The sequence below is a fragment of the Ensifer sp. EB106-05-01-XG146 genome, from assembly GCF_058791875.1.
In genome coordinates, this window is sequence record NZ_JBYTDX010000002.1 from 454,722 (window position 1) to 683,240 (window position 228,519).

Annotated in this window: 192 protein-coding genes and 2 pseudogenes (2 of these 194 running past the window's edge); 108 read left to right on the forward strand and 86 right to left on the reverse strand. The window is 60.4% G+C overall.

Annotated features, from left to right (window positions below; translation table 11 throughout):
• On the forward strand, positions 1–278 hold the 3' portion of the coding sequence (locus tag AC3WVQ_RS22220; RefSeq protein WP_457578605.1) for an SGNH/GDSL hydrolase family protein. The gene continues 889 nt to the left of window position 1, outside the view; only the last 278 of its 1,167 coding nucleotides appear in the window; its start codon lies off the left edge, out of view; its stop codon occupies positions 276–278.
• 97 nt (positions 279–375) lie between these two features.
• On the opposite strand, the gene AC3WVQ_RS22225 is transcribed toward AC3WVQ_RS22220, so the two are convergent.
• Positions 376–1,050 (reverse strand): class I SAM-dependent methyltransferase, encoded by a 675-nt coding sequence (locus AC3WVQ_RS22225; RefSeq protein ID WP_090426417.1) that lies wholly within the window; start codon positions 1,048–1,050, stop codon positions 376–378.
• Between the two features lie 302 nt (positions 1,051–1,352).
• Between AC3WVQ_RS22225 and AC3WVQ_RS22230 the strand changes: the two genes are divergently transcribed.
• From AC3WVQ_RS22230 to nadE, 8 genes are all read left to right on the forward strand, one after another.
• Positions 1,353–4,043 (forward strand): ABC transporter transmembrane domain-containing protein, encoded by a 2,691-nt coding sequence (locus AC3WVQ_RS22230; RefSeq protein ID WP_034799202.1) that lies wholly within the window; start codon positions 1,353–1,355, stop codon positions 4,041–4,043.
• A 91-nt stretch (positions 4,044–4,134) separates the two neighbouring features.
• The gene (locus AC3WVQ_RS22235; RefSeq protein WP_034799203.1) at positions 4,135–4,599 is read left to right on the forward strand and encodes a cyclic nucleotide-binding domain-containing protein; all 465 of its coding nucleotides are present in this window, start codon (positions 4,135–4,137) and stop codon (positions 4,597–4,599) included.
• 137 nt (positions 4,600–4,736) lie between these two features.
• Positions 4,737–5,498, forward strand: a complete 762-nt coding sequence (locus AC3WVQ_RS22240; protein WP_034799205.1) for an FkbM family methyltransferase — start codon at positions 4,737–4,739, stop codon at positions 5,496–5,498.
• A gap of 208 nt (positions 5,499–5,706) precedes the next feature.
• Complete coding sequence (locus AC3WVQ_RS22245; protein ID WP_034799207.1) at positions 5,707–5,910, forward strand: hypothetical protein; 204 nt, start codon at positions 5,707–5,709, stop codon at positions 5,908–5,910.
• A gap of 146 nt (positions 5,911–6,056) precedes the next feature.
• On the forward strand, positions 6,057–7,994 hold the full coding sequence (gene asnB, locus AC3WVQ_RS22250; protein WP_412472565.1) for an asparagine synthase (glutamine-hydrolyzing): 1,938 nt from the start codon (positions 6,057–6,059) through the stop codon (positions 7,992–7,994).
• Positions 7,995–8,017: 23 nt separating this feature from the next.
• Positions 8,018–8,284: an acyl carrier protein gene (locus tag AC3WVQ_RS22255; protein ID WP_034799210.1), complete on the forward strand. Its 267-nt coding sequence runs from the start codon at positions 8,018–8,020 to the stop codon at positions 8,282–8,284.
• Positions 8,285–8,304: 20 nt separating this feature from the next.
• A complete protein-coding gene (locus tag AC3WVQ_RS22260; RefSeq protein ID WP_492382980.1) occupies positions 8,305–9,855 on the forward strand; it encodes a class I adenylate-forming enzyme family protein in 1,551 nt (516 codons plus the stop codon).
• Positions 9,852–10,862 carry an NAD(+) synthase gene (gene nadE / locus AC3WVQ_RS22265; protein ID WP_192445306.1) on the forward strand — a complete coding sequence of 337 codons (1,011 nt, stop codon included), beginning with the start codon at positions 9,852–9,854 and terminating at the stop codon, positions 10,860–10,862. Before AC3WVQ_RS22260 ends, nadE begins: the two co-directional genes overlap by 4 nt.
• Before the next feature lie 25 nt (positions 10,863–10,887).
• Here nadE and AC3WVQ_RS22270 read toward each other — a convergent pair whose 3' ends face one another.
• Together AC3WVQ_RS22270 and AC3WVQ_RS22275 are read right to left on the reverse strand one after the other, a co-directional pair.
• On the reverse strand, positions 10,888–12,000 hold the full coding sequence (locus AC3WVQ_RS22270) for a hypothetical protein (RefSeq protein WP_060521763.1): 1,113 nt from the start codon (positions 11,998–12,000) through the stop codon (positions 10,888–10,890).
• Entirely contained in the window at positions 11,997–12,662 is a 666-nt protein-coding gene (locus AC3WVQ_RS22275) for a N5-glutamine methyltransferase family protein (protein WP_082584671.1), read from the reverse strand. The genes AC3WVQ_RS22270 and AC3WVQ_RS22275 overlap by 4 nt, the downstream gene beginning before the upstream one ends.
• 283 nt (positions 12,663–12,945) lie before the next feature.
• Here AC3WVQ_RS22275 and AC3WVQ_RS22280 point away from each other — a divergent pair, with 283 nt between their 5' ends.
• From AC3WVQ_RS22280 to AC3WVQ_RS22330, 11 genes are all read left to right on the forward strand, one after another.
• Positions 12,946–14,265 carry a lipopolysaccharide biosynthesis protein gene (locus tag AC3WVQ_RS22280; RefSeq protein ID WP_034799217.1) on the forward strand — a complete coding sequence of 440 codons (1,320 nt, stop codon included), beginning with the start codon at positions 12,946–12,948 and terminating at the stop codon, positions 14,263–14,265.
• Positions 14,266–14,305: 40 nt separating this feature from the next.
• The gene (locus AC3WVQ_RS22285) at positions 14,306–15,403 is read left to right on the forward strand and encodes a hypothetical protein (RefSeq protein WP_060601528.1); all 1,098 of its coding nucleotides are present in this window, start codon (positions 14,306–14,308) and stop codon (positions 15,401–15,403) included.
• A gap of 127 nt (positions 15,404–15,530) precedes the next feature.
• Positions 15,531–17,171 carry a GumC family protein gene (locus AC3WVQ_RS22290; RefSeq protein WP_192445310.1) on the forward strand — a complete coding sequence of 547 codons (1,641 nt, stop codon included), beginning with the start codon at positions 15,531–15,533 and terminating at the stop codon, positions 17,169–17,171.
• A 13-nt stretch (positions 17,172–17,184) separates the two neighbouring features.
• The gene (locus tag AC3WVQ_RS22295) at positions 17,185–18,516 is read left to right on the forward strand and encodes an O-antigen ligase family protein (protein ID WP_112772088.1); all 1,332 of its coding nucleotides are present in this window, start codon (positions 17,185–17,187) and stop codon (positions 18,514–18,516) included.
• Entirely contained in the window at positions 18,509–19,279 is a 771-nt protein-coding gene (locus AC3WVQ_RS22300) for a polysaccharide deacetylase family protein (protein WP_090426433.1), read from the forward strand. Before AC3WVQ_RS22295 ends, AC3WVQ_RS22300 begins: the two co-directional genes overlap by 8 nt.
• A gap of 8 nt (positions 19,280–19,287) precedes the next feature.
• A complete protein-coding gene (locus tag AC3WVQ_RS22305) occupies positions 19,288–20,532 on the forward strand; it encodes a glycosyltransferase family 4 protein (protein WP_159416079.1) in 1,245 nt (414 codons plus the stop codon).
• A 344-nt stretch (positions 20,533–20,876) separates the two neighbouring features.
• A complete protein-coding gene (locus AC3WVQ_RS22310; protein ID WP_244497290.1) occupies positions 20,877–21,977 on the forward strand; it encodes a glycosyltransferase family 4 protein in 1,101 nt (366 codons plus the stop codon).
• 173 nt (positions 21,978–22,150) lie between these two features.
• Complete coding sequence (locus tag AC3WVQ_RS22315; RefSeq protein WP_034799228.1) at positions 22,151–22,513, forward strand: VanZ family protein; 363 nt, start codon at positions 22,151–22,153, stop codon at positions 22,511–22,513.
• Between the two features lie 77 nt (positions 22,514–22,590).
• Positions 22,591–23,589: a glycosyltransferase gene (locus tag AC3WVQ_RS22320; protein WP_112772091.1), complete on the forward strand. Its 999-nt coding sequence runs from the start codon at positions 22,591–22,593 to the stop codon at positions 23,587–23,589.
• Positions 23,589–25,751, forward strand: coding sequence for a glycoside hydrolase (locus AC3WVQ_RS22325; RefSeq protein WP_192445403.1), 2,163 nt, complete (start codon positions 23,589–23,591; stop codon positions 25,749–25,751). Before AC3WVQ_RS22320 ends, AC3WVQ_RS22325 begins: the two co-directional genes overlap by 1 nt.
• Positions 25,752–25,834: 83 nt before the next feature.
• The gene (locus AC3WVQ_RS22330) at positions 25,835–26,254 is read left to right on the forward strand and encodes a CBS domain-containing protein (protein ID WP_034799235.1); all 420 of its coding nucleotides are present in this window, start codon (positions 25,835–25,837) and stop codon (positions 26,252–26,254) included.
• 63 nt (positions 26,255–26,317) lie between these two features.
• On the opposite strand, the gene AC3WVQ_RS22335 is transcribed toward AC3WVQ_RS22330, so the two are convergent.
• From AC3WVQ_RS22335 to AC3WVQ_RS22360, 6 genes are all read right to left on the reverse strand, one after another.
• Positions 26,318–27,025 carry an OmpW/AlkL family protein gene (locus tag AC3WVQ_RS22335; protein WP_192445314.1) on the reverse strand — a complete coding sequence of 236 codons (708 nt, stop codon included), beginning with the start codon at positions 27,023–27,025 and terminating at the stop codon, positions 26,318–26,320.
• A gap of 192 nt (positions 27,026–27,217) precedes the next feature.
• A complete protein-coding gene (locus tag AC3WVQ_RS22340) occupies positions 27,218–27,964 on the reverse strand; it encodes an ABC transporter ATP-binding protein (protein WP_112983443.1) in 747 nt (248 codons plus the stop codon).
• Positions 27,958–28,767: an ATP-binding cassette domain-containing protein gene (locus tag AC3WVQ_RS22345; protein ID WP_192445316.1), complete on the reverse strand. Its 810-nt coding sequence runs from the start codon at positions 28,765–28,767 to the stop codon at positions 27,958–27,960. Before AC3WVQ_RS22345 ends, AC3WVQ_RS22340 begins: the two co-directional genes overlap by 7 nt.
• Entirely contained in the window at positions 28,764–29,615 is an 852-nt protein-coding gene (locus tag AC3WVQ_RS22350; RefSeq protein ID WP_060521747.1) for an ABC transporter permease, read from the reverse strand. The genes AC3WVQ_RS22345 and AC3WVQ_RS22350 overlap by 4 nt, the downstream gene beginning before the upstream one ends.
• A complete protein-coding gene (locus AC3WVQ_RS22355) occupies positions 29,612–30,577 on the reverse strand; it encodes an ABC transporter permease (protein ID WP_457578662.1) in 966 nt (321 codons plus the stop codon). Before AC3WVQ_RS22355 ends, AC3WVQ_RS22350 begins: the two co-directional genes overlap by 4 nt.
• A 219-nt stretch (positions 30,578–30,796) precedes the next feature.
• Positions 30,797–32,341 carry an ABC transporter substrate-binding protein gene (locus AC3WVQ_RS22360; protein WP_090295978.1) on the reverse strand — a complete coding sequence of 515 codons (1,545 nt, stop codon included), beginning with the start codon at positions 32,339–32,341 and terminating at the stop codon, positions 30,797–30,799.
• Between the two features lie 434 nt (positions 32,342–32,775).
• On the opposite strand from AC3WVQ_RS22360, the gene AC3WVQ_RS22365 reads away from it, so the two are divergent.
• The 7 genes from AC3WVQ_RS22365 to AC3WVQ_RS22395 all read left to right on the forward strand — a co-directional run bounded on the left by AC3WVQ_RS22365 (position 32,776) and on the right by AC3WVQ_RS22395 (position 40,314).
• Positions 32,776–33,855, forward strand: coding sequence for a LacI family DNA-binding transcriptional regulator (locus AC3WVQ_RS22365; protein WP_192445318.1), 1,080 nt, complete (start codon positions 32,776–32,778; stop codon positions 33,853–33,855).
• The gene (locus AC3WVQ_RS22370) at positions 33,852–34,874 is read left to right on the forward strand and encodes an ABC transporter substrate-binding protein (protein ID WP_192445320.1); all 1,023 of its coding nucleotides are present in this window, start codon (positions 33,852–33,854) and stop codon (positions 34,872–34,874) included. The genes AC3WVQ_RS22365 and AC3WVQ_RS22370 overlap by 4 nt, the downstream gene beginning before the upstream one ends.
• A gap of 104 nt (positions 34,875–34,978) precedes the next feature.
• Positions 34,979–35,806, forward strand: a complete 828-nt coding sequence (locus AC3WVQ_RS22375) for an ABC transporter permease (RefSeq protein ID WP_034799251.1) — start codon at positions 34,979–34,981, stop codon at positions 35,804–35,806.
• Positions 35,803–36,582: an ABC transporter permease gene (locus AC3WVQ_RS22380; RefSeq protein ID WP_058323510.1), complete on the forward strand. Its 780-nt coding sequence runs from the start codon at positions 35,803–35,805 to the stop codon at positions 36,580–36,582. Before AC3WVQ_RS22375 ends, AC3WVQ_RS22380 begins: the two co-directional genes overlap by 4 nt.
• Positions 36,575–37,603 carry an ABC transporter ATP-binding protein gene (locus tag AC3WVQ_RS22385; RefSeq protein WP_060521736.1) on the forward strand — a complete coding sequence of 343 codons (1,029 nt, stop codon included), beginning with the start codon at positions 36,575–36,577 and terminating at the stop codon, positions 37,601–37,603. The genes AC3WVQ_RS22380 and AC3WVQ_RS22385 overlap by 8 nt, the downstream gene beginning before the upstream one ends.
• A gap of 6 nt (positions 37,604–37,609) precedes the next feature.
• On the forward strand, positions 37,610–38,530 hold the full coding sequence (locus AC3WVQ_RS22390) for a nucleoside hydrolase (RefSeq protein ID WP_034799255.1): 921 nt from the start codon (positions 37,610–37,612) through the stop codon (positions 38,528–38,530).
• 26 nt (positions 38,531–38,556) lie between these two features.
• On the forward strand, positions 38,557–40,314 hold the full coding sequence (locus AC3WVQ_RS22395) for an adenine deaminase (RefSeq protein WP_492383297.1): 1,758 nt from the start codon (positions 38,557–38,559) through the stop codon (positions 40,312–40,314).
• A 136-nt stretch (positions 40,315–40,450) separates the two neighbouring features.
• On the opposite strand, the gene AC3WVQ_RS22400 is transcribed toward AC3WVQ_RS22395, so the two are convergent.
• Complete coding sequence (locus tag AC3WVQ_RS22400) at positions 40,451–41,626, reverse strand: M20 aminoacylase family protein (protein ID WP_492382981.1); 1,176 nt, start codon at positions 41,624–41,626, stop codon at positions 40,451–40,453.
• A gap of 156 nt (positions 41,627–41,782) precedes the next feature.
• Between AC3WVQ_RS22400 and AC3WVQ_RS22405 the strand changes: the two genes are divergently transcribed.
• Entirely contained in the window at positions 41,783–42,499 is a 717-nt protein-coding gene (locus tag AC3WVQ_RS22405; protein WP_256385293.1) for a phosphoribosyltransferase, read from the forward strand.
• Between the two features lie 125 nt (positions 42,500–42,624).
• Positions 42,625–43,020 (forward strand): VOC family protein, encoded by a 396-nt coding sequence (locus AC3WVQ_RS22410; RefSeq protein ID WP_060530268.1) that lies wholly within the window; start codon positions 42,625–42,627, stop codon positions 43,018–43,020.
• Positions 43,021–43,132: 112 nt separating this feature from the next.
• Here AC3WVQ_RS22410 and AC3WVQ_RS22415 read toward each other — a convergent pair whose 3' ends face one another.
• The 9 genes from AC3WVQ_RS22415 to AC3WVQ_RS22455 all read right to left on the reverse strand — a co-directional run bounded on the left by AC3WVQ_RS22415 (position 43,133) and on the right by AC3WVQ_RS22455 (position 51,347).
• On the reverse strand, positions 43,133–43,597 hold the full coding sequence (locus AC3WVQ_RS22415; protein WP_034799270.1) for a DUF411 domain-containing protein: 465 nt from the start codon (positions 43,595–43,597) through the stop codon (positions 43,133–43,135).
• An 82-nt stretch (positions 43,598–43,679) separates the two neighbouring features.
• The gene (locus tag AC3WVQ_RS22420) at positions 43,680–43,970 is read right to left on the reverse strand and encodes a copper-binding protein (protein WP_060521726.1); all 291 of its coding nucleotides are present in this window, start codon (positions 43,968–43,970) and stop codon (positions 43,680–43,682) included.
• Positions 43,971–43,997: 27 nt separating this feature from the next.
• On the reverse strand, positions 43,998–44,483 hold the full coding sequence (locus tag AC3WVQ_RS22425; RefSeq protein ID WP_060530269.1) for a cupredoxin domain-containing protein: 486 nt from the start codon (positions 44,481–44,483) through the stop codon (positions 43,998–44,000).
• A 50-nt stretch (positions 44,484–44,533) separates the two neighbouring features.
• On the reverse strand, positions 44,534–45,871 hold the full coding sequence (locus AC3WVQ_RS22430; protein WP_060530270.1) for a multicopper oxidase family protein: 1,338 nt from the start codon (positions 45,869–45,871) through the stop codon (positions 44,534–44,536).
• 68 nt (positions 45,872–45,939) lie between these two features.
• Positions 45,940–47,394, reverse strand: coding sequence for a TolC family protein (locus tag AC3WVQ_RS22435; protein WP_060530271.1), 1,455 nt, complete (start codon positions 47,392–47,394; stop codon positions 45,940–45,942).
• Entirely contained in the window at positions 47,391–47,621 is a 231-nt protein-coding gene (locus AC3WVQ_RS22440) for a hypothetical protein (protein WP_082936547.1), read from the reverse strand. The genes AC3WVQ_RS22435 and AC3WVQ_RS22440 overlap by 4 nt, the downstream gene beginning before the upstream one ends.
• A gap of 198 nt (positions 47,622–47,819) precedes the next feature.
• Entirely contained in the window at positions 47,820–48,209 is a 390-nt protein-coding gene (locus AC3WVQ_RS22445; RefSeq protein ID WP_112974736.1) for a hypothetical protein, read from the reverse strand.
• Positions 48,210–48,302: 93 nt separating this feature from the next.
• A complete protein-coding gene (cueR, locus tag AC3WVQ_RS22450) occupies positions 48,303–48,773 on the reverse strand; it encodes a Cu(I)-responsive transcriptional regulator (RefSeq protein WP_492382982.1) in 471 nt (156 codons plus the stop codon).
• Between the two features lie 99 nt (positions 48,774–48,872).
• Positions 48,873–51,347, reverse strand: coding sequence for a heavy metal translocating P-type ATPase (locus tag AC3WVQ_RS22455; RefSeq protein ID WP_492383298.1), 2,475 nt, complete (start codon positions 51,345–51,347; stop codon positions 48,873–48,875).
• Positions 51,348–51,387: 40 nt separating this feature from the next.
• Between AC3WVQ_RS22455 and AC3WVQ_RS22460 the strand changes: the two genes are divergently transcribed.
• Positions 51,388–52,011: an antibiotic biosynthesis monooxygenase family protein gene (locus AC3WVQ_RS22460; RefSeq protein WP_200953556.1), complete on the forward strand. Its 624-nt coding sequence runs from the start codon at positions 51,388–51,390 to the stop codon at positions 52,009–52,011.
• 277 nt (positions 52,012–52,288) lie between these two features.
• Positions 52,289–53,227 (forward strand): MYG1 family protein, encoded by a 939-nt coding sequence (locus AC3WVQ_RS22465; protein WP_492382983.1) that lies wholly within the window; start codon positions 52,289–52,291, stop codon positions 53,225–53,227.
• Positions 53,228–53,293: 66 nt separating this feature from the next.
• Here AC3WVQ_RS22465 and AC3WVQ_RS22470 read toward each other — a convergent pair whose 3' ends face one another.
• Entirely contained in the window at positions 53,294–54,289 is a 996-nt protein-coding gene (locus AC3WVQ_RS22470; protein WP_060521713.1) for a GlxA family transcriptional regulator, read from the reverse strand.
• Positions 54,290–54,916: 627 nt separating this feature from the next.
• Here AC3WVQ_RS22470 and AC3WVQ_RS22475 point away from each other — a divergent pair.
• Complete coding sequence (locus tag AC3WVQ_RS22475; RefSeq protein WP_034799295.1) at positions 54,917–55,114, forward strand: hypothetical protein; 198 nt, start codon at positions 54,917–54,919, stop codon at positions 55,112–55,114.
• Positions 55,115–55,297: 183 nt separating this feature from the next.
• On the opposite strand, the gene AC3WVQ_RS22480 is transcribed toward AC3WVQ_RS22475, so the two are convergent.
• On the reverse strand, positions 55,298–56,320 hold the full coding sequence (locus AC3WVQ_RS22480; protein ID WP_034799296.1) for a LacI family DNA-binding transcriptional regulator: 1,023 nt from the start codon (positions 56,318–56,320) through the stop codon (positions 55,298–55,300).
• 255 nt (positions 56,321–56,575) lie between these two features.
• Here AC3WVQ_RS22480 and AC3WVQ_RS22485 point away from each other — a divergent pair, with 255 nt between their 5' ends.
• The 7 genes from AC3WVQ_RS22485 (at position 56,576) to AC3WVQ_RS22515 (ending at position 63,855) form a co-directional block, all read left to right on the forward strand.
• On the forward strand, positions 56,576–57,910 hold the full coding sequence (locus tag AC3WVQ_RS22485; RefSeq protein ID WP_492383299.1) for an ABC transporter substrate-binding protein: 1,335 nt from the start codon (positions 56,576–56,578) through the stop codon (positions 57,908–57,910).
• A 105-nt stretch (positions 57,911–58,015) separates the two neighbouring features.
• Entirely contained in the window at positions 58,016–58,963 is a 948-nt protein-coding gene (locus tag AC3WVQ_RS22490; RefSeq protein WP_043613808.1) for a carbohydrate ABC transporter permease, read from the forward strand.
• A complete protein-coding gene (locus tag AC3WVQ_RS22495; RefSeq protein WP_043613810.1) occupies positions 58,960–59,901 on the forward strand; it encodes a carbohydrate ABC transporter permease in 942 nt (313 codons plus the stop codon). Before AC3WVQ_RS22490 ends, AC3WVQ_RS22495 begins: the two co-directional genes overlap by 4 nt.
• Positions 59,898–60,086: a hypothetical protein gene (locus tag AC3WVQ_RS22500; RefSeq protein WP_034799314.1), complete on the forward strand. Its 189-nt coding sequence runs from the start codon at positions 59,898–59,900 to the stop codon at positions 60,084–60,086. The genes AC3WVQ_RS22495 and AC3WVQ_RS22500 overlap by 4 nt, the downstream gene beginning before the upstream one ends.
• A 3-nt stretch (positions 60,087–60,089) precedes the next feature.
• Positions 60,090–61,187 (forward strand): ABC transporter ATP-binding protein, encoded by a 1,098-nt coding sequence (locus AC3WVQ_RS22505; protein WP_060601486.1) that lies wholly within the window; start codon positions 60,090–60,092, stop codon positions 61,185–61,187.
• On the forward strand, positions 61,180–62,175 hold the full coding sequence (locus tag AC3WVQ_RS22510) for an ABC transporter ATP-binding protein (RefSeq protein ID WP_060644320.1): 996 nt from the start codon (positions 61,180–61,182) through the stop codon (positions 62,173–62,175). Before AC3WVQ_RS22505 ends, AC3WVQ_RS22510 begins: the two co-directional genes overlap by 8 nt.
• 9 nt (positions 62,176–62,184) lie before the next feature.
• On the forward strand, positions 62,185–63,855 hold the full coding sequence (locus AC3WVQ_RS22515) for a dihydroxyacetone kinase subunit DhaK (RefSeq protein WP_492382984.1): 1,671 nt from the start codon (positions 62,185–62,187) through the stop codon (positions 63,853–63,855).
• A gap of 86 nt (positions 63,856–63,941) precedes the next feature.
• On the opposite strand, the gene AC3WVQ_RS22520 is transcribed toward AC3WVQ_RS22515, so the two are convergent.
• The 4 genes from AC3WVQ_RS22520 to istA (AC3WVQ_RS22535) all read right to left on the reverse strand — a co-directional run bounded on the left by AC3WVQ_RS22520 (position 63,942) and on the right by istA (AC3WVQ_RS22535) (position 69,284).
• Complete coding sequence (locus AC3WVQ_RS22520) at positions 63,942–64,139, reverse strand: heavy-metal-associated domain-containing protein (RefSeq protein WP_034799336.1); 198 nt, start codon at positions 64,137–64,139, stop codon at positions 63,942–63,944.
• Between the two features lie 326 nt (positions 64,140–64,465).
• On the reverse strand, positions 64,466–64,819 hold the full coding sequence (locus AC3WVQ_RS22525) for a helix-turn-helix transcriptional regulator (RefSeq protein WP_457578614.1): 354 nt from the start codon (positions 64,817–64,819) through the stop codon (positions 64,466–64,468).
• 2,148 nt (positions 64,820–66,967) lie between these two features.
• The gene (gene istB, locus AC3WVQ_RS22530) at positions 66,968–67,762 is read right to left on the reverse strand and encodes an IS21-like element helper ATPase IstB (protein WP_192445786.1); all 795 of its coding nucleotides are present in this window, start codon (positions 67,760–67,762) and stop codon (positions 66,968–66,970) included.
• Entirely contained in the window at positions 67,752–69,284 is a 1,533-nt protein-coding gene (istA, locus tag AC3WVQ_RS22535; protein ID WP_112977380.1) for an IS21 family transposase, read from the reverse strand. Before istA (AC3WVQ_RS22535) ends, istB (AC3WVQ_RS22530) begins: the two co-directional genes overlap by 11 nt.
• A gap of 711 nt (positions 69,285–69,995) precedes the next feature.
• Here istA (AC3WVQ_RS22535) and AC3WVQ_RS22540 point away from each other — a divergent pair.
• Entirely contained in the window at positions 69,996–70,382 is a 387-nt protein-coding gene (locus tag AC3WVQ_RS22540; RefSeq protein WP_192445360.1) for a SyrB-like regulator, read from the forward strand.
• Positions 70,383–70,615: 233 nt separating this feature from the next.
• Here AC3WVQ_RS22540 and msrA (AC3WVQ_RS22545) read toward each other — a convergent pair whose 3' ends face one another.
• From msrA (AC3WVQ_RS22545) to AC3WVQ_RS22560, 4 genes are all read right to left on the reverse strand, one after another.
• Positions 70,616–71,341: a peptide-methionine (S)-S-oxide reductase MsrA gene (gene msrA, locus AC3WVQ_RS22545; RefSeq protein ID WP_404528635.1), complete on the reverse strand. Its 726-nt coding sequence runs from the start codon at positions 71,339–71,341 to the stop codon at positions 70,616–70,618.
• 10 nt (positions 71,342–71,351) lie between these two features.
• Entirely contained in the window at positions 71,352–73,118 is a 1,767-nt protein-coding gene (locus tag AC3WVQ_RS22550) for a cytochrome c biogenesis protein DipZ (RefSeq protein WP_404528637.1), read from the reverse strand.
• A 176-nt stretch (positions 73,119–73,294) separates the two neighbouring features.
• Positions 73,295–74,611, reverse strand: a complete 1,317-nt coding sequence (locus AC3WVQ_RS22555; protein ID WP_404528638.1) for a sensor histidine kinase — start codon at positions 74,609–74,611, stop codon at positions 73,295–73,297.
• A gap of 531 nt (positions 74,612–75,142) precedes the next feature.
• Positions 75,143–76,018, reverse strand: a complete 876-nt coding sequence (locus AC3WVQ_RS22560) for a LysR family transcriptional regulator (protein ID WP_192445364.1) — start codon at positions 76,016–76,018, stop codon at positions 75,143–75,145.
• Between the two features lie 155 nt (positions 76,019–76,173).
• Here AC3WVQ_RS22560 and choX point away from each other — a divergent pair, with 155 nt between their 5' ends.
• Positions 76,174–77,121 carry a choline ABC transporter substrate-binding protein gene (gene choX, locus AC3WVQ_RS22565; RefSeq protein WP_492382985.1) on the forward strand — a complete coding sequence of 316 codons (948 nt, stop codon included), beginning with the start codon at positions 76,174–76,176 and terminating at the stop codon, positions 77,119–77,121.
• Between the two features lie 636 nt (positions 77,122–77,757).
• Positions 77,758–79,542 (forward strand): methyl-accepting chemotaxis protein, encoded by a 1,785-nt coding sequence (locus AC3WVQ_RS22570; protein WP_492382986.1) that lies wholly within the window; start codon positions 77,758–77,760, stop codon positions 79,540–79,542.
• A 1,035-nt stretch (positions 79,543–80,577) separates the two neighbouring features.
• On the opposite strand, the gene AC3WVQ_RS22575 is transcribed toward AC3WVQ_RS22570, so the two are convergent.
• Positions 80,578–81,495, reverse strand: a complete 918-nt coding sequence (locus tag AC3WVQ_RS22575; RefSeq protein ID WP_404528364.1) for a helix-turn-helix domain-containing protein — start codon at positions 81,493–81,495, stop codon at positions 80,578–80,580.
• Between the two features lie 153 nt (positions 81,496–81,648).
• Between AC3WVQ_RS22575 and AC3WVQ_RS22580 the strand changes: the two genes are divergently transcribed.
• From AC3WVQ_RS22580 to AC3WVQ_RS22605, 6 genes are all read left to right on the forward strand, one after another.
• Positions 81,649–82,881: an ABC transporter substrate-binding protein gene (locus tag AC3WVQ_RS22580; protein ID WP_404528362.1), complete on the forward strand. Its 1,233-nt coding sequence runs from the start codon at positions 81,649–81,651 to the stop codon at positions 82,879–82,881.
• 162 nt (positions 82,882–83,043) lie between these two features.
• Positions 83,044–83,862 (forward strand): carbohydrate ABC transporter permease, encoded by an 819-nt coding sequence (locus AC3WVQ_RS22585; protein ID WP_492382987.1) that lies wholly within the window; start codon positions 83,044–83,046, stop codon positions 83,860–83,862.
• On the forward strand, positions 83,862–84,713 hold the full coding sequence (locus tag AC3WVQ_RS22590; RefSeq protein ID WP_404528357.1) for a carbohydrate ABC transporter permease: 852 nt from the start codon (positions 83,862–83,864) through the stop codon (positions 84,711–84,713). Before AC3WVQ_RS22585 ends, AC3WVQ_RS22590 begins: the two co-directional genes overlap by 1 nt.
• On the forward strand, positions 84,710–86,815 hold the full coding sequence (locus AC3WVQ_RS22595; protein WP_492383300.1) for an alpha-galactosidase: 2,106 nt from the start codon (positions 84,710–84,712) through the stop codon (positions 86,813–86,815). Before AC3WVQ_RS22590 ends, AC3WVQ_RS22595 begins: the two co-directional genes overlap by 4 nt.
• The gene (locus tag AC3WVQ_RS22600; RefSeq protein ID WP_492382988.1) at positions 86,808–87,896 is read left to right on the forward strand and encodes an ABC transporter ATP-binding protein; all 1,089 of its coding nucleotides are present in this window, start codon (positions 86,808–86,810) and stop codon (positions 87,894–87,896) included. Before AC3WVQ_RS22595 ends, AC3WVQ_RS22600 begins: the two co-directional genes overlap by 8 nt.
• A complete protein-coding gene (locus AC3WVQ_RS22605; protein WP_404528353.1) occupies positions 87,896–89,839 on the forward strand; it encodes a beta-galactosidase in 1,944 nt (647 codons plus the stop codon). The genes AC3WVQ_RS22600 and AC3WVQ_RS22605 overlap by 1 nt, the downstream gene beginning before the upstream one ends.
• Before the next feature lie 304 nt (positions 89,840–90,143).
• Here AC3WVQ_RS22605 and AC3WVQ_RS22610 read toward each other — a convergent pair whose 3' ends face one another.
• Entirely contained in the window at positions 90,144–90,671 is a 528-nt protein-coding gene (locus AC3WVQ_RS22610; protein WP_492382989.1) for a winged helix-turn-helix transcriptional regulator, read from the reverse strand.
• 124 nt (positions 90,672–90,795) lie between these two features.
• On the opposite strand from AC3WVQ_RS22610, the gene AC3WVQ_RS22615 reads away from it, so the two are divergent.
• The 5 genes and pseudogenes from AC3WVQ_RS22615 to AC3WVQ_RS22635 all read left to right on the forward strand — a co-directional run.
• Positions 90,796–91,968 (forward strand): MFS transporter, encoded by a 1,173-nt coding sequence (locus tag AC3WVQ_RS22615; RefSeq protein WP_492383301.1) that lies wholly within the window; start codon positions 90,796–90,798, stop codon positions 91,966–91,968.
• Between the two features lie 295 nt (positions 91,969–92,263).
• Positions 92,264–92,467 carry a hypothetical protein gene (locus tag AC3WVQ_RS22620; protein WP_404528352.1) on the forward strand — a complete coding sequence of 68 codons (204 nt, stop codon included), beginning with the start codon at positions 92,264–92,266 and terminating at the stop codon, positions 92,465–92,467.
• A gap of 678 nt (positions 92,468–93,145) precedes the next feature.
• On the forward strand, positions 93,146–93,502 hold the full coding sequence (locus AC3WVQ_RS22625; protein ID WP_404528350.1) for a hypothetical protein: 357 nt from the start codon (positions 93,146–93,148) through the stop codon (positions 93,500–93,502).
• Positions 93,503–93,551: 49 nt separating this feature from the next.
• A complete protein-coding gene (locus AC3WVQ_RS22630) occupies positions 93,552–93,938 on the forward strand; it encodes a nitrilase-related carbon-nitrogen hydrolase (protein WP_492382990.1) in 387 nt (128 codons plus the stop codon).
• Positions 93,939–94,039: 101 nt separating this feature from the next.
• Positions 94,040–94,237: pseudogene (locus AC3WVQ_RS22635) on the forward strand (hypothetical protein); the annotation flags it as partial.
• Between the two features lie 828 nt (positions 94,238–95,065).
• Here the strand turns inward: AC3WVQ_RS22635 and AC3WVQ_RS22640 are convergent.
• Positions 95,066–95,308, reverse strand: coding sequence for a hypothetical protein (locus AC3WVQ_RS22640; RefSeq protein ID WP_404528346.1), 243 nt, complete (start codon positions 95,306–95,308; stop codon positions 95,066–95,068).
• A gap of 816 nt (positions 95,309–96,124) precedes the next feature.
• On the opposite strand from AC3WVQ_RS22640, the gene AC3WVQ_RS22645 reads away from it, so the two are divergent.
• Positions 96,125–96,592, forward strand: coding sequence for an NUDIX hydrolase (locus tag AC3WVQ_RS22645; protein WP_404528368.1), 468 nt, complete (start codon positions 96,125–96,127; stop codon positions 96,590–96,592).
• A 23-nt stretch (positions 96,593–96,615) separates the two neighbouring features.
• On the opposite strand, the gene AC3WVQ_RS22650 is transcribed toward AC3WVQ_RS22645, so the two are convergent.
• Positions 96,616–98,829 carry an adenylate/guanylate cyclase domain-containing protein gene (locus AC3WVQ_RS22650; protein WP_192445378.1) on the reverse strand — a complete coding sequence of 738 codons (2,214 nt, stop codon included), beginning with the start codon at positions 98,827–98,829 and terminating at the stop codon, positions 96,616–96,618.
• 97 nt (positions 98,830–98,926) lie between these two features.
• Positions 98,927–99,502, reverse strand: coding sequence for a TetR/AcrR family transcriptional regulator (locus AC3WVQ_RS22655; RefSeq protein ID WP_192445379.1), 576 nt, complete (start codon positions 99,500–99,502; stop codon positions 98,927–98,929).
• Between the two features lie 211 nt (positions 99,503–99,713).
• Here AC3WVQ_RS22655 and AC3WVQ_RS22660 point away from each other — a divergent pair, with 211 nt between their 5' ends.
• Both AC3WVQ_RS22660 and AC3WVQ_RS22665 read left to right on the forward strand, forming a co-directional pair.
• Complete coding sequence (locus AC3WVQ_RS22660; RefSeq protein WP_457578665.1) at positions 99,714–99,905, forward strand: YjiS-like domain-containing protein; 192 nt, start codon at positions 99,714–99,716, stop codon at positions 99,903–99,905.
• Between the two features lie 477 nt (positions 99,906–100,382).
• The gene (locus AC3WVQ_RS22665) at positions 100,383–100,898 is read left to right on the forward strand and encodes a YkgB family protein (RefSeq protein WP_192445381.1); all 516 of its coding nucleotides are present in this window, start codon (positions 100,383–100,385) and stop codon (positions 100,896–100,898) included.
• Positions 100,899–101,793: 895 nt separating this feature from the next.
• On the opposite strand, the gene AC3WVQ_RS22670 is transcribed toward AC3WVQ_RS22665, so the two are convergent.
• From AC3WVQ_RS22670 to AC3WVQ_RS22700, 7 genes are all read right to left on the reverse strand, one after another.
• On the reverse strand, positions 101,794–102,522 hold the full coding sequence (locus AC3WVQ_RS22670) for a hypothetical protein (protein WP_492382991.1): 729 nt from the start codon (positions 102,520–102,522) through the stop codon (positions 101,794–101,796).
• A gap of 387 nt (positions 102,523–102,909) precedes the next feature.
• Positions 102,910–103,680 (reverse strand): hypothetical protein, encoded by a 771-nt coding sequence (locus AC3WVQ_RS22675; RefSeq protein WP_192445383.1) that lies wholly within the window; start codon positions 103,678–103,680, stop codon positions 102,910–102,912.
• A gap of 196 nt (positions 103,681–103,876) precedes the next feature.
• Complete coding sequence (locus AC3WVQ_RS22680; RefSeq protein ID WP_192445384.1) at positions 103,877–104,098, reverse strand: DUF2798 domain-containing protein; 222 nt, start codon at positions 104,096–104,098, stop codon at positions 103,877–103,879.
• A gap of 133 nt (positions 104,099–104,231) precedes the next feature.
• On the reverse strand, positions 104,232–105,440 hold the full coding sequence (locus tag AC3WVQ_RS22685; RefSeq protein ID WP_404528338.1) for an NAD(P)/FAD-dependent oxidoreductase: 1,209 nt from the start codon (positions 105,438–105,440) through the stop codon (positions 104,232–104,234).
• Between the two features lie 488 nt (positions 105,441–105,928).
• A complete protein-coding gene (gene msrA, locus AC3WVQ_RS22690; protein WP_192445386.1) occupies positions 105,929–106,444 on the reverse strand; it encodes a peptide-methionine (S)-S-oxide reductase MsrA in 516 nt (171 codons plus the stop codon).
• A complete protein-coding gene (msrB, locus tag AC3WVQ_RS22695; RefSeq protein ID WP_192445387.1) occupies positions 106,445–106,885 on the reverse strand; it encodes a peptide-methionine (R)-S-oxide reductase MsrB in 441 nt (146 codons plus the stop codon).
• A gap of 154 nt (positions 106,886–107,039) precedes the next feature.
• The gene (locus tag AC3WVQ_RS22700; RefSeq protein ID WP_192445388.1) at positions 107,040–107,198 is read right to left on the reverse strand and encodes a DUF1127 domain-containing protein; all 159 of its coding nucleotides are present in this window, start codon (positions 107,196–107,198) and stop codon (positions 107,040–107,042) included.
• A gap of 510 nt (positions 107,199–107,708) precedes the next feature.
• On the opposite strand from AC3WVQ_RS22700, the gene AC3WVQ_RS22705 reads away from it, so the two are divergent.
• Positions 107,709–108,173 (forward strand): cupin domain-containing protein, encoded by a 465-nt coding sequence (locus tag AC3WVQ_RS22705; RefSeq protein ID WP_404528335.1) that lies wholly within the window; start codon positions 107,709–107,711, stop codon positions 108,171–108,173.
• A 215-nt stretch (positions 108,174–108,388) separates the two neighbouring features.
• Positions 108,389–109,327 (forward strand): YeeE/YedE thiosulfate transporter family protein, encoded by a 939-nt coding sequence (locus AC3WVQ_RS22710; protein WP_348646816.1) that lies wholly within the window; start codon positions 108,389–108,391, stop codon positions 109,325–109,327.
• A 402-nt stretch (positions 109,328–109,729) separates the two neighbouring features.
• Here AC3WVQ_RS22710 and AC3WVQ_RS22715 read toward each other — a convergent pair whose 3' ends face one another.
• The 3 genes from AC3WVQ_RS22715 to AC3WVQ_RS22725 form a co-directional block, all read right to left on the reverse strand.
• A complete protein-coding gene (locus AC3WVQ_RS22715) occupies positions 109,730–111,022 on the reverse strand; it encodes a GGDEF domain-containing protein (RefSeq protein WP_192445390.1) in 1,293 nt (430 codons plus the stop codon).
• Positions 111,023–111,315: 293 nt separating this feature from the next.
• The gene (locus AC3WVQ_RS22720; protein ID WP_457578623.1) at positions 111,316–111,789 is read right to left on the reverse strand and encodes a substrate-binding domain-containing protein; all 474 of its coding nucleotides are present in this window, start codon (positions 111,787–111,789) and stop codon (positions 111,316–111,318) included.
• The gene (locus tag AC3WVQ_RS22725) at positions 111,719–112,048 is read right to left on the reverse strand and encodes a hypothetical protein (RefSeq protein ID WP_492382992.1); all 330 of its coding nucleotides are present in this window, start codon (positions 112,046–112,048) and stop codon (positions 111,719–111,721) included. The genes AC3WVQ_RS22720 and AC3WVQ_RS22725 overlap by 71 nt, the downstream gene beginning before the upstream one ends.
• Here AC3WVQ_RS22725 and AC3WVQ_RS22730 point away from each other — a divergent pair.
• The 4 genes from AC3WVQ_RS22730 (at position 112,029) to AC3WVQ_RS22745 (ending at position 116,021) form a co-directional block, all read left to right on the forward strand.
• Positions 112,029–112,313: a hypothetical protein gene (locus tag AC3WVQ_RS22730; RefSeq protein ID WP_246810427.1), complete on the forward strand. Its 285-nt coding sequence runs from the start codon at positions 112,029–112,031 to the stop codon at positions 112,311–112,313. The two genes, AC3WVQ_RS22725 and AC3WVQ_RS22730, sit on opposite strands and share 20 nt — an antisense overlap.
• A 713-nt stretch (positions 112,314–113,026) precedes the next feature.
• Positions 113,027–113,452, forward strand: a complete 426-nt coding sequence (locus AC3WVQ_RS22735) for a VOC family protein (RefSeq protein WP_192445393.1) — start codon at positions 113,027–113,029, stop codon at positions 113,450–113,452.
• 917 nt (positions 113,453–114,369) lie between these two features.
• Positions 114,370–115,341: a pyruvate dehydrogenase (acetyl-transferring) E1 component subunit alpha gene (gene pdhA / locus AC3WVQ_RS22740; RefSeq protein WP_192445394.1), complete on the forward strand. Its 972-nt coding sequence runs from the start codon at positions 114,370–114,372 to the stop codon at positions 115,339–115,341.
• A gap of 146 nt (positions 115,342–115,487) precedes the next feature.
• Complete coding sequence (locus tag AC3WVQ_RS22745; protein ID WP_457578625.1) at positions 115,488–116,021, forward strand: ATP-binding protein; 534 nt, start codon at positions 115,488–115,490, stop codon at positions 116,019–116,021.
• 837 nt (positions 116,022–116,858) lie between these two features.
• Here AC3WVQ_RS22745 and AC3WVQ_RS22750 read toward each other — a convergent pair.
• The 3 genes from AC3WVQ_RS22750 to pdxR all read right to left on the reverse strand — a co-directional run bounded on the left by AC3WVQ_RS22750 (position 116,859) and on the right by pdxR (position 122,959).
• A complete protein-coding gene (locus tag AC3WVQ_RS22750) occupies positions 116,859–120,026 on the reverse strand; it encodes an efflux RND transporter permease subunit (RefSeq protein WP_192445396.1) in 3,168 nt (1,055 codons plus the stop codon).
• Positions 120,027–120,036: 10 nt separating this feature from the next.
• Positions 120,037–121,296, reverse strand: a complete 1,260-nt coding sequence (locus AC3WVQ_RS22755) for an efflux RND transporter periplasmic adaptor subunit (protein WP_192445397.1) — start codon at positions 121,294–121,296, stop codon at positions 120,037–120,039.
• Positions 121,297–121,537: 241 nt separating this feature from the next.
• Positions 121,538–122,959, reverse strand: a complete 1,422-nt coding sequence (gene pdxR / locus AC3WVQ_RS22760; protein ID WP_457578627.1) for a MocR-like pyridoxine biosynthesis transcription factor PdxR — start codon at positions 122,957–122,959, stop codon at positions 121,538–121,540.
• Between the two features lie 128 nt (positions 122,960–123,087).
• Between pdxR and AC3WVQ_RS22765 the strand changes: the two genes are divergently transcribed.
• The 3 genes from AC3WVQ_RS22765 to istB (AC3WVQ_RS22775) all read left to right on the forward strand — a co-directional run bounded on the left by AC3WVQ_RS22765 (position 123,088) and on the right by istB (AC3WVQ_RS22775) (position 127,062).
• Positions 123,088–123,525 carry a carboxymuconolactone decarboxylase family protein gene (locus AC3WVQ_RS22765; RefSeq protein ID WP_192445399.1) on the forward strand — a complete coding sequence of 146 codons (438 nt, stop codon included), beginning with the start codon at positions 123,088–123,090 and terminating at the stop codon, positions 123,523–123,525.
• Positions 123,526–124,768: 1,243 nt separating this feature from the next.
• The gene (gene istA, locus AC3WVQ_RS22770; protein ID WP_492382993.1) at positions 124,769–126,304 is read left to right on the forward strand and encodes an IS21 family transposase; all 1,536 of its coding nucleotides are present in this window, start codon (positions 124,769–124,771) and stop codon (positions 126,302–126,304) included.
• A gap of 14 nt (positions 126,305–126,318) precedes the next feature.
• Positions 126,319–127,062 carry an IS21-like element helper ATPase IstB gene (istB, locus tag AC3WVQ_RS22775; protein ID WP_060581982.1) on the forward strand — a complete coding sequence of 248 codons (744 nt, stop codon included), beginning with the start codon at positions 126,319–126,321 and terminating at the stop codon, positions 127,060–127,062.
• A 767-nt stretch (positions 127,063–127,829) separates the two neighbouring features.
• On the opposite strand, the gene AC3WVQ_RS22780 is transcribed toward istB (AC3WVQ_RS22775), so the two are convergent.
• The 5 genes from AC3WVQ_RS22780 to wrbA form a co-directional block, all read right to left on the reverse strand.
• Positions 127,830–128,285 (reverse strand): carboxymuconolactone decarboxylase family protein, encoded by a 456-nt coding sequence (locus AC3WVQ_RS22780; protein ID WP_192445882.1) that lies wholly within the window; start codon positions 128,283–128,285, stop codon positions 127,830–127,832.
• A 4-nt stretch (positions 128,286–128,289) separates the two neighbouring features.
• The gene (locus AC3WVQ_RS22785; RefSeq protein WP_192445881.1) at positions 128,290–128,709 is read right to left on the reverse strand and encodes a cupin domain-containing protein; all 420 of its coding nucleotides are present in this window, start codon (positions 128,707–128,709) and stop codon (positions 128,290–128,292) included.
• 232 nt (positions 128,710–128,941) lie between these two features.
• Positions 128,942–130,435, reverse strand: coding sequence for a monocarboxylate uptake permease MctP (mctP, locus tag AC3WVQ_RS22790; RefSeq protein ID WP_192445880.1), 1,494 nt, complete (start codon positions 130,433–130,435; stop codon positions 128,942–128,944).
• Complete coding sequence (locus AC3WVQ_RS22795) at positions 130,425–130,601, reverse strand: DUF3311 domain-containing protein (RefSeq protein ID WP_192445879.1); 177 nt, start codon at positions 130,599–130,601, stop codon at positions 130,425–130,427. Before AC3WVQ_RS22795 ends, mctP begins: the two co-directional genes overlap by 11 nt.
• Positions 130,602–130,742: 141 nt before the next feature.
• Positions 130,743–131,348 (reverse strand): NAD(P)H:quinone oxidoreductase, encoded by a 606-nt coding sequence (gene wrbA, locus AC3WVQ_RS22800; protein WP_404528202.1) that lies wholly within the window; start codon positions 131,346–131,348, stop codon positions 130,743–130,745.
• 549 nt (positions 131,349–131,897) lie between these two features.
• Between wrbA and AC3WVQ_RS22805 the strand changes: the two genes are divergently transcribed.
• The 4 genes from AC3WVQ_RS22805 to AC3WVQ_RS22820 all read left to right on the forward strand — a co-directional run bounded on the left by AC3WVQ_RS22805 (position 131,898) and on the right by AC3WVQ_RS22820 (position 136,959).
• Positions 131,898–132,179: a hypothetical protein gene (locus AC3WVQ_RS22805; RefSeq protein ID WP_192445877.1), complete on the forward strand. Its 282-nt coding sequence runs from the start codon at positions 131,898–131,900 to the stop codon at positions 132,177–132,179.
• Between the two features lie 7 nt (positions 132,180–132,186).
• Positions 132,187–135,402, forward strand: a complete 3,216-nt coding sequence (locus AC3WVQ_RS22810) for a two-component regulator propeller domain-containing protein (RefSeq protein ID WP_492382994.1) — start codon at positions 132,187–132,189, stop codon at positions 135,400–135,402.
• The gene (locus tag AC3WVQ_RS22815) at positions 135,395–136,018 is read left to right on the forward strand and encodes a response regulator (RefSeq protein WP_210339477.1); all 624 of its coding nucleotides are present in this window, start codon (positions 135,395–135,397) and stop codon (positions 136,016–136,018) included. The genes AC3WVQ_RS22810 and AC3WVQ_RS22815 overlap by 8 nt, the downstream gene beginning before the upstream one ends.
• Positions 136,019–136,593: 575 nt before the next feature.
• Entirely contained in the window at positions 136,594–136,959 is a 366-nt protein-coding gene (locus tag AC3WVQ_RS22820; RefSeq protein ID WP_404528195.1) for a response regulator transcription factor, read from the forward strand.
• Positions 136,960–136,976: 17 nt separating this feature from the next.
• On the opposite strand, the gene AC3WVQ_RS22825 is transcribed toward AC3WVQ_RS22820, so the two are convergent.
• A complete protein-coding gene (locus AC3WVQ_RS22825) occupies positions 136,977–137,606 on the reverse strand; it encodes a response regulator (protein ID WP_192444700.1) in 630 nt (209 codons plus the stop codon).
• A 714-nt stretch (positions 137,607–138,320) separates the two neighbouring features.
• On the reverse strand, positions 138,321–138,578 hold the full coding sequence (locus AC3WVQ_RS22830; RefSeq protein WP_192444702.1) for a hypothetical protein: 258 nt from the start codon (positions 138,576–138,578) through the stop codon (positions 138,321–138,323).
• Between the two features lie 273 nt (positions 138,579–138,851).
• Between AC3WVQ_RS22830 and AC3WVQ_RS22835 the strand changes: the two genes are divergently transcribed.
• A complete protein-coding gene (locus AC3WVQ_RS22835; protein ID WP_192444704.1) occupies positions 138,852–139,640 on the forward strand; it encodes a hypothetical protein in 789 nt (262 codons plus the stop codon).
• Positions 139,641–139,934: 294 nt separating this feature from the next.
• Here AC3WVQ_RS22835 and AC3WVQ_RS22840 read toward each other — a convergent pair whose 3' ends face one another.
• From AC3WVQ_RS22840 to AC3WVQ_RS22855, 4 genes are all read right to left on the reverse strand, one after another.
• Positions 139,935–140,201 (reverse strand): hypothetical protein, encoded by a 267-nt coding sequence (locus AC3WVQ_RS22840; protein WP_192444706.1) that lies wholly within the window; start codon positions 140,199–140,201, stop codon positions 139,935–139,937.
• 527 nt (positions 140,202–140,728) lie between these two features.
• A complete protein-coding gene (locus AC3WVQ_RS22845) occupies positions 140,729–141,463 on the reverse strand; it encodes a response regulator (protein WP_192444708.1) in 735 nt (244 codons plus the stop codon).
• A gap of 185 nt (positions 141,464–141,648) precedes the next feature.
• Positions 141,649–142,965 carry an epoxide hydrolase family protein gene (locus AC3WVQ_RS22850; protein WP_192444710.1) on the reverse strand — a complete coding sequence of 439 codons (1,317 nt, stop codon included), beginning with the start codon at positions 142,963–142,965 and terminating at the stop codon, positions 141,649–141,651.
• Positions 142,966–142,988: 23 nt separating this feature from the next.
• Positions 142,989–143,387 carry a cupin domain-containing protein gene (locus AC3WVQ_RS22855; protein WP_192444712.1) on the reverse strand — a complete coding sequence of 133 codons (399 nt, stop codon included), beginning with the start codon at positions 143,385–143,387 and terminating at the stop codon, positions 142,989–142,991.
• Between the two features lie 558 nt (positions 143,388–143,945).
• On the opposite strand from AC3WVQ_RS22855, the gene AC3WVQ_RS22860 reads away from it, so the two are divergent.
• A complete protein-coding gene (locus AC3WVQ_RS22860) occupies positions 143,946–144,851 on the forward strand; it encodes an alpha/beta fold hydrolase (RefSeq protein WP_492383302.1) in 906 nt (301 codons plus the stop codon).
• A 95-nt stretch (positions 144,852–144,946) separates the two neighbouring features.
• On the opposite strand, the gene AC3WVQ_RS22865 is transcribed toward AC3WVQ_RS22860, so the two are convergent.
• From AC3WVQ_RS22865 to AC3WVQ_RS22885, 5 genes are all read right to left on the reverse strand, one after another.
• Positions 144,947–145,342, reverse strand: coding sequence for a helix-turn-helix domain-containing protein (locus tag AC3WVQ_RS22865; protein ID WP_192444714.1), 396 nt, complete (start codon positions 145,340–145,342; stop codon positions 144,947–144,949).
• A gap of 253 nt (positions 145,343–145,595) precedes the next feature.
• Positions 145,596–146,450, reverse strand: coding sequence for a DNA cytosine methyltransferase (locus tag AC3WVQ_RS22870; protein WP_492382995.1), 855 nt, complete (start codon positions 146,448–146,450; stop codon positions 145,596–145,598).
• A 57-nt stretch (positions 146,451–146,507) separates the two neighbouring features.
• Entirely contained in the window at positions 146,508–146,639 is a 132-nt protein-coding gene (locus tag AC3WVQ_RS22875) for a hypothetical protein (RefSeq protein WP_281436401.1), read from the reverse strand.
• Between the two features lie 465 nt (positions 146,640–147,104).
• Positions 147,105–152,390: a trifunctional serine/threonine-protein kinase/ATP-binding protein/sensor histidine kinase gene (locus tag AC3WVQ_RS22880; protein WP_492382996.1), complete on the reverse strand. Its 5,286-nt coding sequence runs from the start codon at positions 152,388–152,390 to the stop codon at positions 147,105–147,107.
• A gap of 588 nt (positions 152,391–152,978) precedes the next feature.
• The gene (locus AC3WVQ_RS22885) at positions 152,979–153,446 is read right to left on the reverse strand and encodes a MarR family winged helix-turn-helix transcriptional regulator (protein ID WP_348646795.1); all 468 of its coding nucleotides are present in this window, start codon (positions 153,444–153,446) and stop codon (positions 152,979–152,981) included.
• Positions 153,447–153,956: 510 nt separating this feature from the next.
• Between AC3WVQ_RS22885 and AC3WVQ_RS22890 the strand changes: the two genes are divergently transcribed.
• Genes AC3WVQ_RS22890 through AC3WVQ_RS22905 form a run of 4 tightly spaced genes read left to right on the forward strand, consistent with a single transcriptional unit; the run spans position 153,957 to position 157,335 of the window.
• Complete coding sequence (locus AC3WVQ_RS22890; protein WP_192444718.1) at positions 153,957–154,829, forward strand: branched-chain amino acid ABC transporter permease; 873 nt, start codon at positions 153,957–153,959, stop codon at positions 154,827–154,829.
• Complete coding sequence (locus AC3WVQ_RS22895) at positions 154,822–155,886, forward strand: branched-chain amino acid ABC transporter permease (RefSeq protein ID WP_246810385.1); 1,065 nt, start codon at positions 154,822–154,824, stop codon at positions 155,884–155,886. The genes AC3WVQ_RS22890 and AC3WVQ_RS22895 overlap by 8 nt, the downstream gene beginning before the upstream one ends.
• A complete protein-coding gene (locus tag AC3WVQ_RS22900; RefSeq protein ID WP_192444720.1) occupies positions 155,883–156,641 on the forward strand; it encodes an ABC transporter ATP-binding protein in 759 nt (252 codons plus the stop codon). The genes AC3WVQ_RS22895 and AC3WVQ_RS22900 overlap by 4 nt, the downstream gene beginning before the upstream one ends.
• A complete protein-coding gene (locus AC3WVQ_RS22905) occupies positions 156,634–157,335 on the forward strand; it encodes an ABC transporter ATP-binding protein (RefSeq protein ID WP_492382997.1) in 702 nt (233 codons plus the stop codon). Before AC3WVQ_RS22900 ends, AC3WVQ_RS22905 begins: the two co-directional genes overlap by 8 nt.
• 1,550 nt (positions 157,336–158,885) lie before the next feature.
• On the opposite strand, the gene AC3WVQ_RS22910 is transcribed toward AC3WVQ_RS22905, so the two are convergent.
• Positions 158,886–160,088, reverse strand: coding sequence for an NAD(P)/FAD-dependent oxidoreductase (locus tag AC3WVQ_RS22910; protein WP_404526735.1), 1,203 nt, complete (start codon positions 160,086–160,088; stop codon positions 158,886–158,888).
• A gap of 415 nt (positions 160,089–160,503) precedes the next feature.
• Here AC3WVQ_RS22910 and AC3WVQ_RS22915 point away from each other — a divergent pair, with 415 nt between their 5' ends.
• From AC3WVQ_RS22915 to AC3WVQ_RS22940, 6 genes are all read left to right on the forward strand, one after another.
• A complete protein-coding gene (locus AC3WVQ_RS22915; RefSeq protein ID WP_192444726.1) occupies positions 160,504–161,670 on the forward strand; it encodes an ABC transporter substrate-binding protein in 1,167 nt (388 codons plus the stop codon).
• A gap of 559 nt (positions 161,671–162,229) precedes the next feature.
• Positions 162,230–163,495, forward strand: coding sequence for a 3-hydroxybenzoate 6-monooxygenase (locus AC3WVQ_RS22920; RefSeq protein ID WP_404526737.1), 1,266 nt, complete (start codon positions 162,230–162,232; stop codon positions 163,493–163,495).
• A gap of 91 nt (positions 163,496–163,586) precedes the next feature.
• On the forward strand, positions 163,587–164,273 hold the full coding sequence (locus tag AC3WVQ_RS22925; protein ID WP_192444728.1) for a fumarylacetoacetate hydrolase family protein: 687 nt from the start codon (positions 163,587–163,589) through the stop codon (positions 164,271–164,273).
• A gap of 10 nt (positions 164,274–164,283) precedes the next feature.
• The gene (maiA, locus tag AC3WVQ_RS22930; RefSeq protein ID WP_492382998.1) at positions 164,284–164,928 is read left to right on the forward strand and encodes a maleylacetoacetate isomerase; all 645 of its coding nucleotides are present in this window, start codon (positions 164,284–164,286) and stop codon (positions 164,926–164,928) included.
• Positions 164,929–164,949: 21 nt separating this feature from the next.
• Complete coding sequence (locus AC3WVQ_RS22935) at positions 164,950–166,053, forward strand: cupin domain-containing protein (RefSeq protein ID WP_192444732.1); 1,104 nt, start codon at positions 164,950–164,952, stop codon at positions 166,051–166,053.
• Positions 166,050–166,610 (forward strand): maleylpyruvate isomerase N-terminal domain-containing protein, encoded by a 561-nt coding sequence (locus AC3WVQ_RS22940; protein WP_192444734.1) that lies wholly within the window; start codon positions 166,050–166,052, stop codon positions 166,608–166,610. The genes AC3WVQ_RS22935 and AC3WVQ_RS22940 overlap by 4 nt, the downstream gene beginning before the upstream one ends.
• Positions 166,611–166,995: 385 nt before the next feature.
• On the opposite strand, the gene AC3WVQ_RS22945 is transcribed toward AC3WVQ_RS22940, so the two are convergent.
• Positions 166,996–168,204 (reverse strand): NAD(P)/FAD-dependent oxidoreductase, encoded by a 1,209-nt coding sequence (locus AC3WVQ_RS22945; RefSeq protein WP_192444736.1) that lies wholly within the window; start codon positions 168,202–168,204, stop codon positions 166,996–166,998.
• 267 nt (positions 168,205–168,471) lie between these two features.
• Between AC3WVQ_RS22945 and AC3WVQ_RS22950 the strand changes: the two genes are divergently transcribed.
• Entirely contained in the window at positions 168,472–169,011 is a 540-nt protein-coding gene (locus tag AC3WVQ_RS22950) for an RrF2 family transcriptional regulator (RefSeq protein WP_192444880.1), read from the forward strand.
• Between the two features lie 739 nt (positions 169,012–169,750).
• Complete coding sequence (locus AC3WVQ_RS22955) at positions 169,751–172,888, forward strand: PAS domain-containing protein (protein WP_192444738.1); 3,138 nt, start codon at positions 169,751–169,753, stop codon at positions 172,886–172,888.
• A gap of 91 nt (positions 172,889–172,979) precedes the next feature.
• Here the strand turns inward: AC3WVQ_RS22955 and AC3WVQ_RS22960 are convergent, their stop codons facing one another.
• Positions 172,980–173,705, reverse strand: a complete 726-nt coding sequence (locus AC3WVQ_RS22960) for a HAMP domain-containing histidine kinase (protein WP_192444740.1) — start codon at positions 173,703–173,705, stop codon at positions 172,980–172,982.
• A 239-nt stretch (positions 173,706–173,944) separates the two neighbouring features.
• The gene (locus AC3WVQ_RS22965) at positions 173,945–174,238 is read right to left on the reverse strand and encodes a hypothetical protein (protein WP_492382999.1); all 294 of its coding nucleotides are present in this window, start codon (positions 174,236–174,238) and stop codon (positions 173,945–173,947) included.
• An 866-nt stretch (positions 174,239–175,104) separates the two neighbouring features.
• On the opposite strand from AC3WVQ_RS22965, the gene AC3WVQ_RS22970 reads away from it, so the two are divergent.
• On the forward strand, positions 175,105–175,407 hold the full coding sequence (locus AC3WVQ_RS22970) for a hypothetical protein (RefSeq protein ID WP_192444744.1): 303 nt from the start codon (positions 175,105–175,107) through the stop codon (positions 175,405–175,407).
• Between the two features lie 1,198 nt (positions 175,408–176,605).
• Complete coding sequence (locus tag AC3WVQ_RS22975; RefSeq protein ID WP_246810388.1) at positions 176,606–176,872, forward strand: helix-turn-helix transcriptional regulator; 267 nt, start codon at positions 176,606–176,608, stop codon at positions 176,870–176,872.
• 148 nt (positions 176,873–177,020) lie between these two features.
• On the opposite strand, the gene AC3WVQ_RS22980 is transcribed toward AC3WVQ_RS22975, so the two are convergent.
• The 4 genes and pseudogenes from AC3WVQ_RS22980 to AC3WVQ_RS22995 all read right to left on the reverse strand — a co-directional run bounded on the left by AC3WVQ_RS22980 (position 177,021) and on the right by AC3WVQ_RS22995 (position 179,906).
• Positions 177,021–177,218 carry a hypothetical protein gene (locus AC3WVQ_RS22980; protein ID WP_192444748.1) on the reverse strand — a complete coding sequence of 66 codons (198 nt, stop codon included), beginning with the start codon at positions 177,216–177,218 and terminating at the stop codon, positions 177,021–177,023.
• 111 nt (positions 177,219–177,329) lie between these two features.
• On the reverse strand, positions 177,330–178,868 hold the full coding sequence (locus AC3WVQ_RS22985) for an AAA family ATPase (protein WP_492383000.1): 1,539 nt from the start codon (positions 178,866–178,868) through the stop codon (positions 177,330–177,332).
• Between the two features lie 285 nt (positions 178,869–179,153).
• Positions 179,154–179,360 (reverse strand): annotated as a pseudogene (locus AC3WVQ_RS22990) (hypothetical protein); the annotation flags it as partial.
• Between the two features lie 168 nt (positions 179,361–179,528).
• Positions 179,529–179,906 (reverse strand): hypothetical protein, encoded by a 378-nt coding sequence (locus AC3WVQ_RS22995; RefSeq protein WP_492383001.1) that lies wholly within the window; start codon positions 179,904–179,906, stop codon positions 179,529–179,531.
• Positions 179,907–180,897: 991 nt separating this feature from the next.
• Between AC3WVQ_RS22995 and AC3WVQ_RS23000 the strand changes: the two genes are divergently transcribed.
• Positions 180,898–182,190 carry an NCS2 family permease gene (locus AC3WVQ_RS23000; RefSeq protein ID WP_034799339.1) on the forward strand — a complete coding sequence of 431 codons (1,293 nt, stop codon included), beginning with the start codon at positions 180,898–180,900 and terminating at the stop codon, positions 182,188–182,190.
• 155 nt (positions 182,191–182,345) lie between these two features.
• Here the strand turns inward: AC3WVQ_RS23000 and AC3WVQ_RS23005 are convergent, their stop codons facing one another.
• A complete protein-coding gene (locus AC3WVQ_RS23005) occupies positions 182,346–182,666 on the reverse strand; it encodes a 2Fe-2S iron-sulfur cluster-binding protein (protein WP_043613820.1) in 321 nt (106 codons plus the stop codon).
• 42 nt (positions 182,667–182,708) lie between these two features.
• The gene (locus AC3WVQ_RS23010) at positions 182,709–183,962 is read right to left on the reverse strand and encodes a cytochrome P450 (protein WP_492383002.1); all 1,254 of its coding nucleotides are present in this window, start codon (positions 183,960–183,962) and stop codon (positions 182,709–182,711) included.
• 111 nt (positions 183,963–184,073) lie between these two features.
• Here AC3WVQ_RS23010 and AC3WVQ_RS23015 point away from each other — a divergent pair, with 111 nt between their 5' ends.
• Positions 184,074–184,922: a helix-turn-helix transcriptional regulator gene (locus AC3WVQ_RS23015; RefSeq protein ID WP_457578269.1), complete on the forward strand. Its 849-nt coding sequence runs from the start codon at positions 184,074–184,076 to the stop codon at positions 184,920–184,922.
• Positions 184,923–185,006: 84 nt separating this feature from the next.
• Here AC3WVQ_RS23015 and AC3WVQ_RS23020 read toward each other — a convergent pair whose 3' ends face one another.
• The 3 genes from AC3WVQ_RS23020 to puuE all read right to left on the reverse strand — a co-directional run bounded on the left by AC3WVQ_RS23020 (position 185,007) and on the right by puuE (position 188,009).
• Positions 185,007–185,492, reverse strand: coding sequence for an ureidoglycolate lyase (locus AC3WVQ_RS23020; RefSeq protein WP_034799348.1), 486 nt, complete (start codon positions 185,490–185,492; stop codon positions 185,007–185,009).
• Between the two features lie 71 nt (positions 185,493–185,563).
• Positions 185,564–186,583: an allantoicase gene (alc, locus tag AC3WVQ_RS23025; protein WP_034799351.1), complete on the reverse strand. Its 1,020-nt coding sequence runs from the start codon at positions 186,581–186,583 to the stop codon at positions 185,564–185,566.
• A gap of 10 nt (positions 186,584–186,593) precedes the next feature.
• A complete protein-coding gene (gene puuE / locus AC3WVQ_RS23030; RefSeq protein ID WP_060521702.1) occupies positions 186,594–188,009 on the reverse strand; it encodes an allantoinase PuuE in 1,416 nt (471 codons plus the stop codon).
• Positions 188,010–188,181: 172 nt separating this feature from the next.
• Between puuE and uraH the strand changes: the two genes are divergently transcribed.
• The 4 genes from uraH to xdhC are packed head-to-tail and all read left to right on the forward strand — an operon-like array spanning position 188,182 to position 193,274.
• Positions 188,182–188,553 carry a hydroxyisourate hydrolase gene (uraH, locus tag AC3WVQ_RS23035; protein ID WP_402321934.1) on the forward strand — a complete coding sequence of 124 codons (372 nt, stop codon included), beginning with the start codon at positions 188,182–188,184 and terminating at the stop codon, positions 188,551–188,553.
• 3 nt (positions 188,554–188,556) lie between these two features.
• Positions 188,557–190,038, forward strand: coding sequence for a xanthine dehydrogenase small subunit (xdhA, locus tag AC3WVQ_RS23040; protein WP_492383003.1), 1,482 nt, complete (start codon positions 188,557–188,559; stop codon positions 190,036–190,038).
• Between the two features lie 11 nt (positions 190,039–190,049).
• On the forward strand, positions 190,050–192,389 hold the full coding sequence (gene xdhB, locus AC3WVQ_RS23045; protein WP_060586159.1) for a xanthine dehydrogenase molybdopterin binding subunit: 2,340 nt from the start codon (positions 190,050–190,052) through the stop codon (positions 192,387–192,389).
• A gap of 18 nt (positions 192,390–192,407) precedes the next feature.
• A complete protein-coding gene (gene xdhC / locus AC3WVQ_RS23050) occupies positions 192,408–193,274 on the forward strand; it encodes a xanthine dehydrogenase accessory protein XdhC (protein ID WP_060521827.1) in 867 nt (288 codons plus the stop codon).
• Positions 193,275–193,286: 12 nt separating this feature from the next.
• Here the strand turns inward: xdhC and AC3WVQ_RS23055 are convergent, their stop codons facing one another.
• Entirely contained in the window at positions 193,287–194,096 is an 810-nt protein-coding gene (locus AC3WVQ_RS23055) for an NAD(P)H-dependent oxidoreductase (protein ID WP_060586160.1), read from the reverse strand.
• Between the two features lie 94 nt (positions 194,097–194,190).
• On the opposite strand from AC3WVQ_RS23055, the gene AC3WVQ_RS23060 reads away from it, so the two are divergent.
• The gene (locus AC3WVQ_RS23060; RefSeq protein ID WP_060644328.1) at positions 194,191–195,117 is read left to right on the forward strand and encodes a LysR family transcriptional regulator; all 927 of its coding nucleotides are present in this window, start codon (positions 194,191–194,193) and stop codon (positions 195,115–195,117) included.
• Between the two features lie 269 nt (positions 195,118–195,386).
• A complete protein-coding gene (locus AC3WVQ_RS23065) occupies positions 195,387–196,004 on the forward strand; it encodes a hypothetical protein (RefSeq protein ID WP_492383004.1) in 618 nt (205 codons plus the stop codon).
• A gap of 181 nt (positions 196,005–196,185) precedes the next feature.
• Here the strand turns inward: AC3WVQ_RS23065 and AC3WVQ_RS23070 are convergent, their stop codons facing one another.
• Positions 196,186–197,100, reverse strand: coding sequence for a LysR family transcriptional regulator (locus AC3WVQ_RS23070; protein WP_034799367.1), 915 nt, complete (start codon positions 197,098–197,100; stop codon positions 196,186–196,188).
• A gap of 147 nt (positions 197,101–197,247) precedes the next feature.
• Here AC3WVQ_RS23070 and AC3WVQ_RS23075 point away from each other — a divergent pair, with 147 nt between their 5' ends.
• Positions 197,248–198,486: a urate hydroxylase PuuD gene (locus tag AC3WVQ_RS23075; RefSeq protein WP_034799370.1), complete on the forward strand. Its 1,239-nt coding sequence runs from the start codon at positions 197,248–197,250 to the stop codon at positions 198,484–198,486.
• A complete protein-coding gene (guaD, locus tag AC3WVQ_RS23080) occupies positions 198,483–199,835 on the forward strand; it encodes a guanine deaminase (protein ID WP_089043749.1) in 1,353 nt (450 codons plus the stop codon). The genes AC3WVQ_RS23075 and guaD overlap by 4 nt, the downstream gene beginning before the upstream one ends.
• Before the next feature lie 89 nt (positions 199,836–199,924).
• Here the strand turns inward: guaD and AC3WVQ_RS23085 are convergent, their stop codons facing one another.
• Positions 199,925–200,746, reverse strand: a complete 822-nt coding sequence (locus AC3WVQ_RS23085) for an IclR family transcriptional regulator (RefSeq protein WP_060521692.1) — start codon at positions 200,744–200,746, stop codon at positions 199,925–199,927.
• 171 nt (positions 200,747–200,917) lie between these two features.
• Between AC3WVQ_RS23085 and gcl the strand changes: the two genes are divergently transcribed.
• The 4 genes from gcl (at position 200,918) to AC3WVQ_RS23105 (ending at position 205,992) form a co-directional block, all read left to right on the forward strand.
• Positions 200,918–202,702: a glyoxylate carboligase gene (gcl, locus tag AC3WVQ_RS23090; RefSeq protein ID WP_034799378.1), complete on the forward strand. Its 1,785-nt coding sequence runs from the start codon at positions 200,918–200,920 to the stop codon at positions 202,700–202,702.
• Between the two features lie 77 nt (positions 202,703–202,779).
• Positions 202,780–203,595, forward strand: coding sequence for a hydroxypyruvate isomerase (gene hyi / locus AC3WVQ_RS23095; protein ID WP_060530281.1), 816 nt, complete (start codon positions 202,780–202,782; stop codon positions 203,593–203,595).
• A 5-nt stretch (positions 203,596–203,600) separates the two neighbouring features.
• Entirely contained in the window at positions 203,601–204,485 is an 885-nt protein-coding gene (locus tag AC3WVQ_RS23100; protein WP_034799385.1) for a 2-hydroxy-3-oxopropionate reductase, read from the forward strand.
• A gap of 238 nt (positions 204,486–204,723) precedes the next feature.
• Entirely contained in the window at positions 204,724–205,992 is a 1,269-nt protein-coding gene (locus AC3WVQ_RS23105; RefSeq protein ID WP_090295941.1) for a glycerate kinase type-2 family protein, read from the forward strand.
• 42 nt (positions 205,993–206,034) lie between these two features.
• Here AC3WVQ_RS23105 and hpaH read toward each other — a convergent pair whose 3' ends face one another.
• From hpaH to AC3WVQ_RS23120, 3 genes are all read right to left on the reverse strand, one after another.
• Positions 206,035–206,838: a 2-oxo-hept-4-ene-1,7-dioate hydratase gene (gene hpaH / locus AC3WVQ_RS23110; RefSeq protein WP_060644333.1), complete on the reverse strand. Its 804-nt coding sequence runs from the start codon at positions 206,836–206,838 to the stop codon at positions 206,035–206,037.
• 72 nt (positions 206,839–206,910) lie between these two features.
• Positions 206,911–207,525: a LysE family translocator gene (locus AC3WVQ_RS23115; protein WP_492383005.1), complete on the reverse strand. Its 615-nt coding sequence runs from the start codon at positions 207,523–207,525 to the stop codon at positions 206,911–206,913.
• A gap of 208 nt (positions 207,526–207,733) precedes the next feature.
• Positions 207,734–208,393, reverse strand: coding sequence for a response regulator (locus AC3WVQ_RS23120; protein WP_034799397.1), 660 nt, complete (start codon positions 208,391–208,393; stop codon positions 207,734–207,736).
• Positions 208,394–208,461: 68 nt separating this feature from the next.
• On the opposite strand from AC3WVQ_RS23120, the gene AC3WVQ_RS23125 reads away from it, so the two are divergent.
• Positions 208,462–210,258 carry a sensor histidine kinase gene (locus tag AC3WVQ_RS23125; RefSeq protein WP_492383006.1) on the forward strand — a complete coding sequence of 599 codons (1,797 nt, stop codon included), beginning with the start codon at positions 208,462–208,464 and terminating at the stop codon, positions 210,256–210,258.
• Here the strand turns inward: AC3WVQ_RS23125 and pbpC are convergent.
• The 3 genes from pbpC to AC3WVQ_RS23140 all read right to left on the reverse strand — a co-directional run bounded on the left by pbpC (position 210,248) and on the right by AC3WVQ_RS23140 (position 218,672).
• Positions 210,248–212,329: a penicillin-binding protein 1C gene (gene pbpC / locus AC3WVQ_RS23130; protein ID WP_492383007.1), complete on the reverse strand. Its 2,082-nt coding sequence runs from the start codon at positions 212,327–212,329 to the stop codon at positions 210,248–210,250. The genes AC3WVQ_RS23125 and pbpC overlap by 11 nt on opposite strands.
• A gap of 8 nt (positions 212,330–212,337) precedes the next feature.
• A complete protein-coding gene (locus AC3WVQ_RS23135) occupies positions 212,338–217,794 on the reverse strand; it encodes an alpha-2-macroglobulin family protein (RefSeq protein WP_492383008.1) in 5,457 nt (1,818 codons plus the stop codon).
• A 212-nt stretch (positions 217,795–218,006) separates the two neighbouring features.
• On the reverse strand, positions 218,007–218,672 hold the full coding sequence (locus tag AC3WVQ_RS23140) for a GntR family transcriptional regulator (RefSeq protein WP_492383009.1): 666 nt from the start codon (positions 218,670–218,672) through the stop codon (positions 218,007–218,009).
• A gap of 252 nt (positions 218,673–218,924) precedes the next feature.
• Between AC3WVQ_RS23140 and AC3WVQ_RS23145 the strand changes: the two genes are divergently transcribed.
• A complete protein-coding gene (locus tag AC3WVQ_RS23145; protein WP_492383010.1) occupies positions 218,925–219,824 on the forward strand; it encodes a GNAT family N-acetyltransferase in 900 nt (299 codons plus the stop codon).
• Positions 219,825–220,115: 291 nt separating this feature from the next.
• Positions 220,116–221,147, forward strand: coding sequence for a trans-3-hydroxy-L-proline dehydratase (locus tag AC3WVQ_RS23150; protein WP_492383011.1), 1,032 nt, complete (start codon positions 220,116–220,118; stop codon positions 221,145–221,147).
• Positions 221,148–221,218: 71 nt separating this feature from the next.
• Here the strand turns inward: AC3WVQ_RS23150 and AC3WVQ_RS23155 are convergent, their stop codons facing one another.
• Positions 221,219–221,839 (reverse strand): helix-turn-helix domain-containing protein, encoded by a 621-nt coding sequence (locus AC3WVQ_RS23155; RefSeq protein WP_082566307.1) that lies wholly within the window; start codon positions 221,837–221,839, stop codon positions 221,219–221,221.
• Positions 221,840–222,066: 227 nt separating this feature from the next.
• Between AC3WVQ_RS23155 and AC3WVQ_RS23160 the strand changes: the two genes are divergently transcribed.
• From AC3WVQ_RS23160 to AC3WVQ_RS23185, 6 genes are all read left to right on the forward strand, one after another.
• A complete protein-coding gene (locus tag AC3WVQ_RS23160; protein ID WP_060530288.1) occupies positions 222,067–223,644 on the forward strand; it encodes an ABC transporter substrate-binding protein in 1,578 nt (525 codons plus the stop codon).
• A gap of 63 nt (positions 223,645–223,707) precedes the next feature.
• A complete protein-coding gene (locus AC3WVQ_RS23165; protein ID WP_060518297.1) occupies positions 223,708–224,649 on the forward strand; it encodes an ABC transporter permease in 942 nt (313 codons plus the stop codon).
• Positions 224,646–225,515: an ABC transporter permease gene (locus tag AC3WVQ_RS23170; RefSeq protein ID WP_112983430.1), complete on the forward strand. Its 870-nt coding sequence runs from the start codon at positions 224,646–224,648 to the stop codon at positions 225,513–225,515. Before AC3WVQ_RS23165 ends, AC3WVQ_RS23170 begins: the two co-directional genes overlap by 4 nt.
• A 1-nt stretch (position 225,516) precedes the next feature.
• Complete coding sequence (locus AC3WVQ_RS23175; RefSeq protein WP_060518295.1) at positions 225,517–226,530, forward strand: ABC transporter ATP-binding protein; 1,014 nt, start codon at positions 225,517–225,519, stop codon at positions 226,528–226,530.
• Positions 226,531–226,532: 2 nt separating this feature from the next.
• Entirely contained in the window at positions 226,533–227,555 is a 1,023-nt protein-coding gene (locus AC3WVQ_RS23180; protein ID WP_457578635.1) for an ABC transporter ATP-binding protein, read from the forward strand.
• A 10-nt stretch (positions 227,556–227,565) separates the two neighbouring features.
• Positions 227,566–228,519, forward strand: the 5' portion of a protein-coding gene (locus AC3WVQ_RS23185) for an aminopeptidase P family protein (RefSeq protein WP_488904285.1). 849 nt of this gene lie beyond the right edge of the window; only the first 954 of its 1,803 coding nucleotides appear in the window; its start codon is at positions 227,566–227,568; its stop codon lies off the right edge, out of view.

Sequence of the window (228,519 nt, forward strand, 5' to 3'; positions counted from 1 at the left end):
GCCAGCTGGCGGTTGCCGATCCCGCCTTCATCCGCAGTGTCGAGCGTCAGATCGCACTCGAGGACAAAATTCGGGAGGTCGCCGGCCGGCTTGATCTGCCGTATCGTAGTGCGGTGGATGCAACGACTGACGCCTTGCGGGATGCGATCCTGGCCGGGCAGCGCTTTTATCCTGATAACGACGGACATCCGTTTGAGGCAGGCTACAAGGCGTTCGCAGGAACCGCGTCGTCGCTCTGGAACGAGATGAAATCAAGGGTCGCCGAGACGCATGACTGAACGTCGGGGGGCGGCGGTACCCGTGGAGGCCGACGACAGACAACGGTGCCGGAGCGCACGGGTGCTGTCCCGGCAAACAAGTGCGATCTCGATCGGTTCAGACCGTGCCGATCAGCATGAAGCGGGTGTATTTTTTGGTCGGCAGCGCGCCGGCGAACTCCACGGTCGTCAGTGCCGCCTGCTTGGCGAATTCTTCGACCGAGGCCACGCAGTTGATATGCGTCGGCTCGCTGAAATAGTCGTTGGACTGGAGCAGCACCCGCGTACCGGCCGGAATGCGATCGAGCCATGCCTTGAGGTCTGCGATATGCTCGCAGCTCGTATTGATCACCACGTCTGCCGCGAGCGCCGCGTAGTCGATCGCATACATGTCCGCCGTCACGGCATGAAACTTGTCCGGAAAGGCCGCGTTCAGCGTCCGCGCCACCGCTTCGACGTCCGGATCGATGTCGAAGCTGTCGACTGCCGCCACATCGAAGCGCTGGTCTTCCAGCAGCATGGCGCCGAGAATGCCGTACCAGCCGCCGAGGATGGCGATCTTGCCGTAGGAGGGGCCGGCCACCTCAAAGAGCGTATCGCGCGCCCAGACCTTGCAGGCAACCTGCTTGTGGTTGAAGGCATTGGCGATGTGGGCGTCTGGATGTTTGGCGATCACCCGGCCGATCCCTTCGATCAGCGGACTGCGCGTATAGGCGGCGATGCCACGCGCGAGATCGAAGGCATGCTCGTACCAATCGTTGGTTTGGCAGGGGGGATGGCTGGTTTGTTTCATGCGGTCGTTGTAAGCTGCGCATCGAGCGAGTGCAATAACGGCGTGTGCTTTCGGGAGCGTCGACCTCTGCCGGTTGACTTCAAGGCCGCCTGTTGGAAACCGCGTCCATTGCAGATTTCCCTCGCACCTGCATAATCGATCAACCGGATTCGGCGCCGGGCGGAATATGCAGGCGTCGCTTCAGGAGCGTGCCTTAGGGTACCCGTCCGGAGGTGTCGCCGAAGAGTGATGCGTGCTGGGGACATATGGCAACCCGGCCCGCCAGCAGCAGTCGTGTTCAATAAGGTCCTATCGCCAGTAACATGGAACCACGCCTTTCCCGCTATATCTGGACCCACACGCGCAAGGACCAGCTTTGGATCCTGGTTGTCGTCGCGCTGTCGATGATCCCTTACTTCCTGTCGTTCGATCTGCCGAAGCAGATCGTCAACGGGCCGATCCAGGGCGATGGCTTCGACAGTCCGGAGGCCACTCAGGCCTTCCTGCCGATATCCTTCGACCTGCCGTATTTGGGCACGTTCAACGTCTTTGACGGCTTCCAGCTCGGCCGCGAAGGCATGCTGCTCGCCCTCAGCCTGGTGTTCCTGGCGCTGGTGGTGGTCAACGGCCTCTTCAAATTCTACATCAACACGTTCAAGGGCCGGCTCGGCGAGCGGCTCTTGCGCCGCATCCGTTTCGAACTCGTCGACCGGGTCCTGCGTTTTCCGCCCAGCCATTTCAAGCGGGTGAAGCCCGCCGAAATCGCGACGATGATCAAGGACGAGGTCGAGCCGCTCGGTGGTTTCACCGGTGATGCCTTCGTCTCGCCCGCCTTGCTCGGCGGCCAGGCGTTGACGGCGCTCGTGTTCATCCTGCTGCAGAGCTTCTGGCTCGGGCTGATCGCAACGCTGATCGTCGCGGTTCAGGCGGTCATCATTCCGCGCATGCGCAAGCGGCTTCTCGTGCTTGGGCGCGAGCGGCAGTTGACGGCGCGCGAGCTTTCCGGCCGCGTCAGCGAAATCGTCGACGGTATCGGCGCGATCCGTGGCCACGATACGTCGAACTACGAGCGCGCCGACATCGCGGCGCGGCTCGGCCGGATCTTCAAGATCCGCTACGACCTCTACCAGTGGAAATTCCTCGTCAAGTTCATCAACAACTTCCTCGCACAGGTCACGCCCTTCCTGTTTTACGCGATCGGCGGCTATTTCGCCCTGCAGGGTCGCCTCGACATCGGCCAGCTCGTCGCTGTCATCGGCGCCTACAAGGACCTGCCGGGTCCGCTGAAGGAACTGATCGACTGGGACCAGGCCCGTCAGGACGTCCAGGTGAAATATGCGCAGGTGGTCGAGCAGTTCAGCGTCGACACGCTGCTCGATCCCAAGGTCCAGGCGGTGGCAACCACCGCTGCCGTGCCGCTCGCAGGCCCGCTTGCCGCCGTCAATCTGACGGTGATCGACGATGGCGGCTCGACGCTGCTCGACCACGTGTCGCTGCAGGTCCAGCCCGGCGAGAAGGTGGCGCTGATGGGCGGTGGCGAAGTGCTCGCCGAGGCCTTCGGCCGGCTCGTCTGGCCGGCAAGCGGCAAGGTGCTCGTCGGGGGCCAAGACATCTTGGAGCTGCCGGAATCGGTGACCGGCCGACGGATCGCCTACGCCTCGTCCGACGTCTACGTCTTCCAGGGCAGCCTCGGTGACAACATCCTTTACGGGCTGAAGCATGCGCCGCTCACGGACGAGATCTATGAGGGCGAGCGTGCGACGCACCGCAAGTGGGAGGTGACCGAAGCCCGGCTGGCCGGAAACCCGTATCTCGACGTCAACAGCGACTGGATCGACTATGGATCCGCCGGGGCGAACGGACCGGACGATCTGCTCGTGCAGATCCGGCCGGTTCTCGACGCGGTGCTTTTGACCAACGATGTCATGGCGCTGGCCGTGCGCTCGACCATCGATCCCCACGAGCATGCGGAGTTCGCCGCCGGCATCGTCGAGATGCGCAGTGCGCTCCGGCAGCGTCTCGAAAAGGAAAAGCTCAGCGACCTCGTCGTGTTCTTCGAGCCCGGGACCTACAATGTCGAGGCGACGATCGGCGAAAACATGCTCTTCGGCACCATCACCGATCAGGTGATGTGGGCAGATGCGCTGGAGAACCATCCGTTCTTCAAGACGATCCTGCAGCGGGTCGGCCTGCGCGACACCTTTTATGAGATGGGCATCGAGATCGCCGAGAACGTCGTCGAACTGTTCCGCGACCTGCCGCCGGATCACCCGTTCTTCCAGCAGTTGACCTTCATGACCGCCGAGGAAATCCCGGTCTATGAGGCCATCCTCCAGAAGGTACGCACCAAGGGCAAGGGCGAGGTCTCCGAGGACGACCAGATCAAGGTGATCAGGCTGTGCTTCGATTACATCGAGCCGCGGCACCGTTTCGGTCTTTTGACCGACGAGGTCATGGCGAAGATCGTCGCCGCCCGGCGCGAGTTCGACGAAGGCCTGCCGGCCGATCTCGCCGGGATGATCGAGCACTACCGCCCGAACCGATTCATCGCGTCCGGCAGCATTATCGACAACGTGCTCTTTGGACGTATCGGTCACAAACACGCCGACGGCTCGGAGAAAATCCGCGCGATCGTCCGGGATCTCTTCGAGGCGGGCGGGCTCTACAACGAAGTGCTTGCTTTCGGCTTCGACTTCAATGTCGGCGCCGGCGGCAAGCGGCTGACGGCCGCGCAGCGGCAGAAGCTCGACCTTGCGCGCGCGCTGATCCGCAATTGCGATTACTACATCTTCAATCAACCGCTCCTGGCGCTCGACCAGCGCGTCCAGGAACAGGTCGTCCGCAACGTCTTTGCGATGCTCGATCAGGGCGGGCGTGATCCTGCGGTCATCTGGGTTCTCGCCAATCCGGCGTTGGCGGACCTCTTCGATCGCGTCGCCCGGTTCGAAAACGGGCGCCTGCTGCACGACGCCAATGTGGATGAACGACCTGACTACAAGGAAATGGCATCTTGATGTAATATTAATGTCAGGGCACGAGCATATGGTCCCGCCGCGATGCGGGAGGCAAGTTGCCCCCGACGGGAACTCGGAGACACGGATTGTGATGTTGCTCAAAGATGAAGTCGAAATGCTGCGCCGAATAACCCTGTTCTCGGGATTGCCGCCGGCAAAGCTGAAACTTCTGGCCTTCACGTCCGACAGGGTCATGTACAGCGCCGGCGAAGCGCTGTTCTATCAGGGTGACATCGGCGACGCGGCCTATGTCATTCTTTCCGGCAAGGCGGAGGTGCTCATCAATACGGCGGGTGGGCCTTTCAAGATCGCCGAAGTCGAGCAGAATTCGATCGTCGGCGAAATCGCCATTCTCTGCAACACGCCACGCACCGCGACGGTGCGCACCAGCACGCCGCTCGAGGCCCTGCGCATCCGCAAGGACGATTTCCTCAAGCTTCTGGCCGACTTCCCCGAGATGGCGGTGGAAATCATGCGCGTTCTCGCCGACCGCCTCGCGCAAACGACGGCGGAGCTCAGCGAGGCCCGCGGCTCGATGGAGCCGGTGGACGCCTGACGGCGGCACCTCCTTTGTACGGGCGAACCTTCCCGAAAATGCGGGCGGCGATGTGCCGGGGCAGCCATTCGCCTCGGTCATATGAGCCCTTCGCAAAATCCATTCCGCTTCGTCCGGATATGGGTTAGAGAAACGCCATGCGTTCGATCACCTATTTCCACAAGACCGTTCAGTTTCCCGACAAGCCGGAAAAGAAGCGCTTTTTCGCGCGGCTGCAGAACGGCGACTGGGAGCCTTGCACGTTCCAGAACATCGCGCGCCTGGTCGACGCCAAGACGACTTTCATCGACATCGGCGGCTGGATCGGCGTGACGCCCTATTGGGCGGCGCAGATTGCCGACAACGTCATCACGGTCGAGCCCGATCCTGTCTGTTTCGGCATCCTCAAGGAAATGCAGCCGGAGAATTGCGGCGAAGTGCGGGTCATCAATGCCGCGCTATCGGAGGATGACGTTCTCGTGCTGCATTCCGTCGGTGGCGGTTTCGGAAGCTCCGAAACATCGGCCCTGATCGCCGACGACGACGGCGAGGCGATCCGTGCGCGCACCGTGACGATCGCAGCCCTTCAGGACATGGCGCGGACCGAAAGGCTCTGTTTCAAGATCGACATCGAAGGTTACGAGTATCGCGCGCTGGACCAGTTCCGCACGATCGATCGGATGCGGACGGCCGGCGTGCTGCTGGCAGTTCATCCGCAGATCCTGTTTGCGTCGCTGACGGGCTCCAGGCTGTCGCGCGTCCTTCGCACCATGACCGCCACTATCGGATTGATCCGTAGTCTGAAGGGCTTCCGCCTCGACAATCCCTCGGCAATCTGGACGGCGCTACGCAAATCGATCGCGCGCCGGGAGTTTCGCGGTTTCGACCTGCTGTTCGTGGCGCGCGAGGGTAGCCGCTAAGGAGCCTTTGGCGGCTCAAGTCCTTTCATGCATGAGGACAAGGACGGTAATGTCCGGGCATCCGCCGAGAACCGAAACGATCCTCGGTTCGGTTAACCATGCCCCCGCTTAAAGTTAACTCTTCGTTTCAAAATGTTACTTCCGGTGGTATAGGTTCGCTGCTGCTATTTCCTGGTTTTGGTTGTGGCGCGTCGCGGAGGGCGGTTGCATGTCCTGGTTATACGTTGCCGGTGTCGCCTATGGCCTGACGGCGTTTTTTCTCGTGGGGATGACCTACCTTGAAGGATTGCAGGCGCATGCACCTTGGAACATGTACCGCGTGGCCGGGCTTCTGGTCTGCGTTTTCTGGCCGATTCTGTTTCTGTATCTGATGCTCAGGATGGCATCGAAAAGACGAATTCCGGAGCGCTGACGGCAAGGGCCAGCGGCGCTTATCCTCAACGCGGCGCCTGAACGGCGGTATTTACCATACAACTAGAAAATGCCGGAGATTAACCCATGATTCCGTCATGCGGTTTATGGTCCGGCAGTGATCGAACGGTGTGAAAGTATCTCGGCATGTGCGGTTACGGTGGCTATTTCGGGTCGGTCCCGGATGCGGAAATCCTTCTCAAAAGGATGGCCTCTGCGATCGCGCATCGTGGCCCGGACGAAAACGGCGTTCTTGCCGCACCGGAGGCCGGGCTCGCCCATGTACGGCTGTCGATCGTCGGTCTCGGCGACGGCCAGCAGCCGATGTCCGACGAAACCGGCGACCTTTCGATCGCCTTCAACGGCGAGATCTTCAACTACGTCGAATTGCGCGAGGAACTGCGCGCCAAGGGGCGGCGGTTCCGCACCGCGAGCGACACCGAGGTCATCCTGCATCTCTACGCCGTGATGGGTGAGGACTGCCTGTCCGTCCTCAACGGCGATTTCTCCTTCGCGATCTGGGATAGACGCCGTCAGCGCATGGTGTTGGCGCGCGACCGCATGGGCGTGCGCCCGTTGTTTTACACGACCCATGCCGGGACATTCTATTTCGCCTCCGAAATCAAGGCGCTGCTCCAGGTTCCCGGCATTTCCGCCGAACTCGATCCCGTTGCGCTCGACCAGATTTTTACCCTTTGGGCGCCGATCGCGCCGCGGACCGGCTTTCGTGGCATTCACGAGCTCGAGCCGGCTCACCTGATGATCGTCGAGAAGGGCAAGACGTCGATCCGCCCCTATTGGCAACTCGACTATCCGGACCACGACGCGCCGCCGCTGTTTGCCGATGAGCGCAGCGCGGCCGAGGAACTACGCGCCCTTCTTACCGATGCGACCCGGATCCGCATGCGGGCCGACGTGACCGTCGGATCCTATCTCTCGGGCGGGCTCGACAGCTCCATCGTCTCGGCGCTTGCGGCCGGAATGGCGCCGCAGGGTCTGCGCACGTTTTCCGTGACGTTTGATAGCGTCGAACACGACGAGAGCGCCTTCCAGATGGAAATGGCGAAGGCGCTCGGCACGCATCATAGCGCGGTCGCCTGTCGTGCCGGCGACATCGCGAAGGTCTTTCCGCAGGTCGTCCGTTTCGCCGAACGTCCGATTATCCGCACGGCACCCGCCCCGCTTTACCAGCTCTCGGGTCTCGTGCGCGAGCAGGGATTGAAGGTCGTGCTGACGGGCGAGGGCGCCGACGAGGTCTTCGCCGGATACGATATCTTCAAGGAGGCGCGGGTGCGCCGCTTCTGCGGCCGCCAGCCCGGTTCGCGAATCCGGCCGCACCTGTTCCGCAAGCTCTACCCCTATCTGCCGGGCCTGCAGCAGCAATCGGCGGAATATCTCGCCGCTTTCTTCGGCGCCGGCGACGTGCCGCTCAACGACCCGCTGTTCTCGCACCGCCCGCGGTTCAAAAGCACGGCCGCGACCAAGATTTTCTTTTCTCCCGACCTGCGCGCCACGCTGAAGGACTACGACGCGGCCGAAGATCTGGCGAGCCGGCTTCCTGCTGCCTTCGGTCGCTGGCATCCGCTGCACCAGGCGCAGTATCTCGAAAGCCGTTTCCTTCTGCCCGGGTACATTCTCTCCAGCCAGGGCGACCGCATGGCCATGGCGCACGGGATCGAAGGACGCTTCCCGTTCCTGGACCACCGCCTCGTCGAGTTCGCGACGCGTCTGCCGCCGGAAATGAAACTGAAGGGGCTGGTGGAAAAACACATCCTGCGCGAAGCGACGAAGGACCTGCTTCCGCCGACCATCGGTCAGCGCACCAAGCAGCCCTACCGCGCGCCCGACAGCCATTCCTTCACCGGCGCCGGCGAACTGGAATACGTTCGCGATGCCATGAGCGAGACACGCATCGGTGACAGCGGTCTGTTCAATGCCAAGGCCGTGAGCAAGCTCTACGAAAAATGCCAGTCGCAACCGACCACCGGCTTTAGGGACAATGCCGCCTTCGTCGGCATCCTGTCGACGCAGCTCTGGCTGCAGACCTTTACCGGCACCAGCATCCGCGCCGCTGAAGCGGCCTGAAACCCATTGGGAAAGGAAATGAAATGACGGAAACCATCAAGGACAAGGTCAGGGCCTTTGTCATCGAGAACTTCCTGTTTGGCGATACCTCGTACGATCTCGCCGACGGCGCCTCTCTGATCGAGAACGATATCATCGACTCGACCGGCGTTCTCGAACTCGTCGCCTTCATCGAAGACCAGTTCGGCATCGCCATGGCCGACGCCGACATCGTGCCGGCGAACCTCGATTCGCTCGCGCGCATCTCGGCCTTCATCGAGGCAAAGGCCGGAGTGCCGGCCACGGCCTAACCAAGACCCGAGGGCGTTCCATGCGGTTCGAGCAGTTTCTCATCGGCAATGCGGCAAGGCATGCGGCCAAGACGGCGCTGGTCACAGATCGCAAGCGCCTCAGCTACGGCGAGTTCGACGATCTGTCGAGCCGGCTGGCGGCCGCGCTGGCAAAGGCAGGCGTCAAGCGCAACGACCGCGTCCTCGTGTTCATGGACAATTGCTGGGAGGCGGCCGTCTCGATCTTTGCGATCCTGAAGGCCGGCGCGACCTTCAGTCCGATCAACGCATCGACCAAGGCGGACAAGCTCGCCTACATCATCGACGACTGCGAGGCGGCTGCGATCCTGACGCAGGCCAAGTTGATGCCGGTGGTGGCTGACGCCCGGGCGCAGAGCAGCGGCAAGGCGGATATTTTCGTCGCATCGACCGCGGCGCCCAATGGCCAGTCGCCCGCCGGCGCGGTGCCCTTCGAGGGCTGCCTGTCGGCGGAGGCGACGCCGGTGCCGCATGGCGGCATTGACGTCGACCTGGCGATGCTCATCTACACGTCGGGCTCGACCGGCCGCCCGAAGGGCGTGATGATGACCCACCGCAACATCGATGCAGCGTCGGAATCGATCACCACCTATCTGCGCAACGAGCACGACGATATCATCCTCAACGTGCTGCCGCTCGCCTTCGACTATGGGCTCTACCAGTTGCTGATGGCGATCAGGCTAGGGGCGACGCTGGTGCTCGAAAAGTCCTTCGCGTTCCCGCATGCGATCTTCGAGCGTATTCGCGAGGAGGGCGTCACCGGCTTCCCGCTGGTGCCGACGATGGCGGCGATGATCCTGCAGATGCGCGACCTTGAGCCGGGTTTCCTGCCGAGTCTGCGCTACCTCTCCAACACCGCCGCCGCCCTGCCGCCGCCGCATATCGCCCGCCTGCGCGAGCTTTTCCCGGGCGCACGGCTCTATTCGATGTACGGGCTTACGGAGTGCAAGCGCTGCACCTACCTGCCGCCGGAGGAACTGGATCGCCGGCCGGGCTCCGTCGGCATTGCCATCCCCAACACGGAAGCCTTCGTCGTCAACGACGAGGGCAGCCGCGTGCCGCCGGGCGTTCCTGGCGAACTCGTCATCCGCGGGCCGCATGTAATGCAGGGCTACTGGCGCAACGACGTGGCGACCGAGCGCATGCTGCGGCCCGGGCCGAACCCTTGGGAGAAGGTGCTCTATACGGGCGACCTTTTCCAGACGGACGAAGAGGGCTTTCTCTATTTCGTCGGCCGCAAGGACGATATCATCAAGACCCGCGGCGAGAAGGTCGCGCCCAAGGAAGTCGAGACCGTGCTCCATGCCCATCCCGGCATTGCCGAGGCCGTCGTCATCGGCATGCCGGATCCGGTTCTCGGCCACGCGATCGCTGCCCTTGTGGTGCGCACGGATCCTAACTTGACCGACAAGGACATCATCCGCCACTGCACCCGCCACCTCGAAGATTTCATGGTGCCGAAGATCATCGAATTCCGCACCGAACTGCCGAAGACGGATACCGGCAAGGTCAGCCGCCGACTTGCCACCGAGACGATGGAGCCTGCACAATGAACATCAGAACAACCGGGGGCAATGGCCCGTTTTCGGCCGAAGCCCTGACGATCGACTACGCGGCCGAGACCGATCGCATCGTTTCCGCCTTGCGCGGACAGTTGCGCTCCATGAAGAAGCGCGGTCTGGTGCTCGGGCTTTCGGGCGGCATCGACTCCAGCGTTTCCGTGGCGCTTGCGGTGCGCGCGGTCGGCGCCAAGAACGTCTTCTGCCTGTTCATGCCGGAAAACGACTCCGATCCGGAAAGCCTGCGCTTCGGCCGGCTGGTCGCTGAAACCTTCGGCGTCGCGGCGATCGTCGAAGACATCGGGCCGACCCTCAAGGCCATGGGCTGCTACGAGCGCCGCGACGCCTTCATCCGGGAACTGGTTCCGGACTATGGCGACGGGTGGGCCTCGAAGGTCGTCATCGCCAACGCGCTTGAGGGAGAAGGCTACAACATCTCCTCGCTGGTCGTTCAGAGCCCGGAAGGCGTGCAATCGAAACATCGCATGCCGCCCTCGGTCTATCTCGGCGTCGTTGCGGCCACCAACATGAAGCAGCGAACTCGCAAGCAGGTCGAGTACTACCATGCCGACCGGTTGAACTTTGCCGTACTCGGCACGCCCAACCGGCTGGAATACGACCAGGGCTTCTTCGTCAAGAACGGCGACGGCGCCGCCGACGTAAAGCCGATCGCCCATCTCTATAAGTCGCAGGTCTATGCGCTTGCCGCCCATCTCGGCGTTCCCGCGGAAGTTTGCCGTCGCCCGCCGACGACCGACACCTATTCTCTGGAACAGACGCAGGAGGAGTTCTATTTCTCCCTGCCTTACGACCGCATGGACCTCTGCCTTTATGGCCTCAATCACGGGATCGAGATCGAGGCCGTCGCCAAGGCGGCCGGCTTGACCGTGGTCCAGGTCGAAAGGGTCTGGGCGGATATCGCCGCCAAGCGCAAGGCGACGCGCTACCTGCATCTCGGGCCGCAACTGGTGCAGCCCGTGGAGGAAATTGCCGGCTATTGAGGCCTGGCCGCACCGCCGGCCATCGTCAATCGAAGCTGCCGCCGATCAGCCGGCTCCAGTATTCGCCGGAAATGCCGTTGAAGAAGCCCTGTCCGTCGCGGCAGGCTTCGACGATGGTCTGGTCGCGCGAATGCACAACGGTCGAGGCGACGTGCACGAAGGCGATGCGTCGGCCGAGCATGGCTTCCATCAGCGCCGGTTGTGTGCGCCCGCGCAAACCCGCAAGGCCACGTCTCGACGCCTCGTCGACCAGGCAGTCAATGACCGGCCCGGCCTGCCCTGGCCGCGCCAGGATCTGCAGTACCCGACCGATTTCACCGGCTTTGACGTAGTAGGCGAATGCACCGACCACGGCGCCCGTGCGCGCCGTCACCAGCGCGTAGGCGAGTTCGCCCTGCTCGGGCTTCTTTTCGGCATCGGCAAGGACGTGATCGAGCTGGCCGTCACTCCATTCGGGGCGAAGCGGAAACGGCGCGGTGAACTGGTCGACGACGGCCGCAAAGCCGCTGCGGTCCGTCTCGGTCGCGGTGAAGCCGGCCGGTGCCGCCCCCGCCTCGGGCAGGGCGGACCAGCGCTGCTCGCCCTGGCCCATGCGCTTGCGATAGAACCTGTCGAGTGCGCGCGCGAAGGGGGCGGCGAGCCGGGCGGGCTTGATGCGGTTCGAGGCGACGCTCAGGCTGAAGGTCGCCGGACGGATGACGCGCACCCAGTCGAGGCTGTATTGCGGCAGGACCACGCCGCGAAGCCGCGTCCACATCTGCACAGAGACTTCGCTTGCTGTCTCACTGAAGGATAGATCCTGCGGACCGGCGAGGAAGGCCTTCATGAGGCGCGCTCCGGCCAAGGGGTCGCTTTCCCGGTCTTCCGCCATCAGCGATCCGCAGATCGCGGCGCGCAAGTGCCGGCCGTTCAGTGTCATCGGCAGCGCATTGACGCCGACGAAGCCGGTAATCCGACCCTCGTCGTTCACATGCACGAGAGGTCTGATTTCCGGATCGCAGCCTGGCCCGTGGAGATAGAGTTGCCGCATATAGTCGGCAAGTGCTGGCGAAGCGGTCCGCTCGTCACGGAACACCCGCTGGAACATTCCGGCGACCGCTGGAACGTCCGCGTGGTCTAGCGAACGGATTTCGCTCATCGGGCCTGCACTCCGGCGCCGGCCTCTACCGGGCCGGCGATTTTCTGAACGATGGCGACGCGCGGCTTGCCGTCACGGTCGGATGCGAAGGTGACCGGTGCATAGGCTTTCGCCCGTGAGAGAAGTGCAGCCGCCTGCCGCTCCTGGCCCTCGCCGAACTCGAACAACAGCCAGCCTCCTGGTTTCAGGAAGGCAAGCGCGTCCCGGATCAGGCGCTGGTGTATGGAAATGCCGTAGGGGCCTCCGTCGAAGGCCTCGCGCGGCTCGTTGTCGAGCAGATGCGCGCGGTCCCCCTCTAGCCGGCCGGTCGAGATATAGGGTGGATTGCAGACCACCATGTCGATCTTGCCCTGGAGATCGTCGCCTTCGAGCGCCGCAAAAAGATCGCCCTGCCGGACAAAGACGCGCGAGCCGAGGCCGAGCCGATCGACGTTACGTCGGGCAAGCGCCACGGTGCTGTCCGTCAGGTCAGCGCCCCAGACACGCGCCGACGGGATCTCGCTGGCGATACCAACGGCGAGGTTGCCGGAACCGCAGCACATGTCGATGATGGTGACGTCGAGGGGCCCGCCTTCAAGGATCGATACGGCTCTTTTTCCAAGAAGCTCTGTTTCTTCCCGTGGAACCAGGACGTCGGGCGCAAGTTCCAGTTCGACACCCATGAAGCGGTGCAGTGTTGCGGCCTGGTCTTCGGTCGGTCGGTCGGTCTGATTGCTGTCGTTTTGCGCCACGGCCACTCCTCATGTCGCTGGAAAACTCTGTAGACGTGCGGACCGCAGCCTAGTGCAATTGAGTAAACGGAAGCTGAAATACAATTGCCGCGAGCACGTTAACCGCGCAATCATTTCTGCCTGTTACCGTGCGCGTGATCAGAGGCGGGTGCTCGCTGTCATTGAACGCGTCTTGCGCGTAACAATGACGGGTTGAGATCAAGGGCAGATCGGAATGGCTTCGGAAGGTGTGAAGGAACGCGCGCACAAACCGTTCCTCTCGATGATCATATCCTATGCTGCATCCGGCGGCAGCCTTGTCATTGGCTCGGCTGCGCAGCTTCTGACCTTTGCGATCCTCGCGCGCTTTCTCGGCGTGCATGAATTCAGTGTCTTCGTCGCAATCACGGCCGTTGCCAACATCGCGGTTCACCTTTGTGGTCTCGGCGCGATGGAGTGCCTGGTGCGCCGTGTCGCGCGCGACCGGGGCATGTACCCGCAGATGCTCGGCCACAACATCATTCTGACCTCGATCAGTGGCGTGCTGCTGGTGTTGCTCGGCGCAGCGGTGTTGCCGTTCTTCTTCACGCTTTCGCCCGATCCCGCGGCCAATGTCGCGGTGATCACCTTGATGCTCGTGACCAACATCATCTTCGTGCGGGTCATCGTGCTGGCGGAGCAGATCTTTCTTGCGCATTCGAATTTTGCCTCGGCCAACAAGGTGGTCGTCGGTTTCGCCCTGGCGCGCACCATAGCTGCAGCGCTCGCCTGCATCGCCTTCGGGGTCGCGACGGTGGCCTCCTGGGCTGTGTGGCAGTTCGTATGCCATGTAATCGTGGCCCTCGGCTGCTGGCGAGCGGTCAAGGGGTTGGGACGCCCGACCTATGGCATCGTGCGGGAAGAGCTACCGCTCGGGCTCTATTTCAGCATCCCGTTCATCCTGCGCGCGGTCCGGCAGAACGCCGACCTTCTGGTCCTGAGCCTCGTGGCGAGCGCCGAGGTCATGTCCAGCTACAGCGTCGCGCGGCGCATGCTGGAGAGCAGCTATCTGTCGGTTGAGGCCTTGAACCGGCTGATCTATCCGGGTTCGGCAAAGGCAACGGCAGCCGGCCTGCACCACGCCTTCGAGCGCGTGCGCAAGGTTCTGTTCGCGGCCACCTCGATCAGCATTGCCGCGGCTGTTGCTGTTTTCGTGCTGGCGCCGGTGCTGCCCTATCTCTTCGGCAAGGACTACGTCTCCCTCGTTTCCTTCGTTCGCATCCTGTGCTGGGTCGTGGTGCCGCTCGCCATGTGGTCGGTGGCGATGGAGGCCCTTGGTGCGTCCGGCCACCATCCGGCGCGCGCTTTGGTCATGGGCCTTGGCAGCGTGCTTGGTGCGGCACTCACCGCCTGGGCGACCTGGTACGCACCGCCGACAGGCACGTTTATTTCCTTCTACGTGATCGAGACCGCGATGGTGATCGTCTCATGGGCGGTCTTCCTGCGCTTCGTGCGGCGCGATCGGGAACAGGCCGGCGCGGCCTCCCTGTCGACGGGGGTGGTGCATGGAGGTTGAGCTCGGGAAGATCCAGGCCGCACGGTCGTCCGGACGGGAAATGCCCCGGATGGGCAATGTGCGCGCCATGGAACCCCGGGATATCCCAGCCGTCAGCAGCATGTTCACCCGGATCTTTCGCAAGCGGGAGCAAGAGGCGAGCGCGGAGCTTCAGAACTATGTCGAGACCATCTTTTTCGGCAGCCCGCTTTATGCGCCGGAACACGGCAGCATCGTCTACGACGACGGGACCGGCGGCATCGGCAGCGCCATTCTAGCGATTCCCATGGAGTTCACGGTCAACGGCCGCCGAACGGTGGCGAAGCTTCTCTGCGCCTTCATGTCCGAGGGCAAGGCCGGTGCGGTCGGCGCCGCCTGCCTGGCGCGCGCCATGCGTGCGACACGGCAAGACATGTGTTTTTCCGACAACTCGTCTCCGGTCAGCGCCGATCACTGGGTCGCTGGTGGTGGCGTCGTGCTGCCGATCCAGAGCCTCGACTGGCGCCGCTCCTTCCGGCCGTTCAGAGCCTGGGGGCTGACGGTTGGCAGGCAAGTGCGCCTGCTCAGATCCCCGATGCTCTCCGAGCCGCTTGCGCTTGCGGACCGGCTTTTGCGCCGCCGCCGCCCGCGCACCAAGCCCGATCCCGTTGCCGGCTGCACGACGCACGCCATTGATCCCGCTGCCTTCGTCGATCTCGCAGAACCCATGCTGCAGCGATTTTCCGTCAGGCCGGTCTGGTCGCGCAGCGAATTCGACTGGCTGGTGATGGTCGCGCGACTGAACACGCCGCTCGGCGAGCTTCTCTGCCGCGAGGTCCGGGATGAAAGCGGGCGCGTCATCGGCGCTTATCTCTACTTCGGCAAGGCCGGCGAGCGGGCAACGGTGCTCAACGTCGTCTGCGAGGCCGGCCGTGAGTTCGCCGTCACCGCACAGATGTTCCATGCGCTTGACGCCGAGGGTTACGCGCTCGCCGTCGGCAGCTCGCAGCCGTTCCTCATGAATGCGATCTCGCGCCAGAGATGGCTGTCCTTCCACCATCGCGGCTATTTCTGCATGGTGACGCGGCATGCGGATCTGAAAGACGCGGCCCAGCGCAACGATATCTATGTGGGCGGTCTGGCATCGGAGAGCTGGAGCCGGTTGTTGACCGACTTCTGAAGCGATGGGTTAAGCGGCAATCCTGCCGTTTAACGGAATATTCACCGTACAACCTTAATTCTGCGCTAGAAGGCGGCTCGCGGGGTCACGATCTTCGCGTCTTGATGGGCGTGCGTGAGGGATGCTTATGTATAGGCCGGACGAGGCCGGAAAACAGGGGGCCAGCCAACCGGCACGCGAGCAGCGTGCACCGGTCGAAAGAGGCTCGCTGCTCGATCTGCTCTCGTCAGACCTTCACGAAGCGAAGTCTGGCGCTGACGGTTCGGCAACAGACAGGCCCGCCGAAGTCCAGCATCAATCCAGAGATATTCCGAAAGCCTCGCCCCATCCGGCTGACTTGGTACCGCCCGTGTCCAGAGCGGCCGGCGCGCCTCGCGACAGCTATTTTCCCGGGTTGAGTGGCCTCAGCCGGATCGGCGTCGACGATATCATCGGCTGGTTGCGCGACGGGCTCATCTGGATCGTGCTGGCGCTCGTCCTGTGTGTGGGGGCCGCGCTCGCCTATGCGATGACGGCGACGCCCCGCTATACGGTCTACACCGATATCGTCGTCGATCCGTCCAACCTCAATGTCGTCAGCGATGACGTCTTCACCACCAATCCGCAGCGCGATGCGCAGTTGCTGGAAGTGGAAAGCAAGCTGCGTATCCTGACGTCGCGCAATGTGCTGTCGCGGGTGATCACCCAGATGCGCCTCACCGAGGACCCGGAATTCGTGAAGCCCTCGGCCTTCAGTTCGCTGAAGAACCTCTTCTCGACGAAGGCGGAGCAGCAGGCCGGAAACGAGCTTGCTGCCATGCGGGCCTTGTCGGAGCGGGTGGAAGCCCGGCGCGAAGAGCGGTCCTTCGTGGTGGTGATGAAGGTCTGGAGCGAAGAGCCTGCGAAAGCGGTGACGCTGTCGGATGCGATCGTCGCGGCTTTCGAGCAGGAGCTGTTTCAGTCCGCCGCCGAGAGCGCCGGTCGCGTCGCGCAGAGCCTCAACGCCCGGCTCGACGAGTTGCGCCACAACGTCACCGAATCCGAACGCGCGGTCGAGGATTTCCGCCGCAAGAACGGGCTGCAGTCGACCAATGACGGCCAGCTCGTGAGCAATCAGCTTTCGAACGAACTCAACACCCAGGTTCTCGACGCCCAACAGCGCTTCATCCAGGCCGATACCCGCTACCGGCAGATGAACGACGCGATAACACAGGGGCGGACCGCAAGTGCATCCGAGTTTGAATCCGTCAACATGACGAACCTGCGAGAGCAGTACAACGTGCTGCAGCAGCAGATCGCCTCCATGCAGCGCACCTATGGGGAGCGCCATCCCCGCCTCGTCAATGCGCGCTCGGAGCGTGCGAACCTGGAATCGGCCATGGACGACGAGGCGCGCCGCATCCTCGATCGCGCCAAGGCGGACATGGACCGGGAGCAGCAGGCCTTTTCGGCCTTGCGCGCCAAGGCGAGCGACGAGAAGTCGAACGTGTTCTCCGACAACGAAGCCCAGGTGCAGCTGCGAGACCTCGAAAGGGACGCGCGCGCCAAGGCTGCCATCTATGAGACCCACCTGGCACGCGCCCAGCAGATCACCGAACGCCAGCAGATCGACACGACCAATGTTCGCGTGATCTCGCGCGCCTTGCCGCCGAATGCGCGCAGCTGGCCGCCGCGCACCGTGGTTCTGGTGGCCGGCGGCGGTTTCCTGGGGATTATTCTCGGCATATCCCTCGCGCTTGCCCTCGGTCTGTGGAGATACATCCGTCGTCCGCAGCCCCTGGCGCCGTGAGAGGACGGCCATCGTGCCCGATCTCGGCGGCAGCCCGGCCAATTCTGCAGAAACCTTGAGGGTCCGCGTCGGGACCTTCCTGTTCCTGGCCATTTCCATCTACTACTGGATCCCCTTTCATTCCTTCGTCGACCTGACCAAGGAAAGTCTGCTGGAACCGGGCGGCGACAATTCCAGCCGGCTGAACCAGATCGTGGCACTGCTGCTGTTTGCAGGCGCCTCCTGCTACGGTGTGCTGCATCCGATGCGGCGTGGGCTTATGCAGCCGCGGGTGCTGCTTGCGATCCTGCTTTTGTGGGTGCTCTTTGCCTGCCTGGTCTCCGCTCATCCGGCCAACGGCATCAAGGCGATCATCCTGACGACGATGGTTGCGGTCAACGCCAACGTCTATCTGCTGCTGCCGGCCAACGAGCGGCACTTCGCCAAGATGCTGGCGGTCTCGACGCTCGTCATGCTCGCGGTTGCCTATTACGGCGTCCTGTTCAAGCCGCTTCTGTCCATTCACCAAGCCAACGAAGTGCTGGAGCCGATGCATGCAGGGCTGTGGCGCGGCCATTTCCGTCACAAGAACGAAGCGGCGGTCGCCATGGTGCTTGCCTCGTTTCTCGGCCTGTACGTCCTGCGCCGGTGGTCGAAGCTTGTCGGCCTGACCATCGTTAGTCTGGCCTTCTTCTTCCTCATCCATACGGGAGGAAAGACCTCGACGGCGATGTTGCCGGGCATTCTGCTTCTGGCGTGGCTCTTCGAACATGTGCGCTTGCTGCGCATCCCGATCGCGATCGGCGGCGTGGCCCTGTTCAACCTTTTCGCCGTCGGGTCGGCCGTCTTCCGACCGCTCGGCGAATTCGTCTCGTCGCTCGGCATCGACGCGACCTTCACGAACCGGGCCGATGTCTGGCGCTTCGCCTTTTCGGTGATCGCCGAACAGCCGTTTATCGGGCGTGGCTTCAAGGCCTTCTGGCAGACCGAGGAAGTGGTGTTCAGCGGCGGTGGCATCGAGACCTGGGCGGTTCGTGCGGCCCATGCGCACAATTCGTATCTCGAGACGCTTCTCGTCATCGGCATTCCGGGGTTGATCCTCACGCTGCTTTGGTTGGTGGTGCTCCCGCTCTATCATATCTCGCGCATTCCGCCGGCCCGGCAGCACAGCGACCTCACGCGGCTGTTCCTGCGGATCTGGCTCTATTCGATCTACAGCGCCAGCCTTGAGGCCTTCTTCTTCGATGGTCCGAATGTGCTCTGGTTTACCTTGCTTTTCGCGATTTGCGGTTTGCGCCTGCAGTCCTCGGCAGCGCTTGCAACCGAACCACGCCCGCTTGCACAAAGGATGGTGGCGCATGCCTAGTTTTTCACAGGCTCTGTCGAGGGTCGACGGCCTTGTCGACCGCGTCGCCAACCGGCTTATCTGGCGTCTCGCGTCGAAACCCCGTGATGTCATAACCGACGCGCCGCTCGTGTCCTTCACCTTCGACGACGTGCCGGACACAGCACTTCACAATGGCGCCGCTATTCTCGAACGTCACGGCGTGCGCGGCACGTTCTACATCGCCGGGGGGCTTGCGGGGCGCGTCGAAACCGATCGTACCCTGATCTCGCCCGAGGGCTGCGCGGATCTCGCCCACCGGGGTCACGAGGTCGGCTGCCACACCTTTTCCCATAGCAAGATCAGGCGTTTGGGCGGAAGTGGGCTTGCCCGGGATCTCGACCGCAATGCCGCCTATCTCAGGCAAAGCGGCGTCGGCCCGGCCGCGACCAACTTTGCCTTTCCCTACAACGCCGCCTGGCCGCTGGCGCGCCGGGAGTTGGCGCGCCGCTACCGCACCTGCCGCGCGGCCGGCGAGGGCATCAACCGCACGGCCGTCGATCCGCTGATGCTGAAGGCCGTCGAGATCCGGCAGCCGGAGACGGACGCGCAGGCGCTCACGGGCTGGATCGAAGATGTCGTCGATCGGCCTGGCTGGCTCGTGTTTTTCACCCACGACATCGCCGCGCGCCCGACGCCCTATGGCTGCACGCCCGAGACCTTCGAGAACCTGGTTCGCTACGCGGTTGAGAAGGGCTGTGTCGTGTTGCCGGTCGAGCAGGCGCTCGACAGGCTCGGCTGGTAGGAGGACGCATGTCGCGGCAGGGAAACGGCGGCAACAGGCTGCTCGCCATCAACAATTACTTCTATCGCCGTGGCGGCGCGGAGGCGGTCTTTTTCGACCACATGAAGATGTTCTCGGACATCGGCTGGGACGTGGTGCCCTTCGCCATGCAGCACGAGGATAACGAAGCCTCGCCATGGTCCGAGTATTTCGTCTCCGAGATCGAGTATGGTCGGCGTACCAACCTCCTGCGCAAGGTGGTGCAGGCGGCGAGCGTCATCTACTCGCGCGAAGCGCAGAAGAACGTCAGCCGGCTGATCGAGCGCGCGCGGCCCTCCGTCGCCCATGCGCACAACGTCTACCATCATCTTTCGCCCGCGATCTTCTCGACGCTGAAGGCGGCCGGCATTCCGGTCGTCATGACCGCCCACGATCTGAAGCTCGCATGTCCCTCCTACAAGATGCTGCGTGACGGTGCCGTCTGCGAGGACTGTCGCGGCGGGCATATCTACAACGTCTTGCGTCATCGCTGCATCAAGGGGGAGACGACGCTGAGCGCGGTCGTGCTCGCTGAAACCATGGTCCACCGTGCGCTCGGTCTCTACCGCAACAAGGTGGACCGCATCGTCGTGCCGAGCAAATTCTATGTCGAGAAGCTGGTCGAGTGGGGCTGGCCGCGCGAACGGATGGTCCATATCCCGAACTTCGTCGATGTCGACGGCTATTCGGCCGACTGGGTCGAGGGCGACTATTTCGTCTTTGCCGGACGCCTGGCCCCGGAGAAGGGGCTGGCGACGCTGATCCGCGCGGCGGCCACATCGGGCCAACGGCTGGTGATCGCCGGAACCGGCCCCGAGGAAGCGATGCTGCGCCAGTTGGTTGCGCAAACCGGCGCCGACGTGACCTTTGCCGGCTATCTCTCAGGCCAGTCCCTGCATCGTCTGATCGGAGAATCCCGGGCGCTGGTTCTGCCTTCCGAATGGTACGAGAACGCGCCGATCAGCGTGCTTGAAGCCTATGCTTTGGGGCGACCGGTAATCGGCGCCTCGATCGGCGGCATTCCTGAAATGATCCGCGAGGGTGAGACGGGCATGACCGCGATTTCGGGCGACGCCGATGATCTCGCCCGCGTGCTCTCGACGATGGCCGGTCTGCCAGTTGCCGAACGCGCTGCGATGGGTGCTTCGGGTCGACACTGGATCGCCAGTGAGTTCTCCGCGGCCGCCTATCGTGAAAGAACGGTCGACCTCTACTCCAGGCTGGGAGCGGTCTGATCTCGTCCGGCATTAACGTTACGATACAATTTGTAGTAACCTGGGCTCGCCCTATGGTTTTCAGTCATTTATATAAGGGGTGAATGAAATATCTTGGCGATGATTAAGTATATCGCCCTAGTAAACGGAACGGGCAACCTTCGAGGCGACACATGAGCAGAAAGCCTGATGTTTCGCGAAGTCATCGCCAGCAACAGCCGGTGATTGCGCAGGAGATGGTGCAGACCGGACTGTCGGACGGAGCCGGCCGGTTGCCTCGGCATAGCGCGGCGCTCGCAGGCCGGCAGCATGGCCACCCCGTTCAGAGCGGCGCGCTGGCCGCGCGCGGCGAGCGCAAGCGCGTGATGATGCTGGGCTTGCGCGGCATCCCCAACGTTCAGGGCGGCGTCGAGAAACACGTCGAAATGCTGGCGAGCAAGCTGCTCGGATACGGCTGGGACGTCGAGGTGGTCGGACGTCGTCGCTATCTGGAGGATCGTAACGCCTACGCCTGGAACGGCGTCGACGTCGTCCCTCTCTGGGCACCGCGCCGGATGGCGTTGGAAGCCATTGTACATACCTTCCTCGGTGTCTGGCTCGCCGCCTGGCGGCGCCCGGATGTCCTGCACATTCATGCCATCGGCCCCGCGCTGATGACGCCGCTTGCGCGCATGCTTGGGCTCAAGGTCGTGGTGACCCACCATGGCTACGACTATGACCGGCAGAAATGGGGCGGTTTCGCCAGGCGCACGCTGAAGCTCGGAGAGCGCCTCGGCATGCGGTTCTCGAACGGACGCGTGGCGATCTCGAAGGACATCGCCGAGACGATGCATGCCCGGCACCATGTCTCCATGACGCTGGTCCCGAACGGCGTCCAGGTCACTCCGCCGACCGGCGAGGCCGGCATTCTCGCGGAGTTCGGCCTGGAACGGCGGCGCTATATCCTGCTCGCTGCCCGGCTGGTTCCGGAAAAGCGACAGCTTGATCTCATCCGCGCTTTTGCCAAGTGCGACTTGGCCGATATGAAGCTCGTTCTTGCCGGCGGCGCTGAATTCGAAACGCCCTACGTCAAGGAGGTGAGGGCGCTTGCGCGCGACGTGCCGGGCGTCGTGCTCACCGGCTTTCAGACAGGCGACAGGCTGGCGGAACTCTTCGACAATGCCGCCCTTTTCGTTCTGCCGTCCAGCCACGAAGGCATGCCCATTGCGCTGCTTGAGGCGATGGCCTACGGGCTGCCGGTCCTTGCAAGCGATATCGTCGCCAATCAGGAGATGGAACTGGCGCCCGACGAATATTTCCCGTTGGGCGACATCGACGCGTTGGCGTCCGGTATCGTGGAAAAACTCGCAGCCCCGCTCAGCGACGAGGAGGTGCGCGAGCGTGCGGCGCACGCGGAAGCCGCCTATAGCTGGACAAATGTGGCACAAAGGACCGCGGCGGTGTATAGCGCGTTGCTGGCGAAGTAGCCGGACGTTCGCGTCCGCCGTGTCGCCGGCCGGAGCTTGCCCCGTGCGTTCACCACGCACCGCTCACCTCAAAAATGCGGCCGCGCCCCCGCAACGCGATGAACGCGCAGGCGCCGTCGCCGATCGTTCGATGATTGCCGTGCCTCGCACGCCTCCTGGAAGACAAGCCGACAATGACTATCAAACGCGCCGCCAGCCTCTTCGCATGGATCCTCTTTGCCGTGATCGCCTATTCGACGATGTCGCCGCTCGACCTGCGGCCCCGCATCGGGCACCTGGTCCATCTCGAACGGTTCGGTGCCTTCGGCCTGCTGGGCCTGCTGTTCGCGATCGCCTATCCGAGGCGGCTGGGGCTCGTGCTGGTTCTGGTCTTTGCGACGGCCATCGGCTTCGAGCTGCTGCAGATGGTCTCGGCCGATCGCCACGCACGCGTGACGGATGTGATGGTCAAGCTTCTTGGCGGCGCCTGCGGCGTCTTTGGCGGCTGGTTCCTTCATCGCTTTCGCTTGCCGCTGCTGCGACTGCTGGGGCGGTAAACCAAAACGCAAAATATCGCCGATAAGATCGGCGGCAACCGGAGCAGGCCTGCGCTCCGTCGAGACTGGGGGATCGCGTGGCAGTATCCGTCATCATCAAGACGCTGAACGAAGAAAAGCGCATCGCCGCGACCATTGAAAGCGCGCTGAAGGCGCTCGAAACCGTTGGCGGCGAGGTCATCGTCGCCGATAGCGGCTCCAGGGACAGGACGGTGGAGATCGCCTCGCGCTATCCGGTCGTGATCGCACAGATCAGCCCGCCGGCACTTCCGAGCTGCGGCATCGGCCCGCAACTCGGCTTCCAATACTCGCGCCACGCGCATATCTGCCTGCTCGACGGCGACATGTTGCTGGACGACGATTTCCTCGAAGTGGCGGAAGCGTTCCTCGCCGAAGACCCCGAAGTGGCTGGTGTCACCGGCCATGTCCAGGAGATGCTGACCTCAAACCTCGAATTCTCCCGCCGGGTCACACGCAATTCACCAGAAAACCGGATCGGCGCGATCGACCGCATGAATGGGGGCGGCCTCTATCGCCGGGCGGCGATCGAGGCGGTCGGTTACCTGTCGGACCGTAATCTGCACGGCTATGAGGAGTTCGACCTCGGCATCCGGCTCAGAAGTGCCGGCTTTAAGCTGCATCGCCTCGACCGACGCTTCGTCCAGCATTTCGGCCACACTGACAATTCCTATCGCCTGCTCGTGCGCCGCTGGAAGAGCAAGTATCTGTTCGGCATCGGAGAACTGCTGCGCGCCTCGCTCGGCCAGCCCTATTTCCTCCAGCTCGTCAGAGAGCTGCCGGAGCTCAAGCTTTGGGCGCTGGTCTATCTCTGGTGGGCGTCGTCGCTTGCGATCCTGCTGTTCGTGCCCGATAAACTCCTTGCGCTCGGCATCGTTCTTGCGATCCTTGCCGGCGTGGTCGGGCTGATGAGCCTGCGCAAAGGCGGTTTCAGCATGGGGCTTTATACCGTCGTCGCCTGGTTCTTCCATGCAGCGGCGCTGCCGGTCGGCTTCTTCCGGGCGCGCCGAAAGCCTGACGCGCCGATCGAAAGCAAGCTGCTCGGGGCCCCGGCATGATGCGGCGGCCATTGCTGGTAGCCGCGGCAGCGCTTGCTGCTGTCTGCTCGCCGGCGCAGGCATCGGACCAGTGGCTTGCCGTGCGGGAAATTTCCCTCGAGTTCGAGGCTGGCAGCCCTCTCGATTTTTCGTCTTTCCTGCCGAACGGCACGATCGATGCGGATCACCGCCTGGTCGCCGGTGCCGGCGGGCGGCTTGCCTTCGCGAAGTCGCCGGACAAGCCGGAGCGCATGCTCTGCGCATCGCTTGCCTGGAGCCCAGCCTCCGGCGGGTTTCCAGATCACGAAACGGCTGACCGCTACGCCCGACAGCTGGCGATGCGCGGCTACAATCTCGCCCGGCTGCATTTCGTTGATGGCAGCCTGATGTTCGGCCGGGACCGCGACTTCGATTTCGACCCCGAGACGCTCGACCGTGTCCACTACCTGCTGGCGGCGCTGAAGAAGAACGGCATCTACTGGATGATGGACGGCCTCTCGTCGCTGCGCGGCGTTTATGGCGGTTTTGACGATCGCTGGGACGATGGCGGTAACCTCAAGCTCGAGCTGTTTGTCGACGAGCGGGCGTTCGACCACTGGAAGCGCATGCAGGAGATGATCCTCGGGCGCGTGAACCCCTACACGGGCGTGGCGCCAATCCGCGACGATGCGCTGGCGGTCGTCATTCTCGCCAACGAGAACGGCATGGAGTTCGACACCGTCGTGCACGATCGGCCGGGCAAGCCGCCCTATGATCCGCAGCTTGCCAAGCCGTTCAACGTGTGGCTCGCCAAACGCTACGGATCGACCGAGGCGCTTGCCAAGGCGTGGCCTGACCTCCGCCCGGACGAGACGATCGAGGCGAGATCCGTGGCGCTGCCGGCGGACCGCTACGTCCCTGCTCCGCGGCTGCGCGACCTGCAGGCCTTCTTCACCGAGACGGAAGAGGCCACGACCGCGCGCATGAGCGAGGTGCTCCGCAGGCTCGGCTACCGCGGCTTGATCAGCAACTACAACAACTGGCCGACGGTGCAGGCGTCGCTCAGCCGCCGCGGCCTCGAAGCCGTGACCATGAATACATATCACGACTGGGTCAGCGGCTACGCCCCGGGAAGCAAGACGACGCAGGTCAGCTCGATCGCCGACGGTGTTAATTATATCCGCATGATCGCGGCAACGCGCTGGCTCGATCGGCCGTTCCTCGTCAGCGAATACGATCATCTGTTCTGGAACCGCTACCGCTACGAGGCCGGGCTGGCGATGCCGGCCTATGCGGCGCTGCAAGGCTGGGACGCGCTTTGCCGACATGGCCATGGCCCGATCGTTCTTTCCTACGGCGAGCCGTTCCCGCACAAGAAGGCGATGCTGCCTTATGCCATCGCGCTCGATCCCGTCGCGCGCGCCGGCGAGACGCTGTCGGCGCTTCTCTACCGCCGCGGCGACGTGGCGACCTCAGCCGTCACCGTCCCGTTTGCGGTACGTGGCGAGGAGGATCTTTCCGACGACATGCAGGCCCGCGAACCGGAACGCCTGACGGACCTGGCGTTGGTCGGGCGGATCGGTCTTGAACTGAACCGGCTCGGCGATGTGCCGGCGGTGAAGCAACCGCGCCAGCAAGACAGCGAAGGGATACTCGGCAGCCTGCGCCAAAGCGGCGCGCTTTCTGATGAAAACGGTACCAGCATCGATACCGGCATTTACCAGAGCAGCACCGGCGAGATCCTGTTGAACCGCTTTGCCGGACAATTGCGCGTCGTCACCGACAAAACGGAGGCAGCCGCCTTCTCGACGCTGCGAGAGCCGATCGATCTCGGCCTGCTCAGGGTCGAGCGGGCCGATGGCAATGGGCTCGTTGCGCTCTCGGCGCTCGATGCGGATGGAGGGCTCGCAAGGGGCCGGCACCTACTGCTGATCTTTGCGACCGATGCACAAAACACCGGCATGGCGTTTCGCGACACCGAGGAGAAGGTGATCGAGGACTTTGGGCGGCTGCCGGTTCGGCTGCGTGAAGGCTATGTCGATCTGACGTTGGCGCGAACCGCAAAGAACTGGAGCGTTTCGCCCGTGGGCCTCGACGGCAAGGTGCATGCGCCGGTAGCGCAAGGCACGGGCGACGTCGCCTTCCGGCTCTCCAACAATGGGCCCTTCGGCCCAACCACCTATTTCCTCCTCGAATTGCGGTAAGGAGTGGCGCGGCACATCGCTGGATCAATGAATGGCCACGATGTCAGTCTATGCTCCGCCCCTTTCACGTACAGGAGGTTGAGATGAGAATATCGGAAGCCATGCATCCCGGCGCTCGCTGGATCTCTCCCGAAACCGATCTGAAGACAATCGCGCGTATCATGCGCGACGAGGACATCGGTGCGCTGCCGGTCGGCGAAAACGACCGCCTGATCGGCATGGTCACGGACCGCGACATTGCCTTGCGCGCCTTTGCCAACGGGCGGGACCCGGCGTCGATGACGGCGCGGGACGTGATGACGAGGGATATCGTCTATTGCCGCACGGACGAGACGATCGAACATGCCGTTCATCTGATGGAGGCCAAGCAGGTGCGGCGTCTGCCGGTGATCGACCAGGACAAGCGCATGGTCGGTATGCTGTCGCTGGGGGACGTCTCCCATGCGGGCAGCCAGCAATTGTCGGGCGAACTCGCCAGAGCCGTCACGGCCCACCACGTCTAAGGTCGGGCTCTACAGGGTGCGGCGCCTTTAAGAGGGCGCCGCAAGCCGTTTCGTTTGGGGCCATCAGAACCGGTAGCTGATACCGGTGCCGATCAGCCACGGATCGAGCTTGACCTTGCCGCTGACAGCACCGGCGCCGGGCAGGGTGGCGTTGACCTCCGGTTCCAGGAACAGCTTCTTCACGTCGAAGTTCAGGCCCCAGTGGTCGTCGAGCTTGATGTCGACGCCCGCCTGCAGCGCCACGCCAAAGGTGTTCTTCAGGTTGAAGCTGGAGAAATCGCCGCGGGGCCTCTCGTTGTAGAACATCGTGTAGTTCACGCCTGCGCCGACATAGGGCTTGATCTCGTCGGTGACGTTGAAGTGGTACTGTAGCGTGAGCGTCGGTGGCAGCAGCCAGGCCTTGCCGATCTCGCCGAGGCCGGCGATCGAGCCGCTGCCGCGTGCCGTGTGTGGCGTCGTGCCGAGGATCAGTTCGGCGGCGATGTTGTCGGTGAAGAAATAGGTGATGTCGAGTTCCGGCACCACGGAATTGCTGACGCCGACCTTTTCGCCGTCGAGCGCGCTGCCGTTGAGATAGAGCGTGCCCTTGTCGTCAGGCAGGACAGCCAGTGCGCGGCCGCGGATCATCCACGGGCCTGGCTCGCTTGCGAGAGGCATTTCTGGTGCCGCGACCGCGCCCGGCTCGGAGAGATCTGCCGCCGTCGCGAGCGCGAGCGGCGCCGCAAGCGCGGCGAAAAGGACGGCAGATGGCAGAATGGCGCGAGTAGGCATGATTTTCCGGACCCCCAGAAGAAGTTGAACATCGCCGGTCAGGGCGTTGGCGGCAGGGATTCTGCGGCCGACGGCACTATGCTCAACAGGGCGTCTCAGCGGTTGTCTTGGATCAATGCGCGCGCGAATCACCAAGCCCTTGGGGATAAAGGTGGATTCGGCTGAAGATGCGATATCCGCGCCAATCCCCTGTCAGGCGGGCATGCGCGGAATGCTGGCAAGAAGACGCTGTGTGTATGGGTGCTTCGGGGCGGCCAAAATGTCGCGGGTCTTGCCGCTCTCGACCACCTTGCCGCGCTCCAGAATGACCATCTCCTCGCAGAGGGCCGCGACGACGCCGAGATCGTGCGAGACGAAAACCAGCGTCAGCTTCTCGGCGAGTGTCTTGAACAGCTCGACGATGCGGATGCGGGTGGAAAGGTCGAGCGCGCTGACCGCCTCGTCGGCGAGTACGATCTGCGGTCGCGCGACGATGGCGCGGGCAATGGCAATGCGCTGGCGCTGGCCGCCGGAAAACTCGTGCGGGTAGCGGTGGAGTGCATCGGCAGGAAGCCCGACCGCTTCGAGCGCCGCGGTGACCGCCTGCGTCCGGTCACCCGGGATCCGCAGCGACCGCAGCGGCTCGCCGATAATGTCGATCACTCGCTGGCGCGGGTCGAGAGAGGAATAGGGGTCCTGGAAAACCGGCTGCACGGCACGGCGATAGCGCTGCATGAAGGCGCTGCTGCCGGTGTCGAGGATCTCCTCGCCGAAGCGAATGCTACCGCTCGTCGGGCGAATGAGCCCGAGCATCAGTCGCAGCAGCGTCGTCTTGCCCGATCCGGATTCGCCGACGAGACCGACGCTCACTCCCGGTCGCACCGATATCGAGACGTTGTCGAGGGTGGTCTGCTGGCGGGAATAGCCGAAGCTGACGTTTTGAAGATCGAGCATCATGATCCGGTTGCTCCCAGCGCTTCGTCGAAGAGACGGGCGGCCTCGACCAGCGTCTTGGTATAGTCGTGCTGCGGCTTGCCGAAGACCGAGCCGACCAGTCCCTCCTCGACAGCGATACCGTTCTTCAGCACGAGGACGCGCTCCACCACCTGGGCAACCACGGGCAGGTCGTGGCTGATGAACAGAAGCGCCATGCCGGTCTCGCGCACCAGCTGGTCCAGCAGCTTCAGGATCTCCGCCTGGGTCGTGACGTCGAGCGCGGTCGTCGGCTCGTCGGCAATCAGGAGCTTCGGGCGGCAGGCGAGCGCCATGGCGATGGCGACGCGCTGGCGCTGGCCGCCGGACACTTCGTGCGGGTAGGAATTGATGATGCGGTCGGGCTGCGGCAACGCCACCTTGTCGATGAGGTCGCGGACTTCGCGTTGGACCGCCTCCTTCGTTGCCTTGCCGCCGTCCCGTTCCAGACGCCGGCGAACGGGCTCGGCGATCTGTCGGCCAATCTTCATCAGCGGATCGAGCGCGGTCAGCGGCTCCTGGAAGACGACCGCTGCGGCCACGCCGCGCAGCCGGTTCATCACCCGATCTGTGGCGCCGACCACCTGTTGCCCGTCGAGCGTGATCGAGCCGGCGACAGTGATCGACGGCGGCAGCAGGCCGGTCGCTGCCATTGCCGTCATCGATTTGCCGGAACCGGACTCACCGATCAGGCCGATGCGTTCGCCGGGCCGGATTGAGAGGGAAAGGTCAGAGACCAGCGGCTTGTCGCCGGCGCGGATGTCGAGACCCTTGATGTCGAGAAGCGTCATCGCGATCTCCCCCGTGTCGGATCGGCGATATCGCGCAGGCCGTCGGCTAGGAGGTTCATGCCGATGACGAGTGCGACGAGGGCGATGCCCGGCGCGATCGCGCCGATCGGCGCCGTATAGACGGTCCCTTGCGCTTCCTGCAGTAGCCGTCCCCAGGAGGCGTTCGGGGGCGGCGCACCGAGCCCGAGATAGGAGAGCGACGCCTCGGCGATAACGGCCAGGCCGAACTGCAGGGCGAAGTTGACCGAGAGTGTCGGCCAGATGTTGGGAAGCACATGGCGGAAGACGACTCCGGCCCAGGAGGTTCCCGATGTGCGCGAGGCGACGATGTAATCCTGCCGCAGCACCCGCTTGGCAAGGATGCGGGTCAGCCGCGCGACGATCGCCGAGATGGCAAGCCCGAGTGCCAGGATCGCCGACCAGAGACTGGCGCTGTCGCTTGCCGCCACCACCAGCATGGCAAGCAGCAGGGTCGGAAAGGCGATCAGGATATCGAGCGTCGCGGCCATCACGTCGTCGGCAAGGCGCGTGGCGAAGGCTGCGAGAACGCCGAGGCTGACGCCGATCGCAGCCCCGATCACAACCGCACCCGTGCCGACCAGCAGCGCTGTGCGGGCGCCGATCATCAGCTGGGTAAGCAGGTCGCGGCCCAAGCGGTCAGTGCCGAGCCAGTGCAAAAGCGACGGCGCTTCCAGTCGTCCGCCTGAGGCGTTCAATGGATCATAGGGCGTCCAGAAGAGCGTCAGTACCGCAACGGCGACGTTGAGGCCGACGAGCGCAAGGCCGACGGTAAGCGCCAGCGAGCGCCGGCGCTTCGGCGCAGAAACGGATGTACCGATCGAGGTCATGCGTTGCCTCCGACGGCCCGTTCGCGCAGGCGTGGATCGATCAGCCGTTGGGTGAGGTCGGCGGCAAAGCCGATCAGCAGCACCAGCAGGGTGGAGATGAACAGCACGCCCTGAACGTTCGGATAGTCGCGCTGCTCGATCGCAAGCAGCAGCATCGAGCCAAGGCCCGGCAGCGCGAAGACGCGCTCGACGACGACCGCGCCGAGCAAGGTCGTCGCAAGCTCGATGCCGAGGATGGAAACGATCGGCACGGCGCCATTGCGGATGCCGTGGCGAATGAGCGCTTCGGGGAAGCTGGCGCCGAGGGCGCGCGCCGTTCGCAAGTAATCGCTACCGAGAACGTCCTGCGTCGCCGAGCGCACATAGCGCAGCAGTGACGCGCCCATGACGAGGCCGATCGTCATGACGGGCAGGGCGAGCGCATAGAGCACCTGCCCCTCATTCTGCCAGCCGCGGCGGGGAAAGCCGCCCGAAGGGAACAGCCGGAAGGTGACGGCGAACAGCGTGACCAGCAGAATGCCGACCCAGAAGACGGGGATGGCGATGCCGAGCTGCGAAACTGTCGAGATCAGTCCGCCATACCAGCGATCGGCCTTGACGGCTGAGAGGATGCCGAGCGGAACGGCGAACAGGATAGCGAGCACAAAACCCATCAGCGCCAACGGCACGGTGACCGTCAACCGCGCGGCGATCTCCTCGATCACCGGCTTGCCGCTGACGAAGGACGTGCCGAGATCGAAGCGGGCGAGGCTGCCGGCAAAGCGCAGAAACTGCTGCCAGAGCGGCAGGTTCGAGCCGACCTGTTCACGGGCCTTCTCGATCTGCACGGCATCGGCGCCGACCGAGAGAAGCGCATTGGCGGGGTCGCCCGGCAAAAGGCGCAACAGCACGAACAGCACCACCGCTGCGATCAGCAGCGACAGAAGCAGAATGGCAAAGCGGCGGACGAGATAGGTGAGAATGGCTGCATTCCTTTCTTCTCACGGGATCCGTGATCAGAGAGCTGGCTTTTGCACCAAAAAGAAGAGGGAGGCTAGAGCGTCTCTCGTCTTTGGGAGTGCCTGTGGAAGGCCTGAGAGGTGCCCGGACGAATCGGCGCGAAACGCAATCAGCCCCCGGAACGGATCCAGGGGCTGTCGTTTACGCATCCGGCGCGGATGCGCGCCGGATGGCGATGCCGCTTACTGCTCGCTCTTCTTGATGCCGAAGGCGAAGAACTGCGAGTTCAGGCCGTTCACGGGATAACCGGTGACGGCCGAGCTCGAGACGACGATCTGCGGGTAGAGGTAGAGCCAGTTGCTGGCGGCATCCTCGGCGATGATCGTGTTGGCTTCCTTGAGCTTGGCGGTCTGCTCGTCGGTGTTGGCCGCTGCCTCCGACGCTTTGATCAGGTCGACGACTTTGGGATTGTTGTAGCCCCAGTAGAAGTCCGGATTGCCGTAGAAGACGATGTCGCGGTGATTGACGTGCTCCTGCAAAGTCGCCTGGAAGTCATGCGCCTTGTAGACCTTCGTGTACCACTCGTTGGCGGTGATCACGTTGATCTCGACCTTGATGTTGACCTTGGCGAGTTCGCTCTGGATGAACTGGGCGACGATCGGATGAGGGTCGTAGTTCGGCGTGTCGAGCTTGAAGGTGAAGCCATCGGCAAAGCCCGCTTCCTTCAGCAGCGCCTTGGCGCTCTCGACGTCATAGGCATCGACGGCGGTGAGGTCCACGTACCAGGGGTCCGTCGGCGGAACGAAGGAGCCGATCAGCGTGCCGTATTCGCCCCAGATCGACGTCAGCAGCTTCTTGTCGTCGATGGCGCGGGCGATCGCTTTGCGGACCTTGACGTTGTCGAAGGGGGCGACGCGGTCGTTGAAGGCGAGCAGTTCCTTGGTCGTCGACTGGCCGGCGGTGACGGTGAAGTCAGGATTGTCCTTGAACTGGGCGATCGAGTCCGGGCTCTGGACGCTGGTGATGATGTCGACGGCGCCGGTCAGGAGCGCATTGTTGAGCGCGGTCGCGTCGGTGAAGTACTGGAAGACGACTTCGCCATTGGTCGGCGCGGTCCCCCAGTATTTGTCGTTGCGGATCAGGGCCAGCGACGAGCCGCGGCGCCATTCGTCGAGGCGGTAGGGGCCCGTGCCATCTTCGCTGGCGTTCAGGTCCTTGGCCGCATCGTTGACGATCCAGACATAGCTCAGATTGTAGGGCAGCGAGATCGAGCGGGCAGACAGCTTGACCACCACCGTCTGGTCATCGGGCGCCTCGATGGCGCTGATGGTTGCAAGGCTCTTCTTGCGCGAGCTCTTGGATTGCTCTGCCGTCACGCGTTCGATGCTGTACTTGACGTCTGTCGCCGTCAGCGGATCGCCGGAGTGGAAGGTGACGCCGGGGCGAAGCTTGAAAGTGTAGGTGAGGCCATCGTCGCTGACGCTCTGCTCGGCCACGAGACCCGGCTGAACGTCGCCGGCATCGGTCAGCGTGAACAGCGCTTCATAGACATTGCCGTTGAAGGCTTCGTTGATGCCCTGGCCGGCGCCGGCGGTGTTGTCGAGGTTCTGCGGCTCATAGAGCGAGCCGATGGTGATCGAGGCATTGGGATCGAATTTCGCGTCCTCGGCAAGAACGGCCGTGCTCGACGAAAGAGCCAGCGCCAGCGTGGTGGCTGCCAAGGTTGCGCCGCGCGCCCGGCGGGTTTGCCCCGCGGTCTTGCCAAAGCCGATGATAGTGCCAGTCATGTCCCAAACTCCTGCTTATGCCTGTTGTGCGGATCGCACCGCCGCCCGAATTCTAGCCATCGGACGATTGCCGTGCATCATACTTATTCCCTAGTAATTTAGTGGGAAAATTGATTTCTTTTGTCAGGCGAAGTTGAAATTTGTACCCGCGATTGCGGCGGTTGGGCAGATGCGTGTTTCGCTTTTCATCGCTCGGTGTCGGCGGAGATATATCAGGCAGACTTTGGACGGCCCGTTGGCGCTTGAGGAATTGACGTGAACTCCTTCCGCTGATTGTGAACGCCAGGCGCCAAGCGGAAATCGATTGTCGTTCGCAAATCTTTTCCCTCGAAAATTGCAAAATGCAACGAGTCGACAAAAGGATTCGACAGTCGGGAGATTCTGATATATCGGCTGATTAATCGTTTAATCACGCGATGGCGGAAACCACTGATTTGGCGCGTTCCGGACCAAAACTGACGAGGATTGCCAGAACGCTGGGCGTCTCCGCGGCGACGGTTTCAAACGCGCTCTCGGGCAAGGGGCGCGTCTCCGCCGAGATGGTGGAAAAGATCCGCGCGACCGCTGCCGAGCTCGGCTATGTGCCGAGCCAGGCGGGCAGGGCGCTGCGCACCGGCCGCACGGGTGTTCTCGGCCTCGTGCTTCCCGATATCGCCAATCCGCTCTTCCCGCAGATCGCCCAGGCAATCGAGCTTGCGGCTTCGTCCTCGGGCTATGGCGTGCTGATCGCCGACTCGCGCGGCGACGTCTCGACCCAGACCAAGGCGATCGAGCGCCTGATCGATCGCGACGTTGATGGCCTGGTGATCGTGCCCAGGCGCGGCACGCGCATTGCCGATGTCGGCTGTCCGGTCGCTGTCATCGATACGCCCTCGACGCCGGGCAACACGGTCGCCGCCGACCATTGGGGTGGCGGCCGGCAGATTGGCGAACACCTCAAGGCTCTCGGCCACCGCCGCGTGCTGATCATCGGCAACAATCCCGCCTCGAACGTGCAGAACGACCGCGCCGGCGGTATTCGCTCGGTCTTCGGCGAGGGCACCCATACCGATACGCTCTGGATCGAGCCGTTGGAAAAGGCGGCCGGCAAGGGCTGTCCGCTCGGCCTCGCCGATAAGGTGGCGGAAGGCTACACGGCCTTTGCTTGCATCTCCGATCTCCATGCGCTGCGCGCGCTCACCGAGCTGCAGCGCGCCGGCATCAACGTGCCGGAAAAGGCGAGTGTCACCGGGTTCGACGACCTGATCTGGTCGCCGGTCATCACGCCCGCGCTGACGACCGCGCGCATGGACATGACCAAGATCGCGGCGATCGCCGTCGCAGCGCTCGTGAAGGCGATCAGCGAGCGCGACCCGTCCGATCCCGCGATCGGCGCACCGGTTACGGCGGCGACCTGCAAGGTGCCGATGCATCTGGTCGTCCGGCAATCGGCCGCGGCACCGCCCGCGTCTCAACCCGTTCTTACCACTGCCACCGCAGCTACATCCGTCACCGAAGGAGGACACCAGCCATGAAGAAGTTCTTGCTTGCCTCGAGCGCGCTCTTGCTCGTTACCGCCCCTGTCGCATCCGCTCAGGAAAAGACGCTCACCATTTCCGTCTACGGCTTTGCCCAGGACGCATTCAAGGAACTGGTCTACACCCCGTTCGAACAGAAGTGCGGCTGCAAGCTCGTCGTCGAAACCGGCAACAGCGTCGAGCGCCTCGCCAAGATGGAAGCCAACAAGGCGAGCCCGGTCGTCGACATGGCCGTCGTCTCGATGGCCGACGCGCTTTCGGCCACCCGCGCCGATCTCATCGAAAAGATCGACACCTCGAAGCTCCAGAACTTCAACAAGCTCTACGACCTCGCCAAGGACCCGAACGGCGACGGCATGAGCGTCGGCTACACCTTCTATGCCACCTCGATCGTCTATCGCTCGGACAAGATGGAAGTGAACTCCTGGGCCGATCTCCTGAGCGACAAGAACGCCAGCCACGTCGCCTTCCCGAACGTCACCACCAACCAGGGCCCGCCGGCGCTCTACATGGTCGGCGAAGCCATCGGCAAGAACACGCCTGACCTCAAGGAAGCGATTGCCGCCGTCGGCGCCAAGAAGGACGATATCGTCACCTTCTACGTCAAGTCCTCCCAGCTCGTTCAGCTGATGCAGCAGGAAGAAATCTGGGCCGCTCCGATCGGTCGCTTCTCCTGGGAAGGTTTCACCAAGCTCGGCCTGCCGATCAAGTGGGCAACGCCCAAGGAAGGCCAGACCGGCGGCATGAACGTCATGGTGCTGACCAAGGGCAGCAAGAACCAGGACCTGGCGCTTCAGTTCATGGACTTCTGGCTCTCGACCGAAATCCAGACCGCGCTTGCCGAAAAGCTGGTCGACAGCCCGGCCAACAAGGAGGTGAAGGTTTCGCCCGAGATCGCCGAAAACCTCACCTACGGCGAAGAGACCGTGAAGAACCTGAAGCTGATCCCGTCGGCCGTTGCCCTCGACAACCGCGAAGCGTGGCTGTCGGAGTGGAACGCCCAGGTCGGCCAGTAAGACCAAGCCATTGCGACCTCCACCGGCGGATCGTGATCGCCGGTGGAGACCTGATGCGACGGGCGCGATGAGACGCGCCCAGGAATGCCTTGAAAGGAAGAAGGATGTTCCAGAACCGCGCCGAAGCCCTGGCGCTCGCTCTGCCCGCAGCGGTCTTTGCGGCGATCGTCTTTCTGGCGCCAGTGGTGATCCTGCTGGCGGAAGGCTTTCGCAGCGCCGACAGCTGGTCGCTGTCGGCCTATACGACCTTCTTTTCCGATCCGCTGAACCGCACCGTCTTCCTACGCACCTTCCGGCTCGGCCTGATGGTTACCGTCGTTTCGGCGGTCATCGGCTATGCCGCCGCCTTTGCGATCGTCAATCTGACGCCGCGCAGCAAGGGACAGATGATCGGCCTTGTCGTGCTGCCGCTGATGATCTCGTCGGTTGCCCGCACCTATGCCTGGATCGTCATTCTCGGCCGCACCGGCATCGTCAACCAGGCGCTCCAGTTTGTCGGCCTCTCGGATGAGCCGATCCGCTTCCTCTTTACCGAGACCGCCGTGTTCATCGGTCTCTTGCAGCTTTTCCTGCCGCTGATGATCCTGTCGCTGATCAGCGCGCTTGAAAACATGCCGAAGGATGCGATCCCGGCTGCCCGCGTACTCGGCGCCAACTGGTTCCAGGTGTTTTTCAAGGTGATCCTGCCGCTCACCAAGGAGGGCCTTGTTATTGGTGGTACCCTGGTCTTCACCGGCTCGCTCACCGCCTACATCACGCCGGCGATCCTCGGCGGCTCCAAGGTGCTGATGCTCGAAACGCTGCTCTATCAGCGCGTCACCGTCGCCAACGATTTCGTCGCGGCCAGCGTCATCGCCTTCATCCTGATCGTCATGAGCTTTGCCGCCAATCTTCTTTTGAAACGGCTTGCCACCGCGAGGAACAAGCGATGACACCCCGCGTCTTTTCACCCCTCGTCCTCTTCCTGGTGATCGGCTTCCTGATCGGGCCGTTCTTCATCATCGTCGCCGCGTCGCTCTCCGGCGGCGAGACGCTGGCCTTCCCGCCGCAGGGCTTCTCGCTCAAGTGGGTCGCCAAGGTGTTCACGGTCGAGAGCTTCCAGGAAAGTTTCGCGATCTCGATGCTGCTGGCGATCGGCGGAACGGCGGCCGCTCTCGTGCTCGGCGTTCCCGCCTCCTACGCCCTGTCGCGCTACAAGCTGCCGTTTGGCGAAACCATCCGCACGATCGTGTCGCTGCCAATCATCGTGCCCGGTATCATCGTCGGCCTGGCGCTCTTGCGTTACATCGTTGTGCCCTTTGGCCTCAACATCACGCTGACGCTGTTTCTCGCCCACACCGCGCTGGTTCTGCCCTATGCGGTACGGGTCGTCTCGGCGAGCCTCAACAACCTGCGCTCCGATATCGAGGAGGCGGCTGTGCTGCTCGGCTCCTCGCGCGCCGGCGCCTTCTTCCGCGTGGTGATGCCGAACATCCGCAGCGGCATCCTCGCCGCCTTCATCCTCGGCTTCGTCACGAGCTTCAACCAGGTGCCGGTATCGCTCTTCCTCTCCGGCCCGGGCGTGCGCACGCTGCCGATCGACATGCTCTCCTACATGGAGATCACTTACGATCCGTCGGTCGCCGCCCTCTCCGCGCTGCTCGCCTTCATGTCCATCGGCATCGTCTTTCTTGCCGAACGCTTCCTGGGATTCTCTCGCTATGTCTGACGCCCCCTTCCTCAGCCTTGAAAAACTGACGCTCGCCTATGGCGATACCGTTGCGGTGAAGGACCTCGACCTTTCGATCCGCAAGGGCGAACTGGTGGCCTTCCTTGGGCCCTCCGGTTGCGGCAAGACGACGACGATGCGCTCGATCGCCGGCCTGCTGTCGCCCGCGTCCGGCGCGATCAAGCTCGATGGTGCCGACATCACCCGCGTGTCCGCCAACAAGCGCTCGGTCGGCCTGGTCTTTCAGTCCTATGCGCTGTTTCCGCACCTGACTGTGTTCGAAAACGTCGCCTTCGGCCTGCGGCTGAAGAAGCTGCCGGCCAACGAGATCGAGAGCAAGGTGACCGCCGGTCTCAAGTCGGTCGGGCTTTCGAAGTTTTCCGCCCGCAAGCCGGGCGAACTCTCCGGTGGCCAGCAGCAGCGTGTCGCGCTGGCGCGTTCCATGGTCATGGAGCCGAAGGTGCTGCTGCTCGACGAGCCGCTGTCGAACCTCGACGCTCGTCTGCGCCTCGAAATGCGCACGGAACTGCAGCGGGTCCAGAAGGAAACCGGCGTCACGATGATCTTCGTCACCCACGACCAGGGCGAGGCCCTGTCGCTGGCGGACCGCATCGTCGTCATGCTGAACGGCGCGATCGAGCAGATCGGCACGCCCGAGGATATCTACAACCGCCCGATCTCGCGCTTCGTCGCCGACTTCGTCGGTTTCGAAAACATCTTTGCCGTCGAGGGCGGCAAGCTGAAGGCCGAGAACGGCCCGATCGATCTTTCCGGATCCCTGCCGCCTGACACGGCAGGGCTTGCGTGGCGTCCGCGCATGGTGACCCTTGGTTCAGGTCCTTTCCAAGGCACCGTGCGCGGAGCCTCTTTCTCCGGCAGCACGCGCGAGTACCTGCTCGATACGCCGCTCGGCGCCATCAAGGCGGAAGAGGATGCAGCACTTGCAGCCCGTGAAACCGGTTCTGCCATTGCCTTCGACCTGCCGGTCGAGAAGGCCGCACGCCTCAAGAAGTTCGGGTAAGGTCCGATGGGTGTCTGGATCGATACGGACATGGGGTTCGACGACATTGCCGCAGTGCTTGTCGTCCTTCATGCCGGTGAAGAGATCGACGGCGTTTCGCTGGTTTTCGGTAACACGCCGCTTGACCAGGTGAAGCGCAACGCTGCCGGCGCCGCGCGCGCTTTCGGCTGGGCTTTCCCCATCCATGAGGGGCGCGCCCTGCCGGTGCTCGGCAAGCTCGAAACTGCCGAACGCATCCTTGGCGAAGCCGGCATGCCGACAGCGGGATTGACGCTGCCGGAGGCCGACGCCTTGCCGGTAAGCGACGCCTTTGCGGCACTTTGCGCCTGGCTGGAGCAGGAGGGGCCGAAGCGGATTCTGGCGCTCGGGCCGCTCACCAATCTCGCTGCCCTTTGCCTTGCCCGTCCGGACTTGGCGAGCCGGATCACCGACCTCACCTGGATGGGGGGCGGCGTCACCAGCGGCAACCATACGGCATCTGCCGAATTCAACGCCTTCGCCGATCCGGAAGCGCTGGCGATCGTGATCGCGCATGGCCTGCCGCTGCGCATGGTCGATCTCGATCTCTGCCGCAAGGTCTTTGCCTACCCCGATGACGTGGCGCCGATCCGCTCGGCGGGTGGCGTCCATGCCGCCCTCATCGCCGATCTGCTTGCCGGCTTCATTTCGATCGGCACCAGTCGCGGCCGGCCGGGCATGGCGATCTACGACCCTTGCGCTGCCGTTGCCTTCGTCAATCCGGGCGCAATCTCGTTTCGCAAGGCGCGCATCGATGTCGAACTCGGAGGGACGCTGGCCCGCGGGCGCACCGTCGTCGAAACGCGCGAAAGCCACGCGATCTTCAATGCCGAATATGCCGTCGATGCCCATGTCGAGACGACCAGGGCTCAGATCCTGGGCGCTTTGATGAAGGAAGCGCAGAAGTGAGTTCCATAGAGCAGCCTCAGGACTTGATGGATGCGGCGCTCCGCAGCCGGGCAGTGGCGGCAGCGCGTGGTGCTGAACCGTTCGACGTTCTGATTTCGGGCGGTACGCTCGTCGACGTGGTGACGGGCGAGCTTCGCCCGGCCGATATCGGCCTTGTTGGATCGTTGATCGCAAGTGTCCACGAACCGGGCACGCGCTCCGATGCGGCAACCATGATCGATGCGACGGGCGCTTACGTTTCGCCCGGTCTGATCGACACCCATATGCACGTCGAAAGCTCGATGGTGACGCCGGCGACCTATGCCAATGCGGTGCTGCCGCGTGGCGTGACGACCGTCGTCTGGGATCCGCATGAGTTTGGTAATGTCAACGGTGTGGCCGGCGTGCGCTGGGCCGCAAATGCCAGTCGCGATCTGCCGCTGCGCACGGTGCTGCTGGCACCGTCGAGCGTGCCGTCAGCACCCGGCCTGGAGCTGGCCGGTGCCGATTTCGACGCTGATGTGATCGCCGGCATTTTGAGCTGGCCGGAAATCGGCGGCATCGCCGAAATGATGAACATGCGCGGCGTCATCGACGGTGAGGCGCGCATCACCGGGATCGTTCAGGCGGGGCTTGCCGCCGGCAAGCCAGTCAATGGCCATGCGCGCAGCCTTGCGGGGTCTGATCTCCAGGCCTTCGTGACCGCCGGCGTCAGCTCCGACCATGAGCTCGTTTCCGGCGACGATCTGCTGGCAAAACTCAGGGCAGGGCTTTCGATCGAACTGCGCGGCTCGCACGATCACCTGCTGCCGGAATTCGTCAAAACGATCAAGGCTCTGGGCCATCTTCCTCAGACGGTAACGCTCTGCACCGACGACGTTTTCCCGGACGATCTTGCCCATTCCGGCGGCCTCGACGACGTCGTTCGCCGGCTGGTGCGCTATGGCCTGCCCGCCGAATGGGCGCTTCGGGCGGCAACGCTGAACGGCGCGGTCCGCCTGGGCCGGCATGATCTTGGACTTGTGGCGCCAGGGCGTCGGGCGGACATCGTGATCTTCGAAGATCTCGCTGATTTCTGTGCGAGCACGGTCATCGTCGACGGCAAGACGATTGCAGACGCCGGACGGATGATCGAGCCGCTGAGCGGCATCGCCGCCGAGACCCTGCACGGAACGATGAAGATCGCGCCGCTGTCGGAGAACGATTTCCGCATTCCAGCAGATGGCACGAAGGTCCGCGTCGCGACCATCGACCGGCCGCGTTTTACCCAATGGGGCGATGCCGTTGCCGCGGTCGAGGGCGGCTTCGTCGTTCCGCCCGAGGGGACGACTCTGATCGCCGTGGCGCATCGTCACGGGCGCGCCGACAGCCGACCGGCTGTTGGACTGTTGTCGAGTTGGGGCGCCTGGCGCGGCGCCTTTGCAACCACGGTATCGCATGACAGCCACAACCTCACGGTTTTCGGCGGCAATGCGCAGGATATGGCGGTCGCCGCCAACGCGGTGATTGCTGCCGGTGGCGGCATGGCCGCTGTGTCCGGCGGCAAGGTCGATGCACTCCTGCCTCTGCCACTCGCGGGGCTGGTTTCGGAGGAGCCGCTGGAAGAGGTGGCGGATAGCTTTGCAGCACTCCGCGAAGCAGTCGGCCGCATCGTCGATTGGCAGCCGCCTTACCTGGTCTTCAAGGCCTGCTTCGGCGCGACGCTCGCCTGCAATGCCGGACCGCACCAGACCGATCGCGGCATCGCCGACGTGACGACGGGCAAGGTCATGGAAAGCCCGATCCTGGAGATCCTTGAAACCTGACATTCAACGGCCGCCCAGGCAGGGCGGCCGTTGAAGTCCGACGTCATTTTCGTATGACAGCTTGCCTCGCCCTTCAAGCGCAGGTTCTAAATCGTTGAGATCGCACGCTCCCGCCTGCTTTTTCGCGATGCCAGCGTTACTCGGCGCGTGCCAGTTCCTGCTCCACGAGGGTCGACCAGAAGGTGGCGCCCGGACCGATCGCGTCGTCGTTGAAATCATAGGCAGTGTTGTGGTGCAGCGCGCCGTCGACGGCGGGGCCGTTGCCGAGCCAGACGTAACAGCCGGGCGCCTCCAGCCCGAAGAAGGCGAAATCGTCGCCGGCAGTCGACGGCGGAAATGCTGTTCGGGTCTTCTTGCCGAACACCGCCTGTGCGGCGCTCAACGCCCGGGCAGTGGCATCGGCGTCGTTGACGACGGGCGGAATGCGGCGTTCGAATTCGTAGTCAACGGAAATCCCATACATCTCGGCGGTACCACGCGCGAGCCGGCCGATCTCGGTTTCGAGCTGATCGCGCACTTCGGGCGTATAGGCGCGGGCCGTGCCGCCGATTTCCACCATATCGGGGATGACGTTGAGCGCCTTCGGGTCGCCGGCGCGCACGGAACAGGCGCTGACGACGGCTGGCTGTAAGGGATCGACGACGCGGCCGACGATCGACTGCAGCGAGGCAAGGAAGGTGCCGGCGGCCGTCACCGGATCGCGGCCGAGATGCGGCTTGGCGCCATGGGTGCCGACGCCGCGAAAGGTGAGCCGCCAGCTATCCGAAGAGGCAAGCTGCGGACCGGCGACGACGGCCATTTCGTCCGGGTCAAGGCCCGGCATGTTGTGCAGGCCATAGACGGCGTCGCAGGGGAAAAGTTCAAAGAGGCCGTCTTCGACCATGCGTTTCGCACCGCCACGCCCTTCCTCGGCCGGCTGGAAGATGAAGTGCACCGTGCCGGAGAAATTACGGGTCTTCGACAGATGGCGGGCGGCGCCGAGCAACATGGTGGTGTGACCATCATGACCGCAGGCATGCATCTTTCCGGCCTCGCGGGATTTGTAGGGACGGTCGGCGATCTCCGGCATGGCGAGCGCGTCCATATCGGCGCGAAGGCCGATCGAGCGTGTGCCGTTGCTGACCTGCAGCGTGCCGACGACGCCGGTTTTTCCCAAGCCTCGGTGGACCTTTAGACCCGCTTCCTCAAGCCACTTGGCAACGAGATCGCTGGTGCGTACCTCCTCGAAGCCGAGTTCCGGATGGGCATGCAGGTCGCGACGGAAGTCGGTGAGGAAGGTGAGGTCGTCGGCTATTCCGTCTGGCAGGCGCATCGTCAGGCATTCCCATGTTTCATTGCGCGAAGGGCTTGTGAATTCCGCGTGCTTTGCTTGAGCCGCAGCGCCCTTTCGGTTTGATCGAAGTCGCAAACGGTATAGACGAAAACGGCCGGAACCAGAACACCAAGCCGGCCTTTTTGATCGCCTTTCATTTCGGGCGAAAGCGCGCAGACGAGGACCGGACCGATGCAGCCCCACGACTTCTGGCAGGAAATCTACCCGCCGAAAAGCTTCGATATTCAGGCAGGTTATCGCGATTTCTTCCCGGCGTCCCTCGGCGATGGCAGGCAGATTCTCCTGCCGATCCGTCAACTCGCCGACGGCAAACATGCGCTGGCCTCGCTGATCGTTAACCAGGCGAGCTTTGCTGTTGAGGACGCACTGGCAACGGAACTTGCGGCGAAGCTCGCACCCTATGAGCCCGAAGTCGTCGCCGGTCTGCCGACGCTCGGCCTCACGCTTGCGTCTGCCGTTGCCCGCAAGCTCGGCCACAGCCGCTACGTGCCACTCGGGACGTCCAAGAAGTTCTGGTATGTCGACGATCTCTCCGTGCCGCTCTCCTCGATCACCACGCCCGACCAGAAGAAGCGTCTCTACGTCGATCCGCGCATGTTGCCGTTGCTTGAGGGTAAGCGCGTGGCTCTGATCGATGACGTCATTTCCAGCGGTACGTCGATCCTTGCCGGGCTGACGCTGATGGAAGCCTGCGGCATCGAGCCGGTCGCGATCGGCGCGGCCATGCTGCAGACCGAGCGCTGGCGCCAGCCGCTTGCGGACCTCGCGCCCCACTGGCCCGAGCGCGTGGTCGGCGTTTTCCAGACACCGATGCTTACCCGCAACGGGGACGGCAGCTGGCGAAGGGCGTGATCTCGCGGCGGCTGTAAGCCTGTGGCCGGCGCGGATTTGTACCCTTCCGCGAATGAACTCCTTTGCCTCTTGAGACATGCGCGTTAGCCTCGTCTCGTCGTATCGGCCGCGTCTGCGAGGAATTCATGCGCTTCATCAATCCGATCCCTTTTGTCAGCGACATCGAGCGATCGCGAACCTTCTACGAGACGACACTCGGTCTGACGATCCGCGAGGACTTCGGCAATTTCGTGCTTTTCGTGGGCGGCTTTGCCATCCATGAAGGACGCTCGCTCGAACGGACCATCTGGCGGCAGGAGCTGTCTTCCGCCGAAGCCTATGGCCGACGAAACGTGCTTCTCTACTTTGAAGATGACGATGTCGACGCGGCCTTCGCGCGCATTGCACCGCATGTGGACCTGATCCATCCGGTCGAGCGCCAGGAATGGGGCCAGCGCGTCTTTCGCTTTCATGATCCGGACGGACATGCCGTCGAGATCGGAGAACCGCAGGATCTGGGAGCCGCGAGCACGACAGTCTAGCGTCCATCCAACGGCCAGGCTTCATCGGCGTTCGGGCACCGCCGCGATCGCAGAGATGCCCGAACTGTTCATGGAAGGCAGCCTCGGAGACTGCCGATCGGTGGGGAACTGCTTAGTTCGCCGGCCGGACCTGATAATAAACCGTCGACTTCGCGCCGCCCGCCTTGGCGATCGTGTAGACATCGTACGAGGCCTGCGGATCGTTGCCCATGCCGAGCGAGCCTGAAGGCATGCCGGGAACCGCGATGCCGGCGACATCCGGCTTTTCGGCCAGCAGCTTCTTGACCGCTTCGAGCGGTACATGGCCCTCGATGACATAGCCGTCGATGACGGCGGTATGGCAGCCTTCCATGTCGGCAGGAACCGCAAAGCGCGTCTTGATCACCGACATGTCGGCTTCATCGCGCACCTCGACCTTGTAGCCGGCCGCTTCCATTGCGTCGGCCCATTGTTCGCAGCAGCCGCATTGCGGATCCTTGTAGACGGCCATGGTGCCGGTTGCCGCGACGGCGCCCGTCGCAAAGAGGGTGATGCCCGCGATCGTGCCCGCCACGAAATGCCTGCGTAATACGTTCATCGAACATTCCTTTCCATTCTTGCCTGATCTCAGGATTGTGGCGCCCGGGCCGCGCAAAGTCGACCCGGGCAGTTTGTCGCTGCTACTTGATCTCGGTCACGGTCAGCTTGCCGTTGACACGGTCGGCGACGAATTCGATCGACGCGCCTTCCTTGAGCTTGGCAAGCACCGCGTCATCGGCGCGGAACACCATGGTCATGGCCGGCATGTCGAGGTTCTTCAGATCCTCATGGTCGATCGTCACCTTCTTGGCCTTGGTGTCGATCTTCTTGACCACGCCCTTGGTGAACTCCGCGGCCTGGGCGGGTAGGGAGAAGGTGGCGGTGGAAACAGCCAATGCGAGCGCTGCGAGGAGTTTGCCTACGGTTTTCATGGTTTCATCCTTTCCTGTTTTCTCGGGTTACTTCTTCACGACGTCGAGCGGGCCATGCATGCCGGCGTCGTAATGGCCTGGCACCAGGCAGGCGAATTCGAAGGTGCCGTCGTTGGTGAAGGTCCAGTAGATGTCGCCGGACTTGCCCGGCTCGAGCCGGATGGCGTTCGGGTCGTCGTGCTCCATGTCGGGGAATTTCTCCATGGTGATCTTGTGTTCCTGGATCGTCGCCTTGTCGTCGAGCACGAATTCGTGGGCGAGTTCGCCGGCGTTCTTGATGGCGAAATGGACCGTCTGGCCCTGGCGAACCTTGATGGTTGCCGGGGTAAAGATCATCTTGCCGTCGTCGGTTTCCTTCATGGTGACGCGGATCGTCTGCGTCGACTTCTTGCTGTCGCCGGGCTCGCCGATCGACACCTTGTCGTGGCCGCCGGCGTGGCTGCCGCTGGCGAGCGCCTGGGAGGAAAGGGCGGAGGCGATAACGAGCGCCAGAGCGAGTGCTGATTTCTTCATCGTAATGTTCCTGATGGATTTGAAAGAGGTCATTGCAGTCGGCCGCCCTCTCACGGTTTGGGCGTGAGCACGGTCTTGGCATCCTTGGCCCGCGTCGGTTCCGGCAATGCGCCGGTCCATTCCCAGGCCTGTGTTCCCGGCGGGTTTTCGTACCAACCGGGATCGCTGTAATCGCCGGCGGAGATACCTTCGCGCACCTTCACCACCGAGAACATGCCGCCCATCTCCAACGCGCCGTGCGGACCCCAGCCGGTCATCATCGGGATCGTGTTGTCGGGGAGCGGCATTTCCATTTCGCCCATGTCGGCCATACCGGCCGTACCCATGGGCATGTAGTCGGGCTTCACCTTGCGGATCTTTTCCGCGACCGATTTCTTGTCGGCGCCGATGAAGGTCGGGATATCGTGGCCCATCGCGTTCATCGTGTGGTGCGACTTGTGGCAATGGATCGCCCAGTCGCCCTCGTACTTGGCGTCGAATTCGTAGGCGCGCATGGCGCCGACGGGAATGTCGATCGACACTTCCGGCCAGCGTGCCTCCGGCCGCACCCAGCCGCCATCGGTGCAGGTCACCTCGAAGTCGTAGCCGTGCATGTGGATCGGATGGTTGGTCATGGTGAGGTTGCCGACCCTGACCCGCACGCGGTCGTTCTTGGACACGACCAGCGGGTCGATGTCCGGGAAGATCCGGCTGTTCCAGCACCACATGTTGAAGTCGGTCATTTCCATGATGCGCGGCACGTAGGTGCCGGGATCGATGTCATAGGCATTGAGCAGGAACACGAAATCCCGATCGACACGCATGAAGTTTGGATCCTTCGGGTGCACCACGAAGAAGCCCATCATGCCCATGGCCATCTGTACCATTTCGTCGGCATGGGGGTGGTACATGAAGGTGCCGGATTTCACGAGGTCGAACTCGTAGACGTAGGTCTTGCCGGCCGGAATATGCGGCTGCGACAGGCCGCCGACGCCATCCATGCCCGAAGGCAGGATCATGCCGTGCCAGTGAATGGTGGTGTGTTCCGGCAGCTTGTTGGTGACGAAGATCCGCACGCGGTCGCCTTCGACCGCCTCGATTGTCGGGCCTGGCGACTGGCCGTTATAGCCCCAGAGATAGGCGGTCATGCCGTCGGCCATCTCGCGTTCGACCGGCTCGGCGACAAGGTGGAATTCCTTGATGCCGTTGTTCACACGGTGCGGCAATGTCCAGCCGTTGAGGGTGACGACCGGGTTGTAGTCCGGTCCGCTCGTCGGCACGAGCGGCTTCTGGGTCGCGGCATTGTCCATGCTTGCCGCTTCGGGCAGGCCGGAGTTTGAGGTTTGGGCCCAGGCGGCGGTCGAAACGAGAGCAGCACCGGCGCCGAGGAAGTTTCTTCTGTTGAACATATCTGATCCTTTTTTGATTTAGGGCGGGATGCGTACGGAAAACCGCACACACTTTTCCTGCTCCCGCCCTAGTGTCCGGCGCCGGCTTCCGCTGCCGCGGGCGCTGCCGCGCCTCCAGCCGAGCCGCCCGATCCGCCGCCGTGGATTGCGGTCATCAGATCGGCATCGGCCAGCCAGAAATCGCGCTTCGCGTTGACGGAGAGCACGGTCGAATTGACCTTGGCCCTGACGTCGGCAAGCAGCTCGAAGGTGCTGGTGATCATGCCGTTGTAGCTGAGCGTCGCTTCTTCCTCGATCTTGGTGCGCAGCGGCACGACGTTGTTGCGGTAGTGCCGGGCGATGTCGTAGCGCGAGCGATAGGCCTCGTAGGCTGAGCGTGCTTCCGAGCGGATGTTGACCGCCTTTTCCGCCAGCAGGTTCGCCGAGCGCATATGGGCAAGCTCGGCCTTGCGCATGCGCGCATTGCCGCTGTCGAAGATCGGGATCACGAATTCGAGCTCGAACTGGCCGGTCGTCTCGACCTTGGTGCCATGATCCTCCTTCTCCCGTTCCGCCTCCGCACCGGCGACGAGTTCCAGGTCGGTCACGTAGCGGGTCGCCTCGGTGAGGCTGTAGGACTTGGCCACGGCTTCGAGATCGAGGCGGGCGATCTGCAGGTCGACGCGGCGCTTCAGCGCTTCGGCCTCGATGCTGTCCTTGCGGGCCAGGTTCTTCGGCAGGTTCGGCAGGCGGTTCGGCACCTGGTAGTCGACATCGCTACCCCAGAGACCCATCAGTCGCGTCAGATTTTCCTTGGCAAGACGGGCTGCAAGCCGGGCTTCGGCTGCCTGGCCGGCGAGTTCAGCGTTGAAGACGTGCTCTCGCGCCTGGTTGCCCTTGCCCATGGCGCCGGTCTCACCGAGTTTTGCGGCGAGTTCCGAGGAGGCGTCCGCAGCCGCCTGGGCCTGGTTCAGTTGTGCGACGGTTTCCCATGCGGCAACCGCTTCGATCCAGGCGCGGCGGGTTTCGGCGGCCAGCTGCAGCGTGCTGAGCGCGGCGTTGAGCTGCGCCTGGCGGAAACGCGCGTCGGCGACCGCGATGGTCTTGTCGCGGGTCAGGAGCGCCAGGATGTTGGTGGTGACCAGCCCCTCGATCGCCTTGTAGGCCTGCAGTTCCGGTGTGCCGATCCCGGTCGTGCCGATCGAGACAGTCGGGTTGAGGAACAACGTCGCCTGCCAGGCATCCGCCGACGCGTCGCCGAGATCGGCATAGGCGGCCTGCAGGCCCTTGTTGTTGAGGAGTGCGACCTGAACGGCGGTGTCGGCGTCGATTGTCTTTCGCTTCAGGAGCGCCTTGACCTCGGCATTGACCTTGTCTGCCTGTTCGCGGTTCTGGATCCAGACGCTTTTCTTGGTCGCGGCCGTCGAGACCTTGGCATCCACGGTGGTGAAGCCCGCGTCCTTGGCCGAGTATTCGGTCACGCAGCCGGCGAGCACGAGGGGCAGACCGATGGCGGCCGCGAGGTTGAGCTTGCGAAGCCTCATGACGCGTCTCCCTTGGCGGTCGACTGTGCGTCGTTGAGCGGTCCCCAGGCCTTGGGGCCGGTCGGTTCGCGGTGAGTGTAGCCCGAAATAGGGCTGCGATACTGCGTGCTTCGAATACCGCTCGTGCTATTGGCGGGATCGCCAAGGCTTGAGACCTCGGCAGGCAATGTGGCAGCGCATCCGCCCAGGATGATGGGCAGGAGCGCCATGGAAAACAAACGTTTCATGGTCAAACCTGAAATGTGAATGGCAGAGGCCGGCGATCGACCGGACGAAACCGGGCGGGCCTTGTCGCGGACGGCGCTAGAGGTGGTCGAGCGTCACATCGGACACGCGGAAACCACGGCAACGCTTCGCACCACTGCAGATCCTTCCGTCGGCCAAGACCAACGGAGACCCGCAGCAGCGGTCACGGATTAACGAAATCAGGCTCTTGGGGGACGATGAAGGCCGTCGAGCTCACCGGGGGTGAGCTGCGGGTGCGGGCCGAAATTGCGGATGGAGCGCGGGAAAGCCGGATGGCTTCCGTCGACATCGCCGAGCACCGCCACGGCGGCGCAGAAGGTCTTGCAACAATCCTTCTTGTCCGACTTGCCGCTTTCTTTTGCCGGCTTCACCTTGCCCTTGTCGAGGCTCGGGCAATGCTCGGTCGCAGCTTGCATCGGATTGGCGGCTGCCTCGATCTGCATCGAGCCGTGCGCGGCCGCATGCATCATGCCGGAGGCGGTGGAAAAAGGCAGCACGGCCAGCGACAAAGCGATCGCCAGCTTCAGCACTATCAGCAAACGCAGATATGTGGTTCGCACGTTCTCCATGATCGATCCGTAGAAACGCCTTTGATTCCTGTCAATGATGCTTGCGCCTGGCGCCGTCACGAATGCGTGAGGCTCCAGGATGCGCACTCGTCGTCACCCGTGCCGCCGGTTGCGGACCGGATCGATGCCGGCCGTACCGAAGCGGGCGGGCTCGGTTACCTTCGTCGGCGCGCTCGTGGCGTCTGCGAGATCTTCGAGAATGGGACAGTCCGGGCGGCCGTCGCCATGGCAATGGGCGGCGAGATGTTTCAGCGTCCGGCTCATCGCCTTCAGTTCCTCGGCCTTGCGCTCCAGGATCTCGACATGTTCGAGCGCGATCTTCTTCACCTCGCCGCTGGCGCGCTCGCGGTCGCGCCAGAGCGCCAAGAGGTCCGCCATCTGCTCGACAGTGAAACCGAGATCGCGCGAGCGGCGGATGAAGCGCAGCGTATGGACGTCGTTGTCGCCATAGTTGCGATAGCCGGCTTCGCTGCGGTCGGCCTGCGGGATGAGGCCGATCGTCTCGTAATAGCGGATCATTTTCGTCGAGACGCCGGAGGCGCGGGAAGCTTCGCCGATATTCATGATGTCATCCTTTTTACCGTCGTGCGGCCATTCCCTTGAGAATATAAGGGCTCTCCCCGGCTTCCGCCATGCTGGCAATAGCCGGGGAGACGATCGAACCTAGGCCGCCTGTGCTGCGGCAACCGGGCGAAAGGCCCGAAGCCGCAGGGCGTTGCCCAGCACGAAGACGCTCGACAGCGCCATGGCACCGGCCGCAAAGATCGGCGACAGCAAGAGGCCGTAGACCGGGTAGAGCGCGCCGGCGGCAACCGGGATCAGTACCGCGTTATAGGCAAAGGCCCAGAACAGGTTCTCCTTGATGTTGCGGATCGTCGCTGTGGACAGCGCGATCGCATTCGGCACACCCAGGAGATCGCCGGACATCAGCACCACGTCGGCGCTCTCGATGGCGACGTCCGTACCGGTGCCGATCGCCAGGCCGACATCGGCTTCGGCGAGCGCCGGCGCATCGTTGATCCCGTCGCCGACGAAGGCGACCGCGCGTCCGCCTTGCTTCAGCTTCTTCAGAGCCGCGACCTTACCATCTGGAAGCACTTCGGCGATCACCTCGTCGATGCCGAGCTTGGCCGCGATCGCCTCTGCGGTGCGACGGTTGTCGCCGGTGATCATCGCAACCTTCAGGCCGAGATCGTGCAGCATGCGGATCGCCTGCGGCGTCGTTTCCTTGATCGGGTCGGCAACGGCGATGATCGCCGCCAACTTGCCGTCGATCGCGGCATAGAGCGGGCTCTTGCCTTCCGAGCCAAGGCGGGCCGCCTGGTCGGCGAAGGCCGACACGTCGAGCTTCAGCTGCGTCATCAGGCGGTCGGCGCCGACATGGACCGTGCGGCCCGAGACCTCGGCGCTGGCGCCGAACCCGGGGATTGCTTCGAACCTGGCCGGTTCGGCGATCGCCAGTCCCTTTGCTTTGGCTGCGTCGACGATTGCTTCGGCGATCGGGTGCTCGGAGCGGGTCTCCACGGCGGCGACCAGCGTCAGCACGGTATCACGATCGAAGCCTTCGGCGGTTTCGAGGTCGGTCAGTTCCGGGCGGCCCTTGGTCAGCGTACCGGTCTTGTCGACGGCGATGACGGCGGCGTTCCGCAGCGTCTGCAGCGCCTCGCCCTTGCGGAAGAGCACACCCATTTCGGCGGCGCGGCCGGTGCCGACCATGATCGAGGTCGGGGTGGCAAGGCCCATGGCGCAAGGGCAGGCGATGATCAGCACGGCGACGCCGTTGACGAGCGCGAAGGTGAGCGCCGGATCCGGACCGAAGACCAGCCAGACGCCGAAGGTCAAAAGCGCAATCGCGATGACGGCTGGCACGAACCAGGCGGTGACGCGGTCGACCAGCGACTGGATCGGCAGCTTGGCGCCCTGGGCCTGCTCGACCATCTTGATGATCTGCGCCAGCACCGTATCGGCGCCGACCTTGGTGGCCCGGAAGGTGAAGGAGCCGGTTTTGTTGATCGTGCCGCCGACGACTTCGCTGCCGGCCACCTTTTCGACCGGAACCGGCTCGCCGGTGATCATCGATTCGTCGACATAGGAGGTTCCGTCGAGGACGCTGCCGTCGACCGGAACCCGGTCGCCCGGGCGCACGACGACGGTGTCGCCAGTCTGCACGTCGGACAGCGGCACCTCGACCGTCTCGCCGTTGCGGATGACGCGGGCGGTCTTTGCCTGCAGGCCCATCAGATGCTTGATCGCCTCGGAGGTCCGGCCCTTGGCGCGCGCCTCGAGGAACCGGCCGAGCAGGATCAAGGTGACGATGACGGCTGCAGCTTCATAGTAGACGTTGGCGGTACCGTCGGGCAGAAGGTCCGGCGCGAATGTGGCAACGACCGAGTAGATCCAGGCGGCGGACGTGCCGATCGCGACCAGCGAGTTCATGTCCGGCGCCAGGCGGAAGAGGGCGGGGACACCCTTCTGGTAGAAACGCAGGCCCGGGCCGAAGAGCACCAGCGTCGTCAGCGCGAACTGCAGATACCAGCTTTCCTGCATGCCGATATTGTTCATGACGAATTCGTGCACGCCCGGGATGAAGTGCGAGCCCATTTCGAGCACGAAGATCGGCAGCGTCAAGACAGCGGCAATCAGCAGCGCGCGCGCAAGCTTTCGCGTCTCCTGTTCGCGCTTCTCGCCTTCGCGGTCGACGCTTTCGTCGCCGGTCATGCGCTTGGCGGCATAACCGGCAACGCGAACCGCCTCTTCGAGTGCGGCGGCGGTGGCGATGCCCCTGGTTATGCGCACCGAAGCGCGCTCGGTCGCCAGATTGACGTTGGCTTCGGTGACGCCCGGAACGGTCTTCAGCGCCTTTTCGATGCGCGCGACACAGGACGCGCAGGTCATGCCTTCGATGGTGAGCTCGATCGTGTCTTCGGCCGCACCATATCCGGCATTCTCGATCGCCTTGACGATATCGGCGGACTTGGTGCTGGCATCGAAGCGGACGTCGGCGCGTTCCGTTGCGAGGTTGACCGAGGCCTCGGTCACACCAGGCACGGCGCGAATAGCTTTTTCGACGCGCGCCACGCAGGATGCGCAGGTCATGCCCTCGACGGGAATGCTGGCGCTCACTGCGGCGGCGGACATCGCTTCCAGGTCGTTTGTTCTAATGGGGGTCACAGATCCCATGATCGTGCTCCTTTCTCTGTCTTTTGTCACAACATGGGGCTTCCAACGATGGGAAGGTCAAGGGCACAAAAGAGATTTCTGCACGCCATCTTCAGAGCGGCTGGGAGAGGTCTGCCACCGCAGCGATAATTGCCCGCGATGCACGATGGACGCCGCCTTGACGCAAGCTTGGCCGCGAAGCTCGGCAGGTTTGTCAAAGCGCAGTTCGAATTGCTCCCGGTTTGCCGGCGATCGCAAGGCTGCGACCGTGCTTCGCGTGCCTCTTGCGAGTGAACTGCATCGGATCCATCCTGTAGAAGTTGCGTCCCATAGGGAGGTTAGGATGACGGCTTATAATTGTGTCCGTTTCCGCGTGAGACCCGGTCAAGAGGAACGGTTTGAGCAGCTTTTTCGCAGCGCTGGTCGCGACTTTGAAGGCTTGAGAAAGATGGCGCTCAGCAAGTCAGCGGATGGATCGTATTTCTCAATTGCCGAATGGGAAAGCCTTGAAGCGATCGCTGCGGCACGGCCCATGATGAAGGCGAACCTCGACACGTTCCGCGATACGCTCCTGGAACTCAGCCAGGATCTCGGGGTCACGGACCCGATTTCCGGCGAGGCGATCTTCGAAATGGCGCGTTAGGGCAATGTTGCTGCGCAAGGTGTGACGGCAACAGCTCCGTCGGTTGGTTGACGGGGAGGTCGGCCTTGGCTGCTAAGGTCGCGGACCTGATGACAGTGATGTCGTCGGCTTGCGAACGCGTGGGGCAGCATCAGGACTGGCACGACATCTAGCGCCGGATTTTGGATAGCTTGAGGGCAGAACACTGCGACGAAGGCGCGATGACGGGTTGAGGTCACCGCGGGCAATGGCTATGTCGTGCCGCACACACGCGTCACGAACCATAAGGCCATTCGGAATGATCCCAGACTTTCTCGTTACACATTCCGGTGGTTTCCACGCCGACGAGCTGCTTTCCAGCGTCATCCTTACGCGGCTTTTCCCTGAGGCTCGCCTCGTTCGCAGCCGGGCGCCGGAATGGCTGAAGCCGGGGGCGGACCGCATCATTTATGATGTTGGCGGGCAGTATGATGCCGCAGCCGGACTGTTCGATCATCATCAGCGCGGGGCGCCGGTTAGAGAGGATGGCCAGCCCTACAGTTCGTTCGGCTTGATCTGGAAGCATTACGGTCGCGCCTATCTGGCAGCGTTCGGCGTTCCCGAGGCCCATGTGGAGGCGGTCCATGCGGCCTTCGATGCGCGCTTCGTGCTGCCGGTGGATCTGGTCGATAACGGCGCGCTCGACCCCTCCGTGGCCGGCCCATTGGCGGGGCTCACGCTGTCGGCGCTGCTGGAAACCTTGAAGCCTGTCTTCGACGAATCCGGCCAGGAGGCCGAGGACCGCAGCTTCCGTCAGGCCCTTTCGATCGCGCGCGCCTTCGTCGAGGCTGGCGTGTCGCAACGCGCCGCCAAGCTGCGGGCCGAGGCGCTCGTGCTGCAGCAGATCGCCCTTGCCGGTGAGAGCCGAGTGCTCGAACTGCCGCGGGGCATGCCGTTCCGCCCGGCGATCGTGAAAGCTGGCGCCGACCACCTGTTGTTCGTCGTTCATCCGCGCGAGAATGACTGGTGCCTGACGGGCATTCGCAAGGCCGATGAAGGGTTTGAGCTGCGCGCCGATCTGCCGGCTGCCTGGGCCGGCCTGACGAACGGCGAGCTGGAGGCGGCTTGCGGCGTGGCTGGCGCGCGGTTCTGCCACAACGGCCGCTTCATCGCGGCGGCAGCGACGCGGGAGGCAGCACTGGCCATGGCCGAGCTCGCCGTCAAGGAAGCAGTATCGGCGGGCAGCGGTCAGGCTTGAGGAAACTGATGAGCCGACGGCGGCGGCTATGGCCGGTGCGTTGTCGGCAGGATCGCCTGGGACGGGTCACGCCGAAAGCGTGGCCCTGAACTTGCTCGGCGATTGACCGTAGGTTTTTGCAAAAATCCGCGAGAAGTGGCCGGCGTTCTCGAACCCGACTTCGAGCGCGATGTCGATCAACGGCGCCTTCGTCTGCGTCAGCAGATGCTTGGCGCGTTCCAGCCGAAACTTCCGATAGACGAGCGCCGGCGACATTTTCGCCTTGTCCATGAACAGGCGTTCGAGCTGCCGTCGGGACAAGCCGACGGATGCGGCCAGCTCCGGGATCGACAGCGTGTTGTCCGTGTGCTGCTCCATGATGATGAGAGCGGCATTCAGGCGTGGGTCGTTGCTCTCGATCGCCAGCGGTTTTCTCGGCTGGACATGAAGATGCGAGCGGGCCTTGTCGATCTGCAGCACCTCGAGCGCATTTCGCTCGGCTTCCTTGCTGATATGCAGGCGCACGATATGGGCCGCCATGTCGGCGGCACTGCTGCCGCCAGCGCAGGATCCACGGGTGCGATCGAGATTGAAGAGACGGTCCGAGCGAACCTTGAGATCGGGGAACCGCTCGCGGAACGCCTGATAATGAAGCCAGCTGACGCAGACGGTGTGCCCGGTCATCAGGCCCGCTTCGGCAAGGACGAATGTCCCTGTACAGAGACCGATCAGAGGCACCTTGCGCGCCGCCGCCTTCTGGAGGAAGCGGACGGTGTCGTCGGCGATCGGCTGTTTGCTGTTGAGCAGGCCGCCGACCACGACGATGTAGTTGAACCCGGCGGGATCAACGAGGTCGGATGTCGGCGCCACCTGCACGCCGCAACTGGAGGCGATGAGATGCCGCGTGTTGCCCAGCACCTGCCAGTCGGCACGGATGCGGCCGGACTTGTCGAGCTCGTCGCTCGCAAGTCGCAGCGTGTCGATGAAGAGCGCGAATGCCGAAAGGGTGAAGGACCGCGCCAGAACGAAGCCGATCTTGAGACGTTCGGGCTGTGTCTCGCTGGATTTGATGGTCGTCGTCATGTGCCCTTCATGCTCGTGCCGCCAAGACCTCCCGTTCCCTATCGAGCATGCTCGGACATATCAGGAGAGGTAGCCGCTGGCGGCCGAGACTTGCCTTTCGCTGTCCATGGGGAGCCTGGGTTCCGTTCTTCCGGCACCCCATGGTGTGGCGCGGGAGGTCGACGCCCGGATGAAGGCGTCTTCGTCCGCATCATAACGAAGAGGACGGGCTCAAATTGCTCTCGTCACGACCTGCGCCGCTACGGTTACGAACATTGCGGCCAGTGTCAGCGCCGCACTGAACCGTGCGACCTTCATCCGCCGTTCGCGCGAGCCGCTCCAATCATACCCCATCACTTCCCTCCCTCCCGACCGGGCCAGAACGCGTTTGCTCGGTCTTCCGCCGAACTGCAGGTCTCGCCAAGTCACGGCTTTGAGTTACACCTCATGCTGCCGCGATGCCGCCGATCGTGTCAAGTTTGCCTCGGCGCGAGCAATGTTCAGGTGCCCGTCATAGCTCTGCGCAAAGGCGGCTGCGCAAAGGAATTTGCTGTTCGAGGGCGCAAACCCCCTAGTTGTGCGGGGAGCCTCTTTCCGCCGTTGTGATAGTTTTCTCTTTGGTGTGATTTTTTAAAGGGAGGGCGAAGAATGCCCGGCACATTCTCTACCGCCGACATGGACGTGATCAAACAGCAGCACGAGGATTGGTGTCGCGCGAACGACACCGACCCGAACAGTCCCGCGGGAATAGAGAAAGCCATGCAGATGCTGGTGAATTATGGCGGCAGCGCCAGCCAGCAACCGTCCGCGCAGCCGCAGAAGGTGCGCGCCAAAGCGCGCGCCTGATCTCCGCATCCACCCACGTCATTTAGCGGTCCGCGCCTGTCCTCGATCGCCTTGAACGAAGGCGCCTGGTCATAGTCGGGTGCGTGGGGCGGGCCTCCTCACGCGCCTGTCGGCGGCGCCGTCGCGATCAGGCGTTGCTCCATCTGCTTGGGGTGCGCACGTCAAAGATGCACTCTCCGAGGGTCAGAGGTTCTCCTTGAGGAGGACCTCTATTCTGATCTTGTCCTGTGCGGCGTGCGGTTCGCGAAAATCCGTTCGCGCGCGCATGATGCGGATGGCGCTGCGCACGGCGTGTCCCGGGTCCTGGGCGATGACGGCGTCAACGCTGGCGTCGCGCAGGCCGCGTTCGCTGAAGGGGGTGCGTTCGTGGACGACCACCGTGATCTTTTGCAGATCGGTGAAGGATGCTGCGCCCTCGAGCGGGATCCTGGCCTCGGAACTCAACACGTAGATCGCCGCAACCTCTTGATTGTTTTCAAGGACTCGCTGGAGGATCTGGGTGGCCCTGCGCTCGTCGCCGTGGGTTTCGACCGAGGGCAGACATTGCAGGTGAGGGAACTGTGAATTGACGATATCGTCGAAGCCGAAGCGTCGCTGGATGCTGTCGAGCGACTGCATCGTCTCGGCCACGATCAGGACCTTTCCCGCCCTCCGGCCGACAAACCGGCCGATGATCTTGGCCGCCGTCGCGCCGGCGGCGTAGTTGTCGACGCCCACGAAATCGGCGGTCGGGAGCTTTTCCTGTCCGGACAGAAACTGCACGAACTTGACGCCGCGTTCGATCAGGCGGCCGATCGCGTCGCGCACTTGCGGCGATTCCGGCGCCATCATCGCGATCCCGTCGAATTCGTTCTCGTCTATATCGGCGAGGTACTTGGCAACCTTATGCGGGTCGTCGATCGGGATCTGGACGAAATCGAGGTCGATGAGATCCCCCTTCATCGACACCCGCGCCTCTTCCACCCGGTGGATGAGTTCCGCCAGATAGAGATCGCCGCTCGTCGGCAGCACGAACCGGAACCGGTAGCTCTTGTTGCGGGCAAGGCTGACGGCTGCCGGGTTTCGAATAAATCCAATGCGCTCAATGGCTTCGTTGACACTGCGAACGGCCCTCGGGCTGACATTCGGCCTGTCGTTCAGCACGCGGTCGACGGTTGCGAGGCTCAAGCCCGCTGCCTCAGCAAGATCTTTGGCTGTTGGCCGCATGCGGAACTCCCAGTGTGTATCGTCTCCAATCTACTCCACCAAAATCGCCGCGAAATCAAGAATTGATGTGCGCACCTCAAAAATCGCTTGCGCTGAGGTGCGCACCTCAGTTATGAATCCTTCAGCGAAGAACGCAGGCTCTGAATGCGGCCGCGCCCACCGCTAGTGCCAAGAGGATTTAGGTACGCCAACCGCCCGGTCAGGGCGCTTTCCTTCTGATGGAGGTCAGAAGGTACAAGGGGGAGGAACCCAATGATGAAACGGATTCTGTTGAGCTCCACAGTCATGGTCGGAGCGTATTTTGCCATTGCGGGTGCGTCCGGTACGCACGCTTCCGCAGCCGAACTGACCCTTTGCTGGGCCGCCTGGGATCCGGCCAATGCGCTCGTCGAGCTCAGCAAGGATTTCGAAGCCAAGAGCGGCAACACGATGAAGTTCGAATTCGTGCCGTGGCCGAACTTCGCCGACCGGATGCTGAACGAGCTGAATTCCGGCGGCAAGCTCTGCGATCTGATGATCGGCGACAGCCAGTGGATTGGCGGCGCCGCCGAGAATGGCCAGTACATCAAGCTCAATGATTTCTTCGACAAGGAAGGGATCAAGATGGACGACTTCATTCCCGCAACCGTCATCGGTTACGCGGAATGGCCGAAGAATTCGCCGAACTACTGGGCTCTGCCGGCGTTCGGTGACGTGGTCGGTTGGACCTATCGCAAGGACTGGTTCTCGCGTCCCGAACTCCAGGCGGAGTTCAAGCAGAAATACGGCCGGGATCTCGCCGTGCCGAAGACCTTCGCCGAACTCAAGGATATCGCCGAATTCTTCCAGAAGCGCCAGGTCGACGGCAAGACCGTCTATGGCGCTGCCATCTATACGGAGCGCGGCTCAGAAGGCATTACCATGGGCGTGATGGACGTGCTCTACAGCTACGGCTTCGAGTACGGAAATCCGAAGAAAGCCTATGAGCTCGACGGCTTCGTCAACTCGGCGGACGCAGTCAAGGGCCTGGAATTCTACAAGGCGCTCTACGATTGCTGCACACCGCCCGGCCATTCCGACGCCTACATGTCGGAGGATATCGACGCCTACAAGTCCGGCCAGGTCGCCCTGCAGATGAACTTTGCCTTCACCTGGCCCGGCATCCATGCCGACGCCAATGTCGGCGGCGACAAGTCCGGCTACTTCCCCAATCCTGCTGGTCCGGCCGGTGTGCAGTTCGCCCAGCTCGGCGGCCAGGGCATCTCGGTCGTCGCAGCGTCCGACAAGCAGAAGGAAGCGCTGGATTACATCAAGTGGTTCGCGCAGCCTGAAATCCAGAAAAAGTGGTGGGCGCTCGGCGGATACTCCGCACTGCGCTCGGTGGTCGAGGACCCGAGCTTCGCCACGAGCCAGCCCTATGCGCAGACCTTCCTGGATTCGATGGCAATCGTGAAGGACTTCTGGGCCGAGCCGTCATACGCCTCGCTGCTGCAGGCCTCGCAGAAGCGCTTCCACGATTACGTCGTTGCCAACCAGGGCACGGCGAAGGATGCGCTCGACGGTCTCTCTGAGGACTGGAAGGACATCTTCGAAGACGAAGGCAAGTATTGACGCAAACACCCGCCGCCTCCCGGCGGAAGCGTCCATGCGGGGCCGGCCGGCCGATCTCTCGCGCCGGCCCCGCATGCCCATTCGTCAATGCCTTAGGGGAATACCATGCTCCATTCTTCGATCGATCGCGCTGCGCACGCGACGCCGCCCGTGCTTGCACGGCGCATCAGAGGGTTGTCGGACCGCGCGATCGCCTGGATCTTCGTCGCACCGTCCATTGTGCTTTTGCTTGCGATCAACATCTTTCCGCTGATCTGGACCGTCCGGCTGAGCTTCACCAATTTTCGCGTGAACCGCCCGAACGAACCTGTTCAGTTCGTCGGTCTGCGCAACTACCTGAACATCCTGACCGACAAGGATATCTGGCTGACGATGCAGGCGACGGCCCATTTCCTGATCTGGACGATCGTCCTGCAGGTGCTGATCGGCTTTGCTCTCGCCTATCTCATCAACAAGAAGTTCCGCGGCAATGACCTGTGGACGACCATCATCGTGCTCCCGATGATGCTGAGCCCGGCCGTCGTCGGAAACTTCTGGACCTTTCTCTACCAGCCGCAGATCGGCCTGTTCAATTACGCGATCGGGTTCCTGACCGGAGCAGACCCGTCCAGCTTCTCGATGATCGGCGACACGTCGCTGGCGCCCTGGGCGATCATCATCGTCGACACCTGGATGTGGACGCCATTCGTCATGCTCATCTGCCTTGCCGGGCTGCGCTCCATTCCGAGCAGCATCTATGAGGCGGCGGAGTGCGACCGGGCCAGCAGCTGGCGCCAGTTCTGGACCATCACCATCCCGATGGTGCTGCCGTTCCTGATGCTGGCCATCCTTTTCCGCGGCATCGAGAACTTCAAGATGTTCGACCTGGTCGTGCAGCTGACGGGCGGTGGCCCGGGCTCGATCACGGAGCTGACGTCGATCAACCTGAAGCGTGAAGCCTTCGAGAAATGGCGCACCGGATACGCGTCCGCCTATGCCGTCATCCTCTTCGTGACCGTCTTCGGCCTTGCGTCGATCTATGTCAAAGCACTCAACAAGGTGAAGCAGAGATGAGCAGCTTTTCTGTAACGGAGCCATCCGCACGGCAGAAGTGGTTCGCAGGCGCCCTAGTCGTGCTTTATGCGGTGATCACCATTCTCCCGTTGCTCTGGATCATCGGAACGGGTTTCAAATCGCCCTCTGACGCGATCGCCTATCCGCCGAAGACCTTCTTCGAGCCGACGCTCGAAGGCTATGTGAACCTCTTCACGACGCGCACCCGCGTTTCGGAAGAACAACTGAAGGAAATGGGCGAACCGAAGACCTGGTACGAGCGTCTCGTTCGCAAGGATGGGCTGATCATCGCCGGCCCGTCGCGGTTCCCGGAGCGCTTCTACAATTCCGTCATCATCGGGTTCGGCTCGACGGTGCTGTGCATCGTGCTCGGAACGGCCGCGGCCTATGCCTTCTCGCGCTTCAAGGTGCCGCTCAAGGACGACCTGCTGTTCTTCATCCTTTCCACGCGCATGATGCCGCCGATCGCGGTCGCCATTCCGATCTTCCTGATGTTCCGCTCGCTCGGGCTGAACGACACCCATGCCGGCATGATCCTGCTCTATACGGCAGTCAACCTGTCGCTCTCGGTCTGGCTGCTCAAGGGCTTCATCGACGAGATCCCGATCGAGTATGAAGAGGCAGCGCTGATCGACGGCTACACTCGCTTCCAGGCTTTCTACAAGGTCGTGCTGCCCCAGGCGGCGACCGGCATCGCGTCGACGGCTATCTTCTGCCTGATCTTCGCCTGGAACGAATACGCCTTCGCCGTGCTGCTCACGTCGGGCACCGCGCAGACCGCACCGCCCTTCATCCCGACGATCATCGGGGTCGGTGGGCAGGACTGGCCGGCGGTGGCGGCCGGTGCGACCCTCTTCCTCGTCCCCGTGATGGTGTTCACGATCCTGCTTCGCAAACACCTGCTGCGCGGCATCACCTTCGGAGCGGTAAGAAAATGACAGCTTTCCTCAACCAGTTGCTCCGCCTTCGCCGTGGCGCATGGGAAATGGTGGCATCGGTGCTCATCGCGCTGGGCGTGGTCATGCTCATGCAGCCAGTGTCGCTCACGCTCTACTCCTTCTCCTTCCTCGTGACGCTGCTTGGAACAGTCATGTTCATCATCGTCAGCCATTTTCCGGAGTGACCCATGGCACAGATCAGAATTGAAAATGTGCGCAAGGAGTTCGGAGCGTTCACGGCTGTCCAGTCTTCGAGCTTCACGGTGGAAGACGGCGAGTTCTTCATGCTGCTCGGCCCATCGGGATGCGGCAAGACGACGACGCTTCGGATGATGGCGGGACTGGAGCTGCCGACGAGCGGCCAGATCTATATCGGCGGCGAAGAGGTCGGCATGAAGCGGGCGAGGGAGCGCGATATCGCCTTCGTCTTCCAGATGTTCGCCCTCTATCCCCACATGAACGTACGCAAGAACATCTCCTATCCGCTCGTCAGCCAGGGGATGAAAAAGGCGGATGTCGCGGCGCGTGTCGCCGAGGTGGCAAAGATCCTCAGAATTGAAGGCATTCTCGACAAGCCGGTCGGCGGGCTCTCGGGCGGTGACCGCCAGCGTGTTGCGCTCGGCCGGGCGATTGTCCGCAACCCGAAGGCCTTCTTCATGGACGAGCCGCTCGGCGCGCTCGACGCGGAGTTCCGCGAACATATGGCGGGGGAACTGCGGGCGCTGCACGATCGCATGGGCGCCACCACCGTCTATGTGACCCACGACCAGCTGGAAGCGATGCAGATGGGTGACAAGATCGTCGTCATGAACCACGGCGTCATCGAGCAATTCGGCCGGCCGCAGCAGATCTACGACTGGCCGGCGACGAAGTTCGTCGCCAAGTTCATCGGCTCCCCGTCCATGAACTTTCTGGAGTTCGAGGGCATGATCGGTATCGGCGGCGACAGCATCGATCTCGGTGGGAAAAAGGTGGCGGTGCCGGCGTCGCGTGAGGGCAGGGCCGGCACGCTGTCGCTCGGTGTGCGTCCCGAGCATGTCCGTTTCGTCGACGACTCCAGCTACAGAGGCCGCGTGATCGCCGTCGAGTATCTCGGCACGACACAGATCGTCACGATCGAAACGCCCAACGGCGAGATCAAGGCGCGCACGCCCTCCAGTCAGGCAGCCCGTACCGACGAGCTTCTCGGTCTCGATTTCAACGCGCGGACCTTGACGCTCTTCAATGCGGAGACGGGTCGTGCTCTTGTCTCCGAAGCCAACGAGGGAGTGCTGCGCCGTGGCTGAAGTCATCCTAAGAAACGTGACGAAGACATTCGGCACCCACACAGCGCTGGACGGTGTCTCGATGACGATCCCGGACGGGTCGTTCGTGGTTCTCCTGGGCCCGACAGGCGCCGGAAAGACGACGACGTTGCGCATGGTCTCGGGGCTCGACACGCCTAATAGCGGCGAGATCTTTATCGGCGGGATGTCCGTGCAAGGACTGACGCCGGCGCAGCGCAACGTGGCGATGGTATTCCAGCAATATTCGCTCTACCCGCATCTGTCCGTCCGGCAGAACCTGGAATTTCCGCTGAAATCCCCGCTCTTGAAAACGCCGCAGAAGACGATCGACGAAAAGGTGAACGCCATCGCCGAGGTCTTGCAGATTTCGCACAAGCTCGACAACAAGGCGACCGCCTTGTCCGGTGGCGAAATGCAGCGCGTGTCGATCGGGCGTGCGCTTGTCAGAAACCCGCAGATATACCTGATGGACGAGCCCTTGAGTTCGCTCGACGCGAAGCTTCGAGCCGATCTGCGCGTCGAACTGAAGAACATTCAGGCAAAGTCCGGGGCGACGCTTCTTTACGTCACCCACGACCAGATCGAAGCGATGACCATGGCAACGCATATCGGTGTGCTCGAAGAGGGCAGGCTTGTTCAGTTCGGATCACCAAGAGAGGTGTACGAAGCGCCGGTCAGCGTTTACGCCGCGACCCGCCTCGGCCAGCCGCGCATCAACGTCCTGCCTGCCAAGCTTTTTGCGGGCGCGCCGGACAAGGCGCAGTCGATCGGCCTTCGCCCCGAAAATATCGTCCAGGGAGCCGGAGAAGATGCACTCGTGACCCGTGTCGAACATCTGGGCGACCAGACGCGCCTGCATCTCACGTTCAAGCAGCACAACCTCGTGACGGTCACGGACCCCCATACTGGGTTCCGCGGCGGCGAGACTATCAAGATCCAGCCAGACAAGCCGCTCTTCTTCGACGCGGCCGGAATGCGCATCGCTTAGGAGGCGAACATGAATCAGTTTATCAACCGCAAGGAAAATGCGGTTACGGAAGCGATCGACGGGGTTCTTGCCGCATCCGGCGGCGCGCTCAGCCGCCTCGACGGATATCCGCACATTCGCGTCGTCCTGCGCTCCGACTGGGACAAGGGCAAGGTCGCGCTCGTCTCCGGTGGCGGCTCGGGACACGAGCCCGCGCATATCGGCTTCGTCGGCAAGGGCATGCTGACGGCCGCCGTCTGCGGCGACGTCTTCGCATCGCCGAGCGTGGACGCGATCCTCGCCGGTATCCTGGCGGTGACGGGACCTGCCGGCTGCCTGCTGATCGTCAAGAACTACACCGGTGACCGGCTGAACTTCGGCCTCGCGGCCGAACGCGCCCGCGCCTACGGCCTCAATGTGAGCATGGTCATCGTCGATGACGACATCGCGCTGCCGGACCTTCCGCAGGCGCGCGGTGTCGCCGGTACCCTTTTCGTCCACAAGATCGCCGGAGCGCTCGCAGAAAGCGGGGCGGACCTCGATACGATCGCCAATGCGGCGCGCAAGGTCATATCGGGCACGAGCACCATCGGCATGTCGCTCGATACCTGCACCGTTCCGGGTTCGCCGAAGGAACATCGCATCCCCGAGGGCCATGCGGAACTCGGCCTCGGCATCCATGGCGAAGCTGGCGTCGAACAGATTGTGCATTCCGATGCGAGAAGCGCTGTTGCCGCCATGGTCGAGCGCCTGCAGGCGGCGATGGAGGACAAGCCGCACGTGGTGCTCGTCAATAATCTCGGCGGAACGTCTATCCTGGAAATGTCTATTCTCATGCACGAACTCGCCCAGTCGGCGATCGCCGATCGGATCGTGCATCTCGTCGGACCTGCGCCGATGATGACGTCGCTGGACATGCGCGGCTTTTCCGTCTCCGTCTACCCGGCCGACAAGGCCGAGCTGGAGCTGTTGTCCCGGCCCGTGGCGCTTCCGGCCTGGCCAGGCGTGACCGCCGTCAGGCCGGTGAATGTTCTCGCCCTGCCTGATGGCCTGACGCCGATTTCACCTCTGCCTTCGCGGCACGATGCGACGCGGCAGTTCCTGCTTGCCTGCTGCAACCTGCTGATCGATGCGGAAAGGGACCTGAATGCACTCGATGCCAAGTCCGGAGACGGAGACACCGGCTCGACACTCGCCGGCGCCGCACGGGCACTCATTCAGGCCCTCGATCGCCTGCCGCTATCCGACCACACGCAGCTCTTCCGCGCCATCGGGCAGGAGTTGAGCCAGACGATGGGCGGCTCTTCGGGCGTGCTTCTGGCGATCTTCTTTGCCGCCGCCGGGGATGGCGCCTCGAGCGGGCTTTCGATCCGCGAAGCGCTGAAAGCCGGGTTGGCGCGCATGCAGGAAATCGGCGGGGCGCAGATCGGCGACCGCACCATGGTCGACGCGCTTTCTCCGGCACTGGACGCGCTCGACGCGAGCATCGGCGCGGCCTCCAAGGCGGCGCGCGACGGCGCCAATCTGACCGCGACGCTGGTGCGGGCAAGGGCAGGGCGTGCCGCTTACATCAATGCCAAGCAACTCGAAGGGCACATCGATCCCGGCGCCGAAGCGGTCGCTCGCCTGTTCGAGCACCTGGCACGGCATCCGGATATGCTCGGGCGCCAGCCGGAGGGGGCTGCAGCCGTCGCCGGCTGACGGTGACCGAAACATTGCCCTGACAACAAAACGCCCCGGAAAGCCGGGGCGTTTCGTGACGGGAGGTGTCGGAGGGGAGCGTGCGCTCAGAGCGCGCGGCTCTCGTATCCGGCCGCCTTCAGGGCGTCTGCGATCGGCCCTGCCGCTGCGGCGGTCTCGACGCTGACTTCCCGATTGCCGAGATCGACCTTGATCGTTGCCTGCGGGTCGACGCTCAGGATCGCCTTCTGGACGACGCCGGCGCAGTGGCCACAGGTCATGTTGTCGATCTTGTAGTTCTGCATGCTTGTCTCCTTGGTTCGGTTGTGAGACAAACATGGCGTCTCCCACCGTTGGAAGGTCAATAGGCCTTCAAGATATTTGTTTGCGGCATTTCCATGGTGAGCCAAAACCAAGATGGGCCGAAACCAAAAAAAGATGGCGCGCTCCAAAAAATGTTGGCGTGAACCATAAGCAGAATTTCCAGCTATCCTCTTATCCATATTAAGAGAATCCAGCGGATCCGGCCATACCTCGCCGCAGTTTCGCCACAGTCCGCGGTGCCGCGAACTGCATTTGCGGCACCGTTCAGTTGGGGTTGGCAAGGGTATCAGACCAAAAAAAGCTGACACTAAATGCTGGCATCCGTCGGATTGTCAGCGTCGGATTTGTGCTCAGTGCCCCGCGCCAGTTTGCCAAATCGGTCGAGGATGGCGGTCATCATAGCGGCCTCAGCGCTCCGAGCCTTCCTGGCAAATGCTTCGAAGACCGCGTTGAAAGAATTGTCGGCGGTGGTTTCGTCCGGTATGCCGAAGGCTTCTCTCATTAGTTGAAGATTCCGGAGTTTCCAAGCTTTTGGGTTCTCAAGCCAAGCGTGGATTACCTCTTTCGGAAACCCGACCCGCCCGCCTGACAACTCAAGGTGCCAAGGAAAGGTGCCTTTCGGCTGCATGGTACGAATGTTCGTTTCCGACAGCGTCGTCATCTGGCAGACCTCCGGCCAAGTATAGTAATAAATGTGGAAATTAGACATAGCTTCGCCTCTCATCATTGCGTTGAAGTAAAGGTAATCACTTTCGCTCCTGCGAGCCAAGGAGGCCAAGCATAATACGCCTACTAATCGTATTAGTCTACACCAATAGTCTATTGTGCTCGCACATATCTAGAGTGGCGTTCCTGAAGGCAAGTCATATTGTTGACAACGCGGATTTATATACTTAAAGATTCATAGTTGAATCTTTCCTGTCCGTCGGTGAGTTCTTCAAGGCTTGGGACCTTCGTATGGGCCTCTTCGGTCAGCGAGAGATGGGCCGCAGCACTCGTCCTGGGCTTTTAAAAAGGTTGACATTCACTTGCTCAGCGAACATAATGATCACGATGTAATCATTTTGCTCACTAGGAGTGACAGCATGTTGTAGGGGAGGTGCGAGTAAGCGCAGCCGCTCGGCTGCAAGTCGAATCCTTCGCCTCAACGAGTGCGTGACCCGAATCCAATTCTCGTTTGGCTGTCCTGGACAATGTCAGCAAAGCTTGAGCAAGGATTCGCGAGTGTACGAGTTCATCGGCTTTGCGGCTGGAGATGCCCGCAAAAGCCGGCCGGAATCGTGTGTGTTGAATCCTCGAGCACAGCAGCAGTTGTGCTAGGAAGGTTTGCGCATCCGGAACGGGATCGACCGAGATCAGCCGCGTTTGAAGGATTCCACGAAGGATTCGGTCATGCCGTCCGAAGGCGGGCTGCGGAGGGAGTTAGCATGGCTCCATGCCCATCTCTCGCTGGAACGATCTCGTGGTCTTGGCGATGAAGCACGCGCCGTCAGTCACTCTGCGGAGTTTCGCAGGATGTTGATCCGGCCGAAGCGGTTTGCGATGGGGGTGATGACCAGCCCCTGAGCATCTTCGCTGTTGATCCTCCGACTGTGGCAACATCGGCAAGGCCTCACGGCCAAAGACTCGGGGGCGAAAGCGAGCGCACCTTCTCTTTGTTGTCACCGCCGTTTTCGAACCCGTCTGAGCACCACCGAAGGATCGATGCTTTGGCCGCAACACGGCCGACATAACGGAGGGTATCGATCGCACCGGTATGCATGAGAAACGCCCCACTGAGTCTTCGTCACCCTGTAGACGCAGGTGGCATTTGCTAGTGTGGCCCTGGTTGGCGGCGCTTTGACGCAAAATGGCATGAACCGTCGATAGCCGTGGGTCGGCAAAGTGGCGATGATTCCTTTGATTGCTTCGACCAGTTCTCGATCAGCAGCGGCGGACGTCAACGGGCTTTGGAAGGACCAAGCTCAAGCACATCACCGTCGCAGTGAGTGGCTTTCGGCGCTTATAGGGAGCGCACCAGATGCTTCTTTGGCCGCGGCAATCTCAAGCGCTTCCTTGAGAGCTTCGCCTTCCATTGTCTTCTTCCCAAGTGGGCGCTCCGGCTCCTTGACCTGGCTCTGGAGGGCGATACTCCGATTCCGGGACGACGTCCTCTCAGAAGCCGGTGCCGTGACTGCGCCTTGCACCGCGAGCTTGCGCCAGTTGACACTTGACGCCGGGCTACGATGCTCACTGTCGCTTCCTGCTCATACGTCGCACGTGACCGGGTTTATGAGGCGAGTCCAAGTGGCTACTGACGCACCTGCGATTCATTTCAACTCGATGACAAGCTAACAGCGAAAGCGACCAAGGACTTTCGACGGTCGCCGTCTTGCGGTTCATAACTTCTTTGGGCTTCCTTGCTGATGCTTGGGGTTTCCCGCAGTACAAAGCGGCGGTTCGTGGTCGTTAAGGGCCAGCCGCGGGCAATGGTGCTTCGATATGCGGCGGCGAAAGCTCTCAAGCTTGGGCTAGGAAGAAGCAGGGGGAACAGGCTTATTGGAGGCGCGATGGGAATAAAACATAATCAAATCAAATAGTTATTGACTTGTCTTGAAAACATGATGAGCTTTCGTTCCCCTTATTCCGTAGGAGCGCGAGCGATGGCTGCGTCTCTAACCTTTGGCCGTATCGCCAGATCTAAAGAGGGCGGTCCTCTCCGCCGCATACATTGTGGTGGTCGTCCATCTCCGTCAGGTGTTGGTTTCCGCGCGGAACTGAGCCGGTTTTTCCACCGAGAAGTGAGCCACCTCTGAGTATGGTTTTCTGATCAGGGTTTGGTCAAGGGATTGGCTTTTTCTCCTCTCTTCTGGGCCGCAGCGGCCGAGCTGGCTTTGAAGCGGAAGCTGTCGTTGCCGGTTTCCAGGATGTGACAACGATGGGTCAGACGATCGAGGAGAGCGGTCGTCATCTTGGCGTCGCCGAAGACCGTGGCCCATTCGCTGAAGCTGAGGTTGGTGGTGATCACCACGCTGGTCCGCTCGTAGAGCTTGCTCAGCAGGTGGAAGAGTAATGCGCCGCCGGAGGCGCTGAACGGCAGGTATCCCAACTCGTCCAGGATCAGCACGTCGAGCCTGACCAACGTCTCTGCGATCTGGCCCGCCTTGCCCTTGGCCTTTTCCTGCTCGAGCGCGTTGACCAATTCGATGGTCGAGAAGAAGCGGACCTTTCGGCGATGATGCTCGATCGCCTGAATGCCGAGTGCTGTCGCGACATGTGTTTTGCCTGTGCCCGGCCCGCCGACGAGCACGATATTCTGCGCTCCGTCCATGAACTCGCATCGGTGCAACTGGCGCACGGTCGCTTCGTTGATCTCGCTGGCGGCGAAGTCGAAGCCGGAGAGGTCCTTGTAGGCCGGGAAGCGGGCAGCCTTCATGTGATAGGCGATGGATCGAACCTCGCGCTCGGCCATTTCGGCTTTCAGCAACTGGGACAGGATCGGCACGGCCGCGTCGAAGGCCGGAGCCCCTTGCTCGATCAGGTCCGTGACGGCCTGGGCCATGCCATACATCTTCAGGCTGCGCAGCATGATGACGACGGCCGCGCTGGCAGGATCATGACGCATGGCGACCTCCTACGATCCGGACGCGCAAGCCGTCGTAGCGTTCGACATTGGCCTTGGGTTCACGCAGCAAGGTCAGCGCCTGTGGCGTATCGATGTCCGGGCCGTCGGTCGTCTTGCCGTCGATCAGCCGGTGCAGAAGATTCAACACGTGCGTCTTGGTCGCCACGCCCGCATCCAGAGCCAGTTCCACAGCCCTGACGACGACCTGTTCGTCGTGATGAAGCACAAGCGCGAGGATATCGACCATCTCACGGTCACCGCCAGGGCGGCGAAGCATCTGGTCCTGGAATTGCCGAAAGGCCAACGGCAATTCCAGGAAGGGCGCACCATTGCGCAAGGCACCGGGCTTGCGCTGGATGACCGCAAGGTAATGCCGCCAGTCGTAAATCGTTCGCGGCGGTTTGTCGTGGCTGCGCTCAATGACCCGCGCATGTTCGCATAGGATATTGCCCTCGGCCGCAACGACCAGCCGCTCAGGGTAAATCCGCAGGCTGACGGGCCGGTTCGCAAAGGATGCAGGCACACTGTAGCGGTTCCGTTCGAAGGTAATGAGGCATGTCGGTGAGACGCGTTTGCTTTGCTCGACGAAGCCGTCAAAAGCGCTAGGCAACGCCATCAACGCGGCCTGCTCTGCGACCCAAATGTCGGCGATCGTGCCAGGCAAGGTGCCGTGCGATGTCTCCCGCCACAGGTTCTGGCAATGCTGTTCCAGCCAGGCATTCAATGCCGCCAAATCTGGGAAGTCCGGCATCTGTTGCCACAGCCGTGGACGGGCATCCTGGACGTTCTTCTCGACCTGACCCTTCTCCCAGCCTGCCGCCGGATTGCAGAACTCGGGTTCGAAGACGTAGTGGTTCGTCATCGCCAGGAAGCGGATGTTGACCTGCCGCTCCTTGCCCCGTCCCACGCGATCGACCGCCGTCTTCATGTTGTCATAGATGCCGCGACCAGGCACGCCGCCGAACACCCGGAAGCCGTGCCAGTGGGCATCGAACAGCATCTCATGCGTCTGCAGTAAGTAGGCTCTGAGCAGAAAAGCACGGCTGTGCGACAGCTTGATGTGCGCGACCTGAAGCTTCACGCGCTCTCCGCCTATGACGGCATAGTCCTCGCTCCAATCGAACTGGAATGCCTCACCTGGGCGGAAAGACAGCGGAACGAATATGCCGCGGCCCGTCGTCTGCTGCTCACGCTGCCGATCAGCCCGCCAATCACGGGCGAAAGCGGCCACCCGGCCATAAGAGCCGGCAAAGCCAAGAGCCACCAGATCGGCGTGAACCTGCTTCAACGTTCGACGCTGCTTGCGCGACTTCCCGGCCTCGGTCTTCAGCCAGCCGGCCAGTTTATCGGCAAAAGGATCGAGCTTGCTTGGTCGCTCTGGTATCGCGAACTTCGGTTCGATCGTGCCAGCGCTCAAGTACTTCGCGATCGTGTTGCGCGACAATCCGGTTCGTCGGCTGATCTCGCGAACCGACAGCTTCTCGCGCAGTGCCATCCGACGGATGATGTTTAAAAGTCCCATGTGGATCACTCCGTTGCCCCCGTCGCTCACCGCGTTGAGGGGAAGGTTCACATGGCTCAATTCTCAATGGAAATTATGCGCCTAACCGGCTCAGTTCCGCGCGGAAACCAACAGCGTCGTTCTCAAATCCGGCTGTCCTCTTTCACTGCCAGAACTCGGGCTTTTCGCTCGTCGAGTTATGTCCTCATAAGTTGAGTTTTGCAAGCAGAAATACAATTTATAGTTGCTGTATGATTTGTAACGCTTCAAAATAGAACGTCCGGAGGCGAGTTGCCGGAGCCTGCGCGGGGAGCATGCTATGGAAGTTGGCGGAGTTCACCGCAGCGGGAGCGTCTGAACACTGCTACAAACGGGATCCGCTTTCGGTTTTATCTAAATGAACGCGACAGGCCGCCCGGGCGCATACGATCGGACGATGCCGAGTTGCTCGTCACACCGGACTCGGCTCGGGGCCGACCTCGGTGCGTATGGCCTGCCTAATCCGGTAAGTCGGTATGGCACGGCTCGGAGTATGACGATGTTGGCATTCGCGGCCGCTTGCTAAGTCGCGCACGTGCGCCGCGCCTTGGCGGAGCCCTGGATCAGCTCGGAATGAGATCTAAGCGGTCGGCTGAGCTAGCATTTCGGCCGCAAGCCATCGCTCGGAAATCGCCATGATTGACTCTGTTCCTTCTCCGTTGGAAAAAGATGCTCCATTGATGGGGAACGAATATGGCAGACGAAAGCAATACCGAAATCGCTGAGGCAACGACGCCGACAGAAATAGTGCCGCCGAAAAAACGCGAAGGTGCGAAGGCAAAGAAGGCGGCTATCACAGCACCCGCCGAGGCGCCAAAGGCCGACGCTGTCAAAGCTGTGCGGGGAGGCACGAAAAAAGCGGTGAAGTCGGTCGCCAGCACAGCGTCAACCAAGAGCACCGCGAAAAGCGTTGCGCGAGCCCGCGTGGCGAAGCAAACGACGGCGCCGCCGGCTGCGGATCTCGACGACATTGCGGACCTGCTTAAGCTCGAAGAAGAGAACGCGCGGCTCCGCAAGACGCTTGCTGAAAAGCTGCGCGCGGAGAACGCAGACCTGCGTAAAAGGCTTGGTATTTCCTAACTTTGGAGCGAGGCCGATAGGAGTTAGCGATCGGCCTCGTCCTTTCTTTTGTCTGCGTGACGGTCGCAGCAATGCGTGCGACTGATCCGGCTGAAACAGTCTCAACGCCATCGAACGACTTGCTTCTATAGCTAGCGGGGGCGGCGCGGGCACTCTGTGCAAAACCCAACTTTGCCACGGTCGAATTGGGCATCGCGCAATCCAGCTCTGGGATGTTCGGCCCCGCTTCGAAGTTATGGTACTGAAAGGATCGGCTTCTCGCGATACAAAGTCGGATAAAGGCGTTGAAGAGCTTCGATCTTGGGCGCTTCGTAAAGACGTACGTAAGCTTGACTCGGGTTGTTGTATACGTAGTCCTGATGATACGCCTCCGCCGGGTAGAAGGACTTTTTGCGCTCGATAGTAGTCACAATGGGGCGGTCAAAGACCGCGGACGCGTTGAGGTGCCTGATGTAGCTTAAGGCGACAGCGGCCTGAGCTTCGTCTCGCGGGAAGATTACGGATCGGTATTGCGGACCGATGTCGGGCCCCTGACCTCCCAGTTGGGTAGGGTCGTGCGCTACCGAAAAATAGATCTCTAGCAACCGACCATAGCTGATCAGTTTGGGATCGAATTTGATCTCAACGGCTTCGGCGTGGTCGGTCTTGCCTGTTTCCGTCAGCTCGTACGTGGCCGTCTCAGCGGTTCCGCCAGCGTAGCCAGAGGTGACGCTCGTGACACCTACGACGTGCTGGAAGACCGCTTGAACTCCCCAGAAACAACCTCCGGCAAGAACTGCCTTCTGGCTCGGTTCCGTGGAGGCGATGTCATGAAGCGGCTTTGGAATCCGCGTGGCCTTGTGCGCCGGTGTCTCGCCAGCGAACGAAAGGGCCAGGCCGCCAACGACGACCGCAGCCGCGATGAGCAGGTACAGGGTAGCAGTTGACCATTTCTGGCCGTGAAGGTCCTTGTTGCCCATGGTGAGATCCTCAGCCAAAAGTGAAGACGAAGGCTTCGACGCCCGGCTTCAGAAAGCGGATCTCGAACGTCCGCTCCAGGGCGTCGCCAGACTGTCGCACCAACTGGTAGAGCCGGGTTTCTTTGACCGTTCCATTGCCTGACGCATCTGTGTCCGAGCCATGGTCGACTCCGGGCGGTTTTCCGTCTACCGTCACTTGGAACGGTACAGCGTCACCGTCGGCACCCGGTCCGAGCACCAGGTGCAAGTCACGTGCGCGAAACCGGTACGTAATGCCGCCGCCGGCCTCGTTTAGACGTGCCTGCTCCGCTCCAACGGTCCACGTGCCGGACAAGCCCCAACTATTGAGCCGAGGGTTGCTAATTGTATACCGCTGCGCGGTGTCCTCTAGAACCCGTTCGGCTGACGCAAAGTTCTGGGCACGCATGAATCCGATGTAGGTTTCGCCGGACCCCAGTCCCGCAAAGTTCGGGGCGGCTTCAGCGCCTTTTGCGTCCGGCTGGACGAAGCCGCTTTCCACCTTCCGCTTGCCCGCAGCATCAGCCAGAAGATCCTGGATGACGCGCTCGGACTCTTCGTAGTCGCCTTCCCCGAAATGGGTGTGCCGGATTTGCCCTTCAGCATCGATGAAATAGTGGGCCGGCCAGTAATTGTTGGCGAAGGCGCGCCAGATGGCAAAGTTGTTGTCGATCGCCACTGGGTAAGTAATCTTATAATCGCGTACTGCCTTCTCAACGTTCCCGATCTGCTTCTCGAATGCGAATTCCGGAGCATGAACGCCGATGACGACAAGTCCCTGATCCCGGTACTTCTCCGCCCAGGCGCGGACGTATGGAATGGTGCGTATGCAGTTGATGCAGGAATAGGTCCAGAAATCGACAAGCACGACCTTGCCGCGAAGCTCGGTCGTACTCAGCGGTTTCGAATTCAACCAATGTACAGCACCGTCGAGCGACGGGAATGATCCTTCGATCGGCAGATCGCTGCGATAGGCCGCCTGTCGCGTATCCTGAGCGGCAAGAGTCATGCGCGTGCTGTCTACGTTTGAAGATGTGCCACCGCGCATACGATCGAGGAGCGATTGTTCGAACCGCGCAGTGCTCGCGTAGGAGATCCGGGCTAGAACACCTGTGTCGAGACCAAGCGCAATCGCTGTGACACCGACTAGAACCGCAACCCCGAGACCCTGGCGAATATGGTCGCCGATGCCGAGAAAGCGTTTCATCGCAGCAAACACTCTGGCACTGGCAAGAATGGCGATGGCCAGAGAAGTCGCGGCCCCCGCGGCATAGGCGACAAGCAAGAGCGTCGTCTGGGCATTTGCCCCGTTCAGCGCCGCCCCGGTCAGCACTAGGCCGAGTACCGGTCCCGCGCAGGGCGCCCACAGCAGCCCGGTCGCAACGCCAAGCAGAATCGATCCACCGATGCTGCCCTTGTCCCCTCTAGCGGCGCTTCTCGACAGCCGGTTGCCGAGGTTTACAAGCGGGCCGGTGACGAAGGCGGCGGCCCGCGTCGAAAGCAGGGTCACACCGAAGACGGCGAGGAGTGCGATCGCCGCATACCGGCCGTAAACGTTCGCCTGTACCGTCCAACTGCCCCCGAGTGCCGCAAGCGAAGCGATGCCTGCAAAGGTCACGATCTTGGCCAGCAGCATGGGGAGAATGCGTCTGGAAAACGGCTGATCCGCGCGGGCAAACACGAAAGGCAGGACCGGCAGGATACAGGGGCTGACGATGGTCAGCACGCCTGCGAGATAAGCTACAAAAAACAGTATCATCGTCGTCTCTCTGCACAACATCAAAGCCTTCCGGCGTTGACGGCTTCACACGCGCGGCAGAGAAACACTGCGAAGTATCGGGTATGTTTCCGGTTTTCAGCGATATGTATCTGAGTGCAACAAGTGGCAGCGAGCGGATCGCAAAAGCGCTGCGGAACGGGGCTGGATGATCGTCGTCACAACGCGGCCAACGCAATCTCGGCTTCGAGTCCCCCGCCCTGCCTGTTCCGCAATGTCAACGTTCCTCCGAGAACATTGGCGAGTTGCTGGGCAATCGCCAGCCCGAGACCGGTACCACCCGTCTCGCGGTTTCGCGACTCCTCAAGCCTGAAGAATGGCTGCAGCACCTTCTCTAACTGGTCTTCTGGGATCCCTGGACCCCGGTCGGAAACTTTTATGCGGAGCTCTCCGTTGATGCCACGAGTAACATCGATCTCCGCGCTGCCGCCGAATTTAAGAGCATTATCAACTAAGTTCGTAAGGATGCGCCGCAATGCAAAGGGGCGTGTCGAAATTGCGCCGCCATTTAGCTGTGCGACCTTTACCTGCTTACCGGTATCCTGATAGTCATAGGCAAGGCTCTCGACAAAGGACGCAAGGTCGATACGGGAAGGCACTTCGGTTTTGCCATGGGCGCTCCGGGCATATGCGACACCTTCTTTTACAAGCCGCTCCACCTCTTCAAGATCCTGGACCAGCTTGGTGCGATCGCTGCTGTCGTCGGCCATCTCTGCGCGCAGCTTCATCCGGGTTATCGGCGTCTGCAGATCATGAGATATCGCGGCCAGTATTTGCACGCGTTCTTCCAGGTACTGCGCGATCCGGTCGCGCATGGCGTTGAAAGCTGCGGCTGCGTGTGCGACTTCGCGCGGCCCGACTTCGCTCAGGCGAGGGGTGTTGTGGTTCGGGTCGAGTGTGTCGGCAGCTTCCGCTAGCTTTGCGAGCGGGCGTATCGCAAGTCTCACGGCTATCCAACTGCAAATCACTAGAAGCAGAAGCTGTGCGATCAACACGAAGGGCAGCCAGTCCGCCACCTTCATCACGCCCCTCGGCGTGACGTCGATAGTCAATGGAGCCCCGTCGCTGAGGCGAAGATGCGCTTGAAAATGATGCTCCCGTTCGGTCAGAGCTTCGACCTTGATCGGGTAGGTCGCGCCTATCGCAGTCCGTATCTTGGAAGCCACCTCCGCTTCCTGTGGATCCAGCGCGGCGCTCCCGGGCGTTCCTTCGCCCAGGATGAACCGGTGCGAACCGCGTGCCAACTGATCCAGCCATGCAGGCCTCTCCGCCGCCGGGAGGCGGTCGAGAATCGCGACGGATGTGGCGATGTCGTCTTCGAGCGTTCTGAACATCACGGACTTGGCGGTCATATAGCGCTCGGAAAACAGCGCAATGAACGATAATCCATGCGCGAGCGCTAGGCCTGTCAGAAGAATGACGAAGAGGCGTGCCCTGAGCGTGTGCGGCCACAGGGAGGGCTTCTTGACGATCAACCGGGATCCCATCAGCGCAACTCCATGATCTCGAACCGACTGGAAGGACCATATGCCTTCCATTCCGCTACGCAGTCATACTCTTCTTGTAATGGGCTACAGCCTGGTTGGGGGTACCGCCGCAAACACCTGGGCAGTTGTGCCATTTCCTCGCCTGGATGAGTGTGCGCGGGCGAGGGGGCCCGGGGCTTCAAGTCGACGCGAACCTGCATCGGCTCTTGCCCTTCGATGCTCAGTTCAAGATCGGTGCGCATTATTGTGCAGGGCTCCGCGTAAGCCGACTGGCATGCCGGGCACTTGCTGCAACCACAATCACATTGAGCGGGAGCCTGTGCCGGGACATTGTGGGCCCTTTCCATGTTCGATGCGCCTAATGCGCCCTACGCATCTAAACTGCGGTTGTATCGCAGATATTTCGAGCCCTGCGGACTTTTGTAAGTCCATGTAGTATGTGCGCCTGGGGCGGCGCGATGCACGGTCTTCCCAATGCGGGCCAAGATGCGGCCGCAGGGCCTTCCAGCCGCAATCAAACTATTTTGAGGGTGGAAGGCTGAAGTGGGCTTCGGCAACCTTTTTGAGGGCTCTGATGGCCTTGTTTAGCAACGGATCGTGCCTGCGACGCCGCTGCAGAGCGACGTAAACGGGCTGTTGCATCTCGGGAGCGTCGGTGACCACCCGTAAATCGACGCCTGAATCTTGAAGACGGCTGATGGCGCGCTCAGGGAGATAGGCCGTCCCACCAAGCCGCTTGATGAGGCCAACGGCAAGCTCTTCGTAGCCGGCCGTCATCGGCGAATGTGCGAGATGCGGGAGGAGTTCCGCGTGGGTTCGTTCAACATACGCGGTGTAACATGCCCGGATATAGCGATCTGGTGTTACGTCCCGGATGTTCTCGAAGTCAGTCGAGACCATTACCAACCGTTCGGTGCCGATTTCCTCAATGTTGAGGTCAGGCAAGAACTGGGGAGCGAAAACTACGCCAATGTCGGCGGCGCCTTCCGCCAGATCCGATATTATCTTGGGGGAGGAGTCCGCTTCCAACTGCAAAGACAGACGTCTGTTGGATTTATGGAGTTCTTCGATCCAATCCAAAAAGAGGGACTGCATCAAACTGAATTGACCCGAAACGCGCAAGGTGCCTTCGTAATGCTCGAGGCCGCCAACGTCCCTGCGCGCGTGCCGCCATGCGGCCTTCAGTGACCGGGCGTGCTGCTCGAAGCGCAACCCGGAGGGCGTTGCCATCGCGCCCGAGCGTCCGCGGTAGAAAAGCCGGGTGCCGACGGCCTTTTCAAGCGCCTTAATGCGCCCGCTGATGGCCGATTGCGTAGTCTCCAGCCGTTCAGCTGTCCGACTGAAGTTTCTCGTGTCTAGCAGGTCGAGGAATGTGTCGATCAGTTCCAGGTTCATATCTTTGATCGCGCCTCACGATTGATAATGGCGTTTTGGTGGCTTTATCAGATCGTTGAGATTCCGTCATCTCCTGGTTGTGAACGCGAACCGTCCTGCCCTCTAGCCTAGCGTGCTGTCCAGAGCGTGAAAGTTTCCCTAAAGGTGGAGGAGAAATGTCTTTGTCGTTTTTACGCACCCTCGCCGGTGCCTCGCTAATGCTTTTCGGGAGCTTCGAGGTTAGTGTCGGCGCCGACCGACAAACCTGTCGGACGATCCGGTTGTCGGATCCCGGTTGGGTTGACGTTGCAGTGACGAACGCTCTTGCGAGCGTTCTCCTCAATGGTCTGGGCTATACGGTCGAGATCTCGACCCAGTCGCTCCCGGTCGGATACGAAATGCTGAAGAGTGGGAAGGTGGACGTTTTCCTCGGAAACTGGATGCCGGCGCAAAGGCGGTTCGTCGGCGAGTTGACGAGGGATGGTGCAATCGAGGTCCTTACTCGCAACCTGGTGGGGGCAAAACTGACCCTGGCGGTTCCGGACTACGTAGCGAAAATGGGGGTCAAGGATTTCGCCGATCTCCAGGAGCACGCGGACGCATTCGACCGCAAGATATACGGCGTCGATGTTGGCGCTGCGGTAAACGAAAACATTGAAGAGATGATCGGGGCGGGGAGCTTTGGCTTAGGCGATTGGGAAGTCATCGCGTCGAGCGAACAAGGGATGCTTTCACAGGTCGAACGAGCCGAACGAAAGGAACGCGCGATCGTTTTCATTGGTTGGGCTCCCCATCCAATGAACGAACGCTTCAATATGACATATCTCTCTGGAGGCGACGCCTTCTTTGGGGAGCGGTCCGGGGGAGCCGAGGTGTTTACCCTTGCCCGGTCAGGTTGGGCTGAAATGTGCCCAAATGCAGCTGCATTCTTCAGAAAGCTCGTGTTTGACGTCGGTATGGAAAACGTCCTGATGGGCAGGATCCTCGACGGAGAGGAGCCCACCTCTGCAGCCTCTTCCTGGCTGAAGCGCAATCCTGCCATCGTAGAAAGCTGGCTGGATGGGATAACCACGTTAGATGGCGCTTCGGGCGCTCATGCGCTATGGACCGCCTTGCGTCTCTGAGGCCAGAAGGAAAACGCACCTGTGCAGTTCCATGTACAGTTGGTGGCGGATGCTGCATCCAGACTCATTCTGCGCCGGTTGAAAAGGACAACTTCCACGTTAGGACTGCGCAGTCAGAGGAGGATATTCACAAGAACACGGCGCCGATGACTGCAACCATACGCTTTCCCGGGGGCCCGGGCTGCTAGCCATCAAATCTCATGACGGCTCCCCATAACGCAGCTACCTCTCGATCTAAAACGAACACGCAGTTCATTGGATTGGCGAGAGCCGCGCAGGGCCAGTCTTTAGCAGATGCCGCAAGGTCGGTCGGCAACGCATCCAGTGGAGGAGCGATGCGGAGCTGACTTCTACTACAAGTGTTTACGAGTAAAATTTGATGTTTGTCATTTTAATTTCTGCTTAATAATACAATTGCTAATCTAAGTTGCATAAGAGGAGGACACGTCGGGCGCAATACTGGGCCACGCCGAAATGCCTGCGAAGCATGCGGCGACGGGGAAGGGTTCGTTGGCGGTGGAGTCCGGGGCCAGGATCGATTTCTCGTGTGAAGAGTTGCATGTGGCCTCTCGCACGCAGTCAGGAGCATACGCGCGTCGGGTTTCAAGGATTCAGCACTCACCTAAGAGGCTTATAATGTTCGCTCTCGGAAAGATCTCGGATGCACGCCAGATCATCGCCGCACTTTCGAAATCGCAGGCCATCATCCAGTTCGACCTGACCGGCAACATCCTGACCGCCAATGAGAACTTCTGCGCCGCAGTCGGTTACAGCCTTCAGGAAATCGTCGGTCAGCATCACCGCATGTTCTGCTCCGCCGACTATGCCCAGACGCAGGAATACCGCGAATTCTGGGCTCGGCTTGGCCGCGGCGAATTCGAGGCCAATGCCTACAAGCGTGTCGCCAAGGGCGGCCGCGAAATCTGGATCCAGGCGACCTACAACCCGGTGCTTCGGGGCGGCAAGCCCTACAAGGTGGTCAAGTTCGCAAGCGACATCACTGCCGCCAAGGCAAGGGCCACGGAAGATGCCGGCAAGCTCGACGCGATCTCCCGCTCCCAGGCGGTGATCGAGTTCACGCCATCGGGCGAGATCCTGACCGCCAACGAAAACTTCTGCGCCGCGCTCGGCTACAGCCTCCAGGAAATCCAGGGCAAGCACCACAGCATGTTCTGCGAGCCCAACTATGCTCGCACCGCCGAATATGCCGACTTCTGGAAGCGGCTCGCCGCCGGTGAGTTCTTTTCCAACGAGTTCGTGCGCTACGGCAAGGGCGGCAAGGAGATCTGGATCCAGGCGGCCTATAACCCGATCCGCGACTTCAGCGGCAAGGTCTACAAGGTCGTCAAGTTCGCGACCGATGTCAGCGAGCGCATGAGCGCCATCAACAGCCTCGGCGCGGGCCTGCGGGCGCTCGCCGAAGGCGATCTGACGCGCAACCTCGACACGCCCTTCGTACCAAGCATGGAAGCGGTGCGGATCGACTTCAACGATGCCACCGCAAAGCTGCGCGGGGCGATGCGAACCGTCGGCGACAATGCCAGCGCGATCGCCTCCGGCGCCCGCGAGATCCGGGCTGCCGCCGACGACCTGTCGAAGCGCACCGAGCAACAGGCCGCTTCCGTGGAAGAGACCGCCGCAGCGCTCGACGAGATCACCACGACCGTCTCGGACTCCAGCCGCCGCGCCGAGGAGGCCGGAGGCCTGGTCGGCAAGACCAAGGCCGGTGCCGAACGCTCCGGCAATGTGGTCAAGAGCGCGATCGGCGCCATGGACCAGATCGAACAGTCGTCACGCGAAATCTCTAACATCATCGGCGTGATCGACGACATCGCCTTCCAGACGAACCTTTTGGCGCTGAACGCCGGCGTCGAGGCGGCGCGCGCCGGTGAAGCCGGCAAGGGCTTCGCCGTCGTCGCCCAGGAAGTGCGTGAACTGGCCCAACGCTCCGCCAGTGCCGCCAAGGACATCAAGTCGCTGATCGGCACCTCGACCGAACACGTCAAGAACGGCGTGTCGCTGGTCGGCCAGACCGGGGCGGCGCTTGAGGAGATCCTCGTCCAGGTCCAGGAGATCAACGCCAACGTCTCGGCGATCGTGGAAGCGGCACGGGAACAGTCGACCGGCCTCAAGGAGATCAACCAGGCGGTCAACTCGATGGACCAGGCGACCCAGCAGAACGCCGCGATGGTCGAGGAAAGCACGGCCGCAAGCCACGCCATGGCCCGCGAGGCCGAAGCCCTGCACGAACTGCTCCGGCAGTTCCGCTACGGCGAGCAGGCCCAGGTCGTCGACGCGAACCGCCACCTCGACGATCGCGCGCAGCCATCACGCCTGCATGCCACCGCCCGCGCCATGCGCGGCGGACAACGAACAAGCCTGGCCGCGGCACCGGCCGCGGATGGCTGGCAGAATTTCTGAGCGCACATCCCTGCACCCCGCGCTCGGGAATGGGGAAGGCGGCGACCGGTAGCCGCCTTCCCTTAAATCTTTTCAGGAGGCGGCTGTCCGAAGATCCTCTACGTCAACGTGCCATGTGGCGCCGGCGGTCGCGTGATGCGCGAGAATTTGGCCCGTCCTTTGCAATTTCGGGGCTGAGTTCGGCCCCGGCAGATTGTCCCCTCGCTCTCGTTCACTGCAGACTTTTCGAGTTGGGACGGCGTGCATACCTCAATCGTTGGATTGCGTATCGGCATAAAGGCCACGCTTGAAGGTGTTCAGCACCAGATTGGTTGTTATCCGGCGGACATTGGGGTTTTCTGCAACAAGGCGGGCCATCAGCGCCTCGTACAAATTCGACCGTTTCGACCGCGACGATCATCATCACGTCTGTCGAGCCGGTCACATAGTAGGCCTGTTGAATGTTGACTTCGGCTTCGGCCCACCGTCGAAGCTGCTCCAGCAGGCTCGGCCGCTCCCGTTCGCAGCGATAAATACAAGCGATTGTCCAATGTTCTTGGTTTCGACCACCACGACCTCAGCGACAATGATCTTGTTTTCGCGCATGCGCTTCAAGCGCCGTTGCACCGTCGAGGCTGGAAGAAGCGATCAACTCGTTTTGAGCATGGGCTTCAACATAAGGAACCCTAGGACATCGTCACAGCCAAGGGCCCTGAGAGGCATTGAGTTGCTCTAAGGTCTCGACCGCGCCAGCCGTGGTGCTGAGACGTTGAGCTCGAGCCATGGCAATTCACGACGGTTCGGCTATTGCGTGTGGAACGGCGTTTTCAAGCGACACGTCCGCGGTAAGCAAAAGTCCGAACTGGTGCGCACAGCTTGGCTGCTGATGGTTTGCGAGATAGGAACATGGTTGGAGGGAGGTCCCTGCTTGACTGTCGAATCCTTGCCGCCGGCAAGCGACGGCGGCAAGCGGACTGCACCTTTGGGCTCCGAACAGCGCTCATCGATAGCGGCCAAAGGATCGCCAATTCACACGAAAATCGAGTGACCACGAATTTAGGTGGCGAGCGACGGTCGCATCTTCTGCCGATAGCGGATGGGCTTCTCGTTGAAGCGGCGGTGGAAAGCTTCGTAGAAAGTAGAGGGGGAGCCGAAGCCGGATTCGAAGGCGACAGCGGTGATTGGCATGTCTGTCGCGATGAGTAGCGACTGTGCGGTATCGAGCCTGTGGCGGACGATCGCCTGGTTGATCGTCATCCCCACGGACTTGCGAAACAAGGTCATCGCATAGTTGGGGTGAAGTCCAGCGGCCCGTCCCACATCCTCGGTGGAGATGTCATTTATCGCGTTCTCGGCTATGTAACGCAGCATGCGCTCGACGTTTTCGATGCGCTCGCCGCCCAGGTGTCCAAGTGTGGCGATGGCGGAACCCTCTTTTCGCAAATCGCGCCATCCGTCACGTTCAATGCGCAGCACCCGTGCCTTGAGTTCGCTGCGAACGATTTCGGTTAAACCTTCGTCGCCGCAAAGCAACTCCTCGCGCCAGCGCAGGAAGATATCGCTATCGTAGGAACGCAGTTGGGTGGCTTCAATCATGGCCCCGCGAAAGACCGCATCCCTGAATCGCGTCAAATTGGCGAGGCCAAGAAAGAACGACATCGGTATGTAGAGGCAGACGAACTGAGTCCCATCTGCGCGGTCGATGACCTGATGGGGAACCATACCCCAAAAGAGGCACAGGCTGTCTTTTCCTATCGTGAGCTCTCGGCCATCAAACCAATAGGTCATCTTTCCTTCGAGGACAAAGTTCAACTCGATCTGGCTGTGCATATGTGGTCCCGACATGCGCTGTACGAGCAGAGACTCGCCTGCGCAAAAACGGTGGTCGCCAAATATCACCAGGGGATGACGAGGATCGTTGTCCGGGTGAACGGGAACGGATTCGTCTTGGAGAGTGGCGAAGATCGTGGGCAATGCTTAGGATTCCGGAATAGTTCTGCAGAAAGTCGGTGGATTGTTACGGCTTTGGCCACGATTATTCAACCGCTCTGAAGGTCCGGATGGCCAGTCCCCTCGTAGACGTCGGCCTCTGACCTCCTGAGCTATTCGGTCATTTGGGAGGAAATCATGACCTTGTTCAGCAGCCTCAAAGGGGCGGCGGTCGCGACCGCGCTGTTGTCGTCCGCCGCGTTTGCGGGTGAAATCACCATCAATTCCGATCACTCAGATCCGGCTCCCAAGCAGGCGATGGAGGAGTTGATCGCCGACTTCCAAAAGGCGCATCCAGACGTCCAGGTGAAGTGGAACAACTTCGACCATGAAGGCTACAAGTCGGCGATCCGCAATTTCCTGACGGCGGACGCACCTGATGTCGTCGCCTGGTACGCAGGGAACCGCATGGAACCGTTCGTAAAGGCGAACCTGTTCGAAGACGTGACTGACGTGTGGAGTGCCAATGGTCTGAACGACCACCTGAAGTCGGCTTCGCCGTCGATGACCATCGATGGAAAGAAGTGGGGCGTTCCCTATACCTACTACCAGTGGGGCATCTATTATCGGAAGGATATCTTCGAGCAACAGGGCATCACGCCGCCCAAGACCTGGGCGGAACTGCTCGCCGCTTCTGAAAAGCTGAAAGCTGCCGGAATCACGCCATTCACCATCGGCACCAAAGCGCTGTGGCCCACCGGGGGCTGGTTCGACTACCTCGATCTGCGCGTCAACGGCTACGAATTCCATATGGAACTGACCTCCGGCAAAGTCCCGTATACCGATCCGCGCGTGAAAGCGGTGTTCGAGAAATGGGGCGAATTGGTCAAGGCCGGCTACTTCATCGAAAATCATGCCGCGATCGACTGGCAGGACGCCATACCGCAGATGGTGCAGGGAAAAGCTGCCATGTATTTGATGGGCAACTTTGCCGTGGCCACCATGAAGGATGGTGGATTGAAGGAAGATCAGATCGGGTTCCTGCAATTCCCCGAGATCACCCCCGGCCTTCCAATGTCTGAGGAGGCGCCGACTGACACGTTCCATGTCCCGGCGGGTGCCAAGAACAAGGACGACGCAAAGAAATTCCTCGCTTTCGTCGCCTCTCCGGCGGCGCAGGCAAAAATGAACGCGACACTGGGCCAGCTCCCCGTAAACAATCAGGCCGAGAAGCCGAAGGACGTCTATCTGGAAGCTGGGTTCACCATGCTGTCCAATGCGCATGCGCTCGCGCAGTTCTACGATCGCGACTCGCAGGCCGAGATGGCCAAGGCAGGCATGGAAGGCTTCCAGGAATTCATGGTCAAGCCCGACAATCTCGAGCGGATCCTCGCGCGACTCGAGAAGGTGCGCGCCCGCGCCTACAAATAAGACTTTCGCACTCCCAGCCTGATGCCTCGCTGCGAGGCATCAGGCACTCATAAGACTATTCAAAGGTGCCCTTTGAGCAACGCCGTCTCACCTTCATCAGGTTTCTGGAAGCGAAATCAGCAGAAGCTCGCGCCCTGGCTATTTCTTGCGCCGGGTATGCTGATGTTCGTGGCCTATGTCCTCGTGCCGATCTTTCAATCTATCTGGATCAGCTTTCATGACTGGGACGGTCTCGGCGAAAAGGTTTGGATAGGACTTGGAAACTACGCCGAGCTGCTGGATGACGATGCGTTCTACGTCGCGTTGAAGAACAATCTGATCTGGCTGGTGCTTTATCTTCTTTCGATACCTGCAGGGCTTGCTGTCGCACTGTTTCTCAACCAGACCGTCACCGGAATCCGGCTATACAAGTCACTGTTCTTCTTTCCGTTCGTTATAAGCCAGGTCGTGGTCGGCCTGATGTTCACCTGGTTTTATGCACCGGATTTCGGACTGTTCTCCAAGCTCGTCGAATGGCTGGCGGGCGAGCAGATCGCGGTTCTCGCGGACGAGCGCTTCGTGACATACGGCATCATCGTCGCGGGCCTTTGGCCGCAGACCGCCTATTGCATGATCCTCTACCTGACGGGGCTCAACAACATCAATCCTGAACAGGTCGAAGCCGCCCGCATGGACGGCGCCAAGGGGTTCAAGCTGCTCTGGAACATCATTCTGCCTCAACTTGGTCCGGCGACCTTCATCGCAATGGTGGTGACCGTGATCGGATCCCTGCGTTCGTTCGACCTGGTCTCGATCATGACGGCCGGGGGCCCGTACGGTTCCAGCCAGGTGCTGTCCTACTTCATGTACGAGCAGGCGCTGTCGGAATACGGCTTCCGCATGGGCTACGGAGCGTCAATAGCCGTCGTCTTGTTCCTGATCATGATGGTCTTCATCTCTCTCTTCATCGTTCGCATGCTGCGCCAGGAAAGGAACGCCTGATGTTCCCAACACCCATCGCAAAAGCGCCTCCCTCCATCCAGCTCGGCTACAAGCTGCTGTTGCCCATAGCTTTGGCGCTTTGGCTGCTACCGCTGATCGGCGTCGCGATCACCTCGGTGCGCCCCGCTGGCGACCTGGCCGCTGGCAATTATTTCGGGATGCCCTCGGGCTTTGCTGGCGTCGAGAACTACACGGCCGTGTTTCGGGATTCGCCTATCGGTTGGTACATCCTCAACTCTTTCAAAGTGACGATCCCGACGGTGATCGGAGCGGTAGCGCTATCCTGTCTCACTGGCTTCGCGCTGGCCGTCTACAAGTTCAAGAGCAATCTCGTGCTCTTCTTCCTCTTCGTGGCTGGCAACTTTATTCCGTTCCAGATCCTGATGGTGCCAGTGCGTGACATGACGCTTCGTGCTGGTCTCTACGATACGGCGACGGGTCTGGTGCTCTTTCACGTGGCGTTCCAGACCGGGTTCTGTACGTTGTTCATGCGGAACTTCATAAGGGGCCTTCCTTTCGCCCTGATCGAGTCCGCGCGCGTAGAGGGTGTTTCGGAATGGCGGATTTTCCGCCACATCGTTCTGCCACTCATGCGCCCTGCAATTGCGGCGCTTTCCGTGCTCGTTTTCACATTCGTTTGGAACGACTACTTTTGGGCGACGGTGCTGGTACAGGGCCAGCATGCAATGCCTGTGACCGCAGGTCTTTATTCATTGAATGGGCAATGGGTCGCTGCCTGGCACCTGGTCTCCGCCGGATCGATCGTCGCGGCCCTGCCGCCGGTTGCCATGTTCTTCCTGATGCAACGCCATTTCATCGCAGGCCTAACGCTTGGAGCCACCAAGGGATGACTGAACTTGTTACCGTCGGCTCCGCGGACTTTGCGATAAGCCTGCGCCTTCGCGACTGCGGCATGCCGGAAATCGTATCCTTCGGGAAAGCGCGGCTCGCAGACGATCCGATCTTCGGCGTCGAGCGTTCAAGCCGGGTGAATGGAATGGACATCGCAATTCCTTCGGCGGTGCTTCTGCCGACCGGCGGCCTGGGCTTCTTCGGCTGGCCTGCCATAGAGGGACACCGGAAGGGGCGGGATTTTATCGCTGAGTTTGCAGGCTGGACTGCCGAATACAGCGGCAACCGGATCGTTGTTTCCGGCAAGGATAAGATCGCCGGACTTCAGATTGCTATCGCGGTTGCCGCACATCCTTCCGGCGTTATCTCTATGTCGACGCGGTTTACAAATTGCGGCGATGAGGACTATCAACTCGATCGATGCATGGCTGCGACTTTTCTAGCGCCTGTAGGCGAAGTCGAGCTCACAAGCTTCACAGGCATGTGGGGCCGCGAGTTCCAGATACGTAGGGAGACTCTGGGCAACGGCATCTGGAGCCAGGAAAGCCGCCGCGGGCGGACCTCCCACGACCGCTTCCCCATGCTCTTCGTCGAGGGGGCGGACCAACGCTTCGGCGTTACTCTCGGGTGGAGCGGAAACCACCAAATTGTAGTCGACCGGACGGATGACGGGCGGCGCCTGGTGCACTTGGGAGAGCTTTTCGAGCCGGGAGAACTCATTCTCGCGGCTGGAGAAAGCTATCAAAGTCCACCGGCCTATGCAGGGGCCGACACCGCAGCCTTTCACGCGTATGTGCGCGGCGAATTGATGAACTGGCCCGGCGGCGTGATGACTCCACGCCCGGTGACGCTGAACACCTGGGAAGGCAACTACTTCGATCACCAGGTGGAGCCGTTGAAGGCGCAGGCGACAGCCGCCGCTGGACTCGGCATAGAACGTTTCGTGCTCGACGACGGGTGGTTCGGCAGACGCGATGACGATACCTCGAGCCTCGGCGACTGGGATATCGATCCGCGCAAGTATCCCGACGGATTAAGGCCGCTGATCGACCACGTAACAGGTCTTGGAATGGAGTTCGGCATCTGGTTCGAGCCGGAGATGGTCAGTCCCGTTTCCGAACTCTACAAGGCGCATCCGGAATGGGCGTTGCAAATCGCAGGACGGCCGCTCCTGCAATCGCGCACGCAGTTGGTGCTTGACCTGACGCGGCCCGAGGTGTCCGACTACATCTTCGCCAAGATCGACGCGGTTCTCGGAAATCATGCCATCTCCTACGTGAAATGGGACATGAACCGCGACCTCACCCATGCTGGTGGCCGCGACGGCAAGGCGAAGGTCGCCGCCCAAACCCGGGCCGTCTACGCGCTTATGGACCGGATCCGCGCGGCGCACCCCAATGTCGAGATCGAAAGCTGTGCTTCAGGGGGCGGCCGCGTCGACTATGGGGTTCTCTCCCGCACGCACCGGGTCTGGACCTCGGATTGCACCGATGCACTGGAGCGGCTCGAAATCCAGCGCGGTGCCGCGGTATTTCTGCCGCCGGAAGTGTTGGGCAGCCACCTCTCGGCAAGTCCCAACCATCAGACCGGCCGTCGCCATACGCTTTCCTTCCGCGCTCTGGTCGCGATCGCGTACCACCTCGGGGTGGAGCTGAATCCACTGGAGTTGACGGACGAGGAGCGTTCCGAGCTGGAGATCTACGTCAAGGCGCACAAGAGACTGCGCGGCCTCTTCCACGCGCCGGGCGCTGCGTTCCAGATCGATCCAGTCGACGGCCGCTACGTGTGGGGCGCGGCCAGCCCTGAGAAGATCGTCGTCATTGTTGCGCAAGGGCCACAGATGGTCGGCGAACAGCCCGCGCCCATCAAGCTGCCGGACAGCGTCGTCCGGCTCGGCGGTACCTGGAAGATCGCGAATGCGCTTCCGCCGTCGCCCGAATTCATTCGTATCTCCGAGGGGCAGAAACGTCTGCTGTCGGGCGATATCAGCTTCGACCTGTCGACGGCCCGCGCTGCCGGCCTACCCTTGCCGATGCTGAAGCCTGAAAGCGCGTTGCTCCTCGAACTGGAACCCGCAAAGGGAGGCAAGATCCATGGCTGATGTCCGGCTCCGCGACGTCAAGAAACAGTTTGGCGCGGTGAGCGTCATCAAGGGTGTCGATCTCGACGTGAAGGATGGTGAATTCTGCGTCTTCGTCGGCCCGTCTGGGTGCGGCAAGTCCACGCTGCTGCGCATGGTCGCTGGACTTGAGGAAATCTCATCCGGCGCTCTGACGATTGGCGGGAAGGACATGACGCAAGTCGGTCCCTCGGACCGAGGCGTGGCGATGGTGTTCCAGTCCTACGCACTTTATCCGCACATGACTGTGGCCGAGAACATCGGTTTCGGCCTCCGCATGACCGGGCACCCAAAGGAAGTTATTGCGGAGCGCACTGCGATGGCCGCGAAGATGCTGCAGCTTGAGCCTCTGCTGGACCGCAAGCCGGGACAGCTCTCGGGCGGGCAGCGCCAGCGCGTCGCGATCGGTCGCGCGATCGTTCGTAACCCCGAAGTCTTCCTGTTCGACGAACCGCTCTCGAACCTCGATGCGGCGTTGCGTGTGCAGATGCGGGGCGAGCTTTCCAAGCTGCATCAGGATCTGAAGGCGACGATGATCTATGTCACGCACGACCAAGTCGAGGCGATGACGATGGCGGACAAGATCGTCGTCCTTTCGGCGGGCAAGATTGAGCAAGTCGGCTCGCCGCTGGAGCTCTATCATCGTCCGACCAACATTTTCGTGGCGGGATTCATCGGCTCGCCAAAGATGAATTTCCTCAAGGTGAGGGCCGACGCGGGAGAACGTGGCGTGGAGATCGCCCTTCCCGGGAGGGCTGCGCTCACCCTGGACGGCGCGCACAATGCCATTGGGGACATGACGCTCGGACTGCGGCCGGAGCACATCGACGCGTTCGGGAAGGGCGACGTCGTGGTCGAAGGAACGGTTCTTCTCGCCGAATACCTGGGCTCGGAAACGCTGTTCTTCGTGAAGCTCGCCGATGGGTCCGAGATTGCGGTCAAAGCAGACGGCCTCGCATCGGAGAAACCGGGCGACAGCTTGAAACTCGGCATCAATGCCAAGGCTTGCCACTTGTTCAACAAGGATGGCGTCGCCGTCATTAACGGAGATCTTACGCGATAATGCTGGGTGTATGCTACTATCCGGAACACTGGAACGAAGCGCGGTGGGCTGAAGATGCTCGACGAATGGTTGAGCTGGGGATTTCCTTCGTACGCATAGGTGAGTTCGCGTGGTCGCGGCTTGAACCCTCTCGCGGCAGCTTCGACTTTGCCTGGTTGGACCGGGCGATGGACGTTCTTACAAAGGCTGGCCTGAAGATCGTCCTCGGTACGCCAACCGCTACACCGCCTAAATGGCTGATCGACGAACATCCCGATATCGTTCCGTACGATGAACAGGGAAGGATGCGTGGGTTCGGTTCCCGCCGCCATTACACGTTTTCCTCCGAAACCTGGTGGAAGGAAAGCGCCCGCATTGTCGAGATCGTTGCCAAGCGATACGGCAAACATCCTGGCCTCGTCGGCTGGCAGACCGACAATGAGTATGGCTGCCACGACACGACGCTGTCCTGGGGACCAGAGGATCTGAAGAGCTTCAAGCGGTGGCTGAGGTTGCGCTATCAGTCCACGGACCAGTTGAACGACGCGTGGGGCTCGGTGTTCTGGTCCATGGAGCTCAGAAGTTTCGACGAGGTCCGACTGCCCAACTTGACCGTAACCGAAGCCAATCCGGCAACCAGGCTCGACTTCTGGCGTTTCCATTCGGACCAGGTCGCGGCCTATGACAAGATGCAATGCGACATCATCCGGAAGTATTCTCCGGAGCGTTGGATCACTCATAATTTCATGGGCTTTGTCTCCGATTTCGACCATTTCAAAGTGGGCGACAATCTCGACTTGGCTTCATGGGACAGCTACCCGATCGGGTTCGTCGAGAAGTTCCCGTTTTCCGAGGCCGAGCGAAACCGCTGGGCGGAAACGTCGCATCCGGATATCGCGGCATATCATCACGATCTTTACCGCGCCGTCGGCCGTGGACGTTTCTGGGTCATGGAGCAGCAGCCTGGCCCTGTTAATTGGGCACCTTGGAATCCGGTTCCCAAGCCAGGGATGGTTAGGCTCTGGACTTGGGAGGCTCTGGCGCACGGGGCGGAGGTGGTTAGCTATTTTCGGTGGCGGCAGGCGCCGTTTGCTCAGGAACAGATGCATGCAGGACTGAACCTCCCAGGTCTGGATGAATTGTCGCCGGGCGGCCTGGAGGCACGCCAGGTCGCGGGCGAACTGAAGTCCATGGGCACCCTGCCAGTTAGCGGTCGCGCACCCGTTGCGCTCGTTTTCGACTATCAGAGCTATTGGTCGACAATGATACAGCCCCAAGGAAAGGACTTCCGCTACGAGGAGCTATGCTTCCGGTGGTACGAAGCCATTCGTCGCCTCGGCCTTGATGTCGACTTCGTCAGGCCTGGCGCGCCGCTCGATGGGTATCCGCTTGTGGTCGTGCCCTGCATGACCGAGGTGGACCATTCAGCGCTCGCGGCTTTGGAATCCGCCAATGCTCAAATCCTGGTGGGCGCTCGAACCGGATCGCGAGATCGCGACTTCTCGATCCCCGCCAATCTGCCGCCAGGTCCTCTTGGCGACCTCACGGGAAACCGTGTAATCCAAGTGTCGACGCTGCGTCCGGGCCTCTCGGAAGGAGTGACGGGGGCGGTGGTAGGATCAGCCGTTCGGTGGCGCGAGTACATCGAATCCTCTGGCGAGACTTTGGCCGAGTTCGAGACAGGCGGGGCGGCGCTCACCGAAAAAGAAAATTTTCTCTATTTGGCGTGCTGGCCCGACACGGACCTGCTCGGCTCCGTCATGCGCCTGGCGGCAGGTAAGGCAGGTCTCGAAACAATGCCGCTTGCCGACCATGTGAGGATCCGTCGCAGAGGCGAACTCACGTTCGCGTTCAATTACGGGCCAGATGAATGGACGCTGCCCGGCACTGCCGAGACTGTGTTAGGCGAACGCGTGCTGAAGCCACAGGAACTTGTGGTGTGGCGGGAGGCCCGCCGTCAATAGCCTGGCGATCCCGCCTGCAGAGCGTAGGCGCTGGTCATTCCCTGACCTGGCGAACCATCCGAATTCAAAGGAAGGGCCGGCGGTTGCGGCGAGGGAACTTAGACGGGGACAAAAAAATGAAGAAGGAACGCCCCGTCGGAGCGGCCAAGTGGCGACTTGGCCGCTCCCAGTCACCCGAAGTCGAGACGATTTGAAGGCACCGTGGATACTTGCGAGTTCTGTCTCCTCGCGCATGTTTACGCGTGACTGATTTCCACTTTCGAGAAATTGCCGTCATGGGAGAAGCGTTAACTTATCCGGTCGGTCATCTGCCCAGATCAGCTCGTAAATGCGTGCCCAGAACTGTGAAATTCCGGTCTGCAATTCTTTTGGCGGTCGAGGGCCCGCCACCGGGGCCTATCTCAAGCCGGACGTCACGAAAGCCGAGCGGGTGTCCGGAGGCCGAGGTCGGTCCCACTGGGCGGAGCGCCTGCCCAGTTTCATGTTCCACCATCAAGATCGGCGGGCCGTTCTCGCTAACAGCCCATTTGTCTCCCCATTGCTGCAAAGCGACCAATACAGGGAAGAGTTCCTCGCCTTTGGAAGTGAGACGATAGCCTTCCCGTCTGCCCCTCTCCTCAAGGGCGACCTTTTCGATAACCCCGATTTCGATGAGCCGCTTGAACCGCGTGTTCAGGATATTCCGGGCAATCCCCAGCCGTTCCTGGAACTGATCGAAACGCGTCGTTCCGAGGAAGCATTCGCGGACGATGAGCAAGCTCCACCACTCGCCGATTTCATCGAGCGCCCGCGCTATCGAACAGTTCATTTCGCTGAAGGTTTTTCGTTGCATTCCCGCAATATAGACACAACAGTTGCTTGATGCAACTTTTTCAGATAAGTTCTATTATGAAACTTTAAGCGGTGAATGACGCCGCGTTTTTTTAAGGACTATCGCCTTGGATCGTCGCTTGCTTGTGCTCGCACTCGGCATGTTCGCCATCGGAACGGACAGCTTCGTAATTGCCGGAATTCTTCCTGAGGTGTCGAAGTCCCTCGGTGTTTCAATCGCAGTCGCCGGACAAATGGTGACCGTCTACGCCTTAAGCTTTGCGATCCTCTCGCCCGTGATAGCGGCGACCGCGGCGCATTGGCCGCGGAAGCGGCTGCTACTCGCCGGGCTAGTGGTTTTCAATTTGGGAAACCTCGTCACCGCTGTTGCCCCAAACATTGAATTGGTCTTGGCCAGTCGCTTCCTGGCCGGGCTCGGTGCCGCGATGTTCAGCCCCACTGCCACCGCGACCGGTGCTTCGTTGGTGCCGCCGGAGAAGCGCGCGCGTGCTCTCGCCATTGTGATCGCCGGACTGTCCGGTGCCACCGCCCTGGGATCGCCCCTTGGAACATTTATAGGTGGATTGGGTGACTGGCGAGCCACCATGTGGTTCGTGACTGGGGTCGGCGTCATCGCGGCGCTGGGAGTCTTTGCACTGCTGCCGGCAGTGCCTGCTCTCCCGGCAGTCTCGCTTCGCGCGCGCCTGGCTCCTCTCAAGGACTCGCGTGTGGCGCTAACCCTGCTGACCACTCTGGTGGCGTATTCGGGTTTCTTCGCTGTATACACCTATCTCGGCGTCGCCTTCGACCGGGCAACGGCCGGAAATCCCGAAGTGCTGGCTGGGCTCTTGCTGCTTTGGGGGATCGCTGCGACCTTTGGCAATTTGGCAGCCGGATACTTCACAGACCGATTTGGTAATCGCCTGATAATCAACGGCGCTTTGACCATCGCCGCCATCAACTTCGTGTTGATGCCTTGGACCAGTGCTCAGCTTTGGAGCGCCGCGGCGGCTCTCGTGGTATGGGGGATGTGCGGCTGGGGAATGCTGGTCCCTCAGCAGCATCGATTGATCAGCCTTGCTCCGGCCTCCGCATCGCTTCTTTTGGGACTGAATTCCGCTTCCTTATACGTCGGCGTGTCCGTGGCTGGTGTGGTCGGTGCGGCAGGGATATCAGTACTAGACCGCTATCAGCTGGGATTCATCGGCGCACTGTTCGTAACAGCGGCCCTCATCATAGCTCACGCGGCGTACCGACGGATAACCGCCGCTTCGCCGGCGGTCGGAACTCAGTCATCGGTAGTGGTGCAGAGAAGCTGAGCGGACCTGTCGTCACAAAGCGTTGAATGCCAATTGTGGCCGACGGAAATTGGCCGGCGAGTCAATCAGCGAGTGCATCAAAACTGGCTCTGCCGTCCGTAGATGTCGCCCCTCCAAAACCTGTAAGTTGTCGGGCACGTGTCGCTGATACTGAAGCGCCGGCGCCAGACTCAATCGCAGAGGGCGCTTGTAGCGCCTGTGCTGTCGGGGCGAAAACGCCCCGATCCTTCCTGGAAGAGGATTAGATGGCGGCGGAGCACCGGGCCATGGCACATCGGCATAGGAAGATCGTTCCATGCGCCGCGGGCTGTGCGAGTGGGCGTTGGTGATCGGTCGCGTACACGATGCGCATCAGTACCGCTCCGACTTCGAGGTTTACTACATGCCGTTACAAATCTGGGCCTCGATAGACACACCTGCTGAACAAGTCGCTGCTATAAACGCCACCGTGGAGGTCGAGAGCAAGAACGATCGCAGGATCGGGTTGTCCAAGCGGTGACGCTTTTCTCGCGATCGTGCATTCAGGCGTACCAGACGGAAACGTCTGCTCTCGTGTCGGAACACCCTCGGTATCTTTCGTGGACACGAGAAGAAAGGTCCTTCCCCTGCTCACGCCTCCGCCGTTCCAGCCGGCAGCCAGCTGGGATTGCGATTGGGGACGCGGGCGAGTTTCTCCTCCTGGCGTTCGCGTCCCCAGACGGTTCCACTGCAGGCTCATCTTTTCCTTGAGCCTGCGGTGACAAGCCAGCGACACGTCCGCTTTGTGGGGCGAGGCGCACGCTGGTCGGCAACACCCTCGCGGTTCCGTTCCTCCATGGGTCGGGATTGCGTTGGGGGCGCGGTCGGAAGTCCCCCCTTTGGCGTCCGCGCCCCCTCTTTCTGGGGTCCGCATAGGCGGAAACCGGGTGTCCTGCTGAGGCGGTTGCTTCATGCGGGACGAATTGAATGAGGCGCCCTTCGAGCGGCCGAGGGCCATCTGGCGGCTGCACAAGCCTTTCAGGCCAAGTTCAGCGAACCCAACTTTACGAAATGGTCTGCTCCCAATCCCGAGCTTCCTCACTACGCCGGGTCTGCAGTGAGTACGGCTTAACCGGGAACCCTGAGCAGCGTGCAAGATGGCGAACTTTTGATACGGACCGTCGAGTATCAGTCAGCTCCTCGGTGCAGGGTATCGCGAATGACGACACAGACACGCTTTCCCGCCGCGTCCTATGTGAGCACCGTTTCCGCTGGCGCACTGTTCGCATTCGGAGCTTGGGTGGCTTTCTCAGGTCTTCTTGATACGATCCTGAGCTGTCGCGGCGACATCGTTTACCTGGCTGGCCAACATTTCGTGTTGGTCCCCTACCAGAGCGCGATAGCAGTCGCAATTGGATTGCCACTCGGGATCGCGCTTACGCGGAAGCCGCTGGCTTGTCACGCTGATGCCATCACCCTGGTGATTAACCTCGGAACGACGATCCCGACGCTGCTGTTCTGGCTCTCGCGATGTCGTTTATCGGAATCGGGGCGCCGTCCGCCGTGTTCGGCCTGACAGTGCTCACGCTTCTACCGATCGTACTGAAACCATTTTCGGTCTAATCATGTTCCTCGCCCCTTGGTCGAGGCGGCTAACTGCGGACGAGATCGCGACGATCGCTTCCCGCACCGATGAGATCGCGGTGTCGTTTGGAATTATCGAACGGGCTTCAGATGGACGCACCTCCAATACCCAAGCCCTCTTCTCGTGCGGCCAACTTCTACACCTGCATCGGAAGATCAACATTCCGACCTATGGCCTTTTGCAGGAAGGGAAATTTTACAAGCAGGGTGGGGAGCTTTCCCTGGCTGCCCTCGAAGACGATTGGAAGACTGCGACCTTGATCTGTGCCGATAGCTGGTCGCCGGCGCTGCCTTGGTTGGTGCCGCTTCAGGGGGGCGAACCTCATGATCCAGCCAATTGGTTCTGCGCGAGGTGTCGTGGACGGTGACTATGCAACCCTACCGGTTGGGATCTAAATCTCCGCTATACCGCGAAGACTTACAGCTTGCCGACAATAATGGCTAACCACGCGGGCGAAGGGGTGGTCTCGATTTTTGGGGCGGCTCTCGCATTCTCGATCAGAACGGCTTTGAGTTGGCCCGGGCCGGAGAAGAACCGGCGCTGCTGATTGCCGACATCGATCTGGCGAAAGTTGAAGCGGCCCGTCGCAATCTTCCGACAATCAGGGACTCTGCTCCAGCGTTCGTAAAGGCAGAGTTGTCAAAGTATGTCGCATCGCCAACGTAAAGCAGACTTCGACGGGCCTTCGCCGCGACCCCATGTTCGTTTTTTTTAGGCAGCAACGTGCGGCCCCAGCGGCATCTGTCTCCGACCAACCGCTTCGATACCGCGGATCAAACGTGTTCCGTGTCCCCGCGGGGAGATCGGGTGCCCCGGGGCTCCGGCGGAGCTTCGGGGCCTCGAGGCGAGCGTCCAGTTTCATTGATCGCATTCCGCGATTGATAAGACATGTCTTCTCGCATTTATCCCAACGCGAAAACGTTGTTCATATGCTCGTGCTGGCGGACTAAGGGGTGCAGGGCGCCTGTGAGGATCTGAGTATCACCGGGCAGGTGGTGACCCACCCGCGTGAGAAGGTTTCCGAGCGACGTCCCTGCAAGTTCGCCCGCTCGGAAACGGGGAGGCGGTGGCTTAGCTATCGCCTCCCTGGATATGCGTTGGGGCGGTCTGCACAGGTCCATTTCCTTCGGCCTGGAACCGTCGGCCCTCAGCGCGTTGACAGGCTATCCTGATAGTAGCTGACGCAGATCGTCAAGGAACGAAGGGCCTCGACTGAGCAGCGGCAGGGAACGGAGATGGCTTGCAAGGAAGGAACATCGTTGCAGGGATGTTCATATTCGATCGTCGCATCCTTGCAGCGGTCAAACGCCGGCAGAAATAGGATTCCAACTTTCAGCTTCGAACAGCGCGATCAGTAGAGGTCAGAGCAGTCGCGATTCCAAACGGAAATCCGAATAGCAGTGTCTTCAGCTCGCTATGCGAAGAACTCCTTCTAGGGATTTGCAGTATGCCAAGAGCGGTCGGTAGTGTCCGGCCGCTCTTGGCGGATGCATACTACTTGCGCTGGATTCCAGAGTAAAATTCGCCTTCCCCGCCCTTGATCTTGGGCCAGGACTTTGCGGCGGAACTTTCGATGATGCTCCCCGTCGCGAAATTGTCCGTGCGCGCTTGGTTGCGAATCTCGCCCCGCGAGAAGTTCTGATCGATTCCTTCGTAGTAGCTGTCTGCGTAGACAGCGCCTGCAAAGCTGGAAGCGGCGATGGACGTGGCCGCAAGAAACTTGACTACTTTGCTCATCGAAATTGCCTTTCTTTCGTAGACACGGCCCGTTCGATCGAGCCAGAGTAATGACTGGACTATCCAAGCCACTGGCTGTGTTTTCAGGGTCTGGCGTATCTGCCGAATGTCGGAATTTGGGGCGAAAAGTATCGGTCTGTAATCCGCGGTGGGGCCGTTACACTAAATGACGAATTCACGAATCTTTCTCGTTCGAACGTTGTCTGCCAGGGGGCAGCTTCGAAGGTGGAAGTGTTTTCGGGACGGCGGCGATGCCGGGCCCCCATAAGCATGAAATCATCTTTGAGAGCGACGAACCGGACGCGAGTTTGGGCGCTGTCGCTGCCCGGGGTCTGCGGGTCGCGACGCAGGGCGCATGCGCGGCAAGGCAACTACCTAGCGCCAGTTTTAGGTGAAGTGTGCGGACTGCGTTTTTGACGGCTACTGCGCACTAAGAGCCATCCGCAACGAGTGCGCCGCCGCGCGTGCCAATCAAACGTTTTGTCTAACTATGTATATGCCCTCCACGCACGCGACGCGTTTGACTACAGGTTCTCTCATGTCAAAGCTTTGAACGCGCCTTCCTTTTCGCCGCGCGTACGGTCGCGACGCACCGTCACCCACCAGATACTCTGACACACTTGGAGCTGATCTTGGCACATCAGCGATACGAGCCGGGACGATTATGGCCAACGACCATACTTGCCGTGACGGCTCCGGAACAACGGAGTCGCGGCAAGATTGGACGAGAACGATAGGATCATACGGCCGCTGGTGGGCAACTATGTCGCGGCGCCTGCGATCCCGTGCGGTAGCAAGTCGGGGCCGGGTTCATATATGGAACACTCTGCAAAGTCAGCGGATCGAGCGCGGCCCGGTACCGGGAAGGTGATCGAACAAGTAGGTGCCTTGTGTGTCCGTCGGCATTCCAACGGCAATTGCGAGGTTCTACTCATTACTACGCGCCAGACCGGGCGATGGACCATTCCCAAGGGATGGCCTGTCAAGGGCCTGGAGCCTCATGAGGTCGCCGAACTGGAGGCTTGGGAGGAGGCTGGTGTCAAGGGTCGGGCCGAGAGGCGTGTCTTCGGGTACTTCACGCACATGAAGGGGTTTGAGGATGGGCGTAAATTCCCATCAGTCGTCGAGGTTCATGTCATGAAAGTAAAGCGGACCAAAAAGAAGTTTCCGGAGGCGGGTCAGCGAAAGGTCGCCTGGCTGCCCGTGGACAAAGCGGCGGCTATGGTTTCTGAACCCGATCTAAAAAGCTTGCTAGATAGGCTACCCGGTTGCGAGGCAGCATAGATGCCCCGACCCTGCCCAATCACCTAGTCGAACGACGAAAATGTTAGTGTTCTTCCAGGCGCATACCAGATGTACTCATTTTCCTTGTTGCGAATGCCTCCCGGGTTCCGAAGGACTCTGCCGCAGGTCCTATTGGACTGATCGTAGAAACAGACCTGATCCCCTACTAGTCGGACTTCGGCGCTGGTCATCTCGTCTCGTTCATCGGTCACCCATCCACCCGATAAGCTGGCTCGGCCCGCAGGTGAAATGGTCGCTTCGTGAATGCTTCCCGAATTAATGTCCGTGCCCCGCAGCCTGCGACCCAAGAACAGGGGAAGGGCTTCTTGGGTCGTCATTATGACGTCCTCCTGCACTTCTGGAAGCGTCTCAGGTACTCCTGCCAAGCGCAGCCCTCGGTAAAGCCGCTCACTGTCTTCGGCTCGAGCAAAGTCGAGCGGGGGACATGTCGTTATGGCGGCTATGATTCCGCCTCTCCCGGTACGAAGCTGATTGTAGCGCTTGATAGCAGCCTCGGCGTCGCGACGCCGCCCCAGCTGCCCGTACGAAGCGGCCAGAAGCAGTAGCGCATTGTCGTCTCCGGGATTCGATCTTAAGCTCTCTTCGGCCGCTTCCGCCGCCGCATCAAAATTCCCCATACTGAATTCCATTAGGCCAAGTACATAGCTGAAGAATGGAGGCCCTTGCGGATCGAGCCTCAGCGCCCTCTGGATATGAGGGATCGCCTCTTCAGGTCGACCAGCGGAGGTCAGGACGAGTGCAGTGAGCGCGTAATTCCAGGGGTCGCCGGGCTCTAGTGCGATGGCTTCTCGCAGTTCTTCGAGGGCCGTGGAATGTTGCCAGTCCGACTCTGAAAGAAGACCGGCCGCTTGATAAGTCAAAGCCGTTCTCCGTGTCGGTGCTGACTGTAAGTACCCTGCCGCCCGAGATCTGGCTTCAGGTCTCGACAGGCCGATCAGCGAATGCCAGCGCCAACGATAGATCCGAGCGTACGCCATGGCAGCGGCAGCGTATGCGCGTTCGTATTCCGGGTCGAGCGAGATAGCCTGTTCGAAGTACGAGATCGATCGGGCCAGATCTTCAGGTGTTGCTCGACGCTGGCTTTCCCAGCCGCGCAGGTATGCGTCGAGCGCATCGGGCACGCCCGTCCGGTCGCCACGTGATTGTTTCTTTTGGTCGGATACCAGCCGGACGGTGAGCGCATCTGCAATTCTGGAGGTCACTTCGTCTTGCAACGCGAAAACATCGGATCGATTGCCATCGAACTTCCCCGCCCAGACATGCCCGCCATCGAGGGCATCAAGAAGTTTGGCCGTGATCCTCAACTGCTCTCCCGCGCGCTGCACGCTTCCCTCGAGAACATATCTTACGCCGAGCTCAGTTGATACCTGTCGTAAAGGCACCGACTTGCCCTTGTAGCTGAATGAAGAGGTGCGCGCGATGACGAACAAACCCGAGATCTGCGCAAGTTCCGCTATGAGGCCGTCCGTCATGCCATCCGCAAAATATTCCTGCTTAGGATCATCGCTCACGTTGTTGAATGGAAGGACCGCAATGGAAGGCTTGTCCGGCAAGGAAAGAGGCAACTGCTCGATTCCCCGTGCAGCCGCAAGCTCTTTCCAGGGGCTCCACCAGAACGTCCCCGCGCCCGCGAGCAAAGCAATAATTCCGGCCGCGAGCGCGTAGTTCAATCTGGTGGGAATTTTCGCGACAGTTTTTTGCGGACTTTTGTCCAAGATCAGTCGGTAGGTTCTAATTGGCTTCAGGACGTGCTTCAGGTTCCGTTCGCCCAGATACTCGAACGCGACCGCAAGGTGCTTCTCTACGTGGTCGTAGGCCGTTCCAGAGATGACAATCCCACCAGGCTCGGCCAAGCTCTGAAGACGTTCGGCGATGTTGACGCCGTCGCCGTTGATGTCGTCTCCTTCGACGATCACATCGCCCAGATTGATGCCTATCCGAAATTCCAGGTGTTGGGTGCCGACCTTCCGCTGTACTGATTTGAGCTGTTGGACATCGACCGCACATCGCACAGCTTCCACGATGCTGTGGAATTCGATGAGCAGACCGTCCCCCATTGTTTTTACCAGTCGTCCTGAGTGTGCAGCTATCGCGCCCAGGAAGATATCGTTCAGGTCGGCCTGAAACCGAAGGCGAGTGCCTTCCTCGTCGGCTTGGCTGAGTAGCCCGTAGCCGCACACATCGGCTATCATTACGGCGGCTAGTCTTCGCTGCATGGCCCTCCTGTGGAAAAGACCGTATCCCTGGGGATAGTAACGGATCGATCCACGTGCCGAAACCGCTAATTTCGGGAGCGCTCGCTCGAGTCGGGGGTCAAGAATTCAATACACGTTCCAGTGAGAGTAGTTGCTGGGCCATCGCCCTTGCATGTCTTACGGATGATGTTGATCTGGTCATCTGTGCAACTGCGACAGCCCCCTCATGCAACAGATTGACCTCCGCAGCTATGCGTCGAGGGTCGGATAGCTGAGCCGCATAGGCCAGTTCCTCAAAGTAGGCACGTGTCAGTTTCTTGTGAGTGAGAGCGGCTTGGAAAACCGGGTCTCCAACCTCCTTAAATTCGCCGGCCGCATTTGCGAAGATGCAGCCGTTGAAGTGCTTATCTCCGATCACCTCCTCTAGGTAGGTGAAAGTCATTAGAATGCGCTCCCGCGGTTCTCGCGCGCGTTGCTCCACAAACGACCGCATTGCGTTTCGCGATTCCTCGTCACGTCGTTCAAGCGCTGCCAATATCAGCTCCTCTTTCGTTGCAAAATGACGGTAAAGAGTCGTCTTCGCCACGCGGGCTTCAGCGATTATGAGGTCAACTCCAGTGGCGTGATATCCATGCTGGTTAAAAAGCCGAAGGGCTGTATCAAGCAGATGGTCGCGAATTTCGGACCGGCGCATATTTGCTCCTAAGAATACAGAACTGTATTGATATATACTCGTTCCTGCTTCGCTCTGCAAACCGGACAACGCGGGCCAAGCAGATCACAAAAAGCTGACAAAATCGTGATTTTTGAATTTTAGCGGAAGCTTGACATCGGCGCACGGTTAGAACATTTTCATAAAAAGATACAGATCGGTATCGAATTGATTCAGCGGAGCGCCGATGTTTATGAGGCTGATTTTCAAAGCGATACGCACCCATAATGGGTATTGGCGTACCTTGCGTCTGTGGGATCGCATGGACGATCGTGCACTCGACGACTTGGGCGTATACCGCGGCGACCTCGAATCCATGGCTCGTCGCAGCGCTACGGTAGAGTGGCAAGGGCGGCCGAAACTCGATGAGACAGCCAACACGTAATTTTCGTAAGAGAGCATGATGACTGCGCCAAGTGCCGAGTTGATGGGCGGACTGGTTCGCAAGTCGGCGTGGATTCGTTCCTGCCGCGCCGAGCCGCGCCAGGAATGGGCTTCGACCGCCCTTCGAAGCAGCGGTGACGCTCGCTAAGGATTAGATTCTAGCCAAGACGGGGCGCCTCAAAAGGCGCGATAGAACCCGCGGGGCAGACCTTGGGATCGCGGACGGCCGCAGAAATTTGCGCGGATCAAGCCAACGCGCACCCAAAACCGAAACAGTGCAGCTGCGGCAAATTCAAGTTCGCAGCTGCACCCGCGATTAACAGCGTTTTCGACGCAGAGCTTCGCAAGAGCCTCAGCGGCGTCACCGCCTACGAGGACTGGAAGGAGGATTCGATAAATTGAAGGTTCGACTGCAATCACGACGATAGAGTAACGATTGAAAATTCCAGATTTGATTGTATCTAAGAAAGGACAGAACATGGCAAATATATTTAGTGAAGCAAAGGTCTCCATCGAAAAGCCGAAGGGAGCAGTTGCGAATGTAGAATTGATTGGGAACGCGATCAGTACAGCTGCTCTGTACACATCTCTGGTGATTATATACTTCTGGTTCGGTGGCATGAAGTTCACCGCGTATGAAGCGGAAGGCCTCACGCCGCTCGTCGGCAACAGCCCGTTCTTGAGCTGGGTTCAACCACTTCTGGGTGTCAGGGGTTTCTCTAGTGCGCTTGGAGTAATCGAGGTGAGTATTGGTGTCCTTATCGCAGCGAGGTATTTCAATCCTCTGTTGTCGCTCGTTGGAGGAGTACTTTCCGCCGGGCTCTTCGCGACCACACTGAGCTTTATGGTGACGACGCCAGGCGTATTCGAGCCCAACTTGGGGTTCCCCGCAATCACGGTTGCCCCGGGTCAGTTTCTGCTGAAGGACGTTGGCTTGTTTGCCGTTTCGTTATGGATCGCCGCCAATTCCTTCGCAGCGTCCCGCAGATCTTGACCGCTCTCCCCTCGAAGCCGTTCTGTTGACGGTTTCGAGGGGACTCGCACGCATGCCGTCCTCCGGTTCGGCCGAGCCAGGATGATGCGAAAGCATCCGCTATTGGCACGCTCGCGGAGCCTAGCGAAACTGACGGTGCCCTTGCTACGGCTATTCGCCGCTGAGGCGGCATCCAGATGGAACGTCCATCCTCTGCCAATGTCCATGACCTGGTTCTCTGCCGTCATCCCAACCTGCCGCGGCAAGGCTTGAGGCTTTTTCGCCATCACAGCCAGGCGATACGAGCGCCCTCTGCCGTATCAAAAATACCAAGTTGCTGGAACATGCCCTGGTGAAGCTCGACATGCCGTAGGATTCGTCGGGTTGAATCACTGGGCAAGAACGGTGTTGGTGCAGATGCTGCAGCGTCGCGCCTGCCTTGCCGGATCGCAGCGCTTGAGGTCTGGCCGGGGTATTCCTCGACGATCGGCAACCTCGCCTTCGATGCCCCCGAGGCCTGAGCGTCGGCAATAGAGATCGCCACGCGCGGCATCGCCCGCCTGGCTGGAATGAAGGATGTCCTGCCGACTTCCGGTGAAGGGTGGTCGGAAGGCCTACGGAAGGATCTTCCGCTGCCGGTCGAAGCGGGAAGCTGGGCGGACGTCCATTGGAGAATCAAAGCTTCGAAGATTGGCTACCGCCGCCCGCACCCCAGGCCGCCGCTCGGCGCTCGGGATTCCAATCCACGGCACAAAACTGTTCTGTGGGCATGCGGTTGTCCGCTTCGGTAGACATCATCGTCCCGGGCTGCTGTTCCGGCTGGCCTCGCTCAAGTCTGACGCAGCAGTTCGGACTTTTGCTCAACGTGGACGCGTCGCTTGAAAACGCAGTTCCACACGAAAATCCGAATAGCCGATTAGAAGGCCGCGTAGTCAGACAACTCGATCGTAACCGCATTGAAGTCCTGGTCGAGGCTGCCATCGGGTTTCACCGTGAAAACGCTGCGTCGCGTCGGATACTTCAACCCTTCGACGTCAACATAATCGAACATGAAGTGAGCTGCTCTTACATTCGCCCAGACGTCGACCGTGTAATCGTGCCGCCGCACTAAACCGTCTGCTGTGAAGTAGAAACGCTGTTCTTGGCTGTGACTGTGAATTCTCTCTGGGAATTTCACGAGTATCCCGCGCAACAGCTCCGAGTCGGATTCGATGGGTTCAATGTCTCTAACTTCATAGTCGCGTTCGCCAAACACGAACGGGGCCGCATGGTATGTCCACATGGCATATCCGTTAAAGTACGCAAGGTTAAGTGGATCCCATTGGCCACCGAAGCTTCGATCGAATGCTTTCCTGCCATCGTCTCTCTCGGCGATGGTCGCGCCATCACGGTTGGTTATCGCGACGTGCCCTGGTGTCCAGGTCATTGTCCAGTCGAGTTGGCCAAACGGCGCAACCTGAGTCCACTGACGGTGAAATTCGGTGACCGCGCGTCTCGGTACGGAAGGCAGAGGTGTTCCCTTGAACGCCCACAGCTTGCCGCCCGTGCGAATGGTTGAAGCCATGCCGCGGAATTTTTTCCAACGTTCAAAGCCGCCGTGTGCTTCTAAAGCTTTGTCGAGAAGATCATTCTGATATTTGTTCATCTAGACGCACCTTGAGTTCAGCCTTGCTTGGTGTTCCCAGGACGAAGAACTGAAAGATCAGGTCGTCAGTGCGCGTCCCGAGCCGAGGTAGGATAGCAGGGGGGCGGGGTTTTCGAAGGGGAAATGAGAATGCCCAGTGCCTATCTTTGGTATAATTGCTTTTGCTAATTGGGCTATTTGATTTCTGGCTGGTGGACTTCTGCTCCGGCTGGCAGCTGCCAAGCCGGACGCAGCCGTTCGGACTTTAGCTCAACGTCAAAGTGTTGGTGAGAGAGCGTATTTCCACACGAAAATCCGAATAGCCGATCTTCTCGTGAGGATTCGCCAATCCTTGGAAAGCTACTGGAGAGCGGTGTTCCGGGGCTGCGCGACAGCGGGAAGCAGCCATCATTTTCCCTCGGGCCGTTCAACATCGTGGAAAATGCCTGCGCCAGGCCTTTTTTCCGCCCTCACGTCGACGTCGATTTCTCGTTCTAAGTTGATTGTGGTCGCGAAGGATAGCCCAGTCACAAGACCAGTATCGTATCGCGCGGAAATCGCTGCAGTTCCGGAAAGTACAGCGACTCCCATTGTTTGGCCCACCCGCTTTCCGATCTTTGGGATGATGTGGACTGGGCTAACGGCCATCGTTAGCGCCGCCAGCGAAGCACCTGCCGTAGCGCCAAAGGCATATGCGGCGATCAGGAGCCCGAGTTGTATGTTTGGCCCATCGAGAGCGGTGCTTGCCAAAGTCAGACCCAGAACAGGTGCCGCGTACGGCAACCAATTCATGCCAACTGCATTCCCAAAGAGAAGCGAGGCAAAGACGCTACGCTTTCCGTCTTTTGACATGAAAGGAATTAGTCCGTCGCCGTGTCTAGAAATACGCTGCGACATCCACCCCGCTGACCGCCTGGACAACAGGATAAAGCCCAAGACAATCAGCACGGAAATCGCAGCAAAACGATCAAACTCGCTGCCGCGTCCCGCCCAAATACCTCCGATTGCCGCCAGGGTGGCTATCCCAGGAATCGTTCCGGCCATGCCGACAAGTGCTAGGAACTTTGTCGTGGAGGGTAGGCGCACGTCACTGTTGTTGAGGCGCTTGAAGAGAACCCGGTAATGTGGCTCGGTACCAGTCAGCGCACCCACCAAACAGGCAAGAACAAGAATCAACATTCTTTCCCTCTCGTGGCGGCCAAGTAGCTTCGCTGTTGAAAAAGACCATCGTTAAGTATCGGGTGTGTGTCAGCTTCGATGGAAAACTGTATCTCGCTGCAACAGTGATGCAGCGGTGCGGAGGGTTGTGAGCATCGCATCGCGCGCCCCTGGCAAAGCACAACTCTGCCTCACACCGCGTCCCAGCAAATCATCATCACCGGATTAGTCGATCGACCTGCGCCTGCAAGCGGGGGCCGATCCCAAGAATTGCCGGAATGACGATGACGTAGGCGATTCCCCAGGAACGCAACCATCTCACCAGGAACCCGTTGGAGAAGCCGAAGTTCAGAGAGAGCAACACGAAAGAAATGATGCCCGTGGTCACGATCCCCATCAGCAGGGCGAATGCTATTTTTCGTTTCAGTTGCACGTGCATATTATGGCCTCGATTCTAGAGTGGCCGTCTCTGCAAGAGAGACAAAACTTGGTTGGCTGAGCCGGCCCCCAATCTGGCACGAGTGACCGGTCCGGTCGGAACGCGATCACCCGTGACTAGTTTTTCCAGATCGTCACGCCACTACGATGCGGAGTGGATCGGCAGCCTCCAGTGCCGCAGCACGATCGGCCACCGGTGGATAGATCCAGGTGGTGTTGATGGCAGTTTTGAGCTTCTTTGCCTCTGCGCCGGTGAGCTTGATCTGACGGTCCCACCCTTCTGTGTAAACCGCGCCCCATGGTCCGAGATCAAGACAGGTGACGTATTTCTCCTGGCTATAGGGGATGGGCTCCACTCCGAGCAGATCAGCCGCCACGTTATACCCGGAAGAACGCCCCAAATTCTGAGCGTGCTGGCAGCTCATCATCGTGCGATTTCCGCGATCGTCTGTTGCGGCGCACGCAACGTCACCGGTGGCGAAGACGTCCTCGTGGCCAACCACCTTTAGATTCCGATCGACGTGGAGCCTCCCAAAGGAGTCTTTGACGGCGTCGATTTGACGGGTGATCGGATTGGCGCGGACACCGGTTGTCCAGACAACGGTTGAGGCTTCGATCCGATCACCGCACGTGAGCGTGACGCCCTCGTGATCGACGGAAATGATTGGGGATAGAAGTCGCGTCTCAACGCCCAGCTCGGAAAGTGCCTGTTCAATGACTGGGCGCGGCCCAGGCCCGAGGTCGGGGCCGATGGCGCTGCTGCGTTCGACGATAATAACCCGGATATCGGCGTCTTTTCCAAGCGCGCTCCGAAGGCGGTGCGGCATCTCAGCAGCGGTCTCAATACCGGTAAAGCCGCCACCCGCAACAACCACGGTGTTGCGCGCCTTGGTTTCCGGAAGCCGACCGAGTTGATGAATGTGCTCCTCCAGTTCAGCGGCATCTGCAAGCTGGTCGACATTGAACGTATAGACGAGACCGTCAATGTCGGGGCGGTGCAGGACGCTTCCTGTCGCCAGCACAAGCTTGCTGTAGCTTATGGTTGACGCCACACCGTCTGCGTCTGCATAGGTGACCACGTTTTCCAATGTCGAGATTGACGTTGCATGGCCCCTGATGAAACGTACGCCTACATTGGCGAAAATCTCTGACAGCGGCGCTCTCATTTGCGCGGCATGCTTTTCATATAGGCGCGGACGGATGTGGAGTTCTGGCTGCGGCGCGATCACGGCAACTTCGATGGTCCCGTCCGCCTTTCCTTGTCGGTCCAGCAGACGCATGGCACCGAGTGCGGTCCACATTCCGGCGAAGCCAGCGCCGATAATCAGAATTCTTTGAGACATTCTTACTTCCTCAAAAATGGGCGCCGCCGCTGGCTGGACGAGGTAAAGGCGTTGGCAAATGCCGACTACGCTCGGTGCCCGACCTGGAACATTCGCGATGATCAAGCATCACCACATAACTACGATTACTCTGATCGCAGTAAATGTACACCGAGTTTTCCGGCGCCATTGGAAACGCAGTGTCAACCAAATCAGAGCTTGCTCAAATAGACCTTTGGTGTTATCTCCGACAGGATCTGTCGTTGTTGTCGCGCGTCAGCGCTCACTGAGCGCCGGCGCCACACACTGGCCGCGGTCATCGCACAAGTGCCGCGGAGTCAGATTCAGGCCTAGTGTTGACAGATGCCTGCTAGCGCCGGACTTTTCGGAGTTCCGCCGGCACTTTTCTCAATTGATCAGCTGGTGACGCGAGCCTGGGTGTATGGACGAGGAGGCGCCGGGCAAGCTGGTGGCGTGCCCGGCGTTCTTGCGTCATCGACAACCGCGGCCTATTCAGCGGCGGACCGCGGCGGCAGCACCCAGTTCGGGCGCGGGAAGTGGCAGGTGTAGCCGTTGGGGTAGCGCTCCAGGTAATCCTGGTGCTCCGGTTCGGCCTGCCAGAAGTCTCCCACCGGCTCCACCTCGGTCACAGCCTTGCCCGGCCAAAGGCCCGACGCGTTGACGTCTGCGATCGTGTCCTCGGCAATTCGCTTCTGTTCGTCGTCAATGTAGTAGATCGCAGAGCGATAGGACATGCCGATGTCGTTGCCCTGGCGGTTCCTGGTGGTCGGATCGTGGATCTGGAAGAAGACCTCCAGGATCTGCCTGTAGCTGATCGTCCCGGGATCGAAGGCGATCTCGATGCCCTCGGCGTGGGTGCCGTGGTTGCGGTAGGTCGCATTGGGCACATCGCCACCGGTATAGCCCACCCTTGTTGCGATGACGCCCGGAAGCTTGCGGATCAGATCCTGCATTCCCCAAAAGCAGCCACCGGCCAAAACAGCTCTGTCAGCTCGATCGCTCATTCAGATATCCTCCACCTGGTTGATGAACGCGCCATACCCTTGGGTCTCCATCTGCTCGCGGGGAATGAAGCGCAGGGCGGCAGAATTGATGCAATACCTGAGGCCACCTCGATCCCGCGGACCGTCTGTGAATACGTGGCCGAGATGGCTGTCAGCATGTTTCGAGCGAACCTCGGTGCGAATCATGCCATGGGAACGGTCCTTCCGTTCCTCGACGTGTTCCGGCACGATCGGCTTGGTAAAGCTCGGCCAGCCACAACCGGAATCGAACTTGTCGGACGACGCAAACAGCGGCTCGCCGGATACGATGTCGACATAGAGCCCAGGCCTCTTGTTGTCGTTGTATTCGCCCGTGAAAGGACGCTCGGTCCCGTTCTGCTGGGTAACGCGATACTGCTCGGGCGTCAGCCGTTTGATCGCTTCGGTCTTTCTGAAAGTCATACTGCTGTCTCCACATTGGGGTGTTGGCTGATCATGGGTTGATCCACGTCTCCGATCTCAAGGCCATGCGGTGGAGGACATCCATCCGTTCTCGACTATCCAGATGACGCCCTCTGGCTCTTCGATCGGGGCCTGTACTCGTCCCGCGAATCCTTCAATTGTTGTCGAATTGTTGCCATGCGACCCTGTCGATTTCGGAACGGATAATCCCGATGTCGCTTAATTGACGATCGCTGTATCGGCGGAGTTCCTGAGCGGTTTGGCGGCAGCGCCGGTGGGCACGGAAATGAATTAAGAAATGCCCTATGAACATCGCGTGTTCCTTCTAGTGCACGGTGGCGCGTCGCGATCAGCCATTCTTGCGATGGCCGCGTCGTTATCGGATTGGATATCAACCAGCGTTCCGGCCTTGGCTCGAGGCTCTAACTGAAACGCAGCGAGTCTCAGGCTTCGGCATGCTCCGCATCGGTATCCGGAACACTGGCACTCCCTGCCGACGCGTACTTGGACACCGTGTCGGCAGCGGAGCGATATTTATCCATGCATGTATGCACAGTGTTTCAAGTAAGGTGCTTCTGTGTATCCCTATGTATATTATCGAAGCGTCGATTTGTTATTAATTGGTATTCATTTGTTTAGATTGAATTATTTTAATAGCTCTGATTTCGCGCCAAAAAACTATTAATAATGATCAGCGTTTTGTTGGGGGCGCTACATGCTGTTACCAAAATGCCCGGGCAGCCACACAATTCAGATACACTTAGGTGACCAAACACCTGTTGTGCGGTCCTGCCGCTGAACGCAACGCTAAGCAAGGAATCAAATGACTGTACTCAACAACTCGGGCTTCATCGACATCCTTGGCCCCCAGGTTCGCTTTCTGACATCATTCGTCGGGAACCCAAGCGCCTACTGTGCACTGGACGCGGTGGTGCCGGCGGGAACGCGTGTGCCACTTCATAGTCATGGCGAGCGCGAAACGCTGGTGGTTTCTTCAGGACAGATCGAGGCGTTCAAAGATGGTTCCTGGGCTTGCTACGCTTCGGGCGACGCCCTCGACATCCCAAGCGGTGTTCCGCATGCTATCCGCAACGTCACGAACGAGCCCGCACGCCTCCTCATGGTGACATACGAAAGCATGGGGCAATTCTTCCAGAGTATCGGACTACCGCTTGATGGTGGTGAACCACAGCCTGACGAAGATCGGATCCATGGCTTTATTGCTTCTGCCATTGGGAATGGGTTTTGGCTCGGATCGGCCGAAGACAATCTCGCCATAGGAATGTAGCTCTCCCAGCTGTCCCGACCGGCCTCCTCCATGCCAAGCAGGAGTGAGGCGGGCGGGAGGGCGTGGGCGGGCAGGGGCGCTGGTCAAAGGTTTGCACCGCACGTACACCAAGGAATCATAGCCAACTGGTGCGCACCGCAATACCGTGGACCGATTGAACTGATGGGTGCGCGGCAGAAATAGACGGTGACGGTTGCTTTGGGAAAGGCTGACCAGTGAGCATTTCTCCTGCCGAAATAGGTCCGGGGAACGTCGAGCTCTGGAAGGTGTACGTCACATGCGGTGCGATGGGTTTCGTGCTAGGTTTTGTAATGAACCGGGGCTCGATATGCACGGTTACCGCTGCGGCCGCACTTGTAATCTGGAGGAAGCCAGCAAGACTTGTTGCCCTCTTCGAATGCGCTGCTTGGGCCGCGCTCGCCTATAGTCTGCTCGACGTGCCGGCGGTCACGGAGGCATGGCGGGATATTTATTGGATCCTCCCCGCCGCTGTATTGTTGGGAGTGGGCACTTACGCTAACGGCGCTTGTATTTTTGGATCGGTAGGCCATCTCGGCGACGGGGACGTCAGTTTCGCGTTTACGTTTCTTGGAATCTTGGGCGTGACGTACATCGAGAGATATTTTCTTCTCGATCCAGATCACACGCTTATCAGCATGCGGCCACCTCTTGGCTTGATCTATCTCGCACTCATTTTGGCGCTGATATTGCTTTTTAGGTCCGCAGTCAGCTTCCGCAGGCAGTCCGAGTTTGTGCGCCTAACTTGGACGATGGCGGCGATTGGTGTTGCCTCCGCGTTCCTGGCATCTGTGGCGTCAGGCTTCTCCATAACGACCTCAATCGGTTCTAACACGTCGATAGGATTTGCAGGTTTGGTGATATCTGTTTGCATGGTTGGCGGAAGCTTCATGTCAGCGCGCATGAGAAAACGTCGCGTTGTTCTGAGATGGCCCAACAGAAAAGTCATCGCAAGAAGAACCATGAGCGGAGCACTCATGGGCGTAGGTGCGCTCCTGATACCGGGCGGGAACGACACATTGCTGCTCGTCGGACTTCCAATGGGTTCGTGGCAAGCGGGACTCGCTTACGTTGTTTTTGCCGCAATCGTTGTCATTCTGATTGCCAAGCGCGGCTCCAAGGTCTTGCAGTCCTAGGGTGCAAAACCGGCCATCAGTGGAGATTTTTGCTTTTCGGCACATACATTTGAAAGCCAGTTATGGCCGACGTTGTTTCGACCGACGATTTAGGCAGAGAGAGCATCAAAACTCGCTCTACCGTCTCTAGATGCCTCCCTTCAGCACCTGCAGTCGGGCACTTAGGGGCGAAAACGCCCCGATCCTTTTCTCGGAGTGCATTCAGTAGTGCGGCTTCAACCTTCCGTTGGCGGATGGCCGTGTCGATGCGTTCCGGCATGTATGGATAGCGTGAACGGACCCCAAAGATCTGGTACGCGTATCGATCTCGTTGTCGTCGATCCTCCACCGAGAGGTTCGGCTCGTGTCCGTGGGCAAATGAGCGCTTTCCACCACAGTCGACTTGCCCAATTGCGCGCAAGGTTATTCAAGCTGGGTCTTTGCGAATGCGTCTGGCCGATAGACCATCACCTGGTTGCGTCCCTTTTTCTTTGCCTCGTACAATGCTTGGTCCGCTTGTTGCTGCAATCCCTCTGACGATACGGTTCCACCGCTGCGGTTGAGCACCGCCAGTCCGATGCTGACCGTGACATAGGCGCCGACGGCCGATCTCGGGTTTGGCAGCGACGCAGCTTCGACGCGCCGTCGAATTCGCTCCGCCACCGAGATGCCATCCTCCCGATTGGCATCGCGCAGAAGGATGAGAAATTCCTCTCCTCCGTAACGCGCGACCAGATCGCGATCGTCACGCAAGCTGCTCTGAATAATACCGGCGACCTTCACAAGGCACCGATCACCCTCGGCGTGGCCGAGACTGTCGTTCAGCTGTTTGAAGTGGTCTATATCGCACATCAGAATTGCTGCGCCCTGGCTTTGCGCGATCTCGTCGCTCCACGCGCGACTGAGCGTTTCCATCATCCAGCGTCGGTTCGCGATACCTGTGAGTGGATCCGTTCGGGCGAGCAGCTCGAGCCGCGAATTTGCGTCGGTCAGTTCACCAAGACGAGACCGGTCGCGCAGTTCGAGCAGAAAGGTCTTGTGCGCCAGGACGCGTGCAGTCCTGCGCGCAACCACCGTCGCAACGACCCCGCTTGCGAAAAAGAGCGCACCGGCGAAAGCATTCTCATCCGTGATTTCCGGGTTCTGCATCTGGAAGAAAAGGTAAAGGCCGAGCGCAAAGACGGCGATTGCAATCGACCATTCGAACGGAACGGGAAATATGATGATTGCGGTTACGGCGACAAAAAGCATGATCGTCAGGTGCCGCTCGTAATAGTCGCCTCCCGTATTGACGCCGACCAGCGCGACGGAAAGCAGGATCAGAAACACGCCTGCGTGGAGCGCGATTCCCTGGATCCACATCGCGCGCGGTTTCCGGAAAGCGAGGGCAGTAAAGATTGCTGCCGGGGGCAAGACCGACGCTGGCAGAAGCATTTTCATGACGGTTTCAGAAGGGAGCAAGGCGGCATTCACGGCCAGCGTCAGGAAGTCGAGGACCACGACCCAGACCATCCATGCCCCGATAATCTTCGATGCCTGTGGCCACGACCGCGTGTGAAAGAGCCGGGCAAGTTCGGCGTTGAGGCGAATATCACGTGTGCGCCCCGCAAGAAGACGATCGACTTCGCTGACGACTGTCGGGGGAAGGCGCTGGATGGCTGGTGGTGCTGAAACCTCGCTCGCGCGTGAAGCGCCAGATGCTCGTTGTGTATCCATGCTCTGGCATCTAGGGGGGGATTAGACAATGGCAACTATGAGCGACCTGACAGCGATAGGCGCAACCGACTTGACTTAATGATCCGTGGGGCAGCGTATCAGTTCGATACAGATGGGATAGGATCTCTGCTGTAACGATAGCAGCCGTCTTTTGATTGATTGGAGATCGTCGCCGGCCACGCCGCGGGCCCTTGCGCCCAGCGGGCGGCTCAAGCGTAGATCTGGGACGCAGTTGTAGCCTGTCTTCGAGTGCGCACCGCTCGTTCCCACGATCGATAACGCATAGCCGCCTGTCAGCTCAATCTCACTGATGAGGCTCTTTCAATCAGCGTACAGGTCACTTTATGAACTGCCCGGGAATGACCACTGGGCTTTTTCGCAAGCTGCCCGATGGCCCAAGTTCCCATAGCGCAGTGCGGGAGTTCAAGCGTCGTCAACTGTGGCCTCAGGTGCCGAGATAGTTCGTCATCGTCGTAGCCCATGACCGAGATGTCTTCGCGGACGCGTAGGCCAAACTCACGGATTGCATCGAAGCATCCCATCGCCATCTTGTCATTCTGGCAAAAGACAGCCGTAGGAGGTTGTTCGAGAGACAGGAGTTTCCGCATGGCCTCGTAACCGGACGTCGGCGTCCAATTCCCTTCAGCAACCAGGCGGCCGTCATAGGGAAGAAGCACCAGGGGGACGGGGAGGTTGTTAAAAATTGCGTCTAAGGATACGCGGCGGGTAAAGATCGACAAGAAGCCGAGAGACGGCCTTGCGTTCATGCTCCAGACGGCTTTGAGTTTGAGCCACGAGAATGGTGATGTCCTTGTCCCACGAACGGTGTCTGGCGCCTTCGATCGCGTTAACCGCCTCCGGCGTGGTCGCGAATTGGTCTACAATGAAGCCGATGCAGCCACCACGCAGTCCCTCAAGGTTCGCGCGTCGAATGACGCTCCCGAGTCCATAGCCCCTCGATCGCGCGGCGTTGATCACCCGCATGCGATGGTCAGGTGAAATCTTGATGTCGCTGACGTCGTTCAAGACGACAGAGACCGTGGCCTGGGAGCAACCCGCAGCGTTTGCCACGTCCATCATCGTCACGCATCGGCCCGTCATGGTGCTTGGTGTCGACGCGCCGGGCGCCGGACATGCGGCATTGCACGATATGATGGTCACACGCGACTGGTACGATGCCTTGCCCGACATCGCAAAGAAGCATCTCGTGTGCCGTGTGGTCTACGAGCTGGTGCCGATCACTCAGAAGTACGACATCGAGGGGTTGGTCATGGGCGTTGAACAAACTTAGGCTACTCGGGACCGATGCACGCTGGGATCGGCTTTTACAGCTGACCCCCATCGCAGATCATCTTGGTAATGTTTGTTCTGTTCGTACGGGGTGTGGCCAATCGCTCAGGCTTAACTCGTGGCCGCTCCGCTTGGGCGTGTAGCGGAGGCGGGCACATGCAACACGTTTCTAGCGGGGCGGTCTGCGGGTCATCCCGCGGGGATTTTACTGCGTCTCTCGAAGCGTAACCGTGACGCATACATCGGCTACTCGGATTTTCGTGTGGAACGGCGTGTTCAAGCGACACCTCCACGTTGAGCTAAAGTCAGAACTGCTGCGTCCGGTCTGGCAGCTGCGAGCCGGAACAGAAGTCCCGGACGATGACGCCTGCCAAGTCTCAATACCTGCAGTAGGGCACGTAGGGGCGAAAACGCCCCGCTCCTTTCCTCGAAGGCCGTCAGTAGTGCGCTTCAACCGTCCGTTGACGAATGGCCGTGTCGATGCCTTCCGGCATGCATAAACAGCACGTGGACGGACCGGCAGCAGTATCGATCTGTCGATCGTCAACTGACAAGGTTCGACTGATGTCCGGAGGCAATGAGCGCGCTTTCCGCCACATTCGAACATTGGGATACAAGAAAGGTTATAGACGGACAAATTGCAGATACGGGAGGACGGCATTTGATCTGTCGCAGGTTGAAATACACCAGCGATGTGGATTGAAAGGAACGTCTATGAGCGATATCGCAACCCAGTCCGTGAAGGCGCGCAGTTTGCCTGGTCATTCGACAGTGGGTACTAATGATTTGGACGCGGCTGCGGCCTTTTACGATAAGCTGTTTGCAGTGTTCGGCGTGGGCCGGATCCTCGTTCAGCCTGGGCGGGCAGTTTACTTCGGTGACAAGGCCCTTGAGTTTGGCGTGGTGAAGCCGTTCGACGGTGGTGCGGCCAGGATCGGGAACGGCAATATGGTCGCTTTCGAAGCACGGTCGCGTGCGCAGGTTCGCGAAGCACACGCGGTTGCTCTCGCAGCGGGTGGATCCGACGAAGGGGCCCCCGGTCCCCGGGGTGACAACGAGGATGGCCCATACTGCGCCTATTTCCGCGACCCTGAGGGCAACAAGTTTCTGGTCTACAGGAAGGGCCCTGACGAAATTTGATACAACAGCGGGGGCAACCTTACTGCTATTTGGCAGGGTTGCCCCTGGCTGGTATAGCGATTTCGCCGCGGGTAATCGTGACGGACGTGAAACGGAACATCCCGCCGCGGAAAGATTTCAGCGCGCACCGCTCCTAAATCGCGCGAGCGCAGCGGCTATTGATAGGAAAGTTCCGCCGCCGCCTAAGGATCCTGAAGCGGATCTACGCTATGCACGCACGGCATCCCTGGCGCCGTCCTAGTCGGCCCCGGCAAACGTCTTGCGAGAGGCAGGCGGACGCAAGTGGGCATCCAAGGGGCTGTAGGCAATGACCTGCAGCGTTCCGGCAGAACGCGGATCATCCGGACCCTTCAGCGGCTTACTTTTTCTTCGCGCATGTAGTCGCTCGGACAGATGGCATGCCAGCGAGCCCGGTAATCCCGGCAGCTGCCTTGCGGATCGCATCCTTGGGCTGATCGTTTTTGCCGTACTCCATGCAAGGAAAAGGGTTCGACCGGATTTCCGGACGGGTCGACAAGCGTCGCGGGTACGCGCCCGCGCCGGATGTGGTGTATACCATCGTGTAACTTACTAGAAATCCAAACACCTGATATATAAAACTCTGAAGTTATAAGTATCGCGTGAGGATAATTCGGCATGCTCATTTATTCTTGCCAGTATCTGTCAAGCTAATTTCAGCCTTTATTTCGTCGCGCTATCTCTACGCAGAGCATAAAACGCTCGGAGGGTACTCTTGTAGTTACGACTCGGAGCGAGAGGACGCAGGCGGATCCCCCTCCCGATGCCTGCGTCCTCAAAACACATTCTGGAGCGCATTATCGCCACTTCCGACAAGCAGCGGCAGGTATGAACGCGTCTCGGCCCGCCGAAGACAGCTTTGGCCCCGCACCCGACTTTGCAGTGATCGGAGATGTTCAATGAGGGAGCTTGGTAGAGAGTTCGATCTTCGTGCGTATCGAGAGATGCTCTTGATCCGGCGTTTTGAGGAACGGACCGGCCAGTTGTACGGCATGGGACTTATACGGGGCTTCTGCCACCTCTACACAGGACAAGAGGCAGTCGTTGTAGGAATGCAGATGGCGTCTCAATTAGGCGATCAAGTGATAACTGGCTATCGCGATCATGGTCATATGCTGGCATGCGGCATGCACCCGAACGGCGTCATGGCCGAGCTGACCGGGCGGGCGGGCGGACTCTCTAAGGGGAAGGGCGGCTCGATGCATATGTTCTCGAAGGAGAAACACTTTTACGGGGGACATGGAATTGTAGGCGCCCAAGTTAGTTTGGGGACGGGGATTGCGTTTGCAAATCGATATCGGGGCAATCGAAGTGTTTGCGTCACATATTTTGGCGATGGAGCGGCCAATCAAGGGCAAGTATACGAGAGCTTTAACATGGCTGCCCTATGGAAACTCCCAATCGTCTATGTGGTTGAAAATAATCGCTACGCCATGGGTACGGTCGTAAATCGCGCCTCGGCACAAACGGACTTCTCAAAGCGCGGCTTGTCATTCGCCATTCCAGGTGAACAGGTCGATGGCATGGATGTCCGCGCGGTTTTTCATGCAGGCTTGAAGGCGATCGAGCACGCGAGAGGTGGCGGCGGGCCCTACATTCTCGAGATGCAGACCTACCGTTATCGAGGACACTCGATGTCCGACCCGGCGAAGTATCGGACGAAAGAGGAAGTTGACGGTGTTCGCGGGGAGAGCGATCCAATCGACCTGGCAGGTCGCCGCTTGGTGACTGAATGGACAATGCCTGAACAAGAATTGAAGTCCATTGACGTAGAGGTTCGCGCGATGGTGTCGGCTGCTGCCGATTTTGCCATCGACAATCGAGAACCTGATCCCGACGAGCTCTATACCGATGTTTTCCTGACGGAGTGAGCGCGCAAGTCGAAATGCGTGGTTTCACAGGAACAGGGCCAGCGCGGGCCCGCTGTGTAGTTCCGAGATCCCAAGTTTCTTAAGGCGCTCGAGCCGCGGGACAAGTAGTCGGCCGAGATTTGCATCGACAAAGGAAAGGCACTCACATGGCCAGGGCTTCCCGAACTAAAGCGGACTACCATTTTTCGACCTCCGCTGAGGCGGACTTGTCATTGCATGATGTTGACGTTTCCGCCTGCTTAGCTGAGTTGGCGGAGATGTTTCGGCCGATGCTTTCGCACAGCACTCGGTTCGATGTCCGTTCCGACGTTGGATCAATTGGCATCACCTGCTCAAAGGAGACGCTTCAAAACGCGATCATGCTACTTTTGCGCAACGCAGGTGACGCATTGCCGATGGGAGGCGTTATCGTTCTTTCGGCTTCTTGCAGAGGATCCGCGAACAATGCGCACATCGAGATTTCCGTCAGTGACACGGGTATTGGTATGCCTCAGGAGACACTGAGGCGAGCTAAGGAGCCTTACTTCACCACGAAATCCGGTGGATTGGGCGGTTTCGGCCTACCGCTCGTCGAGGAGTTCGCTCGTGCGGCGGGAGGTCGTGTTCAGTTGGAGAGTGAGCCCAATGTTGGCACTGATGCGCGCATCTACCTCCCGGCGCACGCTCGCTCGGAACAATAAGCGTGTGACGCGCATTTCGGCGGTCCGGATTCACCTAAAAGCGAGTTATCTGGCAATATGTCCACGTTGAGGGAAAAGTCCAGACTCCTGCGTCCGGCCATGGACCATCACACCTTCCGAAACTGACGGCCACCGTCCCGCGTTCTCGTGCCGTGAAAATGGGAAGTCTGCGCCACGAGGCACGTGCGCGGGCGGCGCTAGCCAACTGCGAAGCTCGCCCGCATCGACCGCGCCTTCACCAGCTTCAGCAGATCCATTTGCTTCGATTTGGGCGCATCCGCACTAGCCAGGATTTCAGCTGTCACGCGAAGGTCGCCGCCAAGACGGGCCGCCCAGCCGCCCCAGCGAGTCTGGCATTCAGTAGTGTTAGTTATAGAAGGGCAAGAAATAAGTCCGGCTTTTTAGGCTCGTTCCTATCCTTGAAGAGGCTTGGGATGGCGGCGCCGGAAACGAGGGCTTCAGAAATGTAGTCGCCACGTGCTTTTCAAGCGTTTGTGACGGATAGCGTAAGTCCCGTGACTGAGGCCAATCAGGTCGATTGATGATCTTTTCGGCGGGAAACTCGGTTCGTCAGATCAGCTCGAGGGCGGGTTCGACCAGGAAGACACGCTGCAAGTGATCTGGCCCTAGGCGCAAGCTCCCGAAATCGCTCGAGACCCGATTGTTGAATTGTGCAATGCCCAGTCCCGAAGCCCAAGAAATCACATAGCTGAAGCGCTACTCTCCAGGATCAGCCCACAGAGGAGTTCGAGAGTGTCGAACAACGCTGTGGGCTGTTTTGTCTGGGATTAGATGTTCCTGTTCTTGCTGTTTTCAACGAGGATTTTCCCTCGCTAGTTAGTGCGCTTCCGTCTGGGGCTGAGGAGTTTCGCTCGCCTGTTTCACTGATGAAGGCGCGCGCCTCAGGATGATGAAGAATACAGGTGTAAGAAACAGCCCGAAGATCGTTACGCCGATCATCCCGGCGAACACGGTCACGCCTGTCGCAAATCGCACCTCTGCGCCAGCCCCATGTCCGATCAGGAGCGGGACAGAGCCTGCAATGAACGCAACTGATGTCATGATAATCGGGCGCAACCGCAACCTGCATGCTTCCAGGGCTGCCTCGACCGCGGACTTGCCTTGATGTTCAAGCTCTCGGGCAAACTCGACGATCAGGATTGCATTCTTGCATGCCAGGCCCATCAGGACGACGAGACCGACCTGCACGAACACGTTATTGTCTCCACCTGTCAGCCATACGCCGAAGAGAGCCGAGAACATGCAGACCGGAACGATCAGGATGACCGATAGGGGCAATGTCCAGCTTTCGTAGAGGGAGGCGAGCACCATGAACACCAGCAATGCCGCAATCGGAAAGACGATTGCTGACGAATTGCTCTGACTGACCTGTTGGTAGCTGAGATCGGTCCATTCGAGCTCGATCCCCGCTGGGAGGTTCTCCTTTGCGAGTTCTGTTATCTTCGCGATGACCTGCGTGGAAGACAATACCCGCGGGTCCGAGTCGCCGATAAGGTCCGCCGCCGGATAGCCGTTGTAGCGTACTACAGGGTCCGGGCCGAATGTTTGTACGACGTTGATCATCGACCCGATCGGGACCATGTCGCCCATGCCGTTTCGGACTTTCAGATTGCCGATACTTTCCGCCTGTTGCCGGAAGGATGAGTCTGCCTGCGCAACAACGCGATAGACACGACCGAAGCGGGTGAAGTCGTTTATGTACGCGGACCCTAGGTACGTCTGCAGCGTTTCGAAGAGATCGGTGAGGACAACACCTTGGGCCTTCGCTTTGGCGCGGTCAATTTTGACCTCGAGTTGCGGGATGTTCGCCTGATACGAGGTGACGGGATAGGTCATCCCGGGCGTTTGAGCGATCACCGACTGCATCTTGTTTACTGCGTCCTGCAGGGCCGCATAGCCGAGACCCGCCCTGTCCTTGAGGTACAGCGAATAGCCTGAACCGTTACCCAGGCCCTGGATCGGCGGAGGCATAAGCGAGTATGCGAACCCCTCCTTGATGCCGAAAAGCTTGCCGTTGAGCTCCGCGTTGATCTCCTGCGCCGATCGTTGACGTTCGCCAAACGGTTTCAGAATAACGTAGGATGCGGTGACGTTCGGCGTGTTTACCAGCTGCAGAGCATTCAGGCCGACATACGAAGAAATGGAAGCGACGCCGTCCACTGACCGCGCGATCTCATCCATCTTGTCCGCGACTTCGTTAGTTCGCCCGAGAGAAGCTCCCTCCGGAAGTTTCGCCCCTGTGAAGAGGTAGAGCTTGTCTTGTGTGGGGATGAATCCGCCTGGTACCAGTTGAAAAAATGCGACGGTTGCCCCTAGAAGCACCACGTAGACGAACATAACTGGTCCACGCCGACCGAAGGACCTCTTAACCGTGCGCTCGTAGCCTTCGGCTGATTTGTCGAAGAAACGATTGAAGGCACGGAAGAAGGTTCCGAATACCTTGTCGATGCCTCGGGACAGTCGATCCTTCGGGGCGTGGTGATCCCGAAGAAGTTTCGCTGCGAGTGCAGGTGAAAGGGTCAACGAATTGAATGCAGAGATAACCGTGGAGATGGCGATCGTCACGGCAAACTGCTTGTAGAACTGCCCTGTGACCCCGGAAAGAAAAGTCATGGGCACGAATGCGGCGCACAGTACGAGACCAATGGCTATGATGGGCCCCGAGACCTCCTTCATGGCCGCATATGCAGCCTCCCTTGGTGATAGGCCCTGTGCGATGAATCGCTCAACGTTTTCAACGACCACGATGGCATCGTCGACGACAATGCCGATGGCGAGTACGAGGCCGAACAGGGTTAGGGTATTGATGGAGAAACCAAGAAGGTAGAGGAAGGCGAACGTGCCGACGATCGAGACTGGGACGGCCACCAGCGGGATGACTGAGGCGCGCCAGGTCTGGAGAAAGATGATGACAACGAGCACGACCAGTATGATCGCTTCCAACAAGGTTTGTTGCACCGCAGTGATTGAATCGCGGACGAACACCGTCGGATCCCATGTCGCGCGGTAGATGATACCCTTTGGAAAGGTCTTGGAAATCTCATCCAGCTTCTCGTAGACAGCGCCAGCCACGCCGAGCGCGTTTGCACCGGGCGATAGAAAAATGCCTACCATTGCGGCGTTCTGATTGTCGTCCTTGGTCCTCATGGTGTAGTCGCCGGACCCAAGCTCGATGCGGGCGACGTCCGATAGCTTCACCATCTGGCCAACGTCGCCGCTCTTCAAGATGATGTCGCCAAATTCCTGTTCGGTGCGCAGGCGGCCGGCTACGTTGATCGACAGCAGGAAGTCCGTGGTGGTAGGTGAGGGTTCGGCTCCGAGTTGACCGGCAGACACCTGGACATTCTGCTCTCGAATAGCTTTTAAGACATCGCCGGCGGTGAGGCCGACCGTTGAAAGCTTGTTCGGATCCAACCAGACGCGCATGGCGTAGTCGCCCGCACCATAAGCGACGACATCCCCAATCCCGGTGATCCGTGAGAGTTCATCCTTGACGTTGAGGCGGATGAAGTTGCGCAAGTAGAGAGGGTCGTAGGAGTTGTCGGGCGACGTAATGCTAACGTACATCAGCGGAGTTGGAGATTGCTTCTGGGTCGTCACGCCAATCTGGCGAACGGCATCCGGCAATCTGCTCAGCGCTTGGCTTACGCGATTCTGAACGCGAACGGCTGCGGTATCTGGATCGATGCCCGGCCAAAACGTAACGACAATTTGTAGCGAGCCGTCAGAGCCCGCTACAGACTTCATGTACATGATGCCTTCAACGCCATTGATGGCTTCTTCCAGCGGCGTCGCGACGGTCTCCGCCGTTTCTTTCGGGTTCGCCCCGGGGAAGTTGGCGCGCACGACAACGCTCGGCGGCACGACCTCAGGATACTCTCCCACCGGAAGAAACGGTATGGAGACAAGGCCCACGAGGAAGATCAGGACCGAGAGGACTATCGCAAGGATAGGCCTGTCGATGAAGTAGCGCGAAAAGTTCATTTTCTCCTCCTCAGTCGGTAGTGGATGTCATCGCGACAGCAGACGGGGAAACCGGGGTTCCCGAGGCATAGATCTTCTGAAAACCTGCGACTACGACTTGGTCGCCTGGCTTGAGACCGGTGTCGACGACGCGAAGGCCGTCGATCAGCCGCCCAACACTTATGTCCTTACGAACCGCATTGTTTTTGTCATCGAGTATGTAGACGAACCGCCGATCTTGATCGGTCAGGATGGCCTTGTCATCGACGAGCAGCGCACTGTTTTCGCTGTCCCGGGCAATTTGGACCCGAGCATAGAGCCCCGGCGTGAATACCTTGTCCTTATTGGCCAGAAGTGCGCGGAGGCGGATACTCCCCGTGGTCGGGTCGACTTCGTTGTTCAGAAAGCTGATCTTGGCTGAATGAGGGAATCCGTCCTCATTTGCCAAGCCAACCTTGATCAGCAGGTCAGAGATCGACGTCTTAGTCTCGCGGGCCTGAGCTGCATAACGAAGGTAGCTGTGCTCGTCCGGGTCGAAGTCGACATAGACCGTGTCCTGGGAGACTACGGTAGTCAGCAGGGTTTGGTCAGCAACAGCCAAATTCCCTTCGGTCAGCCTCGCTTCACCGACCTTGCCGTCAATTGGCGCGCGAACTTCCGTGAACTTCAGGTTCAGTTCGGCAATATCACGCGCCGCCTGGGCTTCAAGTACGTCCGCCTGCGCCTGCTCGTAGTCGCGGCTCCGATCGTTTGCATCTTCATCCGAGATGAACTTGCTCTTGCGAAGTGCAGCCCCACGCTCCTTGCGGTCTTTGGTCGTGCCGACCAATGCCTCCGCGCGAGCGAGGCGCGCCATTGCGCTCATCAGAGCGGCACGGTAGGGACGCTGGTCGATCGTAAAGAGCAGATCGCCGCGTTTGACTTCATCGCCCTCACGATAGTTGACTTTGTCGATGTAGCCTGTGACGCGAGGGCGGATCTCGACCGAGTCCACCGCAGCGATGCGGCCATTGAATTCGTCCCAAATATGAACTTTCTTTTCGAACACCGGAGCAACGTCAACCGCGGCCGGGGGAGGCGCGGAGGGTTCGGACCTTGCATCAGTGCAGGACGACAAGGCTGCTCCGCTGACGGTGATCAGAAGCAGGAACGCTATCCGTTTGCTCCAAGCTGTCGCGCTGAAGCCGCGCTGTTCATTTTGCCCGAACTGGGCGGCTTTGGATGAGGCCAGGGGAAGCAACAGTGCCTCGCTACGGCCTTCAGTAACATTAGATGTTTTAGAAAGGGGCATTGTTGTTGTCTCCGTTGAACGTTTGCTTTCAGCGTCGCTAATATGAAGCGAGGTTGGAGCAACAAAAAGCACCAAGAACGTCCAATTCGTATGTACTGCGAAGCGAGAGCAGATAGATCGTTCGATGCATCGACGAACGGAGCGCGCGAGCTTCTTCACCCGGGCAAAATGGTGAGCAGCCCGGGTGCGGTAGCACCAGCAATCAGCAGATATTGTAGCTGCAGCGAAGGACGCAGAGCAATTATACCAGAGTCGCGGTGGAGCCCTTATCGATGAGGCGTTTGATACGCTCGCAGTAGGAGTCGAGCGTCTTGGGGTTGACGTTTGGCGCGCCAAGCAGCAGGCCGCTCCCGACAGAAGTTGGGGAGATAAACCAGGGCGACAGGGGAGCTGGTGCCATCCCAAACCTCAAAGCGGAGCGTGCGATATCGACATCGGAAACCGCTTCGGGCAGTCGGACCACCACGGACAATCCGGCAGGAGACGCGGGTAGCCCGATTCGTTGAATGGCCTCTGACAACAATTCGCGTTTCTCGGCATAGTCGCGTCGGACCTTCCGCAAGTGCCGCAGATAGTGGCCGTCCTGAATGAAGTCGGTGACGGTGTATTGCACCGATGGTCCAGGAGCGGGCCATGCATAGATGGCAGCTTCGGCAAAACGCGCCACTAGGGAAGGTGGAACAACCACGAAACCCAGCCGAAGGGCCGGGCTGATCGTTTTACTAAAGGTCCCAATGTGAATGACGCGAGTCGGGTCCAGTGAAGCCAGGGCAGGGCTTGCCCGTCCCTCTAGTTGCATCTCGCCGAGGTAATCGTCCTCGATGATCCACGCTCCATTCTCCTCCGCCCACTGCGTCAGCTCCACGCGGCGCTCGAGCGACATTGTCATACCAAGCGGTGCTTGTTGCCCCGGGGTGGTCAGGACAAGCGATGCCCGCGGTGCCGCTTGAATGCCAAAGCCCACGTCCATTCCGTTGACATCAACGCGCACTGGGCAGGGGGAAATTCCAGCCAGTTCGAGTGCGTGCCGCGAAATGGGGTAGCAAGGATCTTCAATCCAGGCCGTCTGGCCGCTCATGTTCAGCACGCGCAACACGAACGTGAGGCCTCCGGCGAAACCCTGCGTAATGAACACTTGCGAGGGCTCGCAGCGGATTGATCGGCCTAAAGCCAGGTACGCGGCGATCTGCGATCGGAAGGAAAATTCCCCTCGCGGGTCCGGGTAGGCAGGCGCCGTAGCACTTTCCTTCCTGATGGCCCGGACTCTGATTTTCGAGAATAGCTTTGCTGGGAAGGTCTCAGGTGCCGGTATTCCCATCTGAAACATCACCGACCCAGCAGAGAGCTGATGATAGAAGTCTGGAAGGCCGCTCCCGTCGTCCCGGGCTGCAGCTGGTTTCATGGGGCTAGGCCGCCTGGCAACTCGAGTTCCCATGGATGGAGAGGCCACGACAGCCTGGTCGTCGCTCAGTCGCTCGTATGCCGCTTTTACAGTGCCACGGGCGACACCGAGTTGCGAGGCAAGATCATTCCAGGACGGAAGCCTTGAATCTGGCTCCAGGACGCCGCTCTCGATCGCCTCAAGGATGCCGGATCGTATCTGTTCGGCTAGCGGTTTCCGGCTGTGAGGATCGAGCTGCAGATTAAGCTTCGGCGTTAACAAGACGGTACACTCGTTTTGTTGAATGTCAGTGCTATCGGGATGGGCGTTACGATGGCATTGTCACCGCATGCAAAGCAAATAACTGATTTGGTAAAGTTTGCACATGCTGCTACTGAAAGGAAGGTCCTATGGCGATGCGTCTAGACTATACCAAGATCGCTCCTGCAGGCATCAAGGCGCTGGGAGGAGTCTATGGCTACATCATGGAGTGTGGTCTTGAGCAGGACTTGATTGAATGGGTCTATCTGCGGGTCAGTCAGATCAACAAGTGCCCGTCGTGCATCGACTTGAGCACCGGAGATCTGGTGAACCGGGGCGTCTCTTTCGATAAGTTGGCGCTTGCTTCGGTTTGGCGAGAGTCGCCCTCCATGTTCACCAACCGCGAGCAGGCAGCGCTCGCGTGGGCAGAGACTGTTACGAAGGTTGCCGATACGGCCATTCCGGATGAGGCGTACCTCGCAGCCACAGCTGTCTTTTCGAGTAAAGAACTTGTCGACCTCACAATCGCGATCGGTCTCATGAATACCTACAATCGTCTTGGCATAAGTTTTCTACGCGACTCTTGACCAAAGGCCTTTCGGATTTCGTGGGGAACCGTCGATCCTCTATTCGTTCTCAGCGAGCGGTTTTCGAGGCTCAGAGTTGCAGTCCGGTTTTCGCCGGCGTTTTACCACTCCCAGGTTTCGACAGTCCAAATCGTCGCGGTACACTCATTTCTGCGATTTTTGGTCCTGTTGCTGCAAACTGGCCGAGGATACCAGTGGTGCAAAGGAGAGCGCAGAACTCAGGTGCCTTTGACGGAGCACTAGGCCTCTATGGGCGGCAACCGCAAGGCCGTTTACGGCCAGGACGAGGCTGTGGCGCCGCCCGTATTCTCCGAACGACACGAATATCGAACTTAGCGTGCACCCCTCTTTGAGGCGGGTTCCTTGGTGCCGCAGCAGAGAACGCTTGTTTCGAAGGCCGAGTCATTTGGAGAATCTGGCGAATCTGCCCCTCAGTGGGGCAGATTCGCTACCTCTTTACCTTCCCAAAAATACCTGAGACCGCACCATGCTATTGGTATGGAGAGGCCAGATGCAGTCTTTGTGCCCTGCTGGAACGCCCCACACACTAGCTATGGAGTTCTGCGGCAGGCGCCCGGCGAATCTCTCCCGTGCGGCCGACGGGAATCCGGCCAGCCAATAAATCAGAGCGCGCATTCAAACTTGCTCTGCCGCCCGTAGATGCCGCCCATTCCATACTTGTATGAAAGTCGTCGGGCAGTATCGCCGAGACTGAAGCCGCGGAGCCAGCCTCGATCGCAGAGGGTCCTTTCAGCGCCTGTGCTGTCGGGGCGAAAGGGAAAAATCGCTTCGATACTTTCTTCGAGATGATTGGGATAGCGTCGGAGGACCGGTCCGCGGCACATTGGCAGAGGATGGACGTTCCATCCGGATGCCGCCTCAGTCGCAATGTCCAGGGCTCGACGTTGCGCTGGAAGCGGAAGCTTCTGAACTGCAGTCGACATGGGCGGCTTCAACCGTTCGTGACGAATGGCCGTAAGTTCTGTAGCTTTTTTCGAGAAGATGCTCCGCCAGTCTCTCGTCGGCTTCAGTGCCGTTTACCTGTTCATTCGGCTCTTCGGATTTTCGTCTCGGGTGCGGATTCCGATCTGAAGCCGGCCACTATTCCGATCAAAATCCGGCCACCGTTCCGATTTGAAGCCGGCCACGATTCCAATCAAAGACCGGCCGGTTTCCGGCTCTGAAGATACCCCTTGGGTCAGCAACTTTGGCATCAAGCCTCCCGGTACACGAGGAGACTTTGATGCCAGCAAAGAGAAGGCTGACCATGCGACAATTACGACAGATGCTCCGGCTTGCCGGAAGCGGGACAAGCAGCCGAGAGATTGCGGTGATCCTCGGCGTTGCCCGCAGCACCGTCCAGGATAACCTGAAGCGGGCTGCGATGGCGGGGCTGAACTGGCCATTGCCGGGAGAACTGACAGACGATGCTCTGGAGTCTCGGCTTTTCGCCCGCGCCGGCGTTAAGCAGGGCCAACGGCGACGTCACGAGCCGAACTGGGCGCAGCTCTCTATCGAATTGAAGAAGCCCGGCGTGACGCTGCTGATCCTGTGGGAGGAATATCGCGGCGTCCACCCCGACGGCTACGGCTACAGCCGTTTCTGCGAGCTGTTCCGTGGGTTCGAGCGGCGCCTGTCGCCGACGATGCGCCAGGAGCATGCGGCCGGCGACAAGGTCTTCGTCGACTATTCCGGCAAGAAGGTGCCGATCGTTGATCGCAAGACTGGCGAAGTCCGCGAGGCGGAGCTGTTCCTCGGCGTGCTCGGCGCATCGAGCTACACCTTCGCCGAGGTGACCTGGACCCAGACCTTGCCGGACTGGGTCGGCTCACATGTGCGCATGTTTGCCTTCTTCGGCGGTGTGCCCCGCCTGGTCGTGCCCGACAATCTGAAGTCCGGCGTCAGCCGCGCCAGCTTCTACGATCCCGAGATCAACCGCAGTTACGGCATGATGGCGTCCCACTACGGTGTCGGCGTTCTGCCGGCCCGACCGCGACGCCCGAAGGACAAGGCCAAGGTCGAGAACGGCATGCGCTTCGCCCAGAGTTGCCTTCTCGGCCGCTTGCGCAAGCAGACGTTCTTCTCGCTCGCCGAGGCCAATGCCGCAATCGCCGACGTGCTGGAGCGCATCAACAATCATGTCATGCGCCGGTTGGGTGTCAGCCGGCGCCATCTCTTCGAGACGGTCGAACGCGCGGCGCTCGCAAGCTTGCCCGCCGAGGAGTACGAGTTCGCCGAATGGCGCTTTGCGCGGGTCTCGACGGATTACCATGTCGAGTTCAGGAGCTTCTTCTATTCCGTCCCGCACGCGCTCATTCGTCAGCAGGTCGATATCCGGGCGACCGCGCGAATGATCGAGATCTTCCATCGCGGCAAACGCGTCGCGGTCCATCAGCGCCGCTATGGCGGGCCGCGCTATGGAACAGACCCGGCGCACATGCCGAGCTCCCACCGCCGATACGCCGAATGGACGCCGGAGCGCTTCCGGCGCTGGGGCGCGTCCATCGGTCCGCAGACCGAAGGGCTGATCGTCGCCATTCTCGCCAGCCGGCCACATCCCGAGCAGGGCTTCCGAACTTGCCTCGGCATCCTGCGCCTCTATCGCGACCTCGGCCGCGAGCGCGCTGAGGTCATTTCGGCACGGGCCGTCGAGATCGGCGGCCTGACCTGCAAGACGATTGCCTCGCTCATCGCAACCCACAAGGCCCCCAGACATTCCACCGAACCCGCCGCCGTCATGGAACACGCCAATCTGCGTGGCCCCGGCTACTTCCATTGAGGAGACACCTGATAATGCTGACCAATCCCACCATCGACATGCTGCGCGAACTCGGCCTGACAGGCATGGCCAGCGCCTATCAGGAACTCGAGGCGCAGCCAGAAGCCAGACACCTCGAGCATGGCGAATGGCTCGCTCTGCTGCTCGAACGCGAGGCGACCACGCGCCGCCAGAAGCGCTTCGAGGCAAGGGCTCGCGCCGCGAGGCTGCGCCATGATGCCCAGATCGAGAACATCGACTTCCGCGCCGCCCGCGGCCTCGATCGCAATCTCGTCCTGAAGCTCGCCAACTGCGACTGGATCAGGCAACACCATAGTCTCTTGCTGATCGGACCCGCCGGCGTCGGCAAGAGCTGGCTGGCCTGCGCGCTCGGACACAAGGCCTGCCGCGAGGACTTCTCCGTCGCCTATCATCGCCTGCCAAGGCTGTTCGCCACCCTTGCGCTGGCGCGCGGCGACGGCCGTTATCCCAAGGTCCTCAAGGCGCTCGCCAGAACCGACCTGCTCATCCTCGACGACTGGGGTCCGGAGAAGCTCAACGACGAGCAGCGGCGCGATCTCCTGGAGATCGTCGAGGACCGCTACGAGAAGCGATCCACCATCGTCACCAGCCAGGTGCCCGTCGATCACTGGTATGACATGATCGGCAATCCAACGATCGCCGATGCAATCCTCGACCGCCTTGTCCACAACGCCTACCGCATCGAACTGTCCGGCGAGAGCTTGCGAAAGCAGCGTCAAACACCATCCGCCGCTTGACCACGCGACAATCACGCGCCATGCAAAACAACGACCCAGGGGAGCATCAACTGGCCAGCTTCAGATCGGAATGGTGGCCGGAATGAAATCGGAATAGGTGGCCGGCTTCGTTTCGGAATCAGTGGCCGACTTCACCGGAATACGCAGTCTCGGGGTTCCGATGGCCGCGGGACCGAACTGTTCTGTGGCATGCGGTCGTCCGCCTTGGCAGCCGCCGTCGTACGGGACTTGTGTTCCGGCCGTCACCTGTCAGGCCGGACGCAGCTGTTCGGACTTCTGCTCAACGTGGCGTGTCGCTTGAACACGCAGTTCCACACGATTCCGAATAGCCGAACTTGCGCAGGTGCCGAGCTTCGCCTCGGACTAGATCGCCCGCTGTCGAACATGCCCTCATGGGGAGATCGCGCGTTGACCGGAGCGGGCAGGTCCCTCTGCTCCGGCGTGGGACCGTCCGCATGCAGCACGTTCGCATGGGACCAAGCGGCCTCCTCTGAACAGCGGAAGGCAACGGACACGGTTTGAAATGCAGGATTTGAAACGATGTTGATCGCGTCCGACGCGGTTCGCGACGGCGGTGTCCAAGGGAACTGCGTATCTTCGCGATCCCTTAGGTCCGCCGTCGGGAATGTTCGCCAGGCAAAACGACAGTCGCGTCAAACCGGGTTCCTTGGAAGGGGCTATCACGCGACGAAATCCAACACCAGATTGGGATCTAGAACCACGCTTGCAGCCTCGCTGAGTTGCAGCCTGCAAGCGTGCTTCGGTCCCTACTTGACGGCTACCGCTTGTGGAACATTCCTGAAGCTGATAGCCATCCGATTATAACTGTTCATCAGGCCGATGGCGATGGTGAGGTCCACAAGTTCACGTTCGCTGAAGAATGCGCTCGCCTCTTCGTAGGCGCTGTCCGGCACACCGGTTTCCGCAACGCGCGTTACAGTTTCCGCCCATGCCAAGGCTGCGCGTTCACGCTCGTCAAAGAGATTTCCAGCCTCTCTCCATGCTTGCAGCAGAGCGATCTTCTCGATCTGCTGGCCCTTTTTCAGGAGATCGCGTGTGTGCATATCCAAGCAGAAGGCACAGTTGTTGATCTGTGAGATGCGCAGATAGACAAGTTCCACCAGCACTGGAGAGAGGCCACTTTGCATAACGTAGCCGTAGACCCCCCCCAGTGCTTTAACGCCAGCGGGCGCGATCTGATTGTAGTCGAGACGTGCTGACATCTGTTCACTCTTTCCCTTTTGTGTTGGTTGTCAGCTCCTGCTCGTCAGTGTCGACGACGAAGACAGCGAGAAGCTTGGCGGGCTTCGTCGTGCTCGCATTGCGACTTACAGGGTGGCTGGAGCCAGGGGTCTCGTAAAAGCTCTCTCCGGGGCCGTAGGTCTTCTTAGGGCCATCGTTCACCTGAGATTCGATTTCGCCAGAGAGTACGTAGGCAAAAATGAAGGCAGATTCGGCGTGGATGTGCGGCAACGATGCCGCGCCCGGTGCATAGTCAACCACTACCGCGCGGACCGATTTACCGGGAATGTTGGGGATTGCCTGGTCGAAGGTCGGCGTTACGGTTTCCAACTCATGTGCTGTAGCCGGAACTGTAACCAGAGTAAGGGCCGCGAGGGCTGCGCCAATGATGGATCGTGCACGCATTTAACATTCTCCTTTGCAGTTTCAACGCCTTAAAATACGACCCTGTTAGTTTTGTAAGAAGCACCGAGAATGATCGAAAACGCTGTACCAGGGCCGCCGTCTGGCCGCGATGCAATAGCTCCCGACTGGAGAGTGGAGTCGGGCCCGCGGACCGTCCCAAGCCGGCGGTGTCCTGACGAAAGATCGATCGGCCGCCGACACAACTCTGAAGACGGCTGATCTTTTGTAGGATTCAATCTTTGCTGGGCAAAATGCTCCGACTAGTGTCGTTGGCGGAAATTGCGAGGTTCAAGATCACAGCGGTAGCCACGTTCAAGAACAGCGCTATAAGTCCGGTGTAGATTGTCACCTGAACTTCGGAGAAAGCAAAGGTGTGCAGCGGTTTCAGGCCGTCACTCCAAACCAGCAAAGTGCCGCCAATGAATCCGGCAGCCCATCCTGCGAGAAGTGCCGGTGCGCGGAACCATGTGCTGTAGAGCCCGAAAACGAGCGCTGGGAGTGTTTGCAGTATCCATAGCCCTCCCAACAGTTGCAGGTCGAGGGCAAATTGAGTGGGCAGGAACAGGATGGCCAGGAGCGCGCCGACCTTCACTAGCATCGATGTTACCTTCGCAACCTTCGCCTCGCCCGCGGGCGTAACCTCGGGATTGACCCAGACTTTCCAGAAATTGCGAGTGAAGAGGTTCGCCGCGCCAATGCTCATCACAGCGGCGGGCACCAATGCACCGATCGCTATTGCTGAAAACGCAAAGCCAGCGAACCAGCTTGGAAACAGATACTTGAACAGCGCGGGCACAACGTCGTTGTTGCTCTCGATCTGAAGGCCGGCGGCGTGTCCCATGTATCCGAGTAACGCGAGCAACCCTAATAAAAGCGTGTAGGCGGGCAACAGGATGGCATTTTTTCGGATCGTGTTTACTCCAGCAGATGCGAATATCCCGGTCAATGTGTGTGGGTACATGAATGCGGCCAACGCGGATCCTAGTGCGAGCGAAGCATAGGGGAGGAACTGACTTTCATTCAGCAAAATACCTCCGGCGCCTTTGACTTGAAACGCGCTGTCTGCCGCGGCGAATACGGCTCCATAGCCTCCCAGCTTTGATGGAACGATGATTACGGCAGCCAAAACCACGACATAGATCATTATATCCTTCACGAATGCAATCAACGCTGGTGCGCGCAGACCTGAGGAATACGTGTAGAGCGCCAGGACTAGAAAGGCTGTTATGATAGGTATTTCACCTGTGAGGCCTAATGCCTTGATCGCGACTTCCATGCCGATAAGCTGCAACGCGATATAGGGCATGGTCGCAACTACGCCCGTTACTGCTACGGCGAGTTCTAGAGCACGGGAATTGTAGGCGCCTCGGACGACATCACCTGCGGTGACGTGCCCGCATTCTTTAGCCGTCTTCCATAACAATGGCATTACTGCGAAGACCAGCGGATAAACGATGATTGTGTAGGGAAGTGCGAAGAAGCCATATGCGCCCACGGCGTACACCAGTGCGGGAACAGCGATGACCGTGTATGCGGTATAGAAATCTCCTCCGACCAGAAACCATGTTATCCAAGTTCCGAACTTCCGGCCGCCGAGGCCCCATTCATCAAGGTGGTCGAGGGACTCCGCTCGTCGCCAACGCGAGGCGAAGAAACCCATGGCTGTTACGAGGACAAAGAAAAAAACAAACACTGCCAGGGCGGAACTATCGATTTCAGTGGTCATCACGAACACTCCTGTAGACGACGTAGGTCAAGAGCGACGTGAGGGGTACCCAGGCGAACTGATACCAATAGAAAAAAGGAAAACCGAGAAGCATCGGCTCTTGGAAGTTATACAGCGGGACGATAAGCAATCCGATAAACGGTGCCAGCAGCAGTAGTCGGACCACGACATTCTCTCCCCTACGAACAGGCTGTTTCAGGACTTTCTTTTTGACGTTTTGGTCAGATCGCGTGCATCGATGCACGTGCCGACTTTCGGAAGCCAGCGCTTCTGCGTATTGTGTCAGGCGGCGCGAGGCGCTTGGAGCCTAACCGGTGCTCCGTAGTTTCCCGGCGATACGGGCGACGTGAGCGCCTTGGAAACGCGCACCTTCGAGCTCAGGTAGTGAGGGCTGCCTGCCGCCATCGTCACCCGCGATTGTCGATGCGCCATACGGAGAGCCGCCTTTGACCTCTCCGACGCCAGATTGACCTTCAAACGTGTAAGGCAATCCGGCGACCACCATCCCATGGTGCATCAAAGTGGGAATAAACCCTAGAATCGTCGACTCCTGTCCGCCGTGTTGCGTACCGCTCGACGTAAAGACCGAGCCTACCTTCCCAACCAGAGCAGCGGTCGCCCACAGTTCACCGGTTTGGTCCCAGAAGTTGCGCATTTGGGAGGCGACCGCTCCAAAACGGGTGCCACATCCCACAATTATTCCGTCGTATTGTGCTAATTCGCTTACTTTAGCTATCGGAGCACTTTGGTCCATTTTGTAATGAGATGCCGCCGCGACCTCATGTGGTACCAATTCCGGCACACGCTTCACGACGGCGTCGGCACCGGTGGAAATCGCGCCAGCGGCGACAGCATTCGCCATCGTTTCGATATGCCCGTAGGACGAATAGTACAGTATGAGCAGTCTGGTCACGACACTCTCCGTTCCAACAGATTTGTTTGGAAATGTAGCTGCTTTCTGGCTCTCTATCCGTTCCCGCGCCTTGCCAAGGCGCCTCCAGTTACGCCGATACGGCCCGTGTGCAGATGGAAACGTTCGCCATGCGCGAACTCCCGCGCGGGTGGAGCGGCCGCAACTTGGATATCCTTCGATCGGTGAGCGGCAGCTGCGCGTGCCTCGCCGGAGGGACTTTTCCTGGATGGCATTGCTTGTCCTCGATCATCACCGTCCGCAGATGCTAATCTCTAGCCAGTCGTTAAAGCTATTGTACGTTGGTATCCCCGCGCATCCGCGGGCTCGGGAACAGACGTTCCGGACGATGACGTCCAGCCGATCATTTCACACGAGGAGGCCGTGGAAAGTGGGCGGGCATCGCTCATGCTCTACATAACGCCATTTCCACTTACGCGTTCATACTGCCAACAGAAGAGCTCGAAAACTCGGGCGTACCCCCCGATCGGGTGTATACAGCCGATCAAACAGGTCTAAAATTCGTGGACGCAAATTTCTAAGGTGTGACCGATGAAGGTGCAGACTGATATTGCGTTGAGGACATGCGCAGGGCCCGGTGACTTGGGAGAGGACCACTTCAGCGCTAGAGAGAAGCTTCGGTCGGAAGACCTGGAAGCTAAGCTTCGCGAAATGCGGATAGTTGTCAGCGTTGTCGCACTCGGAGTGCACTCCAATCTGCGGTGGCTCTCACGCGACGAGCCAGATATAGAAGCTGCCCGTTGCACCTCCGCGAAGCTTGTTGAACAGATCAACCGCCTGGAGTACCTTTTGAAGGAGTTGGCTGAGAGGTAGCTAGGCCGTGATAAGGGAAGCTGCGTTCAAGACGAGGCGCTGTTTTCCGGTCTTTTGTCTGTTGTGTGCGTTCTTCGTTGTTTTTGCGAATAAGGCTCAAGCTGAACATGTTCTGCTTGCGGCAGTCGAAGAAGCGTTGGAACCAATTAAAGTCCACGACAAAAACGACATCCTTTTCAGGCATCTTTCCGTCTCGCAAGGTCTGTCCCAGACTCGGGTATCTCAGATACTCCAGGACGACGAAGGATACATCTGGTTTGGTTCCCAACACGGGGTCAGCAGATATGATGGGTATGCGTTTCGTACGTTCCGACACGAGCGCGCAAACCCAGGAAGTCTCAGCGGGACCTTCATATACTCCCTGTTTAAGGACAAGAAGGGAACAATATGGGTCGGCAGCGACCAGTATCTTGACGCGTTTGACAGCGGGACGGAGCTGTTTCGCCATTATGTGATCGACCCGAGTTCTCCCACTGTGATTCACATTAGCGAGGGTGCAGAAGGCAAGCTCTGGTTGTCCACGAGCCAAGGGCTCTTTGCACTTGATCCAGAATCAGGCGACGTGACGCGGTATGGCCACGACCCCCTCGATCCCAATGGTCTGTCCTCGAGCGATATAAAATCCACCGGATTTGATCGTCATGGCGTGTTCTGGGTCGCCAGCGGCTTTGGACTTGAAGCGCTAGACCCGGCGACTGGAAAGGTTTCTCGCCGCATACCGCTTCGCCAAGAGGTGCGAGAGTTCGGCTTTCATGAGGACTCTCATGGAACGTTCTGGATCTACTATGGGGCGGGCAACGGTTTAGCAATCTACGATCGGACGACTAACGTCGTGAGGCGCCTGGCCTATGATGAAGCGTCTTCAGAAACGAGTTTGTCGGGGGTTTATTCTCTGATCGAAACGTCTGGGGGCGACATCTGGCTGGCGACAATGGGGTCGGGGTTGTTGAAGCTCAACCGGGGCTCGTTCACGTTCGACCGCTATCTGCACAACCCCAGCGACCAGCGAAGCCTCGCCGCAAACCGTGCCATTGCCCTGCGTGAAGATCGGGAGGGCAATATCTGGGTCGGGCTACATTCAGCAGCCCCCAATATGTTTCCTTCCGAACGCGCGCCATTCGAGCGGCTCTGGCCGCTTCCCAAGCTGCCCAACAAATTGGGCGAGTCGCTGGTCAATACGATCCTGGAAGACCAAGAAGGATACGTCTGGTTTGGTGCAAGCGGCGCTCTCAACCGTTTGGGCCCCGATCGTGCATTGACAGTTCATACGCCGCTCGGCCGCGATACGCCCGTTGAGATCCTCACGCTTTTGGAAGGAGGAGATGGTAAGCTCTGGATAGGCACCCTCGGCGCGGGGCTGTTGGCATACGATCGGGAGACCGGCGAAATTGCTTCATTTCGGAGTGAGCCCGGAAATGACGAGTCGATAAGCAGTGATATCGTCACGCGCATTTACCCCGCCGGGGAGTCCTCCTTCTGGATCTCCACCTGGAATGGGCTGAACCGTTTCGATATCAAATCTTCAAAATTTCAGCGCTACTTTCGAACAAACCCAGCGCACAGCGCCTTCTTCTCAATCGCTTCGGACCTGGAGGGGCATCTCTGGCTTGGCAGCACCAAGGGATTGGCCAGGTTCTCTACATCCACAGGCCACTTCGAGACATACATCAACGAGCCGATGAATGAGCTCTCGTTGTCAAACAACACGGTCAATTCGGTGATTGTCGACAGCGAACAGGTCGTTTGGGTCGGAACCCAGAACGGGCTTAACAGAATCAAGCCTCCCTACGATCGGGTCGAATCTTTCTTCGACATAGATGGCCTTCCAGGAAACGTCGTCAGTTGCATCCTTGAAGACGAGGCTGGGCATTTGTGGATGAGCACCAATAAGGGTGTTGCCCGCCTGAATCCAAGAGATCTCAGTTTCAGCAACTTCACCACGCAAGATGGCTTGCCCGGCGAAGATCTGACTGGATGGAACGCCTGCGCAAGATCTACCAACGGGTCGATGTATTTCGCTGGATTTTCGGGCGCAACAGTTCACAGACACACGGTACCACTTTCAGCAAAACCCGCACCTAACGTAGTCTTCAGTGACATCTCCGCGGGCGGTCGGCAAATACCGACGCCTCGCGGCAATTCTGCCATTGCCATCGACCACAGCTCCGATTTGCGGGTGACGTTTGCCGCACTCAGCTTCCTTGACCCGCCCAGCACCAGGTATCGCTACAGGCTGAACGGGTTGGACGCTGATTGGCACACGGTTTCGAGTGAAGGCAGGACGATCAATTACGCTCATCTTCCGGCGGGCGCATATCAACTGGTGGTACAGGCAGCCGTGCAGCGAGGGAGGTGGACCGACGAAGGCGCTTTGCTGAACATAGTCGTCCATCCTCCATGGTGGCGCTCTTGGTGGTTCGTTGTCCTAGCGTCGCTTGCCCTCGTCTCCGCTTTCGCGCTGGCTTTTCGGGCGCGTTCGGCTCAACTAAGAAACGAGTACAACATTCGGCTGGCTGAGAGGGTCGGTGAAAGAAGCCGCGTGGCGCGCGAACTGCACGATACATTGCTGCAAAGCTTCCAGGGTCTTTCTTTCCAGATGCAGGCTATGCGTCATCTGTTGCCATCCAAGCCCGCCCAAGCGATCTCGCTGCTCGACTCTATCCTAGACCGAAGCGATCAGGCAATCTCTGAAGGGCGGGATGCTATCCAGGCGCTCAGAGAAGCACCGCCGAACGTCGAAATCGTCAAGGAACTGCGCGACGAAGGCGAGAGGCTCGCGAGAAGCATCAGCGAGCGTCTCCGCCCGGAATTTGCTGTAGTGGCGCTAGGCGATCCCTTGACGCTCGACGAGGTTGAGCTTCTAGAGCTCTATCGCATCTGTCAGGAGGCCATTAGGAACGCGTTCAGGCACTCGGGAGCAACCAGAATTGACTGCCGGTTGAGTATCACGCCGGGCCGAACGGTCGCGGTCGTACAAGACAACGGACAGGGCTTCGAGCGGGGGGGGGGGGCTGTGAAAAGCCATTTCGGCCTCAAAGGAATGGAGGAGCGAGCCCGTAAAATCGGCGCAACCATTGCCATTGAAACCGCAAGGGGCATCGGTACGCGTGTGAGCGTAACCTTGAAGAGGAACTCCTGGACCATCCACACTTTGCGCAAGCGGCTTCGAGATCTCCATCCGCGGATGGGACCAGCAGATACACTGGGTGGTCCGTATGAGTAAGCCTATCCGGATCGTGACGGTCGATGATCATCTTCTAATCAGAGAGGGGCTGGCCGCCCTGTTATCGTCTCAGACAGACATCGAGCTTGTTGGAGAGGCCTGCAACGGCCAGGAAGCAGTTGAAATTTATGAAAAGCTTAATCCTGACATTATGCTGATGGATCTCCAGATGCCTCTGTTAAGCGGAATTGAGGCTATCACCGCCATAAGGGCGCGGCACCCATTTGCCCGCATCATTGTGCTTACCACGTATGACACCGAGCAACTTGCTGCCAAAGCTATGGCCAGTGGGGCGCAGGCCTACCTCCTGAAGAGCAACGTCAGGCGCGAGCTGGCGGACACGATTAGGGACGTGGCAAGAGGCAAGTTTCGCCTCGACAAGGAGATCATCGAGGCGTTGACGAGCCGCGCTGATGAAGACGAGCTCTCCTTGCGCGAGCGCGAGGTCCTGCAACTCATATCCGAGGGAAATACAAACCGCCAGGTCGGATTTTGTCTTTCGATAAGCGAAGACACAGTCAAAGGTCATGTCAAGAGCATCCTCGCCAAGCTTTCTGCGCGCGACCGAGCGCACGCTGTCGCGTTGGCAATGAGAAAGGGTATTCTTACGCTCTAAGATACGCGCCTGACGGTGCATGTTAGTCCAGTCAGAAGTGCGGGAATTACACCCGGGTATAATTGGCCTGGATGGCAACCGTGAGGTAAGATCAGACTGCGGTGCTTCGAGAAGTTGCCTACTCGGCGGGGAATTTGTCTCCCGGCCGCGCCTTTACTGGCCCCGGCGGCAGATAGGAAGGCTTTTCGTCACAGCTGTTGAAAGCCACTTGTGGCCGATCGGAATTCGGCCGACGATTTAATCAGAGAGAGCATCGAAATTCGCTCTGCCGTTCCGTAGATCTCGCCCCTGCTATGGCGGCGGAGCACCGGCCATGGCAAATTGGCAGAGGATGGACGTTCCATCTGAATGCCGCCTTAGTCGCAACGTCCGGGGCTTGACGTTGCGCCGGAAGCAAAAGCTTCCGAGAATGCGGTCGCCGCGGGCGGTTTCAACCGTCCGTGACGAATAGCCGAATTGCCAGGAACATAATCTCCCTGTTCCTGTTTGTTTGAATGGGTGGCGTGCGCGACGTGCTTCATTCGGATGGGTTGCCCGCGGTAGGCTGGTGTGTTGGTAAGTAAAGGGGGGCGCCTGTGTCTTCGAAACCGCTGGTCGCTATCGTTGACGACGATATCGCCGTGCGTGAAGCGCTTGTGGACTTCGTTAGGTCCTGTGGTTACTCTGCAGAGAGCTTTGCTTCTGCGGAGGAGTACTTGTTGAGCGGCAAGCATGCCGAAGTAAATTGCATTTTGCTTGATATCATGATGCCCGGGAAATCTGGGCTGGAATTACAGGCCGAGCTGAATCGCACGTCCAGGGACAAACCGATCATTTTTATTAGTTCATTCGACGATGATAGATCGAGATCGATCGCTGAAGATGGCGGGGCGGTTGGCTTCCTAGGGAAGCCAATAGATATCGATGCGTTGCTCCAGTACCTCGAGGCTTTATTTGATTGAGGGTGCCTGCCGGGTTCTCATGCGCCCTGGACGTCCTCAAGATTAAGCTTCGCCGCGATCTTCACAAGCTCTGCGAGGGAACGTGCATTCATTTTGCGCATTACCTGCCCACGGTGAACCTTTACAGTGACTTCGCTGATGCCGAGTTGGTAGCCTATTTGCTTGTTCAACAGGCCCTTAACTACGAGCGCCATGACCTCCTGCTCTCGTTTGCTAAGGCGGCCATGGAGATCCTGTAACACCCGGCATTCTGAGACGAGCGCTAGGATTTGCATGCTTCGTTCGAGCGCCTGGCTTACAGCAGCAAGCAGCGTTTCATCGCTGTACGGCTTCGTAAGGACCTCAACCGCACCAGCTTTCATCGCCTTGACCGTCATCGGCACGTCGCCATACCCAGTGATGAAGATTATTGGCATTTCCCTTCGCTTGGAAGCTACAAGCGTCTGTACCTCGAGCCCGTTGAGGTCCGGTAGGTTCACATCCAGAATGAGGCAATTGGGGGTAGTTGGTGGTGTGCGAAGTAAGAAATCATTAGCCGAGGCAAATGTCTCCGGCTGCCATCCGGCCGAGGCTATTAGATGCTCTAGAGATTCTCGGACTGAAACATCGTCGTCAACTATAAATACGATTGCATCTGTCTGGGTCACTGAATATCAACCTGATTAATGCGGAACGGAAAGACAATGGTAATCGCGAGTTAGCTGAAAATCTTGGCGGTGTGAGCCGGATTTTCGCGGATCGAGACCAATGTTTCAATGGCTATTCGTCCCGAACGGATGAAGCCGCCCGTGCCGACTGCATTTTCGGAAGCGGTTGCTTCCGGCGCAACGTCAAGCCCTGGACGTTGCGACTGAGGCGGCAGTCTCATCAACATCTTCTTCCATAAGCTCCGGGTTAGTTTCGTCGGCCCGACGACAACGACGTTCAACGCGGATAGTACACCATCGTACAATAGAAAATCGAACTTACAAGTTCCATTCTCAGAGGCCGCTAACTTAAACAGCCCGCCGTCATCAGGAGTGGCAACGATGTGGAACGTAAGAAAAAGACTTGTAGTGGTTTTGGTGGCGAGTGCTCTAAGTTATACAGCCCAATCGAACGCGGAGGCTTCGAATTATTATAAAGGAACTTCGAAGTCGAAAGTAAATATCGGGCATCTCAGTAAAAAGTATAGCCCGCCCCATCGAGGGGTTAATCGGCCGCCGCCGCGGCCCGGTGCTTATTATCAAGGTATTTTTCGCGATAGACGGTGAGGTGTCGTTCGAACGCTTTCTCTCAACGAACGCCTCGAAGGCTGCAGTCTGTTCGGACTACCAGAACGGCCGAAAGATCGACCGTTCTGGGGGAGAGGAGCCCATTGGTTAATTTCGCTGGATTCCAGGGTAGTATTCGCCTTCGCCGCCCTTGATGGGCGCCGCTTTCTTGGCGGAGGAGCGCGCGTTCACACTTCCTGTTGCGAAGGGGTCGATCCGGGTCTGACTGCGCAACTCCCCGCGCCCAGCATTGGAATCAACGCCTTCATAATAGTCACCGATGATCGGGTTGCCCGCCATAGCCGCACTGGTCAGAAGCGACGTGGCAATTGCAGCGCCCGCAAGGATCTTTGCTACTTTACGCATGGACTTTTTGCCTTTCTGTTAGACGACGCGGCTCTCTTGAGAGGCCGCCATGGCTGGACAACCCAACCAATGACGCTAACAGTCGCCTTGTCCCGTATCCGTGGGATGTCTGAAATACATTGTGTTCGTATCGCTCTTTGTTCGACTCCAGCGGGGAAACATTCGAGGACAAAAAGCTTCTGAGCGATGGGCTTTCGTGTGGAACCAGTAATCCTTTGACCTCTCGCGGCGAGCGTTCGAGCGTCGACGTAAGGGTCTGATCTCGCCGGACGAATGGCAGCGCAAGAGGCTGCACCCGCTCGTCAGCTTCGGCGACCGGCAGAAGGTGGCGGAAACCAGAACGTCCATCTGCTCGACGACACGACGGTCGTCGTCAAGATCGGCCGCAAGGAGAGCAGCGGCCGCTCCGGCAACACGGTGACGCGCACGGCGGTTCTCCACCTTGCACGCATGAAAGGCAACCGCAGCATCTTCATGCGGCAGGTGGCCGAGATATGCGCGAACAAGGCGGAACCGGACCGCATCAGCGTCAGCTTCTCTATCAACGACACACATGTGAGCGTCACCTTCGATCCAGCCGACCTGCCGCACCACCCGCAGCGGCGACGCCCGGTCGTGCCAATCAAGGACCTCTGCCTTGGCATCGACCTCAATCCCAACTGGAACGGCATCGCTGCTGCCGCGAACTCCAAGGATCCGTCTTCGGTCGCTGATAGCACCTTGCTGGAACACGCCCTGGTGAAGCTCGACATGCCGAAGGATTCGTCATCGGAGCTTGTTCGCGAGGCCTTGGCAGCGGTCTGCGACCACGCCATCTCGATGGCACGCAAGCATCGCTGCGGCACGATCGTCCTGGAGAAGGGCCTTGGCAGACTGCGGTCGAGCGGCAGGAGCCGCACCCTCAACAGGCTGCTGAACCACTGGGCGAGAAGTGTTCGTGCAGATGCTGATACGCCGCGCCCGACTTGCCGGGATCGACGTGCTCGAGGTCTGGGTGGGGTATTCCTCGACCATTGGAAACCTCGCCTTCGGTTCAGAGGTCGCCATCGCCCGCCTGGCTGAAATGAAGGATGGCCTGCCAGCTTTCGAAGAAGGGTGTGTTTCCCGTCTATGGAAGAATGGGAAGGTGCCCGCCGAACTCGGTTCATGGCAGGAGGTCCATCGGACAATCAAAGCGGCGAAGATTTGCTAACGCCGCCCGCACCCCGACGTGCCGCTCGGCGCCCGGGGTTCCGATGTCCACGGGAGGGGTATTTTCTGTGGGCCTGCAGTCGTCCGCCTTGACAGGCGTCGTCGTCCGGGACTCTTGTTCCCACTGGTGCCTGCCAGGCCGGACGCAGCAGTTCGGACTTTTGCTCAACGTGGACGGGTCGCTTGAACACGACGTTCCGCACGAAAATCCGAGTAGCCAATCATTTCTTCACGGAAATCCGAATAGCCGATCTGAGTAAACGAGGTCCCATCGGCTAGCGGCGAGGGCAAATGAATCTTCGGATGGTCATTTGGATAAATTTGGAATTCAACCGATACATATGCAGATATCGCTAGTAAGATCCATATGACGACAAAGAAAGACAGTCCTGGTGGTAGCTTTGTTTTTCCGTCGTGTTCTACATTTGGCATGTGTGTTTCGCAAAAAATGTTGAATTAACGTATATTATTATGGACTGCATCTCCAGATAATTATACTTTTCGGTATAGCATATGAGTAAATTACGTCGCATTTCGTGATATGTACTATCGTATAATTCAAAATATCGGGAACGCGTGTATGATTATTTTCATGGAGCGGCGGTTTGATGCTCCCTCGGTCTTCCTCCCCCGAAAAACCCCGTTCCCATCCTGGCCGCCTCTCACAGAGGCGGCCCTTTTTTACGAATTTCAAGTATAAGGATGTTGGAACGAGCTGGATTATCACGACTTTTCGTCAGAAACGGTTGGAGGAGCCGCGGGACGAAAACGGGCTGGTCCCTTGATCAAGGAATTTGTCGGCACTTGGCACCGAGACTCGAGCGGCAGAGCGAGGCGCCGTCGCAGAGGCCCATCGTAACCCCATCCGCCACGTCCAAGGCTCAACGTTACGGCGGAAGCAAAAGCTGCCGGAAACGCAGTCACTCGGACGGCTTCAACCGTCCCTGACGAATGGCCGATTAAACTTCCGAGACGATGATTGGAACCGAGAAAACATACCCTTCGCTACGAACCGTCTTTATGTACATTGGTTCGCGGGCATCATCGCGAAGCCGCTGACGAATTCTGCTAACTAGAAGGTCTATCGACCGGTCGAATAGATCAGCCTCCCGACCCTGCGTTAGGTTGAGAAGCTGGTCTCGTGTAAGAACACGCTGAGGATGATCAATAAAAACTCGAAGCAGGCGGTACTCAGCACCGCTAAGGGCTACCGCCGTTCCTTCCTTGTCGACGAGATTACGTCCGATGGTGTCGAGACGCCATTCGCCGAAAGACACTGCATGTTCTGTATCGGCTACGCGGAAGTTGGGGGGGAGCATACGGGCTCTTCGGAGCACCGCTTTGATGCGCGCAAGCAGTTCGCGCGCGGCAAAAGGCTTAAGGACGTAGTCGTCCGCACCCATCTCCAGCCCAAGTATGCGGTCCATCTCATCGCTGCGAGCGGTTAGCATCAAAATAGGCGTGGACTTGTGCTTTCCGCTTCGCAAGTCACGGCAGAGTGCGAGACCATCCTCCCCGGGCATCATTACGTCTAGAATGATCAGGTCGACGTTGTTGGTCTCGAGGAAGCTTCGCATCTGACGACCATCCGAGACGGAAGTTGCGCGCAAGCCGTTTCCCTTGAGGTAGGTTGCGATGAGGTCGCGAATTTCTCGATCGTCATCGACAATCAGAATATGATCAACGTGCTGCACGGCGACATACTTCCCACGCTTGGGTCGGTGAACGCTGGGAGCATTCTGATTGGCGTTCAACCGCATTGGCATAACATACAGGAACTTTCAGGGTCACGCGCCTCATACGAAAGTCGAAATCGTCGGGGGAAGTTCGCTCATCCTCATGTACCTGGGGCCGCCCGTCTAGGCGGCCCCAGCAGAACTCAGCGGAGCGACCTAAACGCTGACCGAACCTCTTCAGCGAACACCTGTGGCTCCTCGAGGGCTGCAAAATGTCCCCCGACAGATACCTTGTTGTAGTAGATTAGGTTGGGGTAGGCTCGCCGGGCCCATTCTTCAGGTGGCTTGTAAACCTCCCCAGGGAAGACGGTCACGCTAGCAGGAACGGTTATGGGCTTTGTCTGTTTCGGGGCAACGTTGTTCTCCCAGTAAATTCGGGAGCTCGACGAGCCAGTGTTGGTAAACCAATACAATGTGATGTTGTCTAGCAGTTCGTCCCGCGTAAATGACGCTTCAGGATCTCCTCGCGTCAATACCCAATCCGCGAACTTGTCGTATGCCCAAGCGGCGAGTCCCATCGGCGAGTCGGAAAGCCCATAACCAACGGTTTGCGGTCGGGTCCCCATAATTGCGGCATAGCCGAAGCCGTTGTTGAGAAAGTCCCTGGCCTGGTTGAAGACTGCCGTCTGCTCCTCATTCAGATGCGCGGGAGCGGGGTCGCCGTTTCGAAGGGCCTTCGATACGTCTGGTGGGAATGTGGTTCCACGTTCTACCCGGTTTACGTGTATTCCGCGCAAACCCTTGGGTGCAATGCGCCCGAGCGCATCGCAGATAATCGCTCCCCAATCTCCGCCTTGGGATACATAGCTGTCATAGCCAAGGCGAGTCATCAGCACGTCCCAAGCGGTGGCAATCCGCGCCGGGTTCCAGCCACCCTCCGTCGGTATACTCGAGAACCCGAACCCTGGGACGGAAGGAATTACCAAATGAAACGCGTCGGCGGCTGAACCGCCGTGGGAGGTGGGATCGGTAAGCGGAGCTATGACATTCAGAAGCTCGAATACAGATCCTGGCCACCCATGCGTAATTACCAAGGGGAGCGCATCGGCATGTTTTGATTTGACGTGAATGAAATGGACATCAACGCCGTCAATCTGGGTCACGAATTGCGGGAAAGCGTTCAGCTTCTCCTCCGCTTTTCGCCAGTCGTATCGATGCGCCCAGTAGTCTGCCAGCTCTTTCATCTTTGCAAGCTGGGAACCTTGCGTTCGATCTGCAACCGTCTCGGCACTGGGCCATCGAGTTGCAATGATGCGGCTCCGAAGATCGTCCAACTCAGCTTGCGGTATCTCGGCACGGAAAGGCCTGACCCCATTGCCAGCCGCGCTCGCCGATCGCATAGAACCCACGGGGGTCGCGTTTGCGATCATCGGCAGCACAGCAGGCGTGATGGCCATTGCACCCGCACCCAAGAGCAAACCTCGCCTCGACAGAGGTTTGAGAGAATTCGACTGTGTCATGAGTGTTCTGCTCCTGCGGAAACTCACTTCACAGGCTCGGCGAGGGGGGTGCCCTTCGTGACGATGTAGGTTGCCAACTCCGAGGCCTCACCCTCGCCGACGTTCTTGGCGATATGCGCCACTCCTGCCGGAATGAAGAGAGCTTCACCGGCCTTGAGTGTCACCGGCTTTTGGCCCTCGAGCGTGTACTCGAGCGTGCCTTGGAGCACGTATGCGATCTCCTCGCCGGGATGCCTGTGATTGATGGAAGCTGCCTTAGGCGGAAAGTCGACACGTACCTGCAGCGTTTCCTTGCCCGGCACGCTGATGTCGCTTTGGACAAGACCCGTCCGCTTGAGTTCTTGTGCCTGGGCAGCGCCGACCAGCGACAAACTTGCTGAAGCTGCGGCCGCCGCGATCACGATGCTACGGATGATTTTCATTTTGTGTTTTTCCTTCGGGTTTCAACAAAGAAGCTGTGCAACAGTGCCGCCGAGAGCTGGGATCGCGAGATCGGTGCCAACTGACTGACGATCGGCGTCTCCCCTGCCAGCGTCGCTAGTCGACACCCTGGATGTGTCTGGATTGTTTCATGCGCGATACGTATTTGTATCTAAGATAAGCGTGCCATTCCGCTGGAACCTTCACTTACAAGAAACCGTGCCCTTGCGCGTACGCTCTCGGGGCGAAAAGCAAAGAGGGGGATGGCGGCGGAGCACTGGGCCATGCACACTGGCAGAATACAGACGTTCCATCCGAAAACCGCCTCAGTCGCAGCGTCAGGGTTTGATGTTGTGCCGGAAGCGAAAGCATTCTGAGATGCACTTGAGATGTGCAGCTTCCACCGTTCGTGTCGTGTAGCGAAACTGAGAGGGATCCTCTCAAAAACGGCGGCTGCAAGCGCACCGCCAGATACTCGATCTTCGTTTTCTCATTTGGAAAGGTCGCTGTACATGTTTACACCATCGCTCAAGGAATTCCTTATATCTTCTTCCGTATTGATGATGTCGGTTGCGTCGGCTAATGCCGGAGCCAGCTCTCCAGCCGCGCCCGATATCGATCTTATCAAGATCGATGAGACCATAACGCTGCGTCACATGGTTGCTGGTCCGTCCTCCCCAAAAGGCACGGTTCTCTTCCTGCACGGCTTCCCGGAAACTCTGACCGTCTGGAAGACAATCGCGGAAACATTGGGCAAAGACTACGAGGTGCATGCCTTCGACTGGCCCGGCTACGGCCAGTCTTCGCGCCCCTCAGCGGAACAGTTCTCCTATTCGCCGAAGGACTACGCCAAGGTTCTCAAGGCCTATATCGAGAAGACGGAAGTCGACCGATCGAAGCTCGTGATATACGCCTCGGATATCGGAGGCCTGCCCGCACTGCTGCTCGCGCTCGAAGAACCAACTGTGGCAAGGAAAATCATCGTCGGCGACTTCGCGCCGTTCAACAGGCCAGAGTACATGTACGAGAGCCTGCAGAACCTCAAGGCGGAGCCGAAGGCGACGCCGACGCGCGCTTACATGAACAAGACCAGCGACGAGATCCTGCAGAACGTGCATCGCCGCGGCCTTGCACCGGAAGCCCAATACGAATTGTCAGCCAAGGTGCAGGAGGACATGAAGGCATTCTGGGAACGTGACGGCGTAACCAGCGCCGACGCCTTCGCCCTTTACTACTCTCAATTCACCCGGGATGAGGATTATCTGGAAGCCAATATTCAACGGCTGAAAACGCCGGTGAAAATCATCTGGGGCGAACGCGACATCTACATCAAGCCAGAGATGGGCAAGGAGTTCGCCGAGCTTACCGGTGCCGAGTTCGAGCTTCTCACAGGAATCGGCCATTTCCCGCATCTGCAGGATCCGGCCCGGACGATCGAAGAGGTGCGCGAGGCTTTTTCCAAATAGGCCCCGCCATTCAGTTTTCTTCGAGGAAAGGCGGGGCTTTCGCGTCGACGACAGGCACCCCCTGCGCCTGTGCAAGGCGTTTGTGAGGAAAAAGCTCAATCTGCTTCGAGCAAGGAGAGCGTCGGATCTTGACGCGCTAGCGAGGCGACCAGTTTGGCAACTGCTTCGCGCTGCGCGGGCGACGTGATCTTGTCGAACTGGCTGGCAAGCTTAAGTGCCCCGACACTCACAATGGGAACTGGCACGGTGTTTGTGCTGGCATCAACGTCTGCGAAAAGCTGGGATATGCTGCAGTCCAGCGCCTGCGACACGGCGACCAACTTGCTGGCCGAAATTCGATTCGTGCCCTTTTCGTATTTCTGAACCTGTTGGAACGTGAGTCCCAGCTTCTCGCCCAACGTTTCCTGGGACATGCCGATCATGTTGCGGATGCGCCTGACGTTACGCCCGACGGTTACGTCGATTTCGTTCGGGGTCTTTGGGTTGGGCATGACAATCTCCTGGGCATAGTCGCAATCGGTCGCGGAAAATGGGGTGGAGATCGCGGTCTGTCTACCCCCAGAAATGATGGGCCTGACGATGTCTTTGCACTGGTCGCGGTGGCTGTCAGCGAGGGGCTGGCGGGACCATAGCGACGCGCGTGGACTATAATCTGAACTTCATCGATCGGCGGTGACTAAGCCGAATTGCGCAGAATCCACGCTACTTTCGGTCCTCTAGGGTTTAGGGAGCTTCGACAGGGAACTAGCGTTTAGGCTTGAAGTCGATGTTCGGGATGTCGGCTTCGACAACGTTCCAGTCAGGACGGTTCTGCCGCAGCGTGGCGGCCGCATCCGCATCGTACTCAAAGAGTGCCACGTGCTCGAACCCAGCGCACTCCAACCCGATCGACATGCCTCCGGCGCCCGCGCACAGTTCGATTGCTTTCAGCCGATAGCGATGAGGCGGCAGTTCGGTGATCGCGTTTCGACCACGGACCCAGCCGCGCAGCGGCACCGAATGACCAGACAGCAACAGCAGCACATCGATGATTTGCGTGTCGGACACGGGCCATTTCTTCACGCCAGCGTAGTGCGCCGGATTACCAAACCGTCCCTCGCAGATACGCTTCAATGCTTCGGCGGCAGCAACAACGCGAAATGCCGCCGAATTGAGGTTCGCTTTGTCCAGCGATGTGCGTTTGGCGCCGAAGATGTCCATGAACTGGGCTCTCAAGCCCAGAGCATCTTGGCGGACGGTCTCGGACAGGCTGGCCTGGGCCAACTCGGCCGCGTTCATCTTCTTCAGTTCGAGCGCAAAGGATGCCAGTCTGTCTCGGAAGGCTTCGGCCGTATCGGCACTGCGCTTGCGAGCTGCCGCGGCTACGAGCCTGACATTCTTCTGCGCCATGAGGGCTTCGGGAGTAAGCTTGGCTTCCGTAAGGCGCTTGCGGATCGCCGCGATCTCTTTCGTGTCGATCCTCGCGCCGATCTCCATGCGCTCCACAATTTCTTGACGGGTGTCAGCATCGGCAGCGACAAGCGCCTTCAGAACGGGAAATGTGACCCGTGCCTTCCGCAGTGCGGCCTCTTGCCCCTTGAGCGATTGGGCAATTCCCATGTAAGTGCCGAGTTCGCTCGTCGGCAGATTACATGCGACGCGCAGGAAATCGCGAACCTAGCGCTCGGGTGCGACTTCGGTCAGCTTCTCTACCTCGGCCGCGATAGCGAGAATCTTCGCCGTCATCTGCGACTGAAGATCGACAATTCGCTTCTTTGCCGATGCGAGTGCTTCCCACTTCGAATTCATGCGTCCGCCGGTGTTCAATTGCGGACGTCTCTTATCCGGAGATGTGTTGCGGCGTCGATAAGCCTCCTCCTAAAACTTTATGGGAGGCGGGTTCGCGCGGGTGCTGCTGCAGTCTCAGGCTAACAGCGGCGTGGTGCCCGTTCCGACTGCGTGTAGGAAAACATTTGCTCCCGACGATATCGTTCGGCGATTTTTAACAATAGCCCCGCGGCAGGGTGCGGCAGTTCCCTACATATCTCCGCTACTTCACTAATCAATTAGCCTGATTGCCAGGCGATTTCCTTAGTGAACCGGGAAGCCTCTGTCCGTTGCTGATGCGAGGTTTTCGGAGCCAAAAATTGCCTTCCGGTTTCCGCCGACATTTGACAGCGGCAGAGGATGGACGTTCCATCTGGATGCCGCCTCAAACGCAATGTCCAGGGCCTTGATGTTGCGCCCCGGGGAATGCAGTCGTCGCGGGCGGTTTCAACCATTCGTGACGAATTGGCGGGCTGCCGGCAGAGTGATAGTGAAGCGGGCTCCCTGGCCTACGTTCGGGCTTGCCCAAATGCGACCATCATGTCGCTCAATGATTGAGCGACTAACCGACAGTCCAATTCCCATTCCATGGTCCTTGGTTGTGTAGAAGGCGTTGAAGAGTCGGTCGCTCGTGTTTGGGTCCACGCCAACTCCATTATCTTCAACCGTGAGCCGAATTTCTCCAACTTCATCCAAGTCGGTTTTGATCGTGATCTGCCGCGGCCGATCGTCGATGCTGCTCAGCGCATCGCAGGCATTTAACAGCAAATTAAGGATGACCTGCTGAAGCTGCACACGATCGCCGGCGACGAAGGGCAGGCCGTCGCTCAAGTCAATCGCAAGCGCGACGCGATTTCTTTGCAGTTCGTGAGAGGAAAGTTCGACCACCGCGCGGGCCGCGGTATTGAGGTCGACATCTTCTGTAGCGGCCGGCTTTTTGCTGAAGAGCGCGCGCAGCCGCGCGATGACCTCGGACGCCCGATTGCCGTCCCGCAGAGTGCGTTTTGCCGTTTCGCGTGCGCCCTCTATGTTGGGTGGGTCAGCCGCAAGCATGCGCAGATTGGTGCTGGCGTTTGTGATGATCCCCGAGAGTGGCTGACTGATTTCGTGTGCAATGGAGGCGGTCAGCACCCCGAGACTCATCGTTCGCGCTGCATGCGCCAGCTCGTTACGCGCCGCGTCGAGAGCTTCCTGCGCTTCCTTACGCTCAGTCAAGTCCAGGACGTAGGCCACGCCTTGGTCGCTTCCTCCGAAGGTTGCCACGCCGATTAGAACTGGGACTTGCGTTCCATCCTTGTGAAAGTACTCCGACTCGAATGGCTGCAATGTGCCCTGCGCCCTCAGCTGGATAAGCAAGTGATCGTCCGTTTCATTCCATGCGCGCGGAACGAGGTTACGCCAACTCAGTCGGCCCGCAACTAGATCGTCGTGGTCGTATCCGAGCATCCGCAGGAACGCGTTGTTCGCCTCGAGAATCCTTCCGGTGAACTCCCAAATGAAAATCCCGATGATGTCGGCGTCGACCAATCGGCGGATTCGGGCCTCACGCTCCGCGAGATCGCGGTAGAGATACGAATTTTCAATTGAGATCGCTGCCTGAGACGCCAGCAGCTTGAGGACCGCGGTACGCGCGGGGGTGAACGCGCCAGGTGTTAGATTATTTTCCAGGTAAAGTGCCCCGAGCGGCTTTGCTTGACTCGACACAGGAAGACACAGGATCGATCGAGGTATCCGTTGGGCCATGTAAGGGTCTGTGCTGAACAGGTTTTGGACAGAAGCGTCGTCTAGAATGACCAATTCCTGCGTATGCTGCGAATATTGCAATACGCTTTCAGGTAAGTCGTGGCTTGTCGGGCGCTTATCGTGCAACTGGACAACGATAGTCTCCCGACCAGTCGTTGCCTCCGCTACGATCCTTGGCTCCGCGTCGCGCATAAGAATGAGCAATGCACGTTCGGCTCCAGCTTGCTCCATCGCAATTCGCATCAATGTGTTGACGAGGCTGTCAAAAACGATCTCGCTGGAGATCGCTTGCGAAACCTTCAGAACAGTTGCGAGGTCGAGCTGATCAACTGGCGACGCGACTGTCGTCGTGGAGGGGGCCTGCTCAGACGCTACCAAATTCAGGTTGGGAAACAGGCCGTCGAGCTGTCGCACCTTGCCGTCAGCGCCCCAACGCAAGTAGCATTGGCGCGCGTTCCGCAAATATGAGTGTGAAATGGTTTCCAGGCCGCATGCATCATGGAACCGGGCAGCGAGCTCACTTGCTATCGCCTCAATGTGGACGAAAGCGTTGCTCCGTGCCGACTTGATGGCCGCCTCATAAAGCCGCTGTGCTGTAAGCTGCTGGCCCTCGAGCCGCGCTATCTCCGCGCCGATGAGAGTGGCACGACAGTCGAAATTCTCCGGGCAGTGCACTGCCCATTCCACGAGCCTGGCGTGATGCTCGACAATCACCTGCAGATAACGCTCGCGCCAGTCTGGCAATGTTTGGTCACACGCGGCAGCCTGGCTAAGGGCGCCATAGAAGTGAGCTTCTGCGGTCTCGATGAACGAAGGCGACGTCCAAAGCAGTCGTTTGGCGTTGAACGATGCGTGGACAGCGGTAGCAAAGTCACCCGCAAAGTATCGGGCCTGCAGCTTCCGTATCCAGTACCAGCACGCGACCAGCGCCACCGTGCTTTCGGCCTGCACCTTCAGCTCATAACTTTCCTCATTAAACTCAGCATGATCAAGAGTGCCGAATGTTGGCGTGAGGCCGCGGAGGGTCTGGACCAACGCAAGTTGAGCTGAAGTGATGTCGACGATCATGTCGAAGCGAACTTGCCGACTGAATTCGAGTGCCCGTACAGCCTCATCCTGTATATCGGCAAGTGGGTCGCCCGCTGCCAGCAGGATTCCGAAAATATCGCTCCCGCAATAGGAGGCAGTTGTGAGATCCCCAACCGATGTGGCAGTATCGAATGCGCTATGCATCAAGTCACGGGCCGTTCTGAGGTGTTTGGTCCATGGTATGATCAGGGTCGCAAAGCTTTCTAGGATATGCGCTCTGAACTGGCCCGGCCCCATTTTTTGTAGAAGCTCGTATCCGAGTTCGCCAAACCGGAGTCCCTCACGATAGTCACCGAAGTGCGGACCTGCGATCATCCCGAGCCAAACGTATGCGTCGCATGAGAGACCGGCGTGGCCGTGCTCGAGACCTAGGTTGGTCATTTGGCACACCAAGACCGAGAGCAGATTGGCATCCGTAAAAAGAGCAGGACTCAGGCTTCGGCCCAGAACCCGCATTGTCGCTACGACCTCCGAATCCTGAGTCTGAGGCAGGGCGGCGAGGTCCTCGATTTCGCGACTACCAATCAGCGACCAGGTGCGTTGATACTCACGTTTTGCCGCATCGGCGGTTGGATGTGCCGGGATCTCTGACCCAAGCTTTCCAAGATATGCCAGGCAAACTTCAATCGCGCGATCGTTGCGGCTGAGCGCAGTATAGAGGTCGATACGCAGGCTAGCGATGCTCGCGCGGTCGGCCACATTTGACGCCAGCGTAGAGAGTGATGCCAGCCTTTCTTCTGCGGTGGCCAGGCGCCCAGTTAGAAATTCGCATTCAGCTTGAAGCGAGGCGAGCGCAAACATCAACTCTGGCCTGCGTTGCCATCCATCGTCGGATAGAAGTGCCAGTCCACGTTCCAGATAGCCCAGCGCTGACAAATATACGGTTGATGACTTGGCCCGCCTGGCCGCCATGAGGTTGAATTCCGCGAGTTGGTGTCTCTCCGTATCCGATACGATCAGGTGTCCACCTTGGTTGAACTGCGCGACAATCTCGAAGATGTTCTCGCCCAGCTGTTCCGGCGGAGTTCCCGCCGCCAGCCGGCGTCCTATTCGCAGATGCAATTCAGCACGCTCTGCCTCTGGAATAAGCGAGTACGCAGCCTCCTGAATCCTGTCGTGCACGAAACGGCAGCGGCCGTCGGAGACAAACACCAGTTCGGTGCGCAGAGCGTACTGAAGGTCTTCCTCTACGTTTTCGTTGACCATTTCCAGCTGCACCAGATCAACGTTGTTCCCGAAACAAGCCAGCTGTTGCAATACTTGCAAGGTGCGATGCGGCAAGCGACCGAGCTTGCTCGTCATAAGAGCAACAACGTTCTCGCTATACTCTTTGGTACCGATGCGGTCCGGGTACCATTGCCAGATGAGATCTGGCGAGAGCACAAGCAGCTTCTCCTCGGTCAGAGCTGAAAGGAATTGGATCACGAAAAACGGGTTACCGCCGGCCTTCTCATGCACCAGTTCGGAAAGTGAGTGGGTGTGGTCGACATCGGAGCGGAGGGCATCTGCGATGAGGCTATTGGTATGTTGGAAAGTTAACGGTGCGAGGCCGATGTCCTTTACGATGACGCCAGAGCGCATAAGCCGAGTTAGTGTAGCCATTAGCGGGTGTGAGGCGGTTACTTCGTTGTCACGGTAGGCACCAACAAACAGAATGTACTTGGTGTCTTGCTGGGTTAGCAAATCTTCCAGCAACGCAAGCGTCGCAATGTCGAGCCACTGTAGATCATCAAGAAAGAGAACGAGGGGATGTTCTTTACGAGCAAACACGGCAAGGAAACGTCGGAAAGCGAGATGGAGTTGCCGCTGTCCGTCTTGAGCCGAGAATTCAGGTGCCGTCGGCGGCTCCCCGATGACAAATTTCAACTCTGGGACTAGGTCAACAACGATCGCCCCGTTTTGTCCCAATGCAGTCCGAATTTCGGCGGACCAGATCCCGAGGTCGGAGTCACTCTTTGCAAGGAGCATCCGAACTAGGCCTTGAAACGCCTGCGCCAAGGTAGCGTACGGTACATCGCGTTTAACCTGGTCGAACTTGCCCCCGGCAAAAAGGCCATTGTTGGCAACGAGAACCGGATGCAGTTCGTTGACAACCGACGACTTGCCGATGCCCGAGTAACCTGACAGTACAACGAACTCTGGAGGGGCTCCGTCGGCGATACGTTCAAAAGCGTGGAGCAGCGCTTCGGCCTCCCGCTCGCGACCGTAGAGCTTCTCGGGAACAAGCAAGCGATCTGGGACGTCGTGCTCGCCCAACACGAATTCGTCGATCCGCCCATGCGCGCCAAGTTGATGCAGACAGCGCCGGAGATCATGCTCCAGCCCAGCCGCAGTCTGATAACGTTCTCCTGCCGTCTTCGCGAGCAGCTTCATAACAATGGCTGAAATCGGTACGGGCAGTCCGCTCACTCGATCAGCGGGAGGAACGGGTTGTCGTGCTATGTGGCAATGAACCAACTCCATGGGGTCAGCTGCAGTGAATGGCAAGGAGCCAGTGACGATTTCGTAGAGGGTAACACCCAGCGCATAGAGATCGCTCCTGGAGTCCACGGATCGGTTCATCCGCCCGGTCTGTTCAGGCGCCATGTATGCCAGGGTACCGGCGAGCGCCTCCGGCGGCTTCTGCGACTGCCGTTCGCGCGTCGTCCGGGATGCGATGCCGAAGCCGGTGAGCCAAACCTGATCGGTTGTTTCATTTACGAATATGTGTGCTGTTTTGATGTCCTTGTGGATGATGCCCGTCTGATGCATCTGTCTCACAGCGGCCGCAACGTTCGACGCGATTTTTAGGTACCGCCCCACCTCCATCGACGGAACCGGCTTGGTTGCGCCAAAGCCGGTGTCTGTTTGGAATGCCCCGAGGAGGCGCGGTAGTGGTTCGGCCAGCGGATCACCATACACCAGGCTGATCCGACCTTCGTGCTGCACAAGGTCGATGGGACAAAGGGCCCAGCTTGAGCCAAGCTCACCTCGCAGCCCAAATTCACATTCAAGCAAGCGGAGTTGGCTTGGCGAGGGCCGATCTGAAATGTGGCTTAAGACGAGTAGCGAACAATGGTCTCGCGCTTGCCCTGTAGGCCGAGCGCGGCTGATTACGAACTCGCCGTTCTGCAGCAAGGGCTCAAGTGCGTAAGACGAGAGATCAAATGGTTTGTCTCTCAGCCCTTGATCATCGATACTGTTCCCCTTGCCGATATGTCGCATCGGCCAAGAACCCTCAACTCTAAGTTAGTCGACGAGACGCTGGGACGCGCATTCGTTGGCCACGGTACACCTCCATTTCTCAGACGTCCATCAGACTTTGGTGTCGGTTTAATGGGAGCCGATGGGTTGCCAAGGCGCACGATACTCGCGTTTCTCAAGTGAGTTGGTAGTTCGCCCTACGACCAACTGTCGTCGGCGGATGCTGTTCACCCGCTTCGCCATACACCGTCCGCCGCCGCGCTTCTTCGGGCGACCGGACTCACGTCGAGCGGTTGTTACGCCCCCCTACGGTGACGGCCTTACCGTTAAGGGGGCGCGGCTGTTCTGGTTGCCAGCGTTCGTCGCTTTCTCCAGCAGGCTTATCAGAGCTTCCTTCTCAGACTTGTCGAGGCCGGTAAGGATGTCATCTTGCAAGTCGCGAACGACAGGCATGAGCTGTGCCAGGACGCGGTTTCCGTCTGCGCTTAACTTAAGAAGTCGAGACCGACGGTCCCGCGAATTCACCGTCCGCTCGATTAGACCCTTCTGTTCAAGCCTTTCGACCACGCCAGCGATCGTCACGCGATCATAGGCAATCATTCCGGCGAGCGTGGCTTGGTCAATCCCCGGGCTGGCTTCTAGTGCGGTGAGTGCAGCAAACTGGACTGAGGTGAGGTCGTAGCCTTGACTTGCCATGCGCTCCGCAAAGACCGACATCGATATCTGATTCATCCGGCGTATGAGATGCCCTGGCAGCTTGTAGATCTCGAGCACGTGCTCTCCGTCATGTGTGTTTGTTTCAAGTCAATAGAGAGAATAGGCGCTTCCAGATGCGTTGACAAGCATACGAATGGTTCGTATACTTCCTAAAATCAGCAACTACTGGCACGCGCTGAGGAGGCGCGTGCTAGTCGGGAAAACCGACAGGTGCGCAGCGGACAAAGCAGCGCAACCTTGGGCGCAGACGGTCTCAAGGAGTTCCGAATCGCCCGGCGGTCGCCGAGCTATTGGAATGGGAGGTTCCTATGATCGATGAGATTGCCCAGGATGTGTTTGCCGATCAACGCATTTCGGGTGGTGAAAGCGCTTACGTCCATCCTGCGCGCTCAACTGTACTGCTGAACTGAAGGCGATATTACCGCCAATGAGCCGGTTTCGCCCACGATGCCAGTGACGCAACTTGCCTTAGGCATGCGGAACTGAGCCGCTGATAGCTGCGCACCTTCATTCTAAATCGCTGGCGGGCCTCTCGCCAGTATACCGAGTTGCGCTCCGGAGGAGAATATGGATCGAATTCTGCTAATCGAGCAAACGCTGAACGCCCTTCAATTGGGCGTCATGCTCTTTCTGATGGCGGCCGGGCTCACGCTCGTCCTTGGTATTATGAACTTTATCAACCTGGCGCACGGTGTGTTCTACATGCTCGGTGCTTACTTCGCTGCAACGATCTACCATATGACTGGATCGTTCGTGATCGCAGCCTTAGGCGCACCTCTCGCCACGGCGTTGATCGGAGTGGCCGCCGAGTTGTTGGTACTGCGTCACGTCATCGCAAGACCCCCGCTCGACCAGGTTCTTTGTACGGTGGGATTGATCCTTTTCTTCAACAATCTCGTCCGGATAATTTGGGGGCCGCTACCGCTCTTCTTGCCCGTGCCCGACGCATTGAAAGAAGGCATCGAGCTTCTTCCTGGCTTGTCTTATCCGGCCATACGATTGGCGATTATTGTTGCGGGTCTCGCAGTGGCGGTGATGCTTTATGTCCTCATCCATAAGACCCGGACAGGTATGTTGATCCGAGCCGGGGCATCAAACCGCATGATGGTGAGCACGATGGGTGTGAACATCTCGCTGCTCTTCACCGCAGTCTTTGGATTAGGTTGCGCAATGGCCGGGTTCGCCGGAACGATGGCAGGTCCGATCATGGCCGTCCGTTCAGGGATGGGCGACGAGATTCTTATTCTTACGCTCGTGGTGATCGTCATCGGCGGCATCGGCTCGATCCGTGGCGCCTTTGTTGCGGCGCTCCTGGTTGGGGCTATCGACACGTTTGGCCGCATCACACTCCCTGCCTCCATGGGTGACATTGGCATTTATGTGCTGATGGCACTCGTTCTTTTCTGGCGCCCGAAAGGATTGTTCCCCGCTCATGGATAAGTTGCTAGTTTACCCCCTCGACCAGAATGCCACCCCCGCGTCAGGTGCACCTATGTCGCGTCAACGTCTGGCGTCCCCTTTGTGCTTGGTCATCGCAGGCTTTCTGTTGCTTGCGCTGGTACCAGCTGTCGCGAGTTACCTCGAAGAGCCGTTCTACATCCGGTTCGCGACTCGTGTGATGATAATGGCGCTTGCGGCTGTGAGCCTCGACCTGATTTTGGGCTTTGGCGGCATGGTTTGCTTCGGTCACGCCGCTTTCATGGGCGTCGGAGCCTATGCAATCGGGATCATGGCTTGGCACGTCGAAAACGGTGAGCCGATTATGAGCTGGCCATTTGTTCTGCAGCCCTTCGACCAACTTTACTTCACGTGGCCCGCTGCCGTGGCAGCGGCCGCACTGGTCGCCCTGGTGATCGGGCTGATCTCCCTCAGGACGAGCGGCTTGTACTTTATCATGATCACGTTGGCGTTCGCGCAGATGCTCTATTACTTCTTCATCTCGCTGGAGACCTATGGGGGAGAAGACGGCCTTCAATTCACGCCGCCGACAGAGCTTGGTTTCATAGATCTCGATGACCGGATCACGTTCTACTACGTAACGCTCGCTGTCCTCGCTGGCTGCTCATACCTGGTTTGGAGGATTGTGAACTCCCGGTTCGGGATGGTCATCCGAGGTGCACAGCAAAACGACCGGCGTATGCGTGCGATCGGTTTTTCAACATACCAATACAAGCTTGCATGCTTTGTAATCTCTGGCGCTATCGCGGGATTGGCGGGTGTCATGCTCGCACAAAGCCAGCAGTTCGTCAGCCCTGCCGACATGGCCTGGGTGCGCTCGAGCGAGTTGATCACGATGGTCATAGTGGGCGGTATTGGGACGGTGTTCGGTCCTATCGTCGGCGCCGCAACGTATCTGCTGCTCGAGCTTGTGATTGGAAGCTACACCACTCATTGGCAGGTCATTCTCGGGCCGATCCTAATCTTCGTAGTCCTCTTCGCAAAAGGCGGTCTAGCCAGTGCATTTGGAGCATTGGGCGGCAGAAAGGTGCGTCAATGACTGAACTTCTTCTCAAGACTGAGGGGCTGGTGAAGCGGTTCGGTGGCTTGGTGGCCACGGACAACTTGTCCCTCGAGGTCGCCGAGGGTGAACTTCACGCGATCATCGGGCCCAACGGTGCCGGCAAGACGACTCTGATTTCGCAGCTTGCGGGTGAGGTTCCGCCAACGGGAGGCCGAATCCTGTTTCAAGGTCGTGACATCACCCGCATGAGCACGCCCCAGCGCTGCCGACAGGGTTTGGTACGTTCATTTCAGATTACTTCGCTTTGCAAGGATATGACTGCATTGCAGAACGTCGCTCTAGCGGTTCAGGCGCGCCAAGGCCACAGTTTCCGACCCTGGCGGTCTGCGAGTGATGATTCCTCGCTCGTCGAACCGGCGCGCGCGCTGCTCCAGCTGGTCGGCCTGCTACGGCGAGGGGACAATTTGGCCGGTGAGCTCGCCCACGGCGAGCAGCGCCAGCTTGAACTGGCGGTTGCCCTTGCAACCGAACCGAAATTGATACTCCTCGATGAACCAATGGCAGGAATGGGTCAGGAGGAATCCGCCGCTATGGTCCAGCTTCTCTCCCGCATCAAGTCTCGGTACACGATTGTACTAATAGAGCACGACATGGAGGCGGTCTTCGCACTCGCTGACAGAATTAGCGTCCTGGTTTACGGCCGTTGTCTTGCCACCGGAACACCTGCTGAAATCCGTTCAAACCCGGACGTGCAAAAGGCATATCTCGGGGAGGAGGGCCCCCATGCTTGAAGTTGATGACATCAAGGCATTCTATGGCTCCAGCCAAGCACTTTTTGGCATGACGCTAAAAGTGGACACAGGCGAGATCGTGACCCTTCTCGGGCGAAACGGCATGGGCAAAACCACGACCGTCAAGGCTATAGTGGGGCAGGTGGGAGTAAAGGGCGGCTCTATCCGCTTCAGCGGACGAAAGATCGCCGGGCTCCCTGCGCATCGTGTGGCTCGCGTCGGGATTGGTCTAGTGCCTGAGGGGCGGCATATCTTTCCCAATCTCACTGTTCGAGAAAACTTGATTGCCACAGCACGGCCGGGCGCAGACGGCTCATCACCCTGGACATTTGCAGCCATCATGCGCCTTTTCCCCCGCCTGGGCGAAAGGCTTGAGAACATGGGGGATCAACTGTCTGGAGGGGAGCAGCAAATGCTTGCGATTGGACGTGCTCTCATGATCAACCCGCGCTTGCTTATCCTCGACGAGGCAACGGAGGGTCTCGCACCCTTAATCCGTGAAGAGATATGGAACTGCTTGAAATTGTTAAAGAGCATGGGGCAATCAATTCTTGTCATCGATAAGAACCTGAGCCACTTGTTGCCGCTTGCCGACCGCCATTACGTCGTCGACAAGGGGCAGGTCGTCTGGGAAGGCTCCTCAGAGCAACTCAAGTGCGATGAATCCGTGCGCAATCAGTACTTGGGCGTCTGACGCACTGTTGACTTGCCGACGTTGGAAGGCCTCGCCGCAGTCGTAGCCCGCCCCTGCGGGCATCGCTCCAAACCATTCATGGAGAAGCACGTACTCGTCTTGGGAGATGAAGCACGTTGCTTGGATTTCTGAGCGAACGTCCCTGCAAATTCGCCCGCTCAGAAGCGGAGAGGCGATGAGCGATCATCGCCTCTCTTGTTTTCAAACGCAGGTAGATACTGGGGTAACGCCTGGTGTCCAGTGCCGTTTCTTCACGCTATCGAATCCTCTTGCGGCGAACGGTATGCTCTACCACTGACGTTGCTGAGCGCATAATTGAAGGTCTATTCGGATTTTGGTGTAGTTCGCGAACCCTCTGGCCGCTACGGGCCAGTCGTCACGAACGGTTGAAACCGCCCGCCCCGACGGCATCTCGCAATGCGTTCGCTTCCGGCGCAACGTCAACCGCTGGACGCTGCAACCGAGGCGCCCTCGTATGGAGCGTCCACCGTCTGCCGATGTGCGATGACCTGGTGCTTCACCGCCCTCCCAATCCTCGTTGAGGAAACGATCGGGGCGCTTCGCCTGACAGCACAGCTCTACAAGCGCCCTCTGCGATCAAGCCTGGCTGGGTGCCCGATGACTTCCTTGCAGGTATTGAAGGGGCGACATCTACGAAAGGGCAGGGCGAGTTTCGATGCTCCCTCTCACTGGATCGACGGGCCGAAATCCCGCCGGCCACAAGTGACTTTCAACGGTTTGTGACGAAAAGCCGTGGTTCCCACCCGTCTGTTCAGACAAGGCTCGTTCGTTCGTCGACGTCTGCTGCCTTTGCAGTCGGCAGTCATCGGGACACCGAATGCAAAGGCAGTTCACGCCGACGGTTCAGGGCCTGCTCGACAGCTCGGCGATGGAATGCGCAACGAAGGTCGGCATCTTGAAGTTGGCTCCCTATGGCATGGCGATCTTCGGCAGGCGGGCAATTCGAGCCAGGTGCCTGATCTCAGGGGGAGGGTGGATCGCGAGAGTCTCCAAAGGCTTCGGCGAGCTTGGGCGCGAGTCCTCGGCGACAGGCTGCGACCGAGCCATCTCGATGGGCGCAAGCGTCGCCGCGGCGTCGCGCCCGTCTTGCCGGGGGCGAACTGCTTGAGGTCCCGGCGGGGCATTCCTCGACCGTCGCCAACCTTTAACGCCCTTTGCGCATCGGCGGCAGAGATCGCCAGGCGCGGCATCGCCCGCTCGGCTGGTGAAAGACGTCTGCCACTCTCGAGGAGGGGTGCGTTTCCTGTCCGCGCCGTTTGGCGCTCGGGTTGCGAGGTCCACGGCACAGATATGTTCTGTGAACATGCTGCCGCCCGTCTTGGCGGAATTCTCGTCTCCTGTTCCAGCTCGCACCTTCCAGGTTGGACGCAGCAGCTCGGACTTTTGATCAACGTGAACATGGCACCTCGAACACGCATTCCCACACGATAATCCAGTAGCCGATCGTGTCTCGATGGTATTTGCGCCCGGACTCGTGCCGGGCGCCCATGAGGAGCGTGCAGGAGCGAGTGCAGCCCACCCGGCGAAGATTAGCCTTCGGCGAGATACATCAAAGCCTGCTGCGAAGTGGCGGCCACTGGCGGAGTGTCTGGAGCTTCCAGATCTTCGGCCATGCCAACACCCGCCACCGTGCGACGGCAGACATATTCTTTCCAGCGGGCAGCTCTCTCGCCCGTCCAAATCTCCTTCATCGGGCGGTCGGTCAAGTCGACAAACTGGATCAATCCGTCCTTGCGACCGAGACTTACGCAACGAAAAACGTACCCGAATTTGAATGCTGCGGGGGCCTCATTTCGAAGCACGTTGATGACGCTCGCCGCTGCTGCCTCACCCATGGGACGGCCCGCCGCGCAGCTCATTCGGCACAACCCGCCCGGTTCGGCATGCACTTCGGCGATGTCGCCAGCCGCGAAGATGTTCCGATGCGAAACGGATTGAAGGGTCGGGTTGCAGACGATCCGGCCCGACGCAGTCGTCGCTATACCAGATCGCTGCGCCAGGTCTGGTACTACGAAGCCCGCGGCCCAGATGCAGCGGTCGAATGTTATGGTTTCTCTGTCTTGCAGTTTCACTTGCTGCGGATGGATCGCTGATACGAGCGCTTTCTCGACGAACCGGACGCCCAGTCGGTCAAAAGTACCTCTGAGATGTCTCACCGCTGCCGGGTCATATCCGCCGGGCAGGCTCGAGGGGCGAAGTTCGTCTGCTCCGATCATGACGACCTCGATCTCGGGATATTGTTCGGCGAACTCGCAAGCCACCTCGATGGCAGTTAAGCCACCCCCGACAATGACGAGCCGACCTCGCGACGTGCTGGCCCATTCGGACAGTCCGCGTACCTCGGCTACACTGTCGAGGCAAATGGCGTTTTGCTTGATCCCGGGTACCATGTGGCGATTGCTACGACTTCCGATAGCGACGATGAGGGAGCCATAGGTAATTTCAGCTTGCTGGCCATCCCAAGCCGCAACCAGCAGCGTCGATCGATCGGGATCGATAGCCGCCACCTCGCCCTGAAGAAACGAGCCACCAAGCATTTCCATTCGGCTGGCGTAGGGGTAGTGCCCCTCGGACGCGCCCGCGGCGATTTCGTGAAGCCTGATACGCTCAACAAATTCAGCCTTTGCATCCACGAGCAGCACACTTGCGCCTGTCTCGGCCTTAAGGATGCGATCCGCCGCCGTCATTCCGGCGTATCCACCTCCCAGCACAACAACATCAAAATGGTTCATTTCCCACCTCTACCTTGAAAACGATTGACCACCTTCGAGTGGTTCTTAATTCAGGTCGTACATACGAAAAACGCGGCCGTTGATTTTAAGAGCTTGGAACGGCCGCTCTCAGCGAGCTTCCGCTTTCGCCGTTCGTTCATGAATGCGACGTATACTAATAATTCGCATACGTATCGTGATTGCGCAAGTGCAAAATGGGGCTGGGGCATGGGGTCCAATAACAACAGCTTCGCCGTCTCAGGGCCAGCGAAGACAATTGACAAGCATACGAACCATTCGTATACTGCCTAAAATCAGGCGATGGCATATTGGTCTTTTTCGGCCTGCGTTGGTCGGCGTTTCGTGCCGCAACGGCTGTAACTCTAGTGGAATGCGTAGTCATCAACGGCCGATCAAGGCCAAATGGGAGGAAACCATGATCCGCGAAGCATTACTTGCAACAACCTTCGTTGCTGGCATTACTCCGGTGCACGCAGCTGAAGAGGTCCGGATCGGCTTCGTTGCTACGTTCACCGGAGCAAACGCGATGCTGGGGTCGGAATTGCTCGACGGCTTCAAGCTGGGGCTTCAAAAGTCCGGCGGCAAACTCGGCGGCCTCCCCGTCAACCTGATCATAGGCGACGACCAGGCCAAGCCGGACGTGGGGCGACAGCTGGCCGACAAGATTGTGGAGCAGGACAAGGTCGATATCGTTGTCGGAATGAACTTCTCGAATGTTCTCCTCGCGGCGGCTAAGCCGATATTGAAGTCTGAGACGTTCCTGTTCAGCGTGGGCACAGGCCCCTCACAGTTGGCGGGCAAGCAATGTGATCCCTATTTTTTCGTGCCGTCCTATCAGAACGACGGGCCCGCTGAGGCCATGGGCGCGTATATGACGCGGCAAAACATTTCCGGCGTCTACCTGATGGCTCCGAATTATCCTGCGGGGAAGGATCTCATCGCGGGCTTCAAGCGGTTCTATAAAGGAGAGATCGTCAAAGAGGTCTATACAAAGCTTGATCAGCTTGACTTCGCTGCCGAGCTTGCAGCGTTGCGGAGCGCAAAGCCGAAGGCCGTGTTCTTCTTCTATCCGGGAAGCCTGGGAATTAGCTTCATAAAGCAATACGACGATGCTGGCCTCAAGAAGTCTATCCCGCTCTACGGTCCATCCTTTTCCTTCGATCAGACAATCTTTCCTGCCGTGGGCGACGCGCCAATCGGCGCAACGGCGGCAGCGGCTTGGACCGAGAAGATCGATAATCCGGAGAACAAGGAATTCGTAGCAAGCTTCGAAAAGGCATACGGACGCCTACCTTCCGGATACGCCGCACAGGCATACGACACGGCAAGACTGTTTGATGCTGCGATTGGGCAGGTTGGAGGCAAGATCGAGGACAAGGCTGCGCTGCGTGAAGCGTTCCGGAAGGCCGATTTCAAATCAATCCGAGGCCCATTCAAGTTCAACAACAACCAGTATCCGATCGAGAACTACTACATTGCAAACGTTGAGAAAGACGAGCAAGGCCGAACGATCATGAAGCCTTTTGAGACCGCACTTGTTGGTCATACCGATTCCTATGCATCGGAATGCACGATGGATTAGCGAAACCTGGTGGACTTCGCTCAACCGCTCCAGGCGGTAGCGAAGATCAGCCGATCGCTCTGCGCCGGCAATTACCCGTCGGCACTATGAGCGGGAATACCGGAAGACGGAGCGTGTGGTGCGCTCTGTTGTCCTGGCAATTGGGCAGGGTACCCAAATTCTCGTTTGCTAATGTGGGCAAACGATCTTGTGCTTTTGGCTTCTTCAGGTTGCGACCCCGCTGGTTGCGAGGTTGCGCGCGCATGCGATTTTAAGCCGAAGAGGAAAGCGTTCGCAACAGCCGCCGCAAGTGGGAAGGAGGTGATAGTGCCAAATGAGACGTATACTGATCGATAAGGCGTGAAAAAGACGCTGAACGAGTCCCTGGCACAGCACCAGCAGGCTGCGTCGCGGTGTGTAACTCACCGTATGCAAAGCCGTGCGGACCTGCGTTAGACGCCGCACATGGCACCGCCTACTGGGTGCCTGTCTCCTTCCAAAATAGCCCGGAAAGCTCTTGGGCCCTCGCGCGGTAGCGAAAGCCACACCCGATCGAACCCATCGATCGGAACGGGAAAGCATGAGCCGCGGTCAACCGCAGTACCTCGAACCCGTAAAGGAGGAAATGATGCAAAAAGCTAAATCAATTATCATCGCAGGTGGTGGGATCGGCGGCCTATCTGCGGCCGTCGGCCTTTCGAAGCACGGCTTCAAAGTTACGGTCCTTGAGCGAGCTCCGGTCCTTGGCGAGATCGGCGCTGGCTTGCAGCTCGGACCGAACGCATTTCATGCGTTCGATTACTTGGGCATTGGAGACGACGCCCGGAGAATGGCGGTCTATGTTGACAAACTCCGGCTAATCGATGCGACGACCGCCGAGGATGTTGCTGAGATAGATCTTGGCGAGGCGTTCAGAAAACGGTTTCGTAATCCCTACGCTGTGGCTCACCGTGGCGACCTCCACGGTGTCTACGTCCGCGCATGCAGGTCGAACCCGTCGATCGATCTCCGAACCGGCTGCAATGTGATTGGCTACGAGCAGGACGGATCAAGTGTCCGAGCGATCTTGGAGACGGGCGAGTCCGTTGAGGGGGCGATCCTGATCGGCGCGGACGGTCTCTGGTCGAACATCCGAAACAAAGTGGTGGGCGACGGCGCGCCGCGAGTCACGGGACATACCACCTACCGTAGCGTTATTCCCACAGACCAAATGCCAGAGGACCTGCGTTGGAATGCAGCTACTCTATGGGCAGGCCCTAAATGCCACATCGTCCACTACCCGCTGTCGGGCTGGAAGACCTTCAATCTCGTGGTGACCTGCCACAACGACGCATCGGCGCCTGTTTCGGGACTTCCCGTCGCCGATAGAGAAGTGCTTGAGGCTTTCAGTCACGTCCATCCTCGTGCTCAAAGCATTATTCGCCACGGGCAGAATTGGAAGCTTTGGGTTCTTTGCGATCGCGATCCAGTGGACACCTGGATTGATGGTCGTGTGGCATTGCTCGGTGACGCTGCACACCCCACGCTGCAATACCTCGCCCAGGGAGCATGCATGGCGATGGAGGATGGCGTAGCACTTTCTCTCGAGGTGGCGGCACGGCCAGAGGATCCGGAGTCAGCTCTGTTGGCGTACCAGAACCGGCGCCGGGTTCGAACTGCGCGTATCCAATTAACGTCCAGGGCGATTGGCGACCATATTTATCACCCGGCCGGCGTCCATGCGGCCCTGCGAAATTCGATCATGTCAGCGAAGTCGCAAGAGGAATGGTATGACGCGCTCGACTGGCTGTACGGTGCACAGCACAGCGATGCCGCAGCTGCAGCTAGTTTTCTTGAGCCCGTCTAGTCAGGATTCTCAGGTGTCCAGATGCGACAGTAAGACATGTTGCCGCTTGATCGAGCTCGCCCGCCTAAACCCATCACAAAGGATAAAATTGATGTCGTACGTCTTTCAACCACCGAGCACGCCAAGCGTCGCCGTAGCGGGAACGAACGACCGCTTTCCGGTTAGACGCGTCCTCTGCATAGGACGCAACTATGCTGCCCATGCTCGCGAGATGGGTAAGGATCCGGACAGGGAGCCGCCCTTTTTCTTTACGAAGCCCGCGGACGCCGTGGTGGATGACAATGCGAAGATCGTATATCCGCCTTTGACCAAGGACTTCCACTACGAGGCCGAACTCGTCGTTGCCATTGGCAGGCGAGCAAAGAATGTCGCCATTGGCGACGCGCTCGCCTACGTGTGGGGCTATGCGGTAGGAAACGATCTAACCCGTCGGGACCTGCAGCTTGCGGCGCGTGACAAAGGCCGTCCTTGGGATGAAGGAAAAGCTTTCGATCATTCCGCTGTGGTGGGGCCCATCCATCGAGTTGCAGAGGTCGGCCACTTCTCATCAGGCTCCATCCGCCTAACGGTAAATGGGACCGTGAAGCAGGACGCTGACCTTAGCGAACTTATTTGGTCCGTTCCGGAAATCATATCGATCCTGTCGCACTCGCAGACCTTGGAGGCTGGCGACTTGATCATGACAGGGACTCCTGCGGGCGTGGGCCCGCTTGTCAGAGGTGATGTGTGTGTCGTCGATATCGACGGGCTCGGCACAATCACCACCACAGTTGAGTGAGCGCTTCGCCATGTTCAAACTCCACAATTTCTTTCGATCGTCCGCCTCGACGCGGCTGAGGGCGGCACTCAACTACAAGGACATTCCCTACGACTACGTGTCCTATGTTCTCCGCAGCGGTGAGACTCGCCAGCCGAACTTCTTGAAGATGAACCCAGCGGGACTCGTCCCGGTGCTGGAGCGCAAGGATGGCGTCTTCATGTCCCAGTCCCTCGCGATTGTGGAGTGGCTCGAGGAGACTCACCCGACGCCTCCACTTCTTCCTGCTGATAGTGACGGACGCGCTCGAGCCCGCTCGCTTGCCTACATGATCGCCTGCGAAGTTCATCCGCTTAACAATCTGCGTGTCCTCAAGCATTTGACATCGGCCTTCGGCGCTGACGAAGAATCTCAGAAAGAGTGGTTTACACACTGGGTGGCCACGACTTTCGATGCCCTCGAAGAAACCCTGTCTGCTGATGAGAGCACTGGGGTTTACTGCCACGGCGAGACACCGACCGTCGCTGACATCTGCCTGTATGCGCAGGTTTGGAATAACGCTCGCTTCCAGATCGACACCGAATCCTGGCCCACCGTAGCAAGGATTTTCAAGGCATTGAACGAAATACCAGCATTCCGCAACGCTGCGCCGCAATCGCAGCCGGACGCATCCTAATCGGTTCGAGGAGGAACAATCATGGGATCGGTTGTAGAGAAAGTTGAACCCCATTCCGGGCAGCCCGAGGATACTCAAGAGCTGCGCAACCTTTACGCTGGTTTTGAGCGTGAACACATTGCGCCGCTGTGGACGCAGCTGGGGAACCTTATGCCGCGGCAACCGAATCCTCAGGCGGTGCCGCATATCTGGAAATGGGCAAACTTGCTTCCGTTGGCGGAAAAGTCTGGAGAACTCGTCCCCGTCGGGCGCGGTGGCGAGCGGCGTGCGCTCGGGTTGGCAAACCCCGGCCTGGGCGGCAATGCCTACATCAGTCCTACACTCTGGTGTGCTATCCAATACCTTGGTCCGAGAGAAACAGCGCCGGAGCACCGGCACGCCCAAAACGCGTTTCGCTTTGTCGTTGAGGGCGCCGGGGTCTGGACTGTTGTGAACGGTGACCCGGTCCGAATGAGCCGCGGCGACTTGCTCCTTACACCCGGTTGGTTTTTTCACGGCCACCATAATGACAGCGATCATCCGATGGCTTGGATCGATGGCTTGGACATTCCGTTCTCGTTTCAGAACGACGTCGGGTTCTTCGAATTCGGCGCAGAACGCGTCACCGATTACGCCACGCCTCAATTCTCGCGGGCGGAGCGATTGTGGGCACATCCAGGGCTACGGCCGTTATCAGGACTGCAAGACACTGCGAACTCACCGATGGCGGCGTACCGCTGGGAGCATACCGATCGCGCCCTAACCGAGCAGCTTCTGCTGGAAGAGGAAGGATATCCAGCGACGGTTGCACAGGGCCACGCTGCTATACGCTACGTCAACCCGACCACCGGGGGTGACGTGATGTCAACGATCCGCTGCGAGTTTCATCGGCTGCGCGCAGGCATTTCGACTGCGCCACGCCACGAAGTTGGATCAACCGTTTTCCAGGTATTCAACGGGCGGGGGACCGTAGTGATCAATGGCGATGAGCGGGCGCTGGATGTGGGCGACATTTTTGTCATTCCATCATGGGTTCAATGGTCGCTCCACGCGGAAACCCAGTTCGACCTCTTCCGGTTCTCCGATGCGCCCATTATGGAGCGCCTAAATTTCGCCCGAACACTGGTTGTGGGAGATGACAGATGAGCGACCGAGAAGAAGCTGCGCGCGCGCAATTGCGCGCGCGCCAGGGCGCAGGCGCCCGCTATGATCATTTTTCTGCCCCCCATGTCGACTTGAGCCTGGCGAGGCAAGGGACCGCGTACTTCGCGCGGCTCCTGATGAATATGACCGATGAACAGCTCTCCGCGCCCTCCCGTGCGCCCGGCATCAGTCGTCGCGAGATTGTTGCACGAGTCGGATTGGAAGCAAGGTTCCTAGCGGAAACCGTCGCCTGGGTGCGCGTCAGATCGGATCAACCACTGCCGATCGATCAAAGTGTCGTACCGAGTGAGGTTGATTTTATCTCAACGCTGCCCTCTCAAGCCCTTCGGAACCTGTTTTCACACTCCGAAGTGCATTTGAATGTGGAATGGAGGGACTTGGATGCGGAGGGCTGGAACACAATAATTACAGACCGCAGCGGGAGGCCGTTTCCAATCGACACAACGCCGCGATTGCGCGCACACTCCATCTGGCATAATGCGTGCCAACTAGGGCTGAGCAGTAGAGTTGCTGACATTCCGAAAGAACTTCGTGACTAGGAAACAAGGGACGGCGCGTTTATTTGCTGCACGAACCCCCGATCTCAGAAGAATGGCCGATTGGTTCAACCTGGCCATCACTTTCTCATTGCAGATGCATATCTTGTCCTCGATTTAAAGGGCTATGCTTGGCCCTTCCTTTTCGAAAGCCAGCACCGGTTGTTTCGCTCTAAGTTGGTAGACCGCGCACGCGAGAGGAACCCTCTCACATCTGGCAAGTAGGAACTTGATCACCTCGGAAGCGGAAGCGGCATGTTCCTCCAAATGACTTCGAGTGATCGGTCAGGTAGGTCCGATCACTCGTGCCGGTCCGGCTGCGATGATGCCACGAGGAACTCTAGACACCATGTCATACCGGACCAGGTAGGGGCGTTTCCCCTTATCTTCAGGCCACAACGACGCGAAGCGGATCGGCAGCCTCCAAAGCTGCTGCACGATCGGCGCTCGGCGGATAGATCCATGTCGTGTTGATGGTCGTCTTGAGTTTCTTCGCTTCTGCGCCGGTGAGTTTCACCTGACGATCCCACCCTTCGGTATAAACCGCACCCCACGGACCTAAATCGAGGCAGGTCACGTACTTTTCCTGGCTGTAGGGGATGGGGGGAACGCCCAGAAGGTCGGCGGCGACGTTGTACCCGGAAGAGCGGCCTAGATTCTGTGCATGTTGGCAGCTCATCATGGTTCGATTGCCGTTATCGTCGGTTGCGGCGCAGGCGACATCGCCCGTGGCGAAGACGTTCTCGTGTCCGATCACCTTGAGGTTTCTATCGACATGAAGGCGCCCGAAGGAATCCTTATCTGCGTCAATCTGGCTCGTGATTGGGTTCGCGCGGGCACCGGCCGTCCAAATCACAGTGGCCGCGTCGATGCGTTCGCCGGACGTAAGTGTGACGCCTTTGGGATCAATCTCCGTAATTGGGGACAGTAGAAGCGTCTCGACGCCCAATTCCGAGAGGGCTCGCTCGATGATCGGACGCGGACCGGGGCCAAGGTCCGGTCCGATCGCAGGTGCGCGCTCGACAATTACGACGCGGATGTCAGCGTTATCACCGAGTGCTGCACGCATGCGGTGGGGCATTTCGGCCGCCGTTTCGATGCCAGTGAAGCCGCCCCCGGCAACGACGACGGTATTGCGTGCGCGCGTTTCCGGCAGTCGTGCCAATCGGGAAATGTGATCCTCCAGTTCCGCGGCATCGGCAAGCTGATCAACGTTGAAAGCGTGGACTAGACCTTGAATGTCAGGACGGTGCAGAACGCTGCCCGTCGCAAGGACAAGCTTGCTGTAGCTGATCGATAGTACCAGGCCGTCCTCATCCGCATACGTGACGGTGTTGGTCTCCGTAGAAATAGACATCGCATGGCCGCGGATGAAGCGCACGCCAACGTTTGCGAAGATTTCCGACAGCGGGGCCTTCATCTGAGCGGCATGCTTCTCGTAGAGGCGGGGGCGAATGTGCAACTCAGGCTGGGGGGCTATCACCGCGACCTCCACAGACCCGTCAGCCCTTCCTTGCTGATCCAACAGCCGCATGGCACCGAGAGCAGTCCACATTCCGGCAAAACCGGCTCCAACAATCAGAATTCGTTCACGCATTCTCTATTCCTCAGGCAAGTCGTCGCCAGTGGCTGGACGAGGTTAGGCACCGGACAAATGACAGTTTCATTAGTCCCCATGGGGACGGTTCGGCGATGATTTGAAATGGTCGCCTAACTCCGATTAACTTGATCGTAGTAATCGGGCAAACGAAAATCGTGCCTGGATTTGGAAACGCACTGTCAACGCAGCAGCGACGCCTATTGGCTTGCGGGAAACCGCAAATGAGGTTATCTACGACGGTATTTGTCGTTGTTTTGGTGCACTATGGCCCACGTAAGCGCAGGCGTAGAATACGCTCTCCATTGCCTACTGACCCTGGTCGAAGCTGAGGAAATCGGCCAGCCAGCCAGTGCTCGCGATCTCGCAGAGCTACAGAAGATTTCCACCGACTTCGTCGCAAAGCTCTTCACCAAGCTCCAAAAGGCGGGCATCGTTGCCGCCCGAGAGGGAATTGGAGGTGGGTTTGCGCTTGCCCGTCCCGCCACCAACATCACTGTGCTGGAGGTCACCGAAGCGATCGACGGACGCAAGGCACTCTTCGAATGCAAGCAGATTCGTGGTCAGTGCGCGGTGTTCGGCGACCAAATCCCCGCCTGGGCGGAGGACGGTGTTTGCTCCATCCACGCGGTGATGATCGAGGCGGAAAAACGGGCGAGGGAAGTCATGGGCGGCCACACCTTGGCAAACCTAGCGGCACGAGCAGCCTCCAAAGCCCCGAAAGAACATGCCGAACGCGTAAAGGACTGGCTGTCCGGGCGGACGCCACAGCGTCGCCGTCGTGGCCTTCTCGCAAACGCCGAGTGAGAGTGGGCAATTTTGCCGGGCGCGTCGCTAAAGTCGCGTCGACAGCCGGGGCAGTTCAGCGCGATGGGATGATCTTGCTTCCCGATTCCACACGAAAATCCGAATAGCCTCGGATTGTTGCAGTACTCGTGACAAACGGTTTGGCTGCCGCGCTCCGGTCTGGAGCCTCTTGGCCGATGGCTTTTGTTGCGGCACTGACTACTTATGGAGCAGCCAGTGTCCCAAGCTGCCCCGACAACTCAAGACTAGGTCTTGTGGTTGATCGATAGCTGGAACACTGGCACTCCCTGCCAACGTTTCTCAAGACCTCCCGAGAAGGATCGTCGGCAACGCTCTTATACTCCGCTCCCCATGTATCCCCATAATGTCGACTAGGGGGGAGTAATGTAACTACATGTAATGTCGACAGCATGTTTTACGTCCAATGCTTCCTTGGTAACATAACGTTAAATGCATGGGCCGGAACTAGCGATGTCGTCGGCTAAAGGTTTCCGTATTGGTTCTTGCCTAATTGATCGAGAATGCCCCTCGTAAGCCTGCCACCTGCGAGAGCAGGGGCATTCTTCCAGGTTGCGAGAGAGGCGTTTCTTGAGTCGCACTGGGTTGTCTTGGTGAAAGCCGCGCGGCTCCAATCCGCGGATAGCGTTTACCAGGGTTGCGACTTCCCTACACCAAGGAACAATGGACAGTTTCGCCTTGGTTGCTCATACTCCGAGCGACGAACGCGAGTGAGTTGATCATGCAAATCGATCTGGACCGCGTCCTGAGGTCGTTGCCGTCTATCCTTTGGACGGCGGGGTGCAACGGGGAGGTGGATTTCGCGAGCCAACGTTGGTCCAATTACACGGGCCAGCGCCACGAGGATGCGCTGGGGTCCGCTTGGCAGCAAGCTTTTCATCCACGCGACCTGCAGGCATTGCAGGAACGTTGGCAAGTCCTGTTGGATTCTCGTAGCTCCGGCGAATTTACAGCCCGTGTGGGATCCGCCGATGGCGGTTTCCGTCTCCTTTCGGTTCAGTTTGGTCCGATCCGGGATGACGGGGGCAAAGTTGTGAAATGGTGCGCCTTCGGCAGTGACGCCCCCAATTCACTCTGCAGCGGAGAGCATAGCAAGCGCCTGGTCGACCTCTCTGTGCTGGTCGCAAACATGCCGGTGCCTGCAATTGTTACTTTACCGTCTGGAGAGATCGAGACGGCAAATCAGCTGGCTCATGACGACTTGGGTGACCGGTTCGGAGGGTTCAGTCGCTGGGACGCTCCCGCCGCACGTTCTGGTGAACCAGAACATACGCTCGTTGGGTCGGGCGATGGCTGGCAGAATAGGGCCCCCTACAACAGTGAAAGTCGGCATCGTCGGAGAGATGGAACCTATCGATGGTTCAATACTCTCGGACTGCCCGTGACAGACGATGAGGGACATGCATCACGATGGCTGCATTTGCTCGTTGATATAAACGAGGGAAAGCTGGCCGAAGGCTCGCTTGGTGATTGCCAGCGCGAAGCACGACAGCTTGTGGACTGCATTCCGGTCGGGATCGAGGTTCTCTCACCCGACGGCAAACCCGAGTTCGTTAACGCCTTTGCCGCGAGATATTTCGGCAAGTCGGTTGCGGAGCTGAGAGAAGCGGGACTCTCCCCCTTCATACACCCCCAAGACCTGCCCCTGGTACTTGAAGCGTCCGCCTCGTCCACGCAAACAGGCGCTCCATTCGACATGGAGTTTCGATTCCTGCATAGTTCGGGAAACTACCGCTGGTTCCACGTTCGCGGATCGCCACTCCGGGACTCAACTGGAAAAATCGTTCGTTGGTATGCCGTACACATTGATATCGACGATCAGAAGCGTGCTGAGTACGCATTGCTCCAAAGTGATTTCAACTCCAAGCTTACGGTCAACAACATACCTGCGATGGCTTGGTCTTCACGCCCTGACGGTGCTGCCGACTTCTTGAGCCAGTACTATCTTGATTATATCGGCAGTTCGGCGCCGGCGGCCGAGGGGTGGCAGTGGACCTCGGCAGTTCATCCCGACGATCTCCCCGGGCTGATCGACAAATGGCAAGTCATTATGGCTTCGGGCAAGTCCGGAGAAGCGGAGGCCCGTATTCGCCGATTCGACGGCGAATACCGCTGGTTTCTCTTCCGCGGATATCCGCTGCGGGACAGCTCGAGCAACATCGTAAAATGGTATGGCGTCAACACCGACATTGATGATCTCAAGCGGGCTGAAGCCAACCTTTCGCGTGAAAAGCACTTGCTCGAGATCATCGCATCCGGTTCCCCAGTGCGCGAGGTTTTGTCGGCTCTGTGCGCGTTCGTCGAAGAGAGCACGACACATTGCTACTGCGATATTCATCCGATCGACTGGAGTGTTCCCGCCATCGAGTACAGCGTAGCACCGTCATTGCCCGCCGAGTACACGGAACCGATTGCCGGGGTTTCACTCAGCGGTGACGGCATACCGTGCGCCATCGCAGCGCGCGAAAAAATCCAGGTCGTTGCTGAGGACATCGATTCAGATCCGCGCTGGCAAAACACGCCCGTTCGCATTCACGTTCTGAAGCATGGGCTGAGGTCCGTGTGGAGCACGCCTATTTGTACCAAGGATGGTCACGTCCTCGGCACGCTTTGCCTCTATCAGCGGCAACCTGCGGTTCCGTCCGCCAAGCACCAGAACATCATCGCGCACGCGACGCACATCGCGAGCATTGCGATTGAACGGTCCCGGACGGAAGCCGCCCTGCGGCGCAGTGAGACTGTGCTGACCGAGGCACAACAACTGAGTTCTACAGGCAGCTTCTCTTGGCTCGTCGACACGGAGAAAGTGTTTTTTTCCAGGGAGCTGTATCGAATTTTCGAATACGAACATACCGAGCCAATGACGGTAGCTAAAGTCCGCTCGCGAGTACATCCCGAAGACCTACCGCTCCTTTCGGCACAGATGGCTCGAGTGCGTGATGGACAAAGCTACATCGGATACGAGATCCGGCTGCGCATGCCTGACGAGCGCGTGAAAAATGTAAGGACGTTCGGACGCGTGATTACCCATCAGGACGGACAACTTGAATGTTTGGCCGCTGTGCAGGATACGACAGAGCTTCGTGCTGCGGATGAGGCACTTGGTAAGGCCCGCGCAGAACTGGCGCATGTCTCACGAGTGAGCAGTCTTGCAGTATTGACGGCGTCGATAGCTCACGAGGTGAACCAACCACTCGCGGGCATCATAACGAATGCCAATACCTGTCTCCGGTTCCTGGCTAACGATCCTCCCAATATAGATAGCGCCCGCGAAACCGCGCGCCGTACGATTCGGGACGGTAGCCGAGCTGCCGACGTGATTGCGAGGTTGCGAGCACTGTTTAGCAACAGGGAAACAGAATTTGAAGCCGTCGACCTTAATGCGGCGGTCCATGAGGTGTTGGCACTGCTGCGCGGCGAATTGCAGCGGGGACGCGTGATGGTTTCGACCGATTTGGACAGTGGATTGCATCGCGTCCTTGGAGATCGAATTCAGTTGCAGCAGGTGATCATGAACCTAGTGCGAAACGCACTCGATGCGATGGTGAGCGTCTGTGATCGTCCCAGGACACTCGCGATTGCGACGACGCACCTTTCTGACGGCCAGGTGCAGCTTTCCGTCCGAGATTCGGGAGGCGGTTTTGGCCCAGAGGGAAGTGGGAGGATTTTCGATCCATTCTACACTACGAAGAATGACGGCATGGGCATTGGCCTTTCTGTCTGCCGTTCCATCGTTCAGAGGCATAATGGGTTCCTCTGGGCAAAGGAGAATAGCGAGCATGGCGTGACGCTAGCGTTTTCGATGCCGCCATATTTTAGACAAGCGTTGCTTGAAGAAGTTGATGTCCAGACGGGGTGACTTGCCCCCGATGCCAGTAGACGAAGTGTGAATGCTCGATCGGATCGCTGTGGAGCCGCTCAGCTAATCTAATGCCGGGCGGCTGCGCCACTCACTTAGTAGCTGACCCGATCGGTAGCCACATGTGAACGCCTGGAGGGGTATGAAACGATCCGCCGACAGCAAGTTTCCCGCCTTGATTTTCCACTATCTGTCGTACAACTGCCATTCCCCGCATCTCAGTTTCGAATGGGCAGTTTTCATTGCCACCCGCGTGTGATGAATACTCGCACCCATTCCTTTTTGAAACTGATAAACGGATCATGGGGCGTAGCGGTTCGGTTAGCAGGTCGACCCCCGCCGAAATCAAGACTTCTCCTCCGTTTGGCATCCCGGTCCGCGCGTCAAGAACGAGACTAAGCAGGGCCCGTACCATCAATTGCTGATCGCAATATATGGGGGGAAGGTTACGGGGCACGTCGAAACATGGGCGGACATCCCTTGAAAGCGCGCTTCTAAGGGCTGGCTCCAGAGAGGACAGAAACTGGCCGACATCGATATTCACAGGCCTGAGCTGTCGGGGATTGGCGCAATCCAGAAGCTGGCGTACCAGCAGTCGTGACAGAAGCATACACGAGATACCTAGATCGTAACGTCTTCGCTGCTCGGGAGAAGCGAACTTCTCTTCCTGAAGGTCAGCAAACACTCCCATGACAGGAGCAAGGAGGGCGTTCAGATCGTCCGCCACTGACTCGATGACGCGCTGCGCAGCGTGACCTTCTCTCTTGGCTGGCTTCTTTAGTCGATAGCGTATTTTTAATGCAAGTTTCTCAGCCATATCGGTTCTCCTCAATAGAGGGTTCGCCTCATAAAAAAGCTGGTCTGTTGTTTCCAGCAGGGAGGTAGTTCAGCTTCGCTAATATTCCTGTATTACAATTAATTTATCTATTGTTCATTCGTATTAATCTGTGTCGGGTTGCTCATTTGCTTGGCTATCAAAAAAACGATCCGCTTGTTAGGGCGGTAATAGGGACAAATACGCGCGCTCGGGATGGCACCATAGATCGCTTCAGCGCCCTAAAATTGTCTTTGCGGTACGAACAGGCAGATGGTCCGGCCATCATGCGCACCTGCAGCCGAGCACCAGTGATATAACCCGTCCGGGCTCTGCTTGATGCGGCCGTCTTCGTAGCCAATCGTCTCGCCGGTCTGCACGATCACGTATCCCTGGGGCTGCTCGGAAACCGCGTGCCCGGTTACCATCCGGCAATCGTAGTCGGAACAGCAAGCCGATGGGTATGACCAGCCGTAAGGTTGCCCAGGGGAGGGCTCGGCATCGTGGGCATTGGCTGCTGCTAAGATGGCCGACACGATAGATACTCCTGCAGCAAAGGTGCGCAGTGCGCGCTTTGTGCGCGGCGCAGGCGGGATCCCTGAAGGCAAGTGCATCGCTGGACTCCTTCGATATTTGCATTGCAAGAATCGGGTAAGAGAGCGAGTTTGACTATTATCCGATGGTATAGTCTTGCAGAATAGCGGCGTTGATATCCAAGTATGAGTTGATTATACCAACGTGCAATTTACTAAATACTTCATTCTGTTTTATATGGCCTAATTGGTGGACTTTGCCGCCCAGCATTCAGCAATGCTGGGGGAAAGACGCAACCCTCGCTACCCCCTAAGGCAGAGCTTCGCGAGGCGGCAATCGCACAATCGCTCGGAAGTCGACTCGCGCCCACAGTCACAGCCTTGAGCGAGAGGACGCAGGCGGGCCTCTCCTACCCACGGCCTGCGCACTCACCCATTCCGACAAAGGCCCTGATGGCGCGCCAAAAGCCGAAGGCAAAGGCCTAATCTCGTCACAGTGTCCGCTGCCCAGGCGATGTGTCCACCGAGATGACAGGCTTCGTCAAAACGCGCGGACGATCTACGGATATGCTGATTGCAACGCTGTCAGATCAGCGGCCAACGTGACGCGTGGCCCCTGGGCGTCGACGCCTTCAATGCATGTTCCGTCGGGTGATACTCCTATAAAGGCCGACGCGGTCTGGCGACTCAGTCCGGACAATCCAACTGTGCGGACCACGACATCTGTTTCCTGACTAGGTTGAAGTCGTCAGAGTGTTAACCTTAGTAAGACGAAGGCTCAGGCGCAGCCCTCATGCTGCCATCGTTTGCCGCGAACAACTTGGCGGCCGACATCCGGCCCGATTCGAAATCACATGAGGACTTTCCCGATGCTGAAGACCACCCTTGCCGCAGCCGTTGGCCTGCTTTCCTTCGCGCCGTTGGCCAATGCTTCAAGCGATGCAGCGTGGAATGCCCTCTTCGCCAAGGCGAACGGAACCTGCATCGGGCAGTCTCGCATGGTGTCGCCCGAAGCCACCGCGCCAGTTGTCTTCGATGATGCCACCGGGAAGATCGCCGTGCTGCTCCGCGAAAAGAGCCCTAGGACGAAGAGGATGGTCAATGTGGTTTGTCTCTACGATAAGAGGTCTGGCAAAGCTTCGATCGCCGAGTATCAATGGCTGGGGCAGTAACCCGCCGACTTCCAAACCGTAGAATGAAGTCGCGTACTCGACATTTCTCTCACGTGCTGGAAGTGAACGGATGGGTGGCGTTAACTCGTCGTTGTGCGAGTCCTATAATTGTTGACAAATTTGGCGGAGTGCCAGCCCGCTCACCGACTGGATTGGATGTCGGAACTCATGCGAGTCCTTCGGGCGGGACGCGCGCCAGACGGCTGGCTCTATATCCCCGTCTATGGCGGCGCGAAAGCGGCTGCACGTATATCGGTCGTGGGTACTATCCGGAGCGCACGTCGAGGGGATGGAGGTCGAGATCGGGCCAGCATGGCTGAACGTCGACGACGCTGATGGAGCAGAGGTGAATCGCCGGCTCGTCGAGAACGGCCTGGCAGTTGACTGGTCGCGATACAGTGGTGGAAAGTACCTTGATGCTTAGGACAAAGCGCGAGCCCAGGCGCGGGGGATCTGGCGAGGCGCGTTTCAGTTGCCATGCGAAGCGCGGCACAGCGAGCGAAACAATTGTCTTCTTGTTGACTGGCACACTGCTGCCTACGGGCAGCAGCCCGCCTTTGAGCAAGCGAAGGTGTAGAATCTCTCTTCGACATCCCAAATCCAGCCGATCAACTCCAACGCAACGCGGATACCACTAAGGAGACCGGTCTGGCTAAGTAACTCGGCGACTGCGTGATGTGCGGCTGCCTGAGGAAGGTGATCTTGGTGCGTTCGGCCACGGCAGGGCGTCGGCAACACGGGCCGACCTTAGGAGCACCTGGCCCAAGCGGCCTGATGTAAGTGGCCTTGAGGCGCTCATTTCAGCCGCAGGGCAGCCTGATCAAGGACACGCGTATAGCGCGGCCGGCAACGATGACGGATCATGCGTCGGGTTCCCTCCAGTTGATACTGCTACGGCCGCAAGCCGATGCTCCCGATGCACCCAAGCGGCCCAGGAGAGGTCGCTAACCGTCCTTTGGACGGTGTTCCCTTTGCGCCCAGCATACCTCCTTCTCTTGAAGGAGGGTTCGGAATCCGAGGCCGTGCTGCTGGCCGATGGTCTCCTTCGTCGAGAGCTAGAAAAACTGATCATTCCAAGGGCAGCTTCGGCGGGCGCGGGTTCGGTACCTCGAGGCCCCACTAACGCGTCACGCCGAAGCCGAATCCTATAATTGTTGACAAATTTGTGGAAGTGCCGCCTGTTCAGCGCATGGATTCGATGTCGGAAATCATGCGAGTCCTTCGGGCCGCACGCGCGCTCGTCGGACTCAGCCAGGCGGAACTGGCCGAACTCTCTGGAGTCAGCCGGCAGATCGTCGTGAGGATCGAGAATGGCGAGAACAACGTCCTCGTCGACGCGGTCGAGAAGGTGCGCCGCGCTTTGGAGCAGAAGGGGGCGGCGTTCACGGACGCGACGCCACAGCACGGCCCCGGCGTCGCCCTCGCCAGGCCGGGCGGCGCCACAGACACCGAGACAAAAATCTGAGTTGAGACGGCACTTCCCACGCGCTTCAAAACGGAAGGGGGCCCGGTTATCCCCTAGTCTTCGATCTGGTCGAGTTTTCACATCGAGTAAAACGGGCAGCTCGTACGGGCTTTAGCTAAGGTTTTGGAAGGCTGGTCGTGCTCATACGCTACTTGTCTGCGTTCCCTGAAGGCCGCTTCTTCAGCGTCTCCCTGCGTTTCCCCGGGGACATGACCCGGTGCCCGACGTTGGCCGGCTTGAAGCCCGCCTTTGCCAGCGCCTGGGCAAACGTTTCGTTGTCGTCCGGCGTTTCCCCGAGCGGCTCAACGTCTGCGTTGGTCGTCTCGTCCTTGCCACCGCGAGGCATGCCGGCCTCCTTTTCAAACATTCGCCGCCAAGTCGCCGATCTAGGACGGTACTTCCACGAGGCGTTGCTCCGATTCGAGACGACCCATGTCGCCTACGGTTTACCGACGGTTCATTGTTGCCGCCTCGCGCGTTCGCGCGCCTCTCGCAATCTCTCGACGAGACGTTCGAGCTTTCGGAGCGAACCACCTGTCCAAACGCTCGCCAATGCGTTCAGCTCGAATCCCTCAAGCGGCGTCGCCCAGCGGGGATCGTGACCCGCGTCGATGTACAGCCGCTCAAGGATTCGCGTTGCAAAGACGGGCAAATGGTCAGCTTCCGGATCCGGAAAAGAAAGAATTCGACACCTGTCCCGCAAAGCCGCCGGGATCGGCTCCACCGAGTTTGCGGTCATCAGCCAGGATACGTGTGACAGATCGCAGTGGGCCTGAAGGTAAGGGTCATGCCAGCGTCTCGACGTCTCGGGCTCGAACAATCCGATCAGCACGTCGTGCACGTTGCCATTATGGCGGCCGGTCCCAATCTTCTCAATCTCATCAAGAATAACAACCGGTCCGGCGCATTCGTGCATCCGCACGACCATGACCGGAAGGCTCGGTTCGCCCGACGACCACCTCCGGGCGGTACCGCCGATGGCACTGTCACTAAGGCCGCCGCACGAAATTAGCTCATAGGGAGTACCGAGCTCCTCAGACAATCGCCTGGCGAAGCGTGTCTTCCCACCTCCGGGCGACCCGTGAAAAATGATTGGCCTTATACGGACAGTCGGCCGGCCCATGAGTCCTTCGAGCACATTGTCAACAACCGCTCCAGCATGGGGAAACTCCGCGACGAGCCGCGAACGAATTCCGGCCAGCGCGGGCATGGTGGACAGCGGCAACGGACGTTGCTTGAACTTCGCGAACTCCCTTTCCACTCGTTTACCCTCGGCCGTGGTGTCGTTTCCGATGCCACTGATAACGACTACTCCGTCGGCAGGTCGCCCATGGTGTTCCGAGGAATCGTCGTTCCAGCTTGATGTCGCAGGACCGCCGCGTGCTGAATCCTGCGGTTCCTGATAATCGACCGTCCCTGACTTGATCGCATTTCTGAAGTGGACAGAGTACGTTTCGACCTCGGGGCCGAACCAATCAGAATACCTTTGAACGACGACGCCCGCTCGTTGGCGCCGGTTGAGTTCGCGGGACTGCATCGCCCAACCGAGCGAACGTGAAAGAAGGTCAAGACCCCTCGCGTGACCTAGCTCCCCAGAAGCTAGATGCGCGATTTCACCAGCGATCAGGGCCGTTGCCTGGCCGTTCCCAAAGAAGGCCCGGTAGAAGCGGCACCGCAAACGGCATTCATCGATGGGCAATCCCTGAGCATCATCGATGAGATCAAGAGCAGCCTCCACCGCAAGCACGCCATCCTCGCTCTGCTCGACGCCGAGCTCGTCCAGGCTTGTAGCGAGAAGTTCGAGTCCAGTCCGCTTGCGCTTCTTAACGCGCCCGGACAATCGGCTGGAGTATTCGCGGATGTCGTCAGCCAGGTCTTCGCGGAAGAAGGCCATCCCCCGGAGCAGTTCCTCGGCCGTGGGCAAATGCAGCCCGGCGATTGCCGCCTTTTGTCGGCGTTGAAAGTGGCGGTCATGTGATGGCGGGTTGTCTGTCACAGGTCACCCTCTTGAATCCTAAGTCGAGCACTACCGCGAGGCGCGGCCGCTGCGGGACATGCCGTGCGAGCGGATGTCAAATCGCGAGAACGCCGCTTGCACAACTGCGAGCCGTTCCTTCTTCAAAGGACGGTTCATCCGTGCCGGGAACGTCGATGACGACTTCGCAAGTTCCGAAGTCGCGCTTCCTGCAGGCCAGCATCATGCTCTTCCAGTCCCAGCCGGATGCCCGAGCCGGTACCAACGGTTGACCGTGCGTGCGATCCCGGCCTCTGTGTCCATGTAGATAAGTTGGCTGGTCATGATTTCACGGCCGTCGCCCAGAGATGGATGACCAAAGACGTACCCCGAGAGGCAGGCAGTCCTACGTGAATAGATCTGGTGGGCCTCAAGGATGGGGGCGGTGTCGAATGACATTGGCAGAGTCTCAACGGCGCGCAAGTCAGTGGACAGTCTCTGCGCATCTTGTGCGCTCAAGTAGGCGAATTTCATTGGAATGAACCTCTTCTGGCAATTTGCGGCACGGCCTGCCAAGGATTGGCGATCCAGTCGGGATAGGGTGGTGCCTCGTTGGCTTGTCTAGGAAGTGCGCCAGCGACTGCCTGACTTTCCAAACTGCTCGGCGTGAGCCCTACCCAGCGACGAGTTTCTTTCCCCTTCTCAGATTTCCCCGTCTAAGCTCCATCGCCGCAGCGAGTCCTCGGCTACCGGAGAGGGATGGCCGATGCGGTACCAGCGCTGGGACGAGCGCGCGACTCCTTGCTGAAGGGAAAAGAGGTGAAGTGGGGCGGTGAAGCCCATGGAAGTGCTCTGCTCGCGCTGCTCGCCGGGATACGTGATATATCCGACCAGCGTTGGGACGATGAACTTCTCGATGAACCATTGTTCGACGACCGGCGCGTCGCTGACCTCGAACTGGGGGAGTGACCTGCTGTCGATCACGCCGCGCAGGTCGGCAGCCAGATGCTCGACGGCATTGGCATGCCGGGCGATTGACGCCCATGAGGAATTCATCCGGTTTTCTCCAACTCTGAGCATCTTGGTCTCCATCCTTATCACGAATCATGAGCAATAAGCTCACAGTGTGAGCAAACTGACTCCTTCAAATGGCGCTGTCAACACTTCGAACTAATGCATGTACTGGCGTGGCCTCTCTCTTTGCTGCCCGCTCCTCGTCGGTATGATCGTCAAGACTCGAGTGTTTGGAGGGCAATTCGCAGCCGAAAAACGGCTGCTTCGAGGTGCCGGCGGCACCGACGACGCGCCGTGCGCCGAAGGACGAGGCCGCGACGCTAGGAGAAGCGCAAGACCGGCGCTCACCCGGAGAGTAGGTGTGCGGTGCGCAGGTCTGACCCACCATGGCGTGCGGACTGCGGCGCAAGACGGAAACGACCGCAGAGAGCCGTCGAAGTGTCCCGCTGCGTTCGGGGTGCGCTCGGGGGCTCTGCATTCTATCAAAGGTTGCGGTTGTGAGGCGCCGACGCGGCTGCCTCGAAGGTATGGCGCGGAGACGCATCGTCGTTTATTTGTCAACATATGCGGGCCTGACGAGGGAAGAAGCGAGGCGCGCCAAAAATGGCCTCGGCAACACGCCAATAGCAGTCTGCCCATCTTTTTTTGGAAAAGCGCCCCAACATTTTTTGGCGTCTTCAGGGATTTCAGTCACTTAGCCGCGCCAACTTAGTTTTGGCCCAACATCCAGTCGCGCGAATGGTGGAAAATACCCCCGCAAGTGTAGGCCAGCAGCCCCTCAAATTCTCCGAAAAATTTGAAAGTCTTTCATCATCGATCCCGGGAATGGACGGCTAGCGGTCTGCGTCCGGAAGTCGCACAATCCAAAGGCTGTGCAAGAGGCATTCGCGTCGTCCGAAAGAGGGCGGACGATCGCCAGCCGGCACGAAGCCTAAAGCGAAGCGATCGTTCCGGGAACATCCGGGCGTTCGAAATGCACTGGTCGGGAACTGGAGGAGACGGTTTCCCGCTCACTGTCGTTCGGCTGCGTCGTGGTGACGCCGCCAAGGGAGGAAAGATGTTTGAACGACTATTCAAGCTGAAAGAGCATCAGACGACGGCGCGCACCGAGGTGATCGCCGGTATCACGACATTCCTGACGATGTCCTACATCATCTTCGTCAACCCCGACATCCTGTCGAGCACGGGCATGGATAGGGATGCCGTCTTCGTCGCAACCTGTATTGCCGCTGCACTCGGCTCTGCGGTCATGGCGCTCGTCGCCAACTGGCCAATCGGCATGGCGCCGGGCATGGGCCTCAACGCCTTCTTCGCCTTCACCGTCGTTGCGGCGCTTGGCTTCACCTGGCAGCAGGCGCTGGGTGCTGTCTTCATCTCGGGCGTGATCTTCCTGATCCTGACCGTGACGGGGGTCCGAAGCTGGCTGATCGCCGGCATTCCGCATTCGCTTCGAAGCGCGATCGCCACCGGTATCGGCCTCTTCCTTGGCATCATCGCCCTGAAGAACGCCGGCATCGTCGTCGACAACCCGGCAACGCTCGTCGGTCTCGGCGACCTCAAGCAGACTGGCCCGCTGCTCGCGATCCTCGGCTTCTTCGTGATTGCCGTTCTGGACTCGCTAAAAGTTCGCGGCTCGATCCTGATCGGCATCCTGGTCGTCACCGTCCTGTCGATGATCCTCGGCGTCAGCGAGTTCAAGGGCATCGTCTCGGCACCGCCGAGCATCGCGCCGACCTTCTTGCAGCTCGACATCATGGGCGCCCTGCACGGCGGCCTGCTGCATGTCATCCTCGTCTTCGTGCTCGTCGAAGTCTTCGACGCTACCGGCACGCTGATCGGTGTCGCCAAGCGCGCCAAACTGGTGGAAGAAGGCAAGCCGAACCGTCTGGGCCGCGCGCTTCTCGCCGACAGCACCGCGATCGTCGCCGGCTCGCTGATCGGTACCAGCAGCACGACCGCCTATGTCGAAAGTGCCTCGGGCGTCCAGGCCGGCGGCCGTACGGGCCTGACCGCACTCACCGTCTGCGTGCTCTTCCTGGCAGCGCTGTTCTTCTCGCCGCTGGCAGCTGCCGTTCCGTCCTATGCGACGGCCCCGGCTCTGCTCTACGTTGCCGGCCTGATGATGCGCGAACTGACAGAAGTCGAGTGGGACGACCTGACGGAAGCGGCTCCGGCAGCGCTTACAGCACTCGCCATGCCCTTCACCTACTCGATTGCCAACGGCCTCGCCTTCGGCTTCGTCAGCTATGTCGTCTTGAAGGTCTTCACCGGTAAGTGGAGCGTCATCCACCCGGCAACCCAGCTCGTGGCAGCGCTCTTCATCGTGCGCTTCGCGTTCTTCGCCGAATAACGAAAATCGGCCGGGGCATGCCGCCTCGGCCGATCAGAACTTCCCCGTAAGTGCTGGCCGGAGCAACGAAATGTTGCTTCGGCCTTTTTGCCTCGATCTGGCTTAAAGAGCGCAAATCCGAACGGAAAGCCGCTTCACACTTTTCCTGGATTTGCTCAGTATTGCCCGGCGGGCAGATGCACCACAAGGCCGTCGAGTTCAGCCGACACCGTGATTTGACAGCTCAGGCGGCTGCGCTCGTTCGGATTGACGACGCACTCGATCATGTCCTGTTCCTGGAACTCGGGCGCCGGCAGGCGGTCGCTCCATTCGCCGTCGATGTAACAGTGACAGGTGCCGCAGGCGCAGGAGCCGCCGCATTCGGCGGCAATGGCGTCGATGCCGTTCTGCACAGCGGCTGACATCAGCGATTGGCCGATCTCCGCCTGAATTTCTTTCGTCGTGCCGTCCGCGTCGATGAAGACGATCTTGGGCATGGGTATTCTCCGATTGCGTATGTTGGTGTCGAGGATATGGGATCAGGCCGGCCGGATGGCGATCTTCAGCCGCTTGGGTCCACGGACAGAAAGACCGCGCTTGTATTCCGGCTCCCGGTCGACGAGTTCGATGGTTGGGAAACGGCGAAGCAGGGTGCTGAAGATGATATCCATGTCGAGGCGCGCGAGGTGGTTGCCGAGACAGAAATGCACGCCGCCGCCAAAGGCGAGATGACGGTTGGGCGTCCGGCCGATGTCGAACGTGTCGGCATTCTCGAACTGCTTGGGGTCGCGGTTGGCGGCGCCATAGAGCAGGCCGAACTTGGTGCCGCGCTCGAAGCGACGTCCGAAGATCTCGATGTCCTCGACGCAATGGCGGTGGAAGAACGGAAGCGGCGACTCGTAGCGGAACATCTCCTGCACGCCGGTCTGGATCAGGCCGGGTTCGCTCCGCAGCCGCGCCATCTGCTCGGGGAAGCGCAAGAGTGCATGCATGCCGCTGCCAAGCACATCGATCGTGGAACCGTGGCCGGCCATCAGGATCAGCATGCAGGTGGAGATGAATTCGTCGAAGTTCATGGCGCCGGAGCGCTCCGCCTCGATCAGCACCGAGATGAGGTCATCCTTCGGCGCCCGCTCACGTTCGGCCTTCAACGCTGTCAGGTATTCGTAGAAGTCGGTCGTATTGCGCTCGGCGAGCTCCTTGCGCGCGTCGGATCGGTCGACGTCGAAGAACTGCACGATGTTTTCCGACCAGATCCGCAGCTGCGGACAGTCCTCGTCCGGCACGCCGAGCAGGCGGCCGATGATATGGCCGGGAACATGGGCGGCCAGATCATCGACAAAGTCGATCTCGCCGCGATCGGCGAGGCTATCGATCAGCCGGTCGACATAGGCCTGGATCTGGTCGCGGAGCTTCGCAATCATAGCGGGTGTGAATAGTTTGAAGACCTGCTTGCGCAAGCGGTCATGCACGGCACCATCGCTGTCGAGCAGGCTGAACTGCACGAAACGCTCGTGGTGTGGCATGTCGTGCCAATTGGCGGCGCGCTGCAGTTTTGAGAGCTCTTCCTTGGTTGCGAGGTCTTCGAGCGAGCGCACCATGCGCTTGTCCATGACGATCGCCGAGACGTCCTCGAAGCGCGAGGCAAGCCAGATGTCGAAATCCGCAAAGTAGTGCAGCCCCTCTTTTTCGCGCAGCGCGCGATAGGTCGGATAGGGATCGCGAGCAAAATCCGGGGACAGCGGCGCGAAGGTGAAATTCGCGGCATCGCCATTCGGCGCGGCTTCGGTCATGGGCAATTCTCCGTGCATAAAGCTGCATGATAACGTCACTGCCGTAGCTCTGTGAATGGCGCCCTGTCGCAAGATGATGGACAAAACTCGCATCGGATGCCAGAAAATGGCATGCTGACCGAAAGCGAAGAGATCCATTTCCACACCCCGGCAAAATTCGCAGATGCGTTTCCCTATCTGGCGCTGGTGGCCGGAAGCCGGACGGCGCGCCCTGACGAGGCGCCGATCCGCAAACGGTTCCACCAGCACGTCTTCGTCTACACAACAGGCGGACGCGGGTTGATCGAGGTGCACGGTCAACGTCTCCCGGCCGAAACCGGCAGTGTTGCCTGGCTCGATACCTCTCAGGCCTATGCGCATAGCTGCGCTGCCGACAGCGAAAGCTGGCGTTATCTCTGGATGGGGATCGAGGGACACGGGCTTGATGCGCTCTACCAGTTTCTCGGCGTGCAGCAGTCGCCATTGTTCGTGCCGAGAGACCCGCGGAGGGCACAGGCGGCGTTCGAAAGTGTGAGCGGATTTCTTGCCGAACGCTCGCCGGCGACGGACGCCCTGTCGAGCGCCGCGATCGCGGGGCTGATGGCGGACATGATCGCGCCACGGCTGATCGGAGCCGAACCGGCCGAGGACAGGTCCGGTGAAGACCGTTTGCTTCAGGTGCTGTCGGTGATGCGCGGCGATCTCGCCAGGCCCTGGACGATCGACGAACTTGCGGCGCTTGCGCGGCTGAGCCCGTCGCAACTCTTTCGTCGCTTTCGCGAAATGGTGGGAACGACGCCGATGGACTGGCTGCGCCACGAGCGGATCAACCAGGCGAAACGCCTGCTGGTTGGACCCGATGCCAAGGTCTCGGCGGTGGCCGCCGTCTGCGGCTATCCGGATCCCTATCATTTCTCGCGCGATTTTCGCCGCGTGACCGGATACACGCCGACGAAATTCCGGCGGGATGGCGGCTATTGAGGCCGCAGCCTTCGTCCGATTTCGGCGGCCAGCGAGGCCCTGGCGCACCGATAACCCGACCGGACGACCGGGTCATGCATTGATTCACACGATCAGGAACGGCTCCTTGAAGAAATGTTCCTCGAGATTGACGCCTTCGCCGCCGCGATCGACCACCGCGAAATCCGAGACGTCATCGAGCGGCGTCAGGATGCCGTGCCAGACATTGCGGGCGATGTTGACGCCCTGGCCCGGGGTGGTCTTGAAGGCGATCGGTTCACTCGGGCCTTCGTCGGTTTCCCGGGAGACGACGATCAGAAACGGGTTGTCGCTCAAGGGGATGAAGGCCTGGCTGCCGAGCGGATGGCGCTCGACCATGGTGAGTTTCAGCGGCAGCGGATAGGGTACGCCGCGCACCAGGCTGATCATGGGCCGGGCCTTTTCGCCTGTTGTATCGATCTTGGCGAGGTCGTGGTAGCGGGTTGCATTGCCCCCGTTGATGGGGAAGTTGTTGGCATTCTCCGTTTCGATCACGTCGCCGAAAGGCGCAAAGGCCTCCCGGGTCAACGGCTGTATGACGATCTCCTTCATGTGACGCTCCTCCGTCCAATGTTGATGGGTTGCCTGGAAGTTTGATCGCTTCGCCTCCTCGGCGAAGCGATCTAGATGCCGGCTTTCGCAATACGCCCGAAGACACGCAGCCGGCTGACGCCGCCGTCGGGGAAGATGTTGAAGCGCACGTGGGTTACCGGACCCGCGATCGCGAGTGCGCTTGCTTCATAGGTGTGGATGCTGTCGGCGGCGAGTTTCTGCGGCGGCAGGACCTCGCGCCAGAACATCGACGATGCCGTAACGGATGCGGCCACTTCGCAAGCGTTCGCTCCAAGGTCTGCCGCCTGCAGCGAACAGGCGTCCGGGTAGTTGCCCTTGAAGTGGGCGGTATCGACCACGATCCGGTCGATCTCGCCGCGCGCGGCGAGTTTCACCACGATCCAGTCGTTGCCGGGCTCGCGCCGCCGGCGGGTCTCCCAACCGTCGCCCATGTTGATGCCGCGTCCGGGCGCAAGCAGCCGCTGGTGGCCGTAGTGTCCGTTGGAATAGGCGATGATGCGCCCGCCGAGCAATGATGAGGCCAGATCGACCACCGCGTCGCCGATCGCTGCCCGGTCTAGCGCAGGCGCGCCGTAAACCCGAAGGCGGGCGACGCCGCCGTCGGGATAGATGCGCAAGCGCACATGGCTCCAGACAGAATCCGACCGCGCTTCGAAGTGATGCAGCGCGCTCGGGCCAAGCGGCCGAGGGCAGACCAGCTCCGTCCAGACCGTCCGATCGTCGGGGCCATCCGGTGCCAGGCAGGCGTCGATGGCGCAAGCGCTCGGGTAGTTGCCGGTGAAATGAGCGGTATCAACCTCGAAGCCCCGGATGAGGCCGTTCGTCGCGAGTGCCACGATGGCGTGGTCGTTGCCGGGGCCACGGCGTCGCCGCGTCTCCCAGCCGTCCATCCACTTGCCGTTCTCGTCATAGACACCGGGATGATAGACCGGCGGCGCGTCCTGCAGCATGCGTTCGAGCGGCGCGAAGAACTCGTCGGTTGCAAAGACCGGCCGCGCGCCGAGACCGGCGGAGGCAAGGTTGATCGCGTTCAGCGCGAATTCGGGCGGGTTCACGCCGTCGATCGTCATCGCGAGACCCTCAGCTCGGCAGCATGTCCTTGAGGCGCAGATAGGCGATACGCTCCACCTGCCGGCACGCGGTCTCGAACTCCGTGTCGCGATCGTTGCCGATCCGGCTTTCGAAGGCGGCGAGGATCTCGTCCTTGCTGCGGCCCTTGACCGCCATGATGAACGGGAACTTGAACTTCTCGACATAGGCGGCGTTGAGCGTGGTGAAGCGTTCACGCTCGGCATCGGTCAGCGCATCGAGGCCGGCACCGGCCTGCTCGTTGGTCGAGCTTTCGGTCAGGCGCTTGGCCTGCGCCAGCTTGCCGGCGAGATCGGGGTGGGCGATCAGCACAGCAAGCCGCTCCTCAGCCGAAGCTTCGCGGAAGACTGCGGAAAGGGCGGCGGCAAGGCCGATCGCGGTGTCGTTGGCCGGCGAAAGTTCGCCCTGGAAGGCGCGCTTCGCAATCCACTTTGAATGTTCGAAGACGCCGCCGAACCTGGCGACGAACGCCTCTTCGCCAAGCCGCGACGGACGATCGTCCCAGGCCTTGTACGGGTAGTTTTCGGCCCAGTGGCGGGCGATATCGACGCGTTTTGCGAGCCACACCTTCTCGTGGCCCTGCACATAATCGAGGAAGCGGGCGAGTGCCGCGGCACGGCCGGGCCGGCCGACGAGGCGGCAGTGCAGCCCGATGCTCAGCATCTTCGGCGCACCGGCCGTACCTTCGGCGTAGAGCACGTCGAAGCTGTCCTTGAGGTAGCTGAAGAACTGGTCGCCGCTGTTGAAACCCTGCGGCGTAGCAAAACGCATGTCGTTGCTGTCGAGCGTGTAGGGGATGACCAACTGATGGCGCCCCGCATGCTCATGCCAATAGGGCAGGTCGTCGGCATAGGCGTCCGACACGTAGTCGAAGCCGCCGGCTTCCGTCACGAGGTCGAGCGTGTTGTCGGAACAGCGCCCCGTATACCAGCCGCGCGGGCGCTCGCCGGTGACGATGGTGTGCAGCCGGATCGCCTCGGCGATCTCCTGGCGCTCGCGCTCCGGCGAAAAGTCCTTGTGTTCGATCCATTTCAGGCCGTGCGAGGCGATTTCCCAGCCGGCGTCCTGCATGGCGGCGACCTGTTCCGGTGAGCGCTTCAGCGCGGTTGCGACGCCATAGACGGTTGCCGGCACGCCGCGCTCGGTGAACATGCGATGCAGCCGCCAGAAGCCGGCGCGCGCGCCATATTCGTAGATCGATTCCATGTTCCAGTGGCGCTGGCCCTGCCAGGCCTGCGCACCGACGATTTCCGACAGGAATGCTTCGGAGGCTGCGTCGCCGTGCAGCACGCAGTTCTCGCCGCCTTCCTCGTAATTGATGACGAATTGCACGGCGATCCGCGCGCCGTCGGGCCATGTGATCTTGAAGTTCGGGCCGTGGCCGTGAAGATCGCGGGGGTATCTCATCTAAGCAGCTCCTCCAGACATTTTCGTCTCTGCATCCAATTTCTAGCGGCATTTGTTTCGAGCCATTCCCCCCAAAAAATTTGAAAGTCTCGAATGATCCGGTCGCTACCAAGCGGGTGGGAATGCCGGAATACTGCGAGGTGGAAAGCTGACTTCGGGAGGAGCGAAAACTATGCAATCTCAGGGTGGAAACGCCGGCCGTTTGACGACGCACGTGCTGGATACGGCCAGCGGCAAACCGGCCGAAGGGCTGCGCATCGAGCTCTACCGGGTCGATGGCGATCGCCAGACGCATATCAAGTCCGTCAAGACCAATGACGACGGCCGCTGTGACGAGCCGCTTTTGAGCGGCGAGCGCATGCAGACCGGCACCTACGAGCTGCAGTTCCATGCGGGCGATTATCTCGGCGGCGCAGCCAAGCGCGGGGAAAACCCGTTCCTCGACGTGATCCCAATCCGCTTCGGCATCGATAACCAGGGCGCGCACTATCACGTGCCGCTGCTGCTTTCGCCCTATGGCTACTCCACCTATCGCGGGAGCTGAGCAATGACGATCCAGATCCGCAACACCATCCGCTTCATCCTGAACCACCGCCTCGTCGAACTTGCCGATGTTTCGCCGGTTCAGACTCTGCTCGATTTTCTGCGCATCGACCGCAATCTGAAGGGCACGAAAGAAGGCTGCGCCGAGGGCGACTGCGGTGCCTGCACCGTGCTTGTCGGCCGCCTGCTCGACGGCAAGCTCAAGTATGAATCCGTCAATGCCTGCATCCGTTTCGTCGGCTCGCTCGACGGCTGTCATATCGTGACGGTGGATAGTTTGGCGCAGCCGGCTGGCCCGTTGCATCCGGTGCAGCAGGCAATGGTCGACACGCATGCCTCGCAGTGCGGTTTCTGCACGCCGGGCTTCGTGATGTCGCTCTATGGCCTCTGGATGGAGAACTCGAAGCCGTCGATCGCCGAAATCGAAAAGGCGCTGCAGGGCAATCTTTGTCGCTGCACCGGCTATGCCGCGATCATCCGCGCCGCCGAGGCGATCTCGACGATCGGCGACATCGGCAAGGATCCGCTGGTTGCCGAACGCGACCGGATCACAGGCGAACTGGCAGCACTTCAGGATGGCCGTCGCGTGGAAATCGGCTCGGAGACGGAACGCTTCATTCTTCCGGGCTCGGTCGATGATCTTGCCGCCGTGCTCGAAGCCAACCCAAAGGCGACGATCGTTGCCGGTTCGACCGATGTCGGCCTATGGGTCACCAAATTCATGCGCGACATCTCACCGGTCATTCACCTGACCCATCTTGAAGAACTGCGCCGCATCACGGTCGATGCCGACGGCGTGACGCTCGGCGCCGGCGTCAGCTACGCCGAAGCCTACCCCGTTATCGTCGCGCACTTCCCTGAACTGACCGAGCTTTGGGATCGCATCGGCGGCCAGCAGGTCCGCAACATGGGCACCGTCGGCGGCAACATTGCCAACGGCTCGCCGATCGGCGACACGCCGCCGGCGCTGATTGCGCTTGGCGCCGCGATCACGCTGCGCAAGGGCGATCGCCGCCGCACGGTGGTGCTCGAGGACTTCTTCATCGCCTACGGCAAGCAGGACCGCGAGCCGGGCGAGTTCGTGGAAAGCGTGCGCATTCCTTTCGTTTCCGATAACGCGCGTGTGGCCGTCTACAAGGTGACGAAGCGTCTGGATGAGGACATTACCGCCGTCTGCGGCGGCTTCAACCTCGCCTTCGAGGCAGGTCGGGTCAGCGACGCCATCATCGCCTTCGGCGGCATGGCCGCTACGCCGAAGCGAGCCGCTCATGTGGAGGCGGTGCTAAAAGGCGCCGAGTGGAACGAGGAGACGATCGAGCGCGCTGTCGCTGCCTTCGATCAGGACTTCACGCCGCTCACCGATTGGCGCGCCTCGGCGGAGTACCGCCAACTGGTGGCGAAGAACCTGCTTCGCCGCTTCTATCTCGAAACGCAGTCGAGTGGCGGCCAGCTCCGTCTCGATCGCACCATTGCTGTCGCGGTTTAAGGGAGGAAGCCATGAACGTGATGCAGCCCATCGACCGCATCCGCGGCGGCGTACACGAAAACGAACGGCACGAGTCCGGCCACAAGCATGTGTCCGGAACGGCCGAATATATCGACGATATTCCTGAGCCCCAGGGCACCCTGCACGGCTATCTCGGCCTCTCGCAGCGGGCACACGCCGACATTCTGTCGATCGACTTTGAGGCCGTGAACGCCAGCGAAGGCGTGATCGGCGTTCTGACGGCCGCCGACATTCCCGGCGAGAACGATATCAGTCCGGCGCACAAGCACGACGAACCGATCTTCGTCACCGACAAGGTGGAGTTCCACGGCCAGCCGATCTTCGCAGTCATTGCCACTTCACGCGAGGCCGCCCGCCGTGCCACAGCCAAGGTCAAGATCGAATATCGCGACCTGCCGCATGTGACCGACGTGCTCGAAGCGGCTGCCGCCAACTATCCGCTGGTCATCGATCCCTTGAAGCTCGAGCGTGGCGACATCGACGCCGGCTTTGCCAAGGCGAAGAACATTCTCGAAGGCGAGATGCGCATCGGCGGCCAGGACCACTTCTATCTGGAAGGCCAGATCTCGTTTGCCATTCCCGGTGAGGACGACGAGGTGCTCGTCTATTCCTCGACCCAGCACCCGGCCGAGACGCAGCACATGGTCGCGACCGTGCTTGGCGTTCCGTCGAACGCGGTCACCGTGAATGTGCGCCGCATGGGCGGCGGTTTCGGCGGCAAGGAAACCCAGGCCAACATTTTCGCCGCCGTTGCGGCCGTCGCGGCCAAGAAATACCGCTGCCCGGTCAAGGTTCGGCCGGACCGCGACGACGACATGAGCGCCACCGGCAAGCGTCACGACTTCCACGTGGACTACAAGCTCGGCTTCGACGACGAGGGGCGCATCGAGGCGGTGGACGCCGTTTTCTCGGCACGCTGCGGTTACTCGGCTGATCTCTCGGGTCCGGTCACCGACCGCGCGCTCTTCCATGCCGACAACTGCTATTTCTATCCGAACGTGCGCCTGCGCTCGCGTCCGCTGAAGACCAACACCGTTTCCAACACTGCGTTCCGCGGTTTCGGCGGCCCTCAAGGGATGGTCGGTGGCGAACGAATGATCGAGGACATCGCCTATGCCGTCGGCAAGGACCCGCTGGAAATCCGCAAGCTGAACTTCTATGGCGGCGAGGGCCGAAACCTCACGCCCTATCACCAGACCGTGGAAGACAACATCATCGGCCGCATTATCGAGGAACTGGAAACCTCGGCGGATTATGCCAAGCGTCGCGAAGCGGTGATCGCGTTTAACCGCGAGAGCAATGTGGTGAAGCGCGGCATCGCGCTGACGCCGGTAAAGTTCGGCATCTCCTTCACCAAGACCGAGTACAACCAGGCCGGCGCGCTTGTGCATGTCTATACGGATGGTTCGATCCATCTGAACCATGGCGGCACCGAGATGGGGCAGGGGCTCTATACCAAGGTCGCCCAAGTGGTGGCCGACGAGTTCCAGGTCGATCTCGACCGGATCAAGGTGACGGCGACGACGACCGGCAAGGTGCCGAACACGTCTGCAACCGCGGCGTCCTCCGGCTCCGATCTCAACGGCATGGCCGCTGCCAATGCCGCCCAACAGATCAAGGAACGGCTGGTGAAGTTTGCTGCCGAGCGCTGGAACGTCGCCGAGGCCGATGTCGCCTTCGAACCGAACGTGGTGCGGATCGGAGCGGAACGCTTGAGCTTCAACGAGTTCATCAAGATCGCCTATGGCGCCCGCATCCAGCTTTCGGCCGCCGGTTTCTACAAGACGCCGAAGATCCACTGGAACCGCGCCGAGGGCCGAGGCCGGCCGTTCTTCTACTACGCCTATGGCGCCTCGTGCTCCGAGGTCAGCGTCGATACGCTGACCGGTGAATATCAGGTCGACCGCACGGACATCCTGCACGATGTCGGCCGCTCGCTGAACCCGGCGCTCGATCTTGGTCAGGTCGAAGGCGCCTTCGTTCAGGGCATGGGCTGGCTGACGACGGAAGAGCTCTGGTGGGATGCCAAGGGCCGGCTGCGCACGCACGCGCCCTCGACCTACAAGATCCCGCTGGCTTCGGATCGGCCACGCGTCTTCAACACCCGGCTTGCCGAGTGGTCGGTCAACCGCGAAGAAACGATTCGCCGCTCGAAGGCTGTCGGCGAACCGCCGTTCATGCTCGGCATCTCCGTGCTGGAAGCCTTGTCGATGGCGGCCGCGAGCGTTGCGGAGTATCGTATAGCACCGCGCCTTGATGCGCCGGCAACGCCGGAACGGGTGTTGATGGCGATCGAGCGGCTGCGGGCGGCCGCACGGCAGAAAGGGTAACAGGGGCTGATTGTCATGGTGGCGAGCCGCGAGGATATCAGGGACTTTCTCCGACGCGAGCGCGACTGCGTGCTTGTGGAGGTGACCGGTGCCGCCGGTTCGACGCCACGCGATACCGACGCCTGGATGCTCGTCGCCGCCGATAGCCTGTTCGGCACGATCGGCGGCGGGCAACTCGAATACATGGCGATCGACCATGGCCGGCGGGCGCTGAAGCGCGGCGACGCGCCGGAGGCGATGACGATCCCGCTCGGACCGGAGATCGGCCAGTGTTGCGGCGGGCGCGTGGCGCTTGCCTTCACACGAATCGATCGGGAGAAAGCCGCCATGCTGATTGAACGCAGCGACCTGGAAATCGCCAGCCGGCCGCATGTCTATGTCTTTGGCGCGGGCCATGTCGGCGATGCACTGGCGATGGCGCTCTCCCTGGTGCCGGTGCGCACCGTTCTCGTAGATACCCGCGAGAACGAGCTTTCGGCCGTTGCCGACATTCCCGGCATCGAGACCTGCCTGACGGCGATGCCGGAGGCAGTGGTGCGCGACGCGCCCCCCGGCAGCGCCTTCGTCATCCTCACCCACGACCACGCGCTCGACTTCCTGATCGCGGCAGAAGCGCTTCGCCGCGACGATGCCTCCTATGTCGGTATGATCGGGTCGAAGACGAAGCGCTCCACTTTCAAGAACTGGCTGTCGCGCGAGATCGGTCGACCGGACCTCTTCGACCGGCTGGTCTGCCCGATCGGCGGCACGACGGTGAAGGACAAGCGGCCAGCGGTGATCGCTGCGCTTGCCGCCGCCGAAGTCATGGCGGCTGCGCTCAATTTTCGCCAGCCGGTGCAAGTGGACATCTCGCGTCGGCCGGCTGCCGCCAAGCTTGCTCGTTAGCAAATCCGCCCGTCAGCGGAGCGCCGTTTCGCCCCGGTGCGCACCGTTGAGGTGGAGCGCAAAGCCGTTGATGCGCGGGTCGCCGACCTCCGGTCGGAGTTCAAGCGTCGGGATTGCATAGTCCCCGCCGTTCTGCCGGCGATAGGGAATGGGCGCAGTTGTCGCGAGCGTGTGCATTCTTTCTTTCAGTTGTTCCGCCGTGGCTTGAAAACCAGCGTCGTCAAGGCTGTCTACGCGGTAGGCGACGAACGGCGGGAGCACGTCGTAACCGGGATAGAAGAGGATCCCGTGGTTGATCGGGAAGAGCAGGTCGTCGATCGGCCCGTTCACGCCCCGCGGCGAATAGTGCTCCTCCCAGCCGCCCGTCGTCACGACAAGCATGGCGCGTTTGCCGGCCAGCGTTCCCTCGCCGAAGCGCCTGCCCCAATATTTGTCGCTGTGCTCGCCGACGCCATAGGCAAAACCATAGGCATAGACGCGGTCGACCCAGCCTTTCAGGATCGCCGGCATTGAATACCACCACAGCGGAAACTGCAGAATCAGCGCGTCGGCCCAGAGCAGCTTTTCCTGCTCGGTCTTGACGTCGGCGGTCAGCGTATCGGTGGCAAAGGCCTCCTTCGACGCGCGGCTCGGCTTGAACCGGGCATCGGGGGCAAGGGCCGGAAAATCGGCGCGACCGATCTCGGACTTCCATCCCTCGGCATAGAGATCGGTGACACGAACCTCATGGCCTTCCGCCTCAAGCGTCTTGACGGCGATATCGCGCAGCGCGCCGTTCAGTGAACGCGGTTCGGGGTGGGCATAAACAAGCAGAACTTTCATGGTCGATATCCTCGGTGCCATCAACTGAGACTCTAGGTAGACCGCCCCATCCCTATGCGGTAGATATTCGAAATGCATAGGATCATGCCGAAAAATGGATAAGTCTGATGTTACGCTTGAACGCATGCGCACCTTCGTGCGCGTCGCCGAGCGGGGCAGTCTTTCGGCTGTTGCGCGTGAGTTCGGCATCGGCCAGTCGACGGTGACGCGGCAGCTGCGAGAGCTCGAGGAAGCGATCGGCGTGCCGCTGCTTAGCCGCACCACCCGTCGCGTCACGGTGACCGACGAAGGCAGCCGTTACTACGCCGATAGCGTCCAGATCCTGCGACTGGTAGAACAGGCCGGCGACGAAGCGCGCGGTGCGCGTGGGGCTGCTGCCGGTACCATTCGTGTGTCCTGCACGTCCGCATTCGGAGTGCTGCACGTTACCCGGCTGATCTTTGCTTTCCAGGACAGGCATCCCGACATCGGCGTCGATCTGAGCCTGACCGACGAGCGCATCGACCTCGTGCGGGAAGGCATCGACGTCGCGTTGCGGCTCGGGCCGCTTAGCGACAGCTCCATGAAGCTTAGGCCGCTTGGGCAGAGCCGGCGTCTTCTGGTGGCTGCTCCGGCCTACCTGGCCGCGCGCGGATTTCCGCGCGCCCCAAGCGACCTCTCGGCGCATGAGGGGATCCGCATGTCGAACATTGCCGGCAGTGACAGGCTCAACTTCGAAGCCACAGACGGGCGGCATCTGTCCGTGCCCTTCGGTGGACGCCTTCGCATCGATCATGGGCTTGCTGCACGTGAGGCCCTCGTCGCCGGCCGGGGCATCGCGCCTGCCCACCGATGGCTCGTCGACGATCTGATCGAGGCCGGCCTGTTGGTGCCGCTGCTTCCGGACTATTCATTGCCTGCGGTGCCGCTCAGCCTGCTGATCGTGCCGGAACGCTCTGGCATCGCCCGTGTTCGTCTGTTGGTTGATTTCCTGGTCGAGGCGATCGGCAACCTTCCGGGGATCGAGAGGTCCAGAGCCTAGCGGCCTCGGCCGTCCGCCAGCTGCGACAGCGTGATCCCTAACCCGAATGGATCGGTTGCATGACCCGTGCGCCGTAAGCCATACCACAAATGTGTCGCTTACCCTTTGCTTCCGGATCTGTCTATCATCAGTAGTTTCTAAAATAAGGTTGACGCTGAGGTCGACCTTAGCGGAAGTAACGCGTCCAGGATTTTCTTTAGTGCTTTTCAGACAAATCGCGTTTTACGCAATTGCACAGAGACGGGGACGCATCAGATCGGGAGACGACTATGAAGAAACTGACGCGTGCTCTGCTCTTGTCCACGGCATTCGCGGTGCTGACGCACTATAGCGCGCCGTTCATGATCGGCGTTGCCCACGCCGATGGGGGTACTACCAGTGGTGAAGGCAGCACGGGCGGCACCGGTGGTGATGGTGGTACGGGCGGTGATGGCGGTACGGGTGGTACCGGCGGTGACGGTGGAACGGGGGGCGATGGCGGCACGGGCGGCACCGGTGGTGATGGCGGCACGGGCGGCGATGGCGGTGGCACCGGTGGTGACGGTGGTGGCACGGGCGGTGACGGTGGTGGCGATGGCGGCGGCACCGGTGGCGACGGTGGTGGCACGGGCGGTGATGGCGGCGGCACCGGTGGCGATGGCGGCGGCACGGGCGGTGACGGTGGTGGCACGGGCGGTGATGGCGGCGGCACTGGTGGCGATGGCGGCGGCACCGGTGGCGACGGTGGTGGTACCGGCGGCGATGGCGGCGGCACGGGTGGTGACGGTGGCGGCACCGGCGGTGACGGCGGCGGTGGCGGCAAGCCCAAGCACGCCAACAACGGCTTCGGCAACGGCGGCGGTGACGGCGTTCCCGGCAAGTCGAAGCACAGCGACGTGAAACGCTGATCTCTGAAAAATATTGAGGGCGCGCCGCATCGGCGCGCCTTCTTTCTTTTGCAAACCACGTTGAGATCGCCCGGCACCGGGCGAAAGAATCGGCTCTCCGTCGATAGGAGCCGCCGGCAGGATGCCTAGGGTGTGCAGTCTTGCTCCTTGGTCCAGGCCGAAACGGCCGGAAGACGAATGGTCAGGCCAGCATTCCGTTGATCAGGCGCTGACAGCGCTCGGCCATGTAATCGATCATCAGTCGCACCTTCGGGTCCTGGAACCGCTTGTGCGGATAGATCGCCGCAAGCTGCACGCTGAGCGGCGGCGTGTCGACGAGGATCGGCACGAGTGCGCCGGAATTGATGTGCGCCTTCACCTCGAACAGCGGCTTGTTGATAATGCCGCGGCCGTCGAGCGCCCACTGCGTCAGCACGTCGCCGTCGTCGGAATCATAGGGTCCGGTGACTTCGAGCTTGCGCACGCCTTCCATGGTCTGGAGCGTCCAGAAATACTCTTTCGAACCGGGATACCTGAGCAGCAGACAGTCGTGCTTGTCGGCGATCAGTGCGTCGGGCGTCTGAGGGATACCCCGCTTCTCGAAATAGGCAGGCGCACCGCAGACAACGCGCTCGCAATTCATGATGCCGCGCATGCGCAGGTTCGAATCTTCGAGGATGCCGAGCTTGAAGGCGACGTCGACGCCTTCCGACAGGATATCGACATTGTGGTCCGACAGGCGAAGCCGCACTTCGATGTCGGGATACTTGTCGTGAAACTCCGGAATGCCCGATGCAATCAGCCGCCGACCTATCCCCAAAGGAGCGGTAATCTTCAGCGCGCCCTTCGGATTGCGCGAGAGATCGGCGATCGCATTTTCTGCTTCGTTGACAGCCTCGAGGATCTTCACCGCGCCGTCGTAAAAGACGCGACCGTGCTCCGTCGGGGTCAGCTTGCGCGTCGTCCGATTGAACAGGCGAACGCCCATATGGCGTTCCAACTCTTTGATTCTATTGCTTGCAACCGCCGGCGTCACGCGCTGGTCGCGACCCGCTGCCGACAGGGTTCCAAGCTCTACGACGCGTACGAAGACGCGCACATTGTCCAGATAAGACATGCCTCCGTCCCACTCCTTCAGGCTCTCTCTAGCCTATCCATTCCGTCGCTATTTTATAGATTTTTTTGAAAGTGTTGGTGAAGCAGCGACGTTCCCGCGACCTCCAGCAATGACACATAATGGTCCGAGGAGAAATGGGAGAATTTCATGTACGACTATGCCATCGCCTGGGATTGGCTGACCTTTGCCGTGAGATGGCTGCACGTCATCACCGCCATTGCATGGATCGGTTCGTCCTTTTACTTCGTCGCCCTCGACCTCGGTCTGAAGAAACATCCCGGCCTGCCGGTCGGCGCCTATGGCGAAGAATGGCAGGTGCACGGTGGTGGCTTCTACCACATCCAGAAATACCTGGTTGCCCCGGCCAACATGCCGGAGCACCTGATCTGGTTCAAATGGGAGTCCTACGTCACCTGGCTCTCCGGCTTCGGCATGCTCTGCCTGGTCTACTACGCCGGCGCCGACCTCTACCTGATCGACCCGAACGTGCTCGACGTCTCGAAGCCGGTGGCGATCGCCATCTCGCTCGGCTCGATTGCCTTCGGCTGGCTCGCCTATGATACGATCTGCAAGTCGCCCTTCGGTCGCGACAACACCCGACTGATGGTGCTGCTCTACTTCATTCTGGTCGGCATGGCCTGGGGCTACACGCAGCTCTTCACCGGCCGCGCAGCCTTCCTGCATCTCGGTGCGTTTACCGCAACGATCATGTCGGCCAACGTCTTCTTCATCATCATTCCGAACCAGAAGGTGGTCGTCGGCGACCTGATCGCTGGCCGCACGCCCGACGCCAAGTACGGCGTGATCGCCAAGCAGCGCTCGACCCACAACAACTACCTGACGCTGCCGGTTCTGTTCCTGATGCTGTCGAACCACTATCCGCTGGCGTTCGGTACCCAGTACAACTGGATCATCGCCTCGCTGGTCTTCCTGATGGGCGTGACCATCCGCCACTATTTCAACACCCGTCACGCGAACAAGGGCAACCCGACCTGGACCTGGCTCGTAACCGCGCTGCTCTTCGTCGTCATCATGTGGCTGTCGACCGTGCCGAAGATTCTTGCCGGCGGCGAGGAGGCGAAGATTTCCGCCGCGCAACAGCCGTTCGTCACCGCGGAAGCCTTTCCGAAGGTCCGCGACACGGTGCTTGGCCGCTGTTCCATGTGCCATGCCAAGGAGCCGGGCTGGGAGGGCATCGTCGTCCCGCCGAAGGGCGTGATGCTCGAGACCGACACTGAGATCGCCAATCACGCGCGTGAAATCTACCTGCAGGCTGGCCGCAGCCACGCGATGCCGCCCGCCAATGTCACCGGCGTATCGGACGAGGAGCGGCAGCTGCTCGTCGCCTGGTACGAATCCGTCGTGAATGGAGGAAAGACCCAATGACCGATCTGCTGATCCGCGGCCGTGTGCTGACCTTCGTCGAGGAACCGAAGGGCATCGACGACACTACCTCCTATCGCTACTTCGAAGACGGCGCCGTGCTCGTGCGCGGCGGCAAGGTCGCCGATATCGGCGATCATGCCGATGTCGCCCGTCGTGCCGGTGCCGGCGTCAAGGTCGCCGACCATCGCCCCCATCTGGTGTTGCCAGGCCTGATCGATACGCATCTGCATTTCCCGCAGACGCAGGCGATCGCCTCCTACGGCGCCCAGCTTCTCGAATGGCTGAACACCTACATCTTCGTCGAGGAGCAGAAGTTCCGTAAACCGGAGCATGCCGACTTCATCGCCGGCCGTTTCCTGGATGAGCTTCTGGCGAACGGCACGACGACGGCGGCCGCCTATTGCTCGGTGCATCCGGAGAGCGTCGACGCCTATTTCGGGGCGGCCGAAGCGCGCGGCATGCTGATGATCGGCGGCAAGGTGATGATGGACCGCAATGCGCCCGATGCGCTGCGCGACACGGCGCAGCAGGGCTATGACGAGACGAAGGCGCTGATTGCCAAGTGGCACGGCCGTGGCCGCGCGCACTACGCCATCAGTCCGCGCTTTGCCATCACCTCGACGCCGGAGCAGATGGAGGCGAGCCGCGTGCTCGTCGCCGAGCATCCGGAGTGCTACGTCCAGACGCATCTCTCTGAAAACAGGGACGAAATCGCCTTCGCCACGTCGCTCTATCCGGAGGCGAAGGACTATACCGACATTTACGCGCGCTACGATCTGCTGACGCGCAAGACCTTGCTCGGCCACTGCATCTATCTGAGCGACCGCGAGATTTCGGTACTCGCCGAAACCGGTGCCGTCGGCAATTTCTGCCCGACCTCGAACCTGTTCCTCGGCTCGGGTCTCTTCGATCGCGATCGCTTCGACAAGCTCGGCGCCCGCTGGTCGGTCGCGACCGATGTCGGCGCCGGCACCAGCTTCTCGATGCTGGAGACGATGGACGAGGCCTACAAGGTTCTGCACCTGCAGGGCCAGCGGCTGACGCCATTCAACTCCTTCTACCGCATGACACTCGGCAACGCCCGGGCGCTCGATCTCGACGACCGTATCGGCTCGCTGCATGTCGGCGCGGATGCCGATATCGTGGTGCTTGATAGCCGCGCCAAGCCGTCGATGGACTTGCGCATGCGGGTTGCCGGTTCGCTTGTCGAGGAACTCTTCATCCTGCAGACGATGGGTGACGACCGATGCGTGGCCGAGACCTATGTCGCCGGCAAGCCGATGAAGGGAGCTGCACGCGCTGCGAAGGACGCAGCCACATCGGCAGTAAAGAGCCTCGAAACGGCCTAAGTCGCGTCCGCCGCTGCTGGCTCGCCAGCATTGCTTATTGTAACGCCGCGTGTCCGGATCGGACGCGCGGCGTTTCTGTTGGTCGAGGTTTAAAGCTCTTCCGGTCGCTTGCCGCCCATCGCCTTGGTCAGCGCATCCGCGCGTTCGCGCACGATGGGGCCGAAGGTCGAGAGCTTCTGATCGCTGACGCGGACCGACGGGCCCGAGATTGATATGCCGGCGATCGTTTCGCCATATTCGTTGAAGATCGGAGCGGCGACGCAGCGCATGCCGAGCGTGTGCTCCTCGTCGTCGACTGACCAGCCGCGGTGGCGGATCTCCTGGATATCCTTCAACAGCGCCGGCAGCGTATCGCGCGTCTTGTCGGTGAAATGCGCGAGTTCGCGACCGTGGAGCAGCTGGGCGATCTCCTTGTCGGACCAGGTGGACAGGATGGCCTTGCCGATGCCGGAGGCATGAACCGGACCGCGGCGGCCGGGACGGAAGAAAGCGCGCATCGGCGCGTGGCTTTCGACCTGCGAAATGAAGACGACGTCGCCGCCTTCCTCGATGCCGATGTTCGCCGTCTCGCCGCTTTCCTCCATCAGTCCTTTTAGAAACGGCCGACTGATGGTGCCGAGCTTGCGGAAGCGCAGATAGGCGTTGCCGATCTCGAACGCCTTCAAACCGACTGTCCAGGCGCCCGTGTCCGGGTCGTTCATCACCATGCCGTGGCCGGCAAGCGTTGCCAGCAGCCGGTGCACGGTCGACGGCGCCATGCCGGTCTCGTCGGCGAGCTGGGTGAGGGTTGAGCCGTCGCCTTCGGCCACGACCGTCAAAAGGGCGAGACTGCGATCAAGCACCTGGACGGATGAAGGGGCGGCGTTCTCGCCCGCCTTGCGTCCGCGTTTTCCCCTGCCGTTGCCGTCCATAAAAGCCTCTCTGCAAATCACGTGTCTCGCCCATCATCCTCTATCAGGCCATGCCGCGATTTTCTCCGAATTATTGAAAATCTTTATTTCCACATGATGGAAATGAATTCCATTTGCGTGTTGCGTATCGACGATAATGGATTATTGTTTCAGGAAATTGGAGGAGTTCCCATGGCTAAGATGCGTGCCGTTGACGCGGCTGTTATTGTTCTGGAAAAGGAAGGCATCGACTGTGCCTTCGGCGTACCGGGTGCCGCCATTAATCCGTTCTACTCGGCGCTGAAGGCGCGCGGCTCGGTTCGTCATATCCTGGCGCGCCACGTCGAAGGCGCTTCCCACATGGCCGAAGGCTATACCCGCGCCAAGCACGGCAATATCGGAGTCTGCATCGGCACGTCGGGCCCGGCCGGCACCGACATGATCACCGGCCTCTATTCGGCCTCGGCGGATTCGATCCCGATCCTCTGCATCACCGGCCAGGCGCCGCGCGCCCGTCTCGACAAGGAAGATTTCCAGGCTGTCGATATCGCCAAGATCGCAGCACCGGTCACCAAGTGGGCGGTTACCGTCATGGAGCCGGCGCTCGTTCCCTTCGTCTTCCAGAAGGCGTTTCACATCATGCGCTCCGGCCGTCCCGGCCCGGTGCTGATCGACCTGCCGGTCGACGTCCAGCTTGCCGAGATCGAATTCGATCCGGACACCTACCAGCCGCTTGAAGCCTACAAGCCGAAGGCGACGCGGGCCCAGGCCGAGAAGGCGATCGCGATGCTGAACGAAGCGGAACGCCCGCTGATCGTTGCCGGCGGCGGCATCATCAACGCCGATGCATCGGACCTTCTGACAGAATTTGCCGAAATCACCGGAATTCCGGTTATTCCGACGCTGATGGGCTGGGGCACGATCCCGGATGACCATCCGCTGATGGCCGGCATGTGCGGCCTGCAGACCTCGCATCGCTACGGCAATGCCAACATGCTCGCCTCCGACTTCGTGCTCGGCGTCGGCAACCGCTGGGCAAACCGCCACACCGGCAACGTTCCGACCTACACGGAAGGCCGCAAGTTCGTTCACGTCGACATTGAGCCGACGCAGATCGGCCGCGTTTTCGCGCCCGATTTCGGTATCGTCTCGGATGCCGGCGCTGCGCTGAAGCTCTTCCTCGATGTCGCGACGGAATGGAAGACGGCGGGCAAGCTGCGTGACTGGTCCGCCTGGGCGGAAGAGTGCCGCGAGCGCAAGCGCACCATGCTGCGCAAGACCCACTTCGACCAGACGCCGCTGAAACCGCAGCGCGTCTATGAAGAGATGAACAAGGCCTTCGGCCGCGACACCTGCTACGTTTCGACCATCGGCCTCAGCCAGATCGCCGGCGCCCAGTTCCTGCACGTCTACAAGCCGCGCAACTGGATCAACTGCGGCCAGGCCGGACCGCTCGGCTGGACCCTGCCTGCGGCCCTCGGTGTTCGCGCTGCCGATCCGGACCGGACGATCGTGGCACTTTCCGGCGACTACGACTTCCAATTCCTGATCGAGGAGCTGGCAGTCGGCGCCCAGCACAAGCTGCCTTACCTGCATGTGGTCGTGAACAATTCCTATCTCGGCCTCATCCGCCAGGCGCAGCGCGGTCTCAACATGGACTTCGAAGTCAGCCTCGCCTTCGACAACATCAACGCGTCGGGCGATGCGGAGAAGGGTTACGGCGTCGACCACGTCGCGGTTGCCGAAGGTCTCGGCTGCAAGGCGATCCGGGTGCGCAGTCCGAACGAATTCCAGGAAGCCTTCGACCGGGCGCGCGCGCTGATGGACGAGCACCAGGTTCCCGTCGTCATCGAGTTCATCCTCGAGCGCGTCACCAACATCTCCATGGGCGCCGACATCAATGCAGTCGTCGAGTTCGAGGAACTGGCGCTGCGCGGCGAGGACGTGCCGACCGCGATCACGGCCCTGCTCGACTGAGCCTTGAATGACTGAGGAGATGCGGGCGCTCCGCCGCCCGCATCGCTCACAAGACAAACACAAGGAGGAAACATCGCATGGCGAAGTTCGCTGCGAACCTGACAATGCTGTTCAACGAGGTGCCGTTTCTCGATCGTTTCGCCCTTGCTGCCAAGGCCGGCTTCGAGGGCGTGGAATATCTGTTTCCCTACGAATTCGAAAAGGTGAGCCTGCGCGCAGAGCTTCAGCGCCATGGCCTGACCCAAGTTCTGCACAACCTGCCGGCCGGCAACTGGGCGAGCGGCGAACGCGGCATCGCCATCCTGCCTAACCGGGTCGACGAGTTCCGCAAAGGCGTGGCGAGCGCCATCGACTACGCGACGGCGCTCGACTGCAAGCAGGTCAACTGCCTGGTTGGCATCGCGCCTCACGGTGTCTCTGAACAGGTGCTGCGCGACACGCTGGTCGCCAATCTCAAGCTTGCTGCAAGCGAACTCGGCAAGCAGGGCATTCGCCTGCTCATCGAACCGATCAACGACTTCGATATTCCGGGCTTCTATCTCAACACGGTCGAGCAGGCGGCTTCGATCATTGAGGAGGTCGGCAGCGACAACCTGTTCATCCAGTACGACCTCTACCACCAGCAGCGCACGCAGGGCGAGTTGATCGGCACCTACAAACGCTTTGCCGATCGCATCGTTCATGTCCAGCTTGCCGACAATCCGGGCCGCAACGAGCCGGGCACCGGCGAGATCAACTATCCCTTCGTCTTCGACGCGCTGGAAGCGGCCGGCTACGACGGCTGGATCGGTTGCGAATATAAGCCGCGCACCACGACTGCCGAGGGCCTTGGCTGGCTCGGCGCCGAGCGCCAGCGCACCCAATCCGCAGACATCATCAAGATCAGGAGCTAAACACCATGGCAACAATCGGTTTCATTGGACTGGGTATCATGGGCACGCCGATGGCGCGCCACCTGCAGGATGCCGGCCACACCATCGTCACCTCGAAGTTCGTCATCCCGCCGCGCCAGGAGCTGCTCGACAACGGCCTCAAGTTCGTCGACTCGCCGAAGGCGTTGGCCGAAACCGTCGACACCATCATCCTGATGCTGCCGGATACCCCTGAGGTCAAGGATGTTCTCTTCGGCGAAAACGGCGTCGCCTACGGTCTTTCCAAGGGCAAGCTCGTCATCGACATGAGCTCGATCTCGCCGATCGAGACGAAGGAATTCGCCAAGAAAGTTCGCGAGACCGGTGCCGAATACATCGACGCCCCGGTTTCCGGCGGCGAAGTCGGCGCCAAGAATGCTTCGCTCTCGATCATGGCGGGCGGCGCCCAGGAGAGCTTCGACCGCGCCCTGCCGCTCTTGAAGTTGATGGGCAAGAACATCACGCTCGTCGGTGATTGCGGCGACGGCCAGGTCACCAAGGTCGCCAACCAGATCATCGTTGCGCTGACGATCGAAGCGGTCTCGGAAGCGCTTGTCTTCGCCTCCAAGGCGGGTGCTGATCCGGCGCGCGTCCGCGAAGCGCTGATGGGCGGCTTTGCCTCCTCGCGCATTCTCGAAGTTCACGGCGAGCGCATGATCAAGCGCACCTTCGATCCGGGCTTCCGCATCTCGCTGCACCAGAAGGACCTCAACCTGGCTCTCCAGGGTGCCAAGTCGCTCGGCATCTCGCTGCCGAACACGGCGGCAACGCAGGAACTCTTCAACAACTGCGCAGCCAACGGCGACAGCGGCCTAGACCACTCCGGCCTCGTCCGGGCGCTGGAGCGCATGGCGAACCACCAGGTTGCCTAAGCAATTCCAGGGAACGTGCGAAGCGGTTTTCCGTTAGGAATTGCGCCGCTTTGAAAAGATCAGGCGACGACCTTAAATGCGCATGACTCGTCCGGCGTCCCATTGTGCCGGACCGGTCATGCGTCCGGGCGGCGGTTGGAGGAACCGCCGCCCGAGACTTTCATGCAGTTCCAACCGCGATTTGCGCTGGGATGACATATAAGGATGGAGCGACGCGACATCCTCCAGGGGGAGACCAATGCCAACCATCACCGATCCACGCCGTTTCCTCGAAGCGCTGTTCACCTCGGCCGTTGCCGCGGCTGATCCGGAGAAAGTGATCGCGGCCAACCTGCCGGCGCGACCGAAGGGGCGGACGGTGGTGGTTGGGGCCGGCAAGGGTGCGGCCCAGATGGCAGCCGCCTTCGAACGCCATTGGGATGGTCCGCTCTCGGGCGTGATCGTCACCCGCTATGGCTATGCTGCCCCATGCGAGACGATCGAGGTGCTGGAAGCGTCGCACCCCCTGCCTGATGAAAACGGTTTGCTGGCCTCGAAGCGCTTGCTCGCCGAAGTCGGCGGCCTGACGGCGGACGATCTTGTCGTCGCGCTCGTCTGCGGCGGTGGCTCGGCGCTTTTGCCCTCGCCACCACCCGGCTTGACGCTGGAAGACGAGATCGCCGTCAACCGGGCGTTGCTTGCCTCCGGCGCGCCGATCAGCGCCATGAATGCCGTGCGCAAGCACGTCTCGATGATCAAGGGCGGTCGGCTGGCTGCCGCGGCCTATCCGGCCAAGGTCGTTTCGCTGATCGTTTCCGATATTCCGGGCGACGATCCGGCGCTGGTCGCCTCCGGCCCGACACTGGCGGACGCCAGCACGCGCGAGGATGCGCTGACGCTGATCGAGCGCTACAGTCTGAACCTGCCGGCAAAGGTTATGGCGTGGATCAATAGCCCGGAAAGCGCCGCGCCATCTCCTGATGACCCGCGTTTTGCCCGTAACGAAGTCCGGCTGATCGCATCCGCATCCGTCTCGCTCGAGGCCGCGGCTGCAGAGGCGCGTGCCGCCGGCATCGACGCGATCATTCTTTCCGATGCGATCGAGGGCGAGGCGCGCGACGTTGGCGGTGTGCATGCGGCGATCGCCCGGGAAGTCGTCGGCCGCGGTCGACCGTTCACCAAACCGGTCGTCGTTCTCTCGGGCGGCGAGACGACCGTCACCATCCGCGGCAAGGGCAAGGGCGGACGCAACAGCGAATTCCTGCTGGCGCTGGCGCTCGGCATCGACGGTGCCAAAGGGGTCTCGGCGCTGGCCGCAGACACCGACGGCATCGACGGCTCCGAGGACAACGCCGGCGCTTTCGCCGACGATACCACCATCGCCCGTCTCGCGGCGCAACGGCTGGATGCCGCGGCATTCCTGCAGAAGAACGACAGCTGGTCGGCGTTCGATGCGCTCGGCGATCTCTTCAAGCCCGGCCCGACCGGCACCAACGTCAACGATTTCCGCGCCATCCTGGTGCAGTGATATCCGCGCGGCGGGTGTGTAGCTTGCCTGTCGTTATACACTTCAGGCGAAGTGGCAACTGACCGAGCCGTAAGCGCCGAAATCGGCGACGATCGTGTCGCCGCTCCTGGCTTCGAGCGTGCGGATGAAAGAGCCTGAGAGAACGATCTGGCCAGGCTCGATCGCGTCGCCGCATTGCGCGAGACGATTGGCGAGCCAGGCGATGCCGCGCGCCGGATGGTTGAGCACGCCGGCCGCAAGCCCCGTTTCCTCGATCACCGCATTGCGCGACACGATCGCCCCCATCCAGCGCATGTCGACCGTATCGGGGCGCACGGCGCGGCCGCCGAGGATGAGGCCGCCATTGGCGGCATTGTCGGCGATCGCATCGACGAGGATGCGCGCCTTCTTTGTTTTCGGATCCGTGCGGACGATCCGGCTGTCGAGAATTTCCAGCGCCGGCATGACATAATCCGTGGCGTTCAGGACCTGGACGATGTTGACCCGCGGGCCTTTGAGCCCGGTTTTCATGATGAACGCGATCTCCGCTTCGACCCGTGGCTGGATGAAGCGATCGGCGGGTATGCTTGCGCCGTCGTCGAACAGCATGTTGTCGAAGAGCACGCCGGAATCGGGCGTGTCGATGCCGAGCGCCTGCTGCATGGCATTGGACGTCAGCCCGATCTTCCAGCCGATGATGCGGTGGCCGTCGTCGCGTTTGCGCCGGACCAGAGCCGCCTGGATCGCATAGGCGTCGTCGACCGTCATTTCGGGATGCTTGAGCGACAGGAGCCCGATCTGTTTTCGATCGCGTTCGGCCTGATGCAGGCTTTCGGCGGCCTTGGCGATCTCGGTTGCATTCAGCATGGCGCCCCCCGACTTCAGCGCCCTTAAGGATACACCAAGGTCGGACCCGGCGCGCGCACCGTCTTTGGGCGATCAGATCGGCTGACTTGCCAGCATCAGGCCGAGGCCGATGAGGATCGAACCGCAGGTGCGCGGAACAAGATTGCCGGCGCCACCAACCAGCCGACCGAGCGTGAAGGAGGCGAGGAAGACGGCCGCGATATCGGCGACCGACAGGGCAAGGTTCACCAGCAGGCCGAACATCAGGAACTGCAGCGACATCGGCATCGCCACGGCCGGATCCACGAACTGCGGCAGGAAGGTCACGAAGAACAAGGCGGTCTTGGGATTGAGGACCTCCACCACGATGCTGTCGCGCAGGACGCCGGGTTTCGCAGCCTCGGCGTGGGCGGCATGTTTGCCGACCCCGAGCAGCATGGTCGCGCCGAGCCAGACCAGATAGACGGCGCCGGCAAGCTTGATCGCCCCATAGAGAAGCGGTGCATGGTGAAGCAGGGCGGCAAGCCCGAGCGCCGCGGCGGCGATGTGGATGTAGCAGCCGATATGAATGCCGAGCGCCGCCAGGAGGCCGGCCTTGCGGCCATGCGCCAACGTCTGCGCCGTCATATAGAGAATGGCAGGACCCGGCATGAAGGCGAAAATCGTCGTTGCCAGTGCGAACGAAATCCAATGCTCCAGCGACGGCATGGGGGCTCCTCCCGAAATAGCCGGAACGCCCCCGGGCCGACGTCTTGGCGTCGAACCATCTTGGTGGCGCGATAGAGCGGGAGAACTACGCTTGGTTGTATCCGATTGACATACGGCAGGTGCCGTATTTCGGCGTTGTGGCAGGATCGCCTGTTTTGCCGTGGTTAAGGGAAGGTGACTTCCGGAAAGACCGGCGAGGACTGCGATATCAACCGATCGGCAGGCCGATGCGCAGCGCATAGGCGGCGATCTCTGCCGTGTTGTGCAGACTGAGCTTGCGCATCAGGTTCTCGCGATGCTTGCGGGCCGTGAGCGGGCTGATACCGAGGCGATCGGCGGTCTCGCGCGCGGTCAGCCCCTGGGCGGCGAGAGAGAGGATCTGCATTTCGCGGCGGGTGAGGGGGATGGGGGAGAGCGCCGTATCGGTTGTCGGCGGCGGCTGGTGGCTGCGGGGATCGTCGATGGCGAAACGAACCGATTGGCTGAGATAAATTTCGTTTCGCAGCATTGCGTCGAGTGCTGCATTCAGTTCGGCCGGATCGCCGGTCTTCGTCAGGTAACCGCTGGCCCCGGCGGCGATCACGGCCCGCACGGTTCGCGGCTCGATGTTTGCGGTCAGCGCCAGGATCTTCATGCGCGGCGCGACCGCCCGGAGTTCGTTGATGAACTGCACGCCGGCAACCCCCGGCATGCCGAGGTCGAGGATCACCAGATCAGGACTGCTGGCGCGAACGATGGTCGTCAGCGTCTCGCCGTCGGCCGCTTCCGCAACCACCGATACGTGGTCCATGGTGGAGAGCAGCAGCTTCAGGCCCTCGCGAACGATGGCGTGATCGTCTGCCACCACGATCGTCAGCAGTTTGCGCATGTAAGCAATCCTTCATCGAAATCGGCAATTCTCCGCGGACATGGCGTTGCATCGAGACAGGAGCGGCAATGGAGACTCGCGAACACCTGCAACCTCTCCTGATAGGCTTATTATTTCGTCAATCTTACGCGGTGCTTTTTGCCAATTTCGCAATTCCACTGCCGGTTGCTTATGTCCTGCGCGATCTTGTGTCGTGGGATCTGCTGTTTTCATGGGGTGCCGCACTCTATCTGCTGACGTTCGCCCGCATTCTTCTCGACTGGCGATATCGGCGTCAGACCGATGAAGGGCGGACGCGGGACTGGCGGCGATGGGCCTGGCGCTTCACGCTGCTTTCGTGGGTTTCCAGCGGTCTCTGGGGCGCGCTTGGCTGGTTTGCCTTCCATCCGGACGAGCCGCAGACGCTTGCCTTCGTCTGCATCGTGATCACAGGCATTGCCAGCGGTGCGGTGCCGTCGCTGTCTGCCTTTCCGCTCGCCTATGCCGGCTCGCTGGTTGCGATCCTCCTGCCCTTCGCGATCCGCTGCTTCCTCGGCGAAGGGCCGATCTACGACACCTATCTGATTTTCACCATCTGCCTCTTCGGCGTCGACCTCTACTACAGCCGCGTCACCCACAGGACGCTTGCCGAAACGGTGCGGCTGCGTTTCGAGAATCTGTCGCTGATCACCAGCCTTGAGGCAGAGCGCGACAAGGCGCAGAGCGCCGATCGCTCCAAGTCGCGGTTCCTCGCTGCCGCAAGCCACGACCTGCGTCAGCCGATCCACGCCCTCAGCCTTTTCACCTCGACGCTCGCAGCACTCGGTCGCAACGGTGACGTTCCGGCCAAGAACGCCCGCGACCTCGCCGATCGCGCGCGCTCGGTTATCGGCAATCTCGGCGGTCTGCTCGACGCGTTGCTCGACATTTCCAAGCTTGACGCGGGAATCGTGACCGTCGCGCGAGAACCGGTGTCCCTACGGCGACTGTTCCACGACCTCAAGGCGGAGTTCTCCGGCATTGCGAAGGACCAGGGCCTCGGATGGCGCGTGGTGATGACGGATGTCTGGGTCGATACCGACCCGATGATGCTGAAGCGTGTCCTCGACAACCTTCTTTCCAATGCCTTCCGCTACACGCGGACCGGCACGGTGCTGATCGGTTGCCGACGCCGCGGTGCTGCGCTGGAGGTGCAGGTCTGGGACACCGGTGTCGGCATCCCCGATTCAGAGCAGGAAGTGATCTTCGAGGAGTTCGTGCAACTGCAAAATCCTGCACGCAACCGGGCGCAGGGGCTCGGGCTCGGCCTTGCCATCGTGCAGCGTACCGCCGCTCTGCTCGGCCACCCGATCAAGGTAGTCTCGACGGAGGGTCGCGGTTCGATGTTTTCCATCACTTTGCCGGTGGTCGCGCCGCCTTCGCTGGCAAAGCCCGGACGCGCCCATCCGACCGCTGCGACGCAGCAAGGGGGTATCGTCGTCATCGACGACGAGCGCGACGCGCTGGATGCGACGGCGCTGTTGCTCCGCACGCTCGGCTATGCGGTCTATGCCGGGCGTTCGGCTGCCACGGCCCGAAAGGAGCTTGCGAAGGCTGCGCGCCTGGGAGAGGCGCCGGTCGATCTTGTCATCACCGATTACCGTCTCGAGGCCGGCAAGACCGGGATCGATGCGATCCGGGAGATCAGGGCCCATCTCGGGCGGGAGGTGCCGGCGCTGATCCTTTCCGGCGATACGTCGCCGGCACGGCTGAAGGAAGTGACCGCAAGCGGCCACCGTCTTCTCCACAAGCCGCTCGATGCGGTGCGGCTGGAGGAGGAGATCGAAGCGCTCCTCGCCGAGCGGCCTGAAGATGCGGCACGCGAGATCCGCACTGTTACTCGATGAAGACGCGCACGCTGGCGGCGCGGCCGACGGAATCGATCACCGTCAGCGTCGAATAGCCGGCACCATCCGGTTGCCACTGCGTGACCCGCCGGCGGGTGAGCTCCGGCAGAGGCTTGCCGTTGGCAAGCCAGCGGAACGGCGCGCGTCCGCCCTGGAGCTTGAGTGTCAGCGGCGAAAGCGCCTGATGGTTCGCACTGAGCTCGACGCGTGCGCCCTCGGGCGGAAACACGATCTGCGGTGCCGGCTCGCGGGCCGAAGCGTTGACGAGGCCGCTTGCCGTCAGCGAGAAGCGGCGCTGGCTGATCGGCAGTTCGGCTTGAGAAATGCGGATCGCGCCGGCCGGCGCATCGGGCAGCGGCGTGATGCCAAAGCCGGATTTGGCGAAGCCTTCGAAGAGAATGGGGGCGGCGCTGCCATAGCCGGTGAGGCCGGGAACCGCGCCATTGTCGGGCCGTCCGACCCAGACCCCGAGCACATGGCGGCCATCATAGCCGACCGACCAGGCATCACGGTAGCCATAGCTGGTGCCGGTCTTATAGGCGATGCCGCGCTGGCGACTGCCAGCGGGCGGCAACACGCCGGAGAGCGCGTCGGAGACATTCCAGACGGCGACCGGCGAAAGCACCGGTTCCGCTTCGATCAGGCCCGCCTTGCCCTCAACGCCGTCGCCGAGCCGGAGCGGGAAGCCGCGATTGGCAAGCGCCGCATAGAGCTGCACGAGATCGCGCAGGGAAAGTCCGACGCCGCCAAGACCGATCGCAAGGCCGGGTGCTTCGCCGGCAGGAAGTGCCGGCTTCACCTCGCCGCGGCGAAAGCGCATCATCAGCTCGGCCGGGCCGACCGCGTCGAGCAGGCGGATCGCCGGAACGTTCAGAGACAATTGCAGCGCCTCGCGCACGCTGACATCGCCCTGGTAGCTCATGTCGAAGTTGCGTGGGCGGTAGCCGAAGAAGTCCGCCGGCCGGTCCTCGATGATCGTTTCCTGGCTGACGAGTCCTTCTTCGAAGGCAAGGCCATAGATGAAGGGCTTGAGGGTGGAGCCCGGCGAACGCGTGATGCGCGTCATGTCGATCCAGCCGGAGCGGCTCGCATCGAAATAGTCGGCCGATCCGACCGAAGCGACGATCTCTCCGGTCTTCGCATCGGCCATCACCATGGCGACCGAAACCTTCGGTCCGAGCTTGGCTGCCCCTTCCTTTGCCACGGCTTCGAGGTTGCGCTGGACGGCAAGGCGCAAGCTCGTCTCATGCCGAACGGCCCGCGGGTCCTTGCGCAACGCCCGTTCGGCGAGGTGCGCGGCATAGGCCGGGAGTTGCAGCCGGCGCGACGGAACGGACGTGGCGATCGCGCGTTCCGCTTCGCCGTCGCCAATCACGTCAGCAACGGCGAGACGCGTCAGCACCCGTTCGCGGGCGGCGACAGCGGCGGCATGGTTGCGGTCCGGGCGGCGCTTCTCCGGTAATTGCGGTAGTGCCACGAGCAGGGCCGCTTCGCTGGCCGTCAGCCGTTTCGGCTCCTTGCCTAGCCACGAGAGGCTCGCGGCGCGCACACCCTCGATATTGCCGCCATAAGGCGCATGGGTGAGATAGAGATTGAGGATCTGGTCCTTCGATAGCCGTCGCTCGATCTGGATCGCGCGTGCGATTTGCAACAGCTTGGCGGTTATCGAGCGCTGCTGCCGCGGCTCGATCAGCCGGGCGACCTGCATGGAAAGCGTCGAGGCGCCCGAGACGATCCGGCCATTGCTGACGAATTGAAGCGCGGCGCGGCCAAGCGCCAGGATATCGACGCCGGAATGCTCCTCAAAACGCTGGTCTTCGTAGGCGATCAGCATCTTCAGGAACTGCGGATCGACATCGTCGACCGTGGTCTTCAGTCGCCAGAGGCCATCCGGCGTTGCGAAGGCGCGCAAGAGCTGTCCGTTGGCGTCGTCCACCTCGCGCGAGACGACGTCCGCCTCCGCAAGCGGCGGCGGGAAGGCCTCGTCAGCCTTTTCGATCGCAAAGCCCGTCAGCCCCGTCACCAGCAGGCAGACGGGCAAGGCGATCAGCAGTTTGCGCCCAATCGACATGATCTCGCCTATTGCGCGGCCAGCACCTCCATGCGCCCGGTGGCGGTGCGGGCCGAAAGCTGCGGCCGGTACATGTCCTCGACAGTTGCGGCCGGATGGTCATACGTGCCCGGCGTTACCGCGCGCACGACATAGGCCAGCGTGACCTCGCGGCCGGCGCCGATGCTGCGGTCGAGTGCTGCGACGAAGCGGTCGTTGCGGAACTCCGTATGGGTCGCGGTGATTTCGCCGAGCCACTCGAAATTGTTGAGCTGGGCACTGTCGACGAGGCTCGGATTGTCGATCTGGAAACCGGCCGGCAGCAGGTCGGTGACCAGCACGCGCGACGGCCAGTCGTTGGCCTCCGTGACTTTCAGCACGACGACGTAGCGTTCGTTCTGCCGCGCTTCCATGACGTTCGCCTCGGCTCCGTCGAGCGTGTAGTAGGTGCGCTCGATGGTGAAGCCGTCGCCGCCGGCCGAAAGCGGCTGGGCGGGGGCGGCGACCGTGGTGACCACGGCCGAAACCGGATCGGCACCCTGGTTGCGGATCACCACCGGGTGGGTGATGAGCGCGTCGCCGGTCATCTGGGCGGCATAGCTGCCGGACTTCGATGCGCCGTTGACATCGAGCGCCATGTCCTCGTCGCCATTCTGGATGGCGCGGGCGGCAAGCAGCATCCAGGCCTGTTCCTGGGTGCTGGTATAGGTCTTCTGTTCCCATTCGCGGGCGACCATTTTCGATAGCTCTGGAACGATCGGCGGGACCGGTCGGCTTTCGGCCGCAAGCGCCAGCACCGCCGCGCCGTCACGCAGCGACGAGCCGTAGTCGGAGCGCGACAGGCTGACATTGACGAGGCCCGTCGACATGTTCGCCGCGTTGGCAAACGTGTCCTGCGCCCCTTGAGCATCGCCATACAGCGAAAGCGCTGCGGCGATATGAGCCTTGGCGAGCGGCGTCGGGAAATCGTTGATCAGCGTGTTTGCGTAATAACGCAGGTCGTTGATCGCCGCCTTGCGATTGCGGGCAAGCACGTAGAGCGCATAGGCGATCTCGTTGCCGCGATCCTTGGCGTTGGTGTCGTAGCTGACGCCGTTCTGCAGGTTTTCCAGCGCCTGAACCATTGCGGCCTCGGGCACGTCATATTTCTGCTCGCGGGCGCGGGTCAGGAAGTCGGTGACATAGGCATCGAGCCAGAGGTCGCCGTAGCCCGGCCCCCAAAGGCCGAAGCTGCCCGACGAGGACTGGTTGGAGAGCACGCGGTAGATCGCCTCCTGCACCCGTTTCGTCACGCCCTCGTCATCGGCAAGGCCGGACTGCTTGGCGAGTTCGCTCAGGTAGAGCAGCGGCAGCGCGCGGCTGGTCGTTTGCTCCGTGCAGCCATAGGGATAGCGATCGAGGGTCATCAGCAGTGCCGGCATATCGAAGGCGGCAGAGCGGGTGACGCTGAGGTTGACGGAAGCGCCCTGCAGGATGCTGTCGGCGAGCAACTGCCCGTCGACCGTCAGGCTGCTTCCTGGCGCGATCGAAACTACTTGTCGCTGTGTCACCGGCAGGGTTGCCGGACGCACGAGCAGGTCGAGCGACTGCTCGAGCGAAAGGCCGTTGGCGCCGGTCAGCGCCACGGTGACGACGCCGTTGCCGGGATATTGCCCGACGACCGGCAAGGTGATGGAGGAGCGACCGCCCTGGTCCAGGGTGACCGTGCTGCCCGTCCCCGGTTGCTCGACGGTGGCCTGGCCACTGGTCGTCACATGGATCTGGTAGTCGCCGGCCGGTGCGTCGGTATTGGCGATATCGAGCCTCAGGTCCGACCGGTCTCCGGGCGCCAGGAACCGCGGCAGGCTGGCGGTAACGACGACGGGGTCGCGGATCACCACGTCGCGCGTGGCGTGGCCGACACCGGATTTCGTCCAGGCAACGGCCATCAGTCGCGCCGTTCCGTTGAACTGCGGGATGTCGAAGCTGACGGTTGCCTTGCCGTCGCCGTCGAGCTGTACCGGTCCTTCGAAGAAGGCGACCAGCTTTTCCGTGGGCGGGCTGCCCTGGAGCGCGACCTGGCCGCCATCGCCGCCGGTGCGCAGTTTTCCGGTCGCGCCGAGCGAGCCGTCGATCAGGCGACCGTAAAGGTCGCGGATTTCAAGGCCGAGCTGTCTCTGGCCGAAATACCAGGCTTCCGGGTTCGGCGGCTCGTAGCGGGTGAGATTGAGAATGCCGACATCGACGGCGGCGATCGTCACATAGGCTTCCTCATTGGCACCGGCACCGGCGACCTGGAGGCTGATGTCGAGCGGCTGGCGCGGCTCCATATTTTCGGGCGCGTTAAGCGTGACGGCGAGCTTGCGCTCGGCCGGATCGACGGTGAGCCATTTGATGCCGATGGCGCGCATCGGCATGCGGCTTTCCTGGGCATCGCCCGGCCGGTAGAGCGTGGCGGTGACATAGGCGCCGGCGCCCCAGGCGTCGGTGACCGGCAATTCGACTTCGCCGCCTTCAGCCGCAATCGATGCCGTCTCGGTCGTGATCAGGTTCTCTGTGCCGACGGTGACCAGCAGTTCGCCGGCAAAACGCGGCGAGACCTTCAGCTTGGCCGTGTCGCCGACCGCATATTTTTCCTTGTCGAGCGCGATTTCCAGGCCGTCAGGCGTTTCTGTCGAGGTGGCGGCGACATACCAGCCGGCGTCGAATTCGACGCTAGAAGTCGGGCCATCGACCGCAGCCGTCTCGACTTCCAGGCGATAGCGCCCCCAGCCGACGGGCACGGAGATATCGCCGCCGTCTTCCGTCAGGTCGACGCTGCCGTTGGCCACCTGTTTGGTGGTAACGACGGGCTCGTATTTCCACGCGCTGCCGTCGCGATACCAGTGATAGTTCCGTTCGACGCTGATCAGCTTCCAGAGGAGCCCCTGCATGGCGACCTTGCTGCCGGCCGGATCGACGGCGATGACGCGGAACTTGCCGACGGAGTTTTCGGCGAGCTCACCCTCGAATTCCGGCTTGATGCCGAGCATCGGGCCCTCGGCGCGCACCGGCAGTTTCAGCGAGCGCTCGACGGCGCGGCCGCCGGCTTCACGCATGCGAACGGTCACGGTGGCATTTAGCAGCTGCGTGGTCGAGGGCACTTCGTCGATGAGGACGTCGAAGCTGGATTTGCCTTCCTCGTCGAGCGACGAAAGCTCTTCGAGCGGCAGGCGCGTGTCTTCGCTCGCCTCTTCGTCGGCAAGACCGAAGGAATAGCCCTTGAAGGCGGCGTTTTCGCGCGTCGGCTTGATCGTCACTTCGCCTTCAAGTTCGAGGCCGGCAGCCGGTGCGCCATAGAGATAGCGCCCGTCGACTGCCACGCTTGCCGTCTCACCGGCGGCGATTTCCTTGGCGTCGCTGGTGAGATCGAATTCGGTGCGATCCGGCACGAAGTCATCGATCAGGAACTGCTTCTCGCCGATCGCAGGCGACTTCGGGTCAGTGAAGATCTGCATCGTCCAGGTGCCGCGCATGGCGTTTGCCTGGGTGTCGAGGTCGAGCGTATGGCCGCCGAGCTTGCCGCCGGCACTGGTCATGCGGCGATATTCGACACCATCCGGGCGGAGGAAGACGAAGGTCAGCGGCAGGTTCTCGATCGCCATGCCGTCAACGTCACGGGCAAGCGCTGCCGCATGCACGGTTTCGCCGGCACGATAGATGCCGCGCTCGGTCCAGGCGAGAATGTCGATGGCGCCAGGGGCCGCGCGCCCGGTGACGCCACGGTCCGAAAGGTCGAAGCCGGCGCGGCTCATGTCGAGGAAGACATAGTCGTCCTCGCCCTTCTTGGCGGTGATGACGGCGGGCGTGAGCCCGGCTGTGCCGCGGATCAGGCCAGCAGTGAAGGTCACGCGGCCGTCATCATCGCTCACCGCCGTGCCGAGGATCTCGTTGTTTTTGGCGACGAGCTGCAGTTCGACGCCTTCGATCGGCTCGGCAGTCGCAAGCGAGCGCACGAAGACGTTCAGCCCGTCGGTGCCGGCATAGGTGGAGATGCCGATATCGGAAACGACGAACCATTGCGTGGCGCGCGCATCCCATTCCTGGCTGATACCGGTGGTCGGTGCGGCGGTCAGGACGTAGACGCCGGGCTTGCGTTGAGGCAGTGCCTCGTCGACCGGGAAGCTTGTGACGACTTCCTTGTTGACGTCGCGCTCGATGTCGATCGAGCCCTGCCAGACGAGTTCGCCGATCTCATCCTCGATGCGCTGGGCGCTGTAGCCGTCGAGCTGGGTCAGGAACTGCGAGCTCTGCAGCACCTGGGCGATGCTGCGATCGCCGACGCGGTAGAGTTTCAGCTTGGCGCTGTCGGTGTTGACGGAAACGAGCGGGATGCCGCGGCGCGCGGTCGACGGCAGCACGAAGCTGTCGCCGGTGAAGCGCACCATTTGGGCGCGGTCCGCGACATAGATATCGAGGGTGACGGGCGCTTCGAGCATTTCGTCGACGGTGGACGGCAGGCCGGCGCGAAGGGTCAGCTTGTAGCGCTCGCCATGCGATAGGCCTTCGATGCAGATCTGGTCGCCCTTCGCCTCAAGCGCCTTTGGCGCAGCACCATTGACGGTTACGAAGGAGGCATAGTCGGCGCCGCTCTTCAAAAGCTGCTCGGAGAACTGCAGGCAGGCGCGCGGCGTCGCAGCGTCGGAATCGATCGTATGTTCGACGACGCGGAAGCCCTTGCGCTGCTTAAGGTCGAGATAGGCTGCCTCGACCGATTTTGCCTTCACCAGTTCCAGGCTCGCCTTGTAGGCGTTCAGGGCGGCGCGGAAATTCTCGGCGCCTTCCAGCGATTTGGCCATGACGGCAAGCGCATGCGCCCGGCTCTCGGTGGTGCGGGTCAGCTCGTAGCCGTTGATCGCGGCGATCGCCGCCTGGATCGATACGCTTGAATTGTTGGTGATGCGGTTCGCGGTTCGCGCCGCCTCCAGCCAGAGTTCGGCGTCATCAGGATTGATCGCCAACGCGCCCTGGAAGGCCTTCAGCGCATTTTCGATATTGCCCATGCCGGCCTGGCCGCGTGCCATGTCGATGAGCGTATTGACGCCCATGCCCTGCTGATCGTTGGCCAGTGTCAGATTGGCCTTGGTGTTGCGGGCGTCCTGCAGCAACTGATCCGACAGGAATTTCAGGCGCGGCGGCGCCCCGATGTCGGCTTGTGTGACCTGCGGCTGCACGACCTTGCCGGCGATTGCGCCGGGGAAGGTGTTGAGCTGGTTATAGTCGGACTTGAGGAAGCACCACTTCACCTTGGGATTGTAGGTGAAGGCGCGGCAAGCCTGGTCCGCGATGCATGTCTGCTGGCATTCGTCGAGCGAGACGTTCTGTTCGGTCCTGAGGTCGAAACCGAAATAATCGCCGTCCTGAGTGATCTCGATCTGCCGTCCACTCTCCTGGGCGACGGCGGGGATGCCGGCGGTCAAAAGCGACAGGAAGAGGGTGGAAAGGCCGAAAAACGCGCGCACAGACATCAAGTCCTCCCAACGCTGCCGGTCTCGATAGAGGCTTCACTTTTCAGGCTTCCGCCCCGCTTGTCAACCGGAGAGCAGTCGACGTGCGGCGCAATTTCAGCGGGAGCACTGCTGTGAAGGATCGAGCATCGATCCGGAATGAAACACGATAAAACGATATGTAAATCAAACTATTATGACGGTCGGCCAAAGCCGCGGGAGAAACCGCGCCGCTAGCCTCGTTGTTCTCTCAGGAAGACGGTCAGCGAACGACCGGCATCGAGGATATGATCGCGCGTCAAGGCGCTGGCCCGCTCGGCGTCGCTCGCCACACAGGCATCCAGGATCGCCTTGTGTTCGCGGCGCGCACGCGCGACGCCCGAGGTTAGCGTCAGCTGCGCCCGCAGGTAACGGTCGATGCGATCGAGAGAGGCGCGAACGATCTGCAGGTAATAGGGGCGACGTGCTGCCTCGTAGAGGCTGTAGTGGAAGTTGCGGTTGATTTCGCCCCAGCGGTCGGAATTTTCCTCCTGCTCGAATTCCTCGCAATGCTGGCGTGCAAGGTCCAGAGTACGGCGGTCGAGACTGGGTACGGCAAGCCGAATGACCTCAGCCTCGATCAGTGCGCGGAACTCGAAAATCTCCTCGATTTCCTCAATCGAGAGGCCGGCGACAACGGCGCCCTTATAGCGCTCGGTGGTAATCAGCCCATGCTGCTCCAGCCGCGAAAGCGCCTCGCGCACCGGAATGCGGCTGGTGTTGAACATCTGGGCGATGTGGTCCTGGCGCAGGTTCTCGCCTTCGGCAAGGTCGCCTTCGATGATCGCCTTGCGCAAGGCCTCATAGACGATATCGGCCGCTGAGGCGGCTTGCCTGACATCGACGGCGTCGAGTTTCATCCTGTTCAAACCCCGCTGGCCAAGCCTCTCGGCACGGCGAATTCGGAAGCGTTTTCGCGCTGTTGGTCAACGGTCATAGGTCCAATCCGGGCGCCGGGCAACAGAGCTTTGGAAAGTAGGCGCGACGATCTCGTCGCCGGAGCCGGAAATCGTCTGACGGAGGAAAGGTCTCTGATGAAGCGGAGCGGCAGAGCGTGATATGGTCGAGCTGCGAAGCCAGCCTTGTCTTGGAAACCTCTCGTGGTGTTACCAATGCCGCTCGTTTACAGGCCCGCTCAAGCCGACGAATTGGCTGCGACCGATGCACTGGTCGTCTCAAGCATCAACGATCTTACCATTCGGCACGGCTTCGGCCCGATGGCGGCGACAAGCCCTCCCAATTTTCAGCTTTTTTGCCTTAGGGACGATCCGGACGGCCTCTGGGTGGCCGAAGAGGGCGGGGGCATCGTCGGATGCGCCTGGAGTTGGACTTGCGGGGATCTCTGGTTTCTCGCCCAGTTGTTCGTCGATCCCGCTCAACAGGGCCGGGGCATCGGAAATTCGCTGCTGGAACGAACTCTGGAACATTCGCGCAAGTCAGGCGCAGCCCACAAGGCGCTGATCACCTTCACCTTCAATCGGGTGTCGCAGGGGCTCTACATGCGACACGGCTTCTTTCCGCGCACGCCGATCTATTTTTTCGATGCCAGGCGGGAGGCAATGCGGATGTTGCCGGAGACGGTCCTGCGCGCCGTGCCGATCGAACCCGATGCAGCGACCATGGAGACGCTGGCGACGGTCGATCGCTGCGCCATCGGCGTATCGCGGGACAAGCATCATCGCCACCTGCTTGGCGATCTGGCAACCCGAGGGTTTCTGTTTTACGCCGGCAGCGATCCTGCCGGATACGGCTTTATCGGCGCCAACGGGCACATCGGCCCACTCGCCGTCCTGTGGCCCGACCATGTTCAAGATGCCTTCGCGGCCGCGTTGCGATTGGCCGCCGCGGGCACGTCTGAGAGGATTTCGGCCTTCTTGCCCGGGGCATGCGACGGCGCTTTGAGCCTTGCGGTCAATCAGGGGATGCGGATCACGTTTCCAATGCTGCTGATGGCGTCTCCCGGTTATGGCGACTGGACGCGCTATCTGCCCCGCAATCCGGGGTTCATGTGAGCTCTTGAGGTGTGCTCGAGGCGCTTCCATGTCGCTGATCGAACTCAAAGCGCAGCTATTTCGACGTCGTTGCCGACAAGCCGGTCGGCGGACTGTCACGGCGTACGTTTGCAGGCCTCTGGCCGGATTTGGGTTATGAGTATTTTCAGATTGTATATTGGATCCAATGTTTCTAAGAGTCGTTTCGTCGACGGGCGACGCCATCGCGTCACCCGGTGAAATGGGGGAGCGGCCGCAAGTGATGGGCGCGCCCGGGTGGCGTCCGTCCACCGTCACGGAAGGAGAAAGCGCATGCGCAGCAACAAGGTCGTTCATATCGTTTCCTGCCACGCGGAAGGGGAAGTCGGCGACGTCATCGTCGGCGGCGTCGCGCCGCCGCCTGGAAACACGCTCTGGGAACAGCGCCGCTTCATCGCCGAAGACCAGACGCTGCGCAATTTCGTGCTCAACGAGCCGCGCGGTGGCGTCTTCCGCCACATCAATCTGCTTGTGCCGCCGAAGGACCCGCGCGCGACCATGGGCTTCATCATCATGGAGCCCGAAGATACGCCGCCGATGTCCGGTTCGAATTCGATCTGCGTCTCCACCGTTCTGCTCGACAGCGGCATCGTACCGATGCAGGAGCCGGAAACGCGCATGGTGCTGGAAGCGCCCGGTGGACTGGTCAACGTCGTTGCCGAGTGCCGCAACGGCAGGGCCGAGCGCATCACCGTCACCAACGTGCCGTCCTTTGCCGACAAGCTCGACGCCAAGCTTGAAGTCGAGGGTCTGGGCACGTTGACGGTCGATACCGCCTATGGCGGCGACAGCTTCGTCATCACCGACGCTCGCGCTCTTGGTTTCTCGGTGACGCCAGACGAGGCGCGCGAGCTTGCCGAAACCGGTATCAAGATCACCCGCGCGGCCAACGAACAGCTCGGCTTCACCCATCCGGAAAATCCGGAATGGGATCATATCTCCTTCTGCCAGCTGACGATGCCGGTCGAAGAAAAGGACGGCATTCTGCATGGCCGCAACACGGTGGTCATCCAGCCGGCCAAGCTCGACCGCTCGCCGACCGGCACCGGCTGCTCGGCGCGCATGGCGGTGCTGCACGCGCGTGGGCTGATGAAGGTCGGCCAGCGCTTCAGCGGCCACTCGATCATCGATTCGACCTTCAATTGCCGCATCGTCGGCGAAACGACGGTCGGCGGACGCCCGGCGATCGTGCCTGAGATCTCCGGACGCGCCTGGATCACCGGCACGCACCAGGTGATGCTCGACCCGGCCGATCCGTGGCCGGCCGGCTATCGCCTTGCCGACACCTGGCCGCGCAAGCAGTAAGGTCTGCCTTTGCGGGCCGCCTCGTTGCGGCCCGTACCTTTCGGCCCAGGCCTTTGGATTGTTCTGCCGGTTCAGTCTTCCTTGATGATCCGGGTGGTGCCGACCCAGAGTTCGCGGGCCGGTCCCGCGCCGACATTGCGGGCGCGGTGCGGCAGCGAGGCGGGGAAGTGCAGCGTGTCGCCGGCCTTCAGCAGATAGTCCTTGCCATCGATCTGGTAGAGCATCTCGCCCTCGATCAGGTAAAGGAAGTCCTCGCCCTCGTGGCTGGTCAGTTCCGACGCATAGCCCGGCGGCATATGGGTGATGCAGCCGTTGAGCGCCGCGCCCGGAAAGCCGCGTTCGATCAGTTCGTAGACGCGCTCCTTGGTCTCGACATTGTAGCCGGGGCGTTCCCCTGCGTGCGAGACCATCGAATGCGAATGCTGCGGCGGCTGCGACAGGAAGGTGTCGACGCTGGTGCCGAGCGCATTGGCGACGTTGTACAGCGAGATTAGCGACGGGGTGGAAATGCCGCGCTCGATCTGGCTGATGAAGCCTTCCGTCAGCCCCGCCTCGCGCGCCACGTCCTTCATGGTCTTGCCGATTTCCTTGCGGCGGGCTCTGAGCATTTGCCCGAGCGAGGCGGGTGTCGAGGCTTCGGGGAGGGAGGCGCCTTCATGGGCTCCGGGCGCCTCTTCGATCTTCAGTGGCATGACTTTCTTTCCGCTTGACTCACGTCTATCGATGTACTTTAGTCCAGCTAAAGTTGGTTCGGCAAGCCGATCAGATCGTATGCCAGCCTTCTTGAAAAGGGGAACTACAAGAACGTCTTCGCGGCAATCCGTCGGCGGCAAAAAACACTAAGAAAAATTGGATCCAATATCCAATAAGCGTGTTCAGCGCGCGATCGATGTCGGCTGCAGTCAAAAGGAGGAGTGAGATGAAACCTATATTGCCTATTCTGCTCGGCACGACGCTGGGTCTGCTTGCGGCCACCTCGGCGTTTGCGATCGAACGCGGTGGCGCGATGACCTTCGCCCGCTACGACGACTCGACCGTCATCGATCCCGTTTACGCCGACCGCAATCCCGATCTCTGGATGGTGAACGGTCTCTACGAAACGCTGCTCCGCAACGGTCCTGATGGTTCGATCGTGCCGGGTCTCGCCGAGGCTCACGAGGTTTCGGCAGATGGCAAGACTATCACCCTGACGCTTCGAAGCGGCCTCAAGTTTTCCGACGGCTCCGACCTCACCGGCGCCGACGTCGTCTTCTCGCTGGATCGGGCACGCAATGCCGAACTCGGCCCCTGGGCGGGGCTGCTCGGCGCAGTCGACGCGGTCACGGCCGATGGCAACAAGATCACCGTGTCGCTGAAAAATCCCGACCCGACGATCATCTCGATCCTCGCGACTTTCAACACCGGCATCATGCCAAAGGCAGCCTTCGAAAAGGCGGCCGGCGCGACCGACCAGGAAAAGGCGCGCGCCTTCTTCTCGGCCGGTCCGGTGACATCGGGGCCCTTCGTCATGAAGAGCCATGTGCAGGGCTCGAGCATGAGCTTCGAGCGCAACCCGAACTACTGGCGCCAGGGCGAAGACGGCAAGCCGCTGCCCTATCTCGACCGGGTGGAATTCCTCGTCATTCCGGATGACGCGACCCGCATCCTCAAGCTTCAGGCCGGCGAAGTCGACGCCGCCGAGTTCATTCCGTTTGCCCGCGTCGGCGAGCTCGGCGCCGATCCGAACCTGAAGATGGAGCTCTTCCCCTCGACCCGCATCGTCTACGCGCCGATCAACACGCGCGAAGCGAAGAAGGACGGCGCGAAGAACCCGCTTGCCGACGTCAAGGTGCGCCAGGCGCTGAACTATGCGACCGACAAGAGCGTGCTGATCAAGCTCGTGACCTTCGATACCGGCAAGCCGATGACCTCGCTGATGTCGGCTGCGACGCAGCTCCACTATGGCCCCGAGCCGCTCTACCCCTATGACCCCGAAAAGGCCAAACAGCTGCTGTCCGAAGCTGGCCTCAGCGGTGGTTTCGAGGTGAATCTGACGACGCTTGCCGGCAGCGCAGACGATGCAACATTGTTTACCGCACTTCAGCAGATGTGGGCGCCACTCGGCGTCAACCTCAAGGTCGAGCAGGTCGACAACCCGACCCGCGGCGAGAAGAACCGGTCCGGCGATTTCGACATCCATACGTATGGCTGGGCGAACGACGTCAACGACCCGGCGCAGGTGACCGGCTGGCTCGGCTATTACAAGCAGCGTCAGGCCGTCGGCACCGGCTGGAACAACCAGGAATTCAACACGCTGTTCGAGGCCTCCAACGTCGAGACCGATCCGGCCAAGCGCAAGGACGAATACAAGCGCATGCAGGAGATCTACGCGGCCGAGGCACCGTTGCTCTTCCTGTTCGAAACGCCGTTTGCCGTCGCCGTCTCGAAATCGATCGAAGGCTACGTCCAGACGCCGCTCGGCGCCAATGACTTCTCTGAAGCCTGGCGCGCCGACTGATAGCGGAACGATCTGCGAAAGCCGGGCGGCAAGCCGCCCGGTTCTCCGTTGAAGGTTGGAACCATGCCCTCACTTTCCTATCTCGTGGCACGGCTGCTGCAGATCATCCCGACGTTCCTGTTGGTGATGATCTTCATCTTCCTGCTCGTGCGCCTTTTGCCGGGAGATCCGGCCATCGCCATGGCCGAGGCCAAGGCGACCGATGCGCAGCTTGAACAGATCCGGCACAATCTCGGTCTCGATGAGCCGTTGCCGGTGCAGTTCCTCGTCTTCGTCAAGAACACGCTGACCGGCGATCTCGGCCGCTCGATCATGTTGAAGGCGCCGGTGACCGAGGTCATTCTCAGCCGGTTGCCGACGACGATCTTCCTGGCGCTCTATGCGGTCGTGCTTGCTGTGTTCCTCGCCGGGCCGCTCGCCTTCCTCGCGGCAGCGCGCGTCAACAGCCCTGTCGATGTTGCCATCCGCAGCGTCTTTCAGGTCGGTCTGTCCATGCCCGTCTTTTACATCGGGCTCCTGCTGCTCACCGTGCTTGCGGCGCAGTTGCGCTGGTTTCCGGTCGGCGGCTACGGCAAGACCTTTTTCGCCAATCTCTATCACCTGATCCTGCCCGCACTCAGCGTCGCGCTCTATACGTCGGCGATCATCCTGCGCAATCTGCGCGCCTCGCTGATCGAGGTGCTCGACGCCGACTATGTGCAGTTCGCGCGGGCCAAGGGCCTGTCGCCGCGCATCATCATGACCCGGCACGTGTTGCGCAATGCGCTCGTTTCGACGGTCACTCTGCTGGGTTTGTCAATCGGCAACCTGATGAGTGGCACGCTGGTGACCGAGACGGTTTTTGCCATTCCTGGTGTCGGCCGGCTGATGCTGGAGGCGATCTTTGCCCGCGACTATCCGCTGATCCAGGGCCTGACGCTCACCTTCGCCGTGCTCGTCTCCGTCGTCTTCCTCTTGACGGATGTCGTGCAATCCTGGCTCGATCCGAGGCTTCGCCAATCATGACGGTCCTGACTCTCACCCATTCGCGGACGCGGGGACGGCTCGCCGCCTTTCTGGCACGCGCCTTCGCCCGTCCTTCTTTCGTGATCGGCATTGTCATTCTCGGCCTGTCGCTGGCGCTTGCGGTGTTCCCTCAGCTCTTTGCTCCTTACGACCCGCTTGCCTTCGACCTTCAGGCGATCCAGCAGGGGCCGAGCCTTGCGCATCCCTTCGGCACCGACAATTTCGGCCGCGATGTGCTCTCGCGCGTCATCTGGGCCTATCGCGTCGACATGCAGATGGCCTTCTTCGCGACGATCTTCGCGCTTTTGATCGGCCTCACCGTTGGCGCCTTCGTCGGTTACTACGGCGGTATTGCCGACGTGATCTTCGGCCGTTGCGTCGACGCGATCATCACCTTTCCCTTCCTGGTGCTGGTGATCGCGATCGTCGCGGTGCTGGGGCCTGGCCTCGTCAACATGTATGTGGCGATCACCGCGGTGAACTGGGTCTATTACGCCCGGCTGACGCGCGCCGAAATCATGGTGCAGAAGGCCAACGACTATGCCGCCGCCGGCCGGGTTCTCGGCTACTCCGATCGCCGCATCATCTTCCGCCATCTGCTGCCGAACGCGATCTCGCCGATCCTCGTCTACTGGATGACCGATATGGCGCTCGCGATCCTGCTCGGCTCGTCGCTCGGCTATCTCGGCCTCGGCGCACAGCCGCCGGCTGCCGAATGGGGCGTCTTGATCGCCGAGGGCCGCAACTTCCTGATGACGGCCTGGTGGATGAGCCTGATGCCCGGCATCGCCATCGTTCTGACCGGGCTCGGCTTCAGCCTCGTCGGCGACGCGCTGGCCGATCTGCTTCGGCCGAAGGGGCGCTGAGATGAAAAGCACAGAAAAACCGGTCGTGCTCGACGTCAGGCACCTTCGAACCGAGTTCGGCCCGCAAGATCGCCCACTGGTCGCGGTGGACGACGTCTCGTTCCAGGTGGGGCAGGGCGAGATCCTTGGGCTGGTCGGCGAATCCGGCTCGGGCAAGAGCATCACGCTGCGCTCGATCCTCGGCATCATCCGGCCGCGCGGCCGGGTCGCCGGCGAAATCCTCTGGAACGGCCGCGACCTCGTTCCGCTCGACGAGGCGCGTCTCCGGCGCATCCGCGGCCGCGAGATCGCGATGATCTTCCAGGAGCCGATGTCGTCGCTCAATCCACTGCTGACGGTCGGCCTGCAGATCCAGGAAAACCTCGTGGCGCATACGAACCTCGACGCAAAAGCGCGGAAGGCACGCGCGATCGAACTGCTCGATCTCGTCGGCATCCCCGGCGCCCGCAATCGTCTCGACGATTTCCCGCACGAGTTCTCCGGCGGCATGCGCCAGCGGGTGATGATCGCCATTGCGCTTGCCTCCAATCCGAAGCTGCTGTTGGCCGACGAGCCGACGACGGCGCTCGATGTCACCATCCAGGACCAGATCCTTAGGCTCATCCAGTCGCTGAGCCGCGATCTCGGCATGGCGGTGATCCTCGTCACCCATGACATGGGTGTCGTCGCCGAGACCTGCGATCGCGTGGCCGTCATGTATGGTGGCAGGCTTTGCGAAGTCGGTACGACGACGGATGTGATCGCCGACGCGCGCCATCCCTATTCCTTGGGGTTGTTGCGCTCGATCCCGCGCGACGTTGCGCCGCGAACGCCGCTCTATTCGATCCCCGGCGCGCCGCCGGCGTTGAACGCGCTTCCAGGCGGCTGCGCCTTCAGCGCCCGCTGTCCGGTCGCAGGACGCGAATGTCCTGACATTCGGCCAGCGCTCGAAGTGATCGGCTCGTCGCGGCTCGTTGCCTGCCATCATCTTGAAGATGCCCAAGCGCATTTCGGACCGCGGGAGGCGGCGCAATGATCATGCCCACTTCAGCAAGCACAACGCCTTTGCTTTCGCTGCGTGCGCTGTCGATCCAGTTCGAGAAACGGCGCTCGCTGTCCGACACGCTCGCCCGCCGTCCGCAGCAGGTCGTCTCGGCGGTCAACGGCATCGATCTAGAAGTGATGCCCGGCGAGACGCTCGGGATCGTCGGCGAATCCGGCTGCGGCAAGTCCACGCTTGCGCGCCTGATCGCCGGCCTGCACCGGCCGACATCAGGCGATATCCTGTTCGAGGGCGAGAGCGTCGTCGGCCTCAAGGGGGCACGGCGGCGCGCCTATAACCGGCGCGTCCAGATGATGTTTCAGGACCCCTATACCTCGCTCAACCCCCGCATGACCGTGCGCGATACCTTGCGAGAGGCGATCACGGTGCATCGCATGCGCGATGGAGTGGCGATCGACCGTCGCGTCGACGAACTGCTGGATCTGGTGCGGCTGCCCGAAGGGGCCGCGGATAAGTTCCCGCACGAGTTCTCCGGCGGCCAGCGCCAGCGCATCGGCATTGCGCGGGCGCTGTCGCTGGAACCGACCTGCCTGGTCGCCGACGAACTCGTTTCCGCGCTCGACGTTTCGGTGCAGGCGCAGGTCGTCAATCTCCTGATCGAGCTTCAGGACGAGTTGGGGCTGACAGTGCTGTTCGTTGCCCACGACCTTCGCCTCGTACGCCATGTCTCGCACCGCGTCGCCGTCATCTATCTCGGCGCCATCGTCGAAATCGGCCCGTCGGAGGCGCTGTTTTCGAAGCCGATGCATCCCTATTCCAAGGGACTGCTTGCTGCCGCACCGTCGCTTGACCCGGGCGCCAGGCGTCGCACGCCGGCACTGTCGGGTGAGCTGCCGAGCCCGCTCGCCATCCCGCCCGGCTGCCCCTTCCACGTGCGCTGCCCGCACGCGACCGAACGCTGCCGCCGCGAAAAGCCGGCGTTGCGCCCGGTCGGATCGGGCATGACCGCCTGCCATTTCGCCGAGACGATCGGCGACGCCTCAAACTCCACTCGATAGGAAAGACATCATGGATACGAGAGCAAGGCCGGATATCTCCGGCCGCATCGGCGCGCTGCGGCGCAAACTTGCGGAAGCGGGGCTCGACGGCTACGTCGTGCCGCGCTTCGACGAACATCAGGGCGAATACTGCGCGCCACACGACCATCGACTGGCCTTTGTCACCGGCTTCACTGGCTCGGCCGGCGTGGCGATCGTCATGCGCGACCGCGCCGCGATCTTCGTCGATGGTCGCTATCAGGTGCAGGTGCGCGACGAAGTGGATCTCGGTACCTTCGCGATCGAACACTTCTATGACGCACCGCTCAAGGATTGGCTGAAGAACAATCTGCGCAACGGCGAACGCGTCGGCTTCAATGCGATGCTGCTGCCGTCCACCTGGGATGCGGATTGCAGCCGCTCCGTCGAGCTGGCGGGTGGCGTCTGGACGCCTGTCGACGGGGATCTTGTCGACGCGATCTGGACCGACCAGCCGGAAAAACCGCTCGGCAAGATCACCGCCTTCCCGGTCGCCAATGCCGGCGAAAGCGTTGCCGAGAAGAGGCGCCGCATCGCCGCCATGCTGGCGGAGCAGGGGGCCGATCTTTTGATCGAGGCGCAGCCGGACAACATCGCGTGGTTCCTCAACGTCCGCGGCCGCGACGTCGCCTTCAACCCGATGCCGCAGTCCTTCCTGATCTTCGACCGCGCCGGGCAAACGGAGTGGCTGGTCGATCATCGCAAGCTTCCGAACGACCTCTCGGACTTCGAGCTTGACGATGTTGCCATTGCCGAGCCTGGCAAGCTGCTCGACCGCGTCAGGGCGATGGCGGCCGGACGCACGGCGCTGATCGATCCCGGATTTGCCCCGTCGGCCACGGCCCATGCCACACGCGCCGCAGGCGGCACCGTGCAGCTCGCGAAGAGCCCGATCACGCTCGCCAAGATGCACAAGAACGCGACCGAGCTCTCGGGCTTCCGCGAT

What these genes read in the sequence shown, in the direction of transcription:
- AC3WVQ_RS22730 (WP_246810427.1), top strand. Translation starts at nt 112,029, where the DNA reads ATGTCGCTGACGTCGTTCAAGACGACAGAGACCGTGGCCTGGGAGCAA.
- AC3WVQ_RS22785 (WP_192445881.1), bottom strand. Translation starts at nt 128,709, where the DNA reads ATGCGTGCACGATCCATCATTGGCGCAGCCCTCGCGGCCCTTACTCTG.
- AC3WVQ_RS23145 (WP_492383010.1), top strand. Translation starts at nt 218,925, where the DNA reads ATGCCGCTCGTTTACAGGCCCGCTCAAGCCGACGAATTGGCTGCGACC.
- AC3WVQ_RS22595 (WP_492383300.1), top strand. Translation starts at nt 84,710, where the DNA reads ATGACTGAACTTGTTACCGTCGGCTCCGCGGACTTTGCGATAAGCCTG.
- AC3WVQ_RS22815 (WP_210339477.1), top strand. Translation starts at nt 135,395, where the DNA reads ATGAGTAAGCCTATCCGGATCGTGACGGTCGATGATCATCTTCTAATC.
- guaD (WP_089043749.1), top strand. Translation starts at nt 198,483, where the DNA reads ATGACCGATCTGCTGATCCGCGGCCGTGTGCTGACCTTCGTCGAGGAA.
- AC3WVQ_RS22960 (WP_192444740.1), bottom strand. Translation starts at nt 173,705, where the DNA reads ATGGCTGAGAAACTTGCATTAAAAATACGCTATCGACTAAAGAAGCCA.
- AC3WVQ_RS22560 (WP_192445364.1), bottom strand. Translation starts at nt 76,018, where the DNA reads ATGAACCTGGAACTGATCGACACATTCCTCGACCTGCTAGACACGAGA.
- AC3WVQ_RS22670 (WP_492382991.1), bottom strand. Translation starts at nt 102,522, where the DNA reads ATGAACAAATATCAGAATGATCTTCTCGACAAAGCTTTAGAAGCACAC.
- AC3WVQ_RS22240 (WP_034799205.1), top strand. Translation starts at nt 4,737, where the DNA reads ATGCGTTCGATCACCTATTTCCACAAGACCGTTCAGTTTCCCGACAAG.
- AC3WVQ_RS23140 (WP_492383009.1), bottom strand. Translation starts at nt 218,672, where the DNA reads ATGAAACTCGACGCCGTCGATGTCAGGCAAGCCGCCTCAGCGGCCGAT.
- AC3WVQ_RS22475 (WP_034799295.1), top strand. Translation starts at nt 54,917, where the DNA reads ATGCCCGGCACATTCTCTACCGCCGACATGGACGTGATCAAACAGCAG.
- AC3WVQ_RS22870 (WP_492382995.1), bottom strand. Translation starts at nt 146,450, where the DNA reads ATGGGAATTGCCCAATCGCTCAAGGGGCAAGAGGCCGCACTGCGGAAG.
- istB (WP_192445786.1), bottom strand. Translation starts at nt 67,762, where the DNA reads ATGCGTCATGATCCTGCCAGCGCGGCCGTCGTCATCATGCTGCGCAGC.
- xdhA (WP_492383003.1), top strand. Translation starts at nt 188,557, where the DNA reads ATGACGATCCAGATCCGCAACACCATCCGCTTCATCCTGAACCACCGC.
- AC3WVQ_RS22495 (WP_043613810.1), top strand. Translation starts at nt 58,960, where the DNA reads ATGAGCAGCTTTTCTGTAACGGAGCCATCCGCACGGCAGAAGTGGTTC.
- AC3WVQ_RS22370 (WP_192445320.1), top strand. Translation starts at nt 33,852, where the DNA reads ATGAAGAAGTTCTTGCTTGCCTCGAGCGCGCTCTTGCTCGTTACCGCC.
- AC3WVQ_RS22995 (WP_492383001.1), bottom strand. Translation starts at nt 179,906, where the DNA reads ATGCTCAGAGTTGGAGAAAACCGGATGAATTCCTCATGGGCGTCAATC.
- puuE (WP_060521702.1), bottom strand. Translation starts at nt 188,009, where the DNA reads ATGAGATACCCCCGCGATCTTCACGGCCACGGCCCGAACTTCAAGATC.
- AC3WVQ_RS22630 (WP_492382990.1), top strand. Translation starts at nt 93,552, where the DNA reads ATGTTCCTCGCCCCTTGGTCGAGGCGGCTAACTGCGGACGAGATCGCG.
- alc (WP_034799351.1), bottom strand. Translation starts at nt 186,583, where the DNA reads ATGACGATCGACGGCGTGAACCCGCCCGAATTCGCGCTGAACGCGATC.
- AC3WVQ_RS22875 (WP_281436401.1), bottom strand. Translation starts at nt 146,639, where the DNA reads ATGAATTCGAAGTGGGAAGCACTCGCATCGGCAAAGAAGCGAATTGTC.
- gcl (WP_034799378.1), top strand. Translation starts at nt 200,918, where the DNA reads ATGGCTAAGATGCGTGCCGTTGACGCGGCTGTTATTGTTCTGGAAAAG.
- xdhB (WP_060586159.1), top strand. Translation starts at nt 190,050, where the DNA reads ATGAACGTGATGCAGCCCATCGACCGCATCCGCGGCGGCGTACACGAA.
- AC3WVQ_RS22650 (WP_192445378.1), bottom strand. Translation starts at nt 98,829, where the DNA reads ATGCAGCGAAGACTAGCCGCCGTAATGATAGCCGATGTGTGCGGCTAC.
- AC3WVQ_RS22840 (WP_192444706.1), bottom strand. Translation starts at nt 140,201, where the DNA reads ATGCCAAATGTAGAACACGACGGAAAAACAAAGCTACCACCAGGACTG.
- AC3WVQ_RS22280 (WP_034799217.1), top strand. Translation starts at nt 12,946, where the DNA reads ATGGCTTCGGAAGGTGTGAAGGAACGCGCGCACAAACCGTTCCTCTCG.
- AC3WVQ_RS22890 (WP_192444718.1), top strand. Translation starts at nt 153,957, where the DNA reads ATGGATCGAATTCTGCTAATCGAGCAAACGCTGAACGCCCTTCAATTG.
- AC3WVQ_RS22570 (WP_492382986.1), top strand. Translation starts at nt 77,758, where the DNA reads ATGTTCGCTCTCGGAAAGATCTCGGATGCACGCCAGATCATCGCCGCA.
- AC3WVQ_RS23165 (WP_060518297.1), top strand. Translation starts at nt 223,708, where the DNA reads ATGCCCTCACTTTCCTATCTCGTGGCACGGCTGCTGCAGATCATCCCG.
- AC3WVQ_RS22850 (WP_192444710.1), bottom strand. Translation starts at nt 142,965, where the DNA reads ATGACACAGTCGAATTCTCTCAAACCTCTGTCGAGGCGAGGTTTGCTC.
- AC3WVQ_RS22905 (WP_492382997.1), top strand. Translation starts at nt 156,634, where the DNA reads ATGCTTGAAGTTGATGACATCAAGGCATTCTATGGCTCCAGCCAAGCA.
- AC3WVQ_RS22415 (WP_034799270.1), bottom strand. Translation starts at nt 43,597, where the DNA reads ATGAACGTATTACGCAGGCATTTCGTGGCGGGCACGATCGCGGGCATC.
- AC3WVQ_RS22765 (WP_192445399.1), top strand. Translation starts at nt 123,088, where the DNA reads ATGGCGATGCGTCTAGACTATACCAAGATCGCTCCTGCAGGCATCAAG.
- AC3WVQ_RS22270 (WP_060521763.1), bottom strand. Translation starts at nt 12,000, where the DNA reads ATGAGCGAAATCCGTTCGCTAGACCACGCGGACGTTCCAGCGGTCGCC.
- AC3WVQ_RS22720 (WP_457578623.1), bottom strand. Translation starts at nt 111,789, where the DNA reads ATGAACGCAAGGCCGTCTCTCGGCTTCTTGTCGATCTTTACCCGCCGC.
- AC3WVQ_RS22700 (WP_192445388.1), bottom strand. Translation starts at nt 107,198, where the DNA reads ATGTTCATAGGGCATTTCTTAATTCATTTCCGTGCCCACCGGCGCTGC.
- AC3WVQ_RS23005 (WP_043613820.1), bottom strand. Translation starts at nt 182,666, where the DNA reads ATGCCCAAGATCGTCTTCATCGACGCGGACGGCACGACGAAAGAAATT.
- AC3WVQ_RS22745 (WP_457578625.1), top strand. Translation starts at nt 115,488, where the DNA reads ATGGCCAGGGCTTCCCGAACTAAAGCGGACTACCATTTTTCGACCTCC.
- AC3WVQ_RS22515 (WP_492382984.1), top strand. Translation starts at nt 62,185, where the DNA reads ATGAATCAGTTTATCAACCGCAAGGAAAATGCGGTTACGGAAGCGATC.
- AC3WVQ_RS23120 (WP_034799397.1), bottom strand. Translation starts at nt 208,393, where the DNA reads ATGCGCAAACTGCTGACGATCGTGGTGGCAGACGATCACGCCATCGTT.
- AC3WVQ_RS22625 (WP_404528350.1), top strand. Translation starts at nt 93,146, where the DNA reads ATGACGACACAGACACGCTTTCCCGCCGCGTCCTATGTGAGCACCGTT.
- AC3WVQ_RS22540 (WP_192445360.1), top strand. Translation starts at nt 69,996, where the DNA reads ATGGCAGACGAAAGCAATACCGAAATCGCTGAGGCAACGACGCCGACA.
- AC3WVQ_RS23160 (WP_060530288.1), top strand. Translation starts at nt 222,067, where the DNA reads ATGAAACCTATATTGCCTATTCTGCTCGGCACGACGCTGGGTCTGCTT.
- AC3WVQ_RS22490 (WP_043613808.1), top strand. Translation starts at nt 58,016, where the DNA reads ATGCTCCATTCTTCGATCGATCGCGCTGCGCACGCGACGCCGCCCGTG.
- AC3WVQ_RS22755 (WP_192445397.1), bottom strand. Translation starts at nt 121,296, where the DNA reads ATGCCCCTTTCTAAAACATCTAATGTTACTGAAGGCCGTAGCGAGGCA.
- AC3WVQ_RS22920 (WP_404526737.1), top strand. Translation starts at nt 162,230, where the DNA reads ATGAGCCGCGGTCAACCGCAGTACCTCGAACCCGTAAAGGAGGAAATG.
- AC3WVQ_RS22335 (WP_192445314.1), bottom strand. Translation starts at nt 27,025, where the DNA reads ATGCCTACTCGCGCCATTCTGCCATCTGCCGTCCTTTTCGCCGCGCTT.
- AC3WVQ_RS22305 (WP_159416079.1), top strand. Translation starts at nt 19,288, where the DNA reads ATGTCGCGGCAGGGAAACGGCGGCAACAGGCTGCTCGCCATCAACAAT.
- AC3WVQ_RS22830 (WP_192444702.1), bottom strand. Translation starts at nt 138,578, where the DNA reads ATGCGTAAAGTAGCAAAGATCCTTGCGGGCGCTGCAATTGCCACGTCG.
- AC3WVQ_RS22640 (WP_404528346.1), bottom strand. Translation starts at nt 95,308, where the DNA reads ATGAGCAAAGTAGTCAAGTTTCTTGCGGCCACGTCCATCGCCGCTTCC.
- hyi (WP_060530281.1), top strand. Translation starts at nt 202,780, where the DNA reads ATGGCGAAGTTCGCTGCGAACCTGACAATGCTGTTCAACGAGGTGCCG.
- AC3WVQ_RS22835 (WP_192444704.1), top strand. Translation starts at nt 138,852, where the DNA reads ATGGCAGCGCAAGAGGCTGCACCCGCTCGTCAGCTTCGGCGACCGGCA.
- AC3WVQ_RS22330 (WP_034799235.1), top strand. Translation starts at nt 25,835, where the DNA reads ATGAGAATATCGGAAGCCATGCATCCCGGCGCTCGCTGGATCTCTCCC.
- AC3WVQ_RS22445 (WP_112974736.1), bottom strand. Translation starts at nt 48,209, where the DNA reads ATGGAGAACGTGCGAACCACATATCTGCGTTTGCTGATAGTGCTGAAG.
- AC3WVQ_RS22925 (WP_192444728.1), top strand. Translation starts at nt 163,587, where the DNA reads ATGTCGTACGTCTTTCAACCACCGAGCACGCCAAGCGTCGCCGTAGCG.
- AC3WVQ_RS22395 (WP_492383297.1), top strand. Translation starts at nt 38,557, where the DNA reads ATGGATGCGGCGCTCCGCAGCCGGGCAGTGGCGGCAGCGCGTGGTGCT.
- AC3WVQ_RS22550 (WP_404528637.1), bottom strand. Translation starts at nt 73,118, where the DNA reads ATGATACTGTTTTTTGTAGCTTATCTCGCAGGCGTGCTGACCATCGTC.
- msrB (WP_192445387.1), bottom strand. Translation starts at nt 106,885, where the DNA reads ATGACTTTCAGAAAGACCGAAGCGATCAAACGGCTGACGCCCGAGCAG.
- AC3WVQ_RS22610 (WP_492382989.1), bottom strand. Translation starts at nt 90,671, where the DNA reads ATGCAACGAAAAACCTTCAGCGAAATGAACTGTTCGATAGCGCGGGCG.
- AC3WVQ_RS23085 (WP_060521692.1), bottom strand. Translation starts at nt 200,746, where the DNA reads ATGGACGGCAACGGCAGGGGAAAACGCGGACGCAAGGCGGGCGAGAAC.
- AC3WVQ_RS23075 (WP_034799370.1), top strand. Translation starts at nt 197,248, where the DNA reads ATGTACGACTATGCCATCGCCTGGGATTGGCTGACCTTTGCCGTGAGA.
- AC3WVQ_RS22660 (WP_457578665.1), top strand. Translation starts at nt 99,714, where the DNA reads ATGAGGCTGATTTTCAAAGCGATACGCACCCATAATGGGTATTGGCGT.
- pbpC (WP_492383007.1), bottom strand. Translation starts at nt 212,329, where the DNA reads ATGTCGATTGGGCGCAAACTGCTGATCGCCTTGCCCGTCTGCCTGCTG.
- AC3WVQ_RS22680 (WP_192445384.1), bottom strand. Translation starts at nt 104,098, where the DNA reads ATGCACGTGCAACTGAAACGAAAAATAGCATTCGCCCTGCTGATGGGG.
- AC3WVQ_RS22945 (WP_192444736.1), bottom strand. Translation starts at nt 168,204, where the DNA reads ATGCGTGAACGAATTCTGATTGTTGGAGCCGGTTTTGCCGGAATGTGG.
- AC3WVQ_RS22345 (WP_192445316.1), bottom strand. Translation starts at nt 28,767, where the DNA reads ATGACGCTTCTCGACATCAAGGGTCTCGACATCCGCGCCGGCGACAAG.
- AC3WVQ_RS22645 (WP_404528368.1), top strand. Translation starts at nt 96,125, where the DNA reads ATGGAACACTCTGCAAAGTCAGCGGATCGAGCGCGGCCCGGTACCGGG.
- AC3WVQ_RS22585 (WP_492382987.1), top strand. Translation starts at nt 83,044, where the DNA reads ATGTTCGTGGCCTATGTCCTCGTGCCGATCTTTCAATCTATCTGGATC.
- AC3WVQ_RS22425 (WP_060530269.1), bottom strand. Translation starts at nt 44,483, where the DNA reads ATGAAGAAATCAGCACTCGCTCTGGCGCTCGTTATCGCCTCCGCCCTT.
- AC3WVQ_RS22375 (WP_034799251.1), top strand. Translation starts at nt 34,979, where the DNA reads ATGTTCCAGAACCGCGCCGAAGCCCTGGCGCTCGCTCTGCCCGCAGCG.
- AC3WVQ_RS22225 (WP_090426417.1), bottom strand. Translation starts at nt 1,050, where the DNA reads ATGAAACAAACCAGCCATCCCCCCTGCCAAACCAACGATTGGTACGAG.
- AC3WVQ_RS22685 (WP_404528338.1), bottom strand. Translation starts at nt 105,440, where the DNA reads ATGTCTCAAAGAATTCTGATTATCGGCGCTGGCTTCGCCGGAATGTGG.
- AC3WVQ_RS23055 (WP_060586160.1), bottom strand. Translation starts at nt 194,096, where the DNA reads ATGAAAGTTCTGCTTGTTTATGCCCACCCCGAACCGCGTTCACTGAAC.
- AC3WVQ_RS22975 (WP_246810388.1), top strand. Translation starts at nt 176,606, where the DNA reads ATGTCGGAAATCATGCGAGTCCTTCGGGCCGCACGCGCGCTCGTCGGA.
- AC3WVQ_RS22895 (WP_246810385.1), top strand. Translation starts at nt 154,822, where the DNA reads ATGGATAAGTTGCTAGTTTACCCCCTCGACCAGAATGCCACCCCCGCG.
- choX (WP_492382985.1), top strand. Translation starts at nt 76,174, where the DNA reads ATGTCTTTGTCGTTTTTACGCACCCTCGCCGGTGCCTCGCTAATGCTT.
- AC3WVQ_RS22705 (WP_404528335.1), top strand. Translation starts at nt 107,709, where the DNA reads ATGACTGTACTCAACAACTCGGGCTTCATCGACATCCTTGGCCCCCAG.
- AC3WVQ_RS23065 (WP_492383004.1), top strand. Translation starts at nt 195,387, where the DNA reads ATGAAGAAACTGACGCGTGCTCTGCTCTTGTCCACGGCATTCGCGGTG.
- pdhA (WP_192445394.1), top strand. Translation starts at nt 114,370, where the DNA reads ATGAGGGAGCTTGGTAGAGAGTTCGATCTTCGTGCGTATCGAGAGATG.
- nadE (WP_192445306.1), top strand. Translation starts at nt 9,852, where the DNA reads ATGAACATCAGAACAACCGGGGGCAATGGCCCGTTTTCGGCCGAAGCC.
- AC3WVQ_RS22315 (WP_034799228.1), top strand. Translation starts at nt 22,151, where the DNA reads ATGACTATCAAACGCGCCGCCAGCCTCTTCGCATGGATCCTCTTTGCC.
- AC3WVQ_RS22525 (WP_457578614.1), bottom strand. Translation starts at nt 64,819, where the DNA reads ATGACGACGCTGTCGGAAACGAACATTCGTACCATGCAGCCGAAAGGC.
- AC3WVQ_RS22655 (WP_192445379.1), bottom strand. Translation starts at nt 99,502, where the DNA reads ATGCGCCGGTCCGAAATTCGCGACCATCTGCTTGATACAGCCCTTCGG.
- AC3WVQ_RS22410 (WP_060530268.1), top strand. Translation starts at nt 42,625, where the DNA reads ATGCGCTTCATCAATCCGATCCCTTTTGTCAGCGACATCGAGCGATCG.
- AC3WVQ_RS22350 (WP_060521747.1), bottom strand. Translation starts at nt 29,615, where the DNA reads ATGACCTCGATCGGTACATCCGTTTCTGCGCCGAAGCGCCGGCGCTCG.
- AC3WVQ_RS22580 (WP_404528362.1), top strand. Translation starts at nt 81,649, where the DNA reads ATGACCTTGTTCAGCAGCCTCAAAGGGGCGGCGGTCGCGACCGCGCTG.
- AC3WVQ_RS22935 (WP_192444732.1), top strand. Translation starts at nt 164,950, where the DNA reads ATGGGATCGGTTGTAGAGAAAGTTGAACCCCATTCCGGGCAGCCCGAG.
- AC3WVQ_RS22245 (WP_034799207.1), top strand. Translation starts at nt 5,707, where the DNA reads ATGTCCTGGTTATACGTTGCCGGTGTCGCCTATGGCCTGACGGCGTTT.
- AC3WVQ_RS23180 (WP_457578635.1), top strand. Translation starts at nt 226,533, where the DNA reads ATGCCCACTTCAGCAAGCACAACGCCTTTGCTTTCGCTGCGTGCGCTG.
- AC3WVQ_RS22520 (WP_034799336.1), bottom strand. Translation starts at nt 64,139, where the DNA reads ATGCAGAACTACAAGATCGACAACATGACCTGTGGCCACTGCGCCGGC.
- AC3WVQ_RS22950 (WP_192444880.1), top strand. Translation starts at nt 168,472, where the DNA reads ATGGCCCACGTAAGCGCAGGCGTAGAATACGCTCTCCATTGCCTACTG.
- AC3WVQ_RS22480 (WP_034799296.1), bottom strand. Translation starts at nt 56,320, where the DNA reads ATGCGGCCAACAGCCAAAGATCTTGCTGAGGCAGCGGGCTTGAGCCTC.
- AC3WVQ_RS22780 (WP_192445882.1), bottom strand. Translation starts at nt 128,285, where the DNA reads ATGTCAGCACGTCTCGACTACAATCAGATCGCGCCCGCTGGCGTTAAA.
- uraH (WP_402321934.1), top strand. Translation starts at nt 188,182, where the DNA reads ATGCAATCTCAGGGTGGAAACGCCGGCCGTTTGACGACGCACGTGCTG.
- AC3WVQ_RS22860 (WP_492383302.1), top strand. Translation starts at nt 143,946, where the DNA reads ATGATGTCGGTTGCGTCGGCTAATGCCGGAGCCAGCTCTCCAGCCGCG.
- AC3WVQ_RS22420 (WP_060521726.1), bottom strand. Translation starts at nt 43,970, where the DNA reads ATGAAAACCGTAGGCAAACTCCTCGCAGCGCTCGCATTGGCTGTTTCC.
- AC3WVQ_RS23000 (WP_034799339.1), top strand. Translation starts at nt 180,898, where the DNA reads ATGTTTGAACGACTATTCAAGCTGAAAGAGCATCAGACGACGGCGCGC.
- AC3WVQ_RS22600 (WP_492382988.1), top strand. Translation starts at nt 86,808, where the DNA reads ATGGCTGATGTCCGGCTCCGCGACGTCAAGAAACAGTTTGGCGCGGTG.
- AC3WVQ_RS22500 (WP_034799314.1), top strand. Translation starts at nt 59,898, where the DNA reads ATGACAGCTTTCCTCAACCAGTTGCTCCGCCTTCGCCGTGGCGCATGG.
- AC3WVQ_RS22385 (WP_060521736.1), top strand. Translation starts at nt 36,575, where the DNA reads ATGTCTGACGCCCCCTTCCTCAGCCTTGAAAAACTGACGCTCGCCTAT.
- AC3WVQ_RS23135 (WP_492383008.1), bottom strand. Translation starts at nt 217,794, where the DNA reads ATGTCTGTGCGCGCGTTTTTCGGCCTTTCCACCCTCTTCCTGTCGCTT.
- istB (WP_060581982.1), top strand. Translation starts at nt 126,319, where the DNA reads ATGCTGACCAATCCCACCATCGACATGCTGCGCGAACTCGGCCTGACA.
- AC3WVQ_RS22750 (WP_192445396.1), bottom strand. Translation starts at nt 120,026, where the DNA reads ATGAACTTTTCGCGCTACTTCATCGACAGGCCTATCCTTGCGATAGTC.
- AC3WVQ_RS22910 (WP_404526735.1), bottom strand. Translation starts at nt 160,088, where the DNA reads ATGAACCATTTTGATGTTGTTGTGCTGGGAGGTGGATACGCCGGAATG.
- AC3WVQ_RS22285 (WP_060601528.1), top strand. Translation starts at nt 14,306, where the DNA reads ATGCCCCGGATGGGCAATGTGCGCGCCATGGAACCCCGGGATATCCCA.
- AC3WVQ_RS22605 (WP_404528353.1), top strand. Translation starts at nt 87,896, where the DNA reads ATGCTGGGTGTATGCTACTATCCGGAACACTGGAACGAAGCGCGGTGG.
- AC3WVQ_RS22855 (WP_192444712.1), bottom strand. Translation starts at nt 143,387, where the DNA reads ATGAAAATCATCCGTAGCATCGTGATCGCGGCGGCCGCAGCTTCAGCA.
- AC3WVQ_RS22455 (WP_492383298.1), bottom strand. Translation starts at nt 51,347, where the DNA reads ATGTCCGCCGCCGCAGTGAGCGCCAGCATTCCCGTCGAGGGCATGACC.
- AC3WVQ_RS22380 (WP_058323510.1), top strand. Translation starts at nt 35,803, where the DNA reads ATGACACCCCGCGTCTTTTCACCCCTCGTCCTCTTCCTGGTGATCGGC.
- AC3WVQ_RS22805 (WP_192445877.1), top strand. Translation starts at nt 131,898, where the DNA reads ATGAAGGTGCAGACTGATATTGCGTTGAGGACATGCGCAGGGCCCGGT.
- AC3WVQ_RS23020 (WP_034799348.1), bottom strand. Translation starts at nt 185,492, where the DNA reads ATGAAGGAGATCGTCATACAGCCGTTGACCCGGGAGGCCTTTGCGCCT.
- AC3WVQ_RS23015 (WP_457578269.1), top strand. Translation starts at nt 184,074, where the DNA reads ATGCTGACCGAAAGCGAAGAGATCCATTTCCACACCCCGGCAAAATTC.
- AC3WVQ_RS23150 (WP_492383011.1), top strand. Translation starts at nt 220,116, where the DNA reads ATGCGCAGCAACAAGGTCGTTCATATCGTTTCCTGCCACGCGGAAGGG.
- AC3WVQ_RS22665 (WP_192445381.1), top strand. Translation starts at nt 100,383, where the DNA reads ATGGCAAATATATTTAGTGAAGCAAAGGTCTCCATCGAAAAGCCGAAG.
- AC3WVQ_RS22400 (WP_492382981.1), bottom strand. Translation starts at nt 41,626, where the DNA reads ATGCGCCTGCCAGACGGAATAGCCGACGACCTCACCTTCCTCACCGAC.
- AC3WVQ_RS23060 (WP_060644328.1), top strand. Translation starts at nt 194,191, where the DNA reads ATGGATAAGTCTGATGTTACGCTTGAACGCATGCGCACCTTCGTGCGC.
- AC3WVQ_RS22970 (WP_192444744.1), top strand. Translation starts at nt 175,105, where the DNA reads ATGCTGAAGACCACCCTTGCCGCAGCCGTTGGCCTGCTTTCCTTCGCG.
- AC3WVQ_RS22735 (WP_192445393.1), top strand. Translation starts at nt 113,027, where the DNA reads ATGAGCGATATCGCAACCCAGTCCGTGAAGGCGCGCAGTTTGCCTGGT.
- cueR (WP_492382982.1), bottom strand. Translation starts at nt 48,773, where the DNA reads ATGAATATCGGCGAAGCTTCCCGCGCCTCCGGCGTCTCGACGAAAATG.
- AC3WVQ_RS22505 (WP_060601486.1), top strand. Translation starts at nt 60,090, where the DNA reads ATGGCACAGATCAGAATTGAAAATGTGCGCAAGGAGTTCGGAGCGTTC.
- AC3WVQ_RS22715 (WP_192445390.1), bottom strand. Translation starts at nt 111,022, where the DNA reads ATGGATACACAACGAGCATCTGGCGCTTCACGCGCGAGCGAGGTTTCA.
- AC3WVQ_RS23175 (WP_060518295.1), top strand. Translation starts at nt 225,517, where the DNA reads ATGAAAAGCACAGAAAAACCGGTCGTGCTCGACGTCAGGCACCTTCGA.
- AC3WVQ_RS23125 (WP_492383006.1), top strand. Translation starts at nt 208,462, where the DNA reads ATGGAGACTCGCGAACACCTGCAACCTCTCCTGATAGGCTTATTATTT.
- istA (WP_492382993.1), top strand. Translation starts at nt 124,769, where the DNA reads ATGCCAGCAAAGAGAAGGCTGACCATGCGACAATTACGACAGATGCTC.
- AC3WVQ_RS22460 (WP_200953556.1), top strand. Translation starts at nt 51,388, where the DNA reads ATGATCGTGCTCCTTTCTCTGTCTTTTGTCACAACATGGGGCTTCCAA.
- msrA (WP_404528635.1), bottom strand. Translation starts at nt 71,341, where the DNA reads ATGGGCAACAAGGACCTTCACGGCCAGAAATGGTCAACTGCTACCCTG.
- AC3WVQ_RS22255 (WP_034799210.1), top strand. Translation starts at nt 8,018, where the DNA reads ATGACGGAAACCATCAAGGACAAGGTCAGGGCCTTTGTCATCGAGAAC.
- AC3WVQ_RS22260 (WP_492382980.1), top strand. Translation starts at nt 8,305, where the DNA reads ATGCGGTTCGAGCAGTTTCTCATCGGCAATGCGGCAAGGCATGCGGCC.
- AC3WVQ_RS22430 (WP_060530270.1), bottom strand. Translation starts at nt 45,871, where the DNA reads ATGTTCAACAGAAGAAACTTCCTCGGCGCCGGTGCTGCTCTCGTTTCG.
- AC3WVQ_RS22590 (WP_404528357.1), top strand. Translation starts at nt 83,862, where the DNA reads ATGTTCCCAACACCCATCGCAAAAGCGCCTCCCTCCATCCAGCTCGGC.
- AC3WVQ_RS22290 (WP_192445310.1), top strand. Translation starts at nt 15,531, where the DNA reads ATGTATAGGCCGGACGAGGCCGGAAAACAGGGGGCCAGCCAACCGGCA.
- mctP (WP_192445880.1), bottom strand. Translation starts at nt 130,435, where the DNA reads ATGACCACTGAAATCGATAGTTCCGCCCTGGCAGTGTTTGTTTTTTTC.
- AC3WVQ_RS22300 (WP_090426433.1), top strand. Translation starts at nt 18,509, where the DNA reads ATGCCTAGTTTTTCACAGGCTCTGTCGAGGGTCGACGGCCTTGTCGAC.
- AC3WVQ_RS22235 (WP_034799203.1), top strand. Translation starts at nt 4,135, where the DNA reads ATGTTGCTCAAAGATGAAGTCGAAATGCTGCGCCGAATAACCCTGTTC.
- istA (WP_112977380.1), bottom strand. Translation starts at nt 69,284, where the DNA reads ATGGGACTTTTAAACATCATCCGTCGGATGGCACTGCGCGAGAAGCTG.
- AC3WVQ_RS23115 (WP_492383005.1), bottom strand. Translation starts at nt 207,525, where the DNA reads ATGCCGTCGCTGGAGCATTGGATTTCGTTCGCACTGGCAACGACGATT.
- maiA (WP_492382998.1), top strand. Translation starts at nt 164,284, where the DNA reads ATGTTCAAACTCCACAATTTCTTTCGATCGTCCGCCTCGACGCGGCTG.
- AC3WVQ_RS22435 (WP_060530271.1), bottom strand. Translation starts at nt 47,394, where the DNA reads ATGAGGCTTCGCAAGCTCAACCTCGCGGCCGCCATCGGTCTGCCCCTC.
- AC3WVQ_RS23105 (WP_090295941.1), top strand. Translation starts at nt 204,724, where the DNA reads ATGCCAACCATCACCGATCCACGCCGTTTCCTCGAAGCGCTGTTCACC.
- AC3WVQ_RS23070 (WP_034799367.1), bottom strand. Translation starts at nt 197,100, where the DNA reads ATGTCTTATCTGGACAATGTGCGCGTCTTCGTACGCGTCGTAGAGCTT.
- AC3WVQ_RS23100 (WP_034799385.1), top strand. Translation starts at nt 203,601, where the DNA reads ATGGCAACAATCGGTTTCATTGGACTGGGTATCATGGGCACGCCGATG.
- hpaH (WP_060644333.1), bottom strand. Translation starts at nt 206,838, where the DNA reads ATGCTGAATGCAACCGAGATCGCCAAGGCCGCCGAAAGCCTGCATCAG.
- asnB (WP_412472565.1), top strand. Translation starts at nt 6,057, where the DNA reads ATGTGCGGTTACGGTGGCTATTTCGGGTCGGTCCCGGATGCGGAAATC.
- AC3WVQ_RS22955 (WP_192444738.1), top strand. Translation starts at nt 169,751, where the DNA reads ATGCAAATCGATCTGGACCGCGTCCTGAGGTCGTTGCCGTCTATCCTT.
- AC3WVQ_RS22360 (WP_090295978.1), bottom strand. Translation starts at nt 32,341, where the DNA reads ATGACTGGCACTATCATCGGCTTTGGCAAGACCGCGGGGCAAACCCGC.
- AC3WVQ_RS23170 (WP_112983430.1), top strand. Translation starts at nt 224,646, where the DNA reads ATGACGGTCCTGACTCTCACCCATTCGCGGACGCGGGGACGGCTCGCC.
- AC3WVQ_RS22325 (WP_192445403.1), top strand. Translation starts at nt 23,589, where the DNA reads ATGCGGCGGCCATTGCTGGTAGCCGCGGCAGCGCTTGCTGCTGTCTGC.
- AC3WVQ_RS22275 (WP_082584671.1), bottom strand. Translation starts at nt 12,662, where the DNA reads ATGGGTGTCGAACTGGAACTTGCGCCCGACGTCCTGGTTCCACGGGAA.
- AC3WVQ_RS23155 (WP_082566307.1), bottom strand. Translation starts at nt 221,839, where the DNA reads ATGCCACTGAAGATCGAAGAGGCGCCCGGAGCCCATGAAGGCGCCTCC.
- AC3WVQ_RS22980 (WP_192444748.1), bottom strand. Translation starts at nt 177,218, where the DNA reads ATGCCTCGCGGTGGCAAGGACGAGACGACCAACGCAGACGTTGAGCCG.
- AC3WVQ_RS22620 (WP_404528352.1), top strand. Translation starts at nt 92,264, where the DNA reads ATGCGCCGCGGGCTGTGCGAGTGGGCGTTGGTGATCGGTCGCGTACAC.
- AC3WVQ_RS22390 (WP_034799255.1), top strand. Translation starts at nt 37,610, where the DNA reads ATGGGTGTCTGGATCGATACGGACATGGGGTTCGACGACATTGCCGCA.
- AC3WVQ_RS22915 (WP_192444726.1), top strand. Translation starts at nt 160,504, where the DNA reads ATGATCCGCGAAGCATTACTTGCAACAACCTTCGTTGCTGGCATTACT.
- AC3WVQ_RS22865 (WP_192444714.1), bottom strand. Translation starts at nt 145,342, where the DNA reads ATGCCCAACCCAAAGACCCCGAACGAAATCGACGTAACCGTCGGGCGT.
- AC3WVQ_RS22675 (WP_192445383.1), bottom strand. Translation starts at nt 103,680, where the DNA reads ATGTTGATTCTTGTTCTTGCCTGTTTGGTGGGTGCGCTGACTGGTACC.
- AC3WVQ_RS22440 (WP_082936547.1), bottom strand. Translation starts at nt 47,621, where the DNA reads ATGAAACGTTTGTTTTCCATGGCGCTCCTGCCCATCATCCTGGGCGGA.
- AC3WVQ_RS22470 (WP_060521713.1), bottom strand. Translation starts at nt 54,289, where the DNA reads ATGACGACGACCATCAAATCCAGCGAGACACAGCCCGAACGTCTCAAG.
- AC3WVQ_RS22940 (WP_192444734.1), top strand. Translation starts at nt 166,050, where the DNA reads ATGAGCGACCGAGAAGAAGCTGCGCGCGCGCAATTGCGCGCGCGCCAG.
- AC3WVQ_RS22310 (WP_244497290.1), top strand. Translation starts at nt 20,877, where the DNA reads ATGATGCTGGGCTTGCGCGGCATCCCCAACGTTCAGGGCGGCGTCGAG.
- msrA (WP_192445386.1), bottom strand. Translation starts at nt 106,444, where the DNA reads ATGAGCGATCGAGCTGACAGAGCTGTTTTGGCCGGTGGCTGCTTTTGG.
- AC3WVQ_RS22900 (WP_192444720.1), top strand. Translation starts at nt 155,883, where the DNA reads ATGACTGAACTTCTTCTCAAGACTGAGGGGCTGGTGAAGCGGTTCGGT.
- AC3WVQ_RS23010 (WP_492383002.1), bottom strand. Translation starts at nt 183,962, where the DNA reads ATGACCGAAGCCGCGCCGAATGGCGATGCCGCGAATTTCACCTTCGCG.
- AC3WVQ_RS22465 (WP_492382983.1), top strand. Translation starts at nt 52,289, where the DNA reads ATGATCCCAGACTTTCTCGTTACACATTCCGGTGGTTTCCACGCCGAC.
- AC3WVQ_RS22485 (WP_492383299.1), top strand. Translation starts at nt 56,576, where the DNA reads ATGAAACGGATTCTGTTGAGCTCCACAGTCATGGTCGGAGCGTATTTT.
- AC3WVQ_RS22230 (WP_034799202.1), top strand. Translation starts at nt 1,353, where the DNA reads ATGGAACCACGCCTTTCCCGCTATATCTGGACCCACACGCGCAAGGAC.